Source organism: Microbacterium sp. No. 7 (assembly GCF_001314225.1).
GTDB lineage: Bacteria > Actinomycetota > Actinomycetes > Actinomycetales > Microbacteriaceae > Microbacterium.
This window is the reverse complement of sequence record NZ_CP012697.1, coordinates 4,428,495-4,599,046: the sequence shown is the minus strand read 5'-3', so window position 1 is coordinate 4,599,046 and position 170,552 is coordinate 4,428,495. Positions and strand designations below refer to the sequence as shown.

Genomic DNA, 170,552 nt, shown 5'->3' with positions numbered 1-170,552 from the left:
CCGATCCGGAGTGATCTCATGAGCAAGCGCACGTTCCAGCCCAACAACCGCCGCCGCGCCAAGAAGCACGGCTTCCGCGCCCGCATGCGCACGCGCGCCGGCCGCGCCATCCTCTCGGCCCGCCGCGCCAAGGGCCGCACCGAGCTGTCGGCCTGACGCGGTCCGGGTGCTGGCGCGCGGGAATCGCATCACCCGCGGGGCGGAGTACAAGGCCGTCGTCCGCGGGGGTTCCCGGTGCGCCGGAGCCCATACGGTCACCTACATCGTGATCACGGGCGAGGCCCGTCCCTCGCGATTCGGCTTCATCGTGAGCAAGCAGGTGGGAGGCGCGGTGGTCCGCAACACCGTGCGACGTCGTCTGAAGGACGTCTGCGCCCGCAGCCTTCCGCGCCTCGCCGACGGCGTCGACGTCGTGATCCGCGCGTTGCCCTCGTCGGCGACCGCGGATTTTCGTGCGTTGCAGCGTGATGTCGACCGCTGCCTCATGAAGAGGGCGGCGGCGTGAGCGCGCTTCCGTCGTACGCCCTGGGCAGCGGAGAGCTGACGGCATCCGGTCTCGCCTCCTCCGTTCCGCTGCTCCCCCGCAACCTCGGACTCGCGCTGCTGCACTCCTATCGCGCCACGATCTCGCACCTCTACGGCGACGTGTGCAAGTACTACCCGTCGTGCTCCGCCTACGCCGTCGGCGCCGTGCAGCAGCACGGACTCGTGAAGGGCACGGGACTCACCGCCGCACGGCTGGCGCGCTGCCACCCGTGGGCCGCCGGCGGCATCGACGACGTGCCGCTGCATCCGAACTTCCGATACCAGCTGACCAGGCACGGGTTCGTCGTGCCTTCCAGAAAGGACTGATCCCGTGCTGGATCTTCTCGCGTCCACGCCGACGCCCGTGGTACCGTCACCGACCACGCCGCCGCCGGGCGAGGGCTTCGACCTGTTCAGTACGATCATGTGGCCCTTCAAGTTCCTCGTCGAGGCCATCCTGGTGTTCTGGCACTGGGTCTTCACCTCCATCGGCATGGAGTCGTCGACCGGCGCCACCTGGGTGCTGTCGATCGTCGGCCTCGTCATCGTGGTGCGCGCCGCGCTGATCCCGCTGTTCGTGCGGCAGATCAAGAGCCAGCGCAAGATGATGGAGATCGCTCCAGAGCTGAAGAAGGTCCAGGAGAAGTACCGCGGCAAGAGGGATCAGCTCTCCCGCGAGGCCATGAGTCGCGAGACCATGGCGCTGTACAAGAAGCACGGCACGACACCCGTGTCGAGCTGTATGCCCCTGCTCGTGCAGATGCCGATCCTGCTCGGCATGTTCTACACGCTGAGTGACGTCAAGAAGCACTACGAGTGGGGCGTCGGCGGCGTCGGACTGCTGAACCGCGAGCTCACGGCGGAGTTCTACAACGCCAACCTCTTCGGCGTCGCTCCGCTGCACACCAACATGATCGAGGCGATCAACGACGGCCACACGGCCACGGTGGTCATCCTCATCATCCTCGTGGTCCTCATGATCGCGTCGCAGTTCATCACCCAGCTGCAGATCATCTCGAAGAACCTGTCGCCCGAGGCCAAGACCGGCCAGGCGTACCAGATGCAGCGGATCATGCTCTACGTCCTGCCGCTCGCCTTCATCTTCTCGGGCGTCTTCTTCCCGCTCGGCGTCGTCATCTACTGGTTCGTCTCGAACCTGTGGACCATGGTGCAGCAGTTCATCGTCATCCGGAACCTCCCGACGCCCGGCTCGGAAGCCGAGAAGCTGCGCAACGAGCGCCTGGCGCGCAAGGGCAAGGCCGTCAACTCCAAGGGCAAGATCATCCCCCTGGCCGAGTACGAGGCCGAGCAGCAGCGTCTGTTCGAGGAGGCGCAGAAGAAGAAGGCGCAGGCGCCGAAGCGTCAGCAGCCCGTGAGCAAGCAGCGCGCGAAGAAGCAGGGCCAGAAGGGCGGCGGCTCGACCGGTTCGGGTTCGGCGTCGTCGGGTTCGGGTGGCTCGGCGGACGGCTCGGGCAGCGGCTCCGGCGGCGACGCCTAGGCTCCGGATTTCGGTCACCGCTACGCTTTCCTGAGTCCTCTCCCCTGACTCGTCACCAGCAAGGAACACCATGAGCATCTCCCCCGACGCCGTCGACGACCACGGCACCGTGACCGTCGAGCAGCTCGAGCAAGAGGGCGACATCGCCGCCGACTACCTGGAGGGTCTGCTCGACATCGCCGACATCGACGGTGACCTGACCCTCGACGTGCGTGCCGGCCGCGCTTACGTGTCGGTGGAGAACAGCGACCCCGACTCGCTGTCGCTGCTGTCGGATCCCGACACGGTGCAGGCGCTGCAGGAGCTCACGCGCCTCGCGGTGCAGAACCAGACCGGACGCTTCTCGAGGCTGATCCTGGATGTGGGCGGATCCCGCGACGCGCGCCGTCGCCAGCTGGAGAAGCTCGTCGACCGCGCGGTCGCGCGCATCGACGAGGGCGCGACGCAGGCGTCACTGCCCGCGATGTCCAGCTACGAGCGCAAGCTGGTGCACGATATCGTAGCTGACCGGGGATTCATCTCCGAGTCGTACGGCGAGGGCAGCGATCGTCACACCGTCATCCGCCGTGGCTGACGACGTCGTCGTCGAGACGGAGCCGGCCGCCGCGGCGGCCGTGTTCGGGGATCGCATCGACCTGGCGCGCCGGTTCGCCGCGGCGCTGGCCCAGCATGGCGAAGAACGTGGTCTGATCGGGCCTTTAGAGCCGCCGAGGCTGTGGACGCGGCACATTCTGAACAGCGCCGTCGCGGCGCCCCTGTTCACGGCCGGCTGGCGGGTCGGTGACATCGGGTCCGGTGCCGGACTGCCGGGTCTCGTGCTCGCGATCGCGCGCCCGGACGTGCATTGGGTGCTCATCGAGCCGATGGAGCGCCGCGTGGCGTGGCTCACCGAGCAGGTCGAGGCCCTCGGGCTGGACAACGTCGAGGTCGTCCGCGCGCGTGGCGAGGACTGGCGCGAAGGTGCGGTGCTGGATGCCGTGACCGCGCGCGCCGTGAGCGCCCTGCGCACGCTGATCCCGCTGACCGCTCCCCTGGTCCGCCCGGGTGGCGAGCTGATCCTGCTCAAGGGAGCGAACGCCGAGAACGAGATCGGCGCCGCCGAGAAGCAGATCCGCCGCTTCCGCCTCTCGAACGTGCGCGTCGAGCCCGTCGGCGCTGGCGTCATCGACGACCCCACCCGCGTCATCCGCGCCACCGTCTCCTGACCCCACACACCTCCCCTCGAGCCCGCGCGCTCACTCGAGACCCATCAGGCCTGTGTGGCGCGTCTTCCCGCACCCAGATCGTCGACCCCACCGGCCAGGCCCTCATCGAGCCGGACAAACGTGGCTCGAGTCGGCAGACCCCACCCCGCTGCAGACCCCACCGCGCTGGTTGAGTAGCGCGCGCAGCGCGCTTATCGAAACCCTGACAACGGTCGCGGGTCCGTACGCTCCGTCGTAGAGCCGTGCCATCCCTGCGCAGGCCCGCCCTTGCCCCCATTTCTCGTGAGACACCCCGCTCCCCTATCCAACCTCGCCCCACCCCGCTGGTTGAGTAGCGTGCGCGGCGCGCGTATCCAAACCCCGACAACGATCGCAGTCCACACGCCCCGTTGCGGAACCGCCCCACCCCGCTGGTTGAGTAGGTCGTGCCGAAGGCACGACCGTATCGAAGCCCATATGACGACCGATACGACTAACGCTGGTGCCTTGCGATGGCCCGCCATAAGAATGAGATGAGCACCACGGCCGTTTCACGTGAAACGCTCCCCCGCAGTCGCATCGCAGCCTCGTCCCCAACAGGTCAACACACGCATCTCTCCACCAACACGCCCTGAGCGCCTGCTACACACTTCGCCACGCGCCATCATCGTCCCATGCCCTCTATGTACATCCTCGAGTGCGCCGACGGCTCGTACTACGTCGGCAGCACCGTCAACCTCGACCACAGAGTCTGGCAGCACGAGGTCGGCGAAGCCGCCGCGTACACGAGACGCCGACGCCCTGTCCGTCTCGTCTACTTCGAGCACTTCGATCGCGTCGATGACGCCTATCGTCGCGAGAAGCAGGTGCAGGGCTGGGGCCGAGCCAAGCGTCGCGCCCTCATCGACAACGTCGGTGATCAGCTCCTCCCCACACTGAGCAAGAAGCGTTTCACGTGAAACATCCGCGGGTTTGACGGAGGCTGTGCGCATACTGAGGTCGCTGTCGTGTAGCGGGATCTCGATACACCGTCGCTTCGCGACGGCACTCGATCAGCGGGAAGAGGGATGCATCCTGCAGGCATGGGGCAGGCGTCAGCCACCGCTGGTTGAGTAGGTCGTGCCGAAGGCGCGACCGTATCGAAACCCTCTCATGTCCCGGAATACAGGTCATCACTCGTACGCTCTCCGCGCTCGGCCTCGTCGCTGACGACATCCAACGTTTCACGTGAAACATGCACGGACACGACGAAGGCTGCGCGCATACGGAGGTCGCTGTCGTGCAGTGGGATCTCGATACACCGTCGCTTCGCGACGGCACTCGATCAGCGGGAAGAGGGATGCATCCTGCAGGCATGGGGCAGGCGTCAGCCACCGCTGGTTGAGTAGGCCGTGCCGAAGGCACGGCCGTATCGAAACCCCTTTCATGTCCCAAGACACGGATCCACCCCCACACCGTCTCTGCATCTAGCCTCTTTGCAGATGACATCGAACGTTTCACGTGAAACATCCGCGGGCTTGATGGAAGCCGTGCGCATACTGAGGTCGCCGTCGTGTAGCGGGATCTCGATACACCGTCGCTTCGCGACGGCACTCGATCAGCGGGAAGGTCAGCGGGAAGAGGGATGCATCCTGCGGGTACGAGCAGGCGTCAATCGCCGCTGGTTGAGTAGCGCGCGCAGCGCGCGTATCGAAACCCAGTTACTCAGACGCCCTCGGTGCGCCGCGACGTTTCACGTGAAACGGTGTCGATTGATGGATCCGAGGCCGGTTTTGATGGCGGCGGTGTCTGGAGGGGATCTCGATACACCGCCGCTTTGCGGCGGCACTCGATCAGCGGGGGATGAGGGGGGCGGCACTCGATCAGCGGGGAGAGGGGTGTGGCACTCGGTCAGCAGGGAGAGGGGTGCGCTCTGGTGATGCTGAAGGGCATCAGCCACCGCTGGTTGAGTAGCGCGCGGAGCGCGCGTATCGAAACCTGCTTCGTGTCCTCTTGAGCTGCGGGAGTGGGGCGTGTTTCACGTGAAACGGTGAGGGGGATGGTCGGGTGATGGAGGGTTTGGGGTGTGGTGGGGATCTCGATACGCCGCCGCGAAGCGGCGGCACTCGATCAGCGGGGTGAGGGATGTGCCCTGCCGGTACTGAAGGTCATCAGTCACCACTGATTGAGCATCGCGCGTATCGAAACCTGTCAACGGGACCAGGCTGGCCGCTCACGTGGCGGGTGTTTCACGTGGAACGGGGGAGGGGGTCGGGGGTCTCGACTACAGTGGAGGAGTTCCCCGGAGATTGGAGTTGAATGGTGCATGCCTCGGAGAATGACACCTCTCCCGCACCCTTCTCCGCTGACGACAGTCCCATCGCGCGCGAACTGGCGAGTCTTTCCGCCCGGCGACGGGCATTGGAGGCCGTGACAGTGACATTCGACGGGCCAACTCGGGTCATCACGGTCTCGAACCAGAAGGGCGGCGTCGGCAAGACCACGACGACGGTGAATCTGGCCGCCGCTCTGGCATCCATCGGTGCGCGCGTACTCGTGATCGACCTGGATCCTCAGGGAAACGCGTCGACCGCACTGGGCGTGCCGCACACGGCGGAGACGCCGAGCGTCTACGACGTGCTGATCGACGAGTTCCCGCTCGCGGAGGTCATCCAGACGAGCCCGGAATCGGAACTGCTGCTGTGCGCGCCGTCCACCATTCATCTCGCCGGCGCAGAGATCGAGCTCGTCTCGCAAGTCGCTCGTGAGCACCGTCTGCGCACCGCCCTCGAGGGGTATCTCGAGGCGACGGACCTCGCGCCCGACTTCATCTTCATCGACTGCCCGCCGTCGCTGGGGCTGCTCACGATCAACGCCTTCACCGCTGCCGACGAGCTGCTGATCCCGATCCAGTGCGAGTACTACGCGCTGGAGGGTCTGAGCCAGCTGCTCGGCAACGTGCAGATGATCCAGAAGCACCTCAACCGCGGGCTGCGCCTGTCGACCATCATGCTCACGATGTACGACGCGCGCACGCGCCTGGCGCAGCAGGTGGCCGACGAGGTGCGCGAGCATTTCCCCCGTGAGGTCCTCGAAACGGTGATTCCCCGGTCAGTCCGGGTTTCTGAGGCGCCGAGCTTCGGTCAGACCGTCATCGCGTACGACCCCAGTTCCGCCGGCGCGATCGCCTATCGTGAAGCCGCCGTCGAGATCGTCCAGCGCACAGAGCGCTCCACAGAAAGCGAAGGAACCGCCTGATGGCCAAGCGAACGGGACTGGGTCGGGGGATCGGTGCCCTCATTCCGACGACGGACTCGAGCGAGGCACGTCCCGTCGACGTGTTCTTCCCCGACGTTCAGCCGAAGCCGACGCGCGCGAAGACGCCGGCGTCGGTCGAAGAAGACACGGATGCCGCCGAGCTGGTCGCCATCCCGGGAACGCGTCTGGTCGAGATCGACCCCAACGAGATCGTTCCGAACCCGCGTCAGCCGCGGACGAACTTCGACCCCGACGACCTGGCCGAGCTCGTGCACAGCGTGCGGGAGTTCGGCGTGCTGCAGCCCGTCGTCGTGCGGACGAACGCCGACGGCACATACGAGCTGATCATGGGGGAGCGCCGCACGCGCGCCGCGCGCGAGGCAGGGCTCACGGCGATCCCCGCCATCGTCCGCGACACCGCCGACGAGTTCTTGCTCCGCGATGCGCTGCTCGAGAACCTGCACCGGTCGCAGCTCAACCCGCTCGAAGAGGCGTCGGCCTACCAGCAGCTGCTCGAGGACTTCGGCATCACGCAGGAGGAGCTGGCCACGCGCATCGGCCGGTCGCGTCCGCAGATCAGCAACACGATCCGGCTGCTGAAGCTCCCCGTCCCCGTGCAGCAGCGCGTGGCGGCGGGCGTCCTCAGCGCGGGCCACGCGCGCGCGATCCTCTCCCTCGAGACCCCCGAGGCGATGCAGCGCCTCGCCGACCGGATCGTCAATGAGGACCTCTCGGTGCGCGCGGCGGAGGCGGCCGCGCGGCTCACGGAGACGGCATCCTCGCGTCGGTCGCTGCCCAGGGCGGGCGCCCGACGGGCACACCTCGACGAGGTCGCCGAACGTCTGGGCGACCGGCTGAACACCAAGGTGAAGATCACGCTGACGGCGAGGAAAGGCCAGATCAACATCGACTTCGCGACGATCCAGGATCTCAATCGCATCCTCGCGGAGATCGGCGAGAGCGAGTACGGATCGTTCTGATCCGCCCGACGGCACGCGCGCGGCCGGGCATCTGCGACGCGCGTAAGCTTGACGGGTGAACGATCAGCCGAACCTCCCGAGACGCGCCAGCCTCGAGCTGCTGCGCGCCGAGGCGTCGGATGAGCTCTCGGTGCTGATCGAGGAGCGGCTGCGCGACGGCGAGGACCCGTGGGACTTCATGGAGGACCTGCCGTCGGTCGACGAACTGGTGGTCCTGACGCTGCGCGCCGAGAACATCGCGGCGGATGGCGGCAACCGACCCACGCAGGCGCGCAACTACCGCGTGCTGCGGCAGATCGCGCTCGACTACCCGGCGCTCACGACGGCCGTGTGGCGGCTGCTGGGGAGCGAGCCGCACCGCCGGTGGGACGCGTCGGTGCGCGAGGCGTCGTAGGGGGTGCGCCTCGGGGGCGCGGGTGCGTTCGAGGGCCGGTGACCGGGGGCGCGTGATTGCGGCGACGGTTCGTGAGAGGGATCTCGATACGCCCGCGGCGCAGCCGCGGGCACTCGATCAGCGGGGTGGTGGCGGGGCTTCGGGCCGGTGGTCAGCGGGGTGGCGGTGTTGCTACGCGCCGTCGATCAGCGGGGTGTGGCTTAGGCCGCTGATCGGTGGCGGTCGTCTCCGCTGGTTGAGTAGCCGCCGGAGGCGGCGTATCGAAACCGATGTCACGGTCCGTGGGAGGGATCTCGATACGCCCGCGGCTGCGCCGCGGGCACTCGATCAGCGGGGTGGGTGGCGTAGCGGCTGGCCGTCGATCAGTGGAGTGGGTGGCGCAGCCCCGGGGGTGATCAGCGGAGGTATTCGGCGAGGTCCTGCTCGAGGGCGAACTTGGGCTTGGCGCCGACGATCGTCTTCTCGACCTGGCCGCCCTTGAAGACCTTGAGCGCGGGGATCGACGTGATCTGGTACTGCGCGGCGAGCTGCGGGTTCTCGTCGACGTTGAGCTTGACGATGGTGATCTTTCCGGCGTGCTCGGCCGCGATCTCGTCGAGCACGGGGGCGACCATGCGGCACGGTCCGCACCAGGCGGCCCAGAAGTCGACCAGCACCGGGCCCTCGGCCTCGATGACGTCCTGCTGCCAGGTGGACTCGTTCGTCGCGGTGGCGCTCATTTTTCTCTCCTTGAGATCTGTGTTGATGGATGCCAACGCGCAGCGCCGGCCGGTTGTTCCGAGATGGTCTAGGCGTCGCCGCGCGCGGCGAGGAAGTGCTCGACGTCGAGGGCTGCCACGGTGCCGCTCGCGGCGGCCGTGACGGCCTGACGGTAGGTGGCGTCGACGACGTCGCCGGCAGCGAAGACGCCCTCGACCGACGTGCGCGACGACCGTCCGTCGACCCACACGGTTCCGGCATCCGTCAGTCGGAGCACGTCGTGCACGAGGTGGGTGCGGGGGTCGTTGCCGATCGCGACGAACACCCCGTCGAGGGGCAGCTCCCGCTCCGAGCCGTCGACCGTGTCCTTGAGCACGACGCCGGTGACGGCGTCGTCGCCGAGCACGTCGATGATCTCGGCGTTCCACACGAACTCGATCTTCTCGTTCGCGAACGCGCGGTCCTGCATGATCTTCGACGCGCGCAGGGAGTCGCGGCGGTGGATGACGTAGACCTTCGAGGCGAACTTGGTGAGGAACGTGGCCTCCTCCATGGCGGAGTCGCCGCCGCCGACGACCGCGATGGTCTTCTCCCGGAAGAAGAAGCCGTCGCACGTCGCGCAGTACGAGACGCCGTGGCCGGAGAGGCGCGCCTCGTTCTCGATGCCGATCTTGCGGGGCGCGGAGCCGGTCGCGAAGATGACCGTCGCCGCCTCGTGCACCGTGCCGCTGCCGAGCGTCACCTTCTTCACGGGCCCCGTGAGGTCGAGCGCGACGGCGTCGTCGTAGAGCACCTCGGTGCCGAACCGCTCCGCCTGCTGCTGCATCTTGGTCATGAGGTCGGGGCCGAGGATGCCCTCGGGGAAGCCGGGGAAGTTCTCGACGTCGGTCGTGTTCATCAGCTCGCCGCCGATCTCGACGCTGCTCGCGATGAGGAGCGGCTCGAGGTTCGCGCGCGCGGCGTAGATCGCCGCCGTGAACCCTGCCGGACCCGAGCCGATGATGATGACCTGTCGCACCGCGACGCCTCCTTCGTGGGCCGCACGGCCCGCCACACACGTGCAACCCATCGTAGGCGCGTCGCATTCCGCCGGTCGCACCGCCCGTCACACAGGTCGCCCGGGTCAGCGGCCGGGCAGGAAGCGCCGCACGTACCGGCCGGCGACGGCGAGCTCCGGCGCGCGGAGCGCCGCGAGCGCGGCGACGTAGACGAGCAGCGACGTCGCACCGATGAGGCCGCCGCCGAGGATGCCGGACAGCAGTCCCGCGGCGGTCCAGCCCGCCGGCCCGCCGGTCCACAGGAACAGCCCCCATCCGGCGAGGAACGCGGGCACCGCCGCGACGCCGAACCGCGCGAGGGCGCGCCAGGTGGGTCCCCAGGCGAACGACGACGGCAGGTGGCGGCGCAGCAGTCGCACGGCGATCGGCAGTTGCACGATGTTCGCGATCGACTGGGTGAGGGCGACCGTCGCGGCGACGAACGCGAGCGGCAGCATCCCGGTGAGCGCGGCGGCCATCGTGAGCGCGGCGCCGAGCGCCGAGAGCCCCGCCTGCACCAGCGAGAAGAGGAACGGCGTGCGCGTGTCCTGGTAGGCGAAGAAGGCGCGGCGGACCACGACGGTGACTCCGAGCGGCACCAGCGCGACGAGGTACGCGCACAGCACCCACGCCATCGCGACGGCCTCGCCGGCGTCGTTCGTCAGCACGCGCGACAGCGGCACGGCGGCGGCGGCGATCGCCGCCATGAGCCCGAAGACGAACAGTCCGATCGAGCGGATCGACTCGTCGAGGTTGGTGCGGATGCCGGCGTCGTCGCCGTTCTCGACGAACTCGGTGAGCTGGGTGAAGTAGGTGGTCGAGATGGAGACGGTGACGATGGAGTGCGGCAGCATGAAGAGGAGCCACGCCAGGCTGATCGTCATGATGCCGGCGTTGTCGCCCGACGCCGAGGAGACCGCCTGCGACTGCACGATGCCGGCGAGCTGTCCGACCACGACGGTGAGGAACGTCCACCACGCGAGCGTGCCGATGTGACGCAGGCCGATGCCGCGCCAGCGGAAGTCGGGGCGCACGTGCAGTCCCGTGCGCCGCCAGAACAGCAGCAGCACGACGAGCTGCAGCACGATGCCGCCGGTGGCGACGCCGCCGAGCAGCGCGATCTTTCCGGCATCCCAGTCGGCGACGTCGGTCAGGGGGCCGCCGAAGAGCGCGATGAACACGCCGAATCCCGCGATCGAGACGATGTTGTTGATCGCGGGCGCCCACGCGTAGGGGCCGAACACCTTGCGCGCGTTGAGCGCCTCGCCGACGAGCGCGAACAGGCCGTAGAAGAGCAGCTGGGGGAGCACCCAGTAGGCGAACGAGACGGCCAGCGCCTGCTGCTCGGGCGTGTAGTGGGGTGCGAACAGCCAGATGAGCAGCGGCGCGATCGCCATGAGCAGCACGGTCGCGCCGAGCAGGATGACGGTGCCGAGCGTGATGAGCTTGGAGACGAACCGCGAGCCGCCGTCGCGGTGGCCGGCGGCCTTGACGATCTGCGGCACGATGATGCCCGTGATGACGCCCGCGGCGATCAGCTCGTAGAACTGCTGGGGGAGCGACACCGCGGTCGAGAACGCGTCCGCCGCGCGCGACGCGACGGATCCGATCACCGCGACCAGCACGATCGAGCGCACGAGGCCCGTGATGCGCGAGACCAGCGTGCCGGCCCCGATGAGAGCGCTCGCGCGCGCGTGACTAGCCATCGACGTCCTTCGTCCCCCCGACGGTCTGCTCCGTGCCGGCGGCGGTGTCGCCGGCATCCGCATTCCCAGCCTCGGCCGCGCCGCTCTCGGCCTCCGCCCGGCTCGCGCGTCGCTTGCGGATGCGCTGCACGGTGCGCACGGTGCCCGCCACGAGCAGCACGGCCACGCCGATCGCGAGCACCACGACGCCCACCGACTCCCATTCGGCGCGCACCGACACCCTGATCGTGACGGGATCGCCGACGGGAATGGAGTGCGGCTCGAGACCGCGCAGGGAGACCTCGAGGCGTGTCTCGCCGCTCGCGACCCGCGACTGCACGGGGATCTCGATGCGCGTGTTCTGCGCCGCGCCCGCCTCGATCGTCGTGCGCTCCTGCACGACGAGACGCGGATCGGACGGCTGCGCGTAGGCGACGAGCGACACGGGCCACCGCAGGTCGTTGCGCACCGTGAAGACGAGCGACGTGTTGGTGCCGAGCAGCACCATGTCGCTCGACGGCACGAGATGCACGCTGCCGAGCGTGCTCTGCGTCGTCGCGCGGCGCTCGGCGACCGCGTCGGCCCAGCCGTCGGCATCGCCGAGCCAGGCGTTGCCCATGAGCTGCAGCGTGCGGGCGCGCTCGGGCGCCGTGAGCACGGCCGGGTCGGCGAGGATCGTCCCGAACCTCGCGAGGCGGTCCTCGTCGGCGAGCAGCGCCGAGAGGATGTTCGCGCGTCCCTCGTCGGCCACGGTGCCGGTCTCTGCGAACGTCGTCGCCGTGGCGGCGGATGCCGTGATGCTGCTCAGGTCGGTCGACGGGCGGCCGGCGAGGCCCGTGGCGGTCAGCACCGCGTCGCGCAGGCCGGTGTGGGGGTCGCTCGCGGTCGAGGCGGGGCGGTCGACGACGGCGAGCAGCGGCTGGGAGGGGTCGGCGACGGCCGCGTAGGCGGATGCCGTGGCGTGCGCCGCCGCGCGCTGCACCCCGGGGTCGCGCAGGGCGATCTCGCGCAGCGCGCCGGCGAGCCGCGCGTCGTACGTGAGGGCGTAGGCGTCTCCCGCGCGCACCCACGGGGCGGCATCCGCGACGTCGGAGGTGGCGAGGGTGATCGTGTGCTCGGGGGCGAAACCCATCAGCGAGGTCACGGCGTCGCCCGAGGCGGTGCCGGTCGCGGGCCACCACACGGGCGGGAGCGCGGGGCCGATGTCGAGCAGCTCCGCGACGGTGTGCGGCTGGTCGCCGGGCGTCGGCTGCGGCGAGCTCGGCGGCGGGGCGGGCGTGTCGGCCGGCTGCTGCGGGGCGGCATCCCCCTCACCGGCGTCGGGCTCGCTGAAGCCGCCGTTCGCGAGCAACGGCGCGAGCGTCTCGATCTGCAGCGGCTGCTCGAGGCCCGCGGCCAGCTGCGCCGTGAGGTCGGTGTCGCCGAAGGTCAGCGCGAACCGCTCGTTGGGCAGCGCGAGCAGGCGGTCGAGCCACGCGGTCGCGCCGGAGGGCGCCTCGTCGCCGAGCACGCGGATCGCGGCGACGATCGCCGGGTCGACCGCGAGGACCGCGGCGGTTCCGGCGACGGCATCCAGCTGGGCGCGCAGCGATCCGTCGGGGCCGGTCAGCTGCTCCAGCTCGTCGGCGGTGAGCAGCGGATGGTCGATCGCCGGCGCGACGAGGGGAACGATCGCGGCGACCGGCGCCGAGGTCGCGGCGGGGACGACGATCGTGCTGCGGGCCGTGTCGCCCGAGGCGGTCGCGAGCAGCGGATAGACCCCCGGCGCGAGCTGGTCGACGCCGCCCGCGGTCGCGTCGACCGTCGCCGTCGCGGTGAGCCCGCCGCTCGCCGTCGGCGTGAACGCGGCCGTCGCGAGGGGCACGGTGTCGTCGATGCCGAGGTCGCCGCCGAGCCACGCCGCGATCTCGTCGGCGCTCTCCAGGCGGTGCGGCGCATACCGGAACAGCACGTCGCCGGGTGCGGTGGCGTCGCCCGGCGCCTGGGCGCTGATCGCGAAGCCCTGGCCGGGCGTGATCACGCCGCCGCCCGAGGCGGCGATCACGAAGGCGACCGGTGACTCCTCCTGCGTCGCCGCCGTCGCGGCGGGCAGCGGCAGCAGCACGGCGGCCATGAGCAGCAGCACGGGCAGCAGCACACAGAGCAGCACGCGGAGCAGCGCAGGGCGCAGCGCGCGCAGGGGAGCAGGGGAATGGGTCGGCATCGTGAGGGTTCCGTGCGATTCCGGACCGCACGATCTGGTGCGATTCTATGGTCCCGCCGCTGTGCGCCCCCGGTGACCGGCCGCGCCGATGTCACACCCGTGGGGTAACGTGTGGCCCCATGGCCGACCTCGACAGCGAGCGCCGAGCGGACGACGGGATCGCCGCGCTGCGCGCCGACCTCGTGGATGCCGGATACACCGCGGCCGCCGTGCGCGAGGCATGGGGACCGCTCGCCGACGCGGCGATCGGCGCGGGCCTGCCCGGCCCGGCGCGCACCGCGCTCGAGGGACGCGCCGACGCGCTCGCGACCGCCTGCCTGCTGTTCTTCCTCGGCGACCCGCTGCCGCGCAAGCGGGTGGACGCCGCACTGCCGCGCGTCGGCGCTGACGGGCTGGTCGCCCTCGGCCTGGCCTCGACGGCCGACGGCGTCGTGGCCCCGACGGCGCTCATCCGTCCGCAGGACTTCGCCGACGACCGGGGCGAGGGGGAGTGGCTCATCGCGAGCGACCTCGACGAGGCGGCGCTGCGCGGCGCGCTGCCGACCGGCCACGTGCTCGGCGTGGGCGGCGCGTCGCTGACGCTCGCGGGCCTGCAGCTGCCGGCTCCCGTCGGCCGCGTGCTCGACGTGGGGACGGGCTGCGGCATCCAGGCCCTGCGGGCGCGGCGCGCCGCCGACGGCGTGGTCGCGACGGATGTCTCGGAGCGCGCGCTGTGGTTCACGCGCGTCAACGCGCTGCTCAACGGGGTCGACGCGATCGAGGTGCGCCGCGGCAGCCTGTTCGAGCCCGTCGCGGGCGAGCTGTTCGACCGCGTCGTGTCGAACCCGCCGTTCGTGATCACGCCGCGCGTCGCGGGCGTGCCGCAGTACGAGTACCGCGACGGCGGCATGGCCGGCGACGAGCTCGTCGCGTCGTTCGTGCGCGGCGTCGGCGCCGTGCTCGCCCCCGGCGGCGTCGCGCAGCTGCTCGGCAACTGGGAGTACCGGTCGGGGGCCCCGGGCCTCGATCGCGTGCGCGACTGGGTGTCGTCGTCGCCCGTGCCGCTCGACGCGTGGGTCGTCGAGCGCGAGCTGCTCGATCCGCTCGGCTACGCGCAGCTGTGGGTGCGCGACGGCGGCACCGCGCCGGGCAGCACGGCCTACGAGGGCCTCGTCGACGCCTGGCTCGCCGACTTCGCCGCGCGCGGGGTGACCGCGATCGGCTTCGGCTACGTCCTGCTGCGCCGGCGGATGCCGGAGTCCGCCGCCGCGCCGCTCGCGCGCTACGAGCGCGTCACGCAGCCGGTGCCGGGCCCTCTCGCGCCGCATCTCGCCGAGGCCCTTGACGCGTGGGACCGGCTGGCCGTGCTCGACGACGCCGCGCTCGCCGGCGCGACGCTGTGCGTGGCCGGCGACGTGACCGAGGCGCGCCACCACCTGCCCGGCGCCGAGAGCCCGAGCGTGATCGAGCTGCGCCAGGGCGGCGGCTTCGCGCGCGTCGTCGAGGTCGACCCCGCGCTCGCCGCGCTCGTCGGGGCGTGCGACGGCGAGCTGCCGGTGGGCGTGCTCGTCGACGCGATCGCCGAGCTGCTCGAGGCCGATGCGTCCGCGCTGCGCGCCGATCTGCTCCCCCGCGTGCGCGAGCTCGTGTTCACCGGCATCCTTCAGCTGAGCTGACGGCGGGCCTCACATCCACTTCTTGCGTTTGAAGACGATGTACAGCGTCGTCGCGAACGCGAGCATCGCGCCGAGCGCGACGGGATAGCCGAAGGCCCAGTGCAGCTCGGGCATGACGTCGAAGTTCATGCCGTACACGGCGCCGATGAGCGTGGGCGCGAACAGGATCGCCGCCCAGCCGGAGATCTTCTTCATGTCCTCGTTCTGCCGCTGCGCCACCAGCGTCGCGTTCACGTTGAGGATCTGCGACAGCGCGTCGCGCAGCTCGGTCGTCTCGGCGATCACGTGGGCAAGGTGGTCGGCGACGTCCTGCAGGTGCGCGAGCAGCGGCGTCGGCACGGCGTAGCGGTCGGCGCCGAGCTGCAGGCGCTGCAGCACCTTGGCGAGCGCGGTCGTCGCGTGCAGCAGGTCGATGACCTCGTGGCTCAGCCGGTAGATGCGCTCCGCGGCGGCGGCGTCGCCGCTGAACACCTGGCGCTCGATCTGCTCGCGGTCGGTCTGCAGGCCGTCGAGCACGGGATAGTAGCCGTCGACGATCGCGTCGAGCAGCCGGTAGACGAGCGCCTCGGGGCCGAGCCGCAGCAGCTCGGGGTCGCCGAGCAGCAGGGTGCCGTCGCCGAGCGGGGCCTCGGCCGCCTCGACCGTGCTCGGCGTGATCACGGTGCCGTCGGCGAGCCGGCCGTCCTGGCACACGATGACGACGACGCGCGGCCGCACGAGCAGGTGGAACTCGCTGAACTCGACCTCCTCGACGTCGTCGAGGTAGCGCGCCGAGCGCACCACGAGGAACAGCACGTCGTCGTAGCGCTCGACCTTGGGGCGCTGCTCGGCCTGCAGCAGGTCTTCGAGCAGCAGCGGATGCAGCCGCCAGGCGTTCGCGAGCTCCGTGATCGTGTCGGGATCGGGCCGGGGCACGACCGTGAGGGCGAGGCGGTCGTCGCCGTCGTCGGCGAAGGCGAGCGCGTCGGCGAACGTGTCGCCCGCCGTCAGCCGCTGGGGGATGCCGTCGACGATGCGCCGTGTGAGCACGGGCGCCGTCGTGGGCTCGTCGTGGTCGTGCGGCCGGGCCATGCGCCCTCCCTCCGGTGTCGGACCCATCCTCCCCCCAACGTCGTCCGCGCCGCATCCCGGGTCGGGGCGGGCGCCGGGTCGTCGCATCCGCCGCCGGTACGCTGGAACCCATGCTCAACATGGCCGAGGGCGTCGCTCGTCTCGGGACGCTCGCCGAGACCCCGGTCGTGCGCACCCTCGCACAGGCGTTCGCGGATGCCGGGTTCGAGCTGGCGATCGTGGGCGGTCCCGTGCGCGACGCGCTGCTGGGGCGCGCGATCAACGACCTCGACTTCACGACGAACGCGCGGCCCGACGACATCCTGGGCGTCGTGAAGCCGCTCGCGTCGGCGACGTGGGACATCGGCCGGGCCTTCGGCACGATCGGCGCGAAGGTCCACGGCGAGCAAGTGGAGATCACGACCTACCGCGCCGACAGCTACGACGGCGTCACCCGCAAGCCGACCGTCGAGTTCGGCGACACGCTCGAGGGCGATCTCGCCCGCCGCGACTTCACGGTCGGGGCGATGGCGCTGCGGGTGCCGGGTCCGACGCTCGTCGACCCCACCGGCGGCGTCGAGGACCTGATCGCGGAGGTGCTGCGCACGCCCGCCGACCCCGCCGTGAGCTTCGGCGACGACCCGCTGCGCATGCTGCGCGCGGCCCGTTTCGCGTCGCAGCTGGGGTTCGACGTCGATCCGGCGACGCTCGCGGCGATGACCGAGCTGCACGCGTCGCTCGGCATCGTGAGCGCGGAGCGCGTGCAGGGCGAGCTCGTGAAGCTGCTGCAGACCGACGATCCCGTGCGCGGCATCCGCATCCTCGTGGAGACGGGGCTGATGGACGAGTTCCTGCCCGAGGTGCCGAGCCTGCGCCTCGAGGTCGACGAGCACCACCATCACAAGGACGTCTACGAGCACTCGCTCACGGTGCTGCGGCAGGCGATCGAGCTGGAGCACGAGCGGCATCCGGGAGCGGCGCCCGACGTTCCGCTGCGCCTCGCCGCGCTGCTGCACGACATCGGCAAGCCGGCGACGCGCAAGCTCGAGCCGGGCGGAGGGGTGAGCTTCCACCACCACGACGTGAAGGGCGCCCGCATGGCGCGCAAGCGGCTGCAGGCGCTGCGGTTCGACGCCGACACGACGTCGTCGGTGTGCCAGCTGATCGAGCAGCACCTGCGCTTCTTCGGCTACTCCGAGGGCGCATGGACCGACTCGGCCGTGCGCCGCTACGTGCGCGACGCCGGCGATGAGCTGGAACGCCTGCACATCCTCACGCGGGCCGACGTCACGACGCGCAACCGCCGCAAGGCCGCGCGTCTTGCGAACGCCTACGACGACATCGAGCACCGCATCGCGGAGCTGGCGGCTCAGGAAGAGCTGGATGCCATGCGTCCCGAGCTCGACGGCAACCAGATCCAGCAGATCCTGGGCATCGGGCCCGGCCGGGAGATCGGCGAGGCCTACCGCTTCCTGCTCGACATCCGGCTCGACGAGGGCAGGATCGGCGCGGATGCCGCGGAGCAGCGCCTGCGCGAATGGTGGGCGGCGCGCGGGTAGCGGCCGTGGCGGATCGACGCCGGAACCGCTTGTTCCAGGTGACGTGGGACAGGCGCATCCGGCGGCGGGTCAGGCCGCGCGGAAGTGCCTGTATCTTGTCATCAGCTCACTCGAGCCGACTGTTGCGGGCCGAGCCCGATGGGCGATGCGCGGGGAGCCTGCTGTCACTGCGTTCGCCATCACCTTCGCCGACCGCTGGCCGACCGCGGACATCTGCTGGATGAGACCACCGGAGAAAGTGCGGAGGCCACGTGGGCGAACAGCTCGTCGATGAGCTTGATCTGGCGATCGTGCACGCGCTCGAAGTGAACCCTCGAGCGCCGTGGAGCCTGGTCGGATCCGTCTTGGACACATCGCCGGTGACGGTGGCGCGGCGATGGAGCAGCTTGGTGCAGCGCCGGCTCGCCTGGGCGACCGCGATCCCCGGGCCGGCATCAGGCGCGTGGCGTGTGATGGCGATCGTCGGCGTCGTCTGCGAGGCGGGGCACGTCGAGAGCGTCGCGGCAGCGCTCTGTGAAGATCGTGAGGCGGTGACGATCGAGATGCCGGCAAGCAGTTGGAGCCTGCAGGTGGCCGTCGGCGTCAAGGATCTGCCGGCACTCGCCGACTATCTCGTCGGTCGTGTCGAGAAGCTCCCGCATGTGACACGTGTCGAGACTGCGATCGTATCCGGGATGTTCACGCACGGCGGTGAGTGGCGGGTGGGGGCGCTCGGTCGGACGGAGGAATCACAGCTGCGCGCGTCGGGAGCACGGCGGAATGCGCGATCAGGCGATGTCGCCGAGGCCGACCTCGAACTGCTCCGCGTCCTCAGCATCGACGCCCGCGTCTCCTTCGAGGGCCTCGCTCGTCGACTCGGAAGACCCGCGTCGACGCTCGCCCGCCGGTACGAGCAGCTGGCGCGCTCCGAGCGCGTCACCCTCCGTTGCGAAGTCGCGAGCTCGGTGTCGGGTTCTCCCGTTCACGCCTGCCTGCGGCTCGCCGTGCCGCCCGCCGCGCTGGAGAAGACGGGGCGCGCGATCGCGCGGGAGCCGGGGGTGCGCCTGCTCATGTCGGTCGCTGCCCGGGAGAACCTGGTGCTGTGGGTATGGCTCTCGCATCCGGCCGAGCTCATCAGATACGAAGCCGCCCTGGTCGCCAAGCATCCTCATGTCGTCGTCGCCGATCGATCGGTCATGCTCCGTGTGGCGAAGCGGATCGGGCACGTACTCGACGCCGAAGGCCGGTCGTTGTCGGTCGTCCCCTGCTTCTGAAAGGGCGCCGATGGCTGATTCCGTCGATACCCGGGCAGAAGACCAGCCGTTGTGGGGGGATCCATCGCCATCACCCGCGTGATGGGGAGATCCTTCATCCGGTGCTGCGGCCGCGTGGGATGCAAAAAACTCGAAATACCCGAGTTCGCAGAGTCCGCCTGGAGTGACCGTGTCTGAGCCCACCATGCCGTCCGCCGCCGACCGCCCCGTCGCCATCGTCACCGGTGCCGCGCGAGGCATCGGAAGGACGATCGCCATGCGCCTCGCCCGGGAGGGGTACCGCGTAGCGGTCTGCGACCGAGACATGGCGGGCTACGAGCAGTTCCGTGTGGAACGCGAGGCCACGGCCGGCCTCACGCCCCGGCAGTCGCTGGAGCAGGCCGGCGCCGAGGTCCTCGATGCGCAGGTCGATCTGACGGACGTCGATCAGGTGCTGGACTTCGTGAACTCCGTGCACGATGCCTGGGGACGCATCGACCTCCTCGTCTGCAACGCCGGCGGCAGCGCGGGGGACATCGCCTACGTCAGGGCATCCGCCTTCGACCTCGCCGACCCCGCCACGCAGCAGTACCTGCTGTCTTCGACGGCCGACAACTACTACTCCGTCGTCTACAGCGTGCTCGCCACCCTGCCGCACATGATCGCGGCGGGATCGGGAAGCGTCGTCTTCATCTCCTCGACTGCGGGGAACCGCCCGAGCGCAACAGGCGAGATGGCCTTCTACGGCGGGGGGAAGGCGGCTGCGCAGATGTACCTCCGCACGGTGGCACAGGACGTGGCGCCCCACGGCATCCGCGTGAACTCCATCGCCCCCGGCTTCATCGCCACGGGCCGCGCCCTGGACCGCCTGGAGCGACTCCACGGCGAGAACGCGCCGAACGAGATCGCCGCGCAGATCCCGGTGCGCCGGTGGGGGCGCGCGGAGGACATCGCCGAGGCCGTCGTGTACCTCGGCTCGTCCGCGTCCGGTTTCGTGACCGGACAGACCCTCGCCGTCGACGGAGGCGATCTCCGGCACTCCTGAGCCGACACCGCATGCGCGATGCGGACAGGACCGTCGACGCCGGTGGGGGGAGACCACCTTCGCCGACAGGCTGCCCAGTCGTCCCCGCCCGCGGGGCCGGCACTCAACGAAGAAGAACACCCTCGGAGGAAACAATGGCGTACGTTCCGGCCAAGCCCCATCACTACGAGTCCTACCCCTTCCTGCAGCGCGGTCAGGACTTCTCGGCGGTGGACCTCGTCGATCCCAGCACCAGGCTCAGCACCTACGATGCCGGCCTGTCGGAGAGCGAAGCGGCCCGCGTCGAGCGTCTGCTCGCAGACAACCTGGTCGTCAGCTTCCATGACCATCCTCAGCTCCTGCCCCTGGAGCCCTCGGCGCTGTTCGAGTACCTGCGAACCCAACGCGACTTCACGGCGTACGGCGAGTTGAAGCACTCCCGTCTCACCGCTCTGTTCGACAACCTGGTCGGCAGCATCGGGATGGGGTCGCCGTCCGGGTGGAAGTGGCACGATGTCATCACCGCGCTCGGAATGCGGCTCGCCGACCTCGCCTATCACGACGACGAGGCCACCGTGATCCGTACGGTGCAGGACATCCACGATGCCAAGGCGACCGGCAGGGTCGGCTTCATCATGGGTGCGGAGAGCACGGAGTGCATCGAGAACGAGGTCGATCGGCTCGACGTGCTGTACGGCCTCGGAGTCCGTCAGATGGGCCTGACGTACGGGCATTCGAACTCGCTCGGAAGCGGCCAGAAGGAGCGACGAGACGGCGGCCTCACCGCGCTCGGACGCCGAGCCGTGGAGCGGATGAACAAGCTCGGGATCCTGGTGGACGTCGCGCACTCCGGCGACCAGACGAGCCTCGACGCGATCGAGACCTCGGCGAAGCCCATCGCGATCACCCACTCCGGGTGCCGTTCGCTGTGGCCGGTCCCTCGCCTCAAGCCGGATGAGGTGCTGAAGGCGTGCGCCGAGCGCGGCGGCGTGCTCGGCATCATGGCCACCCCGCTGTCCACGATCTCCCTGCAGCACCGCACCCAGTCGATCGAGTCCGTGATGGACCACTTCGTCCACGCCGTCGACCTGATGGGCATCGAACACGTCACCTTCGGCCTCGACACGCTCTACGGCGACCATGCGGGGCTGCATCACAACGCGCAGCGCAACGTCGACATCAAGGGAATGTACGACCCCGGCGACCTGGAGTACACGCAGGTGTCGTTCGTGGACGGTGTCGAGAACCTGACCGAGAGCTATCCCAACGTGACCGCCTGGCTGGTCAAGCACGGGTACAGCGACAGCGAGATCGCGGCTGTGCTCGGCGGCAACATCCTGCGCCTCCTCGAGGATGTCTGGCACTGATGCTCTCGATCCGCCATCTGAGTTCAGGGTATGGCCCGGTTCCGGTGCTCGAGGACGTCAGCATCGACGTCGGAGTCGGCGAGGTGGTCGCGGTGCTCGGGCCGAACGGCGCGGGAAAGTCGACGCTGCTGCGCACGATCTCGGGCCTGCTCGCCGCGCGGACGGGTTCGATCGAGTTGGACGGCGAGGAGCTGAACGGGCTGCCGCCGCACCGGATCGCCCGCCGCGGGATCGCGCACGTGGTCGAGAGCCGGGGGATCCTGCCGAACCTCTCCGTGCGCGACAACCTCCTGCTCGGCTCCTTCCTGCGCGCGGAGAAGACCAGCGCGCAGGACGACATCGACAGGGCGCTGGAATACTTCCCGTGGATGGGATCGAGGCTCTCCGAGCCGGGCGGTCGCCTCTCGGGCGGGCAGCAGCAGATGCTCGCCCTCGCGCGTGCGCTGCTCGGCGACCCGTCGGTGCTGCTGCTCGACGAGCCCTCCCTCGGCTTGGCGCCGATGGTGATCGACGAACTGTTCGAGACCATCGCGCGACTCGCCACGGCGGATCGTGCCGTCCTCATCGTGGAGCAGCAGATCAAGCGCTGCCTCGGACTCGCGAACAGGGCGTACGTGCTGCGCCGCGGCCGGGTCGTCCTCGAAGACTCATCCGCAGCGCTCCTCGCCGATCGACGGCTCGAACAGGTGTACATGTCATGACGAACGGAACCTCGACCATGGAACGGGCCAAAGCGGGCGCAGCGCAGGAGCCCATCCTCCGCGTGCGGGCCCTCGATGTGCAGTTCGGCTCCTTCAAAGCGCTCACAGGGTTCGAGCTGGACGCCTGGCCCGGCGAGGTCGTCGGCGTCATCGGGCCGAACGGCGCGGGCAAGTCGACACTCGTCAACACGCTCGCGGGGGTGATCGCCCCCACACGCGGCGAGGTGGCGCTGCAGGGGCGGACGCTGAATCGCCTGTCGGCGCCGCGGCGCGCCCGTGCCGGTCTCGTGCGCACCTTTCAGACCGCTGAACTGTTCGGGAGCCTGACCGTCGGCACCAACATCGGACTCGCACGCCGTGGCGACGACCGGGGGCTGCAGGACGAGGTGGTGGAGGCCCTCGGTCTGGGACCGCTCGTCGACGTCCTCTGCGACGGCCTCAGCGGCGGTGGACGCAAGCTCGTGGAGCTCGCTCGTGCGATCGCGGGCGAACCCCGGGTGCTGATCCTGGACGAGCCGGTGGCCGGCGTGCCTGCGCACGATCGGATGATCGTGCTGGACCTGATCCGCCGCTACGCGGAGAGGAGCGGCTCCTGCGTGCTCCTGATCGAGCACGACATGGAGTTCGTGAGCAGCATCTGCGAATGGATCTATGTCATGAGCGCGGGTGAGCTCATCTCGCAGGGCACCTGGGGAACGGTCAGCAGCGATCCCGTCGTGCTCAGCGCCTACCTCGGCCACGGCTGACATCGTTCCGGCTCGAAGACGAGACACGGAACACGACTTGCAAGACGAAAGGACTTCATCATGATCAAGAAAGCATGGGCACGGACGGCGTTCGCCGCAGCCGCGACCGTCGTCGTCGGATCCACGCTGGCGGGATGCAGCGGTGCCGCGGAGAACGGCGGCGGTGAGGCGGGAGGAACGCTGATCCTCGGCGTGTCGACTCCGGCGACGGGGCCGGCGGCCCCCGGCGCGATCGTCGCCGACGCCATCCAGTGCTATTTCGAGAACCGCAACGAGAACGGTGGGATCGAGGGCTACACGGTCGACGTGCGTCCCGTCGACAACCAGAGCACCGTGACCGGCGGGGCCAACGCCGCCAGGCAACTGCTCGGAGCGGACCCGTTCGCGGTCACGGTGCTCACCGCGCCGGGCTTCGCCGGCGCGCAGTCGGTGCTTGCCGCGACCCCCGACGTGCCGGTGCTCGTGCTGTCCAACGGCGCGTCGGTGAAGAAGGCTGCGGCGCCGAACTTCTTCGGCATCGCGCCGGACTACGAGACCGAGGCTGCCGCGAGCGTGAGCCTGATGGTCGCGCAGGGGCATGAGAAGATCGCGCTGGTCTACGACACGACGATCGCTCCGGGCGCTCCGGAGCGCTCCGAGTCGGCCGCCGAGGACGCGGGGGCCGAGCTCACGACGGTCATCGAGTCTCCGGCCGGAACGACCAACTTCGTGCCGGTCATCGAGCAGCTGCGGACCTCCGGCGCCGACGCCGCCGTGCTCATCCTGACGATGGCGAACGTGGCGGGCATCATGCAGGCAGCGGATCAGGGGCAGCTCGACATGCCGATGATCACCTACGAGAACAGCCTCGATCCGCAGCTGATCTCGCTCGGCGGCCAGTCGGTGGAGGGTCTCTACGTCACCGGCATGATGCCGCTGCTCGACGAGGAGTCGCCCGCTGTGGAGGAGTTCGCCACGGTGATGGGCGACTGCAAGCCGGAGTCGATCGCGTCGCTCTCGCTCTTCGGATGGAACGCGGGGGCCATCATCGAGGAGGGCATCCGCGCGGCCGTGCAGGACGGCGGCGAAGCGACACGGGAGAGCTTCATGGAGGCGCTTCGTGGTCTGGGCGGAAAGCAGATCGGGCTGGTGAAGAGCCTGGGCTGGAGCACGGACAGCACCTACTCGCTCGACGCGGGCGACACCGCCATCTTCAACTACTACGTCGTGAAGGACGGGGCGTTCCAGAGGGTGGAGCGATAACGGCGCCGTCCCCGGTTCCGACACGGAAGGGAACATCTCACATCATGTGGGCCATCATCTGCAGCGGGCTCATCGCCGGCGGCGCGTACATCGCCATCGCGCTGGGCGTGGTGCTCAGCCATCGGTTCGCGCACGTGCTCAATTTCGCCCAGGGGGCGATCGCCACACTCTGCGCGTACCTGGCCTGGCAGGTCGTGCATACCGGGATCTCCATCTGGGTGGCCGGTCTCGTCGCGATCCTCTCGGGGACGGTGATCTCGCTCGCGATGGGCGTGGTCATAACCCGCTACCTCGCGGATGCGTCCGAGCTCATCACCGGTCTCGTCACGCTCGGCCCCACGCTGGCGATCATCGGCATCGTGGGTGCCGTGTGGGGGCCGGTGCCCAAGGGCATCGACGCGCCGGAGCTGCTCGCAGGATCGGTGTCGATCCTCGGTGCCCGTGTGGGCAGGTTCGACCTTGTCTTCCTGGTCGTGATCCTGCTCATCGTCGGCGCGCTCGCGTTCCTGCTGCAGCGCACTCGCGCCGGGCTCGCGCTGCGCGCGGTGTCCGACGACCCCGCGACGGCCGCCGTGAACGGCATCAACGTCGCGACCATCGAGCGCCTCGTCTGGGGCTTCACCGGAGCGCTCGCGGGGCTCGCCGGAGTCGGCATCAGCATCTCGAAGCACCTGGATCCGCACTACCTGACCAGCTTCCTCATCGTCGCGTTCACCGCCGTCGTGCTGGGCGGCATGGGGTCGCTCGGGGGGCTGGTGGTCGGCTCTCTCGTCTACGGGGTCATCGTGTCGCTCGTGTCGTACTACATCGGCGGGCAGTGGATCGCCGTGACCTCGCTCGTGATCCTGTCGCTCGTGTACCTGCTGCGTCCGCACGGTCTCCTGGGGCGCAAGAAGGTGACGGTGGCGACGAAGCTCCCCACCCAGCCGGGGAAGATGGCGAGATCGCGCTGGATCGGAGCGATCGTCGCCCAGTCGTCGAGGAGAAGCCGTCTGCTGCCGGGCGGCAGGAGAGGGCGGCTGATCGCCGCCTCCGTCGCGGGAGTCGGAGTGCTCGTCGTCGTCATCCTCGTGCCGCAGATCGTCGGTGGGACGACGGTGTTCGTCCTTGCCGGGATGATGGCGATGATCATCGCCGTCGCCGGGCAGAACGTGGCATCCGGGCTCGCCGAGCGATTCTCTCTGGCGCAGGGCGGATTCATGCTGGTCGGCGGGTACAGTGCGGCGCTGCTCATCAGCAGGGCGGGGTGGCCACCGCTGCTGACCCTCCTCACCGCGATACCGATCGGTCTGCTCCTGGGGGCCGCGCTCGGCGCGAGCGTCACGCGGCTCTCCGGAACCTATCTCGCGATCGTCACCCTGCAGTTCACCCTGGCCATGCCCGAGCTGGCGCGCAACCTGCCGGCGCTCACCGGCGGCGAGACCGGCGCGAGCCTGCCACCGCTCCAGATCGGCGACCTCATGCTGGTGGCCCCGACTCCGATGTGGTACGCGTCGTTCGCGATCGCAGTGATCTGCCTGACGCTGCTCGCGTGGTTCGGGAGGGCCCGCGTCGGGCAGAGGATCCGCGCGATCCGCGACTCGCCCCTCGGCGCGGAGTCGATCGGGATGAGCGCTCTGCGGCTGCGGATCCTTGCGATGGCCGTCTGCGGGGCGGCCGGAACGATCGCCGGCGTCCTCTCCGCGATGCAGGTCGGCATCGTGACCCCGGACTCGTTCGGGCTGTGGACGAGCGTCTACCTGCTGCTGGGTGCGGCGATCGCGGGACGCGACTCCCTGGTGGTGGGCCCGATCGTCGGCGGCGCGTTCATCGTGCTGCTCCCGTTCGCACTCAACACGACCGGCGGGATGGCCGAGCTGATCTTCGGGCTGGCCGCCACGGTGGTGCTCATCCTGAGACAGGTGCTCGCTCAGGCGAGGATGCTCGCCGCCAGCGGCGACGCGGCTCCCGGGGTGCTCGACGCCCCCGAGGACCGTCTGGTTCGCGCCTAGCGGGCGCCGGCGGCCCGGTGGGCGAACCGGACGAGACGAACAGAGGAAGAGGATGTACGAGATCGAAGAGATCGAGGCGCTCGTCGGAGCGCGGAGCGCGGAGTTCCTGGAGTACTCGGACAGAGTCTGGGACCGGCCCGAACTGCGGTGGGAGGAGCACACCGCGGTTGCGGCTCAGATCGAGCTGGCGCGGGCGGCCGGGTTCCGGGTGACGGAGGAAGTCGGCGGCATCCCCACCGCCTTCTACGCCGAAGCCGGAGCAGGGGGCCCGGTCATCGCCATCCTGGGCGAGTACGACGCCTTGGCCGGGCTCAGCCAGGCGGCCGACGTCCCGCGACCGCAGCCGGCGCCGGGCAACGAGTCCGGCAACGGGCAGGGCTGCGGACACAACCTGCTGGGAGCGGGCGGGCTCCTCGCGGCCGTCTCGATCGCCGAGCTTCTCCGCACGCAAGGGCTGCCCGGGCGTGTTCGCTACTACGGCTGTCCTGCGGAGGAAGGCGACGGCGGGAAGACCTTCATGGTCGCGCGCGGCGCGTTCTCCGACGTCGACATCGCCCTCACCTGGCATCCGGGCATCACCACCCGTGTGATCGACAACCCGTTGCTCGCCGTGTTCCACGCCCGATTCCGCTTCGAGGGCAGGGCCAGCCACGCCTCGATCTCCCCGCAGCTCGGGCGCAGTGCTCTGGATGCGGTCGAGCTGATGAACGTCGGGTCCAACTATCTGCGAGAGCACATGCCGGATGACGCTCGACTGCACTACGCGATCACCGACTCCGGCGGTCTGTCGCCCAACGTGGTGCAGCGCACCGCCGAGGTCTACTACTCCGTACGCTCTCCGCGGGGACGCGACGCCAGAGAACTCTTCGAGCGTGTTCAGAGGGTCGCCGACGGCGCGGCGCTGATGACCGACACCGCAGTGCGGATGACGCTCAGCGGCGCCTATTCGGAAGTGCTGCACAACCGCACCCTGGAGGGAAGGCTGCAGCAGATCCTGGAACACGTCGGCGGCGTGCCGTTCGACGACGCCGACCGTGCCCTCGCCGCGAGCTTCGCGACCACGTTCACCCGGGAGGACATGGAGTCCGGCAGCCGTAGCTTCGGCGGCACGGTGGCGGTCGAGGGGCCGCTTCATGAGGGTGTGATCCCGGAGAATCCGCGTCCCCCCGTCCGCCACGGCTCCACCGACGTCGGGGATGTGAGCTGGGTGACGCCCACCGCCCAGTTCTATTCGGCGTGCTGGGCGTACGGGACGCCGAACCACTCCTGGCAGGCGGTGGCGCAAGGCAAGTCCTCGTACGCGCACAAGGGCGTGACGCATGCGGCGACCGTGCTCACGGCCCTGGCCATCGACCTGTTCACCGACGGCGACCTGCGCCAGAAGGTCGTCGCGGAGCACGAGTCGAAGCTGGACGAGCGACCGTACGAGTCGCCCTATGGCCCCGAGGTGGTCCCGCCGCCCTTGCGTGCGGAGTGGACCGGATCGAACGCCGGAGGGAACCACTGATGTCGGATCGGCGCGCGGCCGATCCCGGAAAGAAGGAGAACCGGATGCTGCTGGACGGGAAGAGGCTCATCGTGGTCGGAGGCGCCAGCGGCGCCGGAGCGGCGGCCGTCAGGGCGTATGCGGCGGAGGGGGCGCAGGTCGCGTGCCTCGACATCAACGAGGATCTCGGACGGAAGGTCGTCGCCGGTCTCGGCTCGGGCGCGGGATTCTTCCGGTGCGATGTGACGCAGAAGGAGATCGTGGATGAGGCCATCGACGCGGCTGTCGCGTCGATGGGCGGGCTCGACGGTGTGCTGAGCACCGCCGGCATCCGGCATGAGGTGGCCGCCGCCGACCTCACCGTCGAGGAGTGGGAGCGCATGTTCCGCAGCCACGTGCTCGGAACCGTCCTCGTGAACCAGGCGACGTTCCGGCACCTCAAGGAACGCGGCGGGAAGATCATCAACTGCGGCTCCGGGGTGACCCTGCGTGGGCAGGTGCACGGTTCGCAATCCGGGGACGCGCACTACGGCGCCGCGAAGGCGGCGGTGATGGTGTGGACCAAGGGCATCGCGCAGGAGTGGGGCAGGTACGGCATCACGGCGAACACGGTCTCGCTGTCGATGGACACCCCGATGTCGCAGCAGATGCTCGCGGACATGTCGCCGGCGGACCGCGCCAGGTTCGAGGAACTGCTGAGGACGGTGCTTCCGCTCGGTGGCAAGCTCGGCGACGCGGACCGCGACTTCGCCCCGGTGGCGGTCTTCATGGCGAGCGACATGAGCCGGTTCATCAGCGGACAGGTGATCGCGGTGAACGGCGGCCTGTACATGTTCGGCTGACGGAGGACCGACCGAGCGTCACCTCGCCGGGATCGCCTACGGGTTCGTCGCGAGGGCGCGCGCCGCCTCCGGCGCCCGCAGGTCGAACTTGCGCACCTTGCCCGTGGCGGTGTGCGGGAGCGCGGTCAGGAAGACGAACTCGTCGGGCACCTTGAAGGCCGCGAGCAGGCTGCGGGCGTGGATGCGCAGCTCGTCGGCATCCACCTCGTGGCCCTCGCGCAGCACGACGAACGCGATCGGGCGCTCGCCCCACTTCGGGTCGGGCCGTCCCACGACCGCGGCCTCGAGCACGGCGTCGTGCGACACGATCACCTGCTCCACCTCGACGGTCGAGATGTTCTCGCCGCCCGAGATCACGATGTCCTTCGCGCGGTCCTTGAGCTCGATGTAGCGGTCGGGATGCATGACGCCGAGGTCGCCCGTGTGGAACCAGCCGCCCCGGAACGCCTCGCGGGTCGCGCGGCTGTCGCGGAAGTACTCGAGCATCACGTTGTTGCCGCGCAGCACGATCTCGCCGAGCGTCACGCCGTCGGCCGGCACGTCGCGCATGTGCTCGTCGACGACCCGCGCCGACTCCGCCTGCACCATCCCCACGCCCTGTCGTGCGAGCAGCCGCGCGCGCTCCTGCGCGTCGAGCCCGTCCCACGCGGGCTGGTGCTCGCAGATCGTGAACGGGCCGTACACCTCGGTCAGGCCGTACACGTGCACGACCGTGACGCCCAGCGCCTCGAGCGCGCCGATGATCGTGGGCGACGGCGGCGCCCCGGCGGTCGTGATGCGCAGCGGGCGCTCGGTGACGTGGGCCGACGGCGACGACGCGAGCATCGTGCACACCGTCGGCGCACCGCACAGGTGCGTGACGCCCGCCTCGTCGACGAGGCTCCAGATGCGCTCGGCGCGCACGGCCCGCAGGGCGACGTGGGTCGCCCCGGCCGCCGTCACCGCCCACGGGGTGCACCAGCCGTTGCAGTGGAACATCGGCAGCGTCCACAGGTACACCGACGAGCTCGTGAACTGGTTGTGGAACACCTCGCCCATCGCGTTGAGGTACGCGCCGCGGTGCGTGTACACGACGCCCTTGGGCTTGCCCGTCGTGCCCGACGTGTAGTTGATGGAGATCGGCAGCCGCTCGTCGGCGACGTGCCAGCTCACCGGCTCGTCGATGTCGTGCGCGCGGGCGAGGAACTCCTCGTACGCGACCTGCCCCGCCGCGACGTGCCCGCCGGGGTGCCCGTACTGTGGATCCGGCACCTCGACGACCTCCTCGATCGTCGCGACGGTCGACGAGAGGTCGCCGAGAGAGGCGAGCAGCTCGGCGTCCACGACGAGGATCCGCGCGCCCGAGTGCAGCAGGATGTACTCGATCTCGGCCCGGCTCAGCCTCGTGTTGATCGCGACGAGCACGCCGCCGGCGAGCGGCACGGCGAAGTGCCCGATGAGCATCTCCGGCGTGTTCGGCAGTAGGTAGGCGACGCGGTCGCCCGGCTCGATGAGCGACGCGAACACGCGTGCCAGCTCCTCGGCCTCGCTCGCGAACCGCCGGTACGTGTACGACCGGTCGCCGTAGAGGATCGCGTCCTTGTCGGGGAACACCTCCGCCGAGCGCTGCAGGAAGCGCAGCGGCGTGAGCGGCTCGTCGTTCGCGGCGGCGGGTGCGGGCAGGGTCATCTCGGGCTCCTTGCTTCTGGTCGGCGAGTCGGGTCGGCGGCTCTGGTGCGCGGTCACGCGCGGGCGTCGTCGACGACGGGGGATGCCGCGGCATCCGCTCGCGCGACTCCGGCGAAGACCTCGGCGTGCGGCGTCGAGTCGAGCGCCGTGCCGCGGGTCTCGCGCAGCGCGAGGGTGCAGACCACGCTGAGCACCGCGACGCCGGCGAGCAGCAGGCCGACGCCGAAGCCGCCGTGCTCGGGCACGAGCGCGGCCGCGACGAGCGGCGTGACGCCGCCGCCGACGAGCGCAGCGAGGTTGTACGCCATGCCCGCGCCCGTGTACCGGTAGCGCGTGTCGAACAGCTCGGGCAGGTACGAGCCGACGGGCCCGTACGAGCCGCCGACGATGAACATCGTGACCGACAGGCCGATCGCGAACGCGCCGAGCGTTCCGACGTCGAGCACGGGGAACAGCACGAGCGCCCACGGCACGGCGATGATCACCGACGTGAGGATGACGGGCTTGCGGCCGAACCGGTCGGAGAGGATGCCGGCGAGCAGTGTGCCCACGGCGAACATCGTCGCGCCGACGATGCCGATCGCGAGCACGTCGACGCGGGCGAGGCCGAGCGTCGCGGTGCCGTAGCTCGTGAGGAACGCGGTCGAGATGTAGAAGAACGCGAACAGCAGCGTGGCGGCGCCTCCGGCCAGCAGGATCTCGCGCGGCTGGCGGCGCACCGACTCCCACAGCGGCAGGCGCTTCGGCGCGGCCTGCGCCGACTGGCGCTCCTGCTCGCGGCGGAAGACGGGCGTCTCCTCGATCTTGAGCCGGATGTACAGGCCGATCAGCACGAGGGCGGCGCTGAACAGGAACGGCACGCGCCACGCGAAGCCGAGGAACGCCTCGGACTGGTCGCCGAGCGTGACGTTGGTGATGAGGAAGGTCAGGCTCGCGAGCGCGAAGCCGAGCGACGGCCCGAGCTGCGGGAACGCCGCCCACAGGCCGCGCCGGTGCGCGGGCGCGTACTCGGTCGCCATGAGCGCGGCGCCCGCCCATTCGCCGCCCACCGCGATGCCCTGCAGGAACCGCAGCGTGACGAGGATGATCGGCGCGGCGACGCCGAGCACGCTCGCGTCGGGGAGGATGCCGACGAGGAAGGTCGCCCCGCCCATGATGAGCAGCGTCGCGACGAGCGTGCGCTTGCGGCCCAGCCGGTCGCCGTAGTGGCCGAACAGCAGCGCGCCGAACGGGCGGGCGACGAACGCGACGGCGAAGGTCGCGAACGAGGCGACCGTGCCCGCGGCGGTGCCGAGCGCCGGGAAGAACACGGCGGGGAAGACGAGCGCGGCCGCCGTGCCGTAGATGATGAAGTCGTAGAACTCGATCACGCTGCCGATGGTGCTGGCCGCGGCGACGCGGCCCATCGACGTGCGCGAGGGCGGTGCGGAGGGTGTGGTTCGGGTGGACATCGCGTCTCCTTCGACGAGGTGTGCGCGGAGGTCTCCGCGGCCTGCGGAAGATGCTCACACGCGCTCTGTGCGGGAGCACACCCCCCGACGGGGGTAGTCGTCGGTGCGACGGCCGCACGGCGACCGCGCGATGGCGGTGGTGGCGACCGCGGTGCCGGTGCCGGTCAGGGCAGCAGGTGCAGCCGGCGGGCGGTCGCGACCGCCTCGTGCCGGGAGTGCGCGCCGAGCTTGACCATGATGGTCTGCATGTAGCTCTTGACCGTGCCCGGCTGCAGCGAGAGGCGCCGCGCGACCTCGGGATACGTGCAGCCGAGCGCCACCTGCGACAGCACGTCCGACTCGCGCGGGCTCAGCGCCGGCGCGTGCGCGGCGGGCGTGCCCATGAGCTGCGACCCGATCTGCAGGATGCGCGCCGAGAGGTCCTCGTCGTCGGTCGCGCGGGCCAGCGCGACCAGCTCGCCGTAGGCGACGCGGATCGCCTCCCGGGCGTCGTGGTCGCCCTCCGCGGCCGCGGGCTCGGTGCCGCGCAGCAGCGCGACGCGCCGGTCGACCTCGTCCCGCACGCGCAGCTCGGCGCCGATCATGCGGCTGCCGCGCAGCAGGTCGTCGGCCACGCCGTCGCCGAGCGACGCGTCGCTGCGGGTCGCCGCATAGAGCACGGCGCGCGGCACCCCGTCGACCTGCACCGGCACGGCCGCCATCGCACGCAGGCCCTCGCGTCGCACCGCCTCGTCGTGCTGATGCGAGATCGACGGCTCCGAGATGTAGTCGGGCACCCGGGTGGGCCGCCCGTGCGCCACGGCGCGCCCTCCGACGCCCTCCCCGAGGCGCACGAACAGATGGTCGAGGCTGTCGGTCGAGGTGCCCACGAGCTCGGTGATCGTGAACGATCCGGTCTCGACGAGTCCCGCCATGAGCACGTTGATGGGGGAGTGCTCGGCGAGACGCCGCAGCAGCGCGCGCAGCAACGCGCGGTCGTTGGGCCGGTTCACATCGGCGTGTCCGGGCATTCGTCACCCCCTTGGTGCGACTGCGATGCAGCTGCGCGAAACGTAGCAGCGCAGCCGGGGCCGGGGCACCCCCCATCGGGGGGTAGTGGGCGATCCGCCGGGGCGGCGCTGTTCCGCCCCGGGCCTGGCTGTTCCGCTCGGTGCCGCTCTGCGGCGCCGCCGGGCTACCCTCGACGGATGGCCGTTCTGACTGCGCTCGCGTGCGTCGTGCTGCTCAACGTGTACGCGGGGGTCCTCATCGTGCTGCGCTCCACGGTGTACCGGGTGCCGCTCTACCGCCCCATGCTCGTCAACATCGGCCTCTCGTTCCTGCCCGTCGTACTCGCGGCCGGCGCGATCGCGGGGCTGCTGCTCATCACGCCGTACCTCACGCACCTGCCGGCGACCCCGGCATCCGTCCTCGTGTGGGTCTACGTCGGCATCGGCACGCTCGTGTGGCTGCTGTTCTTCCCGAACTCCGTCTATCTCATCACCGAGCTCAACTTCAGCCATCGGGTCGAGGACAGCCCCGTGCCGCTCTGGTACGACATCGTGCAGACCCTCGCGCTCACGATCTCGGGCATCGCGAACGCGATCGCGAGCCTCGCCGCCGTGCAGACGTCGCTCATCGTCCTCGTCGTGGACCCCTCCGACCGGGGCGTGCCGGCCGGCAGCTGGGTCTTCGCCGGCGTCGTGCTCGTGCTCGGCGCCGTCGGCGTGTACCTCGGCCGGTACCTGCGGTTCAACAGCTGGGACGTGCGGCATCCGCCGAGCATGGTCCGCAAGCTGGCCACGCACTTCCGCCAGCGCGGCAAGGCCCTCGAGGCCGGCGCGTTCGTCGCGAGCCACGCGGTGCTCGTCGCTCTCGTCTACGTGCCGGTGTACGTGCTCGCGTACGCCGAGTCGGGGGCCTGAGCGCCCGCGGGGTTTCTCACGTCGCCGCGCGCCGCACCGCGGCATCCGGCCGGAGTAGCTTCGGCGTGAGAAGACCTCGAAAGGAGCCGCGCATGCCGGAGAACCAGGTGAGAATGATCGTGCTGTCGACGGACGATCTCGATGCGTCGATCGCGTTCTACACGGGGACGCTCGGCTTTCCGCTCAAGTTCCGCGACGGCAACCACTTCGCGGCGCTCGACGGCGGGACCGTGACCCTCGCGCTCGCGACCGCGATCGACCACCCGATCCCCGGGCAGGTCGTCGTCGGCATCAAGACGGACGACGTGGATGCCGTGGCCGCCGCGCTCGACGCCGCGGGCGGCGGCATCGCCAAGGGCCCCTACGACGACGCCCACGAGCGCCGCGCCGTCGGCTACGACAGCCAGGGCAACGGCCTCGTCCTCTACAAGCCCATCCAGCGCTGACGCCCCGCCGCTCCACCCTGCGCCCCCATCCCGCCGTCGCCGAGAGTGCATCTCGGCCCCGAGAGTGCATCTGCGCGCCGAGAATGCGGATGTCGCGTGCAGTCTCGGCCCCCAGATGCACTCTCGCGGGCAATGAGGTGCCAGCGTCCGGGGCGGCGGGACGGGCTGGCGCCTGGCAGGATTGACCCGACGAAAGGGAGCACGATGAGCGCGGCATCCACGACGCACGACGAGCAGCCGACCCCCGCGCTGATCGCGCTCGCCGAGGCCTACGGCGTCTCGGCGGAGTACTGGTCGTTCTACGGCGAACGCGTGCGCGTGCCCGCGTCGACGCTGCGCGCCGTGCTCGACGCGCTGGGCGTGGATGCCGGCACTCCCGAGCTCATCGACGCGGCCCTCGCCGACGCGACCGACGCCCCGTGGCGCGAGCTGCTGCCGCCGTCGCTCGTGACCCGCGCGGGCGAGCGTCCGCTCACGGCGCACGTGCACGACGGCCACGACGTGCATCTGTCCATCGCGCTGGAGGACGGGCAGTGGGTCGACCTGCCGGTGCCCGGCCAGCGGCCCGAGACGCGCGACCTCGACGGCATCCGGGTATGGCGCCTCGAGATCCCGCTGCCCGCCGACCTGCCGCTCGGCTGGCACACCGTGCACGCGTGGGAGCGCCGGGGCGAGGAGGCGGGGCGCACCGCATCGGCCACGCTCGTGATCGCGCCCGACCGGCTGCCCGAACCGCCCTCGCGCCCCGAGAAGCACGGTCGCGGCTGGGGCCTCATGGCCCAGCTCTACTCCGTGCGCTCGGCACGGTCGTGGGGCCTCGGCGACCTGGCCGACCTGGCCGACCTGGCCGCCGTCGCGGGCGAGCGCGGCGCCGACTTCGTGCTCGTCAACCCCGTGCACGCCGCCGAGGTCACGGCCCCGATCGAGCCGTCGCCCTATCTGCCGACGACGCGGCGCTTCCTCGCACCGCTGTACGTGCGGCCCGAGGACATCCGAGAGGTCGCCTATCTCGGTCCCGCGCATCGCGCGCTCGTCGCGCGGGCGCGCAAGGCCGTCGCGAGCGCGAACACCGACGCCGCGCATCTCGACCGCGACGCCACCTGGACCGCCAAGCGCGCCGCGCTCGAGGTCATCCACGGCGCACCCCGCAGTCGTGCCCGGCAGGCGGAGTTCGACGCCTTCGTCGCGCGCGAGGGGCAGCCCCTGCGCGACTTCGCGCTGTGGTGCGCCCTCGAGGAGCACTTCGAGGGCGAGGACCGGCCCGACGAGACGCGTGACATCGGCTCGCCGCTCGTCGAGCGGCTGCGCGAGGAGCTCGCCGAGACCGTCGACTTCCACGTGTGGCTGCAGTGGATCGTCGACCAGCAGGCCGAGCGCGCGCAGGCCGCCGCGCTCGCCGCGGGCATGCGCATCGGGGTCATGCACGACCTCGCCGTGGGCGTGCACCCGCTGGGATCGGATGCCTGGTCGCTGGCCGGCATGTACGCGCACGGCCTCACGGTGGGCGCCCCGCCCGACATGTACAACCAGCAGGGGCAGGACTGGAGCCAGCCGCCCTGGCATCCGCACGCCCTCGCCAAGGTCGGCTACGCGCCCGTGCGCGACATGCTGCGCACCCTGCTGCGGCACGCCGGGGCCCTGCGGATCGACCACGTGATCGGGCTCTTCCGGCTGTGGTGCATCCCGGCGGGATACGGTCCCGCGGCGGGCACCTTCGTCAACTACGACCACCGGGCCATGCTCGGCGTGCTCGCCCTCGAGGCCCTGCGCGCGGGCGCTGTGATCATCGGCGAAGACCTCGGCACGGTCGAGCCGTGGGTGCGCGACGAGCTCAGCGCCCGCGGCATCCTCGGCACGTCGGTGCTGTGGTTCGAGCACGGCGACGACGGTCCGCTCGCGCCCGAGCACTACCGGCGCGACGTGCTCGCGACCGTCAACACGCACGACCTGCCGCCGACCGCGGGATACCTCGCCGACGAGCACGTCGCCCTGCGCGACCGGCTCGGGCTGCTGGAGCAGTCGGTCGACGAGGCGCTCGCCGATGCGGCGCGCGAGCGCGGGGCCATGCTCGACCTGCTGCGGCGGCGCGGCCTGCTCTCCGCCGACGCGGGGGAGCAGGAGGTCATCGAGGCGCTGCACCGCCTCATCGCGCAGACGCCGTCGCGTCTCGTGGGCGTCGCGCTCGTGGACGCCGTGGGCGAGCGCCGCACGCAGAACCAGCCCGGCACGTATCGCGAGTACCCCAACTGGCAGGTGCCGCTCGCGGGCCCCGACGGCGCCGCCGTGCTCGTGGAGGACCTCGCAGGCAACGCCCGCTTCCTCTCGCTGACGGCCGCCGTGGACGGCGCGCTGCGCGGCTGAGCCCCGGCATCCCGTTGCCGCCGCCTCGCGGGATTCTCCGAGGCCTGCGAGCACGTGAGCGGCCCCTCGCGCGCGCGACCCGTGGTGCGGTGCGGCGCGCCGACCTAGACTGTCAGGCACACGCCGGCCGATCGGAGCCTGCATGTCGTCACCGTGGATGCCACGGCGCGGGGTCTCGCCCGAGACGTCGCGCCTGCTCGTCGCGCGCGCCCACGACGAGCTCGTCGCCGGCAACCTCGCCGATCCGCGCCTGCGCGACGTGCGCCCGCTCGTGCGCGACTCCTGGCGCCGCGCGGTCGACGCCTTCGTGGGCGCCGAGGCCTCGCCGCCCGTCGCGCTGACGCCCGAGCAGCTCGAGGAGTACCGCCGCCGGCATCCGCTCGCGGACGTCATGGACATGATCCGCGGCCTGCTCATCCCGGGCACGCCCAGCGAGTCGGGCGTCGTCGTCGCGGTCGGCGACGCCTCGGGCCGCCTGCTGTGGGTCGAGGGCGATCGCGAGCTGCGCGCACGGGCGGGCGAGATGGGCTTCGTCCCCGGCACCGACTGGTCGGAGGACGCCGTGGGCACGACCGCGCCGGGCACCGCGCTGCGCCTCGACCGGTCGGTGCAGATCCGCGGCGCCGAGCACTTCAACCGGCACGTGCAGCCGTGGTCGTGCACCGCGGCGCCCGTGCACGACCCCGAGACCCGGCGCCTGCTCGGCGTCATCGACGTCACCGGCGACGAGCAGGCCGTGACGCCGCAGGCCCAGCTGCTCGTGGATGCCACCGCCCGCGCCGTCGAGGGGGAGCTGCTGCTCGCGCGGCTGCGGGCCCGCGCCGAGACGCCGCCCGCCCCCCGTGCGTCGCGCCGCCCCGTCGTGACGCGTGCGACGCTGCGCGTGCTCGGCCGCGACCGGGCGCTGCTCGAGGTCGCCGGCGACGGCGCCGAGCGGACCACCGAGGTGAGCCTGCGGCACGCCGAGCTGCTGCTCATGCTCGCGGTGCACCGGCAGGGCGTCTCGGCCGAGCGGCTCGGCGAGCTCGTGTACGGGGATGCCGAGGCATCCGTCACGCTGCGGGCCGAGATCGTGCGGCTGCGCAAGACGCTGCAGCGCCACGCCCCCGAGCTCGTGCCGCAGTCGCGGCCGTATCGCATCGACGCCGAGCTCGACACCGACGCGCACCAGGTGCTGTCGCTGCTCGGCCGCGGGGCGCACCGCGTCGCGCTCGCCGCCTACCGCGGCGACGTGCTGCCCGACTCCGTGGCGCCGGGCGTCGAGGAGTTCCGCGACACGGTGCGCACGACCCTGCGCGAGGCGCTGCTCGCCGAGGCCTCGGTCGACGTGCTGCTCGCCTACACCGACACCGACGCGGGGGCCGACGACGAGGAGGCGCTGCGCCTCGCACTGTCGATGCTGCCGGCCCGCTCGCCCAAGCGCTCCGGCCTCGTCACCCGCCTGGAGCGGCTCGACGAGGAGTGACCGCGCCTCGCAACCGCGTGCAACGTTGCGGAGCGTAGCCTGACGACACGCCCGGCGCCGACGCCGCGCGTCCCATGCAACGTCGAAGGAGACATCATGACCATCGTCGAAGAAGCAGCCCCCTCGACCACCTACGCCGCTCCCGGCCAACCCGGTGCGAAGGCCGACTACCGCGCGCGGTACGGCCACTACATCGGCGGCGAGTTCGTCGAGCCGATCAAGGGGGAGTACTTCGAGAACATCACCCCCGTCACCGGCAAGCCGTTCACCGAGGTGGGCCGCGGCACGTCGAAGGACGTCGACCGCGCCGTCGACGTCGCGTGGAAGGCCTTCGAGTCGTGGAAGCGCACGACGCCGGCCGAGCGCGCCGTCATCCTCAACAAGATCGCCGACCGCATCGAGCAGAACCTCGAGCGCATCGCCGTGGCCGAGACCTGGGAGAACGGCAAGCCCGTGCGCGAGACCCTCGCCGCCGACATCCCCCTCGCGATCGACCACTTCCGCTACTTCGCGGGCGTGCTGCGCGCGCAGGAGGGCTCGCTGAGCCAGATCGACGAGGACACGGTCGCGTACCACTTCCACGAGCCGCTCGGCGTCGTGGGGCAGATCATCCCGTGGAACTTCCCGATCCTCATGGCCACGTGGAAGCTCGCCCCGGCGCTCGCCGCGGGCAACTGCGTCGTGCTGAAGCCGGCCGAGCAGACGCCGGCATCCATCCTGTTCCTGTTCGACATCATCGGCGACCTGCTGCCGGCGGGCGTCGTGAACATCGTCAACGGGTTCGGCATCGAGGCGGGCGCGCCGCTGGCGCAGCACAAGCGCATCCGCAAGGTCGCGTTCACGGGCGAGACCACGACCGGCCGGCTGATCATGCAGTACGCGTCGCAGAACCTCATCCCCGTCACGCTCGAGCTCGGCGGCAAGAGCGCGAACGTCTTCTTCGAGGACGTCGCCCGCGACAAGGACGCCTACTACGACAAGGCGCTCGAGGGATTCACCTTCTTCGCCCTCAACCAGGGCGAGGTCTGCACGTGCCCGTCGCGCGCACTCATCCAGCGCTCGATCTACGACCGGTTCCTCGGCGACGGCCTCGACCGGGTCGGCAAGATCGTGCAGGGCAACCCGCTCGACCTGAACACGATGATCGGCGCGCAGGCGTCGAACGACCAGCTGGAGAAGATCCTCTCCTACATCGACATCGGCAAGCAGGGCGGCGCGAAGCTGCTCGCCGGCGGCGAGCGGGTCGACCTCGGCGGCGATCTGAGCGACGGCTACTACGTCGCCCCGACGGTGTTCGAGGGCACGAACGACATGCGCATCTTCCAGGAGGAGATCTTCGGGCCCGTGGTCTCGGTCACGAGCTTCGACGACTTCTCCGACGCCATCTCGATCGCCAACGACACGCTCTACGGCCTGGGTGCGGGCGTGTGGAGCCGGTCGGGCGACACCGCCTATCGCGCGGGCCGAGAGATCGAGGCCGGTCGCGTGTGGACGAACACCTACCACCAGTACCCGGCGCACGCCGCGTTCGGCGGGTACAAGCAGTCGGGCATCGGCCGCGAGAACCACCTCAAGATGCTCGACCACTACCAGCAGACGAAGAACCTGCTCGTGTCCTACGCCGAAGGCGCGATGGGCTTCTTCTGATCCGCCGCCCTCCGCCTGCGCGCTCACCCCGCCCTCCTCGCCCGCCGAACGCCGAGAGTGCGTTCGGCGGCCGAGAGTGCATCTGGCGGCCGAGGATGCCGGTGGCATCTGCTCGCTCGGCCGCCCGATGCACTCTCGCGGGGCTGGGGGCTGGCGCGGGGGGTGGGGGGCGGGGGCGCTGCGGGGGCGGACGTGTAGGGAAGGGAGAATGGGGATGGGGTATTCGCGGGTGGCGGTGAGTGAGACGGCGGCGGCGTTGCTGCGCGATCTCACGAAGCGGCACGGCAAGCTCATGTTCCACCAGTCGGGCGGGTGCTGCGACGGCAGCTCGCCCATGTGCTATCCGGTGGGCATGTTCATCACGGGGCCGAGCGACGTGAAGCTCGGCGACCTCGACGTGGGTCTCGACGACCCCATCGAGGTGTACATGTCGGAGGCGCAGTTCGAGTACTGGAAGTACACGCATCTCACGATCGACGCCGTGCCCGGGCGCGGCGCCGGCTTCAGCGTCGAGGGCCCCACGGGCATGCGCTTCCTCATCCGGTCGCGTATGCTCGACGAGGCCGAGCTGCAGCACTTCGGCCTCGCGACGGGCTGAGGGCCGCGGGGGACGTGGGCGGGGTCGTCGTCGGCTCTGTGAGCGGGTCACTGATTCAGGGAAGCGCCATAGACTGAAATAGTGCTGGACGCTGTTTCATCCTCCCCCTGGCCCGCGCACACGATCGAGCGGCGCGAGTGGCGGCAGCGCGTGCGCGGCGGCAGTCGTGAGGGCCGCATGCTGCGGCACGTGGACGTCTGGATCCCGCCCCTCATCGCATCGCTCGACGCGGAGATCGATCCGGCATCCCTGTCTCGCGTCGAGGAGGCCGTCGTCGAGATCTCGAGGACGGATGCAGGGGGGCATCCCCCGTCGTCGGCGCTGGCCCGTTTCCTGCTGCGCGGAGAGTCGGTCGCGTCGTCGAAGATCGAGCGGATCTCCGCGAGCACCGAGGACTATGCGCGCGCGCTCGGCGGCAGCCGCGCGAACGCCAGTGCGTCGAGCATGGTCGCCGCGTCCGCGGCGCTGCACCGGCTCGTCGATGGTGCGATGCGCACCGCGCCCTGATGGCCGACGATCCCGGCGAAGCCGCTTACGCCGGGCGCGTGCGCGACATGCAGAACTGGATCGGGGGAAGCGATCACAGTCCGCGCGACGCGCTCTTCGTGCCGCCGCCCCCGGAGATCGTCGGCTCGCTGCTCGACGATCTGCTCTCCTGGGTGGCCCGCGACGACATGCCCGCGCTGGTGCAGGCGACGATCGCGCACGCGCAGTTCGAGTCGATCCATCCCTTCACCGACGGCAACGGCCGCATCGGCAGGGCGCTCATCAGCGCCGTGCTCCGCCGCCGGGGCATCGCCCGCAACGTCGTCATGCCGCTCGCCAGCGGGCTGCTCGAAGAACGCGACGCGTACTTCGACGCCCTCACCGCGTATCGTCGCGGTGACCCCCTGCCGATCATCGCCGTCGTGACGCGGTCGGCCCGGGTGGCGGCCGTGGAGGCGCGCCGATCGATGGAGACGCTGCGCTCGCTGCCGGCCGAGTGGGCGGAACTGCTCGGAGGCCGCCGGAGCACCGTGACGGCGCGACTCATCGAGACGTTCACGGACGACCCCGTCATGACGAGCGCGCAGCTGCCGGGCAGGGTCGACGCGGCACCGGCCGCCGTGTACGCGGCCCTCGACCGGATGGTGCAGGCGGGCGTGCTCACCGAGATCACCGGCCGCAAGCGCGACCGCGTCTGGGCCGCCCCCGACGTGCTGGGTGAGCTCGACGAGCTCGACCGCCGCGTGCGCGCCGTGCTGCGCGCCGACCGCCGCTGATCTCCGCCGAGCCCCGCGGGGCGGTTGCGGTCGGGTTACAAAGCGTTAATGTGACGCGTGGTGCGCGTGGGAGCAGGAAGAATGGGAGGTTGGGGCTGTCTGTCGACGGCGCCGTTCGTCTGACTGTGGGGGGAACCATATGTCACTGCGCACCCGCGGCCGTGGCCGCATCGGTGTCGTCGCCGTGCTCGCTCTGTCGACGGCGCTGCTGGCCGGATGCGGGGGCGAGGAGTCCGTGCCCGAGCCGGTCGAGAGCACCGACAGCGTGCCGGTCGATCCGCGCGTGCTCATCGGCACGACCGAGCGGGTGACGGCGCTCGACCCGGCGGCGGCGCAGGACCGCGCGTCGTACGCCGTGCAGTCGCAGGTGTTCCCGTATCTCCTGGGCGTGCCCTACAGCAGCACGACGCCGGTGCCCGACCTCGCCGAGTCGGCCGAGTTCACCGACGACGACGAGTACACGGTGCGCCTTCCCGCGGGGCTCACGTGGGCCAACGGCAACGCGCTGACCTCCTCCGACGTCAAGTTCTCGTTCGAGCGGATGCTGCAGATCGCCGCCCCGGGCGGGCCCGCGCACATGCTCGGCAACCTCGACTGGATCGACGCCCCCGACGAGACGACCGTCGTCTTCCACCTGAAGAACAGCGACGATCCGCTCTTCCCGCAGGTGCTCGCGAGCTTCCCCGGCGCGATCGTCGACGAGGAGGTCTTCGCGTTCGACGCCGTGACCCCCGACCAGGCGATCGTGGACGCCGGCGCCTTCGGCGGCCCGTACACGATCTCCTCGTGGGGCGACGGCACGTCGATCGAGCTCGCGCCCCACGACGGCTACCGGGGCCTCGCCGGCGCCCCGGCCAACGAGGGCGTCGTGATCTCCGTCCACCCCGACGCCGACGGTCTCACGCGCGCGCTCGAGGAGCGCGAGGTCGACGTCGTCTTCCACGGGCTGAGCCCCGCCGCGATCTCCGAGCTGCAGAGCCGTGACGGCTTCCAGGCGATCCGCGCCGACGGCGGCGAGGTGCGCTCGCTCGTGTTCGATCTCGCGACCCAGCCCTACGGGTGGTCGACCGACGAGGCGTACCGGTTCGGCGCGCAGTCGGTGCGCCAGGCCGTCGCCGACGTCATCGACCGCGAGGCGATCGCGCAGCAGGTGTACCAGGGCACGGCGACGCCGCTGTACTCCTATGTGCCGGTGGGGCTCGAGGGCTCGTTCGACGTGCTCATGCCGCGCTACGGCGACGGCGACGGCGGTCCCGACGTCGAGCAGGCCGCGCGCCGGCTCGACGAGGCAGACCTCGACATCCCCGTCGCGATCCGTCTGTACTTCAGTCCCGAGCGCTACGGCCAGGTCGCGGGCGAGGAGTTCGCCCTCATCGAGACGCAGCTCGAGGCGTCGGGCCTGTTCGACGTCGAGCTCGTCGCGACCGACGGATCGCACGGCGTGGTCGCCGATGAGAAGCCGCCCGTCTACCAGCTCGGCTGGGGCCCCGTGATCCCGGATGCCGACCACTACCTGCGTCCGCTCTTCCTCGCCGAGAACGTGCTGGGCAACGGCTACGACTACTGGGGCGTCAACGACCTCCTGCGCGAGCAGGCGCGCGAGACCGACCCGGTCGCGCGCGTGACGCAGATCGAGGACGTGCAGAAGCTGCTCGCCGAAGACCTGCCCGTCGTGCCGCTGCTGCAGCTGCAGCAGGTCGCGGTCGCGGGCACCGACGTCGCGGGCGTGCTGCTCGACTCCTCGTACCGCCTGCGCTTCGCGACGCTGACGAAGGGCGTCCTCGGCGAGTAGCCGCGGGGGCACCGACCGCGGCATCCGCGTCCCGCGCGATTGTGGGCGGGGTCCAAGAAACTCGGCGACGGTTGCATTCTCGTTACAAAACGGTGGCGCTGTGCGTTTTCCGCGACGCCGGGAGGAAGATGTCGGTTTGGGCCCGCCCACCGACGGGGCCTTCGTTCCACTGCAGAGGTAGTACATATGTCACTGCGCAACACCCACCGGGGCCGTCTGGGCCTCACGATCGGCGCGCTCGGCGCGTCGGCCATCCTTCTCGCCGGCTGCGGCGGCGGTGGCGGCAACACCGCGACCGACGGCGGCGGCACCGACGGCGGATCGTCGGCGTCGGGCGAGCCGATCATCGTCGGCACGACCGACAAGGTCACGACGCTCGACCCCGCCGGCTCGTACGACAACGGATCGCTCGCGGTGCAGATCCAGGTCTTCCCCTACCTGGTCAACACCGACTACAACAGCACCGAGGTCGTGCCCGACCTGGCCGAGTCGGCCGAGTTCACGTCACCCACCGAGTACACGGTGAAGCTGCCCGCGGGCCTCAAGTGGGCCAACGGCAACGACCTCACCTCGTCGGACGTGAAGTTCTCGTTCGAGCGCAACCTGAAGATCGCCGACCCCAACGGCGCGTCGAGCCTGCTCTACAACCTCGACAGCGTCGAGACGCCCGACGACACGACGGTCGTGTTCCACCTGAAGACCGAGAACGACCAGGTCTTCCCATTCATCCTCACGAGCTTCCCCGGCGCGATCGTCGACGAGGAGGTCTTCTCGGCCGACGCCGTCACGCCCGACAAGGACATCGTGGACGCGAACGCCTTCGGCGGTCCGTACGCGATCACCGCGTGGGACTTCAACAAGTCGGTCGAGTTCACGCCCAACGAGAACTACCAGGGCCTGCTCGACCCCGCCGAGAACGGCGGCGTGATCCTCAGCTACTTCGCCGAGTCGTCGAACCTCAAGCTCGCGGTGCAGCAGGGCGACATCGACGTGGCCTACCGCAGCCTGTCGGCGACCGACGTCGCCGACCTGCAGGGCAACGACAGCGTCAAGGTCGTCGACGGCCCCGGCGGCGAGATCCGCTACATCGTGTTCAACTTCAACACGCAGCCGTACGGTGCGACGACCGCCGAGGCCGACCCGGCCGAGGCCCTCGCCGTGCGCCAGGCGATCGCCGACCTCATCGACCGCGACGAGATCTCGGAGCAGGTCTACAAGGGCACCTACACGCCGCTCTACTCGTACGTCCCCGAGGGCTTCGCGGGAGCGACCGAGGCGCTCAAGGGCCTCTACGGTGACGGCGACGGCGGACCGGATGCCGCGAAGGCGAAGGCACGTCTCGAGGCGGCGGGCGTCACGACCCCCGTGGCGCTGAGCCTGCAGTACAGCCCCGACCACTACGGACCCTCGTCGGGCGACGAGTACGCCCTGGTCAAGGCGCAGCTGGAGGCCGACGGCCTGTTCACGGTCGACCTCAAGTCGACCGAGTGGGTGCAGTACGCCAAGGACCGCACGGCCGACGTGTACCCGGCGTACCAGCTCGGATGGTTCCCGGACTACTCCGACGCCGACAACTACCTCACGCCGTTCTTCCTGATCAACAACTTCCTGGGCAACCACTACGAGAACCAGGAGGTCAACGACCTCATCCTGCAGCAGGCGGTCGAGACCGACCCGGCCCAGCGCACGGCGGAGATCGAGAAGATCCAGGAGCTCGTCGCGGGCGACCTGTCGACGCTGCCCTTCCTGCAGGGCGCCCAGGTGGCCGTGGCCGGAACCGACGTCGATGGCGTGATCCTCGACGCGTCGTTCAAGCTGCGCTTCGCCCCTGTCACGAAGTAGCCGCGCCGATCCCCGGCCGTCGAGCGTGTCACGCTCGACGGCCGGGGACGTCTCCCCGAGGATTCATCCATGACGAGTGACGTCGCCCTGGCCCCGCCCGGCCCGCATCCGGCATCCGCGAGACGCGGCCGCGCGAGCGGCGGGTCGCTCGGCCGCTACATTCTGGTGCGGTTCCTGCTCATGATCCCGACGGTGCTGATCCTCGTCACGCTCGTCTTCTTCCTCATCCGCCTCACGGGCGACCCCATCACGGCGGCGCTGGGCGGCCGGCTGCCCGCCGACCAGCTGGCCCAGCGCATCCACGAGGCGGGCTACGACCGGCCCGTGATCATCCAGTACTTCGAGTACCTCGGACAGATCCTCACCCTCAACTTCGGCACGACGATCACCGACAACCAGCCCGTCACGCAGGTGCTGCTCACCTACGGCGGGGCGACGTTCGAGCTGGTGTTCTACTCGCTCATCGTCGCGTTCATCGTCGGCATCCCGCTCGGCATGGTCGCCGCGGCGCTGCGCGACCGCTGGCCCGACGCCCTGCTGCGCGTCGGCGCGATCCTCTTCTACGCGACCCCCGTGTTCTTCTCCGGCCTCGTCGGCAAGCTCGTCTTCGCCGTATGGCTCGGCTGGCTGCCCGTGTCGGGCCGCGCGAACGTGCGCACCGAGATCGCGCTGAACCGCGAGGGCGGCACGGGCATCTACCTCATCGACGCGATCGCATCGGGCAACGCGGCCTACGTCGGCGACGTGCTCGCGCACGCCGTGCTGCCCGCGGTCACGCTGGGCCTGCTCACGGCCGGCATCTTCCTGCGGCTCGTGCGCACCAACGTCATCGGCACCTACAACATGCCCTACATCGACGCGGCCCGCTCGCGGGGCGTCTCGGAGCCGCGGCTCGTGCGCACGCACGCGTTCAAGCCCGCGCTCATCCCGATCATCACCGTCATCGGCCTGCAGATCGCGCTCATGCTCGGCGGCGCCGTGCTCACCGAGACGACCTTCGAGTGGAAGGGGCTCGGGTTCCAGCTGGCCGCCTACCTCGCCGCCCGCGACTTCGTCGCCGTGCAGGGCATCGTCGCGATGATCGCGATCATCGTGGCCGTGACCAACTTCGTCGTCGACATCGTCGCCGCCTTCATCGACCCGAGGGTGAGGTACTGACATGGCCTCCACCGAGACCACGTCGCGGAAGCCGAGCCTGTGGGGCCGGCTGCCCGTGGTGCACCAGTTCCGGCAGAGCGTGGGACTGCAGCGCGGCATGCTCGTCGCGGGCCTCGTGCTCACCGGCGTCTTCCTGGTGAGCGCGATCTTCGCACCGCTGCTCGCCCCCTACGGCTACAACCAGCTGCGCGGGCCGGAGGGCAACTTCGGCGCGCAGCAGGCGCCGAGCGCCGCGCACCTGCTCGGCACGACCGTCGGCGGCTACGACGTGCTCTCGCGCGTCATCTGGGGCGCCCAGACAGCGCTCATGGTGATCGTCGTCGCCCTCGTGCTGTCGGTGTTCCTCGGCATCCTGCTCGGCCTCGTCTCGGGCTACCTCGGCGGCTGGGTCGACCGCGTGCTCGTCGTCGTCGCCGACGCGATCTACGCGTTCCCCACGCTGCTGCTGGCGATCGTCGCCGCGATCGCGATCAGCGGGGGGCAGTCGGGCCTGTGGCCGGGCGTCTTCGCGGCGGCCGTGTCGATCACCGTCGTGTTCGTGCCGCAGTACTTCCGCGTCGTGCGCGCCGAGGTCGTGCGGGTCAAGGCCGAGGCGTTCGTCGAGTCGGCGAAGGTGATCGGCGCCTCGACGCCGCGCATCATGTTCCGGCACGTGCTGCGCAACTCGACGCGCACGCTGCCGCTCATCGTCACGCTCAACGCTTCGGAGGCGATCGCGACCCTCGCCGCCCTCGGCTTCCTCGGCTTCGGCATCGAGCCGACGGCGGCCGCCGAGTGGGGCTTCGACCTCAACAAGTCGATCAGCGACGTCGCGGCCGGCATCTGGTGGACGGCGATCCCGCCCGGCCTCGCGATCGTGCTGGCGGTGCTCGGCATCACGCTCATCGGCGAGAGCCTCAACGACCTGGCCGATCCGCGTCTGCGCGCGCGGCGCCGGGCGAAGGCGCAGACGCCCGCCGACGCGGCTGTGGCCGAGGCGGCGGCCATCCCGGGAGAGGTGCAGTGATGAGCGAGACCGACGCCCGCGCGGTCGACATCCGCGACCTGAACGTCACCTTCGCGACCGACGGCGGCGACGTGCGCGCGGTGCGCGGCGTGAACCTCGACGTGCGGCGCGGCGAGGTGCTGGCCGTGGTCGGCGAGTCGGGCAGCGGCAAGACCGTGACCGCGCGCTCGATCCTGGGCCTGCTGCCCGAGACGGCGCTCGTGCGCGGCGCGGTCGTGCTCGAGGGCACCGATGTCGTGACGTTGGATGCCGCGGGTCTGCGCCGCATCCGCGGCACGAAGGCCGCGATGATCTTCCAGGAGCCGTCGACGGCGCTCAACCCCGTCTACACGGTGGGCTGGCAGCTCGCCGAGGGCCTGCGCGCGCACGGCGGCGTGTCGAGGAAGGATGCCCGGGCGCGCGCGATCGAGATGCTCGGACGCGTCGGCATCCCCGAGCCCGAGCGCCGCGTCGACGACTTCCCGCATCAGTTCTCGGGCGGACAGAAGCAGCGCATCGTCATCGCGATGGCGCTCGCGCTGCGGCCGGCGGTCATCATCGCCGACGAGCCGACGACTGCGCTCGACGTGACCGTGCAGGCCGAGATCCTCGACCTGCTGCGGCGCCTGCGCGACGAGACGGGCACGGCGATCGTGCTCATCACGCACAACATGGGCGTCGTCGCCGACCTCGCCGACCGCGTCGCGGTGATGTACGAGGGCGAGATCGTCGAGACCGCGCCCGTGCGCGAGCTGTTCGCGCACCCGAGGAACGACTACACGCGGCGGCTGCTCGCCGCGGTGCCGCGCGTGCAGCTCGTCGAGCGCGAGGCTCCGGCGGCCGGTGCGGAGCCCGTGGTCGTCGCCGACGGGCTCGTGATCGAGTACGCGGGGCGGCTGGGCCGTTCCGGCTTCCGCGCGGTGGACGGCGTCGACTTCACGATCGCGCCCGGCGAGGTGCTGGGCCTCGTGGGCGAGAGCGGGTCGGGCAAGACGACGATCGGCCGCGCGATCGCGGGTCTCACGCCCGTCGCCGGCGGCTCGCTGCGCGTGCTCGGCACCGAGATGCGCGGCGTGCGCGAGCGCGACTTCCGGCCGCTGCGCCGCGACATCGGCTTCGTCTTCCAGGACCCCGCCACGAGCTTCAATCCGTTGCTGACGATCGCGCAGTGCGTCGCGGAGCCCCTCATCGTGCACGGCGTGGCGAAGGATGCCGCCGACGCCCGTCCGCGCGTCGACGAGCTGCTCGAGGCGGTGCAGCTGCCCCGCGCGTTCGGCGACCGTTTTCCGCACGAGCTCTCGGGCGGGCAGCGTCAGCGCGCCTCGCTGGCCCGCGGCATCGCGCTGGAGCCGAAGCTGCTCATCGCCGACGAGCCGACGAGCGCGCTCGACGTGTCGGTGCAGGCGCGCGTGCTGGAGCTGTTCGGTGAGCTGCAGGAGCGGTTCGGCTTCGCGACGCTGTTCATCACGCACGATCTCGCGGTGGTCGACATGCTCGCGCACCGCATCGTGGTGCTGCACCGCGGCAGTGTCGCCGAGCAGGGGCCCACGGCCCGCGTGCTCGGCGCCCCCGCCGACGACTACACCCGCCGGCTCATCGCGTCGCTGCCCGTGCCCGACCCCGTCGAGCAGGCCGCCCGCCGCGCCCAGTGGCGCGCAAGCCTCTAAGCCTAGCGCGCCGCACCCCGCCCCGCCGGTTGGGTAGCCGCCGCGGTCGCGCACCCCTCCCCGCTGGTTGAGTAGCCCGCGGAGCGGGCGTATCGAAACCCGTGTAGCGGCCCATGGGAAGGATCTCGATACACTCGCGGCTCCGCCGCGAGCACTCGATCAGCGGGGTGGTGAGGGAGCCCGCCCCTGCCGCGAGCACTCGGTCGGCGGGGTGGTGAGGGAGCCCGCCTCCCCGCTGGTTGGGTAGCCGCCGCGGTTGCGCACCCCGCCCCGCTGGTTGAGTAGCCCGCGCAGCGGGCGTATCGAAACCCGTGTAGCGGCCCGTGGGAGGGATCTCGATACACTCGCGGCTCCGCCGCGAGCACTCGATCAGCGGGTGTCAGCGGGTGTGGGAGCCCGCCCCCGCCGTGAGCACTCGGTCGGCGGGGTTGAACCGCGGCGAAGTGCGGGTGCTGGCGACACGCACCCGCACATTGCCGCGGTTGAAGCGCATCCGCGCCCGTCAGCGGCGGAAGATCACGTCGAGGATGCCGATGCTGTTGCCGAAGAAGGCCAGCAGGATGCCGATCACGGCGATGACGATCGCGGGCCAGGGGATGCCGCGCTGCAGGCGCCGCCCCTGCCGGGCGACGCCGGGCGGCGGTCGCAGGGGTGCGACGGGCGCGGCGAACGGGAGCGTGTCGTGCGGTGCCGCCCCCGCTGCGTGCGGCGCCGCCCCCGCGACCGCCGGTCTCGACGGCGCGGCGGGCGGCAGGGATGCCCGGTGCGCGAGCCGCTCGTCGCGCCAGCGCTCCCACTGCGCGAACTTGTCCAGAAAGGCGCCCACCACCGAGAACAGCCACGCCCACGTCACCGGGTCGAGGGTGGAGAAGTCACGCTTGGCGTAGAGGAACATCCAGTCGTCGACGACCTCGACGTCGAGCGCCGCGGCGTTGTCGATGAAGCGCGCCATGATGTCGGGCGTGAACAGGTACAGCGCGTCGCGCTCGTACTCGCGCGGACAGTACAGCGTGAAGTACCGGTCGAAGTCGCCCTCCAGGCTCAGCACCTGGTCCTTGTGGAACACGGCCGGCAGATTGGAGCCGAAGAACGAGTTGTTGCTCCTCGCGTCGAGCACGATGTGCGGCAGCGGCGACGACAGCTTCACCGCGACGTATCCCCAGTGGTACGTCGTCGAGTTCTTGCCCGAGCTCACGGTGTAGCGGTGGTTGCCGAACTCGACGAACCGCGGCTGATGCCCGCGCACGACGTCGAGCGCCTTGCGGTCGCTGCCGAGTCCGAAGATCATGCCGGGCAGGGGCGGGTTGGCGGACACCGCGTGCCATTCCATGCTGTTCGCCCGCGCGAAGGCGTCGAGCCGATACCGGCGCTCGGCCGTGCGGTTGCCGAAGACCGTGAACCACGCCACCGCGAGCACGCCGAGTGCGACGAGGCCCGGCACGACGACCATGATCCACATCGGCCAGGGCACGGCGTGGCCCTGCGCCGCCGACGTGACGACGCCCGCGAGCATCATGAGGGCCGTGCCGCCGAACACCATGCCGACGATCACGAGCAGCACGATGGACAGCACCGCCGAGATCGACGAGCTCTGCGGCAGCCGGCCCTCGCGACGCAGCCGCTCGCGATGCGCCTTGACGGTCGCGCGGTCGACCGGGTCGGTGAGCGCGCGGGCGTCGAAGGGGAAGGATGCCGCGGTCTGCCGCGCGCTCACGCGGTCACCCCGGCATCCATTCTCACGGTCGGCTGCATCCGTCCACGGTACCGGGTGGGGGTTGTCCACAGGCAGGCGAATCAGAGGGCAGGCATAGCTTGCGCCGATAGGGTGAGACGGTCCCCGGCCGCCGCGCGAAAGTAGCACTGCCCGATGGAGTTGTCCGTCATCGTTCCGACCTTCAACGAGGGACCGAACATCGCCGAACTGCTCGAGCGCATCGGGGCGCAGCTCGCCGGCACCGCGTTCGAGGTGATCTTCGTCGACGACTCCACCGACGACACCCCCGGCATCATCGCGCGGGAGGCGGCCGCCACCGGCTTTCCGGTGCGTCTGATCCACCGCGACGAGCCGGTCGCGGGTCTCGGCGGCGCCGTCGTCGAGGGCTTCCGCGCCGCCCGCGCCCGCTGGTGTCTCGTGATGGACGGCGATCTGCAGCATCCCCCCGAGGACATCCCCCGGCTGCGGGAGCGCGCCGCAGCGGGCGACGTGGACGTCGTCGTCGCGTCGCGCTACGTCTCGGGCGGCACCGCGAACGGGCTCGCCGACGTCACCCGCACGACCGTGTCCCGGCTGTCGACGATGCTCACGAAGGCGATGTTCCCGCGCAAGCTCGCGGCCTGCACCGACCCCATGACGGGGTTCTTCCTGCTCGACACCGACGCCGTCGACATCGAGTCGTTGCGGCCGCGCGGCTTCAAGATCCTGCTGGAGATCCTCGCGCGCCGGCAGCTGCGGGTCGCCGAGGTGCCGTTCGACTTCGCCGCGCGGCACGCGGGCCTGTCGAAGGCGTCGCTCACGCAGGGCGTGCGCTTCCTCACGCAGCTCACGATGCTGCGGTTCGGCCGCATGTCGGCGTTCGCGCTCGTCGGCGGCGCCGGCGCGATCGCGAACCTGGTGATCATGTGGGGGCTGATCCGGCTCGGCTTCGACTACATCCCCGCGGCGCTCATCGCGAGCGAGATCACGATCGTGGGCAACTTCCTGCTGCTCGAGTACCTCGTGTTCGCCGACATGCGCGACGACTCGGGGCGCATGCGCGACCGGTTCGTGAAGTCGTTCGCGTTCAACAACATCGAGGCGATCGTGCGCATCCCCGTGCTGTGGGTGCTCGTCGAGGGCGCGCACTTCCCGAGCGTGTTCGCCGCGGCGCTCACCCTGCTCGTCGCGTTCATCGCGCGGTTCCTCTTCCATGCGCTCGTCGTCTACGGTCCCAGGAAGCGCCGTGCCGCGACGACGGCCGCGCCGGAGCCGGTGCGCGCCGCGGGCCGTAGCCTGGATACATGAGCCAGCAGAACCTGACGATGTTCGGCGCCGAATGGTGCCGCGACTGCCGCCGCACGAAGGCACAGCTCGACGGACTGGGCGTCGAGTACACCTACGTCGACCTCGAGGCCGATCCGTCGGCCGCCGACGTCGCACGCGAGATCTCGGGGCGCACCAACATCCCCGTCGTCGTGTACCCCGATGCGACGCACCACGTGGAGCCCACGAACGAGGACGTCGAGGCCAAGCTGCGCGAGCTGAACCTCATCTGAGACGCGCCCGCGCGCGGGCGCGTCCGAACTCCTCCGATTCGGGCCGGCGAACGGCCGGAAGCCGCCGAGAACGAGTCGGCGCGCACGGATCGGAGGAGTTACGGCACCGGGCGTTCCGTGACACCGGGTGTCACTCGTATGCTGAACGCGTCCCACCCGAAGGAGAGTGCCGTGACGTCGACCGCGAAGCCCGCCTCGAAGACCAGCCCCGCGCCGCCCGAGTCCGCGCCGCCCGAGCCTGCGCCGCCCGGGCCCGAGCTGCCGGTCGCCGTGCGCGAGGCGCTGGATGCCGACATCGCCGCCCTCCGTGCGGGCTCGCGCGCGTGGAGCCTCCTGACCCTCGGCCAGCGCGCCACGCTGCTGCGGCGCGTGCGCGCCGCGACGGTCGGCGTCATCGAGGAGTGGGCCGACGTCGCCGCGACGTCGAAGGGCCTCGACCCGACGCACCCCCTGCGCGGCGAGGAGTGGCTCTCGGGCCCCTACGCCGTGCTCGTCACGCTGGACGCCTACGCCGACACGCTCGACAGGCTCACGAGGGGCCAGAGCCCTCTGGCATCCGTCCGCTTCGGAGACGCCCCCGGCGACCGCACGGTCGTGCACACCTCGCCCCTCGACGCCGTGGACGGCCTGCTGCTCTCGGGCTTCACGACCGAGGTGTGGCTGCGCCCCGGCGTCAGCGCGGCCGACGCGCGGGATCGCGCGGGGCTCGCGCAGCGCACGCCCGGCGAGGCGGGCGGCATCGGGCTCGTGCTCGGGGCGGGCAACATCACGTCGATCCCGGTGCTCGACGTGCTCTACGAGCTGCTCGCCGGAGCCCGCACCGTGCTGCTCAAGGTCAACCCGACGCAGGACGCGCTCGTGCCCGTGTTCGAGCGCGCGCTCGCGCCGCTGCTCACGATGGGCGTCCTGCGCATCGTGCGCGGCGGCGGCGACGTCGGTGCATACCTCACCCGGCATCAGGCGATCGACCACGTGCACATCACGGGCTCCGAGGCGACCTTCGAGACGATCGTGTGGGGCGCCGGCGACGAGGCGACGCGCCGGCGGCAGGAGAACCGTCCGCAGCTGCAGGCCCCGATCACGGCCGAGCTCGGCGGGGTGTCGCCGATCATCGTCGTGCCCGGCCGCTGGAGCCGCGCCGACCTGCGCTACCAGGCCGAGCACGTCGTCACGATGCGCCTGCACAACAGCGGGCACAACTGCATCGCGGGCCAGATCGTGATCCTCAGCGCCGACTGGCCCCAGCGGGACGACTTCCTGCACGAGCTGCGCGCCGCCTACGACCGCGCGCCGGGCAGACCGGTGTGGTATCCGCACAGCGACGACAGGCTCGCCGCCGCGCGCGACGCGTATCCGGATGCCGCGTGGTGCGGCGACGGCACACGCGCTCTCGTGCGCACGTCGGCCGGCGACGCGGCCGCGCTGGAGACGACGGAGTACTTCGCCCCCGTGCTCGGGGTCGTCGAGCTGCGCGGGACGGGGCAGGAGTTCCTCGACGCCGCCGTCGCATACGCGAACGACGAGCTGACCGGCACGCTCGGCGCCAACGTCCTGATCGACCCGAAGACGCATTCCGTTCTCGGCATGGGGTTCGAGCGTGCGCTCGCCGACCTGCGCTACGGCACGATCGCCGTCAACGCGTGGACCGCCTTCGGCTTCCTCACGCCCACCGCGACGTGGGGCGCGTTCCCGGGCGGCACGCTGGAGCATGCCCCGAGCGGCATCGGCGTCGTGCACAACGCGCTGCTGCTCGACGACGTGGAGCGCACCGTCGTGCGCGGCCCGTTCCGCCCGTTCCCCCGCGCGCTGGCCTCGATCCTCCGCACCGGCAGGGAGTTCACGGTGCTGCCGAAGCCGCCGTGGTTCGTGACCTCGCGCACGGCGGCCGTCGTGTGCGAGGGCTTCACGAGGTTCCGCGCGGACCGCGACTGGCCTCGCCTGGCGGTCACGCTCGTGAAGGCGTTCGGCGCATGAGCCGCGCGCGGCGGGCGGCGCGGCGCGGGAAGACCCCGCGGACCCACGAGCTCGATGCCGACTACATCGTCGTGGGCGCGGGCTCGGCGGGCGCCGTGCTTGCGGCGCGGCTGAGCGAGGACCCGCGCGTGAGCGTCGTGCTGCTCGAGGCGGGCCCGCCCGACCGGGCCCTCCAGCTGCATGTTCCGGCGGCGTTCTCCCAGCTGTTCCGCGGCCCCTACGACTGGGGCTACGACACCGTGCCGCAGCCCGCCCTCGAGGGGCGCACGGTGTACTGGCCGCGCGGGCGCACGCTCGGGGGCTCGTCGTCGCTCAACGCCATGATGTGGGTGCGCGGCTTCGCGGCCGACTACGACGAGTGGGCGACGGCGGCCGGCCCGGCCTGGTCGTGGGAGTCGCTCGTCCCGTACTTCGCCAAGGTCGAGCGGGTGCAGGGCGCCGCCCACTGGACGCACGGCACGGCGGGCGCCCAGCCCGTCGAGCGCCAGCGCGATCCCCGTCCGCACACCGCCGCGTTCCTCGAGGCGGCGCGCCAGGCGGGCCACGAGGTGACGCCCCCGAACCTCCCGGAGGGTCAGGGCTTCTCGCAGACGATGGTCATCCAGCACCGCGGTGCGCGGGCGTCGACGGCCGACTCATACCTGCGTCCCGCACGCGGCCGCCGCAACCTCCGCGTCGTGACCGGAGCGTTCGTGCGTCGCATCACGTTCGACGCCGGCGACGGGATGCGCGACGATCCGCCCCGCGCGACCGGCGTCTACGTGGAGATCGACGGCATCACGCGCCACGCGCGGGCGCGGCGCGAGATCGTCCTGTGCGGCGGCGCGATCAACACCCCCCAGCTGCTCATGCTGAGCGGCGTCGGACCGGCGGTGCACCTGCGGGAGCACGGCATCCCCGTCGTCGTCGACAGCCCCGGGGTCGGCGAGAACCTGCAGGACCACCTCGTCGCGGGCCTCGCCCCGGCCGCGAAGGGCGGCACGCTCTTCGGCGCGCAGTCGCCCGCCCAGCTCGCGCAGTACCTCTCGCGCCGCCGCGGCATGCTCACGTCGAACGTCGCCGAGGCGTACGGGTTCGTGCGCACGGATGCCGCGGACGACGGCGGCACGCCCGAGGGGCTGCCCGACGTCGAGATCATCTTCGCGCCCGTGCCCTACGTGGGGGAGGGGCTCGTGCCGGCGCCGGGCGAGGGCATCACCGTGGGTGCGATCCTGCTGCGCCCGCGCAGCCGGGGCACGGTGCGGCTGGAGTCGGCCGACCCGCGGCAGGCCGCGCTGATCGACCCCGGCTACCTCAGCGACCCCGACGGGATCGACGCGCGCACGCTGCGCGCCGGGCTGCACGAGTGCGAGCGGCTGCTCGCGACCCCGGCGCTGCGCGCCCTCACCACGGGCGGATGGATCCAGCCCGAGGGCGGCGCGTCGATGACCGCCGACGAGCGCGTGGAGAGGTCGATGCGACGGTACTCGCACACCCTGTACCACCCGGTCGGCACGGCCCGCATGGGCGACGATGCGGCATCCGTCGTCGATCCCGAGCTGCGCGTGCGCGGCGTGCGCGGGCTGCGGGTCGCCGACGCTTCCGTCATGCCGACCGTCGTCCGCGGCCACACGCACGCCCCGGCGATGGTGATCGGCGAGGTCGCGGCGGCGCTGCTGCGCGACCGGTGAGCGCGGTCCGGGCGCGCCGCCGGGCGCGCCTCCGAGAACCCCTCCGAGAACCCTTCCGGGGCCGCGGAGGCGGCCGATAGGGTTCGAGTGGGCACGGCCGCACGGAGCCGACGCGGCGCCCGGATGGGAGCGCCATGACCGACGCCGCGTGGTTCACTCAGGACGCCGACGCCGTCGTCGCCGCACTCGGCGGCGACCCGCAGAACGGCCTCACGTCGGCCGAGGCGGCGGCACGGCTGGCATCCCACGGTCCCAACGCGATCGCCGCCGAGCCCGCGCCGTCGGTCTGGCAGCTGGCGCTGAAGCAGCTCGCCGACCCCATGAACATCATGCTCGTGGCCGTCGCGGTGATCAGCTTCTTCATCGATCAGACCCCGGTCGGCGTGCTCGTCGGCACCCTCGTGATCCTCAACGTCGTGCTCGGCACGCGGCAGGAGCTCAAGGCCCAGGCATCCGTCGACGCCCTCGCGAAGCTGCAGATCCCCCGGGCGCGCGTCGTGCGCGACGGCACCCAGCTCGCGGTGCCCGCGGTCGATCTCGTGCCCGGCGACATCGTCTCGCTCGAGGCGGGCGATCTCGTGCCCGCCGACGGGCGCCTGCTGCGCTCGGCGACGCTGGAGACCCAGGAGGCCGCGCTCACCGGGGAGAGCGCCCCCATCGCGAAGGATCCCGCGCCGCTCGCCGACCCGGACACGGCGCTCGGCGACCAGACCGCCATGGTGTTCCAGAACACGCAGGTCACCCGCGGCACTGCGACGATGATCGTCACCGAGACGGGCATGGCGACGCAGATGGGCCGCATCGCGTCGATGCTGTCGGCCGTCGTGCCCGGGAAGTCGCCGCTGCAGCGCGAGCTGGGCGCCCTCACCCGCGTGCTCGGCATCGTCGCATGGAGCGCCGTCGGCATCATCGTCGTGCTCGGGCTGCTGCGCGGGCAGGAGCTGGCATCCGTCATCCTGGTGGCCGTGTCGATGGCGATCTCGGCGATCCCCACCGGCATGCCCACCTTCGTGCAGGGCATGCTCTCGCACGGGTCGAAGCAGCTCGCCGACCACCGGGCGATCGTCAAGAACCTCGCCGACGTCGAGACGCTCGGCGCGACGAGCGCGATCAACTCCGACAAGACGGGGACGCTCACCCTCAACGAGATGACGGTGCAGAGCCTGTACTTCCGCGACGAGTGGTTCACCGTGAGCGGCGGCGGATACGCCAAGACGGGCGAGCTGCGCGGCGTCGCCGGCGCCCCGGCCCCCGACTTCACCGCCCTCGCCTACGGGCTGTGCCTGTGCAGCGACGCGACCGTGTCGGATGCCGGCGCCGTCGTCGGCGACCCGACCGAGGCGGCGCTCGTCGTGCTCGCCGCCAAGATCGGCGCCGACGCCGAGCTGACGCGGCGCACCTACCCGCGCGTCGCGGAGGTGCCGTTCGACTCCGCGTACAAGTTCATGGCGACGTTCCACCGCGTGCCCTGGGGCGGGGAGCGCGGGCGGGAGCGCCTGCTCGCGGCGGTCAAGGGCGGCCCCGACGTCGTGCTCGCCCGCTGCGACCGCGCCCTCACGGCCGGCGGCGAGGTCGTGCCGATCGCGCAGGCGCGCGAGCGGATCGAGGAGGCGAACCGCTCGCTGTCGGAGCAGGGCCTGCGCGTGCTCGCGTTCGCGTACCGCGACGTCGACGAGCTCGGGACGCGGGTCGCGGCCGACCCCATGTCGACCGTCGAGGACCTCGTGTTCACGGGACTCGTCGGCATCATCGACCCGCTGCGGCCGTCGTCGGTCGAGGCCGTGCGCATCGCGCACGAGGCGGGCATCGAGGTGCGGATGATCACGGGCGACCACGCGGTGACCGCGTCGGCGATCGGCGCGCAGCTCGGCCTCGGGCCGGGCGCGGCGAGCGGCGCGCAGATCCAGGCGATGAGCGACGACGAGCTGCGGGCCGCGCTCCCCGGCATCCACGTCTTCGGTCGCGTGACGCCCGAGGACAAGCTGCGTCTCGCGCGCCTCATGCAGGAGCAGGGCGACATCGTCGCGATGACCGGGGACGCCGTCAACGACGCCGCCGCGCTCAAGCAGGCCGACATCGGCGTCGCGATGGGCTCGGGCAGCGAGGTGACCAAGCAGGCGGGGAACATGATCCTCACCGACGACAACTTCGGCACGCTCGTCACCGCGATCCGGCTCGGCCGCGCGATCTACGAGAAGATCGTCGCCTACGTGCGGTTCCAGATGTCGCTGCTGTTCTCGCTCGTGCTGCTGTTCCTCGCGGCGAGCGTGTTCTCGATCAACGACGGCGTGCCGCTCACGCCGCTCATGGTGCTGTTCCTCAACTTCTTCACGACCGCGTTCCCGCTGCTCGTCATCATGCTCGACCCCGTGCCCGACGACATCATGTCGAGGCCGCCGCGCGACCCGAAGGTGACGATCGCGCGGCCCGCCGCCGTCGTGCAGTGGCTCGTCTACGGCACGGCGATGTTCCTCACGACGCTCGTGCCGCTGCTCGTGCGGGGCGGCGACCTGCACGGCGCCGAGCCGAGCGTGCCCGTCACGATGGCGTTCGTCGTCGCGTCGTTCGGCGCGATCCTCGGCGGCCTCACGATCCGCCGCGACCCCGGCTCGGGCCTCGTGGCGCCCATCGCCGGAGCCGCGAGGCTGCTCGCGATCCCCGCCGTGGTGACCGTGCTCGCCGTGGAGCTCGACGTCGCGCAGCGGCTGCTCGGCACGGTGTCGCTCACGGGCGGCGAATGGCTGCTGTCGCTCGGCCTCGCCCTGGTGGTCCCGATCGTCGTCGAGACCGAGAAGGCGATCCGCCGCGCCGCCGCCCGCGAGCGCTGAGCGCGCCGGCTACCGGAAGCGGTCGGTCGCGTCGCGCAGCGCGCGGGCGATGCCGGGCTCGCTCGCGGCATGACCGGCATCCGGCACGACGACGAAGTCGGCCTCGGGCCACGCGCGGTGCAGGTCCCACGCGGTCATCGTGGGCGTGCACACGTCGTAGCGACCCTGCACGATGACGGCCGGGATGTCGCGGATCGCGCCGACGTCCTCGATCAGCTGCCCCTCGCGGAACCAGCCGCCGTGCAGGAAGTAGTGGTTCTCGATGCGCGCGAACGCGACCGCCGTCTCGGGAGAGGTCATCGCCTCGACCGTCGACTCGTCGCGCCGCAGAGTGATCGTCGCCGCCTCCCACGTGGTCCACGCGAGACCCGCCGGCACGTGCACCTCGGGGTCGGGGTCGGAGAGCCGCCGGTGATAGGCCTCGATGAGCCGCCCCCGCTCGGCGGGCGGGATCGGCTCGAGGTACGCCTCCCACAGGTCGGGGAAGAGCGCCTGCGCGCCGCCCTCGTAGAACCACTCCAGCTCGTGGCGGCGCAGCGTGAAGATGCCGCGCAGCACGATCTCGCTCACGGCATCCGGGTGCGTCTGCGCGTAGGCGAGGGCGAGCGCCGATCCCCACGACCCGCCGAACACCATCCACCGGTCGATGCCGAGGTTGCGGCGCAGCAGCTCGATGTCGGCGACGAGGTGCCACGTCGTGTTGTGGCGCAGGTCGGCGTCGGGCGCGCTCGCGTGCGGGGTCGATCGGCCGCAGCCGCGCTGGTCGAAGAGGATGATGCGGTACACCTCGGGGTCGAAGAAGCGCCGGTGCCACGGCGACGTGCCGCCGCCCGGCCCGCCGTGCAGGAACACGACCGGCTTGCCCTCGGGGTTGCCCGACTGCTCCCAGTACAGCCGGTTGCCCTCGCCGACGATCAGCTCGCCCTTCTCGTAGGGCTTGATCTTCGGGTACAGGATGTCGTCGAGGTGCTTCATGCTCACAGGTCCCTCCCCGCGACGGCGAACGTGTCGCACTGCTGCAGGTCGTACGAATAGCCGGTCGCGAACCAGCGCTGACGCTGCTCGCTCGACCCGTGGGTCCAGCTCTCGGGGTTCACGCGCCCCGACTGCGCCTGGATGTGGTCGTCGCCGACCGTCGCGGCGGCGTTCAGGGCGTCGCGCAGCTGCGCCTCGGTGGGCGGCTGCAGGAACGTCACGCCGTTGCGGTCCTTCTCGTTCGCGGCACTCGCGACCCACGCGCCCGCATAGCAGTCGGCCTGCAGCTCCATGCGCACGCCGTTGCTCTCGGGGCCCGTGCCGTTGTTCGGGTGCGCGTCCATGACGCCCGTGATGTGCTGGATGTGGTGGCCCCACTCGTGCGCGAGCACGTACATCTGGGCGAGCGACCCGGCCTCGGCGCCGAACTGCTGCTGCAGCAGGCCGAAGAACGTGGGGTCGATGTAGACGGTCTCGTCGGCGGGGCAGTAGAAGGGACCCGTGGCGTTGGACGCCGTGCCGCACGGCGACGACGTCGCGCCGTCGACGATCACGAATCCGGGCGCGCGATAGCCCTCCACGCGGTCGTCCCAATAGGCGTCGAGCACCAGCTGCGTGGCCGCGAGGCGGCAGGCGTCGTCGGTGTTGGCATCCTGGCCCGTCTCGCAGTTCTGCACGGTCTCGCCCTGCGCGCCCGGCGCCGGGGCGCTGTCGCCCCCGCCGCCGAGGAGGCCGGAGAAGTCCTGGCCCGTGAACAGATTGAGCAGCAGCACGGCGATGGCGCCGAGGCCGACGACACCGCCGCCGGCGATGGCGGCGTTGCGTCCGCGGCGCTTGGCGGAGCTGCCGCGCACATCGGCGTTGGGGTTGAACGTCATGCGAGAACCGTATCTCCCGCGTCGCCCGTTCGCCGTCGTGACGTGCCGATTGTTATTCCCCGGCCCACGCCCTGGGCCGTGTCGGGGAATCCGCCTAGGCTCGATCCATGGATGCCACCACCGTCACCGTCACCGGAGCGGGCGGCCAGATCGGCTACGCCCTGCTGTTCCGCATCGCCGAGGGAGCCATGCTCGGCGCCGACCGTCCCGTGCGCCTGCGCCTGCTGGAGATCCCGCAGGGCGTGAAGAGCGCCGAGGGCGCCGCGCTCGAGCTGCAGGACTGCGCCTTTCCGCTGCTCGCCGACGTGGAGGTGACCGACGACCCCGCCGTCGCCTTCGCCGGCGCGAACATCGCGCTGCTCGTCGGCGCGCGTCCGCGCTCGGCCGGCATGGAGCGCGGCGACCTGCTCGCGGCGAACGCCGGCATCTTCGGGCCGCAGGGCCGTGCGATCGGCGAGGTCGCGGCCGACGACGTGCGCGTGCTCGTCGTGGGCAACCCCGCCAACACCAACGCGCTGATCGCCGCGAGCGCCTCGGGCCTGCCGCCCGAGCGGTTCACCGCGCTCACGCGGCTCGACCACGACCGCGCGATCGGGCAGCTCGCGGCGGTCCTCGAGACGCCCGTCACGGCGATCTCGGGCGTCGCGGTGTGGGGCAACCACTCCGCCACGCAGTTCCCCGACGTGTCGCACGCGACCGTGCACGGCCAGGCCGTGTTCGACGCGCTCGCCGATCGCCTCGGCGGCATCGAGGCCGCGTCGGCGTGGCTCGACGACGAGTTCGTGCCCCGCGTCGCGAAGCGCGGCGCGGAGATCATCGAGGTGCGCGGCTCGTCGTCCGCGGCATCCGCGGCCAACGCCGCCGTGTCGCACATCCGCGACAGCGTGCTCGGCACGGGCGAGGGCTGGACCTCGGCGGCCGTCGTCTCGCACGGCGAGTACGGCGTGCCCGAAGGGCTCGTCTCGTCGTTCCCCGTCACGAGCGACGGCTCGGGATACCGCATCGTCGAGGGCCTCGACATCGACGACCGGGCCCGCGCCCGCATCGACGCGTCGGTCGCCGAGCTCATCGCCGAACGCGACGCCGTGCGCGAGCTCGGGGTGCTGTAGGCCCTCGCCGACCGGCCCACCTGATATAACCGGACAGTGGAAGAGCTCGCGCCGATCGTGATCGGGGTGGTCGTCATCGCGACGACCACGATGCTCTCGCGCTGGCTGGGCATCGCGGGGCCCCTGCTGCTCGTGGCGTTCGGGCTCGTGGCATCCCTCTTCCTGCCCCCGTTCGAGATCGACCCCGAGCTGATCCTCGTCGGCGTGCTGCCCCCGCTGCTGTACGCCGCCGCGGTGCGGCTGCCCGCGATCGAGTTCCGGCGCGACTTCGTGCCGATCTCGGGTCTCGCGGTCGTGCTCGTCGTGGGCACGGCGCTGCTGCTCGGCTGGTTCTTCACGCTCGTCATCCCGGGGCTCGGCTTCGCGATGGCGGTCGCGCTCGGCGCCATCCTGTCGCCGACGGATGCCGTGGCGACCTCGATCATCAAGAGGCTCGGCATCGCGCCGCGCGTCGTCACGATGCTGGAGGGCGAGAGCCTGCTCAACGACGCGACCTCGCTCGTGCTGCTGCGCAGCGCGGTCGCCGCCGCTGCGGCGGGCTTCTCGTTCTGGGGCACGGTCGGGTCGTTCGCGTGGGGCGTGGTCGCGGCCGTCATCGTCGGCGCGATCGTCGGCTACCTCGCGCTGCGGCTGCGCGCGCTCATCCGGGCCGCCGCGGGCAGCACGGCGCTCGGCTTCGTCGTGCCGTTCGCGGCCTACCTGCCGACCGAGCACCTGGGCGGATCGGGGCTCGTCGCCGCCGTCGTCGCGGGCATCGTGATGGGCCAGGGCGCGCCGCGCCGGCTCACCCCCGAGCAGCGCGTGTCGGACGAGCTGAACTGGCGCACGATCGAGACGGTGCTCGAGGGCGCGGTGTTCCTCATCATGGGGCTCGAGCTGCGCGCGCTCGTGTCCGACAACCTGGAGGCGCACGGCGGCGTCGGCACGGCACTCGGGCTCGCCGCCGTGGCGCTCGCGATCGTGCTCCTCGTGCGTGCGGTGTACGTGTCGTTCATCGTCGCGATGCAGAGCCGCAATCAGCATCCCGACAAGCGCGAGCGGCTCAGCGCCTTCGAGGAGCGGCTCGGATCGTTCGAGCCCGAGCGCGCGCACGATCCCGAGCGCGCGGAGCGGGTGCGCGAGCGCATGTCGACGCGGCTCGCGCGCGCCTTCAACGACCTCGACTACTACCAGTCGTCGCCGCTCGGCTGGAAGCACGGCACGATCATCGTGTGGGCCGGCATGCGCGGCGTCGTGACGCTCGCCGCGGCGCAGACCCTGCCGCGTGACACGCCCGCGCGCGAGCTGCTCATCCTGGTCGCGTTCTTCGTCGCGGTGGGGAGCCTGCTGATCCAGGGGCTGACGGTGCCGTGGGTGATCCGGATGCTGCGGATCCCGGCATCCGTCGACGACGTCGCCCGCGCGGGCGAGGCGCAGCGACTGGACGCCGAGCTGCGTGCCGCGGCGGTGAGCGTGCTGCACACGCCGGGGCTCGTCGGCCCCGAGGGCGCGCCCTTCGCGCCTGAGACGCTGCACAAGGCGGGGCTGCGGCTCGCCGATCCGCCCGACGATGATGACGCGACGACCGCGGCGCGCGAGCTCGTCGACCTGCGGTTCGTCGTGCTCGACGCGATGCGCGCCCGGCTCATCGAGGTCTCCCACGGCGGCGCCTATTCGAGCGAGGCGCTGCGCCACGCCCTCGCCTCCCTCGACGCCGAGCAGCTCAGCCTGCAGCTCCGCCGCGACGGCGCCTAGCCCCGCGGGGCCTGGCGGGACCGCGGGTCGGCGGGGCCGCGGGGCGGCGCCGAAACGGTGGGTTTCTCGCCGAGATGGTGGGTTCTGCGCTGAGATGGTGCCTTCTGCGTCGAGATGGTGGGTTTCTCGCCGAGCAGGCCCCCACCGTCTCGACGAGAAACCCACCGTCTCGCGACGGAAGGGGCGGGTCCGGCGAGAGGGGCGCGGGTCGGCCGGACGGCGGGGAGCTCACCGTATCGGCGAGAAACCCACCATCTCGCGACGGGCTGCGGAGTGGGGGGCGGCGCGGGCGGGGTTGTGCTGGAAGAATGTGGGGCATGACGGACGATGCCGCCGACCGCAGCCCCGCAGACTACGCCGAATCGGTCGCCCTGCCGACCGAGACCGCGGCCGTGCCGATCATCGTGTCCCGCGAGCACTGGTGGGCAGCGCGACCCGCGGGGTCACGGCTCGTGGGCCTGGTGGTCGCGCGCGACGACATGCCCAGCATCATCGAGCAGCGCGACGCGCTCGCGCAGTTCGGCGTGCCGATCGAGGGATTCCGGCATCCCGCCCCCGAGACGGGCGAGAGCTGGGAGGAGCGCCTCACGCGCCTGTTCGGGCACCTCGGCTCGGGCGACGTGGTCGTCGTCGCCGACAAGCACGCCCTCGGTCGCGATGTTGAGGAGGAGACCCGTACGCTCGCCGAGCTGCGTCGCCGCGGCGTGATCGTGAAGGTGCTCAGCGCCGAGCACCGCTGAGCCCCACCCCTCCCGCGAGGGTGCCACTTCTTCCCGCGAGGGTGCTACTTGTCCTCGCGAGGGTGCCTGCGCAGGCACCCTCGCGGAGATAACGGGCACCCTCGCGTCAACAATGAGCACCCTCGCGGAGACAACCGGCACCCTCGCGGAGATAACTAGCACCCTCGCGCTGACAATGAGCACCCTCGCCGGGGGCGCTACGCCCCGGCTCCGGCACGGGGGACGAACGCGTCGGTGAGCCAGTCGAGCGCGGGGGAGTTGAGGTACTGCTCGCGGGCCGACATCTCGTCCCAGCGGGGCGTGTGCCCCGGCGGGAACCCCGGCGGCAGCTCGTGCGTGACGCCGTGCTCGTCGCGGAGCGTGTCGGGCCAGATGCCGCCCGACACGACGGCCCGCACGCACTCCAGCGCGGCGGCCGCGATCTTGGGCGGCGCGACGTCGCCGACGGCGTTGCGCACCACGCCGTCGTGCGCGCGCAGGTAGCAGCGGACGGGCAGCCTCTCGCCCGCGCACAGGCGGCGCAGCGCCTCGACGTAGAACGGCGCCCAGTCGAGATAGGCGGCGTCGAGCACGCCCGGCCAGGCGACGTGCCGCTCGTCGTGGGCGCTCACCCACGCGCCCTCCTGCAGCGCCGCGACGACGGCCGCGGGGTTCTCGGTGAGGTTGCCGCCGATCACGTCGGCGCCCGCCGCGACGAGGCCCTGCACCGCGGCGCGCTCGCGGTCGTGCTGATCGGGCGCCCGGTAGGAGCCGACCCAGCTGCTCACGATGCGGATGTCGGGGCGCACCCGTGCGGCGCCGAGCGCCCACGCGTTCGTGTAGACGAGGTCGTGCGGCGACCTGACGCCCTCGACCGCGCCGATCACCCCGCTGCGCGTGCAGCCGCCGGCGATCATGCCCGAGACGAACGCGTGCTGATCGCGCGCGGCGCGGAACGTCGTGAGGCGCGGACCCGATCCGGTGCCCTGCGAGTGCAGCACCGTCGTGCCGGGAAAGCGCCGCACGAGCTCGTCGACCATCGGCTGCACCGCCGTGTCGCACACGACGAGGGCGTCGACGCCGTCGGTCGCGAGCCGCTCGGCGGCGTCCCACCAGCGGCGGTCCTCGCCGAGCCCCGCGAAGCTGAGCGTCTCGACGGCATCGCCGAGCTCGCGCTCGACGGCCCGCCGCCCGAGGTCGTGCGCGCGCCCCCACCAGGCGTCGACGTCCTGCGAGTGCAGCCACGCGGCGACGAACGGCGACCCGGTCATGCCGGGAAGAACGATCGCTCGGGCAGCACCATGCCGTCGAGGCCGTGCGCGTTCGCGAGCCGTGCCGCGACGTCGAGGATGCCGTCGGCCGGGGCGTCCAGGTAGAACCGGCGCAGCACCTCGTCGGGGATGACGGCGCCGGCCTCGACCGCCCCGTGCCGGCGCAGCGCGTGCAGCACGGCATCCTGCAGCGCGAGGTCCACGCCGCCGGCCGCGGCGTACTCGGGGCGCATGTTGGTGATCTCGTACACGAGGCGCTCGGCGGAGTCCCGCCGCGACGGAGCGTCGAAGAAGTGGTGCAGGGTGAGGATCGCGCGCAGGCCCTCGTGCGCCCGCACGCTCGCGGCGAGCCCGCCGACGAGCGGCAGGGGGATGCCGGAGAGCAGGATGCCGTCGGCGAGGGCCCCGACCGCGTCGATCGTGCGCGGGCCCTTCGTCGCGACCCAGACCTCGGCCGACGGATGCCGTTCGCGGATGGTCTGCAGCGATGCGACGAGCTGCCGCACGCCGGCCCTCTGGTCGACGCCCATGCTCGCCAGCTGCACGGCGCCGCCGACGGCCATGACGACGAAGCCGCGCCCGCCGCTCAGGTCGTCGAGCGTGCGGAGGGCCTCGGCGGTGACCTCGGGCCTCCGCGTGAGCGGGTTGGTGATCATGCCGAGCCGCAGCGACGACGTGGTGATCGCCGCGGCGCCGAGGATCGTCCACGGGTCGCGCGTGCGCGCCCCCGAGTCGGGCAGCACGATGCGGCCGATGCCCGCGGCATCCGCGTGCTGCGCGCGCTCGAGCACGTGCCGCGTGTCGTAGGGCATGACGTTGATCGCGATCGACGGGGTCACGCGCTCATCCTCTCCGCGGGCGCCACCGCGGGCGCCGCCGCGGGCGCCACGATGGGCGCCTCGGCCGGCACGCCGGCCGTGCGCTCCCCGGGCCGCGGCCCGAGCTGCACGCCGACGGGCGTGTCGTAGTCGAGATAGCTGCGCAGCAGGGCGTCGGAGCGATCGCGCACGAGGCCGGCCACGACGCCGCGCACGACGCGCTCGGCGCCGCCGAGCAGGCCCGAGATCTGGTGCGACAGCACGCCGAGGCTCATCCGCGCGCCGTGGTTGAACAGGTGCACGCGGCGCAGGGCCGACGCGGGCGATCCGTCGACGGGCTGCAGCGCGAAGTCGTCGCCGAGGTAGGGATAGTCGAGCAGCTCGGGGTGGCGGGTCGGCTCCGCGGGGCGGTAGCGGTCGCGCCAGCGCGCGATGCGCGGCTCGAGCGTCGCGAGCTCGGGGCGCATCGCGAGGTCGACGGCGATGCCCGTGGCGGCGATGACGAAGTCGTAGCGCTCGGGTCCGCGCGTCGTCTGCACCTCGACGCCGCCGTCCCGCGCCTCGGCGCTCAGCCACGCCGACGACGTGCGGAACTCGAACCCCGGCCACGCGTACGCGCGCCAGACGGCGCCCTGCGTCGCGGGCTGGTCGATCGCGGTGAGGTGCTCGTTGAACCGCCACTTCTGGTCGTCGTCGAACGCCGCGTAGTGCTCGAGGATGCCGGGGAACTCCATCCACCGGTACGGGCTCACGTCGGGCATCGCGGGGCGGCGCATGTGCACGGTCACGCTGCGCGCCCCGGCCTCGAGCGCCGTCGCGGCGTTGTCGAACGCGCCCGTGCCGCCGCCGAGCACGCCGATGCGCGCGCCGCGCAGGCGGGCGAAGTCGATCGGCTCGTGCGTGTGCGCCCACAGCGCGCGGGGCAGCCCGTCGAACAGGCCGCCGGGCACGCGGATGCCGCCGGCGCCCTCGATGCCGGTGGCGAGCACGACGCGGTCGGCGCGCACGACCCGGGCGGCGCCGCGTTCGTCGAGCGTCACGTCGAGCCGCCCGTCGGGGGCCTCTGCGATGCGGCGCACGGTCGTGCCGAAGCGCACGGGCAGGTCGAGGGTGCGACGGTACCACTCCAGGAAGGCGTGCCACGCGGCGGTGGGGAACTGCTCGAGCCCGTCCCACGCGTCGTCGCCGTGCACGGCGCGGAACCACGCCTGCGGGCTCGCGGCGGGAACGCCCCACGCGGGCCAGGCGACGCGCTTGGGCGTGCGCAGCGTGCGCATGCGCGCGAACGTGGGCCAGGGCCCGGCCCCTCCCTCCTCGCCGGCGTCGACGACGAGCACGTCGGCGACGCCCTTGCTGCGCAGGCCCGCCGCGACGACGAGGCCCGCCTGGCCGGCGCCGACGATGACGACGGTGTGCGCACCGGCATCCGTCGCGCGGGCCCACGGCTCGACGCCCGTGTCGCCGAGCGCCTGCTCGGCGCGCACGCGGCGTTCGAGCGCGCCGAGACGGCTCGTCGCCGCGGAGGTATCAGGCGACATGAAGGTTGACGCGCACGCCGAGCTCGCGGTCGAGCCGGTAGGTGTCGTGGTCGACGATGTTGGTGTCCTCGAGCTCGAGGTTGACGAAGCTCATCGCGTCGCCCTCGAAGAACGGGCCCGAGTGCCAGGTGCCCTTCGCCATCGTGATCGCCACGCCCGCGGGAACCGTGAACGCGCGCACCGCGTCGAGGTCGGGGGCGCCGTCGGTCGCCGGCGCGACCGCGATGATCCACTCGCGGGCGTCGGCGCTCAGCAGCGTCTGCGTCGTGCGGCGGTGGCGCGTGATGCCCGTGAAGGTCGGGGGCTTGTCCTCGAGGCGCATGAGGTAGAAGCGCGGAGCGCCCTCGGCGAGGTCGAGCGAGGCCTCCTGCGGCGTGCACGGCGTGCCGTCCTCGAGGCTGTGCAGCACGACGCCGAACGGCGCGAAGGCCTCGTCGGTGAGGGGCTCGATGGTCTTGTCGACGATGCGGGTGTCGGTCATGGGGGTCTCCTTCTGCGGGGGATGCCGGTGGTCTGGATGGCCGATGCGGGGATGCCGGATGCGGGGATGCCGGGGCCCGGATGCCGGCACGCCCGGCATCCGGGGGCGGGCTCAGTCGTCGTGGGGGAGCGCCGACTCGTGCCAGCGACCGAGCAGCACGCGCTCGAGCAGCACGACCGCGGCGAACAGCAGCAGCGAGACGAGGCTCGCCATGATCGCGGCGACGAACAGCTGCGAGATGCGCATCTGCACGGCGCTCTGGGTGAGGATGAAGCCGAGGCCGCCCTCGCCGCCGCCGACGCCGGCGACGAACTCGCCCACGATCGCGCCGATCACGGAGGCGCCCGCGGCGATGCGCATCCCCGTGAGGATCGAGGGCAGCGCGCCGGGCAGGCGCAGCGTGAACAGCGTGACGCGCGGCGGCGCGCCGGCCATCGCGTAGAGCTGCACGAGGTTGCGGTCCACCGACTTGAGCCCCATGAGCGTGTTCGCGGCGATCGGGAAGACCGCGAGCATCGCGCCGATCAGCATGTTGGTCGTGAGCCCCGCGCCGATCCAGACGACGAACAGCGGCGCGATCGCGACGATCGGGATCGTCTGCACGATCACGAGGTAGGGGAACAGGGCGCGCTCGGTGAGGTTCCAGCGGGCCATCAGCAGGGCCGCGGCCACGCCGACGACGAGCGCGAGCAGGAAGGCGAGGTACGCCGCGGTCATCGTCACGCGCGTCGGCTCCCAGATCGCGACGCGCTGCTCCCACAGCGTTTCGGCGAACGCCTGCGGAGAGGGCAGCAGGTATCCGGGGATGTCGAACACGACGATGACCAGCTGCCACAGCGCGATCCCCAGCAGTAGGGCCGCGGCGGGCGGCCAGAAGCGGCGCCAGCGGCGGCGCCACGCACCGGACGAGGCGTCGGCCGCTCGGCGCGACGCGCGGGCCTCGGCACGCGGGGCGGCGTTCGCCGTCGCGGTCGCTCCGGCATCCGGGACGGCGCCCGCGGCGGCGGGGCGGGAGGTGGTCGCGGCGGTCATGGGCGCAGGCTCCCCAGGGTCATCGAGATGCGCTGCTGCAGGTCGCGCAGGGCGTCGTCGTCGCGACGGACGCCGGCATCGGAGGGCGGACTCGGCGACCGGACGACGTCGACGATGTGGCCGGGTCCGGTGTTCATGATGGCGATCTGGTGGCCGAGGGTGCAGGCCTCGTAGATCGAGTGGGTGATGAAGAGCACGCTGAAGCGCTTCTCGCGCCACAGCCGCAGCAGCTCGGTCGACATCTTCTCGCGCGTGAACTCGTCGAGCGCGGCGAAGGGCTCGTCCATGAGCAGGAGGTCGGGGTCGTTCGTCACGGCGCGGGCGAGCGACACCCGCATCCGCATGCCGCCGGAGAGCTCGCGCGGGTACGCGCGCTCGAAGCCGTCGAGGCCGACCATCGAGATCGCGGCGGCGGCACGCTCGCGTCGCACGGCGCGGGGCACGCCCTGCAGCTTGGAGACGAGCTCGACGTTGGCGCGCACGTTGCGCCACGGCACGAGCGTGGGGTCCTGGAAGACGTACGACAGGCGATCGGTCGCGCGCTCCATGACGCCCTCGGTGGGATCGGTGAGGCCCGCGGCCATGCGCAGCAGCGTGGTCTTGCCGCAGCCCGAGGGACCGACGAGAACGGTGATCTCGCCGCGCGGCACGTCGAGGTCGATCGGCGCGAGGGCGCGGAACCCGTTCGCGTAGACCTTGTCGGCGCCCGCGAAGGAGACGAGCGCGCCGGTCCCGGTCGCGGGGGCCTCGGTCGCGGGGGCCTGGGTCGCGGAGGAGGAGGCGATGGTCGGCATGATGACTCCGGGGTCGGGGAGACGGGGGAGGGTCCGGGGCCGCTCGCGTGATCGCGAGCGGCCCCGGACCGGGTCAGTCCTGCACCGCCGGCGGGGCCGGCAGCTCGGTGGGCGCGGGGATGTCGGCGAGCAGCGAGACGTCGAACAGATCGGCGACGTCGGGCGTGCCGTCGGTCAGCTGGCCGATCTTCTCCAGCTGCGCGATGAGCGTGGTCCAGCGCTCCTCGGTCATCGTGCCGAGCTGGTCGGCGCCCTCCTCGGAGGTGATGAAGGCGCGCTGCTTGTCCCACGCGTACCAGATCGACGTGATGCTCTGCTCGGCGTTCGCCTCGAGGATCGCGTCGTGCGCGCGGGTCGCGACGTCGACGTCGGCCATGTAGTCGTGCCAGCCGGTGAAGCTCGCCTCGAGGAACCTCTTGATCTCCTCGGGGTGCTCGGCGAGGTACTGCTCCGACGTGAAGAGCACGTCGCCGTAGGGGTTGAACCCCGACTCGGAGTAGGGCAGGAAGTTGACGGGGACGCCCGCCTCCTCGGCCTTCTTCACCTCGTTGGTGGGCCAGCCCTGCTGCAGCAGCTCGGGCTTCTCGAGGAACACGGCGATGGAGCCCTGGCTCTGCACGGTCTTGAGCGTGATGCCGAGCTCCTGCTCGAGCCAGATCGGGTAGAGCGCGCCGGGGTAGGCGACGAGCTCGCGGCCGTCCATCTGCTCGAACGACGTGATGCCCTGGTCGGCGTGCGAGAGCACGCCCACGGGGTTGTCCTGGTAGAGGGTCGCGATCGCGACGATCGGGATGCCCTCCTGACGGGCCTGGATGATGCCCGCGGCGTCGGTGTGGCCGATCTGCGCGCGGCCGGTGGCGACGAGCTGCTCGCCCGACACCTGTGGCCCGCCGGGCTGCAGGGTCACGTCGAGGCCGGCGGCCTCGTACAGGCCCTCGGTCTGCGCGGCGAAGTAGCCGCCGCTCTCGGGCGTCGGATACCAGGGCAGGATGACGGTGAGCTCGGCCGGCTCGGCGGTATCCGTCGCCTCTGCGGTGGCGGTGGCGTCGGTCGTGCCGGTGCCGGCGGGCTGGTTCGGCGTGCTGCTGGCGCACGCCGCGAGGGTCACGGCGAGGGCGGCGGTGGCGGTGGCCGCGACGAGGCGTCGGCGGCGAAAGCGGATCGTGGACATGTGCTGCGGTCTCCTGGGTGTGGGGGTCGGACCTTGGCTGGAATGACGGACGGCGGGAGTGACGGAAGAATGAGTGAATGTTGACGGCGTCAACAAAACCGAAGCTAGGCCCCGGATGTTTCCCCTGCGTAAAACCGTGTGGCGATCGCGTAACAACTCCACGCCCGCGTCATGGCGGCGCGACGCCGCCGGCGTGCCAAGCTGGAGCCGTGGCACTCGACACCCCCGACCCCGCTCAGCTGTCGCTGGGGGCCGAGATCCGTCGCCGCCGTCGCGCGCAGGGCCTGACGCTGCAGCGCCTCGCGGCGCGCGCCGATCTCTCGCATCCCTTCCTGTCGCAGCTCGAGCGCGGGCTCGCGCGGCCCAGCATGCTCACGCTCGAGCGCATCGCGCAGGCGCTCGAGACGACGCAGGTCGACCTGCTGCTCGCCGCCTATCCGGCCGACGACGGGGAGGCGGAGCCCCCGCGCACGCCCCCGGGCGCCTACGTGATCCCGGGCGACCGCGGCGCCCGCATCCCCCAGTCGGACGGCGTCGACGCCGACGGCTATTCCCGTCTGCTCGTGCGCGGGAAGGCGGCGTTCTTCCCGCAGGAGATCATCCAGCGGCGCGACGAGTTCGGCCCGTACTACGTGCATCCGCAGGACGAGTGGATCTTCGTCATCGCCGGCGACGTCGAGGTCGACCTCGGCGACGATCACGTCGTGCGATTGCGTTCCGGCGACAGCCTCTATTACGCTGGCGGCACGCCGCACCGCCGACGGGTGACCAACGGCGGCGTGGCACGGCTGCTGATCGTCCAGGCGGCGGCCGACGACTGACGACCTTGGCTGGGACGTCCCCACTGGACCGCATGACGGAGATCCGCATCAGGAGATCTTCGTGCTCGACCTCACCATCGCCGCCCCCGAGGCGCCCGACCTCGCCCCGGACGCCATCGTCGTCCGCATCGCCGAACGTCGCCGGCTGACCGACCGCATCGACGAGTTCGTGCTCGTCGCCGCCGACGGCGCGCCCCTGCCCGCGTGGACCCCGGGCGCCCACATCGACCTCGGCCTGCCGGGCGGTCCCGGGCTCTCGAACGGGCTCGTGCGGCAGTACTCGCTCTGCTCCGACCCCGGCGACCTCGCGAGCTATCGCGTCGCGATCGACCGCCGCGACGACGGGCGCGGCGGATCGCGCGCCGCGCGCGCCGCGCTCACCCCGGGCAGCGAGACGTGGATCAGCCCCCCGCGCAACCACTTCCCCCTCGTGCGCGCGCTGCAGTACGTGTTCGTCGCCGCCGGCGTCGGCATCACGCCGATCCTCGCGCTCGCCGCCGAGGCGCGCCGCTCGGGCAGGCCGTGGCGCGTGATCTACACCGCGCGATCACGGGACGACCTCGCCTACGGCGACGTGCTGCGCGCGTGGGCGCCCGACCGGGTCACGCTCCACGCGTCGCGCGCCGACGGGCGCCTCGCCCTCGACCGCGAGCTCGCGGGCCTGCCGCGCGGCACCGCCGTGTACGCGTGCGGACCCGCGGGGTTGCTCGACGACGTCGAGGCGGCATGCGCGCAGCAGCCCGCCGTCGACGCGTTCGTCGAGCGGTTCAGCCAGCGCTCGCTCGACACGCGCGAGGACCGGCCCTTCGAGGTCTCGCTCGCGCTGTCGGGGGCGACCTTCCGCGTGCCGCCCGGATGCAGCGTGCTCGAGGCCGTCGAGAGGCGCGGCGTCGTCGTGCCGTCGTCGTGCCGCGAGGGCATGTGCGGCACGTGCGAGACGGGCGTCGTGAGCGGCGAGGTCGACCACCGCGACAGCGTGCTCACCCCCGAGGAGCGGGCCGAGAACGAGTCGATGATGATCTGCGTCTCGCGGTGTGCGAGCGGCCGCCTCGTGCTGGAGCTGTGATGACGGCATCCGTCCCCCTCGCATCCGTCCCGCGCTCCTCGGCCGCGGCCCCTCCCTCCCGCCCCGTCACAGAACGGACGACCATGACCCACGCGCCCCTCTTCAGCGACCCCACCGACGACGGCCGTCCGCCGTTCGGACCCGACGACGTCGACGCGCTCGCCGACGACCTCGTCGGGCTGCTCGGCCCCCGCGGCGTGAGCGGGCTGCCGCGCGCGCTCGCGCGGGCCGGGCGCGACGGATCGCAGATGAGCCCCGTGCTGTCGGCGCAGCCGATCGGGCACGCCGACCTCGTGTGCTTCCCCCGCACGCTCGACGCGCTGCCCGAGATCGTGAGGGCGGCCGTGCAGCACGGCGTCCCGATCACGACGCGCGGCAAGGGAACCGGCAACTACGGCCAGGTCGTGCCCCGTTTCGGCGGGCTCGTGCTGGACATGACCTCGCTCACGCAGGTGGGCTTCGAGGGCGACGAGGGCGGCGACACCGTCACGGCCGAGGCCGGCGCTCGCATGATCACGCTCGAGGCGGCCGCGTGGCGGCGGAACCGGCAGCTGTGGATGTATCCGTCGACCGTGCAGTCGACGATCGGCGGATTCCTCGCCGGCGGGTCGGCCGGCACCGGCACGATCGTGCACGGGCGCAACCACATGGGGTTCGTGACGGCGCTCGACGTCGTCTACGCGACCGACGAGCCCGAGCTCGTGCGGCTCGAGGGGGATGCCGCGCAGCCGCTCGTGCACACCTACGGCGTCGCCGGCGTCATCGGCCGCGCGACCGTGCGGCTCGAGCCGCTGCAGGACTGGCGCTGCGTCTACGTCAGCTACGCGACGCAGCACGAGGCGTTCGCGGCGCTGCGGCGGCTCGCCGAGGTCACCCCGCTGCCCCGCCTGCTCTCGGCCGACGGTCCCGCGATCGTGGCCGCGCTGCCCGAGGACCCCGCGTTCGTCGCGGGCCGCGCGAACCTGCGCGGCATCTTCGACGAGGCCGCGCTGCCGCAGGTGCACGATCTCGTGCGCGACACGGGCGGGCGCATCGAGGCCGTGCGCGACGGCATCGACCAGTCCCTCAAGCTGTCGACCCTCTCGTACAACCATCCGACGTGGTGGCTGCAGAAGGCACACCCCGGCGTGTACTTCCATCTGGAGTGCTCGGGCGAGGCGCTCGTCACCCGCCTCGACGAGGTGCAGGCGGTGTACCCGGGCGGCATCGTGCACCTCGAGGCGGGCCACGGGACGATGTTCGGCATGCTCAACGCGCCCTTCGAGAGCCGCGAGCAGATCCTCGCCGGCATCCGCCCGCTCGCGGAGCTGGGCATCTCGGTGCACTCGCCGCACCAGTGGTACGTCGACCTGGAGCCCGAGCGCATCCGCCGCCTCGCACAGCGCACCGACCCGCACGGCCTCCTCAACCCCGGCCGCTGGATGGCCGCGTAGCGGTTCGTCCCCGCGAGGGTGCTGGTTGTCCCCGCGGGGGTGCTCGCAAATCTCGCGAGGGTGCCACTTGTTCCCGCGAGGGTGCCAACTATCTCGCCGAGGGTGCCAGTTCTTCTCGCGAAAACAACTGGCACCCTCGCGAAGACAAGTAGCACCCTCGCGAAGACAACCAGCACCCTCGCGGGAACAACCAGCACCCTCGCGAGGGGTGGAGGGCTACTCCGCGGCGACGTAGCGGGCGAGGTGCTGGGCCGTGAGGGTGTCGCCGGCGGCGACGAGGTCGGCGGGCGTGCCCTCGAACACGATGCGGCCGCCGTCGTGGCCCGCGCCGGGTCCGAGGTCGATGATCCAGTCGGCGTGCGCCATGACCGCCTGGTGGTGCTCGATGACGATGACGGAGCTTCCGGCATCCACCATCCGGTCGAGCAGCGCGAGCAGTCCGGCGACGTCGGCCAGGTGCAGGCCCGTCGTCGGCTCGTCGAGTACGTAGATCGCGCCCTTCTGCGCCATCGCGATCGCGAGCTTGAGGCGCTGGCGCTCGCCGCCCGACAGCGTCGAGAGCGACTGGCCGAGGGTCAGATAGCCGAGACCGACGTCGACCATGCGTGCGAGCACGGTGTGCACGGGACCCTTGGCGAAGAACTCCGCCGCGAGGTCGGCCGACATCGTGAGCACCTCGTGGATGTTCTTGCCGTCGAGCGTGTACTGCAGCACCTCGTCGGTGAACCGCCGGCCCTCGCACACGTCGCACGTCGTCTCGACCGTCGACGCGAAGCCGAGCTCGGTGATGATCACGCCGAGGCCGCGGCACTCGGGGCACGCGCCCGCCGAGTTCGCGCTGAACAGCGCCGGCTTCACGCCGTTCGCCTTCGCGAACGCGGAGCGGATGCCGTCGAGCACGCCCGTGTACGTCGCCGGGTTCGAGCGGCGGGAGCCCTTGATCGGCGCCTGGTCGACGATCACGACGTCGTCGAAGGCGGGCAGGTTGCCGTGGATCAGCGACGACTTGCCCGAGCCGGCGACGCCCGTGACGACCGTGAGCACGCCGAGCGGGATGTCGACGTCGACGTCCTCGAGGTTGTTCTGGCTCGCGCCGCGGATCTGCAGGGCGCCCTGAGCGGCCCGCGTGGATGCCTTGAGCTGCGCCCGCTCGTCGAGGTGGCGGCCCGTGAGGGTGTCGGATGCGCGCAGGCCCGCGAGGTCGCCCGTGTAGGTGATCCGCCCGCCGTGCACGCCCGCGCGGGGGCCGAGGTCGACGATGTGGTCGGCGCAGGCGATGACCTCGGGCTTGTGCTCGACGACGAGCACCGTGTTGCCCTTGTCGCGCAGGCGCAGCAGCAGGGCGTTCATGCGCTGGATGTCGTGCGGGTGCAGGCCCGCCGTGGGCTCGTCGAAGACGTAGGTGATGTCGCTGAGGCTGGAGCCGAGGTGGCGCACCATCTTGATGCGCTGCGCCTCGCCGCCCGACAGCGTGCCCGAGGCGCGCTCGAGCGACAGGTAGCCGAGGCCGATCTCGACGAACGAGGAGAGGGCGTCGCGCAGCGTCGCGAGCAGGGGCGCGGCCTCGGGGCGGTCGAGGCCGTCGACCCAGGCCTTGAGGTCGGAGATCTGCATGCGCGCGGCATCCGCGATGCTCACGCCGTCGATGCGCGAGGTGCGGGCGCCCTCGGCGAGGCGCGTGCCGTCGCACTCGGGGCAGCTCACGAACGTCACGGCGCGGTCGACGAACGCGCGGATGTGCGGCTGCAGCGACTCGCGGTCCTTCTGCAGCATCGACTTGGTGACCTTGGGGATGAGCCCCTCGTAGGTCATGTTGATGCCGCCGATCTTGACCTTCGTCTGCTCCTTGTAGAGGAAGTCGTGCAGCTCGGTCTCGGTGTAGTCGCGGATCGGCTTGTCGGCGTCGAGGAAGCCCGACTCCGTGTACGCCTTCACCATCCAGCCGTCGGCGGTGTAGCCGGGGATCGTGATCGCCCCGTCGGCGAGCGACTTGTCGCGGTCGAACAGCTCGTCGAGGTCGATGTCGCTGGTCTCGCCGAGGCCCTCGCAACGGGGACACATGCCGCCCACGATCGAGAACGACACGGCCTCGCCCTTCTTCTCGCCCTTGCCCTCGACGACGAGCCGGCCGCTGCCGCTCGCCGAGGGCACGTTGAACGAGTAGGCGCGGGGCCCGCCGATGCGCGGCTCGGCGATGCGGCTGTAGAGCAGGCGCAGCATCGCGTGCACGTCGGTGGCGGTGCCGACCGTCGAGCGCACGTTGGCGCCCATGCGCTCCTGATCGACCACGACGGCGGGCGACACGTTCTCGAGCGCGTCGACGTCGGGACGGTCGGGCGCGGCCATGAACTGCTGCACGAAGGCGGGGTAGGTCTCGTTGATGAGCCGCTGCGACTCGGCCGCGATCGTGCCGAACACGAGCGACGACTTGCCGGAGCCGCTGACCCCCGTGAACACCGTGAGACGGCGCTTGGGGATGTCGACGGTGACCTCTTTCAGGTTGTTCTCGCGCGCTCCGATGACGCGGATGACCTCGTGCGCGTCGGCGGGATGGGTGGCGGGGGTGGCGGGCGCGTCAGGCATGGCGTCAAGTCTGCACCTTCGGGAGGTCGGGCGCTTCTCGAATCGTGACGACGACAGGGTCAGGCGGTGGGTCGCCGTCGAACTGTACGCCCTGACTGCTCGGAGCCGCACGTTGAAGGCGCTGGAGCAAGACCTCGAACGAGTGCACCTGGTCATCGCGGCCGATGAGGATCTCCGGAGCCGCCCCGGCGTCGGGAGTGCAGGGGTTCGTCAGACTGTCATCGGTTCACCCTTGTGCGTCACTCTCGCGTCGCCGCACGGTGGCATCCCGGCACGTGGTCGTCGACCATGCCGGCCGACTGCATGAGCGCGTACATCGTCGTGGGCCCGACGAACCGGAAGCCGCGCTTTCGCAGGGTCTTGCTCATGGCGGTGGACTCGGCCGTGACCGCGGGGATGTCGGTGAGGGATGCCGGGGCCGTGTGGCTCTGCGGCGCGAACGACCACAGCAGGTCGTCGAGCTCGCCGGGCGCCAGCTCGAGGGCGAGGCGCGCGTTGGAGATGGCGGCCTCGATCTTGGCGCGATTGCGGATGATGCCGGCATCCTGCATCAGGCGCTCGACGTCGTCGGGACCGAACCCGGCGACGGCCTCGGGCTCGAAGCCGGCGAAGACCTCGCGGAAGCGCGGTCGCTTGCGCAGGATCGTGATCCAGCTGAGCCCGGCCTGGAAGCCCTCGAGGCACATCTTCTCGAAGAGGGCGCGGTCGCCGTGCAGCGGCCGGCCCCACTCCTCGTCGTGGTAGCGGCGGTACTCGTCGTCGTCGCCGACCCACGCGCAGCGCGCGAGGCCGTCGGATGCGATGCGGATGTCGGTGCCCATGGCGACACGGTAGCCGGGGGCGCCGACATCCATAGACGCAGTGTCCGCGACGCACGGAATCCGACACCCGATGGCGCTTCGTCGCTTCTTCGTGATCTTCGGGTCCCGGTTCAGTACGGGAAGTGGACGAAGTGCGATCCGCCGAAGTGGGTGTCGGGGTCGGGTCCGGACCTCTCCTCCGACCCGGTGCCCTCGCCCAGGAGGCGCCTGGTGAGCTGGTGGCGCTCGTCGGCCAGCTCCGCCAGGGCGGCGCTGAGATGCGCGTCGGCGACGGGCTCGGCATCCGTCGCCGCCCGCAGCACGGCACGGCGGATCAGCTCCTTCGCGAACGACGCCGTGACCCCCTCGGTCGCCTCGGCCGCGGCACGCAGCGCCTCCGGCGAGAACGGCAGCTCCCGGGAGTACAGGCGGTACAGCCTCTCGCGCTCGGCGAGCGACGGCAGCGGCACCTCGACGGCGAGGTCGACGCGGCCGGGGCGCTCCGCGAGGGCGCGCTCGAGCACCTCGACGCGGTTCGTCGTCATGACGAACGCGACGTCGGCATCCCCGTTCAGGCCGTCGAGCGCCTCCAGCACCTCGAACAGCAGCGGCTGCGGCGACGCGTGCCGTTCCATCGCGACCAGGTCGATGTCCTCCAGCACCACGATCGAGGGCTGGAACGTGCGCGCGATCTCGGCGGCCAGGCCGATGAACCGGATGCTCGTGCCCGTGAGCAGCACGACCGTCGTGCCCGGCGTGCGCGACAGCAGGTGGCGGATCGTCAGCGTCTTTCCGGTGCCCGGCGGACCGTACAGCAGCACGCCGCGCTTGAGATGCTGTCCCGCCTCGCGCAGCAGCGCGCGGTGGTCGCCGATGCCCACGACGTGCTGCACGACGTCGTCGAGCAGCCCCTCGGGGAGGATGACGTCGTCCGCCGCGACGGCGGGACGGGGCAGGAAGGTCGCCCCGGCATCCCGGCCGTACTCGGTCGGCACGAACGAGAGCACCTGGCCGCGCAGCACGCTGCGCTCGATCATCAGCGCGCGCACCCGCTCGAGGAACGAGGAGACCGTGTCGGCGTGCTCGCCCATCACCTCGAGGCACGCCGCCTCGCGTCCGTGATGCGGGATCGCCGCACGCTGCACGACCGCGAGCGGCCGCCCCTCGTGGTGCAGCAGCCACACGCCCATCGCGACGACGCGGCGGCTCGACGCCGGGCCCGTCGCCCGCTCGGCGTAGTCGACCGCGCCGGGCGCGAACATCGCGTACCCGTTGCCCACGAGCTCGGCCATGCCGTTGTGCAGGCGCTGCTCCCCGCCCGTGACGCCCACGAGGCGCCCGCCGGATGCCGTCGACAGCGCCTCGAGCGCGATGTCCGCGTCGACGAGACGGTGGTCGGCGAGCGGCTCCTGCACGACCGCGATGCCCTGGGCGTCCGCCCCCAGGTGCTCGCTGATGAGATCGCCCAGCGGCGTGCGCGTCTCGCGCTGCTCCCGCTGCTGCAGCGCGTTGACATGCTCCAGGTAGCGGGCGAACGCCCGCATCAGCTCTCGGTCGTCGTGGTCCACGATCCCTCCCCGTCGAGTCTCGCACGCCCCGCCCCGCCCCGCCGCGCCCCGGCCCGCCGCGCCGTCTCGGGCGGGAGTGGGGGGCCGGGGCGGCTACTTCTTGCGGAGGGACTTCTCCGAGACGGGAGCCTCACCGCTCGCGGCCAGATCGGCATAGTACGTGCGGGCCTCGTCCTGGCGGGCCTGCTCGCCGCCGAGGGCGATGGGGGCGCGCACGTGCTCGGGCTCGAAGCCGAAGGCGTCGACGAGGTCCTGCGCGTGCGGGCGCAGGCGCAGGCACAGCCGGTCGATGTAGCGCGACACGGCCGCGGCGCGCTGCGTCGACAGGCGTCCGTTGATGAGGTACCACGACAGGTGCCTCTCGATGAGCGACAGCCCGAACAGGTCGCGCAGCCACGTCAGCACGCGCCCCGTGCCCTCGTCTGGCGCGCGGTTCACGGCGTCGGTGAACGCCTCCCACTGCAGCAGCTGGCCGTGCGCGCGGGCGGCCTCGATGAGGTCGGCCTGGCACGCGTTGACGATCGCCGCCGACTCCTCCGGCGACGCCTTGGATGCCGGTCGCAGCCGCGCCGCGAGATCGGCGACCATCTGCTGCACCCGCCCCGCGAGCAGCTCGTGCTGCTGCTCGGCGCGCAGTCCCAGCTCCACCGAGCGGGCGGTCGAGCCGAAGTCGGCGACGCTCTGCCCGAGCTGTCGCAGGCCCGCGCCGTGGAAGATGCGGTCGGCGGCCTGCCGGGCGGCGAAGCCGGCCAGCTTGCCGGCATCCGCTCCCTTGAACTGCTGCGCGAAGTCGGCGAGCAGGCGCTTGCCGACGAGCTGCAGCAGCACGTTGTTGTCGCCCTCGAACGTCACGTAGATGTCGAGGTCGGCGCGCAGGCTCGTGAGACGGTTCTCGGCCATGAAGCCGGCGCCGCCGCACGCCTCGCGGCACTCCTGGATCGTGTCGAGCGCGTTCCACGTCGACAGGGGCTTGAGCGCGGCGGCGAGGGTCTCGAGGTCCTCCCGCGCCTCCGGCGTGTCGCCGCGCCCCGAGAACACCTCGTCGAACTTCTGCAGCAGCTCGTCGTTCGAGAAGAACTGCGCGTACGTCTGCGCGAGCCGCGGCAGCAGCCGGCGCTGGTGCTTGCCGTAGTCGAGCAGCACGACCTCGTCGGTGCCCGCGCCCCGGTCGAACTGGCGGCGCTGGTTCGCGTAGGTCGTCGCGATGTGCAGTGCGAGCGCGGATGCCGTCGTCGCCGCGCCGTCGAGCGAGACGCGGCCCTGCACGAGCGCGCCGAGCATCGTGAAGAAGCGGCGGCCGGGCGAGGGGATGTCGCTCGTGTAGCCGCCGTCGGCGGCGACCTGACCGTACCGGTCGAGCAGGTTGAAGCGCGGCACGCGCACGTGGTCGAACGCGAGGCGGCCGTTGTCGATGCCGTTCAGGCCGCCCTTGACGCCGTCGTCCTCGCTGCGCACGCCCGGCAGCATCCGGCCCGACGCGTCACGGATGGGCACGAAGAAGCAGTGCACGCCGTAGTTGACGCCGCCCGTGATGAGCTGCGCGAACACCGTCGCGGCCTGGCCGTGCAGCGCGGCGTTGCCGAGGAAGTCTTTCCATGCGCCGCGGAACGGCGTGTGGATGACGAACTCCTCGGTCTCGGGGTCGTACGTGGCGGTCGTGCCGATCGCGGCGACGTCGGAGCCGTGGCCCATCTCGGTCATCGCGAACGCGCCCGGCAGCTCGAGGCTGATCACGTCGCGCAGCCACGCGTCGTGGTGCTTCTCCGTGCCGAGCTGGTAGATCGCCGAGCCGAACAGGCCCCATTGCACGCCCGACTTGATCTGCATGCTCGGGTCGGCGAGCACCAGCTCCATGAAGCCGGCGAGGTTGGCGCCGTTGTCGTTCAGGCCGCCGTACTCCTCGGGGAACGCACGGCGCGACGCGCCGTGCTCGACGAGCAGCCTGAGCTGGCCCAGCACGCGCTCGCGGTGCTCGGCCATCGACTGGCCCTCGATCTTCCAGAAGCGCTCGTCCTTGATCATCTCGCGCGCATAGCGGCGCGTCTCGGCCCACGTGCCCAGCAGCATGTCGGTGACGGATGCCGTGTCGAGGCGCGGCTCGGTCGCCTCGGCGGCGTCGGCGACGGGCGGTCGCTCCGCGGTCGCGGGCTTCTTCGGACGAATGGCGGCGTCGGTCATCTCATCCCTTTCGGGTGGGCTCTCGGGTGAGGGAAGTTCACGCACGACAGTAGGTGTCTCACAACACGGACTCAACTGCGTTGTGCACCTGAGACAACCGGCGCGGGGCTCAGCGTCGCGCGCGATTGTGCGCTCCCGACATCCGGCGCCGCGGCTACACCAGGCCGTCGGACAGCGCGTTCGGAGTGCCGAAGCGGTGCGCGGTGATCGACACCGCCTGCTCGCGCAGGTGCGGGAGCATCTCGACCCGGCCGGCCGAGACGACCTCGCCGCCGTGCACCGCGACGTCGGGCTTGCCGCCCGTGGCCGCGTACGCCGCCGCGACCTCGGCCTCGCGCGAGGCGCCCGCGACGATGCGCACGCGCGCGCCGGCGTGCGGTCCCGACCGTTCGGCGAGGCCCGCGAGCCGGTCGCGCCAGGCGGCGGCATCCTCGAAGTGCACGGGCACGCCGGCATCCGACAGCGCGGCGACGACGGGCGTCGGCAGCGCCACCGGCGTGCTCACGACGGGCGTCGCGCCCGCCGCGAGGGCGGCGGCGAGCACGCGGATGCCGTGGGTCGCGGGCGCGTCGGCCGCGATCCGCACCACGACGGACACCGGCAGATAGCGCAGCACGTTGCGCTCGACGCCCAGCCGCGACACGTCGCGCGCGGCGCCGAACTCGTCGTCCCACGCCGCGGCGTCGGTGCCGAGCGCGGCGCGCAGCCACTCCAGGTCGGGCACGCCCGCCCTCTCGGCGGCCGCGAGCAGGGGCGCCGCCGCGGGGCGCGGCGCGCGCGGCGGGGCGGACACGGCGGCATCCGCCCACTCGCCGAGACCGAACAGATAGCTCGGCCCGCCGGCCTTCGTGCCCGTGCCGATCGCCGACTTCTTCCAGCCGCCGAACGGCTGGCGGCGCACGATCGCACCCGTGATGCCACGGTTCACGTACAGGTTGCCGGCCTCGACGCGCCGCAGCCAGAGCGCGAGCTCGTCGCAGTCGAGCGAGTGCAGGCCGCTCGTGAGGCCGTAGTCGATCTCGTTCACGACGTCGATCGCCTCGTCGAGCGTCTCGGCGGTCATGATGCCGAGGATCGGGCCGAAGTACTCCGTGAGGTGGTACTCCGAGCCGCGGCGCACGCCGTCGCGCACCCCCGGGCCCCACAGCCGGTCGCCGCCCTCGCCGTCGACCGCGAGCGGGCTGTCGCTCACGAGCGGAGCGGGCTCGACGAGCCAGCGCTCGCCGGGGCCGAGCGTCGTCAGTCCGCGCAGCAGCTTGCCCTCCGGCGCCGTCATGACCGGGCCCATCTGCGTGCGCAGGTCGTCGGGCGTGCCGACGTGCAGCGAGCGCACGGCATCCAGCAGCTGCCCGCGGAACCGCGCCGACCGCGCGACGGATCCGACGAGGATCACCAGAGACGCCGCGGAGCACTTCTGGCCGGCGTGCCCGAACGCCGACTGCACGACATCGCGCGCCGCGAGATCGAGGTCGGCGTTCGGCGTCACGATGATCGCGTTCTTGCCGCTCGTCTCGGCGAGGATCGGCAGGTCCTGACGCAGCTCGCGGAACCGTTCGGCGGTCTCGTAGGCGCCCGTGAGCACGAGCCGGTCGACGCGCGGATCGGCGACGAGCGCGGAGCCGAGGTCGCGGTCCCGGAACTGCACGAGCTGCAGCACGTCGCGCGGCACCCCGGCATCCCACAGCGCCTGGACCATCACGGCGCCCGAGCGGGCCGCGGTCGTCGCGGGCTTGATCACGACCGCCGAGCCGGACGCCAGCGCGGCGAGCACGCCGCCTGCGGGGATCGCGACGGGGAAGTTCCACGGCGGGATGACCGCGACGACCCGCTGCGGCCGGTACGTCGCGCCGTCGACGCGCTCCAGCTGCTGACCGAGCATCGCGTAGTAGTTCGCGAAGTCGATCGCCTCCGACACCTCGGGATCGCCCTGCTCGAGCGTCTTGCCGCACTCCGCGCCCATCACCTCGAGCAGGTCGGCGCGCCGCCGCTCGAGCGCCTCGCCCGCCCGGCACAGGATGCGGGCGCGCTCGTCGGCGCCGAGGGCCTGCCACGACGCCGCGGCCGCGGTCGCCCGGTCGAGCACCGCGTCGAGGCCGGCGCGATCGTCGACCCGCGCCTCGCGCACGAGGTCGGCCCCGAGCGTCGACGAGGCCATCCGGCCCGCGATCTCGCGACCCCACGCGCGGTTGCCGGGGAGGTCGGGATCGGTGTCGGGCGTGTTCGCGAAACCGCCGTCGCGGCCCGCGGCCACGCGCGCCTCGACTCGGGCATCCGCCCCCTCGTCGTCGAGCACGCGCCGATCCTGCGTGCGGCGCGGCGTCGGCACGCAGAAGGATGCCGGGGCGCCGTCGCCCGTGATGCCGTCGAGCTCCGCGAGCGAGGCGAGGAAGCGCTGCCTCTCGCGCTCGAACAGGGCGGCGTCGGTGTCGAGCTCGAACGCCGCGGACATGAAGTTCTCGGGGCTCGCGCCCTCCTCCAGCCGCCGGATGAGGTACGCGATCGCGACGTCGAACTCGCCGGGGTGCACCACCGGCGTGTAGAGCAGGAGGTGCCCGACCTCGCGGCGCACCGCCTCGGCCTGGCCCGTCGCCATGCCCAGCAGCATCTCGAACTCGACGCCGCCCGCGGCGCCGCGGGCCTTCGCGAGCAGCCACGCGAGCGCGACGTCGAACAGGTTGTGACCGGCGACGCCGATCCGCACGTTCGCGACGCGCTCGGGCGTCAGCGCGTAGTCGAGCACGGCCTTGTAGCTCGTGTCCGACTGCTGCTTCGATGCCCAGGTGGCGACCGGCCAGCCGCGCAGCGCGGCATCCACCCTCTCCATCGGAAGGTTCGCGCCCTTCACGACCCGCACCTTGATGGGCGCCCCGCCCTGTGCGACGCGCTCGGCCGCCCACGCCTGCAGCCGCATCATCGCGCCGAGCGCGTCGGGCAGATACGCCTGCAGCACGATGCCCGCTTCATAGTCGCGGAGCTCCGGCCGCCCGAGCAGGCGCTGGAAGACCGCGAGGGTGAGGTCGAGGTCCTTGTACTCCTCCATGTCGAGGTTGACGAACGTGCCGGTGGCGCGGGCGCGCACGAACAGGGGCATGAGCTGACGCTCGACGTGGTCGACCGTCTCGTCGAACGCCCAGTGGTTGTGCGGGGCGACGGTCGCCGACACCTTGATCGACACGTAGTCGACGTCGGGACGCTCGATCAGCCGACGGGTGCCGGCCAGGCGCCGCTCCGCCTCGTGCGCGCCGAGGATCGCCTCGCCGAGCAGGTTGAGGTTGAGGCGCACGCCGTCGCGGCGGATCCGCGCGATCGCCGGGCCGAGCCTCGCGTCGCTCGCGTCGATGATGAGGTGGCTCACCATCTGCCGCAGCACGCGGCGGGCGGCGGGAACGACCACGTTCGGCAGCGGCCTCGCGAGCGTGCCGCCCGCCGCGATCGCGGCGCGCAGCGGCGCGGGCAGGAACCGCGGCGTGAGCGGCACGAGCTCGCCGAGCCGCTTCGCCGCGGCGCCGAGATCCTCGGGGCGCACGACGCCGTCGACGAACCCGACCGTGAAGTCGAGGCCGTGCGGGTCCTTCAGCACGCCCGCGAGGCGCGCGGCCGACGCGTCGACGGGCACGCTCGCGGCTTCGTGCGTCCAGCGTTGCGCGAGGCGCACGGCCTCGTCGGCGAGGTCCTGGGGGCGAACGGCGGGGCGGTCGGCGGGGCGGTCGGCGGGGCGGTCGGCGGTCATGTGCCCAGTGTCCCGCCGACGCGAGCCTAAAGTACAGCGAATGATTCTGAGCGATATCCTTCAGATCTGCTTCACTGTGCGGTCGGCGTCGGCGGCATGCCGTTCACAATTCAGGAGATCCGGTGGCTGCGGGGCGGTTCGGGCCGGATCTGCGGCGGATTTCCTGAATTGTGAACGGTACGGCGGGCCGGATGCCGGATGCCGGGCCGGGTGCCGGTGGGGCGGGGTCGGTGCGGGGCGTGGGCGAGGAGGCGGGATGCTGGACATGAGGAGGCTGCGGCTGCTGTGGGAGCTGCACGCGCGGGGCACCGTCACGGCCGTCGCGGAGGCGCGCAACTACAGCCCGTCGGCGGTCTCGCAGCAGCTCGCCCTGCTCGAGCGCGAGGCGGGCGTCGCGCTGCTGCGCCGCACGGGACGCACCCTCGAGCTGACCGCCGCGGGGCTCGCGCTCGTCGAGGAGACCGGGCACCTGATCGCGGGGCTCGAGCGGGCCGAGGCGGCGCTGCACCGCGTGCGCGCCGAGGTCAGCGGAACGGTGCGGGTCGCGGCGTTCCAGACCGCGATGCTCACGATCGTGCCGCCCGCGCTGCGCCGGCTGCGCGACGAGCACCCCGCACTGCGGGTGGAGGTCGTGCAGTACGAGCCCGGCGCCGCGCTGCAGGAGACGTGGGCGGGCGGGTTCGACCTCGTCGTCGCCGAGCAGTATCCGGGACACTCGGCGGTGCACTTCCGCGGTCTCGACCGGCAGCCGCTCACGCGCGATCCGATCCGGCTCGGACTGCCCGCGCGCGGCACGGGCGACGCGCGGTTCGACGCCGCGACCCGCATCGAAGACCTCGCCGAGCTGCCGTGGGTCATGGAGCCGCCGGGAGCCGCGACCCGGCACTGGGCCGAGCAGACCTGCCGCGTCGCGGGGTTCGAGCCCGACGTGCGATACGAGACCGCCGACCTGCAGGCGCACCTGCGCATCATCGAGTCGGGAGGCGCGGTCGCCCTGCTGCCCGGCCTCGTGCACGCGGGCGCGACGGCCCGGCTGCGGCTGCTGTCACTGCCCGGCGACCCGCACCGGGAGATCTTCACGGCCGCGCGGGCCTCGAGGGGCGCACATCCCGCGCTCGCCGCCGTGCGCGCCGCCTTCGCCGCCGAGGCCGAGGCGCTCGGCGAACGCCTGCTCAGCCGATGAGCGAGGCGGGGGAGAAGGCGACGGGGAAGGGCGTCGTGACCTCGAAGTGCTCGTCGCCAGCGGCGCCGGCGGTCTCGCGGTAGGTGCCGTCGACGAGGTCCCAGGCGACGATCGACGGGGCGTCTGGGTCGACGACCCAGTAGTGCGGACAGCCGGCGCGCTCGAGCCGTTCCTTCTTCAGCAGCAGGTCGATGCCGCGGGTCGACGGCGACAGCACCTCGACCGCCAGCGACGGGGGCCCGGGAAGGTGCGTCTCGGTGAACGCGGCTCGCGGCGCGACCAGCAGGTCGGGCTGCAGCACGGTGTCGCTGGCGAGTACGACGTCGAAGGGCGCGACGAGGACCATGTGATCGGAAGGGAGCGCGTTCCGGAGCACGACGTGGAGACCGCCAACGGCATCCTGATGCCGGAATCGCGGCGAAGGCGTCACGACAAGCGCCCCGTCGAGGAGCTCATAGCGGTGCCCGTCATCGGGCAGCGCTTCCAGGTCTGCGCGCGTCAACTCCCGCCCGTAGGGCAGGAACGTCGGTGCGTCGATCGCCATAGCCGCCATGGTATTCGTCCCCCTCGCTCATGGCACCCATCCTGCCCGGTCTGCGCCCGCGACATCCGGCTGACCGGCGATCTGTGGAGAACCCGGGATCACCCCGACGCGGCGATGACGGCGAGCACCGCCTCGCCGTAGGCTTCCTTCTTCTTCGCGCCGATGCCCGTGATGGCGTCGAGTCCGTCGAGGGTGCGCGGGCGGTGCTCGGCGAGGGCGCGCAGCGTCGCATCGCCGAACACAATGTACGCCGGCACGCTCTGCTCCTTCGCGACGCCCGCGCGCCATGCGCGCAGCGCCTCGAACAGGTCGCGGTCGCCCTCGTCGAGGGAATCGGATGCCGACGTCTTGCGCACGCGCGTCGTCCCGCTGCGCCCCAGCACGTCGCGCCGCAGCGGCACGTCGGTCTCGCCGCGCAGCACCGGCCCCGCCTTCTCGCCGAGCGCGAGCACGCCGTACTCGCCGCGCGCCATGAGCACGCCGCTCGCGAGCAGCTGGCGGATGACGCTGCGCCAGTCCTGATCGCTCAGGTCGGACCCGAGTCCGTAGGTCGCGAGCCGGTCGTGCTGCTGCGCGACGATGCGCTCGGTCGACGCCCCGCGCAGGATGTCGATGAGGTGCCCGGCGCCGAACGCCTGGCCGCGCTCGCGCTGCAGCCGCACGATCGTGGACAGCAGCTTCTGCGCCGGCACGAGGCCGTCCCACGTCTCGGGCGGCGTGAGGCAGGTGTCGCAGTTGCCGCACGGGTCGGACGGCTGCCCGAAGTAGCCGAGCAGGTTCTGGCGACGGCATCCCACCGTCTCGCACAGCGCGAGCATCGCGTCGAGGTGCTGGCCCATGCGGATCTTGTACGCGACCTCGCCCGGCGACTGGTCGATGAGGCGGCGCTGCTGCACGACGTCGCCGAGGCCGTAGGCCATCCAGGCGACGGCGGGGTCGCCGTCGCGGCCCGCACGGCCGGTCTCCTGGTAGTAGCCCTCGACCGACTTGGGCAGGTCGATGTGCGCGACGAACCGCACGTCGGGCTTGTCGATGCCCATGCCGAACGCGATCGTGGCAACCATGACGACGCCGTCGTCGCGCAGGAACCGCGCCTGGTGGGCGGCGCGCATCTCGGCGGGCAGGCCCGCGTGGTACGGCAGCGCGTCGAGACCCTGCGTGCGCAGGTACTCCGCGGTCTGCTCCACCGACTTGCGGCTCAGCGCGTAGACGATGCCCGCCGGCTCTGCGGGCGTCTCCGCGCCCCCGCTCGACGCGGTCGCGTCGCCGCCCCCGAGCCCCCGGATGAACCGCACGAGCTGCCGCCGCACGTCGACCTTCGGCTCGATGCGGTACTGGATGTTCGGCCGGTCGAAGCTCGCGACGAAGTGCCGCGCGTTCGGCAGGGCGAGACGCTCGGTGAGCTCGCGGTGCGTCTCGCGCGTCGCGGTGGCGGTGAGCGCTATGCGCGGCACGTCGGGGAACCGCTCGGCCAGGTCGCCGAGCGCGAGGTAGTCGGGGCGGAAATCGTGGCCCCACTGGCTCACGCAGTGCGCCTCGTCGATCGCGATGACGCTGAGCCGCCCGCGCTGCAGCAGCGTCGTGGTCTGCGCCGCCGACAGCCGCTCGGGCGCGACGTACAGCAGGTCGAGCTCGCCCGCCAGATAGGCCCGTTCGACGTCGGCGCGCTCGGCGCCCGACTGTGTCGAGTTGAGGTAGGCGGCGCGCACGCCGTTGGCGACGAGCGCGTCGACCTGGTCGTGCATGAGCGCGATGAGGGGGCTGATCACGAGGCCCGTGCCCTCGCGCACGAGCGCGGGCACCTGATACGTGATCGACTTTCCGCCGCCGGTCGGCATGAGCACGACGGCGTCGCCGCCGCCGATCACGTGCGCGACGATGTCCCCCTGGTCGCCGCGGAACGCGTCGTACCCGAACACCTCCCCCAGCACCGCGACCGGATCGCTCCCCACGAACCGCGAGGACGCCGGAGCCGCCCCGTCACCGCCCGCCGCACCGCCCCCGCTGGTCGAGTGCCGCGCGAAGCGCGGCGTATCGAGACCAGGCGTATCGAGACCAGATGCATCGAGGTCGGGCGGCCCCTCGAGCTCGTCCGGCGGTTCCAGCTCGTCGGGATCCCAGGGCACGTCGGCGTAGGGATCGTCGTGCCAGGTGCCGGAGTTCACGCCGTCCACCCTAGCCGCGGCATCCGACAGGAGTCCGATCCCTCCACAGGGGCGTGCCATCATCCCCGCACCCTCACGCGCCGCGGAACACCACCGCCTCGTCGAGTGTGGCGCGGTGCGTGCGGTACTGGTTCACGGGGTGCGCGAGGTCGGGCAGGCCGAACGACACGGCCGCGACCACGCGCAGGTTCTCGGGCATGTCGAAGAACGCGCGCACGCGCTCGGAGTGCCCCGCGATCGCGGCCTGCGCCGTCGCACCGAGGCCCAGGGCCTCGGCGGCGAGCAGCAGGCAGGTGATGTAGGCCCCGGCATCCACGGCGCCGTACGTGCCGAGCTCTGCGGGCGCCGTGACGATCGCGACGTGCGGCGCGCCGAAGAAGCGGAAGTTCTCCTGCGCCTGCTTCGCGGATGCCGCCCGGTCGCCCCAGGCGATGCCCACCGACTCGTACAGCTGCCGCGCCGTCGCCCGGCGCCGCTCGCGCAGCACGTCCGGGAAGCTCTCGGGGTGGCCGTAGTCGTAGTGCTCGTCCGCGGTCTGCGCCCATGCGACCATCGCCTCGCGGAAGCGCTCGGTCTCGTCGCCTCCCGTCACGTACACCTGCCAGGGCTGCGTGTTGCTCCACGACGGCGTGCGCTGGGCGAGCGTCAGCATCCGCTCGATCGTCTCGCGCGGCAGCGCGTCGGGCAGGTACGCGCGGCAGGTCCAGCGCCGCGTCAGCAGCTCCTCGAGGTCACGGTCGTCGGTCATGCGGCATCCTCTCGATGATCGGCGGCGAAAGCCCGAGTCGACGTCGCGCGCCCGCCTTCCGCGGGGCATCGTCCCGCCGGTGAGTCTCACGGGGGACATTCTCCCGTCTTTGCGCGCCGTGTCCGCTCAGCACCACTTGGCGGCCAGGGTGCGCACGACGTTCGCGTTGCGGTTGGTCCCGACGCCCAGCAGCTTCTCGGCGCGCAGCGGGTCGACGGCGCCGTCCTTGTACCCGGGCTGCAGCAGGGCGTGGGCGGCGCGACCGCGCACGATCATCTCGCCGATGTCGCTCGACGTCGCCTCGACGGCGCTCGCCGTCTCGGCGTCCAGCGCGCGCTGCAGCAGATACACGTAGTGCCGGGCGAGGCCGGGGCGCGCGGCGGAGAGCTCGTCGGCATCCGCCGCGATCGCGGCGAACTCGGCGGCGTCGAACACGATCGTCGGCACGGCGAAGCCGCGGTCGGCCTCGAACGCCTCCTCGAGGGCGCGCTCGACCTCCTCGCGGGTGCGGTCCGAGACCAGGCGCACGTTGCCCGAGTTGATATGGGTCGCGACGTCGCCGAACCCGCACGCCTCGGCGACGCGACGGATGTCGTCCTTCGGGAACATGCGCCTGCCGCCCACGTTGACGGCGCGGAGGAACGCGAGGTAGGTCGTCATGTCGCGCGCTTCATCCGCACGGCCGACCACACGTCGTCGACGGCCACGTTGGCGACGAGCGTCCAGCCCGCCTCCTCGACGCGGCGCCAGATGCTGTCGCGATTGATGTCGGCCCGGTTGCCCTTGGGGTAGACGATCCACACCGGAGCGGTGTCGCGCAGCGCGGCGTCGGCCGTGGCGATGCGGTCGTCGAGGTCGGCGGCATCGCGCACGAAGAGCACGGCGGATGCCGCCTCGCCGTCCGGCCCGACGACGCGCGCGCCCTCGGGGAGCGGCCCCAGCGCCGCCCGCTGCGCGTCGTCCGCGACGATCGCGATCGCCGTGCCCGCCCGCAGCCGCAGCTTCTCCGCCACGCTCTTGGTGCTCATGGACTCATTCTCTCCCGCCAGGGCCTCGGGTTCCCCTCCCTTCTGTGCCTTCTGTGCTTGAACCGCTTCTGTGCTTCACCCCCTTCTGTGCTTGAACCGCGGCGAAGTGCGGGTCCTGGCCGGGCGGACCCGCACTTCGCCGCGGTTGAAGTGAGGGTGGAAGAGGGCGAGAGGGGAGAGGGGAGAGGGGAGGCAGGCTCAGCGGGCGAAGGCCGGGTCCGCCTTGAGGGCGAGGATGCGGCGGCACGCGGCATCCACCTTCGCGGCGAACGCGGGGTCGGACTGCGCCCGCGCGAGCACGCCCGCGTGCATCTCGGCGAACACGCTCGGGTCGGCCGAGACGAGCAGCACGTCGACGCCCGCCTCGATCGCGAGGATGCCGCGGTCGCCGGGCGACCACGCCGCCACCTGGTCCGCGGCCGACAGGTCGTCGGTGATCACGACGCCGTCGAAGCCGAGCCCGTCGCGCAGCACCTCGCCGACGACGACCGGCGAGAACACGGCCGGCGTCGACGGGTCGATGCGGTCGTACACGGCGAGCGACATCATCACGACGGCGGGTCCGTCGGCGAGCAGTCGTCCGTACACCGACACGTCGGGGGAGTCCGCCGCGACGACCGTGTCGACGACGCTCGCGGAGAAGTCCGTGTTCTCATCGGTGCGGCCGAGGCCCGGGAAGTGCTTGAACGTCGGGACGACGCCCGCGTCGCGCATGCCGTGGGCGAAGGCGCCCGCGAGCGCGGCGACGGTGTCGGCGTCGTAGCCGTACTGGCGGTCGATCGCGCCGATCGGCTCGTTGCGCCAGGCCTCGTCGGGGCTCGTGACGATGTCGGCGACGGGTGCGAGGTTCATCGTGACCCCCGCCTCGCGCAGCTGGGCTCCCCAGCGGGCCGCGTCGGCGCGCAGCTGTGCGGCGCCCGTGCCGGCCTGCTCGATCGCGGCGGGGATGCGGTCGAAGCCCGGTCCCGCGAGCGCCTGCACGTAGCCGCCCTCCTGGTCGGCCGCGACCCAGGGCGCGCCCGGTGCGCCCGCGGTGAGCCCGTCGACCAGCTGTGCGATCGCCTCGACGCCGAGCCGCGAGCGGCCGTGCAGGAAGGCGCCGCCCACCTCGGCGGCGACGAGGGCCTCGTGCGTGAGCGGGCTGGCCGCCTCGACGGGCGAGCCGACCATGAAGAGCTGCCCGACCCGCTGCTCGAGCGTGAGGCGTGCGAGCGGGTCCGTCGGCGTGGGGCTCGGCGTCGGGCTCTCGCTCGGTGTCGGTGTCGGTGTGCGCGTGGGCGTCGAGGTGGCGGTGGGCGCCCCCGGCGATGTCGGCGACGACGGGGCGGGCGTCGTCGTCGCGCAGGCCGAGAGGGCCAGCGCGAGGACGGCGACGCAGACTGCGCGGAACGACGGAGCGGTGCGCATGGCCCTATTGTGCCTCGCCGGGCGGCGCCGGGTCTCCCCGGCGTCCTGCGCAGTCCGCCCTCGCCGGCCGGTGCAAGGCTCGGCGAGGACCGCCCCGCCGGCCCAGCGCGGCCCGCCTCGCCGGATGGTGCGAGGCCCTGCGCGGCCCGCCGCGACCCCCTCGCCGGCCCAGCGCGACCCGCCTGCGCCCGCCGGCACGAGGCCCTGCGCGGACCGCTCCGGCCGCCCGCGCCTACAGCCGCACGACCTCCGCGACGCGCACGACCGCCGTGCCCTCCTCGACGGATGCCGCGAGGTCGACCTCCGCGCGGATGCGCCAGTCGTGGTGTCCCGCCGGGTCGTCGATCGTCTGCTCGACGCGCCAGATGCCGTTCGCGGCATCCGCCTCGTCGATGACGCACAGCCGCGGCGAGCGAGCCGGCCCGCCGGTGAGGATCTCGTCGTGCTCGTCGTAGTAGTCGTCGAGCACGACGGGCCAGTCGACGTCGGCGTCCAGTGCGGCGAGCGCGTCGTCGTCCTGTCGTGCGGCGAGCTGCACGCGGCGGAACAGCTCGTTGCGCACGAGCACCGTGAACGCGCGCCGGTTGTCGAGGATCGACGGCGGCGCGGGCGGCACGACGGGCGCCTCGGGATCGTCTATGGGGTTGATCAGGGCTTCCCACTCGTCGACGAGGCTGGAGTCGACCTGTCGCACGAGCTCGCCGAGCCACTCGACGAGGTCCATCAGCTCGTCGGTGCGCGCCTCGGCGGGCACCGTCTGCCGGATCGCGCGATAGGCGTCGCTGAGGTAGCGCAGCACAAGTCCCTCGCTGCGGCCGAGCTGGTAGAACGAGACGTATTCCCCGAACGACATGGCCCGCTCGAACATGTCGCGCACGACGGCCTTGGGCCGCAGCTCGAAGTCGCGCACCCACGGCTGGCTCGACGCGAACGTCTCGAACGCCTGCGTCAGCAGCTCGGCGAGCGGCTTCGGATGCGTGACGTCCTCCAGCAGCGCCATCCGCTCGTCGTAGTCGATGCCGTCCTGCTTCATCGCCGCGACGGCCTCGCCGCGCGCCTTGAACTCCTGCTGCGACAGGATCGCGCGCGGGTCGTCGAGCGTCGCCTCGATCACGCTCACGACGTCGAGCGCGTAGTGCCCCGTCCCCACCCCGAGGGTGCCCGTCGTCCCCGCGAGGGTGCTGGTTGTCCCCCCGACGGTGCCTGTTGTCTCCCCGAGGGTGCCACTCGTTCCCGCGAGGGTGCCCGTTCGCCCGCGCGCGGGGGCGTCTTCGGACGGGTCGAGCAGCTCGATCACGGCGAGGGCGAACGGCGACAGCGGCTGGTTGAGCGCGAAGTTGGGCTGCAGGTCGACCGTGAGCCGGATCTGCGGCATCCCGTCGCTCACGAGGTTCGGGGAATCGCGCGAGGTTCGGACGATCTCGCCGGAGTCCTCCGAGGCCCGTGAGGCTCTCCGAGGCTCGTGGGGGCCAGCGACGGATGCCGCGGGCACGACCTCCACGATGCCGGCGACCGTGAGGGTGCGGAAGATCGCGAGGGCGCGGCGCGCGAGCGCGTACTGCCGGGCGTGCGGCTCGTGGTTGTCGAACACGAGCGCCCGCACGTTTCCGAACACGTCGCCGCCGCGCGCGATCACGTTGATGAGCATCGCCGCCGTGAGCTGCATGCGCGGCTCCAGCGGCTCGGGAACGGCATCCACCAGACGCTGGAACGACCCCTCGCCCCAGTTCACGACGCCCGTCGGTGCCTTCTTGCGCACGATCTTCTTGCGCTTGGCGGCATCGTCGCCGGCCTTCGCGAGCGCGACGGCGTTCTCGATCTCCCACTCCGGCGCCATCACGACGACGCTGCCGTGCGTGTCGAACCCCGCGCGGCCCGCGCGGCCGGCGATCTGGTGGAACTCGCGCGCCGTGAGCTGGCGCATGCGCGTGCCGTCGTACTTGGACAGCGCCGTGATGAGCACGGTGCGGATGGGCACGTTGATGCCCACGCCGAGCGTGTCGGTGCCGCACACGACGCGCAGCAGCCCGCGCTGCGCGAGCGTCTCGACGAGACGCCGGTACCGCGGCAGCATGCCCGCGTGGTGCACGCCGATGCCGGCGCGCACGAGCCGCGACAGCGTCTTGCCGAACGCCGTCGTGAACCGGAACCCGCCGATCGCCTCGGCGATCTCGTCGCGTCCGGCGCGCGAGAGGATGCGCACGGATGCCAGGGCCTGTGCCCGCTCCATCGCCTGCGCCTGCGAGAAGTGCACGATGTACACGGGCGCCTCGCCGCGTTCCAGCAGCGCCTCGACGACCTCGTGCACGGGCCGGCGCTCGTAGGAGAAGTCGAGGGGGACCGGTCGTTCGACGCCCGTGACGAGCGCGACGGGGCGGCCCGTGCGCCGCTCGAGGTCGGCGGAGATCGTCGACACGTCGCCGAGGGTCGCCGACATGAGCAGGAACTGCGCGCGCGGCAGCGTGAGCAGCGGCACCTGCCACGCCCAGCCGCGCTCGGGATCGCCGTAGAAGTGGAACTCGTCCATCACAACCTGGTCGACGGCGGCGTCGGCGCCCCGGCGCAGCGCGAGGTTGGCGAGGATCTCGGCCGTGCAGCACACGATGGGCGCGTCGGGGTTCACCGACGAATCGCCCGTGACCATGCCCACGTTCTCGGCGCCGAAGATGTCGACGAGCGCGAAGAACTTCTCGCTGACCAGGGCCTTGATGGGAGCCGTGTAGTAGCTTCGACCGCCCGCGGCGAGGCACGCGGCGTGCGCGGCGACCGCGACGAGCGACTTGCCGGTGCCCGTGGGCGTCGCGAGGATCACGTGCGCGCCCGAGACGAGCTCCATGATCGCCTCGTCCTGCGCGGGGTAGAGCGTGAGCCCCTGCGCGCTCGTCCAGGCGACGACGCCGTCGTACACGGCATCCGCCGACGCGCCGGTGGGGATGCCGTCCATCAGAGTCACCCGTCCAGTCTTCCTCACCTCCCCGCGAGGGTGCCACTTGTCGCCGCGGGGGTGCCACCTGTGGCCGCGGGGGTGCCATCTGTTCTCGCGGGAGGAACTAGCACCCTCGCGGGAGGAACTAGCACCCTCGCGGGAGGAATGAGCACCCTCGCGGTGACAACCAGCACCCCCGCGGCGACAACCAACACCCTCGCGGGGGCGGGCGCTCCGCTCCGCTCAGCGGCGCTCGGGCGTGTGCAGGCGGGCGAGCAGGCGCTCGGCGACCGCGGGCGGTCCCTCGCGGTCGAGCAGCGACACGACGACCGTCGTCGCGGTCGCGAGCGGGATGGTCCATGCCGCGGGCTGCGCGAGCAGCGGCGCGGCCGCCCCCACGCCGCCGATCGCCGCGTGCACGAGCAGCGCGAGCGCGCACGAGACGCCGCCGGTGACCATGCCCGCCACGGCGCCGCGGGCGGTCAGCCGCTCCCACCACACGCCCAGCAGCACGACCGGCGACAGCGTCGAGGCCGCCATGACGAACACGAGCCCGACGCTCGCGACGAGGCCCGCGGGCTGGGTCGCGAGCGCCATCGCGAGCGGCACGAGCGCGCAGATCACGGCCGAGACCCGGAACGAGCGCACGGAGCCCGAGAACACGTCCTGGCTGACGACGCCCGCGAGGGACACGACGATGCCCGCCGACGTCGCCAGGAACGCCGCGAAGGCGCCCGCGACGACGAGCGCCGTGATCGCCTCGCCGAGGGGTCCGGGGAACACGCGCGACGGCAGCACGAGCGCGACGGTGTCGGACAGGCCCGGCCGGGCGAGGTCGGGGGCCACGATGCGTCCCAGCAGGCCCATCGTCGACGACACGGCGTAGAACACGCTCACCATGCCGATGACGAGCACGGTCGTCCAGCGCGCCGACACCCCGTCGGGGCTCGTGTAGAAGCGCACGAGCACGTGGGGGAGCCCCATCGTGCCGAGGAGGAGCGCGAGCAGCAGGGATGCCGTCGCGTACGCGTCCATGCCCGCCGGCCCGTCCTGCGGCGGGAAGACGAGGGCCGGGTCGAGCTCGTGCGGGCCGCCCGCGAGCGCGAACGCGATCAGCACGGCCGGCACGAGCAGCGCCGTGAGCTTGAGCCAGTACTGGAACGCCTGCACGTAGGTGATGGCGCGCATGCCTCCCGCCGCCACGGCTCCCGCGACGAGCGTCGTCACGAGCACCGCGCCGACCCATGGCGGCAGGCCCGCGACGACGACGAGCGTGATGCCCGCGCCGTGCAGCTGCGGCACGACGTAGAGCCATCCGATCACCAGCACCGCGATGCTCGTCACGCGCCGCGCCCGCGACGACTGCACGCGCGCCTCGATGAAGTCGGGCAGTGTGTACGCGCCGCTGCGCCGCAGGGGAGCGGCGACGAAGGCGAGCACGAGCAGGTAGCCCGCCGCATAGCCGATCGGAAACCAGAAGCCGCGCGCACCGTCGAGCAGGATCATCCCCGACAGCCCCAGGAACGTGCCCGCCGACAGGTACTCGCCGCTGATGGCCGAGGCGTTCCACACCGGCCGCACGGTGCGCGAGGCGACGAAGAAGTCGCCCGTCGTCCGCGACACCCGGATGCCGTAGACGCCGATCAGCACCGTCGCCAGCGCGATCGCGGCGACGGCGGCGATGTCGAGCACCTGGTTCACTCGGTGCCCCGCAGCTGCCGGTACCGGCGCTCGTTGCGCGCGGCGCCGCGTTGGTAGACGAGGGCGAACGCGAGGATCGCGGGATAGAACGCGAACGCGTGCAGCAGCCACGACAGCGGCACGCCGAGCACCGCGATCTCGTCGAGCTCGGGGATGAGCGCGATCGCGGCGCCGAGGACGGCGACCACGACCACGAAGCCGGTCACCGTGCCGAGGGCCAGGCCCAGCTGCGCGCGGCGCAGGGCGCGCGCGAAGACGGCATCGGCCTCGTCGACGCGCGCCCCCGCGAGCGCGATCGGCCGCGTCGGGGCGCGCCGCGACCGGGCGGTGACGCGCACGCGGCGCGGCGGCTCGCTCATCGGCCCGCACCGCCCAGCAGCGCCTCGCGCACGGCGGGGAGCAGGCGCCGGCTGACCGGCAGCACCACGTCGCCGACGGCGACCGTCGCCTCGTGGCCGGCGAGGCGCGCCTCGGTGACGGATGCCGCGTGCACGAGGTAGGAGCGGTGCACGCGCACGAACCCGGCATCCGTCCATCGCTGCTCGAGCTCGGAGATCGGGATGCGCACGAGGTGGCCCGCGCCCTCGCCCGTGTGCAGGCGCGAGTAGTCGCCCTGCGCCTGCACCCACCGCACGTCGCGGCGGCGCACGAAGCGCACGGCCGAGCCGATCGTGACGGGCAGCACCTCGTCGCCGCCGTCGGCCGGCGCGGGCGCCGCCTCGGACAGCTCGACGACGCGGTCGAGGGCACGGCGCAGCCGGTCGAGCCGCACCGGCTTGAGCAGATAGTCGGCGGCGCGCAGGTCGAACGCCTCGACCGCGCGCGCGTCGTCGGCCGTCACGAAGATGACGGCGGGGCGCACCGCGACCCCCTCGATCGCGCGGGCGACGTCGAGGCCCGAGAGCCCCGGCATGTGGATGTCGAGGAAGGCGCCCGCCACGGCGTGCGCGGTCAGCAGGGCGAGCGCCTCGGCGCCCGTGCGCGCCGTGTACACGCGCCCGACCCGCTCGTCGGCGCCGATCAGGTGCGCCAGCTCGGCGAGGGCGGGGGGCTCGTCGTCGGCGACGAGCACGTCGATCGTGGCGCTCATGCGGGCCCCGTCTCGTTCATCGGCTGCGACTTGGGCACGCGCATCCGCACGAGCGTGCCCGCGCCCGTGTTCGTCTCGACGACGAGCCGTCCGTCGGGCCCGTAGAGCTGCCGCAGCCGGGTGTCGACGTTGCGCAGACCGATGTGCATGCGCGTCGTGCCCGCGCCCGCGTCGTCCGTGCCGTTCAGCAGGGCGGAGAGCTCCGCGGGATCCATGCCGGCGCCGTCGTCCTCGACCGTGATCTCGGTGTGCGTGGTCTCGTCGCGCGAGGCGATGCGGATCGTCCCGCCGCCCTCGCCGGGCTCGAGGCCGTGCCGCACGGCGTTCTCGACGAGCGGCTGCACCGAGAGGAACGGGATGGTCGTCGCCAGCGTCTCAGGGGAGATCGTCAGCACCACCGAGAGGCGCTCGCCGAAGCGGGCGCGCTCGAGCTCGAGGTACGAATGGATGCTGCGCAGCTCCTCGGCGAGGGTCGTGAACTCGCCCTGCCTGCGGAACGAGTACCGCGTGAAGTCCGCGAACTCGAGCACGAGCTCGCGGGCGCGCGGCGGGTCGGTGTGGATGAACGAGGCGATCGCGGTGAGCGCGTTGTAGATGAAGTGCGGCGAGATCTGCGCGCGCAGCGCTCGCAGCTCGGCCTCGGCCAGGGCGGCGCGCGACACCTCCAGCTCGCCGAGCTCGACCTGCGCCGCGCACCAGTCGCCGACCTCGCCGGCCGCGCGCACGAGCGCCGCGCGCATCGGGTTCGCGAAGGCGACGAGCACGCCGATCACCTCCCCGTCGACGGTGAGCGGCGCGCCCGCCGCGCCGAGCCCGCCGTGCTGGTCGAGGCGCATGAACACCTGCAGCCGCGCGGTCTCGCGCACGCGCTCGGCCAGGCGCAGGGCGGTGGCGTCCGTGCCCTCGGCATCCCCGTCGGCGGCGACGACGCGGTCGCCGTCGACGAGCACGACCGCGGTGCTGCCCAGCAGCGCGCGCAGGTGGCGTGCGGCGCGGCCGACGCCGGGCGAGCCGAGGCCGCCGCGCAGGTGCGGCGCTGCGAGGCTCGCCTCGTGCAGGGCGCGGTAGGCGGCCTGCTCCGCGTCGCTGCCCAGGTCGCGCGAGCCGCGCGCGAGCCGCCGCGAGAGCAGCAGCAGCAGGGTCAGCACGACCCCGGCGGCCACGCCCAGCACGGCCGCGAGCACCACGGCATCCGTCACGGCCATGAGTTTAGGCGGGTCGGGGCTGCACAACTCCTTCGATCCGAGCGTGATCCGGCTCGAATCGGCGCCCCGGCTCGCGCAGCTGCCGGTTTTGGAGGAGTTGTGCAGGCGGCGGTCACGGCGGGGGCTCAGCAGCAGCGGGCGCCGGGGTTGCGATCCTGCTCGTCCATGCGCTGCCGCCAGAACTGCCGCTCGGTCGGCAGTTCTTCGCCGGGGTGGTGCCTTCGCTGATGGGCGACGTACGTCGCATAGGCGTTGTCGCCCATCAGCGTGGTGATGTACCAGCGGATGCCCCGGCCCACGGCCGTCAGCCGCGCGAGCACGGCACGCGCCGGAACCGTCGGCTCCTCAGGGCTGTTCGAGGGACTCGTGCCCTCGGCGCGGGCGTAGCCCTCAGACGTACCGGGCGCCGAGGCATCCGTCTGGATCATCCTGTTCCTCCCGACCGGTCAGTGCCCGCGGCGGGCCAGATCCTTGCGTTCCTCGGCGAGGAGCGGCTCCCACTCCTGCTCGAGCGCGCGCTCCGACGGCGTCGGCAGGAATCCGGCGGGGGCGTACCGCCGCGAGGCGACCGCGGCGTCCTCGGTGTTCTCCCCGCCGCCGTCGCGGATCGCCCTGATCGTCACGACGACCGCGGCGATGATCACGACGATCGCGAGCACGACGAACACGATCGACAGCGTGCCCTGCACGGCCGTGTTGCGGATGACGGCGTTCATGACCTCGGGCGTGCCGAGCGACCCGTCGCCCGCGGCGAGCGCGTCGCGGTACCGGAAGTGGTTGGCCCAGTATCCGATCGCCGGCACCGGCGAGAAGATCTTGTACATCGACGCCGTGATCGTGACGACCGCGGTGAAGGCGAGCGGCAGCCCGACGATCCAGAGCCACTTCACGTACTCCCTGCCGCGCTTCGCCACGATCGCCATCACGACCGCGAGCGCGATCGCCGCGAGCAGCTGGTTGGCGATGCCGAACAGCGGGAAGAAGGTGTTGATGCCGCCGAGCGGGTCGGTGACGCCGAGGATGAGGATCGTGCCCCAGCCGGCGACCATGATCGCGGTGCACAGCCACACGCCCGGCCGCCACGTGACGTCGCGGAACTTCGGGAACCACGCCCCGATCGAGTCCTGCAGCATGAACCGGGCCACGCGCGTGCCCGCGTCGACGGCCGTCAGGATGAACAGCGCCTCGAACATGATCGCGAAGTGGTACCAGAACGCCATCAGAGCCTGGCCGCCGAGCGCCTGCTGCATGATGTGCGCGAGGCCGAGGGCGAGGGTCGGCGCGCCGCCGGTGCGCGAGACGACCGACGGCTCGCCCACGTCGGCGGCCGCACCCGTGAGCATCTCGGGCGTGAGGTGCACGCCCGTCAGGCCCAGCGAGTTCACGAACGCGACGGCGCCCTCGACGGTGCCGCCCGTGAGGGCGGCGGGGGAGTTCATCGCGAAGTAGATGCCCTGGTCGATCGAGATCGCCGCGACGAGCGCCATGATCGCCACGAACGACTCCATGAGCATGCCGCCGTAGCCGATGAAGCGCGTCTGGCGCTCCTTCTCGACGAGCTTCGGCGTCGTGCCCGAGGAGATCAGCGCGTGGAAGCCCGACAGGGCGCCGCACGCGATCGTGACGAACAGGAACGGGAAGAGCGGCCCCGCGAACACCGGCCCGAGGCCGTTCTCGCCGAAGATCGTGACGGCGGGCACCGTGATCTCGGGCCGCACGACGACGATCGCGGCCGCGAGCATGACGATGACGCCGATCTTCATGAACGTCGACAGGTAGTCGCGCGGTGCGAGCAGCAGCCACACCGGCAGCACGGCCGCCACGAAGCCGTAGACGATGATGCCCCACGCGATCACGCCGCGGTCGAGGTGGAAGATCGCCTGGCCCCACTCGGTGCCGGCGACCCAGCCGCCCGCGATGATCGCGCCGATCAGCAGCACGAAGCCGATGACCGACACCTCGGTCACCCGGCCGGGGCGCAGGTACCGCAGGTAGACGCCCATGAACAGGGCGATCGGGATGGTCAGGGCGACCGAGAACACGCCCCACGGGCTCTCGCCGAGCGCGTTCACGACGACGAGCGCGAGGATCGCCACGATGATCAGCATGATCAGCAGCGAGGCGAGGATCGCGGCGGTGCCGCCGATGCGGCCGAGCTCCTGCCGGGCCATCTGGCCGATCGTGCGGCCGCCGCGGCGCATCGAGAAGAACAGCACGGTGTAGTCCTGCACGGCGCCGGCGAGCACGACGCCGACGATGATCCAGATCGTGCCCGGGAGGAAGCCCATCTGCGCCGCCAGCACGGGGCCGACGAGCGGGCCGGCGCCGGCGATCGCGGCGAAGTGGTGGCCGTAGAGCACGCGACGGTCGGTCGGCACGTAGTCCTTGCCGTCGGAGCGCACCTCGGCGGGCGTCGCGCGCTTGTCGTTCGGGCGCGTGATGTAGCGCTCGATGACCTTGGAGTAGAAGCGGTAGCCGATGAGGTAGGTGCACACGGCCGCGAACACGAACCAGATCGCGTTCACGGTCTCGCCGCGCACGATCGCCAGCATCGTCCAGGCGACGCCGCCCAGCAGGGCGACGACCACCCATCCGGCGATCTTCAGGGGCGTCCAGCGGGTGTCCCTCGCATCCTGCTCGGGTGTGAGCGCGACGGGCGGGAGGGTCGGATCGGTGGTGATCTCCGGCTCGTCGTCGACGAGCGCCGCGCCGCTGCGGCGGCGGTCCGAAGGTGCAGTCATTGAATCTCCTGGTGGGTTCGCATCCTTGCGTGCCCCTCAGGGTAGGAATCCGGCACCCGCCCCGGGCCGGCCCCGGCCCGCGCCTGCGACGAGCGGTGCCAGGCGCGCGACGAACGGCATCCGCGCGCCGGGTGGCGGCCGGCGGCGGTGTGCACGACTCAGGAAGAACGCCCCCTTGCCCCGACGGGACCCGGCGTGCGCCCGCGAATCTCCTGAGTCGTGAACAGCATCCGGGCCGGATCGCCGGGGTGGACCTAGGTTGGAGGGAGGCAACGAGAGGAGCGGACATGCCCGATCCCACCCCCACCGTGACCCGCAACGACGAGAAGAGCCGGTACGAGGTGCACGTCGGCGACACGCTCGCCGGCTTCACGACGTTCCAGCCCGACGAGCAGGGGCGATTCGTCTACGCGCACACCGAGGTCGATCCCGCGTTCAGCGGGCAGGGCCTCGGCGGCATCCTCGTGGGTCAGGCGCTGACCGACGCCGCGAGCCGCGGCGAGACGGTCGTGCCGGTGTGCCCGTTCGTCGTGAAGTACGCGCAGCGCGGCAACGTGCCCGGGCTCGAGATCCACTGGCCGGCCGGCTCCGTCGACGCCTGACCGCGACGGCGGGTCGGATGTCGCCGGCATCCGCTCGCACGTCGATTTTCCCCGGTCGGAGAACGGGCCTCCGCGGGTACGCTGAAGCTGTGCCTAGCCTCACCCGTCTCCTCACGACGCGCGTTCTGCTGATCTGCGCGGCCGTCGGCGTCGCCACGGGGATCGTGGGCGGCGTCGCGGGGCTGCTGACGCCGCTCGTGCTCCTCGCCGCGCCGTTCGCCTACGGGCTGCTGCTGGGCGTGCACGTGCTGCCGGGCATCATCGCGCAGGAGGTGCTGCGCCTGCCGCTCGTCGCCATCGTCACGCACGTGCTCGCCGCCCTCGTCTCCAGCGCTTTCAACCCCGCGTGGGCGGGCCGGTTCATCGGCACGGCGCTGCTGTTCGGCGCGATCCAGGAGGGCGTCGCCGCGCTCACCCGCTACCGCGCGTGGGGCGTGTGGCGCTTCTTCGTCTCGGGTGCCGTCATCGGCCTCGTCATCGCCGTCGCCGTATTCTTCGCCGCCGACCTCGCGGCGCTCGCGACGTGGGCGCAGATCGCCTACCTCGTGCTGTCGGTGCTCTCGCCCGTGCTGTGGACCGCGCTGGGCATCGCGATCGGCGCGGGCCTGCGCCGGGCGGGCGTGGTCCGTCCCGTCGCCACACGAGGTTAGGCCGTACTAAGTTAGGAGGGTTCCCCACCCTCTTGGACCTCTCGTGCCCCTAGTCGAACCCGTGATCGCGCATGTGCGGAGCCTGGCCGTGCGGCACGACGGCGCCCGCGTCGACGCGCCCGCCGACGCCTCGTTCGACATCGCGCCGGGCGAGGTGGTGCTGCTGCTCGGGCCGAGCGGGTCGGGCAAGTCGACCGTCACGCTGACCCTCAACGGGCTCATCCCGCACGCGGTGCCCGCGACCGTGCGGGGCACCGTCTCGATCGCGGGGATGGATGCCACGACGACGCCCGTCGCGACGCTGAGCACGCACGTGGGGATGGTCTTCCAGGATCCCGACGCGCAGCTCGTCACCGGCACGCTCCTCGACGAGGTGGCCTTCGGGCCCGAGAACCTGCGGCTGCCCGTCGACGAGGTGCTGCGCCGCACCGAGGCCGCGCTGCGGCGCGTGGGGCTCTGGGAGCGTCGGCACGAGAACCCCGATCGCCTCTCGGGCGGCGGGCGCCAGCGGCTCGCCCTCGCGTGCGCCCTCGCGCTGGGCTCGCCGCTGCTCGTGCTCGACGAGCCCACGGCCAACCTCGATCCGCAGGGCATCGAGGAGGTCTACGCGGCCCTCGGCGAGCTGGTCGCGGCCGGCGACCGCGCCGTGCTGCTCGTCGAGCACAACCTCGACGCCGCCGTCGCGATCACCGACCGGGTCGTCGTGCTCGACGCGGCGGGCCGCACCCTGGCGGCGGGCGGCGTCGACGAGGTGCTGCGGGAGCGCGCGGCCGAGCTGCACGCGCTCGGCGTCTGGCTGCCGGTCGCGACCCTCGCGGCCCTGCGGCTGCAACGCCGGGGCCGGCGGTTCGATCGCCTGCCGCTCACGCCCGACGAGCTGCGTGCGGAACTGGCGGCCGCGGCGGGCGGCTTCTCGTCGGGGCCCCAGGCGGACGTCGCCCGAACTCCTCCGATCCGCAGGCGGATGGGCGCTTCCGGACCCGATTCGGCGTCTTCCGCATCGGATCGGAGGAGTTCGGGCGCGCCCGTCGCCGCGCCGCCCGAGGCGGACGCGCCGCCCGCGGTGGAGGTGCGCGACCTCACGGTGCGGCGGGGGCGCGCCGACGTGCTGCACGACGTGTCGCTCCGGGTGGATGCCGGCGAGTTCGTGGCCGTCGTCGGCGCCAACGGCGCGGGCAAGACCACCCTGCTGCAGGCGATCGGCGGCGTCGTGCCCGTGCCGCGCGGCGCGGTGCGCACGGCGGGCGTCGATCCGTCGCGCGCCGACCGGCGCTCGCGCGCGGCGCACGTGGGCTTCGTGTTCCAGAACCCCGAGCACCAGTTCATCGCGCACACCGTGTTCGACGAGCTCGCCCACGGACTGCGCCTGCAGAGGATGCCGGATGCCGAGGTGCGCGCCCGCGTCGACGAGCTGCTGGAGCGGTTCGGGCTCACCGGTCACGCCGACAGCCATCCGTTCCTGCTGTCGGGCGGCCAGAAGCGCCGCCTGTCGGTGGGCACCGCGCTCATCGCCGGGGCGCCCGTGCTCGCGCTCGACGAGCCCACGTTCGGGCAGGACCGCGCCCGCGCCGACGAGCTGCTGCGGCTGCTCGTCGACCTCAACGACGGTGGCACGACCATCCTGATCGTGACCCACGACATGCAGCTCGTCGCCGACTACGCGCGTCGCGTGATCGTCGTGGAGCAGGGCCGCATCGCCGCGGACGCTCCGACCGCCGAGGTGTTCGCCGACGACGAGCTGCTGCGCCGGTGCGGGCTGCGGCCTCCGCCACTGTCGCGCGGACTCGCCGGCATCCCCGGTCTCGAGGGCGTCACGCGGCTCGACGATCTGGATGACCTCGACGTGCTGGACGTGCTCGACGATGAGGGCGCCTCGTGAGCGTCGACCCGTACGCGCGCCCGAGCTCGCGCCGGTTCCTGCACACGCTGAACCCGCTCGCGAAGATCGTGGCCCCGCTGCCCGCCATGCTGCTGCTCGTGTTCGTGCGCGACCTGGCGACGCCGCTCGCCTTCATCGTGCTCTCCTACGTCGTGCTGCTCGCGGGCGCCCGGCTCACCCGCGGCGTGCTCGTGCTGCTCGCCGTCGTCGTGCCCGCCGCCGCGCTCTTCGTCGGCGTCGGCATGTCGCTCTGGGCCGATGCGTCGCGCGTCGACCAGTCGGTCGTGCTCGTGCAGCTCGGCGGCTGGACGCTCTACGGCGGGGCGCTCGCGATCGGCTTCGCCACGGGACTGCGGCTCGCTGCGATCATCGCGCTGGCGCTCGCCGCCGGGCTGACCACGACGGGCCCCGACCTGGCGCGCTCGATGGTGCAGCAGCTGCGCGTTCCGTATCGCATCGGATACACGGCGCTCGCCGCCTTCCGCTTCGTGCCGCGGTTCGGCCACGAGCTCGAGGTCATCCGCCAGGCGCACCGGGTGCGCGGCGCGCACGGCGGCCGCGGCCCGTTCGCTGCGCTGGCCCGTTGGTGGGGCTACGTCGTGCCGTTGCTGGCCGGGGCGATCCGCCACGCCGAGCGGGTCGCGCTCGCGATGGACGCCCGCGCGTTCGGCGCCTACCCCGACCGCACCGAGCGGCACCTCGTGCCCTTCCGAACCCGCGACGTCGTCTTCATCGCGGCCGGCTGGGCGATCTCCGCGGCGATCTTCGCCGTGCTGTTCCCCTGGGGTCTCGGGTGAACAGGGCCTCGGGTGAGCACGGTCTCGGGGTGAGCATCCCGGCATCCCCCGCCCATCCCCTCATCGAAAGGATGCCGACATGGCACGCTTCAGCTCCCTCGTGAAGCCCGCGTCGCAGGACCTCCTGCACCTGCGGGTCGTGCGCACCGAGCGTCTCTCGCCGCACTGGATCCGCATCACCCTCGGCGGCGGCGACATCGGCCGGTTCACGCCGATGGGCTACGACCAGTGGTTCCGCATCTTCCTGCCGCTCGGCGGCGACGAGGGCCTCGAACGCATTCCCGCGAAGGCCAACAAGATCCTCGGCTACGTCAAGTACCTCCGCATCCCCGACGGCATGCGCCCCGTCATGCGCAACTACACGGTGCGCGCGTACCGCGCGGCCGGCGCCGACGGCGGCCCCGAGATCGACGTCGACTTCGTGCTGCACGGCAGCGGCCCGTCGGCCGGCCCTGCGTCGCGGTGGGCCTCGGCGGCGAGCCCCGGGGAGTCGGTCGTCATCATCGACGAGGGCCTGGGCTTCAACCCCGACCGCGGCGTCGACCGCGTCGTGCTCGTCGCCGACGAGACGGGCGCGCCGGCGGTCGCGGGCGTGTGCGCGTCGCTGCCCGCGACGGCCACGGGCGTCGCGCTCGTCGAGGCGTCCTCGGCCGACGACGTGCTCGAGATCGACGCGCCCGCGGGCGTCGAGGTGCGCTGGCTCGTGCGGCCGCAGGGCGCGAAGCCCGGGTCGGCCGCGCTCGACGCGCTGCGGGCGCTCGACCTTCCGGCATCCCCGTTCCATGCGTTCGTCGTGGGCGAGCAGTCGCTGCCGACGACGGCGCGCCGCGAGCTCGTGGCGCGCGGCGTCGACAAGGGCGCGATCAGCTTCATGGGCTACTGGCGCGTGGGCGCGGCCTCGCCGACGCCCAAGTCGCAGGTCGCCGCGGGAGGCGCGCACTGATGGGACGCGTCTCGACCGCGTACCTGCTGACGTGCGCCGCGATCGGCGTCGCAGGCGGCGTGCTGCTCGCGGTCGGCTGGTGGCTCTCGCTCGGGCTGTTCGCGACCGTGCCGTTCGTGTCGGTGGCGATCGCGGGGCTTTGGGTGCTGCCGGCCGTGATCGCGCTGCGCCTCATCCAGCGCCCCTTCGCGGGACTGCTCGTCGGGCTCGTCTCGGGCCTCGTGCTCGCCCCGTTCTACACGGTGTCGGCGATCGCGACGACGCTGTTCTGGTCGTTCTTCCCCGAGCTGCCGTTCCTCGTCACGCTGTACCGGCGCTGGTCGACGTGGCTGCACTATGCGGGGGCCGCGGCCGTCGGCATCGCGTACCCGATCCTCGCGGCGCAGTCGTTCGACCTGTGGTCGATGGCGCCGGGCGTGCTCGTCGCATTCATCGGGCTGTGCCTCGTGAGCTGCCTCGCCGGCACCGCGCTCGGCGTGCTGATCGCCGACCGCCTGCGCGCCGCGGGCGTCGCGCGCCTCGCCCGCCGGCGGCCCGCGGCCTGAGCGACCGGACGAACGATGGATGCCGGGACCCGTGGGCCCCGGCATCCATCGTTTGTCCGGCGTTCCTGCCGTCGCGGTCGCGCCTACTTGCCGACCAGGTCGCGCCCCACGATCTCGCGCATGATCTCGTTGGTGCCGCCGTAGATGCGGTGCACGCGCGCGTCGGTGAAGGCGCGGGCGATCGGGTACTCCATGATGTAGCCGTAGCCGCCGTGCAGCTGCACGCCGGTGTCGAGCACCTCCCACTCGCGCTCGGTCGCCCAGAACTTGACCTTCGCGGCCTCCTCGGCTGAGAGCTTGCCGTCCTTGTAGGCGAGCAGCGCGCGGTCGACGTACGCCCAGAGCGCGTCGACGGAGGTGGCCATGTCGGCGAGCTTGAAGCGCGCGTCCTGGAAGTCGGCGACGCGCTGGCCGAAGGCCGTGCGGTCCTTCGTGTACGCGAGCGTCCACTCGAAGCCGGCCTGTGCCGCCGCGGCCGCCGAGACGGCGATCGAGAGGCGCTCCAGCGGCAGGTTCATCATGAGCTGGATGAACCCCTGGCCCTCCTTGCCGCTGATGAGGTTCTCCTCGGGCACGAACACGTCGCTGAAGCTGAGCTCCGCGGTGTCCCAGCCGTGGAAGCCCATCTTGCTGAGCTTCTTGCCGTGGTCGAAGCCCTCCATGCCGTTCTCGATGATGATGAGGCTGAAGGCGTCGGGACGGTTGCCCTCGCCCGTCTTGACGAACGTCACGACGATGTCGGCGGTCTTGCCGCTGGAGATGAACGTCTTCGCGCCGTTGACGATGTAGCCGCCGTCGACCTTCTTGGCCGTCGTCGAGATGCCGCGCAGGTCGCTGCCGGCGCCGGGCTCGGTCATCGCGAGCGCGCCGAGCACCTCGCCCGTGGCCATGCGGGGCAGCCACTTCTCCTTCTGCGCCTGCGTGCCCATGTGCACGAGATAGGGCACGGCGAGGTCGTCCTGGATGCCGAAGGCGCCGGCGAGCGAGCCCGCTCCGGCGCGGATGACCTCTTCGTTGACGATCGCGCGGAAGCGGTAGTCCTGCAGCATCCCGGCACCGCCGAACTCCTCCGGAACCGACAGGCCGATCAGGCCCGACTCCCCGGCGGCGAGCATGGTGTCGCGGTCGATCTCGCCGTCGCGCTCCCACTGCTCGCGCTTCTCGTTCGTCGCGTACCGCTTGAGGAACTCCTTGACAACGTCGCGGAACGTCTCGTGATCCTCGTCGTAGATGTCGCGCTCCATGCGGCGCCCCTTTCTTCGTGGTCTTCCGGCGCACCGAAAGCTCCAGCGGCGCCGCCGATCCCAGCGTACGCCGTGGTGCACAAGGGTGAAACCCCGTTCCTCGAAGTTGGTACCCCGTGTCATCTCGGCGGGCGGTGGCGGGCACGGAGTTCGGAGGATGTCGCCAAGTTCGGGGGATGCCGCGGGACGTGTCCGAGGTCGGCGGGATTCTCCGAGGCCTGTGATCGGCGAGGGATGCCGGGTCTATCCGGAGATGGCGTTCACAATTCAGGAAGAACGGGGTGCTGGTGGCCGGGTCGGGCCGACCGTGGACCGTTCTTCCTGAATTGTGAACAGTGGTGGAGGTGGTGTCCGTCGGCTGGATGGCACCAGAGCCGCGGGGCTCGGGGCAGGTGGCAGGGTTGGGCGGAGGCCGGCGGTGGGGAGGTCGGCCGTGCACAATTCAGGAAGCCTGCGCCGGTGGGCTTGGGGAACGGGGGTTTCCGGGCGGTCTTCCTGAGTTGTGAACAGTACGAGGGCGGAATCGGGCGAGAGCGGCCGGGTCGGGGCGGCCAGGTCGCGACCGCCGGCCGGGTCAGGGGGCGGTCGGCGGGCGGGGAGTGGACGCCGGCGGGGCGGCCGGAGCGAGCCGCACGGCGTCGGCGGGCACCGTCAGGCGCACGGCCGTGCCGGGGGCGAGCCGCAGCGCGGCGAGAGCATCGGCGGCCAGGTCGACCGCGATGTCGGGTTCCTCTGTGTGCACGCGCACGCCCGCAGGGGTCTGCTCGAGGCGCGCGACGCGGGTGATCCACGAGCTCGCGGACGCGTGAGGCGCGGGCGCCGGGTCTATTGATGCCGGACCCGCGGATGCGTGAGGCGCGGGCGCTAGGTCTGCGGGCGCCGAACCCGCGGGCGCCGGACCCCCGGGCGCCGGACCCCCGGGCGCCGGACCCCCGGGCGCCGGACCCGTGGATGCCGCAGACCCGGCATCCACGTCCTCCAGCGTCTGCAGGTGTACCAGGCCGGGACGGACGAAGGCCGCCAGCGGCGTGCCGTCGGCGGCGTCCACGGCGTCGCGGGCTCTCAGCGTCACGTCGCCCGACCGCCACGCGCCGCCGTCGGCGACGCCGAGCACGCGGTTCACACCCGCGATGACGGCGGCGAAGCGCGTCGCGGGCGCCGCGAGCACATCGCGCACGGGGCCCGCCTGGGTCACGACGCCGTCCTCGACGATGACGAGCCGGTCGGCGAGGGCCGCGGCATCGATCGCGGCGTGCGTCACGACGAGCGTCGTCACGGCACTGCGCGGCAGCTGCGTGGCGATGAGCGTGCGGATCTCGCCCGCCGTCTCGGGATCGAGCGAGGCGAACGGCTCGTCGAGCATGAGCACGCGCGGCTCGGTCGCGAGGGCGCGGGCGAGCGCGATCCGCTGCTGCTGCCCGCCCGACAGCTGCGCGGGACGGCGCCCGCCGAGTCCGCCGAGTCCGACCCGCGCGATCCACTCGTCGGCACGCTCGAGGGCGACGGCGCGGGCGACCCGCCGCGCCCGCAGCCCGAACGCGACGTTCTCCCGCGCCGACAGGTGCGGGAACAGCCGGGGCTCCTGGCCGAGCAGCACGACGCCGCGGCGATGCGGGGGCAGGGGGCGGCGGCCCGCGGCATCCGTGCCGTCGATGCGCACGTGCCCCTCGTGCACGGGCTCGAGCCCGGCGATCGCGTGCAGCAGCGTCGACTTGCCCGCGCCGCTCGGTCCCATGATCGCGACGGTCTCGCCCGGCGCCGCGGTCACCGCGACGTCGAGGCGGAAGCGCGGCCGGTTCACGACGACCCGTGCGTCGAGGGATGCCGCGGTCATCGCGCCCGCCGCCCGTTCGACCGCGGCAGAGTGCGGGTGCCGCGCTCGCCGACCCGCACTCTGCCGCGGTCGAACGAGATGCCGGGGGCGGGGCTCATCGCGGGGCTCCGGGCCGCCAGCCGCGCACGAGCAGCAGCACGGCGATCGCGGTGACGAGCAGCAGCAACGAGAGCGCGACGGCGGTGCCCTGCGCGACCCCGGCGCCGTTGAACGCCGTGTAGATCGCGAGCGGCATGGTCTGCGTCACGCCCGGCGCGTTGCCCGCGAACAGCGCGGTCGCGCCGAACTCGCCGATCGCGCGCGCGAAGCACAGCACGACGCCCGCGACGAGCCCGGGCGCCGCGAGCGGCAGGGTGACGCGGCGCAGCGTGTACCAGCGGCCCGCGCCGAGCGACGCGGCCGTGCGTTCGAACGCGGTGCCCGCCGTGCGCAGCGAGCCCTCCACCGTGAGCACGAGGAACGGCAGCGCCACGAAGGTCTGCGCGAGCACGACGGCGACGGTCGTGAACGGCAGGCGCAGGCCCCACCACGCGTCGAGCAGCGATCCGATCGGGCTCGTGCGGCCGAGCAGGAACAGCAGGGCCACGCCGCCGACCATCGGCGGCAGCACGAGCGGCACCGTCACGGCGGCGCGCAGCACGGCGCTGAGCCGCGGACCGGAGCGCGCGATGAGCAGCGCGAGCGGAACGCCGAGCAGCACGCACGCCGTCGTCGCGATGAGACCCGTCGTGAGCGAGAGCGCGAGCGCGTCGCGCGCCGCGGGGGCCGTGACGTCGGCCCACAGCGTCGGCCAGTTCACGCGTGCGACGAGCGCCGCGAGCGGCAGCACGAGGAACGCGAGGGCGAGGATGCCGGGCACGACGAGCCAGCGCGGCACGAAGCCGCGCGTCGTCGCTGTGCCGCCATCCATCGCCGGCTCCATCTCCTTCTTCTTCCTTCGCCGAGTCAACCCTCCCTCGCCGAATCAACCCCGAACTGACGTGGGGGCGAGGTTGACTCGGCGAAGCGAGGTTGACTCGGCGAAGCGGGGCGGGGTTACGGTGCGCCGAAGCCGAGGGCGGCGAGGATGGCCTGGCCCTCCGCGCTGAGCACGAACTCGACGAACGCCTGCGCGGCCTCGGGGTTGGGGGCGTCGTCCAGCGCGACGAGCGGGTACTTGTTGACGACGTCGGCCGCGCCCTCGGGCACGATCGAGGCGACGCCCTTGCCGACCACGTCGGTCGCGTAGACGAGCCCGGCATCCGCCTCGCCCGCCTCGACCTTGGTGAGCACGGCCGTGACGTTCTGCTCGAGGCTCGCGGGCGTGACGGCGACGCCGGCCGCGTCGAGCAGCTTCTGGGATGCCGCGCCGCACGGCACCTCGACCGCGCACAGCACCACGGAGGCGTCGGGGCTCGCGAGGTCGGCGATGCCCGCGATGCCCGCGGGGTTGTCCTGCGGCGTCGCGATCACGAGCGTGTTGGTCGCGAACAGCGCGGGGCCGGTCGCGAGGCTCGCGTCGGTGACCTTGGCCATGTTGTTCTCGTCGGCGGAGGCGAACACGTCGACCGCGGCGCCCTCGATGATCTGCGTCGCGAGGGTGCTCGATCCGTCGTAGCGGATGGGCTGCACGTCGACGCCCGGGTGCAGCTCCTCGAACGCGACCGCGATCTCGTCGAATGCCGTGCCGAGCGAGGCGGCGGCGAAGATCACGAGATCGCCGCTCAGGTCGCTCGTGGGCTCCGGCGCGGTGGTCTCGGCGGCCTCCGGGGCGTCGGTCGGCGCATCGGTCGCCGGCGCGGGGGTGCTCGATGCGCACGCGGCGAAGAGGGTCACTCCCGCCACGAGGACGGCGGCGGAAAGCAGGGGACGGTGCATGGATCAGCTCCTGGGGGTCTCGACGATGACGGTGGTGGCCTTGACCACGGCGACCGCGAGCGAGCCGGGCTCGAGGCCCAGCTCGACGACGGCCTCCGACGACACGAGGGACACGACGCGGTGCGGGCCGGCCTGGATGTCGACCTGCGCCATCACCCCGTCGGTCTTCACGCGCGTGACGATGCCGACGAAGCGGTTGCGCGCGCTGGAGAGCACGTCGCCCGGGTCGGGCGGCGTCTGCGCGAGCTCGACGGCCAGCGCCGCGAGGGCGTCGCCCGGGATCTGCGCGGGGCTGCCCTCGGCGGGCAGGCGGCCCGCGTCGACCCAGCGCCGGACGGTGTCGTCGGACACGCCCAGCAGCCGCGCCGCGTCGGAGATGCGGTAAGTGGTCATGGATGCCACTGTAGTGCCGCATGCGCGGGTGTTTTTCACCAAGTGCACCGCAAATGCGGATCACAATGCGATAACTCTTCACAGCGCCACCGCCGGCGGTCCTCGTCCGCGCCCCGCGAGGGTGCCCGTTCTCCCCGCGAGGGTGCTCCACGTTCTCGCGAGGGTGCCACCTTTCCTCGCGAGGGTGCCACCTTTCCTCGCGAGGGTGCTTCGTATTTCCGCGAGGGTGCCACCTCTCCCCACGAGGGTGCCACCTTTCCTCGCGAGGGTGCCACCTTTCCTCGCGAGGGTGCCACCTCTCCCCACGAGGGTGCTCCGCGCACCCTCCGACCTGGCGCCGGCCCGGATTCTGCTCTCAGCAGAGCGGCGGGCGCCGAGGCGGTTCCGATCGGTAGCATCCGAAGCATCCGTCCCTTCTCGAGGAAGGCGCAGCGCATGCCTACACCGACCGACCCCGAGCCGCTCTGGCGGCACCTGCTCGGCGACGAGCTGCGCCGGCGGCGCCACGCGCGTGGCGAGACCCTCGGGCAGACGGCCGAGCGGGCGGGTGTCTCGCCGCAGTACCTCTCCGAGATGGAGCGCGGCGTGAAGGACCCGTCGAGCGAGATGATCGCGGCTGTCTCGGGCGCCCTCGAGCTGCCGCTGCTCGACCTCACCCGCGCGGTGGCCGCACGGCTCGAGCCGCGCCCGGCCGCCCCCGTCGCGGGCCGCGCGGCGTTCGCGCTCGCCGCCTGACCGGCCGTCTCACCGCCGCTCGATCACCCGGTCGATCAGCCCGTACTCCCTCGCCGCCTCCGCGGTGAACACCCGGTCGAGGTCGGTGTCGCGCCGCAGCGTCTCCACGCTCCGGCCGGTGTGGCGGGAGAGCACGGCCTCGAGGTCGGCGCGGATGCGCACCGCCTCGTCCGCCTGCAGGATGAGATCGGGGATCGTGCCGCGCCGGCCCTGTTCCGCGGGCTGGTGCAGGATGACCCGGGCGTGCGGCAGCGCCATCCTCTTGCCCTCGGCGCCCGCGGCCAGCAGCACGGCGCCGGCGCCGACCGCCTGCCCGACGCAGATCGTCGCGACGTCGGGGCGGATGTACCGCATCGTGTCGTAGACGGCGAGCATCGCGCTCGGGTCGCCGCCCTCGCAGTTGACGTAGAACTGGATGTCGCGGTCGGAGCCGGTCTGCTCGAGGAAGAGCAGCTGGGCGATGACGGCGTTCGCGACGCCCGCGTCGATCGGGGTGCCGAGGGAGATGATCCGCTCGGTCAGCAGGTGCGAGTAGACGTCCATGATCCGATCGCCCCGCGGGTTCTGCGAGACGACGTTCGGGATCGTGTAGGCGCTCATCGCCCGCCTCCCCGGAAGCCCGTCGGTTCCTGGAAGCCCGTCGACCCCTGGAAGCCCGTCGATCGCAGCGCACCGGGCACGATCTCCGCGAACGAGGAGACGACGTGGTCGATGAAGCCGTACTCTTTCGCCTCGCGCGCGCTGTACCAGTGATCGTGCAGCGAGTCCTCGTACACGCGCTCGACGCTCTGCCCGGTGTCCTCGGCCGTGAGGGCCAGAAGAGTGTCGCGAGTGTGCCGCAGGTCGCCGGCCTGCAGCTCGACGTCGACGGTCGACCCGCCGATGCCCGCCGATCCCTGGTGCATGAGCACGCGGGCGTGCGGGAGTGCCCGGCGCCTGCCCGGAGTGCCCGCCGTGAGGAGGAACTGGCCGGCGCTGTACGCGATGCCGAGCACGAGGGTCGACACGTCGTTGGGGATCAGCCGGATGAGGTCGCGGATCGCGAGCATCGCCGGCACCGACCCGCCCGGCGAGTGGATCCACAGGGCGATCTCGGCCTTGGCATCCGCCATCGCGAGCGCCATGAGCTGCGTCGCGAGCAGCGTGCCGTTGTCGTCGTCGAGCACCCCGTCGAGCACGAGCACGCGATGCTCGTAGAGCTCCCGCCGGAATCGCTCGGTGAAGACGGGTGGGCGTGCGTTCTCTGTCATGCCCCCAGCCTGCGCGTGGCAGGGGCGCGGATGCCGGGACGCGGCTCGCAGCGGATCCGCCCTGAGCGGAGGGGCACCTCACGAGGGAAAGTGGCACCCTGGCGGGGACAGTTGGCACCCTGGCGGGGACAGTTGGCACCCTCGCGCGGATAGTTGGCACCCTCGCGGGAACACCGGGCACCCTCGCGCGGATACAGGGCACCCTCGCGGTGGGGAGGCGCCCGGCATCCGTGGTCCGTTCCCCCGGGCCGGGGCGTAGCCTGGGGGGATGCCGCACCCCCCGCTCGTCGCGCCCGTCGCCGCGCTCTCGGAGAGCGAGCGCCGGCGCACCGCACGTCATGCCGTGCTCGCGGGGTTCGGCGAGCTCGGTCAGCGTCGTCTCGCGGCGGCGCACGTCGCCGTCGTGGGCGCCGGCGGCCTCGGATCGCCCGCCGTGCTCGCCCTCGCGGCCGCCGGGGTCGGCACGATCACCGTCGTCGACGACGACCTCGTCGAGCACACGAACCTGCAGCGCCAGGTGCTGCATCGCGTCGTCGACATCGGCGCGCCCAAGGTCGACTCCGCCGTGCGCGCCGCCGCGGACCTCAGCCCCGAGACGATCGTGCGCCCCGTGCGCGTGCGACTCGACGCGGACAACGCCGCGGACGTGCTCGCGGGCGCCCACGTCGTGCTCGACGGCACCGACACCTTCGAGACGCGCCGCGTCGTCGCGGCCGCGTGCGAGCGACTCGGCGTTCCGCTCGTGTGGGGCGTCGTGCAGGAGTTCCACGCGCAGGTCACCGTGTTCTGGTCGGCACCGCCGGCCGGTGCGGACGCCGTCGTGCTCGACGACCTCTATCCCGCGGAGAGCGTCGGCGAGGTGCCCTCGTGCGCGCAGGCGGGCGTGCTCGGTGCGCTGACGCTGCAGGTCGGCGCGATCATGGCGACACAGGCGATCGCGCTCATCGCCGGCGTCGGCGAGCCGCTGCTCGGCCGCGTGCTCGTCGTCGACGCGCTCACCGCGCGCACGCACGAGGTGCCGTTGCGGGCGGCCGCGGGGCGCGGCGCCCACGCGGCGGCGGGCACGGTCGAGGGTGCGGCGGCGGGCGCGTCGTCGGGGGATGCCGGTGCGGCGGCGCAGGCCGCGGTGCGTGTCGAGCCGGCGGCGGCTCCGGCATCCGCTCCTCCGGCGATGCCCGCGCGGCTGACCCTGTCGGAGATGCTGCAGGCCCAGGCGGCCGGCGCCACGGTGCTCGACGTGCGCGAGCCGCACGAGACGGCGGACGGCGTCGTCGCCGGGTCCGCCGTCATCCCGCTCGCCGAGCTGCTCGCCGATCCCGCCGCGGCCGGCGAGGGGCCGTTCGTCGTCGTGTGTGCGCACGGCACCCGTGCCGATCGCGCGGCCCGCGCGCTGCGCGCCCGGGGCCGTGAGGCCGACATCCTCGACGGCGGGCTGTTCGCCTGGGTGGCGTCGTGAGCGCGGGGTCGGCGGGTGCGGGGCCTCGGGGACTCCCGACGTGTCGGGGATGCGAGGCCCGTCGCCGACGCCGCGCGTGCGGGCGATGCCGGGCAGACGGGGGATGCCGGAGAGGAGACACCGCATGACCGGTCCGCTCATCACGGTCGAGCAGCAGCTCGATCGCGTGCTGTCGGCGATCACGCCGTTGCCGGCGGTGCGTCGCCGTCTGGCCGACGCTCACGGCCAGGTGCTCGCCGCGGACGTGCGCGCCGCCGTCGACGTGCCCGTCTTCGACAACTCCGCGATGGACGGGTTCGCCGTGCGGTTCACGGACGTCGCGGGCGCGACGGCCGAGCATCCCGTGATGCTCGCGGTCGTCGCCGACCTGCCCGCGGGCACGGACGCCGACCCCTCGCTGGCCCCCGGCCAGGCGGCGCGCATCATGACGGGCTCGCCCGTGCCCGCCGACGCCGACGCGATCGTGCCGTTCGAGGACACGGTCGGCGGGCTCGACGACTCGCTCGCGACGGCCGTCGTCACGGTGGCGCCCGCCGCCGCGGGACGCCACATCCGCCGCCGCGGCGAAGACCTGTCCGTGGGCGACGTCGTGCTGGCGGCGGGCACGCGACTGGGCGCCCTCGCGCTGGGCGCGGTCGCAGCCACCGGCGTCGACGAGGTCGAGGTCGTGCGCAGGCCGCGCGTCGCGGTCGTCTCGACGGGCTCCGAGCTCGTGCCGCCGGGCGGCGCGCTGCGGCACGGTCAGATCCCCGAGTCGAACTCGACGCTGCTCGCGGCGCTCGCCGCCGAGGCCGGGGCGGAGGTCGTGCACGTCGAGTCGGTGCCCGACGAGGGCGACGGTCCCGCCGAGGCGATCGCGAGGGCGCGCGTGCACGAGCCCGACGTCGTCGTGTTCTCCGGCGGCGTGAGCGCCGGCGCCTACGAGGCCGTCAAGAACTCGCTCGGCGACGTCATGACCTTCTCCCGCGTCGCGATGCAGCCGGGGAAGCCCCAGGGGTTCGGGCGCACGGCCGACGGCATCCTGCTCTTCGGACTGCCCGGCAACCCCGTGAGCGCCGCCGTGTCGTTCGAGGTGTTCGTACGGCCGGCGCTCGACGCGCTGCGCGGCGTGTCGGCGCCGCGACCCGTGCTGCGGCTCGCGGCCGCGGCCGGCTGGCGCACGCCGCCGGGACGCCGTCAGTACCTTCCCGTCGTGATCGACCGCTCCGACCCGGGCGCGTGGCGCGCGACGCCCGCGACGGCCGGCGGCTCGCACCTCGCGGGCGGACTCGGCCGGGCCGAGGCCTATGCCATCGTGCCCGCCGAGGTGGATGCCGTCGCCGCGGGCGATCTCGTCGATGTCATGCTGGTGACATGAGCGCTTCCGAGGTCCGTTCCCCTGAGAGCCCCGCGACCGGCGCGGGTGATGTGGGTGGTGTGAGCCTCGGTGCCGGTGCCGTGACCGGTGCGGGTGCCGTCGGCAGCCCGGGCGGTGCGGACATCGCGGGTGCCGTCGGCAGCGCGGGCGGTGCGAGCCGCGCGAGCAATGCGGGCGCCGCGGCCGCCGCAGGCGGATTCACGCATCTCGATGCCGCGGGGCACGCGCGCATGGTCGACGTGACCGCGAAGCAGCCGACCGTCCGCGCCGCGACCGCGCGCGGGTTCGTGCGCTGCGCGGCCGGGGTCGTCGCGGCGTTGCGCGACGGGACCGTTCCCAAGGGCGACGTGCTCGCCGTGGCACGCATTGCCGGCATCCAGGCCGCCAAGCGCACGCCCGAGCTGCTGCCGCTCGCTCACGTCATCGGCGTGCACGGCGCCGTCGTCGATCTCGACGTGACGGATGCCGGTGTCGAGATCGTCGCGACGGTGCGCACCGCCGATCGCACGGGCGTCGAGATGGAGGCTCTCACCGCCGTCTCGGTCGCCGCGCTCGCGATCGTCGACATGGTCAAGGGTCTCGACAAATCCACCTCGATCGAGAGCGTGCGCATCACCGCCAAGGAGGGCGGTCGCTCGGGCTCGTGGACCAGACCGGACGAGCCGTGAGCGCCGCCGCCGCCTCGCCCCGTGGGTCGCGCAGCGTCTCGACGGGTGCCTCGCGCAGTGCCTCGCCCAGCGCATCGGCGGGTGCTTCGACCAGCGCCCCGACCAGCGCCTCGCCCAGCGCACCGACAGGTGCCGCGCGCAGCGTTTCGGCCGGCGAGTCATCCCGCGCCTCGCCCAGCGGGTCGTTCCGTCCGTCCCCTGGCGCGCCGCTCGGCGCGATCATCCTCGCGGGCGGTCGCGCCTCGCGCGTGGACGGCGAGCCCAAGCCGCTCTTCGAGGTCGGCGGCCGCACGCTCCTGCATCGTGCCGTCGAGGCCTCCCGGGGCGCGATCCGTGCGTCCCGGGGTGCGATCGACGCCGCGGGTGATGTCGCCCCTCAACCGGACGCGGCTGAGGACGGGCATGAGCGGTTCGTCACGGTCGTCGCTCCGGTGCTCGATCCCGCGCTCGACGTCGACTGGGTGCGCGAGGATCCGCCGTTCGGCGGCCCGGCCGCCGCGACGATCGCGGCGCTCGACGCGTGGGCGGCGCGCGGGTTCGTCCCCGATCTCGTGCTGCTGCTGGCAAGCGACCTCCCTCGCGTCGAGTCCGCCGTCGCGGTGCTGTGTGACGGCATCCTCCTCGCACCCTCCGACATCGACGGGCTGTGCCTCGCCGACGCGTCGTCGCGCCCGCAATGGCTGACCGGGATCTATCGCACGGCCTCCCTGCTGCGGGCCGCCGCGCGCGTGCCGGACGCGGGGCGCGATGCGTCGATGCGTGCCCTGCTCGACGACCTGGCGATCTCCGTCGTGGCGGTCGCCGACGAGATCGTGGACGATGTCGACACCTGGGAAGACCTGGCCCGCGCGCGGGCCGCATGCGAGGAGATCACATGAACCGCACCCTGCCGCCCGAGGCCCTCACCGAATGGGCCGAGAAGCTGCGCGACGAGCTGGGGCTCGACGAGCCGCTGCCGATCACGCTCGTGCTCGATCTCGCGCGCGACGTCGCGAACGCGGTCGCGCGCCCCGCGGCGCCGCTCAGCGCCTTCGCGGCGGGACTCGCGGCGGGGATGCGCGGCGGCTCCTCCGACGACGTGCGCGCCGCGGTCGCGCAGGTCGTGCGGCTGGCCGCCGAGCAGGAGACGACGGACGACTGATGGCACGCATCCGATTCTTCGCGGCCGCCGAGGAGGCGGCCGGTGCGGCCGAGCTGACCCGCGCCGAGACGACGCTCGGTGCGCTGCGCGCGGCGCTGACCGCCGAGTTCGCAGCGCTCGGCGACATCCTGCCGCGCTGCGCTGTGCTCGTGGACGGCGCGCGAGCCGGCGACGAGACCCCGCTCGCCGCCGGCACCCTCGTCGACGTCCTCCCCCCGTTCGCCGGCGGATAGCCTCGGGGCGCGGGCTCGCCCCGAGGCCTCGGCGCCTTGCGCGCCGATACGGCGCCGACATGGTGCCGACGACCGCGAGAATGTGTCTTCTCCGCCGAGAAGGTGCCCACCGTCTCGGCGAGAAAGGCACCGTCTCGGCGGGAATCCCACCGTGTCGGCGAGAATCCCACCGTCTCGGGGGAGTAGGGGGAGCGTGGGGCCTGACCCCGGGCGGGGCTCAGCCGCCGAGGCCCTTCCAGGCGGTGGTGCCGTCGGCCTCGATCTGGCGCTTCCACACCGGGAGGTCGGTCTTGATGGCCTCGATGAGCGTGCGGCACACCTCGAAGGCGATGCCGCGATGCGCGGCCGCGACGGCGATCACGACCGCCGCGTCGCCAACGGCGAGGCGGCCGACACGGTGCGACACGGCGACGATCGCGCCCGTCGTGCCCACGGCATCCGTCGCGAGGGCGTGCAGGGTCGCGGCGGCGTCGGGATGCGCGGTGTACTCGAGGGCAACGACCGTGCCGGTCGCGTCGGGGTCGTGGTCGCGCACGCGTCCGACGAACGACACCTCGGCGCCCATCGCGGGATCGTCGACCGCGGACAGATGCGCGTCCAACGTGATCGGCTCGGCGGAGATCCGCGCCGTCCGCACCGCCCGCCGTTCGTCCATACTCACCCCTTCACCCTACGGCGCGCGGATAATGGAGCCATGCCGCGTCGCACCGATGCCTTCCGTGGTCTCGCGCATGCGAGCCGCTTCCGCATCCTGCGCGCGGTGCGCGACAACCCCGGCATCGGGCTCGCCGAGATCTCGGAGAGCACCGGGCTGCACCCCAACACGCTGCGCGACCACACGCGCGTGCTCATCGACGGCGGATTCCTGCGCGGCGAGGTCGAGCACCGCCCGAGCCGCGGGCGGCCGCGCACGATCTACTTCCCGATCGACGCCGACACCGAGCACGAAGAGGTGCAGCGCCGCATCGACGAGGCGAAGAGGCACGGCGACCTGCTGCGCCGGATCGCCGACATCGACACCGGCTCGCTCGACCCCGACGCCCTGCATCAGCTCGACGCCGTCTACGAGCACCTCGACGAGGTGGGGCTGAACCCCGACATGCAGGAGAGCGAACTGCGCGTGCAGCTGCATCCCTGCCGGTTCCACGGCCTCATCGCCGAGCATCGCGACACCGTGTGCCGCGTGCACGAGGGCCTCATCCGCGAGGTGCTGCACCGCGCGGGCGGGCCCGTCGAGGTCGATCGCCTCGACGCCCTCGTCACACCGCACCAGTGCCAGCTGCACCTGAGGCTCGCGCGCGACGAGTGACGCGGATGCCGGTGCGCGGCACCCCATGTCTCGCTCGCGTGCCTTTCGGAGAGGCCGGCGAACCGTCGTCGCCGACGCCTCTCACACCCGTACAACCATCGCGCTCGCGTGTCGCGCGCATGCCGGCGGCGCGGATGCCGCGGGCTCACTCCACGCGGAACACTCCGCGTGCGCCCTTCTCGGCGTCCGACATGACGTGCGTCACGAAGGGATAGGCGCCCGCCTCGGGGAACACGAGCTCGACGAAGCCGCCCTGCGCGGGCTGCAGCGCGAGGGCCTGCGCGCCGCCCGGGTCGCCGGGGCGCAGCTCGTACGCGCCCTCGCGGTACACGGCGTCGAACTGCCCGCCGACGACGTGGAACGACGAGGCGGCGTTGGGACCGGCGTCGAGCACCCAGATGCGCACGCGCTCGCCGACGGATGCCGTGAGCGGCCGGTGCACGTACTGGTCGGCGTAGCCGTTGAACGCGACGAGGTCGTGGGCGCCCGTGGCGATCTTCGCGGCATCCGCCGTGCCGGCAGCGCCCGCCGGGCCCTCGACGTCCCCGCCACCGTCGTCGCCGAGATACAGCTCGCCCTGCACGAGCACGTACTCGCGATCGACGGGCGCGAGGTCGGGCGGGTCGACGATGACCGCGCCGTACATGCCGTTCGCGATGTGCATCGACATGGGCATGGTGGAGCAGTGGTACATCCAGACGCCCGCGCGCGTCGCGGTGAAGGCATACGTGAGCGTCTCGCCGGGCTGGATGGTGCGCATCGGCTCATCGGGCGCGAGCGACCCGGCGTGGAAGTCGATGGAGTGGCCGATCGAGCCGTCGTTGACGAGCGTGATCTCGAAGCGGTCGCCGATCCGCCCGCGCAGCACGGGACCGGGAGCGGTGCCGCCGAACGTCCAGCGCTCCTGCGCGACGCCCGGCGCCACCTCGGCCTGCACCTCGCGGGCGTGCAGCGTGGCGCGGCGCACGGTGTCGGCGGATGCCGCGTCGAGCGCCGCGGGCCATGCCTCGAAGTCCGCGGCCGGCTCGCGCTGCAGGTCCACCGGCGTGGGCGCGGACAGGTGGTGCGCGGGGTCGCCGTCGTCCGCCGGACCGCCGCCCGTGGCATCCCCGCTCTCCGCCGCGCTGTCACCGGGCGCCCCCGTGACGATGACCGACAGCTCCATCCCCATCTGCCGATGCCCCGCGATGGAGCACCAGCCGGCGAGGTCGGCGCCGATGACCCCCACCTCGAGCACCTCGCTCGCTCCCGGGGCGAGCCGCGCCGAGCGCACGCCGTTCGCGAAGGTGAGGTCGTGCACGTCGGTGCCGGTGTTCTCGAACGTGACGACGAGCGTGCTGCCGTAGGGCGCCTCGACCGTGTCGGGCGTGAACCGCATGCCCTCGACCCGCACGGTCACCTCGGTCGTCTCACCCGTCGCGACGACGTCGCCCGAGCCCGTGGCCGTCGCGATGCCGCTCGCCGCGGGGTCGGCCGCGACGCCGTCGGCGACGCACAGCGCGAGCACCGCGAACGCCGTGACGACCGACAGCGCGCGGCGCGGGGGTGGAGGCGGGGCCGCGAGCGTCGGCGCGCCGAGTCGCACCGTGCCCGACCGGTCGGCGCTGTCGCCCTCCGCGCGGCGCACGCGCCGCCCCACGACGATCGCGCGCAGGGCGAGCACGATGAAGGCGATCACGACGCCCGCGGCGACGAACGACAGCAGCACGCGCACGATCGACGGCATCGGCAGAAGAGAGAGCGCGATCGCGCCGTTGAACGCGGTGACGCGGAACGCCGATCCGCGGTCGAGCGTCTCCGCGGCGGCGCGCGCGCCGGCGGGGCTGCCGATCGCGACGACCGGCAGCAAGTAGCTCAGAGCACCCGACAGCAGCTGCACGATGAAGCCGGCCACGAGCGGTCCGAGCACGATGAGGTACTCCGCGCGCAGCCCTCCCCAGTCGGGTGCGACGGCCGCCTGCACGCCGAGCGTCGCACCGGCGGCCACGACCCAGCAGAACGCGGCGGCGAGGCTCCAGCCGGCGAACGTGCCGGGAGGCATGGCACGGGCCTGCGCCCACCCGTCGCGGGCGATGAGCGCGGCGCCGACGAGCCACAGCATCATGCCGAGCGGGACGAGCAGCCGGATGCCGACGATCGGGCCGAGCGCGGCGAGCAGGATGCCCGCGGCGAGCAGGGGCAGCGCCCGCCGCCCTCCCGTGCCGTCGGCGCGTGCGTGCAGCACCGTCGGCCACAGCAGCACGAGCGTGCCCAGGGCCGTGAGGCCGATCCAGCCGAACGCGTTGAGCACGATGTGCGCGGTCACGAGCCGTTCGGTCGTCGTCGGGTCGGCGCCCATGAGCGCGCCGAGGGCGATGCCGCCGAGGAAGACCGCGGCCGCGACGATGTAGTAGCGCACCAGCAGCGCGAAGCGCGCCGGCAGGGCGCCGCGCAGCTGCATCCACAGGATCACGCCGTGCATCAGCGCGGCGAGGCCGACGAGCGCCGCGCCCGCGATGACGAGGGGGACGGATGCGGCGAGCATCCCCGCCGTCACGAGCGCCGCGCCGCCCGTCTGCAGCGCCAGGCGCACCGCGAGGCCGGGGCGCCCGCCCGGCGCGGGACGGCGCAGCAGCGTGTCGGCGAAGTGCTGCGACCAGATGAGGATCGCGGCCGTCGCGGCGCCCAGCAGCGGCACGTGCACCATGAGCCACAGGGCGTGGTCGACGAAGCGATGGATCGTGACCGCGACGATCGCGAGCACGAGCCAGGCGAGCACGACGGAGTTCGTCGCCAGGTACCAGTCACGGCGCGACACGGTCGGTGCTCTCTCGCGGGGGCGGGCCGGGGCGTGGCGGTCCGGTGGTCGGCGGCTCGGGGCTCGGCGGCTCGGGGCTCGGCGGCGTCGCCGGCGGTGCGGATGCCGTCCCGCGGCGCACGCTCACGGCGACCGCGGTCGCCGCGAACAGCACGATCGCCGCGACGCCCAGCACGCCGCCCGTGACGAGGGCGCCCGGCACGGCCCACGCGTCGCCCGCCACGACGCGCACGAGCAGGGCGAGCTGCAGCAGGGCGACGGGCGCGGAGAGGGCGGGATGATAGGCGATGCGCACGCGCAGCACCGCGGGCAGGACGAGCGGCGCGTGCGCCATGATCATCGTGATGACGAAGCCGACGAAGATCGCATGCGTCGTCGCGTCGTAGACGGGCCCCTCGGTGCGGGCGCCGCCGAGCAGCCAGCCCGCGCCCGCCGCGGCGAGCCACGCGTAGCCGGTGAGCACGCACACGGCGATGTAGCGGGGGAGGCCCGTCGCGTTGATCGTCGCCCGCGCGACGTCGACCCGCACGAGCGCGGCCACCAGCACGATCAGCAGGGCGCCCGCGGCGGGCACGGTGATCTCGGCGATCGCGACGGTCACGAGGGCCGCGGTCGCGAACGCGAGCGAGAGGGCGAAGAGCGCGCGTTGCGCCGCCTCGCCGGGGCCGCCGACGCGGGCGAGCTCCAGGCGTTCGCCCGCGATCGTGAGGATCAGGAAGCACGCCAGCTGCGGCACCAGTCGTGAGGGCGGCACGCCGCCGCACCACGCGACGGCCGCCGCGACGGCGACGACGGCGCCGAGCGCCTGCACGGCGGTCGCGGTCATGGCCTGCCGGCGCCAGATCGCGAGGTACTGCCCCGCGTGCAGCAGCAGGCCCGCGGTGACGATCGCCTGGCCGATCAGCAGGGGAGCGGGCGAGAGCGTCGTGAGGGCGCCGGTCGCGAGCAGGGCGGGAGCGGCGTAGGCCCAGCCGGCGTCGAGGGCGACGGCGCGCTCGAGCGAGACGAGCGCGCCGACGAAGCCGAACACGAGCAGCGGCGCGTGCAGATCCGGCATCCGCTCGCCGACCGTCGGCACGGGGACGCCGAGGAGCACGAGGCCCGCCGCGAGCCCGAGCACGAGAAGGAGCGCCGCGGGCACGACGAGCACCAGGCGTGCCCGCACCGGACCGCTGCCGGTGGGGAGCCCCGACCCCCGGCCTGCTCCCATCCCCCCACGCTAGGCGGGGGCGCCGACGTCGGCTCCGGGTATGCCGTGCTTATTCCCGCGACCGCGGATGCCCGACGCCTGCGCGGCGGCGTCCGGCATCCGCCGACGCCGTCGGGCGCCTCGCCGGGTGTCAGTCGACGTAGTCGGGCGCGGCCGGGAGGCCGAAGAAGTCCTCGAGCGTGCGGTAGCCGCCCTCGGCGTACGCGTGCGCGAGCTCCAGGCCGATGTAGCGCAGGTGCCACGGCTCGGGCATGTAGCCCGTGGTGCCGGTGAAGCCGTCTTCGTACCGCACGATGAACCCGAAGCGCCACGCGTTGACCGCGACCCAGCGGCCCTGGGGCGAGTCGCCGAAGCCCTCGATCGTTCCGCAGCCGCCGTCGCACGCGATGAGGTCGACCGCGAGTCCCGTCTGGTGCTCGCTGTGCCCCGCCCGTGCCGTCGACTCGTCGGCGGACTCGAGACCGTTGGAGGCGGCGTCGTTGTCGTGCAGACGCTGCTGGAACCAGTCGGCCCGCGCCGCGCTCGCGATGCCGAGCTCGCCCGCGCCCTCCGCGATGGATGCCGCGTTCATCTCCGCGAGCGCGGCGTCGACGTCGGCGCGCAGCTCGCCGTCGACGGTGTTGCGCGCCCCCTCCGCGTAGACGAGCTCGGGGAGGTAGCCCGGCTCGGTGATGCCGAACTGCTTGTTCACGACGATCCAGGTGCGGCCGGGCTCGGTGAGGTTCACGCACGGGGCCTCGCCCGAGGCGACGCGGGCGCGGAACGGCCCGCCGCCGCCGAAGGCCGCGATGACGTCGGCATCCGTCCCCTCGGCGAGCGCCGCGATGACCGCGGGGTCGTCGCACGTGACGGCCGGGGCCGCGGACTCGATGACCGGTGCGTCGAGCGCGCCGGCGGTCGGCAGCGGGGCCTCGGGCGTCGCGTCGGAGTGGAGGGGCGCCGACGAGTCCTGCGGCGGCGGAACGTCGGCCGTGCTGCTGTCGCGCGCCGAGAAGGCGCCGGTGATCGCGACGACGGTCACGACGGCGATCGCGGCCACGGCGAGCACGGCCGTGCCGATCGCGAGCGTGCGCGGGGCGACGCGGCGCGCCAGCGGGATCCGCTGGGCGAGCGCCTCCCAGCGCGCCGATGCCCACGGCGCCGCGTTCGGGCTCGCGGGCATCGCGGGAGGGACGGCGAGGAAGCGGCCGTCGGCGAGGTCGTCGTCGAAGCCGGTGAGCGCCGTCGACTCGGTCGCGTTCGCGAAGAGCGCGTTCGCGTCGCGGGAGAGAGAGCTGCCGCCGCGCGCGTCGATGTCGGATGCCGTGAACAGCGCGGCGCGCAGCGACGTGTCGAGCGGCTGCGACGATCCGAAGGCCGGAACCGTGAACGCGGCCGTGCCGACCAGCGGCGAGGTGAGATCGGATGCCGCGTCGGCGTCGGCATGGTCGGTGTCGGCGGTGTTGGCGAGGTCTGGGGCGCCAGCGGCGCCAGCGGCGTCTGCAGGGCGGTGGGGCGTCCGTGCGGCCGCGGGGACGGGGCGGGCGAAGGTCGTGGCGACCCACAGATCGGCGTCGTCGTCGACATCGTCGGCATCCGCGCTCGTCGTCGCGGCGCTCACGGGCGTCGTCGCGGGGCGCGGGTCGCGCTCGCGCTCTTCGCGGGCGGCGCGCTCCCGGTCCTCGCGCTGCCGGGCTTCGCGCTCGCGAGCCTCGTTCTCGGCCGTCTCGCGGGCCTCCCGCTCGGCGCGTGCCTGCTGCTCGCGCCTCGCTCGCTCGAGCGCCTCGAACTCGAGCGCCCGGCGTTCGCGCTCCCGCTGCTCGTGCTCGCGGGCCTCGCGCTCCTGCTGTTCGCGTCGCTCGAGCCGTTCGCGCTGCTCGAGCTCGGCGCGTTCGCGGGTCTCGCGCTCCTCCCGCTCCCGGGCGCGACGCTCGGCGCGCTCCTGCTCCTCGCGCTCTGCGCGTTCGCGTTCCGCCTGCTCGGCGCGTTCGTGCGCTTCCTGCTCTGCGCGTTCGCGCTCCTGCTCCTCGCGCTCGCGTCGCGCGGCCTCCCACTCGGTGCGCTTCTGCGAGGCCCACGACTCCAGCTCGACCGCGTTCCATTGGGCGCGCTTGGCGGCGGTCCACTGCGCGAGCTCCGCGGTGTCGAGCCCGGCGCTCCGCGCCGCCTCGCGCGCCGCCCGTTCGTGCGCCGCCTGCTCGGCCGTGGCGCGTTCTGCCGCGTCACGTGCGTTTTCTGCCGCACGTGACGCGGCTTCGCGTTCGGTCTTCTCCGCGGCCGCACGCTCGGCGCGTTCCGCGGCGTCCTGCGCCGCCCGTTCCGCAGCCTCCTGCTCGGCGGCCGCCCGTTCCGCGGCCACGCGTTCCGCCTCGGCCCGTTCCGCGGCCGCGCGCTCCGTCGTCGCGCGCTCGGCCCGTCTGGCGGCGTCGCGCTCGGCGCGTTCCGCCGCCTGGCGGTCGGCTTCCGCGCGCCGCGCCGCCTCCCACTGGGCGCGCTTCGCGGCCGCCCACGTCTCGATGTCCGACGTGTCGGGCGGGAGCGCGCCGGCGGTCGCCGACGGTCCCGAGCCGGTGTCCGCCGCGCCCGTCGACGCCTCCGCGTGCTCCTGCGCGGCACGTTCGGCCGCCTCGCGTTCGCCCCGCAGCTCGGCCAGCGCGCGCACGTCACGGCGCGACGGATGGGGCTTCGGCATGCCTCTATTGTGACCCCTCTCCCTGAAGCCGGATTCACGAATCGTTTCGCCCGTCGACAGTGATCCACGCTTTCGATGAACATCACGCACGGCTTGCATGAGACTCGATCATATGTTCTACTTGCGACATGCGGTGGCAGGGACAGGCGGCGGGTGCGGAGGACCCCGCGGCGCTGCCCGGGCTCGAGGCGTGGGGCGGTCTCGTGCGCAGCGTGACGACCCCCGAGTTCCGCGGCATGACCTTTCACGAGGTGCTCGCGCGATCGGCGCTCAATCGCGTGCCGGCGGCGTCGGTCATGCCATTCCGCTGGACGATCAACCCCTATCGCGGATGCCAGCACGCCTGCCTCTACTGCTACGCCCGAAACACGCACGAGTACCTCGACCTCGACGCGGGACGCGACTTCGACGAGCAGATCGTGGTCAAGGTCAACGTCGCCGACGTGCTGCGGCGCGAGCTCGCCCGCTCGACGTGGGGCAGGGAGCCCGTCGCGCTCGGCACCAACACCGACCCGTATCAGCGAGCGGAGGGCCGCTATCGGCTCATGCCCGAGATCATCGACGCCCTCGCGGGCAGCGGCACGTCGTTCTCCGTGCTGACGAAGGGCACGCTGCTGCGGCGCGACCTGCCGCTGCTGGCCGACGCCGCGGCATCCGTCGACGTGCGGCTGTCGATGTCGATCGCGATCGCCGACGAGCCGCTGCGCGCGATGCTCGAGCCCGGAGCCCCGTCGTTCGCGGCACGGCTGCACACCGTGCGCGAGGCGGCGGATGCCGGATTCGCCGTCACGGTCTTCCTCATGCCGATCGTGCCGCACCTCACGGACGACCCCGAGGTGCTCGACGACGCCCTCGCACGCATCGCCGCGGCCGGCGCGCGCAGCGTGATCTTCGGAACGATGCACCTGAGGCCCGGGGCGCGGCAGTGGTTCTGGCAGTGGCTCGAGCGCGAGCGTCCCGACCTGCTGCCGGCGTATCGCGGCCTGTACCCGGGTCGTGCGGCGAACGCGCCCGTGGGGTACCGGAAGCAGCTCGCCGCCCGTGTGCGTCCGCTGCTGCGCCGCCACGGCCTCTCGGGCCGCGTCGGCGAGGACGACCTGCCGCGACAGCGCGCCACGACCCCGGGCCCCGTCATCCCGACCCGGCCTCCCGAGCACCCCGTGCTCTTCTGACGCAGCAAGGCGCTGAGCCCCTCGGGGCTCAGCGCCTTGCTGCGTGCGGTCGTCTCGATGCCGCCGAGTCAACCCCCGCGCGCCGAGTCAATCCCCCGCACGCGTGGCGCGGGGGTTGACTCGACGATGGGGGATTGACTCGGCGAGAACGAGAAAGGGTTACGCGGTGACGTCGGCGAGCTGGCGGCCGGCCAGCTCCTCGATGAGGTCGTCGCCGGGGCGGGTCTCCTCGAACGGCGCCTCGATCTCGGCGCGCTTGAGCAGCTCCTGCATGCGACGGCGGCGCTGACGCGTGATGAGCGTGACGACCGTGCCCTCGCGACCCGCGCGGCCCGTGCGGCCCGAGCGGTGCAGGTAGGTCTTGTACTCGTCGGGCGCGTCGGCCTGGATCACGAGGTCGATGTCGTCGACGTGGATGCCGCGGGCCGCGACATCCGTCGCGACGAGCACGCTCACCTTGCCCGACGTGAGCCGCTGCAGGTTGCGCGTGCGCTTGGCCTGGTTGAGGTCGCCGTGCAGGGCGACCGCGGCGATGCCGGCGTCCTCGAACTGTTCGGACAGCATCTCGGCGAAGGCGCGGGTGCGGGCGAAGACGAGCGTCTTGCCGTCGCGGTCGACGAGCGACGAGAGGATCTCGGCCTTGTCGCGGTGGTCGATCACGAGCACGCGGTGATCGATCGTGCCGGTGTCCTGCGTCTCGCCGGCGACCTCGTACACGGCCGGGTCGACGAGGAACTCGTCGACGAGCGCCGCGACCTCGCGGTCGAGGGTCGCCGAGAACAGCAGCTTCTGCGCGCCGTCGGCGACGAGGCGCAGGATGCGCTGCATCGGCTCGAGGAAGCCGAGCTCGCTCATGTGGTCAGCCTCGTCGAGCACGACGATCTGCACCTGCGAGAGGTCGAGCTTGCCCTGGTTCTGCAGGTCTTCGATGCGGCCCGGGGTGCCGATGATGATGTCGACGCCCTTCTTGAGCGCGCCGACCTGGCGGGCCTGCGGCACGCCGCCGTAGATCTGGGTCGTGAACAGGCCGACGCTGCGCGCGAGCGACTGCACGGTGCCGTCGATCTGCAGCGCGAGCTCGCGCGTCGGCGCGAGGATCAGCGCCTTCGGCGAGCGGCCGAACTCGCGACGCTGGCCGGCCTGCGAGCGCAGGATCGACTCCACGAGCGGGGCGCCGAACGCGATCGTCTTGCCCGAGCCGGTGCGTCCGCGCGCGAGCACGTCGCGACCCTCGAGGATCGGGCCGATCGTGGCGGCCTGGATCGGGAAGGGGCTCGGGGCGCCCAGCTCGGCGAGGCGCTGGACGATGTTCTGGCCCAGGCCGAGGTCGGCGAACGACGCCTGCTCGACGGTGCCGGCGTCCACGGCCTCGGCCTGCAGGCGCTCGTGCACGACGTCGACGTGCTCCTCGTGCGCCTTCTGGTCCGCCGCCCAATCCGAACGGTTCGGGCGGTCGTCGCGGCGGGGTGCGCGGTCGTCGCGGAACGAGCGCTGCGGGCGGTCGTCGAACGAGCGACGCGGACGGTCGTCGTACGAGCGGCGGGGGCGGTCGTCGCGGGGGGTGTCGTAACTCCTCCGATCGTCGCGCGCGGGGCGCGAATCGGCGTCGAAACGCCGCGGACGGTCGGAATCGAAGGAGTTTCGGCGGGGCCGGTCGTCGAACGAGCGCTGCGGGCGGTCGTTGCGGTCGAACTCGCGGCGGGGGCGGTCGTCGCGGGCCGGGCGGCTGTCGGCACCGTACTCGCGGCGCGGGCGGTCGGCGTCGTACGAGCGGCGCGGGCGGTCGTCGCCCTGGCGGGGCCGGTCGTCGAAGGAGCGCTGCGGGCGGTCGTTGCGGTCGAACTCGCGACGCGGACGGTCCTCGAACGAGCGGCGGCCGTCGCCCTGGCGCGCGGGACGGTCGTCGCGGCGCGGGCCGTCGTAGCCGCGGCGGTCGTCGCGGGCGGGGCGGCTGTCGGCGTCGAAGCGGCGGGGACGCTCCGCGTCGTACGAGCGGCGCGGGCGGTCGTCGTACTCGCGGCGGGGGCGGTCGTCGAACGAGCGCTCGCCCTGCGCGTGCGGGCGGTGGGTGCGGATGCCGCGGGCCTCGTCGCGGCCCGCGCGCTCCTGCGCGGTCCAGCGCGGCTTGCGCCCCGCCGCCTGCTCGTCGGGGCGGTGGCCGCGGTGACCGGGGCTCTTGCTGCCGGGCTTGCCGGCGGACGACTGACCGGGGCGCCGCTTGGCGTCCTGGTACGGCGTCTTCTTGCCGTAGCGGGGCTCGAAGTCCTGAGCGCGGCCGCCGGCCGGCTTCTTGTTCTTGGGCATGGGTGTGTCCTTCTGGGTTCTCTACGCACGAGAACAGCGCCCGCGCACGCGGGCAACCCGGACAGTCGTCGGCCGGGGCCATTCACAGTGATGGTTCATGCGCGTCGCGATTCGACGCTCACCATCGGCCCCTTGGACTCACAAACCCATCCGCGCACGGCGCGGTGTCCAGAGCCGACCGCACCACTGTACACGCCGCACCTGAGAACCCGCCGGGCGGGCCGTGAGCCGGCTACGCGCGTGCGAGGGCGTCTTCGAGGGCGACCCACGCGAGCATCGCGCACTTGACCCGGGCCGAGAACTTCGACACGCCCGAGAGGGCCGCAGCGTCGGCGAAGGTCTCCTCGTCGAGCGCGATCCGCCCGCGCGAGCGCAGCGCCTCGCGGAAGCCCTCGATGAGGGCGAGCGCCTGCTCGCGCGGCATCCCGTCGTCGCCCGCGTCCTCGGCGACGAGCGCGGCGAGCATCGAGGCGGACGCCTGAGAGATCGAGCAGCCCGTGCCCTCCCACGCGACGGCGGTCACGTGCGAGCCGTCGGCGGACACCTGCGCCTGCAGGGTGACCTCGTCGCCGCAGATCGGGTTCTTCTGGTACGAGATCGCCGAACGCCCGTCGGCGGGATCGATGCCCTTGCCGTGCGGGTGCTTCGAGTGATCGAGGATCAGCTCCTGGTACAGGGAATCGAGGCTCACGAGGCGACTCCGAAGTAGGGACGGATGCCGCGGACGCCCTCGAGGAACGCGTCCACGTCGTCGTCGGTGTTGTACAGCGCCGCCGACGCGCGCACGGACGCCGTCATCCCGAACCGGCGGTGCAGCGGCGCGGCGCAGTGGTGGCCCACGCGCACGGCGACCCCGCGCGCGTCGAGGTACTGCCCCGCGTCGTGCGCGTGCACGCCCTCGACGTCGAACGCCCACAGGCCCACGCGTTCCGCGGCGGCGTCGCCGAGCAGGCGGATGCCGAGGATCTCGGCGAGCCCCTCGCGCATGCGCGCCGCGAGCCGCTGCTCGTGCGCGTGCACGGCGTCGAGGCCCACGCCCTGCAGGTAACGCACGGCCGCGGCGAGCCCGATCGCGGGGCCGACCGGCTGCGTGCCCGCCTCGAACCGCTGCGGCGGCGGCAGGTACTCGGCGTCGTCGAGCGTGACGGTCGTGATCATCGACCCGCCCGTGAGGAACGGCGGCAGCGCCTCGAGCACGTCGGCGCGGCCATAGAGTCCGCCGACGCCGTAGGGGCCGAGCATCTTGTGCCCGCTGAACACGGCGAGGTCGACGCCGAGCGCCGGCAGGTCGAGCGGGACGTGCGGCGCCGACTGGCAGGCATCCATCACCGTCGTCGCGCCGATGCGCTGCGCGAGGGCGATCAGCTCCGCGGCGGGGTTGACGATGCCGAGCACGTTGGACACGTGCGTGAAGGCGACGATGCGCGTGCGGTCGTCGATGAGCCGCGCGGCGGCCTCGAGGTCGAGCGTGCCGTCGTCGAAGACGGGGATGTGCGCGAGCGTCGCGCCCGTGCGCGCCGCGAGCTCCTGCCAGGGGATGAGGTTGGCGTGGTGCTCGATCTCGGTCACGACGATGCGGTCGCCGGGAGCGAGTGCGAAGCGCGCGGATGCCGGGGCGCCGCGTCCGGCCGACGCGTTGCCGATCGCGTAGGCGACGAGGTTGAGGCCCATGGTCGCGCCGCTCGTCCAGACGAGCTGCTCGGGCGCCGCGCCGATGAAGCCGGCGACCGTCGCCCGGGCGTCTTCGAACAGATCGGTCGCCTCGGCCGCGAGGGTGTGCGCGCCGCGGTGCACGGCCGCGTTGGCGTGGGTGAGGAAGTCGCGCTCGGCGTCGAGCACCGCGGTCGGCTTCTGGCTCGTCGCGGCCGAGTCCAGGTAGACGAGCGGGTGGTCGCCGATGCGCTCGCCGAGGATCGGGAAGTCGGCGCGCAGCGCCGCGGCGTCGAGGGGCGCGGCCGGGGCGACGGGGATGGTGCTCACCCTTCTAGGGTACGGCGGGCCGCGGGTTCTGGCTCGAGGAATACTCCCCCTGGTATCCCTTATGACGGGCCGGCGCCATCCCCAAGATCGGGGATAGGTGAGGCTGGCCTAAATCAATAGAGTCGAGCAGAGGTCGAGCAAGGGTCGAGCAGGTCGGCGCGTTCCGCCGGCTGAGCGCGCGCCGCCGCCGGCGAGGCCCGGCGACCGCCGACGGACGGCGCGGATTCCCGCTGGTTCCTGCTGATAGGTTTAATGGTAATGATTCTCAGTACGTCTCCTTCGAGAGCCCCCGAGCGCATGACGTTCTGGCGTCTCGCCAAGGCCGAGCGCCCGGCGATCGTCGGCGCGGGCGTCTTCGGCGCCCTGGGCGCCCTCGTCAAGGTGGCGCAGGCCGTGATCGTGCTGCTGCTCCTGCGCCAGCTCGACGGCTGGAGGGTCACCGGCGACGGCGCGGCGACCGCGTGGGCGCTCGTGCTCGTGCTGATCACCGCCACTCTCGCGGGCGAGCTCCTCACCCGCGAGGCGTCGAAGATCGCGCACCACGCCGACAACCGCTTCGGGCGCTCGCTGCGCCACCGCCAGATCACGCATCTGCAGCGACTGCCGCTCGACTGGTTCGCCCGCAACGGCTCGGGGCGTGTCAAGAAGTTCGTGCAGGATGATGTCTTCCGCGTGCACGAGCTGGTCGCGCACCTGGTGCCCGACCTCACGGCATCCGTCGTCACGCCCCTCGTGAGCCTTGCGCTGCTGTTCTGGTGGGACCCGGTGCTCGGCCTCATCGCGCTCGTTCCGCTCACGCTCGCGGCGCTCGCCCTGCCGATGGTGCTGCGCGGCCGCGACGAGCGGGCCCGCGACTACGCCGCGCGTCTCGGCGACCTCAACGCGGCGGTCGTCGAGCTCATCCGCGGCATCGAGCCGATCAAGCTGTTCGGCGCGCAGGAGCGCGGCTACCCGCGGTTCGCCCGGGCATCCCGGGCGATGGCCCGTTCCTACGAGGCGTGGGTGCACGCGACCCGCGGCGGGTTCGCGCTCATCGGCGCCTTCACCTCGCCGGCGTTCGCGGTCGCCGTCATGGGCGTCGGCGGGGCGTGGGCGGTGCTGACGACGGGCCTCGACCCGCTGCTGGTCGTGCCCGCGCTCATCCTCGCGGCGGGCCTGTCGGCTCCGCTCTCGCTCGCGGTCGGCATGATCCAGCAGTTCCGCAACGCGAACGCGGCGGCCTCCGATCTGAACGAGTTCTTCGAGCTGCCGCAGCAGCCGGAGGGGGAAGGGACAGACGGCGAGATCGTCGGCGCGCGAGAGGCCGCGGTCGAGGTGGATGCCGTCACCTTCCGCTACCCCGACGGTCCCGTCGCGATCGACGGCATGAGCCTCACCCTGAGGCCGGGCACGCTCACCGCGCTGGTCGGCCCCTCGGGGTCGGGCAAGTCGACCTTCGCCGCGCTGCTGCCGCGCCTGCTCGACCCCGACGCGGGAGCCGTGCGCCTGGGCGGCGTCGACCTGCGGGAGATCGGCGGCCCGACCCTCTACGACGCGGTCGCCTTCGTCTTCCAGCAGCCCTACATGTTCCGCATGTCGGTGCGGGACAACATCGCGCTCACCCGTCCCGACGCGACCGACGACGAGGTGCGCGCCGCCGCGGAGGCCGCGCAGATCCACCGTCGCATCCTCGAGCTGCCCCTCGGCTACGACAGCATCGTGGGCGTGGACGCCCAGCTCTCGGGCGGCGAGCAGCAGCGACTCTCCATCGCCCGTGCGCTGCTCACCGACGCCCCCGTGCTCGTGCTCGACGAGGCGACCGCGTACGCCGATCCCGACTCCGAGGCCGCCGTGCAGCGCGCCCTGTCGGTGCTGACCCGCGACCGCACGGTGCTCGCGATCGCGCACCGTCTGCACACCGTCACGGGCGCCGACCAGATCGCGGTGCTCGACGGCGGTCGCATCGTCGAGGTCGGCGCGCACGACGAGCTGCTCGCGGCGGGCGGCGGCTACGCCCGCACCTGGGGCGCCTACGCCGGTGCCCGGGAACGGCTGAAGGGGGTATCGGCATGATCCGCACGCTCCTGCGCCTGGGCAGCGGGGAGACGCGCCGGTCGCTGTGGCTGCTGCTCGTGCTCGTGACGCTCGCCGCGGTGCTGGTGGCCGCGATCCTCGCCCTGCTCGTGCCGCTCATCGAAGCGCTGCTCTCGCCCGCGGGCTCCGCCCCGCGCGATCGCGCACCCGCGATCGCGACGTGGATCGCGGCGCTCGGCGTCGCCTTCGTCGCCCTGGAGTGGGTGATCAGCATGATCGTCACGCGCGGCGCGATGCAGCAGATCGTGCGCCTGCACGCCGTGATGGCCGAGCACATCGTGCGCCTCCCGCTCGGCTGGTTCACGGCCGAGCGGGCCGGCGGCGTCGCGGCGGTCGCGGCCCGCGGCATCCCCATGGTCGCCAAGGCGCCCAGCGGACTCGTGCGCAGCATGGCGCGCGGGCTGCTCGCGCCGGCCCTCACGGTCGCCGCGCTGTGCGTCTTCGACCCCGTCGTCGGAGGGCTCGCGGTGCTCGGCGTTCTCGCGGTCGTCATCGTCTACCGGCGCGTCCACCGCGCGAACCATCTCATCGAGCGCGAGGTCGACCGTACCAACGACGAGGGCAGCGCCCGCATCCTCGAGTTCGCCCAGCACCAGCCCGCCGTGCGCGCGGCGGGTCGCGACTCCCTCGCCGAGCGCGCGGTGCGCGCGTCGGTCGACGACCAGGCGGCGGCGAAGCGCGTCTCCGAAGACCGGCGCGGGTGGGGCAACACGATGATGAACCTCACCGTGTACGCGTTCCTGGCGCTGAGCACGGTGGCCGCCACCGCCCGTCTGTTCACGGGGGCGCTCGCCTTCGAGGCCTACGTCGCGCTCGTCGTCGTGCTCACGGTGCTCGCCGGCATGGTGCTGCGCTCGCTCCCCTTCGGGCGCGGGATCGAGCTCTCGAAGAACGTGCTCGCCGACCTCGACGCCATCCTGTCATCCTCCGTGCTGCCCGAGCCCGACGAGGCGACGGCGCAGCGGCCGAAGGATGCCGGCATCGCCTTCGAGCACGTCGACTTCGGCTACGCGCCGGGCCGGCCGGTGCTGCGCGACGTCTCCATCCGCGTTCCCGCCGGCCGCACGACCGCGATCGTCGGTCCCAGCGGGTCGGGCAAGAGCACGCTGCTGCGCCTCATCGCCCGGTTCTGGGACGTCGACGGCGGCGCCGTCCGCATCGGCGGCGCCGACGTGCGGCACGTGCGCGGCGGCGACCTGCTCGGCGGCCTCTCCATGGTGTTCCAGGAGGTCTACCTGTTCGAGGGCGGCCTGCTGGACAACATCCGCCTCGGCCGGCCCGGTGCGAGCGACGACGAGGCGCGCCGGGCAGCCGACCTCGCCGGCGTGACCGAGATCGCCGCGCGGCTGCCGAAGGGCTTCGACACCCCGGTCGGTGCCGGGGGAGCGACGCTGTCGGGCGGTGAGCGGCAGCGCCTCTCGATCGCGCGCGCACTGCTCAAGGACGCCCCGATCCTGCTGCTCGACGAGGCCACCTCGGCGCTCGACATCGAGAACGAGCAGCTCATCCAGCGCGGTCTCGCGGCGCTGCGCGGCGAGAGGACCGTGGTCATGGTCGCGCACCGGCTGAGCTTCATCCGCGACGCCGACCACATCGTCGTGCTCGACGGCCGGGGCGGCGTCGAGGCGCAGGGAGGCCACGACGAGCTGCTCGCGCAGAGCCCCACCTACGCGCGGTTCTGCAGCGAGCGCACGGAGGCGACGGAATGGACGCTGCGATGAGAGGGCGGGCGGCACGATGAGCACGACGACGAGAGACGCCGAACGGGGCGTCGCGATCGCCGGGGAGGAGCCGAACCTGAAGGCGGTGCACCGCGGCCGCGGCCGGGTGCTGCGCATGGTGCTGCTCGGGGTGTTCGTGATCGCCGCGGCGATCGTGTCGCTCGGCATCGGCCCCTCGCCCATCGACCCCGCGACGGTGCTGCGCATCCTCTGGTGGGGTGCGACGGGCTGGGGCGATCCGGAGACCTGGGCCACGGCGCAGCAGACCATCGTGCTCGACATCCGCCTGCCGCGCGTGCTCGTCGGCCTGCTCGCGGGCGCCGCGCTCGCCGCCACCGGGGCCACGCTGCAGTCGCTGGTGCGCAACCCCCTCGCCGACCCCTACATCCTGGGCGTGAGCGCCGGCGCGTCGACGGGCGCCGCCGCGGCGATCCTGTTCGGCACCGCGCTGTTCGCGACGTCGCTCGGCCTCGCGGCGAGCGCGTTCGTGGGGGCCGCGGTCGCGACGGGCATCGTGCTGCTGCTGTCCCATGCCGGCGGGCGGCCCACCTCGATGCGCCTGCTGCTGGCCGGGGTGACGGTCGGCTATCTGCTGCAGGCCGGCACGAGCTTCCTCATCTTCGCGTCCGACACGGCCGAGGGCGCCCGCTCGGTCATGTTCTGGCTGCTCGGATCGCTCGCGATGTCGTCGCCCTCGTCGCTCGGCGTCATGGCCGTCGTGATCGTGCTCGGCATCGCCGTGCTGATCGGATCGGCGCGGGGCCTCGACGCCCTCGACCTCGGAGACGAGACGGCCGAGACGCTCGGCATCCGCCCCGATCGCCTGCGTCGTCGCCTGCTGCTGCTGAGCGCCGCGCTCGTCGGGGTGACGGTCTCGGTCGTCGGCGCGATCGGCTTCGTCGGCCTCGTGGTGCCGCACCTCGCGCGGCGCGCGGTCGGATCGCCGCACCGCATCCTCATCCCCACGGCCGCGCTGCTCGGCGCCGGATTCCTCGTCGTGAGCGACGTGGCCGCGCGCATGGTGCTGGTGCCGCAGGAGCTGCCGATCGGCATCGTCACCGCGCTCGTCGGCACGCCGCTGCTCGTGCGGCACGTCGCGCGCATGCGCGACGGCGCCGTCTGAACCCCCGCAACACCCCTTCCCCGCAACCCAGAGAGAGAAGCATGACGCTCACCTTCGCCCCTTCGACGACCCGCTCACTGCTGCGCCGCGGCGCCGCCGGCGTCGCCCTCGTCGGTCTCGCACTGTCGGTCTCGGCGTGCGCAAACGCTGCCCCCGACGACGCCGCCGCCGGGAACGCCGCCGAGACGGCCGCCACCGAGACCGCGGATGCCGCCGCTCCCGCCGAGACGGCCGCCTACCCGGTCACGGTCGACAACTGCGGGGACGACCTCGTGATCGAGGCGCAGCCCGAGAAGGTCATGGTGCTCACCACCGTTCCGCTCGGCTCGATCGAGGCCGCGGGCGGTCTCGAGCAGGTCACCGAGTACTCCGGCAAGTTCTCCGGAGACTGGTTCAGCGACGACATCCGCGCGCACTTCGCCGACATCGAGCCGCTCACCGAGAAGGTCATCCAGGCCGACCTGACGCGGGAGGCGATCGTCGAGTTCGCGCCCGACCTGGTGATCGGGTCGAACGGCCAGACCATCAATCCTCAGACGCTCGCCGAGGTCGGCATCCCCATGTACGTGCTGCCCGCATGGTGCCCGAACGCGCCCCAGACGGTGAGCTTCGACGACGCCTACGCGCAGGTCGAGGTGTTCGGCCGGATCTTCGGGCACCCCGATGCGGCGGCCGCCTCGGTCGACGACATGAAGGCGCGCGTCGCGGCGGCCTCGGCCGACGTCGGCGATCTCGCGACGGCGGCGTTCATCTGGCCCGACAAGACCGGCGTGCTCAAGAGCTACGGCGCCGGCAGCGTGGCGACGTCGCAGCTGGAGGTGCTCGGGCTGAGCAACGTGTTCGGCGACGAGAAAGGCCGCGGCTTCGACATCAGCATCGAGTCGCTCGTGGCGCAGGACCCCGATGTGATCGTCGTCGTGTATCCCGAGGACGGCACGGCCGAGGCCGCCATCGACGCGCTGCGCGCCGTGCCGGGCGCCGACGCGCTCACGGCGCTGAAGGAGGACCGGCTGCTCACGACGCAGCCGGCGATGATCGACCCCGCGGGCGCATACTCCGTCGTGGGTCTGGAGCGCCTGGCCGGGCAGCTCGCCGGCCTGAGCAAGTAGCGGGGAGGGCCGACGATGATCGAGGTGAGGGGCGCGGTCGTGCGCTTCGGCGACAAGACCGCTGTCCGGGAGGCGAGCGTGCGCGTCGACGACGGCCGCATCCTCGGCATCGTCGGCCCGAACGGCAGCGGCAAGACGACGCTGCTGCGCGTCATGGCCGGGCTGCAGAAGTGCGAGCGGGGAGACGTGCGCATCGACGACGTCACATGGGGCGCGGGCGACGCCCGCCCGAAGCAGCTCGGGCATCGGGTGGCTCTCGTGGCGCAGCACCAGGACTCCCCGGGTCAGCTGCGCGTGATCGAGTCGGTCATGCTCGGACGCATCGCCCAGCGCGGGCCGTGGGCGAGCTTCACCGACGACGACTGGCAGGTCGCGGCGCAGTCTCTGCGCCGCGTGCAGGCCATGCACCTCGTCGAGCGCACGGTGAGCACCCTGTCGGGCGGAGAGCGGCAGCGCGTCGCCCTGGCGCGAGCGCTCACGCAGGGCGCGCCGCATCTGCTGCTCGACGAGCCGACGAACCACCTCGACGTGCGCTTCCAGCACGAGCTGCTCGATCTCGTCGCCGAGCTGGGCGTCACGGCCGTGGCCGTGCTGCACGACCTCAACCTCGCCGGCCGGTACTGTCACACGCTCTCCGTGATGCAGGAGGGCGCGGTCGTCGCCGCGGGCCGGCCCGGCGAGGTGCTCGTGCCGGAGCTCATCAGCTCCGTCTACGGGATCGAGGTCGCCCGCCACGACTGGAAGGGCAACCCGCACCTGTACTTCGCGCCGGGGCGCGCGATGGCATCCTGACCCGCGTCCTCCGATGAGCACTCGCGACATCCCCTCCGCCGCCGACGCGCTCTCCGGAAAGGAGAGCGCGCGCCTGCGCGACGGCATCCGCATCCTCGGCGTCGCCGTGCGCGAGCAGCCCGGCGTGTTCCTCGTCGCGACCGTCGCGAGCGTGCTCTTCGGCGCGCTCACCTCGCTCGACGCCTGGGCGCTCGGCTGGGCGACCGAAGACGTGCTGCTGCCCGCGTTCGCGACCGGCGAGGTCGTGCCGGGGCACCTCGTGGCCGCCGTGCTCGTCGTCTTCGTGGGTCTGGCGATCCTGCGCGCCGTCGGCATCTTCGGCCGCTGGCTCGGCGCGAAGGTCATGCAGTTCCGCCTGCAGTCGAGCTATCGGCGACGCGTCACGGCCCAGTATCTGAGAAAGCCGATGTCGTGGCATCGCAGCCGGCCGACGGGACAGCTGCTCTCCAACGCCAATTCCGACGTCGAGACGGCGTGGATGCCGCTGTCCGAGCTGCCGATGGCGGTCGGGATCGCGACGATGCTCGTCTTCGCCGTCGTGCAGATGCTCGTGATCGATCCGATCATGGCGGTCGTCGGCCTGCTCGTGTTCCCCGCCGTCGCGCTCGTCACGATCCTCAACCACCGGTTCTCCGCTCCGCTCACCTCGAGGCTGCAGGTGCTGCGCGCCGAGCTCAGCGACATCGCCCACGAGTCCTTCGACGGCGCGCTCGTCGTGAAGACGCTGGGGCGTGCGGATGCCGAGACGGCGCGCTTCGCCGCCAAGGTCGACGAGGTGCGCGACATCGGCGTGCGGATCGGCCGGCTCCGGGCCCTCTTCGAGCCCGCGCTGGAGGCGATCCCGTCGCTCGGCGTGCTGCTGGTGCTCGGCATCGGCGGGGTGCAGGTCGCCGCCGGGCGGATCACCGCGGGCGACGTCGTCACGATCGCCTATCTGCTCGCCGTGGCATCCACGCCCCTGCGGTCGCTGGGCTGGCTGTTCGGCGGTTTTCCGGCATCCGTCGCGGGCTACGCGCGCGTGCGCGCGGTGCTCGACGAGCAGGATGCCGTCGGCTACGGCTCGCGCACGCTGCCGGAGGCCGGGCGCGGCGCCGCCGTGCGCCTCGTCGACGTCGGCGTCTCGTATGACGGTCACGAGGTGCTGACCGGGGTGGACGTGGAGGTGCCGCCGGGCCGCTGCGTCGCGCTCGTCGGCGAGACCGCGGCGGGCAAGAGCACGTTCACGACGTTGCTCGCGCGCCTGGCCGACCCCGACCGCGGAGCCGTCGAGATCGACGGCGTCGACGTGCGGGAGCTGCGGCACGGCGAGCTCGCCCGGCACGTCGCGCTCGTGCCGCAGAGCCCGTTCGTCTTCGAGGACTCCGTCTACGGCAACATCGCTCTCGATCGGGAGGTCCCGCGCCAGGAGGTGTGGGAGGCCCTGCGCACCGTGCAGGCCGACGGGTTCGTCGCGGCGCTCCCCGAGGGGCTCGACACGAGGCTCGGCGAGCGCGGGACGACGCTCTCGGGAGGTCAGCGACAGCGCATCGCGCTCGCGCGCGCCCTCGTCCGCCGGCCGCGCCTGCTCGTGCTCGACGATGCGACGAGCGCGATCGACCCCGCGGTCGAGGCGCGCATCCTCGCCTCGCTGCGCTCGTCGCTCGGCGGTGCGACCCTCGTCATGGTCGCGTATCGCAGAGCGACGGTTGCGCTCGCCGACGAGGTGCTGTATCTGCGGGGCGGCGCCATCGCCGCGCGCGGAACGCACGCCCAGCTGCTGGCGGACAGCCCGGGATACGCGCGGCTGCTCAACGCCTACGACCACGGGGCGGAGAACGCGTGAGCGAGGGCGGGATGCGCGACGGTCGAGACGGCGGTCGACAGGGCGGTGCGCGCAGTCGTCTGCGCAGCGGCGACGAGATCACCGGCGTGCAGGCGCTGCGGCAGGGGATCCGGATCAGCCCCGAGATCGTGCGCGGGCTGTGGGTGACGATCCTCGCCGCCGTCGTCGGAACGGCGGGACGGGCGATCGTGCCGATCGCGGTGCAGCTCGCCCTCGACGACGGCATCAACGCGCCGGGGGGCGTCGACGTCGCGTACCTCACGCAGATGATCGCCGCGGCGGCGCTCGCCGTCGTCGTGACGGGGCTGTCGACGCGGTGGATGACGGTACGGCTGTTCGAGCGCTCCGAGGGCGGATTGGCGACGCTGCGCGTGGCGGCCTTCCGGCACGTGCACGAGCTGTCGGTGCTCACCCAGGCGACCGAGAGCCGCGGCGCGCTCGTGTCACGGGTGACCGGCGACGTCGACCAGATCAGCAGGTTCCTCGTGTCGGGCGGCATCGTCGCGATCGTCAGCGCCGGCCAGGTCGTCGTCGCGACCGTGATCATGCTGTTCTACAGCCCCGAGCTGACGCTCGTGGTGTGGCTGTGCTTCCTGCCGCTGGTCGTCTCCCTGCCGTTCGTGCAGCGGATGCTCGCCGCGTCGTATGCGGCGGCACGGCGAGCGATCGGCCGGATGACGGCGTCGATCGCGGAGTCGGTCGTGGGCATCGGCACCGTGCGCAGTCACGCGATCGAGCAGCGCATCGAGCAGCGCATCGACCGCTCGATCGCCGAGTTCCAGGCCGTCAGCACCCGGTCGCAGACCGTGTCGGTGCTGGTGTTCACGAGCGGCGGGCTCGCCGCCGGCGTCGCGAACGCGCTGATCGTGCTCGTCGGCATCTGGCTGGGGATCCAGGGGCGGGTCACGAGCGGCGAGGTGCTGGCGTTCGTCTTCCTGGCGACGCTCTTCGTCGCCCCGCTGCAGAACGGCGTGCGCATCATCACCGAGATGCAGAACGCGCTCGCGGGGTGGAAGCGGGTCATCGGCATCCTCGACACGCCCGTCGACCTGACCGATCCGGGCGACGCGGGGGCGCGGCCGCCGGCGGGGCCGATCGGGATCCGCTGCCGGCGCGTGGGGTTCGCGTACGGGGCCGGTGCGGGCTCAGGCGACGATGCGGGGGCGGCGCGGCGTGCCCTGGACGGCATCGACCTCTGCATCCGGCCCGGCTCGCGGGTCGCGGTGGTCGGCGAGACCGGTTCGGGCAAGTCGACGTTCGTGAGGCTGCTCGCGCGCCTCGTCGACCCCGACGAAGGCGCCGTGCTGCTGAACGGTATCGATCTGCGCGACGTGCCGAACGCCGAGCTGCGGCGCCGCGTGCTGCTCGTGCCGCAGGAGGGGCACCTCTTCTCGGGCACGCTCCTCGACAACGTCGGTGCGGAGCGGTCACGGGACGCCGTGCGGCGGGCGGCGCACGAGCTCGGCCTGGACGGATGGCTGGACGAGCTGCCGAACGGTCTCGACACGCAGGTCGGGCAGCGCGGAGAGTCGCTGAGCGCCGGCGAGCGTCAACTCGTCGCACTGCTGCGCGCGCGCCTCGCGAACCCCGAGCTGCTGCTGCTCGACGAGGCGACGTCGGCGATCGACCCCGCTCTCGACATGCAGCTCGCTCGGGCCCTCGAGCGCCTGCAGGCCGGCCGCACGAGCGTCACGGTCGCCCATCGCCTCGCCACGGCCGAGGCCGCCGACGAGATCCTCGTCTTCGACGCGGCCCGCATCGTGCAGCGCGGCACGCACCGGCGGCTGATCGCCGAGGGCGGCGTGTACGGCCGGCTGCATGCGGCGTGGGCGGGGGTGTGAGGGCGCGCGCGAGGTCGATGCGAGACTGTCAGGATGGTCGACGCAGTGTTCTCCGCCGCGGTGGCGATTCTGTTCGGCGCGGTCATCGGCGTCGCCCTGTTCGTGCCGTTCGTCGCGATCAGCTACCGGCGGCGCGGCGGCCTCACGCTCGGCCGCGGGCTCGTGTGGGCCGCGGCGCTCGTGTACTTCATCGCGATCTGGACCTACACGCTGCTGCCGCTGCCGCAGTCCGAGGACTACCGATGCGCGCCCGCGGTGCTGAGCTTCGAGCCGTTCGTGCAGGACATCGCCGACGCGATCGGCCGCGGACATCCGCTCACCGACTTCGCGCTGCTGCAGATCGTGTTCAACGTGCTGCTGTTCCTGCCGCTCGGGTTCTTCCTGCGGGTGCTCGCCCGGCGCGGCGTCCTCGTCGCGTTCGTCGTGGGCGCCCTGACCTCGCTGCTCATCGAGACGACGCAGCTCACGGGCGTGTGGGGGCTGTTCCCGTGCGCGTACCGCATGTTCGACGTCGGCGACCTGCTCACCAACACCACGGGCGCCGTCGTCGGCTCGCTGCTCGCGCTTCTCGTTCCGCGGCGCTGGCGCGACGCCGAGGTGACGGATGCCGGGGTGCCGCGCCCGCTGACCAAGCCCCGCCGCCTGCTCGCGATGCTGTGCGACGCGCTCGCCGCGGGCCTGCTGAGCTTCGCCGTCGGCATCGCGGTGCAGGTGTGGCTCGAGTACGGCGCGGGCGACCACGCCGCCGTGCTCGACGGATCGGCGGCATCCACCGCCTCGACGCTCGTGCCGATCGTCGTGTGGGCCGTGCTCGTGCTCGCCACCGGCCGCACCGTCGGCGACATCGCCGTGGAGCTGCGGTACCGCGGCGGACCGCTGCCCGCGCTCGTCGCCCGCCCCCTGCGCTTCCTCGGCGGCATCGGCGGCTACCTGCTGCTCGGCGCGACGCCCTGGCCGTGGACGCAGCCGCTGTTCGCCCTCGTGGCGCTCGTCGCCGCGGCATCCACCGCCGGCGGCGCGGGCCTGCCCGCCTGGCTCTCCCGCCAGCGGCTGACGGATGCGCGGGCGGGGGAGGCGGCTGCGGAGTAGGGCGTCCTACCCCAGAAACTCCCGCGCCGCCGTGACCAGCGCGCTCACGCCGACCTCGATGGTGGGGTGGATCACCGGTGCGAAGAACGGGGAGTGATTGGTGGGGATGTCCTCGTTGACGGTGCCGCGCTCGACGGCATCCTGATAGGTCTGCGGGTCGAGGCCGCCCCAGAACCAGAAGACGAGCGGCACGCCCGCCTCGCGGGCGAACCACGAGACGTCCTCGCTGCCGGTGAACATGCCCGGGTCGATGACCGTGCCCTCGCCGAAGGCGCGCGTGAACGCGGCCGAGACGCGCGCGGTCGCGTCGGCGTCGTTGATCGTGGGCGGCAGCGTGTGGTCGATGACGATCGTCGGCTCCTTCTCGGCGCCGGACGCCGCGGCCTCCGCCCGCACGATCCGCTCGACCCGGGCCATGATGTTCTCGCGCGCCGCGTCGTCGGGGTAGCGCAGGCTCAGCGCGAGCGTCGCCTCAGCCGGGATGATGTTGTTCTTCAGCCCCGCGTGGATCGATCCGACCGTCACGACGCCCATCTCGCGGGGGTCTATCTCGCGCGAGACCACGGTCTGCAGGCGCATGACGGTCGCGGCGGCCATCACGATCGGATCGATCGTCGCGTGCGGGCGCGAGCCGTGGCCGCCGCGGCCGTGCAGCGTGACGGTGAGTCCGTCGGAGGCCGCCATCTGCGTGCCCGGGCGCACGCCGATCGTGCCGACCGGCAGGGGGGTGAGGTGCTGGCCGAGCACGATGTCGGGCTTCGGAAAGCGGTCGAGCACCCCGTCGGCGATCATCGCCTGGGAGCCCGCGCCGTACTCCTCGGCGGGCTGGAACACAGCGACGATCGTGCCGCTCCAGTCATCCTTCGTGTGCACGAGCCGTTCGAGCGCGCCGAGCAGCGCCGTCACGTGCATGTCGTGGCCGCACGCGTGCATGACCGGCACCGTGTTGCCGGCCGGGTCGACGCCGTGCACGGTCGACGCGTAGGCGAGGCCGGTCAGCTCCTCGACGGGCAGGCCGTCCATGTCGGCGCGCAGCCACACGACGGGGCCCTCGCCATTGCTGATGGTGGTGGCGATGCCCGTGCGCCCGATCCCCTCGACGTACTCGATGCCGAGCCCGTCGAGCTCGCGGGCGATGACCCCTGCGGTGCGGGTCTCCTGGAACGACAGCTCGGGGTGGCGGTGCAGGTCGATGTAGAGCGCTTCGAGGTCGATGGCCATGGCGTCGAGCCTACGCCGGGGCGGCCGGTGCAGGGGATGCCGGGGGCGCCCGTTCCGGGTCACTCCGCGGGCGGGGCGGTGGAGGTGCGTGTCACCAGTTCGAAGGGGAGCGGCTCCGAGAGCACCGTCGCGGAGATTGCTGGCACCCTCGCGGGGATAACTGGCACCGTCGTGGAGATATCTGGCACCCTCGCGGGGACAACGGGCACCGTCGCGGGAGGGGCGGCGGGTGGGGTGGGGTCGTCCGTGGCGGTGAGCAGCGCGAGCATGTGCTCCGCGGCGCGCTCGCCCTGGCGGCGAGGGAACTGGTCGATCGTGGTGAGGCCGAACAGCTCGCCCATCTCGTGGCCGTCGACGCCGACGATCGACAGGTCGTCGGGCACGCGCAGCCCGCGCTCGCGGGCGGCGAAGATCGCGCCGAACGCCAGCTCGTCGGATGCCGCGAAGATCGCGGTCGGCGGTTCCTCCCGCTGCAGCAGCTCGAGCGTCGCGCGCCGCCCGTCGGCGACCGTGAAGTCGGTCTGCACGAAGACGGGGCACGGCACACCGGCATCCGTCATCGCCTCCACGAAACCGTCGTGTCGCTGCGTCGGCACGTCGCAGCCCGCCCCCGGACCCTTGCTGTTGCCGATGTGCGCGATGCGGCGGTGCCCGAGCGCCAGCAGGTGCGCGACCGCGGCGCGCGCGACGGCGCGGTCGTCGACGCGCAGGGCGGGCACGCGGGGCGACGGCGTGCCGAGGCCGACGACCGGCAGCCCCAGACCGAGCAGCGCGTCGATCTCGTCGTCCGACAGCGTCACCGTGAGCGCGAGGATGCCGTCGACCCGGCCGCGGCGCAGCGACGTCTCGAAGAGGAGCTGCCGCTGCGCCGCGTCGTCGGTGAGGTCGTACAGGGTGAGGTCGTAGCCGTGCGGCGCGAGCCGTGCGGCGATGCCGTCGAGCACCGTCGCGAAGTACCAGCGGCCCGTGAGCGACACGAGCACGCCGACCGACATGGTCTGCCCCGTCGCGAGGCTCGCGGCGGTCGCCGAGGCGACGTATCCGAGCTCGTCGGCGACGCGTCGCACGCGCTCGCGCGTCTTCTCCGAGACGCGCCCGCGCCCGCTCAGTGCGCGGGAGACGGTCGTGGCCGACACCCCCGCGCGCCGGGCGACGTCGTCGATGCCGGCCACGGCTACCCCCGGCCCGTCCGCTGCCGCCGGTCGGCCTCGGCGGCCTCGGGGGTCGCCGTGTACGACTCAGGAGATCCGGACGCCGCGAATCGCGCGTTCCGCGGAATCACGCGGGTCTCCGGAGCGGATGCCGCGAATCTTCCTGAGTCGTGAACGACACGCCCTCGCCCGGCCACGGTCGTGCTCAGTCCGCCAGCAGCCAGACGGCCGTGTCGGCCGGCAGCTCGGCGCCCTCGAAGGCCGAGCTCGCGACGACGAGCGTGCCGGACGGCAGCGCGACGGGCTCCGACCCCAGGTTCACGACCACGGTCACGGCGCCGTTGCGCACCGCGATGACGTCGTCGCGGAAGCCGTCGAGCCACTCCAGCGACCCCGCGCCGAGGTCGTACTGGCGGCGGTTCGCGAGCAGCGTGCGGTACAGCCACAGCGTGGAGGCCGGGTCGCCCTCCTGTGCGTCGCGGGCGAGCGCGGCCCACTCCGCGGGCTGCGGCAGCCACGACGCGCCGGTCTCGTTGAAGCCGTACGCGGGCGCGTCGGCGACCCACGGGATCGGCACGCGGCATCCGTCGCGACCGTAGCGCTCGCCGTCGGTGCGGAACCAGGTCGGGTCCTGACGCACCTCGTCGGGCAGGTCGGTCGCCTCGGGGAGGCCCAGCTCCTCGCCCTGGTAGAGGTACGCCGACCCCGGCAGCGCGAGCATGAGCGTCGTCGCGGCGCGGGCGCGGCGCAGGCCGAGCTCGGGGATCGGTCGGGCGGTCGAGCGCGGGCCGATGCCGCCGTCGCGGGCCGTGTCCTCGGTGAGCGCGAGGCGCGAGGCGTGACGGATGACGTCGTGGTTCGACAGCACCCACGTCGCCGGCGCGCCGACGGCGGGGTAGGCGCGCAGCGACTCGGAGATGACGGCGCGCAGGTCGTCGGCATCCCACTTCGTCGTCAGGTACGGGAAGTTGAAGGCCTGGTGCATCTCGTCCTGGCGCACCCACAGCGCGGTCTCGTCGACGGTGGGCAGCCACGCCTCGGCGCACAGCGCGCGGTCGCCGTCGTACTCGCGCAGCACGGCGTTCCACTCGCGGTAGATGTCGTGCACGGCCTCCTGGCCCCAGTACGGCGCGACGTGCTCGCCGCCGCCCATGGCGGGGTCGTCGCTGAGCTCGTGGTCGGGCAGGTCCTCGTGCTTGACGAGGCCGTGCGCGACGTCGACGCGGAAGCCGTCGACCCCGCGGTCGAGCCAGAAGCGCAGCACGTTCGTGAAGAACTCGTGCACCTCGGGGTTGTTCCAGTCGAAGTCGGGCTGCGTCACGTCGAACAGGTGCAGGTACCACTGGCCGTCGGCGACGCGGGTCCAGGCCGGGCCGCCGAAGACCGACTGCCAGTTGTTCGGCGGCAGCTCGCCGTTCTCGCCCGTGCCGTCGCGGAACAGGTAACGGGCGCGCTCGGCGCTGCCGGGGCCGGCGGCGAGGGCCTGCTGGAACCACTCGTGCTCGCTCGAGCTGTGGTTGGGCACGAGGTCGACGACGACGCGGATGCCGCGGGCGTGCGCCGCCGCGAGCATGCGGTCGAAGTCGGCGAGCGTGCCGAAGCGCGGGTCGATGTCGCAGTAGTCGGCGACGTCGTAGCCGGCGTCGTTCTGGGGGGACGTGTAGAAGGGGCTCAGCCAGATGGCGTCGACGCCGAGGGAGACGAGGTCGTCGAGGTGCGCGGTGATGCCCGCGAGGTCGCCGATGCCGTCGCCGTTCGCGTCGGCGAACGAGCGCGGGTACACCTGGTAGATGACGGCCGAGCGCCACCATTCGGCGCCGATGCGGTTCTCGCCGATGGGCGCGAGGGTAGAAGCAATGGTCATGCCCACGATCATAGCGCAAGCGCTTGCGCACACAAGGGGTTTCTTGCCCTGTCTGGCCCCTCCTCGCCCGCCTCCCTTGCCCTCACCTCCCTTGCCCGCCTCTGGGGTTCCCGCCCCTGGGGTTCAACCGCGGCGAAGTGCGGGTTGCGCAGCGCGGGACCCGCACTTCGCCGCGGTTGAGATCGATGGTGCGGTCAACCCAGGGAGCGGGGAGGGGGGCGGGGAGGTGTGTGTGCAGGACAGGGCAGGATGCCGGGCGCTCAGCCGGCGCCCAGCAGCCGCCATCCCAGGCGGTCGGCGGCGTCGCGGTCGAAGGTGACGGTCTCGCTCGTGCCGAACAGCTCCATGGTTCCCTGGATGAGCGCGTCGGCGAAGTCGGCGCCGTCCTCGGCGAGGCCGAGGGCGCGCACGACGCTCTCGCCGTCGTCGAACTCGAGAACCTCGGTTTCGACGAGCCTGCGGATGAGTGCAAGGCATGCGTCGCGCGAGTAGTGCTTGCTGCGCGCGATCACCCAGTACACCTCGGCGAGAGTGACCTGCGTGACGAAGCCGCGGTGCTCCGTCGTGAGGCTGCGGAGCAGGCCTTCTGCGTGCGGTGTCTGCGCGGGGTCATCCTGCAGCACCGCGCGAAGGATGACGTTCGTGTCGATGCCCGTCAGGCGCGTGACGCCGGGGAACATCAGCTGCGGCCCTGGGTGATCCCGCGCATGCCGCTCTCGGCTCCGCCCTCGGCGATCGCCTCGTTGATCTGCTCGATCGTCAGCGGCGGCACCGACGGGTCGTGCAGCATGCCGATGAGATCGCTCACCTTCCCCGTGCGGGGCACAAGGCGGAAGTGCCCGCCCGGCATCCTGACGAACATGATCTTCGAGCCCGCCGTGAGGCGCAGCTCGTCGCGGATCTCCTTGGGCACGGTGATCTGCCCCTTGCTGGTCATCGTGGCGCTGGGCATGCCGGCTCCTTCTGCTCGAGCGTTCTTCCTCCCATCCTCTTCTTTTCCTTAAGCTCGCACAAGAGCCTTACCAATGAAGAAATGTAAGGATTGGTCCGCCCGCTACGCTGAACCCGTGCCCGATCTCGCCCGTGCCGAGTCGCTCATCGCGACGATCCCCGACTTCCCCGAGAAGGGCGTCATGTTCCGCGACATCTCGCCGCTCCTGGCGGATGCCGAGGGCCTGCGCCGCGTCGTCGACGCGCTCGCCGCGCCGTTCGCCGGCGCGTTCGACGTGGTCGCGGGCGTCGAGGCGCGCGGGTTCCTGCTCGCGGGCGCCGTCGCGATCGCGACCGGCGTGGGCATGGTGCCGATCCGCAAGGCGGGCAAGCTGCCCCGCCCCGCGGCATCCGTCACGTACGACCTCGAGTACGGCACCGCGACGATCGAGATGGCCGACGACCTGCCGTCCGGCACCCGTGTGCTGCTCGTCGACGACGTGCTGGCCACGGGCGGCACGCTGCGGGCGGCGCAGCGTCTGCTTGCGTCGCTCGACCACCGCCTCGCCGGAACCGCGGTGCTGCTCGAGCTCGACGACCTCGACGGGCAGCACGCCTGCGGCCCCGTGCACTCCGTGTTCCGCGTCTGACGTCACTCCTGACGTCGCGTCACCGCTGACGCCCGCCCCTGGCGTCGCGCCATCCGCGACGTCACCTCTGACGTCGCCCCACCCCTGGCGCCCGCCGCCGCGGGCGGTGTCGCTCGCGGCATCCTCCCGCTAGCCTCGGGAGCACACCGAGGAGGCTCCCATGATTCCCGAGATCAACTACGGCGCCGTGGCCGTGGCGACCGTACTGGCCATGATCATCGGATCGGTCTGGTACGCGCCGCCCGTGCTGGGCAGGCGCTGGTCGCGGCTGTCCGACGAGAAGCCGCCGCGCACGGGCGGCGAGGGCATCACCCGCATCCTCGTGTCGATCGTGCTGGGCTTCCTGCTCGCGTGGGTGCTCGCCGGCTCGGTCGCGATCGCGTGGCACTTCTACGGCGGCTCGTACCTGTCGTCGGCGCTCGTGACGGGCGTCACGCTGTGGGCCGGGTTCACCGCCGGGCGGCTCATCGTGCACGACGTCATGGTCGGCCGGCCGTCGCAGCTCACGGTGCTGAACATCGCGCACGAGCTCGTGCTGGTGATCGCGATGTCGCTCGTGATCGGACTCTGGCCGCCCGCCGGCACCGTCTGAGACCGCCGTCCGATCCCCGCCGCCCGCCGTGCCATCGCCCGGCGGGCGGCGGTTTGTTGCGCCCAGAATGCGGGAGATCGCGCGAGTGTTGCCGAGTTGTTTCGGTCCGTGAATTTTCTGAAACGGATGCCGTGAACCCGCGAATCGGCCTTTAGTCCTGGCTTAACGTCAGTGCCACGACGGCGTGCGCACCCGCTCCGCGCACCGCACCGCACCCGCACAGACAGGAGCACGGACATGGCAGCGACAGCGAGCACCCCCACGGTGGAACGAAAGAAGAAGAAGCGGGAGACGGGCAATACCGTCGACGCGATCCCACCCCTCGCGCGACTGTTCCCGCTCGGGCTGCAGCACGTGCTCGCGATGTACGCGGGCGCCGTGGCGGTGCCGCTCATCGTCGGCGGCGCGATGCAGCTCAGCCCCGCCGACATGGCCTTCCTCATCAGCGCCGACCTGTTCGTCGCGGGCCTGGCGACGATCGTGCAGTCGATCGGGTTCTGGCGCTTCGGCGTGCGCCTGCCGCTCATGCAGGGCGTCACCTTCGCGGCGGTCGGGCCGATGATCGCGATCGGCACCTCGCCCGAGGGCGGCGGCATCACCGACATCTTCGGGGCGACCATCGCCTGCGGCGTGTTCATGATCCTGGTCGCGCCGTTCTTCTCACAGCTGCTGCGGTTCTTCCCGCCGATCGTCACGGGCACCGTCATCCTCATCATCGGCCTTTCGCTCATGCGCGTCGCGGCCGGCTGGATCACGCAGGGCGGGGACGAGAACGGCGCCGACCCGCTCAACGTCGGCTTCGCGGCGGGCACGCTGCTGTTCATCATCCTGATCGAGCGGTTCGCGCCGCCCGCGCTGCAGCGCGTCTCGGTGCTGCTGGGCCTCGTGGTCGGCACGCTCGTGGCGCTGCTGGTGCCGGGCATGGTGCACTGGGACAGCGTGGGCGACGCCGCCTGGTTCGCGATCATCACGCCCTTCCACTTCGGCCTCCCGACCTGGAACATCGCGGCGATCGTCTCGATGATCATCGTCGGCATCGTCATCATGACCGAGACCACGGGCGACATGATCGCCGTCGGCGAGATCGTCGAGAAGCCCGTCAACCGCCGCAGCCTCGCCGACGGCCTGCGCGCCGACGGCCTGGGCACCGTGCTCGGCGGCATCTTCAACACGTTCCCCTACACCGCGTTCGCGCAGAACGTCGGCCTCGTCTCGCTCACGGGCGTGCGCTCGCGCTACGTCGCGACGGCCGCGGGCGTCATCCTGATCGTGCTCGGCGTCATCCCCAAGGTGTCGGCGATCGTCGAGGGCGTGCCGCGCGCGGTGCTCGGCGGCGCGGGCATCGCGCTGTTCGGGATGGTCGCCGCGAGCGGCATCCGCACCCTCACCAAGGTGAAGTTCAACAACAAGAACATCCTGGTCGTGGCGATCTCGGTCGGCATCGCCCTGCTGCCGACGGTCGCGCCCACGATCTACCACAACTTCCCGACGTGGTTCACGCTCATCTTCGAGTCGGGCATCTCGGCCGGCGCGATCGCCGCGATCCTGCTCAACCTGCTGCTCAACTCGGAGCAGCTGCGCAAGCAGGCCGCCGACGACCCCGACATCAGCGCCCACGACGCCGTGCGCGGCCCCGCCGCCGCCGCGCTCATCCACCCCGAGGCCGAGGGGACCGGCCTCATCCCCACCCAGCCGCTCAACCCGCCGCCGGGCGAGAAGCACGCCGACGACGGGCCGCCCACCAAGGACGCATAGCCCGCGAAGGCGCCAGCCTGGGTTCAACCGCGGCAGTGTGCGGGTGTGGTGAGACCGCACCCGCACACTGCCGCGGTTGAATGGTGTGGGATGCCGGGGGCGCCGGCGCGCGCGACCTCTTAGACTCGACGCGGGGAGAGGGAGTGGGCATGGCGGATCGGCAGGACGTCGCGGCATCCATCGGCGCCCGGCTGCGGCGGCTGCGCACGGCGTCCGGTCGCTCCCTGGCCTCCGTCGCGGAGGCCGTCGGCATCTCCTCCAGCGCCCTCTCGCAGATCGAGACGGGCGCGATGCAGCCGTCGGTCAACCGGCTGATCGAGATCGTCGCCGAGCTCGGGGCCCCCGTGTCGGCCATCTTCGACGACCACGACGTGCTGCAGCCGCAGGCGCTCGCGGCCGGCACGAGCGAGCCGATCCCGGGCGTGCACGTGAGCGTGCCCGACGACGCGACGGCGCCCGTGCTGGGACAGGGCGTCGTGTACCGGCGGCTCACGCCCGTCGCGCTCGAGGGCATCGACCTGTTCGAGACGACGTATCCGCCGGGCACGTCGTCGAGCGTCGACGGCGCGATGCTCGTGCACGCCGGCTACGAGATGGGATCCGTCGTGACGGGCATCCTCGTGTTCGAGTTCACCGAGGGCATGGTCGAGCTCGGCCCCGGCGGCTCGCTCGCCTTCTGGGCCACCCGCCCGCACCGGGTCGTGAACCCGTCGGCGGATGCCACTGCCGTCGCCATCTGGCTCACGCTGCGCGACCGGGCGTAGCGCACGCGCGCGTCGTTCGACCGCGGCGCGCCCGGGCGCACCTGGGCGCCTCGGCGCGCCTGGGCGTACCACCGCGGCGCGCCCGGGCGTACCACGGCGCGCCTGTTGTTCAACCGCGGCAGAGTGCGGGTGCGCGCGTCGGCGATCCGCAGTCTGCCGCGGTTGAACCTCGGGGACCTCGGGGACCTCGGGAACCTCGGGGACCTCGGGGAAGGCGTGGAGGTGGGACGAGGGAGGGGATGAGGATGCGGGAGGGTGGGGCAGCGGCCTCGGCATCCCTCTCCTACAGCACGTCCTCCAGAACCCCCGCGCCGAGGTTGACCGGGCTCTCGTCGATGTTGCCGATGATGCCGCGCAGGATGTCGCTGCCGTCGGTCGTACGCAGGCTCTCGTACCAGGCGGTCGTCGCGGCCTCGTCGTAGGCGTGCGTCTCGTCGCCGCGCTTGCGGGCCCGCAGCACGAGCTCGCCGGCGCGCTCGGCGCGGATCTTCTCGTAGCGGCGCAGCGTGTCCTCGACGCTCACGGTGTTCGTCGCGACGGCGATGCCGAGCGCGAAGGCGTCTTCGAGCGCCGAGCACGCGCCCTGCCCGATGTCGGGGGCGGTGTTGTGCGCGGCATCCCCGAGGATCGCGACACGCCCCTTGACCCAGTTCGGGAACGGCGTGATGTCCCAGATCTCCACGCGGTTGAGCGAGACCTCGGGGTCGATCGCCGCGATCAGGCGCTGCACGCCGGGCGCCCAGCCCGCGAACGTCTGCTCCAGCGGGGCCGTGCCGTCGGCGCGGTCGTAGGGCACGCCGGCCGGCTGCGGCACGTCGAACCAGAAGTAGAAGCGGTCGCCCGCGACGGGCATGACGCACGCGCGCTTGCCGTCGGCGACATAGCTCGTCCACTGGTCGGCGGGGCCGATCCCGGTGTCGGCCGGGATGAGGCCGTTGTAGTTCGTGTAGCCCGAGTAGGCGCGCTCGATGCGCGGCGTGCCCTCGGGCGTCACGTAGTCGCGCGTGATGGAGCGGGCGCCGTCGGCGCCGATGAGCATGTCGGCGGTGTCGGTGGAGCCGTCGGCGAAGGTGGCCGTGACGGTCGCGCCGTCGTCGGCGAGCGCGACCATGCGCGTGCCGAGATGGATGTCGGAGGTGCCGAACCGCTCCATCAGCAGCGCCTGCAGGTCGGCGCGCGCGACGGGGTAGGGCTTCTGCCCCGTCGTCGCCGTCACGGGGTCGAGCGAGAACCGGCACAGCGTCTCGCCGGTGCGGCCGTCGCGGTAGGACATGTAGTCCATCGCGCCGCCGAGCGCGGCGACCTCATCGGTGAGGCCGAGCCAGTTGAGCACCTTGACGCCGTTCGACCACAGCGACAGCGCCGCCCCGACGGGCTTGTTCTCGCGCATCTGGTCGTAGATGACGACCTCGTGTCCGAGCCGCTTCAGCGCGATGCCCGCGCTCGTTCCGCCGATGCCGGCGCCGATGATGATGACCTTCATATCCGCACGCTATTCGCGCCGTGTCACGGGGTTATTTCGTCACCGATGCCGCGCCGTTAAGCCATGGCTTCACGTGCGGGGATGGCCGCCCGCGTCCCGCCCCGCGCCTCGCCCCGCCGCCGCGCCGCGCCGCGCCGCGCCGAGATGGTGGGTTTCTCGCCGAGATGGTGGGTACCATGTCGTGGCAAAAGACACCATCTCGGCGTGGATGCCACCGTTTCGGTGAGAAACCCACCATCTCGGCGAGGCGGCGGGCGGGGCGTCGCGGGCCGGGGCTCAGCTGCCGCGGTAGGTGGAGTACGCGAAGGGGCTCAGCAGCAGCGGGACGTGGTAGTGCGGGGCGTCCGCCACGGCGAAGGCGATCTCGACGCGGGGGTAGAAGGCGTCGACGGCCCGAGCCGCGAAGTAGGGGCCGACGGCGAAGCGCAGGGTGTACTCGCCCGCGGGCAGGACGTCGGGGCCGAGGCCGAGCCGCCCATCGGCATCCGTGTCGCCCGTCGCGACGACCGCGCCGTCGGCATCGAGCAGGGTCACGGCGACGCCGACCGCGGGCGTGCCGCCCGTCGCGTCGAGGATGTGGGTCGTGAGGTGTGCCATGTCAGCCCTCCGTGTCGGATGCCAGGGTCGTGCGCAGCCGCAGCACCGCGATCTCGCGCAGCTGGGCGAGCGCCTCGGCGGTCTCGGCGTCGTCGGCGTTCCCGAGCCGGCGCTGCGCCTCGGCGAGCATCTCGGCGGGCGTGCGACCCGCCGCGCGAATGAGGAACACGCGGCCGAACCGCTCCTCGTACGCGGCGTTCGCCGCGGCCATCGCGGCCGTCAGATCGTCTCCTGCCGTGGACATCGCCGCCTGCTCGCGCCGCGACGCCGCGGCTTCGGCGCCCGTGCCGGCGGGCTTCTGCCCGATGCGGGGATGATGCGCGAGCGCCGCGTCGAGGTCGGCGGCCGTCCACGACCGCGCGGCGGCGTCCGCCGTCGCTGCCGCCGCGTCGACCGTGTCGTACGGGCGGCCGGCGACCACGGCATCCACCCAGGCGGGAACCGCGGCCCACACCGACACCGCCGCGGCGGCTTCGGCGGGCGCGGCGGCGTTGAACGCGGCGAGATCCATCCCGCGACAGTACCGCGCGCCCGTTTCCGGGGTGTTGCACGGCATCCGCCCCGCCCCCGCCGCCGCCCCGCCCAGGCTGTCGGACACCCCCGCACCCCGTGCGTGAAACACCCCGGAAATCCGCGCCCTCTAGCGTCAGGATTAAGCGATGCCTGAAGACGCGGGAGGATGCCATGGACGCCGGCTCGTTCGACATCCGCGCCGTGCGCACGTGGATCGACGGCGCCTTCCGGCCCGCGCAGATCCGCATCGAGAACGGCGTCATCGTCGACATCGGCCCGCCGCACCGCGGCCGCGCCGTCACGGTCCCCGACGACGCCGTGCTGCTGCCCGGGCTCGTCGACTCCCACGTGCACGTCAACGAGCCGGGGCGCACGGAATGGGAGGGGTTCCGCTCGGCGACCCTCGCCGCGGCGGCCGGCGGGGTGACGACGATCGTCGACATGCCGCTCAACTCCCTGCCGCCCACGACGACGGCCGAGGCGCTGGAGATCAAGCGCGCGGCCGCGGCATCCTCTTATATCGACGTCGGGTTCTGGGGCGGCGCCGTCCCCGAGAACCTCGGCGCGCTGAAGCCCCTGCACGACGCGGGCGTCTACGGCTTCAAGTGCTTCCTCTCGCCGTCGGGCGTCGACGAGTTCGGCCACCTCGACACCGCGCAGCTGAACGCGGCGATGGAGGAGGTCGCGGCGCTCGGCTCGCGGCTCATCGTGCACGCCGAAGACCCTGCGCTGCTCGCCCCCGACGGCGCGCTCGGGCGCGACTACGCGGCGTTCCTCGCGTCGCGTCCGCCCGAGAGCGAGCAGTCCGCGATCGCCGCCGTCATCGATGCGGCCCGCCGCACGGGCGCCCGCGCGCACATCCTGCACCTCAGCGACGCGCGCTCGCTGCCGCTGCTCGCCGCCGCGCGCGCCGAGGGACTCGACCTCACCGTCGAGACGTGCCCGCACTACCTCACGATCGTGGCCGAGGAGATCCCTGACGGCGCCGCCGAGTTCAAGTGCTGCCCGCCGATCCGCGAGGCGGGCAACCGCGACCTCCTGTGGCAGGGCATCCTCGACGGCGTCATCGACGCGATCGTGAGCGACCACTCGCCGTCGACGATCGACCTCAAGCGCGCGGGCGGCGGCGACTTCGGCCTCGCGTGGGGCGGCATCTCAGGCCTGCAGGTGGGGCTCTCGGCCGTGTGGACCGAGGCACGGCACCGCCGCATCCCGCTCGAGACGCTGCTGCCGCTGTTCACGACAGGCCCCGCGCGCGTCGCCGGACTGACGGATGCCGGACGCATCCGCGTCGGCGCCCCCGCGCACTTCACGGCGTTCGGTCCCGAGGACGTGCTGCGCATCGACGCGCGCCGGCTGATGCACCGCAACCCCATCTCGGCCTACGACGGTCGGGAGCTGCGCGGACGCGTGCGCCGCACGTGGCTGCGCGGCGACCAGATCTTCGACGTCACCGAGGGCGGTGCCGGCGAGGCCCCGCGCTTCCGCGGGCTGCCCGCGGGACGGCTGCTGACCGCGGCGACCGCCGCCCCCCGACCACACGAACAGGAGCTGCACCGTGGCTGACATCCTGCCCGCCGGCACCGCATCCGCCGGCATCGCGCAACCCGGCATCCTGCCCGCCGGCATCCTGCAACCCGGTCAGGGCCCCATCGCGGGCGACCACTACCTGCCCGCCCGGCCCGGCACCGTGCTGTGGGGGCGCCTGCCCTGCGCCGACGACGCGCCCGTGCTCGAGATCGCCCCGGGCGAGACCGTGACGATCGACACGGTCAGCCACGAGGGCGTGCTCGAAGACCAGGGCAAGGACCCGCTCGCCTACTTCACGGGCCACGGGGTCGCCGCGGGCGACGTGCTCGAGGATGCGATCGAGATCGCACGGGAGCTGTCGCGTGATCCGCAGAACGACGGTCCCCACGTCGTCACGGGTCCCGTCTTCGTGCGGGATGCCGCGCCCGGCGACCTGCTCAAGATCACGGTGCTCTCGCTGCTGCCGCGCGTGCCGTACGGCGTCATCTCCAACCGGCACGGCAAGGGCGCGCTGCCCGGCGTGCTGCCCCGCGGTCCCGAGAACGTGAGCGTGTTCGCGCCCGTCGAGCAGCGCGACGGCGGCGTCGTGGGCGTGCTGCCGCTGACCGACGGCGCGGAGCGCATCGTGGAGTTCCCGCTCGCCCCGTTCCTCGGCACGATGGGCCTGGCCGTCGCGGGCGGCGAACGGCCGCACTCCGTGCCGCCCGGCGCGCACGGCGGCAACATCGACATCAAGCTGCTCGTCGAGGGGGCCGTGCTGTACCTGCCGGTGCAGGTTCCCGGCGCGCTCGCCTACGTCGGCGACCCGCACTTCGCGCAGGGCGACGGCGAGGTCGCGCTCACCGCGCTGGAGGCGTCGCTGCGCGCGACGCTGCGGTTCGAGGTCGTGCCGCGCGAGGTCGCGCTGCGGGAGTTCGGCGAGCTCGCGGGTCCCCTCGTGCGCACCGACGAGTACCTCGTGCCCACGGGCCTCGACCCCGACCTGAACGAGGCCATGCGCAAGGCGGTGCGCGCCGCGCTCGACCTGCTGCAGGCGCGCTACGGCATGGACGAGCACCTCGCCTACGCCTACCTGTCGGCGGCGACCGACTTCGACATCTCGCAGGTCGTCGACATCGTGTGCGGCGTGCACGCCCGCATCCGCGAGGCCGACTTCGCCCGCGTCGCACGGACGGAGCCGTCGGCATGACGGCCGCTCGACGGCCGTTGTGCCGAGGCGGCTCCGCAGCCGGGCGGTCGAAACTCCTCCGATCCGGTGCGTCCGCCGGCGCAGTGCCGCGGGATTCCGCGGCACGCGTGCGCGGACGTGCGCGGATTGGAGGAGTTTGGGCGATCGGTGCCGCCGGCCCCGCCGTCATGGAGACCGTCACCGCGACAGGAGATATCACCGGTGCAGGACGATCCGGCGCGAATCCTCCTGCGTCGGTGATTTCTCCTGTGCTCGTGGGGCCTGCGCTCGTGAGGGACGGGCGGATGCGAAGGGGCGAGCGGATGCCTCACCTCCGGGCGCCGCACCCCCGGACCCCGAAGGAGCGCGGCGCATGACCCGCTACCCCGACGGCGTTCCCGCCGACCTCGTCGCGGCGTTCGAGGAGTACGAGCGCGCGATCGTCGCCAACGACCTCGACGCGCTCGACGCGGCGTTCGCGCCGGGCGCCGAGACGATGCGCGGGGATGCCGCGGGCCTGCTCGTCGGACACGACGCGATCAGCGCCTTCCGGGGCGTGCGCGGGGGCGTGCCGCCTCGCACGATCGAGCGCGTCGAGCACCGGCCGCTGGCCGACGACGTCGCCCTGCTCGTGTCGATCTCGCGTTTCGCGGGCGGCGGCACGGGGCTGCAGACGCAGGTGTGGCAGCGCCTCGACGGGCATTGGCGCATCACGGCCGCGCACGTCACGCCGCGGGCGCAGGCGCTCGACCGGTCGGTGTGGCGCACGGTCGGCGACCCGCTGTGGCAGGGCGCCTGGGAGGGTCCGCTGCGCGGGCTCAGCGTCGCCGTGAAGGACCTCTTCGCGATCAAGGGCTACCGCATCGGCGCGGGCAACCCCACCTTCCTCGACAGCGCACGGGCCGAGACGACCACGGCGCCCGCCGTGTCCGACCTGCTGCGCGGGGGCGCGTCGCTGCGCGGCATCGCGCGCACCGACGAGTTCGCGTACTCGATCGCGGGCGACAACGTGCACTATGGCACGCCGCCGAACGGCGCCCTCGCCGGTGCCCTGCCGGGCGGCTCGTCGAGCGGGCCGGCGACGGCCGTCGCGACGGGCCAGGCCGAGATCGGGCTCGCGACCGACACCGCGGGCTCGGTGCGCGTGCCCGCGTCGTACCAGGGCCTCTGGGGCCTGCGCACGACGCACGGGCTCGTGCCCCGCCAGGGTATGCTGCCGCTCGCGCAGAGCTTCGACACGGTCGGCTGGCTCACCCGCGACGGAGACACGATGCAGCGCGTCGCCGACTGGTGCCTCAGCTACGACGGCTCCGAGTCGACCGAGAGCGTCTACGGCGAGTCGAGCGCCGACCTGCCGTGGCGCTTCGCGATCCCCGCCGAGATCGTGGATGCCGCGGAGCCCGCCACCCGTGACGCTTTCGACGCCCTGCTCGCGCGGCTCGCGGCGACGGACGGCGCGCCGCGCGTCGAGCGGGTCTCGATCGGCGAGCTCGACGCGTTCTACCGGCCGTTCCGCATCGTGCAGGCCGCCGAGGCGTGGCGCAACAACGGCGAGTGGCTGCGCGCGCACCCCGGCGCCGTGGGCCCCGCGGTCGCCGAGCGGTTCCGCGCCGCCTCGCAGGTCACGCCCGAGGCCGAGGCGGCCGCCCGCGCCGAGCTCGTCCCGCTGCGCGAGAGCCTCGCGCAGCACGTGCGCGACGCGGTGCTGCTGCTGCCGACCGCCCCCGGCCCGGCGCCGCTGCGCACCGCGAAGGGCGAGCGGGTGGACGCCGTGCGGCACGCCACGCTGCGCATGAGCACCCCCGCCGCGGCGGCCGGGCTGCCCGCCGTCTCGGTGCCGCTGCTGACCGTGGCATCCTCCCTGGGCCCCGCACCCGTCGGCGTGTGCCTCGTCTCGCGCGCCGGCACCGACATCGCCCTCGTGCGCCTCGCCCGCGCACTGCACGCCCTCCTCGCGCCGGGCACAGCCGACGCCTCGCGCACGCCCGACGCGCCGGGCGCCCCCGATGAAGAAAGGCCGACGCCATGAGCTCCGGCATCCCCTCCGCCATCCCCGGCCCGATCGACCCGCCCGCTCGGCTGCTCATGGGACCCGGGCCGATCTCCGCGTATCCGAGCGTGCTGCGCTCGATGGCCGCACCGCTCGTCGGCCAGTACGACCCGTTCATGACGGCGGCGATGGGCGAGACGCAGGAGCTCTACCGGCGGGTGTGGGCGACGCGCAACGACGCGACGCTGCTCGTCGACGGTACGTCGCGCGCGGGCATCGAGGCGGCGCTGGTCTCCCTCGTGCGCCCCGGCGACCGCGTGCTCGTGCCCGTGTTCGGGCGGTTCGGCCACCTGCTCGCCGAGATCGCCGAGCGCGCGCTCGCCGAGGTGCACACGATCGAGACGGAGTGGGGCCAGGTGTTCCCGGCATCCGTCATCGAGGAGGCGATCGTGCGCGTGCGGCCGACGCTGCTCGCGCTCGTGCAGGGCGACACGTCGACGACGATGAACCAGCCGCTGGAGGAGATCGGCGCGATCTGCCAGAAGCACGGCGTGCTGTTCTACTCCGACGCGACGGCCTCGCTCGGCGGCAACGCGTTCGAGGCCGACGCGTGGGGCCTGGATGCCGCGACCGCCGGCCTGCAGAAGTGCCTCGGCGGGCCCAGCGGTTCGTCGCCCCTCACGCTCTCGCCGCGCGCCGTCGAGGTCGTGAACGCGCGCAAGAAGATCGAGGCCGGGATCCGCGAGCCCGGCGACGCGTCAGCGCCCGACTTCGTGCGCTCGAACTACTTCGACCTCGGCATGATCCTCGACTACTGGGGGCCGCGGCGCCTGAACCACCACACCGAGGCGACGTCGATGCTCTACGCGGCGCGCGAGTGCGCGCGCGTGCTGCTGCAGGAGGGCCGGGACGCCGTCATCGAACGGCACCGGGTCGCGGGTCTCGCGATGCTGCGCGGGGTCGAGGCGCTGGGGCTGACGGTGTTCGGCGACGTCGCGCACAAGATGAACAACGTCGTCGCGGTGGAGATCCCCGAGGGCGTGCCGGGGGATGCCGCGCGCGCCGCGCTGCTGGACGACTTCGGCATCGAGATCGGCACGTCGTTCGGGCCCCTGCACGGGCGCGTGTGGCGCATCGGCACGATGGGCTACAACGCGCGGCGCGACGCCGTGCTCACGACCCTCGTCGCGCTGGAGTCGGTGCTGCGCCGGTTCGGCGCCTCCGTGCCCGCGGGCGCCGGCGCCGAGGCCGCCCTCGACGTCTTCCGCGAGGGTGCTGATTCCCCTCGCGAGGGTGCCAGTTCTTCTCGCGAGGGTGCTGATAGTTCCCGCGAGGGTGCCGGCAGTTCCCGCGAGGGTGCCTCCGCGGCATCCCCCGCGCCGGAGGTGTGATGGCGCTGCTGCAGGCCTCGCCCGACGCCCTCGCCGCCGCCGCGCGGCGCGTCATGGCGCGCTGCGAGGAGCTCGCGCGCGTGACCGCGACGCCCGGAACGGTCGAGCGCGTGTACCTGTCGCCCGAGCACGCCCGCGTCAACCGCCTCGCCGCCGAGTGGATGCGCGAGCTCGGCATGCGCACGTGGCAGGATGCCGCGGGCAACCAGTGCGGCCGCATCGAGCCCGCCCGCGCGCACGTCCGCACCCTCGCCCGTCCCGCCCCGCGCTGGGAGCGGCTGGACGACGCGCCCGCGGCATCCCCCCACGAACGTCGGGGAATCCCGCGTGCTTCGGACGATCCCGCGGAGATCCTCCGAGGCCCGCGGGAGTCCCCGACCCTCGTGCACCGGCCCTCCGAGCATCCCGCGCTCATGCTCGGCTCGCACCTCGACACGGTGCTCGACGCGGGCAAGTACGACGGCATCGTGGGGGTGCTCATCGCGCTGGAGGTGATCCGGCTCGTGCGCGTGCCCGTCGAGGGCGGCTGGGCCGTGCCGCTGCCGTTCGCGATCGAGGCCGTCGCGTTCTCCGACGAGGAGGGCACCCGGTTCGGCAAGGCGCTGCTGGGCTCGTCGGCCGTCGCCGGCGACTGGAACGACGCCTGGTGGGAGCTGACGGATGCCGACGGCGTGACGCTGCGCCGCGCCTTCCTGGAGTTCGGGCTCGACCCCTCGCGCATCGGCGAGGCGGCCCGCCGCCCCGACGAGCTCGTCGGCTACCTCGAGGCGCACATCGAGCAGGGACCCGAGCTCGACCGCGCGGGCGAGCCGCTCGCGGTCGTGTCGTCCATCGCATCCGCCCGCCGGTTCCAGCTCGTCGTCGAGGGGGAGGCGCGGCACGCCGGCGGCACCCCCTACGACATGCGCCACGACGCGCTGCTCGGCGCCAGCGAGGCGGCGCTCGCCGTCGAGCGCATCTGCGCGGCCGAGCACCACATCGTCGGCACCGTGGGGCGCTTCGAGGCGTTCCCCGGCGCGGTCAACGTCATCCCCGGCGAGGTGCAGTTCAGCCTCGACCTGCGCGGCGAGTTCGACGGCACGCGCGACCACGCGTGGAGCGCGCTCTCCCGAGAGCTGGATGCCATCATGGCACGCCGCGGCCTGCGCTGGCGCGCCCGCGAGGTGCACAACGCGCCCGCCGTGTTCTGCGCGCCGCTGCTGCAGGACGTCGTGCGCACGGGCATCGGCTCCGTGCTGCCGGCCCGCGCCGAGGATGCGCCGGTCATCTTCAGCCGCGCGGGCCACGACGGGATGGCGATCGGCGCGATCACCGACGTCGGCATGCTCTTCCTGCGCAACCCCGACGGCATCAGCCACCACCCCGACGAGGCCGTGAGCGGCCGCGACGTCGGCCTCGGCATCCGTGCCCTCGCCGAGGCCGTGCTGCACCTGGCGGCCGAGCCACGGTAGCCCGGTACCCGGTGTTCCTCACCCCGGCCCCGCCCTTCAACCGCGGCAAAGTGAGTGTAGCGGGGTGGTGGCACCCGCACTTCGCCGCGGTCGAACACCCGAGCGAGGGGCGTGGGGCCCCTCGTTCGACCGCGGCGAAGTGCGATGCCCAGCCTGCGATACCCACAATGTGCCGCGGTTGGAGCCGCCGAAGCCCTCTGCGCCTACGGCCGCAGGCGCGCCGTGAGCTCCGCGCCCGGCGACGCGGCGGTGCGCTCCGGCGGGACGTAGTCGCGCAGCCGCGCCAGGGCCTCGACCGGATCGGTCGCGACGACGAGCATGTCGGTGTAGCGGGGGTGCGTGAAGCCCCGGTCGCGCATGTTCGCGACGAACGCGAGCAGGGGGTCGAAGTATCCGTCGACGTTGAGCAGGCCGACGGGCTTCTCGTGGATGCCGAGCTGCGCCCACGTCCACTGCTCGGTGAGCTCCTCCAGCGTGCCGGGGCCGCCGGGCAGCGCGAGGAACGCGTCGGCCCGGTCGGCCATGATCGTCTTGCGCTCGTGCATCGAGTCGACGACGATCAGCTCGCTCACGGCCTCGTTGACCGCCTCGCGCGCCTGCAGCGCGCGCGGGATCACGCCCGTCACGTGCGCGCCGGCGCGCAGCGCGGCATCCGCCACTGTGCCCATCAGGCCGACGTGCCCGCCGCCGTAGACGAGGCCCATGCCCGCGCGGCCGATCGCCTCGCCCACGGCGGAGGCGGCCTCCACGTAGACGGGGTCGTATCCGGGCGACGATCCGCAGAAGACGGTGACGGTGTTCATGCGCCCACGCTAGGCGCGGCGTGTTTCCGCTCGCAAAGTGGCGTGTTTCGGAGACGTCACGGGGTGTGGCGGCCGGGCGTCGGCGCCCGAACTCCTCCGATCCGGCGGCGCAGCGGGTGAGAGAGGCCTACTCGGCGGGGTTGCGCGACAGATCGGAGGAGTTCGGACCGGGCCGGCGCCGAAGCCCCGCCCGGTTTCGCCCTCGACACGCCCCGGAAACATCCCGCCCGTAGCGTGCACGCATGTCACTCCTCGTCACGCACGCGCGCCTCATCACGGTCCCCGCCGGAACCGACGACCCCGGCTACATCGACGACGGGTGGATGCTGGTCGAGAACGGCCGCATCGCCGCGATCGGCTCGGGCGAGCCCCCCGCGGCGCACCGGGCGGCGGTCGACGAGACCCTCGACGTCGAGCGTGCGTTCGTCGCCCCCGGCTTCGTGTCGAGCCATTCGCACCTGTTCACGAGCGGCCTGCGCGGCCTCGGCGTCGCCGACACCCTCTACGGCTGGTGCGACGCGATGCTCGGCACGACGGCGCACATGAGCGCCGAGCAGCTGTACTGGTCGACGCTGCACGGATGCCTCGACTTCCTCTCGAACGGCGTGACGACCGCCTACAACTTCACCGACCCGCTGCAGGCGTGGGAGCCGATGGTCGACGGCAGGCGCACCGGCACGGCCGGCATCCGCGACCTCGACTACCACACGCGCCAGGCCGACGGATGCCGCGACTCCGGCATCCGCTTCGTCGATTCCATCGGGATGGACGTCACGGTCGGCGGCGACGACGAGATCTTCGACCGGTTCGGCGCGTCGGTCGCGCACACCCGCCGCATGGACCCCGACCGCGCGCTCGGCTGCTCGATCATGGGGCAGGTGCAGTGGTCGCCGCGGCCGGAGGCGGCCGAGCTGGAGGTCGAGGCGATGCGCCGGTTCGGCGTGACGAACCAGGCGCACTTCCTGGAGTCGCCCGAGGCGATCGACGTGCAGCAGGCCAAGTTCGCGCTGTACCGGGATGCTGGGGCGCTGGGCCTCGGCCTGATGTTCGGCCACTTCATCCAGACGACGCCGGAGATCATCGCCGAGGCCGTCGCGGGCGGCGCGTCGATGTCGTGGCAGCCGGCGTCGAACGGCCGGCTCGCGTCGGGCGTCGCGCTCGTGCCCGAGATGCTGGAGATGGGCATGCGCGTCGGCGTGGGGCTCGACGACCAGGCGTGCACCGACGTGTCCGACCCGTGGCAGAACATGCGCATGGGCATCTACATGCAGCGGGCGCGCACGAAGGACCCGCTGTCGATGATGCCCGAGCTCATGCTGCGGCTGCACACGCTCGGCGGCGCGGAGATCCTCGGGGTCGACGACCGCGTGGGCTCGCTGGAGGTCGGCAAGCTCGCTGACTTCGTCGTGGTCGATCCGCTGTCGCCGGACGTCGGGCCGCTGTGGCATCCGGTGCGGTCGTATGTGCTCGCGATGAGCCCCCGCAACCTGAAGCGCGTGTACGTGGGCGGTGAGCTCGTGGATGCCGGGGGCGTCTCGCTCAACCCCCTCGCCGCCGAGGCGTCGGCCCGCGTGCACGAGCTGCCCGAGCTCGTCGCCCGCCGCGGCTACCCGCACTGACCCGCGCTGCCGTGGCGCCGCGCTGGCCTGCCCCGCCCCACCCAACCGCGGCACATCGCGGGTCGGCGCGGGGAACACCCGCAGTTCACCGCGGTTGAAGGTCAGGAGTGCTTCTTCGACCGCGGCAAAGTGCGCTCCGGTGTGCGGCGCACCCGCACGATGCCGCGGTTGGGTTCTTCGCACCGCCCCTCACCCCCGGCGAGATGGTGGGTTTCTCGCCGGGGTGGTAGGCACCGTCTCGGCGAGAAACCCACCATCTCGGCAGGGAAGGGGGCACCAGGGCAGGATGGGGGTGTGACGGGTACAGCGGCGGTGATCGTGGCGTCGACGCGAGCGGCGGCGGGGGAGCGGGAGGACCGCACGGGTCCCGTGATCGCGGCGTGGCTGGCCGAGCGGGGGTGGGCGGCGCGCGTCGTCGTCGTGCCCGACGGCGATCCGGTCGGCGCGGCGCTGCGCGCGGCGGTGGACGACGGATGCCGGATGGTGCTCACGACGGGCGGCACGGGGCTCTCGCCGACCGACCGCACGCCCGAGCAGACGCGGGCCGTGCTCGACCGCGAGGTCCCCGGCATCGCCGAGGAGCTGCGCCGCCGCGGCGCCGAGCACACCCCGCTCGCGCTGCTGAGCCGCGGCGTCGCCGGTGTCGCGGGCACGACGCTCGTCGTCAACCTGCCCGGCTCGCCCGGCGGCGTGCGCGATGGGCTCGCCGTGCTCGACGGCATCCTCGACCACGCCCTCGACCAGCTCGCCGGCCGCGACCACGCCCCCTGATTGCGCCCGCTCCTCACCCCGCCAGGTGAGGAGGCGGTGCCGTATCGAAACCCGCGTATCGGCCCGTGGGAGGGATCTCGATACGCCCGCGGCTCCGCCGCGGGCACTCGATCAGCGGGGGTGGGGCGGGGCGGGCGTGTGGCTCCGCTGGTTGAGTAGCGCGCGCAGCGCGCGTATCGAAACCCTTGCCGCGGTCCGTGACATGGGTCTCGATACGCCCGCGGCTGCGCCGCGGGCACTCGATCAGCGGGAGTGGGGTGCGGCGGGCGTGTGGTCCCGCTGGTTGAGCAGCGCGCGTCAGCGCGCGTATCGAAACCCCTCCCACGGTCCGTGACATGGATCTCGATACGCCCGCCGCTCCGCCGCGGGCATTCGATCAGCGGGGGTGGGGTGGGGCGGGCGTGTGGCTCCGCTGGTTGAGTAGCGCGCGCAGCGCGCGTATCGAAACCCCTCCCACGGCCCTCAGGCGTATCGACCAGCGGGGGCGCTCAGGTGCGCAGCACCACGTTCTCGGGTTCCTCGCCGGCGAGGAGGTGCTCGATCTGGCGGCGCACGAGGCGGGCGACGCGGGGCTGCATCGCCGCCGACGCGCCGCCGACGTGCGGCGAGATGAGCACGCCGTCGAGCGACCACAGCGGATGGTCCGCGGGCAGCGGCTCGGGATCGGTGACGTCGAGCGCGGCGCGCACGCGGCCCTGCCGTACGTGCGCGACGAGCGCGTCGGTGTCGACGAGCGGGCCTCGGCCGACGTTGACCACGAGCGCGCCGTCGGGGAGCGCCGCGAGGAACGCGTCGTCGACGAGATGCCGCGTCGCGTCGTTCGCCGGCAGTGTCACGATCACGATCTCGGCGCCGGGCAGCAGCGCGGGCAGCTCGTCGATGCCGTGCACGTGGATGCCGTCCTCGTCCCGCGCACGCGAGGCGACCGCGGTGAGCTCGACCTCGAAGCCGGCGAGGCGCGCAGCGACGGCCTTGCCGACGCCGCCGTAGCCGAGCAGCAGCACGCGCCGGTCGGCGAGGCTCTCGGTGAACGTGAACTCCCACGCGCCGCGCTGCTGCGCGCGCACGAACGCCGGCAGCCGGCGCTGGGATGCCAGGGTCAGCGCGAGCGCGAGCTCGGCCGTCGACGTCTCGTGCACGCTCGCGGCGTTGGCGTACACGACGCCGGCGGGCAGCCGCTCGGCGACGCCGTCGAAGCCGATCGCCTGGCTCTGCACGAGCCCGGCCTCGACCGTCGCGAGCTGCGGCAGCGCGCGGCCCTGGGTGAGGTACGGGAGCACGACCAGGTCGACGCGCGGGCGCGGGCTCGCGGCATCCATCGGCCAGACCACCACCTCGGCTCCGTCGATCGCGCCGACGTCGTCGGCCAGCTGCGGAGTGGGAACCGTCACCACGAGATCGCTCATGCGGTCGAGGGTACCGGGTCCGTGACACGGGTCTCGATACGCCCGCGGCTGTGCCGCGGGCACTCGACCAGCGGGGTGGGGGCGGCGCTGCGCCGCGGGTGCTCGATTGGCGGGGTGGGGCGGGTGGGCGTGTGGTCCCGCTGGTTGAGTAGCGCGCGTCAGCGCGCGTATCGAAACCCTTGCCGCGGTCCGTTACATGGGTCTCGATACGCCCGCGGCTGCGCCGCGGGCACTCGACCAGCGGGGGTAGGGGCGGGCTGCGCCGCGGGCGCTCGATCGGCGGGGTGGGGTAGGCGGGCGTGTGGTCCCGCTGGTTGAGTAGCGCGCGTCAGCGCGCGTATCGAAACCCTTGCCGCGGTCCGTTACATGGGTCTCGATACGCCCGCGGCTGCGCCGCGGGCACTCGACCAGCGGGGTGGGGTGCGGCTGTGCCGCGGGTACTCGGCCGGCAGGGGTGGGGCGGGTGGGCGTGTGGTCCCGCTGGTTGAGTAGCGCGCGTCAGCGCGCGTATCGAAACCCTTGCCGCGGTCCGTTACACGGGTCTCGATACGCTCACGGCTCCGCCGCGGTCACCCGACCAGCGGGGGAATCGGCTACAGGTCGAGGACGAGGCGGGGGCAGGCGGCGCGGGAGACGCAGACGAACATGGTGTCGTTGCGGGAGCGCTGCGCGGCGCTCAGGATCGAGTCGCGGTGGTCGACCTCGCCCTCCAGCACGGGCGTCTCGCACGTGCCGCAGGTGCCCTCGGTGCAGCTCGACAGCACGAGCACGCCCGCGTCCTCGATCGCCTGCAGCACCGACTGGCCGGGGGCGACCTCGATCGTCATGCCCGACATCGCGAGCTCGACCTCGAACGCCTGATCCCACACGGGCGCCGTGAGCTCGGCCGGCTCGAAGTGCTCGACCGACAGGGGGACGCCGTGGCGCCCCGCCTCCACGGTGACGGCGTCGATCAGGCGCGTGGGCCCGCAGCACACCAGCTCCGCCGCGACCCCCGCGCCGCCCGCACCCGCACCGCCCGCCGCCTCCGCGACCCCCGCACCGCCCGCCGCCTCGGCGACCGCACCCGCGCCCGCCGCCTCCGCGACGACCGCCGCCACGTCGAGGCGCGTGCCCTCGTCGGAGACATGCAGCACGAGCCGGTCGCCGTGCCGCTCGCGCAGCTCGTCGACGAAGGCCATGCGTCCCGCGCGTCCCGCGTAGTGCAGCTCGTAGTCGCGCCCGGCCTCGGCCGCGGCGCGCGCCATCGCGAGGATCGGCGTGATGCCGATGCCGCCCGCGATGAGCACGGCCTTCGACGTCGCCCCGGCGTCGAAGGCGAAGTGCGAGCGCGGTCCGGCCGCCGTGAGAGCGTCGCCGACGCGCAGCTCGTCGGCGATGAAGCGCGAGCCGCCGCGTCCCTCGGGCTCGCGCAGCACCGCGATGCGCCACGTTCGCGGGTCGGCGGGGTCGGAGCACAGCGAGTACTGGCGGATGTCGCCCGTCGGCAGGAACAGGTCGATGTGGGCACCGGGCTGCCAGCCCGGAAGCGGCGTGCGGTCGGGGCGCGCGAGCGTGACCTGCACGACGCCGGCCGCCGCGTCGTCGCGGCCGACGACCTCGACCCGCACGTCTCCCGTGGGCGGTGAACTCATGGATGCTGCCTTTCTTCCGACACCACCTCACCACAGCATCCGCGCCCCGAACCGCGGTCCGGACAGACAGAAACGAACGTGTTACGCGGCCGAAACAGGCGGTACGTACCGTCGCTGACATCGGCCCGTCACCGACGACGCCGCACCGCGAACACACCCGATCGCGGCAGAGAAATCTAGGAGTTCCCGTGTCCCTTCCGCTCTCGCAGCAGCTCGACGTCCTGCGCGGCGCGACGCTCGCCGACGGGCGGATCGTCGACGTCGTGCTCGACGGCGAGACGGTGGCGGGCGTGGTCGCCGCGGGCACCGCCGCGCCCGGCGCGAACGAGCTCGACCTCCACGGCCACGTGCTGCTGCCGGCGGCCGCCGAGCCGCACGCGCACCTCGACAAGTCGCGCACGTGGGAGCTCGCGAACCCGCCGTTCGGCGACCTCGTCACGGCGATCCAGCAGTTCCGGGCGTTCTCGGCGACCGAGACGGTCGCGTCGATCGCGGCGCGCGCCGAGCAGACCGCCCTGGAGATGCTCGCGAAGGGCTTCACCGCCATCCGCTCGCACGTCGACCTGCTGCGCGGAGACGAGCCGCTGCGGGGCGTCGAGGCGCTGCTGCAGGTGCGCGAGCGCCTCACGGGCCTCATGGACATCGAGCTCGTCGCGCTCGCCGACGACCAGATCGACACGGCCGTGTTCGAGGCCGCCCTCGACCTCGGCGTCGACCTCGTCGGCGGCGTGCCGCACCTGGCATCCGACCCCTTCGTCGAGCTCGACCGGCTGCTCACGCTCGCCGAGCGCCGCGGCGCGAGCATCGACCTGCACACCGACGAGTCGCTCGGCGGCGCCCTCACGCTGCCCGTCTTCGCACGCCGCGTCGCCGGCTGGCCGCGCGCCGGCCGGTCGGGCATGACGGCCTCGGCGGGCCACTGCGTGCG

The 170,552-nt window shown here is 72.5% G+C and carries 142 protein-coding genes and 1 pseudogene (1 of these 143 only partly in view); 82 read left to right on the top strand and 61 right to left on the bottom strand.

Annotated features, from left to right (window positions below; all coding sequences use genetic code 11):
- Positions 1-18 precede the first annotated feature (18 nt).
- From rpmH to AOA12_RS21150, 10 genes are all read left to right on the top strand, one after another.
- A complete protein-coding gene (gene rpmH / locus AOA12_RS21195) occupies positions 19-156 on the top strand; it encodes a 50S ribosomal protein L34 (protein WP_022879826.1) in 138 nt (45 codons plus the stop codon).
- 10 nt (positions 157-166) lie between these two features.
- Complete coding sequence (rnpA, locus tag AOA12_RS21190) at positions 167-505, top strand: ribonuclease P protein component (RefSeq protein WP_082406446.1); 339 nt, start codon at positions 167-169, stop codon at positions 503-505.
- Positions 502-852, top strand: a complete 351-nt coding sequence (gene yidD / locus AOA12_RS21185; RefSeq protein ID WP_054686721.1) for a membrane protein insertion efficiency factor YidD — start codon at positions 502-504, stop codon at positions 850-852. Before rnpA ends, yidD begins: the two co-directional genes overlap by 4 nt.
- Before the next feature lie 4 nt (positions 853-856).
- Positions 857-2,023 (top strand): membrane protein insertase YidC, encoded by a 1,167-nt coding sequence (yidC, locus tag AOA12_RS21180; RefSeq protein ID WP_442922257.1) that lies wholly within the window; start codon positions 857-859, stop codon positions 2,021-2,023.
- Between the two features lie 70 nt (positions 2,024-2,093).
- Positions 2,094-2,597 (top strand): Jag family protein, encoded by a 504-nt coding sequence (locus tag AOA12_RS21175; protein ID WP_054686720.1) that lies wholly within the window; start codon positions 2,094-2,096, stop codon positions 2,595-2,597.
- A complete protein-coding gene (gene rsmG, locus AOA12_RS21170) occupies positions 2,590-3,228 on the top strand; it encodes a 16S rRNA (guanine(527)-N(7))-methyltransferase RsmG (RefSeq protein WP_156366627.1) in 639 nt (212 codons plus the stop codon). The genes AOA12_RS21175 and rsmG overlap by 8 nt, the downstream gene beginning before the upstream one ends.
- 653 nt (positions 3,229-3,881) lie before the next feature.
- Positions 3,882-4,166 carry a GIY-YIG nuclease family protein gene (locus AOA12_RS21165; RefSeq protein ID WP_054686718.1) on the top strand — a complete coding sequence of 95 codons (285 nt, stop codon included), beginning with the start codon at positions 3,882-3,884 and terminating at the stop codon, positions 4,164-4,166.
- A 1,339-nt stretch (positions 4,167-5,505) separates the two neighbouring features.
- Positions 5,506-6,444 (top strand): ParA family protein, encoded by a 939-nt coding sequence (locus AOA12_RS21160; protein ID WP_054686717.1) that lies wholly within the window; start codon positions 5,506-5,508, stop codon positions 6,442-6,444.
- Entirely contained in the window at positions 6,444-7,424 is a 981-nt protein-coding gene (locus AOA12_RS21155) for a ParB/RepB/Spo0J family partition protein (RefSeq protein ID WP_054686716.1), read from the top strand. The genes AOA12_RS21160 and AOA12_RS21155 overlap by 1 nt, the downstream gene beginning before the upstream one ends.
- A 55-nt stretch (positions 7,425-7,479) precedes the next feature.
- Positions 7,480-7,818: a hypothetical protein gene (locus tag AOA12_RS21150; RefSeq protein ID WP_054686715.1), complete on the top strand. Its 339-nt coding sequence runs from the start codon at positions 7,480-7,482 to the stop codon at positions 7,816-7,818.
- A 395-nt stretch (positions 7,819-8,213) separates the two neighbouring features.
- Here AOA12_RS21150 and trxA read toward each other — a convergent pair whose 3' ends face one another.
- From trxA to AOA12_RS21130, 4 genes are all read right to left on the bottom strand, one after another.
- Positions 8,214-8,537 carry a thioredoxin gene (gene trxA / locus AOA12_RS21145; RefSeq protein WP_054686714.1) on the bottom strand — a complete coding sequence of 108 codons (324 nt, stop codon included), beginning with the start codon at positions 8,535-8,537 and terminating at the stop codon, positions 8,214-8,216.
- A 68-nt stretch (positions 8,538-8,605) separates the two neighbouring features.
- Positions 8,606-9,535 carry a thioredoxin-disulfide reductase gene (gene trxB / locus AOA12_RS21140; RefSeq protein WP_054686713.1) on the bottom strand — a complete coding sequence of 310 codons (930 nt, stop codon included), beginning with the start codon at positions 9,533-9,535 and terminating at the stop codon, positions 8,606-8,608.
- A gap of 105 nt (positions 9,536-9,640) precedes the next feature.
- A complete protein-coding gene (gene murJ, locus AOA12_RS21135) occupies positions 9,641-11,260 on the bottom strand; it encodes a murein biosynthesis integral membrane protein MurJ (protein WP_054686712.1) in 1,620 nt (539 codons plus the stop codon).
- Positions 11,253-13,442 (bottom strand): DUF6049 family protein, encoded by a 2,190-nt coding sequence (locus AOA12_RS21130; RefSeq protein ID WP_054686711.1) that lies wholly within the window; start codon positions 13,440-13,442, stop codon positions 11,253-11,255. Before AOA12_RS21130 ends, murJ begins: the two co-directional genes overlap by 8 nt.
- A gap of 119 nt (positions 13,443-13,561) precedes the next feature.
- On the opposite strand from AOA12_RS21130, the gene AOA12_RS21125 reads away from it, so the two are divergent.
- On the top strand, positions 13,562-15,097 hold the full coding sequence (locus AOA12_RS21125) for a DUF7059 domain-containing protein (RefSeq protein ID WP_054686710.1): 1,536 nt from the start codon (positions 13,562-13,564) through the stop codon (positions 15,095-15,097).
- Positions 15,098-15,106: 9 nt separating this feature from the next.
- On the opposite strand, the gene AOA12_RS21120 is transcribed toward AOA12_RS21125, so the two are convergent.
- On the bottom strand, positions 15,107-16,168 hold the full coding sequence (locus tag AOA12_RS21120) for a magnesium and cobalt transport protein CorA (RefSeq protein WP_054686709.1): 1,062 nt from the start codon (positions 16,166-16,168) through the stop codon (positions 15,107-15,109).
- A gap of 110 nt (positions 16,169-16,278) precedes the next feature.
- On the opposite strand from AOA12_RS21120, the gene AOA12_RS21115 reads away from it, so the two are divergent.
- The 11 genes and pseudogenes from AOA12_RS21115 (at position 16,279) to AOA12_RS21070 (ending at position 28,337) form a co-directional block, all read left to right on the top strand.
- Positions 16,279-17,706 (top strand): CCA tRNA nucleotidyltransferase, encoded by a 1,428-nt coding sequence (locus tag AOA12_RS21115; RefSeq protein ID WP_054686708.1) that lies wholly within the window; start codon positions 16,279-16,281, stop codon positions 17,704-17,706.
- Between the two features lie 70 nt (positions 17,707-17,776).
- Positions 17,777-17,980, top strand: a pseudogene (locus tag AOA12_RS23965) (hypothetical protein); the annotation flags it as partial.
- Complete coding sequence (locus AOA12_RS21110) at positions 17,958-18,959, top strand: Lrp/AsnC family transcriptional regulator (protein ID WP_054686707.1); 1,002 nt, start codon at positions 17,958-17,960, stop codon at positions 18,957-18,959. The pseudogene AOA12_RS23965 and the gene AOA12_RS21110, both read left to right, overlap by 23 nt.
- Positions 18,960-19,128: 169 nt before the next feature.
- A complete protein-coding gene (locus tag AOA12_RS21105) occupies positions 19,129-19,983 on the top strand; it encodes an SDR family NAD(P)-dependent oxidoreductase (RefSeq protein ID WP_156366626.1) in 855 nt (284 codons plus the stop codon).
- Positions 19,984-20,117: 134 nt separating this feature from the next.
- Positions 20,118-21,329, top strand: a complete 1,212-nt coding sequence (locus tag AOA12_RS21100) for a dipeptidase (RefSeq protein WP_054686705.1) — start codon at positions 20,118-20,120, stop codon at positions 21,327-21,329.
- Between the two features lie 44 nt (positions 21,330-21,373).
- Positions 21,374-22,030 (top strand): ABC transporter ATP-binding protein, encoded by a 657-nt coding sequence (locus AOA12_RS21095; RefSeq protein ID WP_197281010.1) that lies wholly within the window; start codon positions 21,374-21,376, stop codon positions 22,028-22,030.
- Positions 22,027-22,776: an ABC transporter ATP-binding protein gene (locus tag AOA12_RS21090; protein WP_054686703.1), complete on the top strand. Its 750-nt coding sequence runs from the start codon at positions 22,027-22,029 to the stop codon at positions 22,774-22,776. The genes AOA12_RS21095 and AOA12_RS21090 overlap by 4 nt, the downstream gene beginning before the upstream one ends.
- 60 nt (positions 22,777-22,836) lie before the next feature.
- The gene (locus AOA12_RS21085) at positions 22,837-24,018 is read left to right on the top strand and encodes an ABC transporter substrate-binding protein (protein ID WP_054686702.1); all 1,182 of its coding nucleotides are present in this window, start codon (positions 22,837-22,839) and stop codon (positions 24,016-24,018) included.
- A gap of 44 nt (positions 24,019-24,062) precedes the next feature.
- Complete coding sequence (locus AOA12_RS21080; RefSeq protein ID WP_054686701.1) at positions 24,063-26,009, top strand: ABC transporter permease; 1,947 nt, start codon at positions 24,063-24,065, stop codon at positions 26,007-26,009.
- A 52-nt stretch (positions 26,010-26,061) separates the two neighbouring features.
- Positions 26,062-27,516, top strand: a complete 1,455-nt coding sequence (locus tag AOA12_RS21075) for an amidohydrolase (protein ID WP_054686700.1) — start codon at positions 26,062-26,064, stop codon at positions 27,514-27,516.
- Positions 27,516-28,337: an SDR family NAD(P)-dependent oxidoreductase gene (locus tag AOA12_RS21070; RefSeq protein WP_054686699.1), complete on the top strand. Its 822-nt coding sequence runs from the start codon at positions 27,516-27,518 to the stop codon at positions 28,335-28,337. Before AOA12_RS21075 ends, AOA12_RS21070 begins: the two co-directional genes overlap by 1 nt.
- 36 nt (positions 28,338-28,373) lie before the next feature.
- Here the strand turns inward: AOA12_RS21070 and AOA12_RS21065 are convergent, their stop codons facing one another.
- The 3 genes from AOA12_RS21065 to AOA12_RS21055 form a co-directional block, all read right to left on the bottom strand.
- Positions 28,374-30,005 (bottom strand): AMP-binding protein, encoded by a 1,632-nt coding sequence (locus AOA12_RS21065; RefSeq protein ID WP_054686698.1) that lies wholly within the window; start codon positions 30,003-30,005, stop codon positions 28,374-28,376.
- Positions 30,006-30,058: 53 nt separating this feature from the next.
- Positions 30,059-31,456, bottom strand: coding sequence for an MFS transporter (locus AOA12_RS21060; RefSeq protein WP_082406442.1), 1,398 nt, complete (start codon positions 31,454-31,456; stop codon positions 30,059-30,061).
- Between the two features lie 164 nt (positions 31,457-31,620).
- Entirely contained in the window at positions 31,621-32,466 is an 846-nt protein-coding gene (locus AOA12_RS21055; protein ID WP_082406441.1) for a helix-turn-helix transcriptional regulator, read from the bottom strand.
- Positions 32,467-32,643: 177 nt separating this feature from the next.
- On the opposite strand from AOA12_RS21055, the gene AOA12_RS21050 reads away from it, so the two are divergent.
- From AOA12_RS21050 to AOA12_RS20995, 13 genes are all read left to right on the top strand, one after another.
- Positions 32,644-33,360: a DUF1361 domain-containing protein gene (locus AOA12_RS21050; protein WP_054686696.1), complete on the top strand. Its 717-nt coding sequence runs from the start codon at positions 32,644-32,646 to the stop codon at positions 33,358-33,360.
- 92 nt (positions 33,361-33,452) lie between these two features.
- Positions 33,453-33,806: a VOC family protein gene (locus AOA12_RS21045; protein WP_054686695.1), complete on the top strand. Its 354-nt coding sequence runs from the start codon at positions 33,453-33,455 to the stop codon at positions 33,804-33,806.
- Between the two features lie 204 nt (positions 33,807-34,010).
- The gene (gene malQ / locus AOA12_RS21040) at positions 34,011-36,167 is read left to right on the top strand and encodes a 4-alpha-glucanotransferase (protein ID WP_054686694.1); all 2,157 of its coding nucleotides are present in this window, start codon (positions 34,011-34,013) and stop codon (positions 36,165-36,167) included.
- Between the two features lie 142 nt (positions 36,168-36,309).
- Positions 36,310-37,632 carry a GAF domain-containing protein gene (locus AOA12_RS21035; RefSeq protein WP_054686693.1) on the top strand — a complete coding sequence of 441 codons (1,323 nt, stop codon included), beginning with the start codon at positions 36,310-36,312 and terminating at the stop codon, positions 37,630-37,632.
- Positions 37,633-37,728: 96 nt separating this feature from the next.
- Entirely contained in the window at positions 37,729-39,279 is a 1,551-nt protein-coding gene (exaC, locus tag AOA12_RS21030) for an acetaldehyde dehydrogenase ExaC (RefSeq protein WP_054686692.1), read from the top strand.
- A gap of 208 nt (positions 39,280-39,487) precedes the next feature.
- Positions 39,488-39,877 (top strand): DUF779 domain-containing protein, encoded by a 390-nt coding sequence (locus AOA12_RS21025; protein ID WP_054686691.1) that lies wholly within the window; start codon positions 39,488-39,490, stop codon positions 39,875-39,877.
- Positions 39,878-39,958: 81 nt separating this feature from the next.
- Entirely contained in the window at positions 39,959-40,384 is a 426-nt protein-coding gene (locus tag AOA12_RS23960) for a hypothetical protein (protein WP_231637148.1), read from the top strand.
- Positions 40,384-41,139, top strand: coding sequence for a Fic family protein (locus AOA12_RS21020; protein WP_231637147.1), 756 nt, complete (start codon positions 40,384-40,386; stop codon positions 41,137-41,139). Before AOA12_RS23960 ends, AOA12_RS21020 begins: the two co-directional genes overlap by 1 nt.
- Before the next feature lie 139 nt (positions 41,140-41,278).
- On the top strand, positions 41,279-42,931 hold the full coding sequence (locus AOA12_RS21015; RefSeq protein WP_054686690.1) for an ABC transporter substrate-binding protein: 1,653 nt from the start codon (positions 41,279-41,281) through the stop codon (positions 42,929-42,931).
- A 186-nt stretch (positions 42,932-43,117) separates the two neighbouring features.
- Positions 43,118-44,773, top strand: coding sequence for an ABC transporter substrate-binding protein (locus AOA12_RS21010; RefSeq protein WP_054686689.1), 1,656 nt, complete (start codon positions 43,118-43,120; stop codon positions 44,771-44,773).
- 69 nt (positions 44,774-44,842) lie between these two features.
- Complete coding sequence (locus AOA12_RS21005; RefSeq protein ID WP_054686688.1) at positions 44,843-45,931, top strand: ABC transporter permease; 1,089 nt, start codon at positions 44,843-44,845, stop codon at positions 45,929-45,931.
- Position 45,932: 1 nt separating this feature from the next.
- Positions 45,933-46,937, top strand: coding sequence for an ABC transporter permease (locus AOA12_RS21000; protein ID WP_054686687.1), 1,005 nt, complete (start codon positions 45,933-45,935; stop codon positions 46,935-46,937).
- Positions 46,937-48,583 carry an ABC transporter ATP-binding protein gene (locus AOA12_RS20995; protein ID WP_054686686.1) on the top strand — a complete coding sequence of 549 codons (1,647 nt, stop codon included), beginning with the start codon at positions 46,937-46,939 and terminating at the stop codon, positions 48,581-48,583. The genes AOA12_RS21000 and AOA12_RS20995 overlap by 1 nt, the downstream gene beginning before the upstream one ends.
- A 502-nt stretch (positions 48,584-49,085) precedes the next feature.
- On the opposite strand, the gene AOA12_RS20990 is transcribed toward AOA12_RS20995, so the two are convergent.
- Complete coding sequence (locus tag AOA12_RS20990; RefSeq protein ID WP_054686685.1) at positions 49,086-50,297, bottom strand: hypothetical protein; 1,212 nt, start codon at positions 50,295-50,297, stop codon at positions 49,086-49,088.
- A gap of 153 nt (positions 50,298-50,450) precedes the next feature.
- Here AOA12_RS20990 and AOA12_RS20985 point away from each other — a divergent pair, with 153 nt between their 5' ends.
- The 5 genes from AOA12_RS20985 to AOA12_RS20965 all read left to right on the top strand — a co-directional run bounded on the left by AOA12_RS20985 (position 50,451) and on the right by AOA12_RS20965 (position 58,307).
- Positions 50,451-51,584: a glycosyltransferase gene (locus AOA12_RS20985; RefSeq protein WP_054686684.1), complete on the top strand. Its 1,134-nt coding sequence runs from the start codon at positions 50,451-50,453 to the stop codon at positions 51,582-51,584.
- Complete coding sequence (locus tag AOA12_RS20980; RefSeq protein WP_054686683.1) at positions 51,581-51,835, top strand: glutaredoxin family protein; 255 nt, start codon at positions 51,581-51,583, stop codon at positions 51,833-51,835. Before AOA12_RS20985 ends, AOA12_RS20980 begins: the two co-directional genes overlap by 4 nt.
- Before the next feature lie 171 nt (positions 51,836-52,006).
- Positions 52,007-53,809 (top strand): aldehyde dehydrogenase family protein, encoded by a 1,803-nt coding sequence (locus AOA12_RS20975; RefSeq protein ID WP_231637146.1) that lies wholly within the window; start codon positions 52,007-52,009, stop codon positions 53,807-53,809.
- The gene (locus AOA12_RS20970; protein WP_054686682.1) at positions 53,806-55,479 is read left to right on the top strand and encodes a GMC family oxidoreductase; all 1,674 of its coding nucleotides are present in this window, start codon (positions 53,806-53,808) and stop codon (positions 55,477-55,479) included. Before AOA12_RS20975 ends, AOA12_RS20970 begins: the two co-directional genes overlap by 4 nt.
- A 134-nt stretch (positions 55,480-55,613) precedes the next feature.
- The gene (locus AOA12_RS20965; protein WP_054686681.1) at positions 55,614-58,307 is read left to right on the top strand and encodes a cation-translocating P-type ATPase; all 2,694 of its coding nucleotides are present in this window, start codon (positions 55,614-55,616) and stop codon (positions 58,305-58,307) included.
- 9 nt (positions 58,308-58,316) lie between these two features.
- Here AOA12_RS20965 and pip read toward each other — a convergent pair whose 3' ends face one another.
- A complete protein-coding gene (gene pip, locus AOA12_RS20960; protein ID WP_054686680.1) occupies positions 58,317-59,282 on the bottom strand; it encodes a prolyl aminopeptidase in 966 nt (321 codons plus the stop codon).
- A 2-nt stretch (positions 59,283-59,284) separates the two neighbouring features.
- The gene (gene ypfJ / locus AOA12_RS20955; protein WP_054686679.1) at positions 59,285-60,160 is read right to left on the bottom strand and encodes a KPN_02809 family neutral zinc metallopeptidase; all 876 of its coding nucleotides are present in this window, start codon (positions 60,158-60,160) and stop codon (positions 59,285-59,287) included.
- Positions 60,161-60,267: 107 nt separating this feature from the next.
- On the opposite strand from ypfJ, the gene AOA12_RS20950 reads away from it, so the two are divergent.
- The 3 genes from AOA12_RS20950 (at position 60,268) to AOA12_RS20940 (ending at position 63,743) form a co-directional block, all read left to right on the top strand.
- A complete protein-coding gene (locus AOA12_RS20950) occupies positions 60,268-61,269 on the top strand; it encodes a malate dehydrogenase (protein WP_054686678.1) in 1,002 nt (333 codons plus the stop codon).
- Between the two features lie 36 nt (positions 61,270-61,305).
- A complete protein-coding gene (locus AOA12_RS20945) occupies positions 61,306-63,003 on the top strand; it encodes a cation:proton antiporter (RefSeq protein WP_054686677.1) in 1,698 nt (565 codons plus the stop codon).
- Positions 63,004-63,320: 317 nt separating this feature from the next.
- Positions 63,321-63,743: a recombinase family protein gene (locus tag AOA12_RS20940; RefSeq protein WP_054687299.1), complete on the top strand. Its 423-nt coding sequence runs from the start codon at positions 63,321-63,323 to the stop codon at positions 63,741-63,743.
- Positions 63,744-63,940: 197 nt separating this feature from the next.
- On the opposite strand, the gene AOA12_RS20935 is transcribed toward AOA12_RS20940, so the two are convergent.
- The 7 genes from AOA12_RS20935 to AOA12_RS23955 form a co-directional block, all read right to left on the bottom strand.
- On the bottom strand, positions 63,941-64,993 hold the full coding sequence (locus AOA12_RS20935) for a BMP family ABC transporter substrate-binding protein (RefSeq protein WP_054686676.1): 1,053 nt from the start codon (positions 64,991-64,993) through the stop codon (positions 63,941-63,943).
- Complete coding sequence (locus tag AOA12_RS20930; RefSeq protein WP_054686675.1) at positions 64,990-65,832, bottom strand: LLM class flavin-dependent oxidoreductase; 843 nt, start codon at positions 65,830-65,832, stop codon at positions 64,990-64,992. Before AOA12_RS20930 ends, AOA12_RS20935 begins: the two co-directional genes overlap by 4 nt.
- On the bottom strand, positions 65,829-67,349 hold the full coding sequence (locus tag AOA12_RS20925; RefSeq protein WP_054686674.1) for an NAD(P)-binding domain-containing protein: 1,521 nt from the start codon (positions 67,347-67,349) through the stop codon (positions 65,829-65,831). The genes AOA12_RS20930 and AOA12_RS20925 overlap by 4 nt, the downstream gene beginning before the upstream one ends.
- Complete coding sequence (locus AOA12_RS20920; protein WP_054686673.1) at positions 67,339-67,830, bottom strand: ureidoglycolate lyase; 492 nt, start codon at positions 67,828-67,830, stop codon at positions 67,339-67,341. Before AOA12_RS20920 ends, AOA12_RS20925 begins: the two co-directional genes overlap by 11 nt.
- Before the next feature lie 111 nt (positions 67,831-67,941).
- Positions 67,942-68,862, bottom strand: coding sequence for an ABC transporter permease (locus AOA12_RS20915; RefSeq protein WP_054686672.1), 921 nt, complete (start codon positions 68,860-68,862; stop codon positions 67,942-67,944).
- Positions 68,859-69,656 (bottom strand): ABC transporter ATP-binding protein, encoded by a 798-nt coding sequence (locus AOA12_RS20910; protein ID WP_082406438.1) that lies wholly within the window; start codon positions 69,654-69,656, stop codon positions 68,859-68,861. Before AOA12_RS20910 ends, AOA12_RS20915 begins: the two co-directional genes overlap by 4 nt.
- Before the next feature lie 73 nt (positions 69,657-69,729).
- A complete protein-coding gene (locus tag AOA12_RS23955; RefSeq protein WP_054686671.1) occupies positions 69,730-70,827 on the bottom strand; it encodes an ABC transporter substrate-binding protein in 1,098 nt (365 codons plus the stop codon).
- A 209-nt stretch (positions 70,828-71,036) separates the two neighbouring features.
- Here AOA12_RS23955 and AOA12_RS20900 point away from each other — a divergent pair, with 209 nt between their 5' ends.
- The 3 genes from AOA12_RS20900 to AOA12_RS20890 all read left to right on the top strand — a co-directional run bounded on the left by AOA12_RS20900 (position 71,037) and on the right by AOA12_RS20890 (position 74,147).
- The gene (locus tag AOA12_RS20900; protein WP_054686670.1) at positions 71,037-71,648 is read left to right on the top strand and encodes a helix-turn-helix domain-containing protein; all 612 of its coding nucleotides are present in this window, start codon (positions 71,037-71,039) and stop codon (positions 71,646-71,648) included.
- A gap of 61 nt (positions 71,649-71,709) precedes the next feature.
- Complete coding sequence (locus tag AOA12_RS20895) at positions 71,710-72,714, top strand: PDR/VanB family oxidoreductase (protein ID WP_054686669.1); 1,005 nt, start codon at positions 71,710-71,712, stop codon at positions 72,712-72,714.
- 83 nt (positions 72,715-72,797) lie between these two features.
- Positions 72,798-74,147, top strand: a complete 1,350-nt coding sequence (locus tag AOA12_RS20890) for an FAD-binding oxidoreductase (RefSeq protein WP_054686668.1) — start codon at positions 72,798-72,800, stop codon at positions 74,145-74,147.
- A gap of 216 nt (positions 74,148-74,363) precedes the next feature.
- Here AOA12_RS20890 and AOA12_RS20885 read toward each other — a convergent pair whose 3' ends face one another.
- The 5 genes from AOA12_RS20885 to AOA12_RS20865 all read right to left on the bottom strand — a co-directional run bounded on the left by AOA12_RS20885 (position 74,364) and on the right by AOA12_RS20865 (position 85,006).
- Positions 74,364-76,730, bottom strand: coding sequence for an ATP-binding cassette domain-containing protein (locus AOA12_RS20885; RefSeq protein WP_054686667.1), 2,367 nt, complete (start codon positions 76,728-76,730; stop codon positions 74,364-74,366).
- A gap of 239 nt (positions 76,731-76,969) precedes the next feature.
- Positions 76,970-77,551, bottom strand: coding sequence for a DNA-3-methyladenine glycosylase I (locus tag AOA12_RS20880; RefSeq protein ID WP_054686666.1), 582 nt, complete (start codon positions 77,549-77,551; stop codon positions 76,970-76,972).
- Between the two features lie 110 nt (positions 77,552-77,661).
- Positions 77,662-79,098, bottom strand: coding sequence for an AAA family ATPase (locus AOA12_RS20875; RefSeq protein ID WP_054686665.1), 1,437 nt, complete (start codon positions 79,096-79,098; stop codon positions 77,662-77,664).
- A 93-nt stretch (positions 79,099-79,191) separates the two neighbouring features.
- Entirely contained in the window at positions 79,192-81,276 is a 2,085-nt protein-coding gene (locus AOA12_RS20870; protein ID WP_054686664.1) for an acyl-CoA dehydrogenase family protein, read from the bottom strand.
- 154 nt (positions 81,277-81,430) lie between these two features.
- A complete protein-coding gene (locus AOA12_RS20865; RefSeq protein WP_054686663.1) occupies positions 81,431-85,006 on the bottom strand; it encodes a proline dehydrogenase family protein in 3,576 nt (1,191 codons plus the stop codon).
- A gap of 256 nt (positions 85,007-85,262) precedes the next feature.
- On the opposite strand from AOA12_RS20865, the gene AOA12_RS20860 reads away from it, so the two are divergent.
- Positions 85,263-86,189, top strand: a complete 927-nt coding sequence (locus tag AOA12_RS20860) for a LysR family transcriptional regulator (protein WP_054686662.1) — start codon at positions 85,263-85,265, stop codon at positions 86,187-86,189.
- Here the strand turns inward: AOA12_RS20860 and AOA12_RS20855 are convergent.
- The 13 genes from AOA12_RS20855 to AOA12_RS20795 form a co-directional block, all read right to left on the bottom strand.
- A complete protein-coding gene (locus tag AOA12_RS20855) occupies positions 86,179-86,733 on the bottom strand; it encodes a Uma2 family endonuclease (RefSeq protein ID WP_156366624.1) in 555 nt (184 codons plus the stop codon). The genes AOA12_RS20860 and AOA12_RS20855 overlap by 11 nt on opposite strands.
- 98 nt (positions 86,734-86,831) lie before the next feature.
- A complete protein-coding gene (recQ, locus tag AOA12_RS20850; protein WP_442922293.1) occupies positions 86,832-88,958 on the bottom strand; it encodes a DNA helicase RecQ in 2,127 nt (708 codons plus the stop codon).
- Between the two features lie 13 nt (positions 88,959-88,971).
- A complete protein-coding gene (locus AOA12_RS20845; RefSeq protein ID WP_054686660.1) occupies positions 88,972-89,646 on the bottom strand; it encodes a nitroreductase family protein in 675 nt (224 codons plus the stop codon).
- A gap of 126 nt (positions 89,647-89,772) precedes the next feature.
- On the bottom strand, positions 89,773-90,306 hold the full coding sequence (locus AOA12_RS20840) for a DUF1697 domain-containing protein (RefSeq protein ID WP_054686659.1): 534 nt from the start codon (positions 90,304-90,306) through the stop codon (positions 89,773-89,775).
- Complete coding sequence (locus AOA12_RS20835) at positions 90,303-90,674, bottom strand: DUF3052 family protein (RefSeq protein ID WP_054686658.1); 372 nt, start codon at positions 90,672-90,674, stop codon at positions 90,303-90,305. The genes AOA12_RS20840 and AOA12_RS20835 overlap by 4 nt, the downstream gene beginning before the upstream one ends.
- Positions 90,675-90,872: 198 nt before the next feature.
- Positions 90,873-92,081, bottom strand: a complete 1,209-nt coding sequence (locus AOA12_RS20830; protein ID WP_054686657.1) for a glycoside hydrolase family 3 N-terminal domain-containing protein — start codon at positions 92,079-92,081, stop codon at positions 90,873-90,875.
- 232 nt (positions 92,082-92,313) lie between these two features.
- Complete coding sequence (locus tag AOA12_RS20825) at positions 92,314-95,025, bottom strand: DEAD/DEAH box helicase (protein ID WP_054686656.1); 2,712 nt, start codon at positions 95,023-95,025, stop codon at positions 92,314-92,316.
- Positions 95,026-95,250: 225 nt separating this feature from the next.
- Positions 95,251-96,708: a sodium/solute symporter gene (locus AOA12_RS20820; RefSeq protein WP_054686655.1), complete on the bottom strand. Its 1,458-nt coding sequence runs from the start codon at positions 96,706-96,708 to the stop codon at positions 95,251-95,253.
- Positions 96,705-97,067, bottom strand: coding sequence for a hypothetical protein (locus AOA12_RS20815; protein ID WP_054686654.1), 363 nt, complete (start codon positions 97,065-97,067; stop codon positions 96,705-96,707). Before AOA12_RS20815 ends, AOA12_RS20820 begins: the two co-directional genes overlap by 4 nt.
- The gene (locus tag AOA12_RS20810; protein ID WP_054686653.1) at positions 97,064-97,798 is read right to left on the bottom strand and encodes a LytR/AlgR family response regulator transcription factor; all 735 of its coding nucleotides are present in this window, start codon (positions 97,796-97,798) and stop codon (positions 97,064-97,066) included. The genes AOA12_RS20815 and AOA12_RS20810 overlap by 4 nt, the downstream gene beginning before the upstream one ends.
- Complete coding sequence (locus AOA12_RS20805) at positions 97,795-98,997, bottom strand: sensor histidine kinase (protein WP_054687293.1); 1,203 nt, start codon at positions 98,995-98,997, stop codon at positions 97,795-97,797. Before AOA12_RS20805 ends, AOA12_RS20810 begins: the two co-directional genes overlap by 4 nt.
- 131 nt (positions 98,998-99,128) lie before the next feature.
- The gene (locus AOA12_RS24205; RefSeq protein WP_054686652.1) at positions 99,129-99,431 is read right to left on the bottom strand and encodes a YbdD/YjiX family protein; all 303 of its coding nucleotides are present in this window, start codon (positions 99,429-99,431) and stop codon (positions 99,129-99,131) included.
- A gap of 18 nt (positions 99,432-99,449) precedes the next feature.
- Positions 99,450-101,744, bottom strand: coding sequence for a carbon starvation CstA family protein (locus AOA12_RS20795; protein WP_054686651.1), 2,295 nt, complete (start codon positions 101,742-101,744; stop codon positions 99,450-99,452).
- Between the two features lie 287 nt (positions 101,745-102,031).
- Here AOA12_RS20795 and AOA12_RS20790 point away from each other — a divergent pair, with 287 nt between their 5' ends.
- From AOA12_RS20790 to AOA12_RS20765, 6 genes are all read left to right on the top strand, one after another.
- Complete coding sequence (locus tag AOA12_RS20790) at positions 102,032-102,346, top strand: GNAT family N-acetyltransferase (RefSeq protein WP_054686650.1); 315 nt, start codon at positions 102,032-102,034, stop codon at positions 102,344-102,346.
- 89 nt (positions 102,347-102,435) lie between these two features.
- On the top strand, positions 102,436-102,996 hold the full coding sequence (locus AOA12_RS20785) for an ECF transporter S component (protein ID WP_054686649.1): 561 nt from the start codon (positions 102,436-102,438) through the stop codon (positions 102,994-102,996).
- Positions 102,997-103,039: 43 nt separating this feature from the next.
- On the top strand, positions 103,040-104,875 hold the full coding sequence (locus AOA12_RS20780; protein ID WP_054686648.1) for an ABC transporter ATP-binding protein: 1,836 nt from the start codon (positions 103,040-103,042) through the stop codon (positions 104,873-104,875).
- A complete protein-coding gene (locus AOA12_RS20775) occupies positions 104,872-105,672 on the top strand; it encodes an energy-coupling factor transporter transmembrane component T family protein (protein ID WP_054686647.1) in 801 nt (266 codons plus the stop codon). Before AOA12_RS20780 ends, AOA12_RS20775 begins: the two co-directional genes overlap by 4 nt.
- A gap of 79 nt (positions 105,673-105,751) precedes the next feature.
- Positions 105,752-106,615, top strand: a complete 864-nt coding sequence (locus AOA12_RS20770; protein ID WP_054686646.1) for a siderophore-interacting protein — start codon at positions 105,752-105,754, stop codon at positions 106,613-106,615.
- Positions 106,615-107,160 (top strand): ECF transporter S component, encoded by a 546-nt coding sequence (locus AOA12_RS20765; protein ID WP_054686645.1) that lies wholly within the window; start codon positions 106,615-106,617, stop codon positions 107,158-107,160. Before AOA12_RS20770 ends, AOA12_RS20765 begins: the two co-directional genes overlap by 1 nt.
- Before the next feature lie 83 nt (positions 107,161-107,243).
- On the opposite strand, the gene AOA12_RS20760 is transcribed toward AOA12_RS20765, so the two are convergent.
- The 5 genes from AOA12_RS20760 to AOA12_RS20740 all read right to left on the bottom strand — a co-directional run bounded on the left by AOA12_RS20760 (position 107,244) and on the right by AOA12_RS20740 (position 112,488).
- Positions 107,244-108,404 carry an acyl-CoA dehydrogenase family protein gene (locus tag AOA12_RS20760; protein WP_054686644.1) on the bottom strand — a complete coding sequence of 387 codons (1,161 nt, stop codon included), beginning with the start codon at positions 108,402-108,404 and terminating at the stop codon, positions 107,244-107,246.
- Between the two features lie 574 nt (positions 108,405-108,978).
- Positions 108,979-110,238 carry a sulfate/molybdate ABC transporter ATP-binding protein gene (locus AOA12_RS20755; RefSeq protein ID WP_054686643.1) on the bottom strand — a complete coding sequence of 420 codons (1,260 nt, stop codon included), beginning with the start codon at positions 110,236-110,238 and terminating at the stop codon, positions 108,979-108,981.
- Between the two features lie 94 nt (positions 110,239-110,332).
- Entirely contained in the window at positions 110,333-111,148 is an 816-nt protein-coding gene (locus tag AOA12_RS20750) for an ABC transporter permease (protein WP_054687291.1), read from the bottom strand.
- A 125-nt stretch (positions 111,149-111,273) separates the two neighbouring features.
- A complete protein-coding gene (gene modA, locus AOA12_RS20745; RefSeq protein ID WP_054686642.1) occupies positions 111,274-112,095 on the bottom strand; it encodes a molybdate ABC transporter substrate-binding protein in 822 nt (273 codons plus the stop codon).
- Positions 112,096-112,098: 3 nt separating this feature from the next.
- Complete coding sequence (locus AOA12_RS20740; RefSeq protein WP_054686641.1) at positions 112,099-112,488, bottom strand: TOBE domain-containing protein; 390 nt, start codon at positions 112,486-112,488, stop codon at positions 112,099-112,101.
- Between the two features lie 435 nt (positions 112,489-112,923).
- Here AOA12_RS20740 and AOA12_RS20735 point away from each other — a divergent pair, with 435 nt between their 5' ends.
- The gene (locus tag AOA12_RS20735) at positions 112,924-113,223 is read left to right on the top strand and encodes a helix-turn-helix domain-containing protein (RefSeq protein ID WP_054686640.1); all 300 of its coding nucleotides are present in this window, start codon (positions 112,924-112,926) and stop codon (positions 113,221-113,223) included.
- A gap of 9 nt (positions 113,224-113,232) precedes the next feature.
- Here AOA12_RS20735 and AOA12_RS20730 read toward each other — a convergent pair whose 3' ends face one another.
- Positions 113,233-113,823, bottom strand: a complete 591-nt coding sequence (locus AOA12_RS20730; protein ID WP_054686639.1) for a ClpP family protease — start codon at positions 113,821-113,823, stop codon at positions 113,233-113,235.
- Complete coding sequence (locus tag AOA12_RS20725) at positions 113,820-114,473, bottom strand: ClpP family protease (protein WP_054686638.1); 654 nt, start codon at positions 114,471-114,473, stop codon at positions 113,820-113,822. Before AOA12_RS20725 ends, AOA12_RS20730 begins: the two co-directional genes overlap by 4 nt.
- 268 nt (positions 114,474-114,741) lie before the next feature.
- On the opposite strand from AOA12_RS20725, the gene AOA12_RS20720 reads away from it, so the two are divergent.
- From AOA12_RS20720 to AOA12_RS20695, 6 genes are all read left to right on the top strand, one after another.
- A complete protein-coding gene (locus tag AOA12_RS20720; RefSeq protein WP_054686637.1) occupies positions 114,742-115,929 on the top strand; it encodes a HesA/MoeB/ThiF family protein in 1,188 nt (395 codons plus the stop codon).
- A 124-nt stretch (positions 115,930-116,053) separates the two neighbouring features.
- Positions 116,054-117,286, top strand: coding sequence for a molybdopterin molybdotransferase MoeA (locus AOA12_RS20715; RefSeq protein ID WP_054686636.1), 1,233 nt, complete (start codon positions 116,054-116,056; stop codon positions 117,284-117,286).
- Positions 117,287-117,516: 230 nt separating this feature from the next.
- Positions 117,517-117,954 (top strand): cyclic pyranopterin monophosphate synthase MoaC, encoded by a 438-nt coding sequence (gene moaC, locus AOA12_RS20710; protein WP_054687289.1) that lies wholly within the window; start codon positions 117,517-117,519, stop codon positions 117,952-117,954.
- A 218-nt stretch (positions 117,955-118,172) separates the two neighbouring features.
- Positions 118,173-118,832 (top strand): molybdenum cofactor guanylyltransferase, encoded by a 660-nt coding sequence (gene mobA, locus AOA12_RS20705; protein ID WP_054687287.1) that lies wholly within the window; start codon positions 118,173-118,175, stop codon positions 118,830-118,832.
- Positions 118,829-119,095, top strand: coding sequence for a DUF6457 domain-containing protein (locus AOA12_RS20700; RefSeq protein WP_156366623.1), 267 nt, complete (start codon positions 118,829-118,831; stop codon positions 119,093-119,095). Before mobA ends, AOA12_RS20700 begins: the two co-directional genes overlap by 4 nt.
- Positions 119,095-119,328: a MoaD/ThiS family protein gene (locus AOA12_RS20695; RefSeq protein WP_054686634.1), complete on the top strand. Its 234-nt coding sequence runs from the start codon at positions 119,095-119,097 to the stop codon at positions 119,326-119,328. Before AOA12_RS20700 ends, AOA12_RS20695 begins: the two co-directional genes overlap by 1 nt.
- A gap of 217 nt (positions 119,329-119,545) precedes the next feature.
- Here the strand turns inward: AOA12_RS20695 and AOA12_RS20690 are convergent, their stop codons facing one another.
- Positions 119,546-119,983 (bottom strand): molybdenum cofactor biosynthesis protein MoaE, encoded by a 438-nt coding sequence (locus tag AOA12_RS20690; protein ID WP_054686633.1) that lies wholly within the window; start codon positions 119,981-119,983, stop codon positions 119,546-119,548.
- A 39-nt stretch (positions 119,984-120,022) separates the two neighbouring features.
- Here AOA12_RS20690 and AOA12_RS22835 point away from each other — a divergent pair, with 39 nt between their 5' ends.
- Positions 120,023-120,637, top strand: a complete 615-nt coding sequence (locus AOA12_RS22835) for a winged helix-turn-helix transcriptional regulator (protein ID WP_054686632.1) — start codon at positions 120,023-120,025, stop codon at positions 120,635-120,637.
- 145 nt (positions 120,638-120,782) lie between these two features.
- Here AOA12_RS22835 and AOA12_RS20680 read toward each other — a convergent pair whose 3' ends face one another.
- The 3 genes from AOA12_RS20680 to AOA12_RS20670 form a co-directional block, all read right to left on the bottom strand.
- On the bottom strand, positions 120,783-123,434 hold the full coding sequence (locus tag AOA12_RS20680) for a multicopper oxidase domain-containing protein (RefSeq protein ID WP_054686631.1): 2,652 nt from the start codon (positions 123,432-123,434) through the stop codon (positions 120,783-120,785).
- Entirely contained in the window at positions 123,421-124,644 is a 1,224-nt protein-coding gene (locus AOA12_RS20675) for a hypothetical protein (protein WP_197281008.1), read from the bottom strand. Before AOA12_RS20675 ends, AOA12_RS20680 begins: the two co-directional genes overlap by 14 nt.
- A gap of 130 nt (positions 124,645-124,774) precedes the next feature.
- A complete protein-coding gene (locus tag AOA12_RS20670) occupies positions 124,775-127,315 on the bottom strand; it encodes a M15 family metallopeptidase (RefSeq protein WP_054686629.1) in 2,541 nt (846 codons plus the stop codon).
- A gap of 128 nt (positions 127,316-127,443) precedes the next feature.
- On the opposite strand from AOA12_RS20670, the gene AOA12_RS20665 reads away from it, so the two are divergent.
- On the top strand, positions 127,444-128,487 hold the full coding sequence (locus tag AOA12_RS20665) for an Rv2578c family radical SAM protein (protein WP_054686628.1): 1,044 nt from the start codon (positions 127,444-127,446) through the stop codon (positions 128,485-128,487).
- A 159-nt stretch (positions 128,488-128,646) separates the two neighbouring features.
- On the opposite strand, the gene AOA12_RS20660 is transcribed toward AOA12_RS20665, so the two are convergent.
- The 3 genes from AOA12_RS20660 to AOA12_RS20650 all read right to left on the bottom strand — a co-directional run bounded on the left by AOA12_RS20660 (position 128,647) and on the right by AOA12_RS20650 (position 132,771).
- On the bottom strand, positions 128,647-130,791 hold the full coding sequence (locus AOA12_RS20660; protein WP_054686627.1) for a DEAD/DEAH box helicase: 2,145 nt from the start codon (positions 130,789-130,791) through the stop codon (positions 128,647-128,649).
- 232 nt (positions 130,792-131,023) lie between these two features.
- Positions 131,024-131,482 carry a Fe-S cluster assembly sulfur transfer protein SufU gene (gene sufU / locus AOA12_RS20655; RefSeq protein WP_054686626.1) on the bottom strand — a complete coding sequence of 153 codons (459 nt, stop codon included), beginning with the start codon at positions 131,480-131,482 and terminating at the stop codon, positions 131,024-131,026.
- A complete protein-coding gene (locus tag AOA12_RS20650) occupies positions 131,479-132,771 on the bottom strand; it encodes a SufS family cysteine desulfurase (protein WP_054686625.1) in 1,293 nt (430 codons plus the stop codon). The genes sufU and AOA12_RS20650 overlap by 4 nt, the downstream gene beginning before the upstream one ends.
- Before the next feature lie 297 nt (positions 132,772-133,068).
- Here AOA12_RS20650 and AOA12_RS20645 point away from each other — a divergent pair, with 297 nt between their 5' ends.
- From AOA12_RS20645 to AOA12_RS20610, 8 genes are read left to right on the top strand one after another with little or no spacing between them, the layout of a single operon-like run.
- Positions 133,069-134,823 (top strand): ABC transporter ATP-binding protein, encoded by a 1,755-nt coding sequence (locus AOA12_RS20645; protein WP_054686624.1) that lies wholly within the window; start codon positions 133,069-133,071, stop codon positions 134,821-134,823.
- Positions 134,820-136,565, top strand: coding sequence for an ABC transporter ATP-binding protein (locus tag AOA12_RS20640; protein ID WP_054686623.1), 1,746 nt, complete (start codon positions 134,820-134,822; stop codon positions 136,563-136,565). Before AOA12_RS20645 ends, AOA12_RS20640 begins: the two co-directional genes overlap by 4 nt.
- A gap of 16 nt (positions 136,566-136,581) precedes the next feature.
- The gene (locus AOA12_RS20635; RefSeq protein WP_054686622.1) at positions 136,582-137,688 is read left to right on the top strand and encodes a FecCD family ABC transporter permease; all 1,107 of its coding nucleotides are present in this window, start codon (positions 136,582-136,584) and stop codon (positions 137,686-137,688) included.
- Between the two features lie 41 nt (positions 137,689-137,729).
- On the top strand, positions 137,730-138,797 hold the full coding sequence (locus tag AOA12_RS20630; RefSeq protein ID WP_054686621.1) for an ABC transporter substrate-binding protein: 1,068 nt from the start codon (positions 137,730-137,732) through the stop codon (positions 138,795-138,797).
- 15 nt (positions 138,798-138,812) lie between these two features.
- The gene (locus tag AOA12_RS20625) at positions 138,813-139,589 is read left to right on the top strand and encodes an ABC transporter ATP-binding protein (RefSeq protein WP_054686620.1); all 777 of its coding nucleotides are present in this window, start codon (positions 138,813-138,815) and stop codon (positions 139,587-139,589) included.
- A 13-nt stretch (positions 139,590-139,602) separates the two neighbouring features.
- On the top strand, positions 139,603-141,411 hold the full coding sequence (locus AOA12_RS20620) for an ABC transporter ATP-binding protein (protein WP_054686619.1): 1,809 nt from the start codon (positions 139,603-139,605) through the stop codon (positions 141,409-141,411).
- Positions 141,412-141,422: 11 nt separating this feature from the next.
- Entirely contained in the window at positions 141,423-143,252 is a 1,830-nt protein-coding gene (locus AOA12_RS20615; protein WP_054687285.1) for an ABC transporter ATP-binding protein, read from the top strand.
- Between the two features lie 33 nt (positions 143,253-143,285).
- Positions 143,286-144,341 carry a VanZ family protein gene (locus AOA12_RS20610; protein WP_054686618.1) on the top strand — a complete coding sequence of 352 codons (1,056 nt, stop codon included), beginning with the start codon at positions 143,286-143,288 and terminating at the stop codon, positions 144,339-144,341.
- A gap of 6 nt (positions 144,342-144,347) precedes the next feature.
- Here AOA12_RS20610 and AOA12_RS20605 read toward each other — a convergent pair whose 3' ends face one another.
- The 5 genes from AOA12_RS20605 to AOA12_RS20585 all read right to left on the bottom strand — a co-directional run bounded on the left by AOA12_RS20605 (position 144,348) and on the right by AOA12_RS20585 (position 149,529).
- Positions 144,348-145,562, bottom strand: a complete 1,215-nt coding sequence (locus AOA12_RS20605) for an amidohydrolase (RefSeq protein WP_054686617.1) — start codon at positions 145,560-145,562, stop codon at positions 144,348-144,350.
- 59 nt (positions 145,563-145,621) lie between these two features.
- On the bottom strand, positions 145,622-146,734 hold the full coding sequence (locus AOA12_RS20600) for a LacI family DNA-binding transcriptional regulator (RefSeq protein WP_082406433.1): 1,113 nt from the start codon (positions 146,732-146,734) through the stop codon (positions 145,622-145,624).
- A gap of 184 nt (positions 146,735-146,918) precedes the next feature.
- On the bottom strand, positions 146,919-148,577 hold the full coding sequence (locus AOA12_RS20595; protein ID WP_197281007.1) for a glycoside hydrolase family 13 protein: 1,659 nt from the start codon (positions 148,575-148,577) through the stop codon (positions 146,919-146,921).
- Between the two features lie 260 nt (positions 148,578-148,837).
- Entirely contained in the window at positions 148,838-149,257 is a 420-nt protein-coding gene (locus AOA12_RS20590; protein ID WP_082406432.1) for a PIN domain-containing protein, read from the bottom strand.
- Positions 149,257-149,529 carry an AbrB/MazE/SpoVT family DNA-binding domain-containing protein gene (locus AOA12_RS20585; RefSeq protein WP_082406431.1) on the bottom strand — a complete coding sequence of 91 codons (273 nt, stop codon included), beginning with the start codon at positions 149,527-149,529 and terminating at the stop codon, positions 149,257-149,259. The genes AOA12_RS20590 and AOA12_RS20585 overlap by 1 nt, the downstream gene beginning before the upstream one ends.
- Before the next feature lie 73 nt (positions 149,530-149,602).
- Here AOA12_RS20585 and AOA12_RS20580 point away from each other — a divergent pair, with 73 nt between their 5' ends.
- From AOA12_RS20580 to AOA12_RS20565, 4 genes are all read left to right on the top strand, one after another.
- Positions 149,603-150,157, top strand: coding sequence for an adenine phosphoribosyltransferase (locus AOA12_RS20580; protein ID WP_054686615.1), 555 nt, complete (start codon positions 149,603-149,605; stop codon positions 150,155-150,157).
- A gap of 160 nt (positions 150,158-150,317) precedes the next feature.
- A complete protein-coding gene (locus tag AOA12_RS20575) occupies positions 150,318-150,749 on the top strand; it encodes a DUF1761 domain-containing protein (protein WP_054686614.1) in 432 nt (143 codons plus the stop codon).
- A gap of 237 nt (positions 150,750-150,986) precedes the next feature.
- Positions 150,987-152,504, top strand: coding sequence for a nucleobase:cation symporter-2 family protein (locus AOA12_RS20570; protein ID WP_082406430.1), 1,518 nt, complete (start codon positions 150,987-150,989; stop codon positions 152,502-152,504).
- Positions 152,505-152,653: 149 nt separating this feature from the next.
- Positions 152,654-153,268, top strand: a complete 615-nt coding sequence (locus AOA12_RS20565; protein ID WP_054686613.1) for a helix-turn-helix domain-containing protein — start codon at positions 152,654-152,656, stop codon at positions 153,266-153,268.
- 283 nt (positions 153,269-153,551) lie between these two features.
- On the opposite strand, the gene hpxO is transcribed toward AOA12_RS20565, so the two are convergent.
- From hpxO to uraD, 3 genes are all read right to left on the bottom strand, one after another.
- On the bottom strand, positions 153,552-154,751 hold the full coding sequence (hpxO, locus tag AOA12_RS20560) for an FAD-dependent urate hydroxylase HpxO (RefSeq protein WP_054686612.1): 1,200 nt from the start codon (positions 154,749-154,751) through the stop codon (positions 153,552-153,554).
- A gap of 276 nt (positions 154,752-155,027) precedes the next feature.
- Complete coding sequence (gene uraH, locus AOA12_RS20555; RefSeq protein ID WP_054686611.1) at positions 155,028-155,348, bottom strand: hydroxyisourate hydrolase; 321 nt, start codon at positions 155,346-155,348, stop codon at positions 155,028-155,030.
- A gap of 1 nt (position 155,349) precedes the next feature.
- Positions 155,350-155,859 (bottom strand): 2-oxo-4-hydroxy-4-carboxy-5-ureidoimidazoline decarboxylase, encoded by a 510-nt coding sequence (gene uraD, locus AOA12_RS20550; RefSeq protein ID WP_054686610.1) that lies wholly within the window; start codon positions 155,857-155,859, stop codon positions 155,350-155,352.
- Between the two features lie 173 nt (positions 155,860-156,032).
- Here uraD and allB point away from each other — a divergent pair, with 173 nt between their 5' ends.
- From allB to AOA12_RS20525, 5 genes are all read left to right on the top strand, one after another.
- Positions 156,033-157,427 carry an allantoinase AllB gene (gene allB, locus AOA12_RS20545; RefSeq protein WP_054686609.1) on the top strand — a complete coding sequence of 465 codons (1,395 nt, stop codon included), beginning with the start codon at positions 156,033-156,035 and terminating at the stop codon, positions 157,425-157,427.
- A 1-nt stretch (position 157,428) separates the two neighbouring features.
- Positions 157,429-158,580, top strand: coding sequence for an acetamidase/formamidase family protein (locus AOA12_RS20540; protein ID WP_231637265.1), 1,152 nt, complete (start codon positions 157,429-157,431; stop codon positions 158,578-158,580).
- A gap of 352 nt (positions 158,581-158,932) precedes the next feature.
- Positions 158,933-160,588, top strand: a complete 1,656-nt coding sequence (locus AOA12_RS20535) for an AtzH-like domain-containing protein (protein WP_054686608.1) — start codon at positions 158,933-158,935, stop codon at positions 160,586-160,588.
- Complete coding sequence (locus AOA12_RS20530; protein ID WP_082406428.1) at positions 160,585-161,940, top strand: pyridoxal-phosphate-dependent aminotransferase family protein; 1,356 nt, start codon at positions 160,585-160,587, stop codon at positions 161,938-161,940. Before AOA12_RS20535 ends, AOA12_RS20530 begins: the two co-directional genes overlap by 4 nt.
- Positions 161,940-163,391: a Zn-dependent hydrolase gene (locus tag AOA12_RS20525; RefSeq protein WP_054686607.1), complete on the top strand. Its 1,452-nt coding sequence runs from the start codon at positions 161,940-161,942 to the stop codon at positions 163,389-163,391. Before AOA12_RS20530 ends, AOA12_RS20525 begins: the two co-directional genes overlap by 1 nt.
- A gap of 203 nt (positions 163,392-163,594) precedes the next feature.
- On the opposite strand, the gene AOA12_RS20520 is transcribed toward AOA12_RS20525, so the two are convergent.
- The gene (locus tag AOA12_RS20520; RefSeq protein ID WP_054686606.1) at positions 163,595-164,194 is read right to left on the bottom strand and encodes a TIGR00730 family Rossman fold protein; all 600 of its coding nucleotides are present in this window, start codon (positions 164,192-164,194) and stop codon (positions 163,595-163,597) included.
- A gap of 242 nt (positions 164,195-164,436) precedes the next feature.
- On the opposite strand from AOA12_RS20520, the gene AOA12_RS20515 reads away from it, so the two are divergent.
- Both AOA12_RS20515 and AOA12_RS20510 read left to right on the top strand, forming a co-directional pair.
- Positions 164,437-165,813, top strand: coding sequence for an amidohydrolase family protein (locus AOA12_RS20515; RefSeq protein ID WP_054686605.1), 1,377 nt, complete (start codon positions 164,437-164,439; stop codon positions 165,811-165,813).
- Between the two features lie 294 nt (positions 165,814-166,107).
- On the top strand, positions 166,108-166,584 hold the full coding sequence (locus AOA12_RS20510; RefSeq protein ID WP_054686604.1) for a MogA/MoaB family molybdenum cofactor biosynthesis protein: 477 nt from the start codon (positions 166,108-166,110) through the stop codon (positions 166,582-166,584).
- Positions 166,585-167,072: 488 nt separating this feature from the next.
- Here the strand turns inward: AOA12_RS20510 and AOA12_RS20505 are convergent, their stop codons facing one another.
- Both AOA12_RS20505 and AOA12_RS20500 read right to left on the bottom strand, forming a co-directional pair.
- On the bottom strand, positions 167,073-167,990 hold the full coding sequence (locus AOA12_RS20505) for a 2-hydroxyacid dehydrogenase (RefSeq protein ID WP_054686603.1): 918 nt from the start codon (positions 167,988-167,990) through the stop codon (positions 167,073-167,075).
- Positions 167,991-168,583: 593 nt separating this feature from the next.
- The gene (locus tag AOA12_RS20500) at positions 168,584-169,624 is read right to left on the bottom strand and encodes a PDR/VanB family oxidoreductase (protein ID WP_054686602.1); all 1,041 of its coding nucleotides are present in this window, start codon (positions 169,622-169,624) and stop codon (positions 168,584-168,586) included.
- Positions 169,625-169,812: 188 nt separating this feature from the next.
- Between AOA12_RS20500 and AOA12_RS20495 the strand changes: the two genes are divergently transcribed.
- A protein-coding gene (locus tag AOA12_RS20495) for an amidohydrolase family protein (RefSeq protein ID WP_054686601.1) crosses the window boundary here: on the top strand, positions 169,813-170,552 show its 5' portion. The gene runs 523 nt beyond the window's last position; 740 of the gene's 1,263 nt are visible here — the first part of the coding sequence; it begins with the start codon at positions 169,813-169,815; the stop codon falls past the right edge of the window.

Excerpts from the sequence above, each read along its gene's own strand:
- rpmH (WP_022879826.1), top strand. The coding sequence starts at position 19 with ATGAGCAAGCGCACGTTCCAGCCCAACAACCGCCGCCGCGCCAAGAAG.
- AOA12_RS21175 (WP_054686720.1), top strand. The coding sequence starts at position 2,094 with ATGAGCATCTCCCCCGACGCCGTCGACGACCACGGCACCGTGACCGTC.
- AOA12_RS21165 (WP_054686718.1), top strand. The coding sequence starts at position 3,882 with ATGCCCTCTATGTACATCCTCGAGTGCGCCGACGGCTCGTACTACGTC.
- AOA12_RS21160 (WP_054686717.1), top strand. The coding sequence starts at position 5,506 with ATGGTGCATGCCTCGGAGAATGACACCTCTCCCGCACCCTTCTCCGCT.
- AOA12_RS21155 (WP_054686716.1), top strand. The coding sequence starts at position 6,444 with ATGGCCAAGCGAACGGGACTGGGTCGGGGGATCGGTGCCCTCATTCCG.
- trxA (WP_054686714.1), bottom strand. The coding sequence starts at position 8,537 with ATGAGCGCCACCGCGACGAACGAGTCCACCTGGCAGCAGGACGTCATC.
- murJ (WP_054686712.1), bottom strand. The coding sequence starts at position 11,260 with ATGGCTAGTCACGCGCGCGCGAGCGCTCTCATCGGGGCCGGCACGCTG.
- AOA12_RS21130 (WP_054686711.1), bottom strand. The coding sequence starts at position 13,442 with ATGCCGACCCATTCCCCTGCTCCCCTGCGCGCGCTGCGCCCTGCGCTG.
- AOA12_RS21125 (WP_054686710.1), top strand. The coding sequence starts at position 13,562 with ATGGCCGACCTCGACAGCGAGCGCCGAGCGGACGACGGGATCGCCGCG.
- AOA12_RS21120 (WP_054686709.1), bottom strand. The coding sequence starts at position 16,168 with ATGGCCCGGCCGCACGACCACGACGAGCCCACGACGGCGCCCGTGCTC.
- AOA12_RS21115 (WP_054686708.1), top strand. The coding sequence starts at position 16,279 with ATGCTCAACATGGCCGAGGGCGTCGCTCGTCTCGGGACGCTCGCCGAG.
- AOA12_RS21100 (WP_054686705.1), top strand. The coding sequence starts at position 20,118 with ATGGCGTACGTTCCGGCCAAGCCCCATCACTACGAGTCCTACCCCTTC.
- AOA12_RS21090 (WP_054686703.1), top strand. The coding sequence starts at position 22,027 with ATGACGAACGGAACCTCGACCATGGAACGGGCCAAAGCGGGCGCAGCG.
- AOA12_RS21085 (WP_054686702.1), top strand. The coding sequence starts at position 22,837 with ATGATCAAGAAAGCATGGGCACGGACGGCGTTCGCCGCAGCCGCGACC.
- AOA12_RS21080 (WP_054686701.1), top strand. The coding sequence starts at position 24,063 with ATGTGGGCCATCATCTGCAGCGGGCTCATCGCCGGCGGCGCGTACATC.
- AOA12_RS21075 (WP_054686700.1), top strand. The coding sequence starts at position 26,062 with ATGTACGAGATCGAAGAGATCGAGGCGCTCGTCGGAGCGCGGAGCGCG.
- AOA12_RS21070 (WP_054686699.1), top strand. The coding sequence starts at position 27,516 with ATGTCGGATCGGCGCGCGGCCGATCCCGGAAAGAAGGAGAACCGGATG.
- AOA12_RS21065 (WP_054686698.1), bottom strand. The coding sequence starts at position 30,005 with ATGACCCTGCCCGCACCCGCCGCCGCGAACGACGAGCCGCTCACGCCG.
- AOA12_RS21060 (WP_082406442.1), bottom strand. The coding sequence starts at position 31,456 with ATGTCCACCCGAACCACACCCTCCGCACCGCCCTCGCGCACGTCGATG.
- AOA12_RS21055 (WP_082406441.1), bottom strand. The coding sequence starts at position 32,466 with ATGCCCGGACACGCCGATGTGAACCGGCCCAACGACCGCGCGTTGCTG.
- AOA12_RS21050 (WP_054686696.1), top strand. The coding sequence starts at position 32,644 with ATGGCCGTTCTGACTGCGCTCGCGTGCGTCGTGCTGCTCAACGTGTAC.
- AOA12_RS21045 (WP_054686695.1), top strand. The coding sequence starts at position 33,453 with ATGCCGGAGAACCAGGTGAGAATGATCGTGCTGTCGACGGACGATCTC.
- malQ (WP_054686694.1), top strand. The coding sequence starts at position 34,011 with ATGAGCGCGGCATCCACGACGCACGACGAGCAGCCGACCCCCGCGCTG.
- AOA12_RS21035 (WP_054686693.1), top strand. The coding sequence starts at position 36,310 with ATGTCGTCACCGTGGATGCCACGGCGCGGGGTCTCGCCCGAGACGTCG.
- exaC (WP_054686692.1), top strand. The coding sequence starts at position 37,729 with ATGACCATCGTCGAAGAAGCAGCCCCCTCGACCACCTACGCCGCTCCC.
- AOA12_RS21025 (WP_054686691.1), top strand. The coding sequence starts at position 39,488 with ATGGGGATGGGGTATTCGCGGGTGGCGGTGAGTGAGACGGCGGCGGCG.
- AOA12_RS21020 (WP_231637147.1), top strand. The coding sequence starts at position 40,384 with ATGGCCGACGATCCCGGCGAAGCCGCTTACGCCGGGCGCGTGCGCGAC.
- AOA12_RS21015 (WP_054686690.1), top strand. The coding sequence starts at position 41,279 with ATGTCACTGCGCACCCGCGGCCGTGGCCGCATCGGTGTCGTCGCCGTG.
- AOA12_RS21010 (WP_054686689.1), top strand. The coding sequence starts at position 43,118 with ATGTCACTGCGCAACACCCACCGGGGCCGTCTGGGCCTCACGATCGGC.
- AOA12_RS21005 (WP_054686688.1), top strand. The coding sequence starts at position 44,843 with ATGACGAGTGACGTCGCCCTGGCCCCGCCCGGCCCGCATCCGGCATCC.
- AOA12_RS21000 (WP_054686687.1), top strand. The coding sequence starts at position 45,933 with ATGGCCTCCACCGAGACCACGTCGCGGAAGCCGAGCCTGTGGGGCCGG.
- AOA12_RS20995 (WP_054686686.1), top strand. The coding sequence starts at position 46,937 with ATGAGCGAGACCGACGCCCGCGCGGTCGACATCCGCGACCTGAACGTC.
- AOA12_RS20985 (WP_054686684.1), top strand. The coding sequence starts at position 50,451 with ATGGAGTTGTCCGTCATCGTTCCGACCTTCAACGAGGGACCGAACATC.
- AOA12_RS20980 (WP_054686683.1), top strand. The coding sequence starts at position 51,581 with ATGAGCCAGCAGAACCTGACGATGTTCGGCGCCGAATGGTGCCGCGAC.
- AOA12_RS20970 (WP_054686682.1), top strand. The coding sequence starts at position 53,806 with ATGAGCCGCGCGCGGCGGGCGGCGCGGCGCGGGAAGACCCCGCGGACC.
- AOA12_RS20965 (WP_054686681.1), top strand. The coding sequence starts at position 55,614 with ATGACCGACGCCGCGTGGTTCACTCAGGACGCCGACGCCGTCGTCGCC.
- pip (WP_054686680.1), bottom strand. The coding sequence starts at position 59,282 with ATGAAGCACCTCGACGACATCCTGTACCCGAAGATCAAGCCCTACGAG.
- ypfJ (WP_054686679.1), bottom strand. The coding sequence starts at position 60,160 with ATGACGTTCAACCCCAACGCCGATGTGCGCGGCAGCTCCGCCAAGCGC.
- AOA12_RS20950 (WP_054686678.1), top strand. The coding sequence starts at position 60,268 with ATGGATGCCACCACCGTCACCGTCACCGGAGCGGGCGGCCAGATCGGC.
- AOA12_RS20940 (WP_054687299.1), top strand. The coding sequence starts at position 63,321 with ATGACGGACGATGCCGCCGACCGCAGCCCCGCAGACTACGCCGAATCG.
- AOA12_RS20935 (WP_054686676.1), bottom strand. The coding sequence starts at position 64,993 with ATGACCGGGTCGCCGTTCGTCGCCGCGTGGCTGCACTCGCAGGACGTC.
- AOA12_RS20925 (WP_054686674.1), bottom strand. The coding sequence starts at position 67,349 with ATGTCGCCTGATACCTCCGCGGCGACGAGCCGTCTCGGCGCGCTCGAA.
- AOA12_RS20920 (WP_054686673.1), bottom strand. The coding sequence starts at position 67,830 with ATGACCGACACCCGCATCGTCGACAAGACCATCGAGCCCCTCACCGAC.
- AOA12_RS20915 (WP_054686672.1), bottom strand. The coding sequence starts at position 68,862 with ATGACCGCCGCGACCACCTCCCGCCCCGCCGCCGCGGGCGCCGTCCCG.
- AOA12_RS20910 (WP_082406438.1), bottom strand. The coding sequence starts at position 69,656 with ATGCCGACCATCGCCTCCTCCTCCGCGACCCAGGCCCCCGCGACCGAG.
- AOA12_RS23955 (WP_054686671.1), bottom strand. The coding sequence starts at position 70,827 with ATGTCCACGATCCGCTTTCGCCGCCGACGCCTCGTCGCGGCCACCGCC.
- AOA12_RS20890 (WP_054686668.1), top strand. The coding sequence starts at position 72,798 with ATGACCCACGCGCCCCTCTTCAGCGACCCCACCGACGACGGCCGTCCG.
- AOA12_RS20885 (WP_054686667.1), bottom strand. The coding sequence starts at position 76,730 with ATGCCTGACGCGCCCGCCACCCCCGCCACCCATCCCGCCGACGCGCAC.
- AOA12_RS20880 (WP_054686666.1), bottom strand. The coding sequence starts at position 77,551 with ATGGGCACCGACATCCGCATCGCATCCGACGGCCTCGCGCGCTGCGCG.
- AOA12_RS20870 (WP_054686664.1), bottom strand. The coding sequence starts at position 81,276 with ATGACCGACGCCGCCATTCGTCCGAAGAAGCCCGCGACCGCGGAGCGA.
- AOA12_RS20865 (WP_054686663.1), bottom strand. The coding sequence starts at position 85,006 with ATGACCGCCGACCGCCCCGCCGACCGCCCCGCCGACCGCCCCGCCGTT.
- AOA12_RS20860 (WP_054686662.1), top strand. The coding sequence starts at position 85,263 with ATGCTGGACATGAGGAGGCTGCGGCTGCTGTGGGAGCTGCACGCGCGG.
- AOA12_RS20855 (WP_156366624.1), bottom strand. The coding sequence starts at position 86,733 with ATGGCGATCGACGCACCGACGTTCCTGCCCTACGGGCGGGAGTTGACG.
- recQ (WP_442922293.1), bottom strand. The coding sequence starts at position 88,958 with ATGGCACGCCCCTGTGGAGGGATCGGACTCCTGTCGGATGCCGCGGCT.
- AOA12_RS20845 (WP_054686660.1), bottom strand. The coding sequence starts at position 89,646 with ATGACCGACGACCGTGACCTCGAGGAGCTGCTGACGCGGCGCTGGACC.
- AOA12_RS20840 (WP_054686659.1), bottom strand. The coding sequence starts at position 90,306 with ATGACGACCTACCTCGCGTTCCTCCGCGCCGTCAACGTGGGCGGCAGG.
- AOA12_RS20835 (WP_054686658.1), bottom strand. The coding sequence starts at position 90,674 with ATGAGCACCAAGAGCGTGGCGGAGAAGCTGCGGCTGCGGGCGGGCACG.
- AOA12_RS20830 (WP_054686657.1), bottom strand. The coding sequence starts at position 92,081 with ATGCGCACCGCTCCGTCGTTCCGCGCAGTCTGCGTCGCCGTCCTCGCG.
- AOA12_RS20825 (WP_054686656.1), bottom strand. The coding sequence starts at position 95,025 with ATGGACGGCATCCCCACCGGCGCGTCGGCGGATGCCGTGTACGACGGC.
- AOA12_RS20815 (WP_054686654.1), bottom strand. The coding sequence starts at position 97,067 with ATGAGCGAGCCGCCGCGCCGCGTGCGCGTCACCGCCCGGTCGCGGCGC.
- AOA12_RS20810 (WP_054686653.1), bottom strand. The coding sequence starts at position 97,798 with ATGAGCGCCACGATCGACGTGCTCGTCGCCGACGACGAGCCCCCCGCC.
- AOA12_RS24205 (WP_054686652.1), bottom strand. The coding sequence starts at position 99,431 with ATGATCCAGACGGATGCCTCGGCGCCCGGTACGTCTGAGGGCTACGCC.
- AOA12_RS20795 (WP_054686651.1), bottom strand. The coding sequence starts at position 101,744 with ATGACTGCACCTTCGGACCGCCGCCGCAGCGGCGCGGCGCTCGTCGAC.
- AOA12_RS20790 (WP_054686650.1), top strand. The coding sequence starts at position 102,032 with ATGCCCGATCCCACCCCCACCGTGACCCGCAACGACGAGAAGAGCCGG.
- AOA12_RS20770 (WP_054686646.1), top strand. The coding sequence starts at position 105,752 with ATGGCACGCTTCAGCTCCCTCGTGAAGCCCGCGTCGCAGGACCTCCTG.
- AOA12_RS20765 (WP_054686645.1), top strand. The coding sequence starts at position 106,615 with ATGGGACGCGTCTCGACCGCGTACCTGCTGACGTGCGCCGCGATCGGC.
- AOA12_RS20760 (WP_054686644.1), bottom strand. The coding sequence starts at position 108,404 with ATGGAGCGCGACATCTACGACGAGGATCACGAGACGTTCCGCGACGTT.
- AOA12_RS20755 (WP_054686643.1), bottom strand. The coding sequence starts at position 110,238 with ATGACCGCGGCATCCCTCGACGCACGGGTCGTCGTGAACCGGCCGCGC.
- AOA12_RS20750 (WP_054687291.1), bottom strand. The coding sequence starts at position 111,148 with ATGGATGGCGGCACAGCGACGACGCGCGGCTTCGTGCCGCGCTGGCTC.
- modA (WP_054686642.1), bottom strand. The coding sequence starts at position 112,095 with ATGCACCGTCCCCTGCTTTCCGCCGCCGTCCTCGTGGCGGGAGTGACC.
- AOA12_RS20740 (WP_054686641.1), bottom strand. The coding sequence starts at position 112,488 with ATGACCACTTACCGCATCTCCGACGCGGCGCGGCTGCTGGGCGTGTCC.
- AOA12_RS20735 (WP_054686640.1), top strand. The coding sequence starts at position 112,924 with ATGCCTACACCGACCGACCCCGAGCCGCTCTGGCGGCACCTGCTCGGC.
- AOA12_RS20730 (WP_054686639.1), bottom strand. The coding sequence starts at position 113,823 with ATGAGCGCCTACACGATCCCGAACGTCGTCTCGCAGAACCCGCGGGGC.
- AOA12_RS20725 (WP_054686638.1), bottom strand. The coding sequence starts at position 114,473 with ATGACAGAGAACGCACGCCCACCCGTCTTCACCGAGCGATTCCGGCGG.
- AOA12_RS20720 (WP_054686637.1), top strand. The coding sequence starts at position 114,742 with ATGCCGCACCCCCCGCTCGTCGCGCCCGTCGCCGCGCTCTCGGAGAGC.
- AOA12_RS20715 (WP_054686636.1), top strand. The coding sequence starts at position 116,054 with ATGACCGGTCCGCTCATCACGGTCGAGCAGCAGCTCGATCGCGTGCTG.
- moaC (WP_054687289.1), top strand. The coding sequence starts at position 117,517 with ATGGTCGACGTGACCGCGAAGCAGCCGACCGTCCGCGCCGCGACCGCG.
- AOA12_RS20700 (WP_156366623.1), top strand. The coding sequence starts at position 118,829 with ATGAACCGCACCCTGCCGCCCGAGGCCCTCACCGAATGGGCCGAGAAG.
- AOA12_RS20695 (WP_054686634.1), top strand. The coding sequence starts at position 119,095 with ATGGCACGCATCCGATTCTTCGCGGCCGCCGAGGAGGCGGCCGGTGCG.
- AOA12_RS20690 (WP_054686633.1), bottom strand. The coding sequence starts at position 119,983 with ATGGACGAACGGCGGGCGGTGCGGACGGCGCGGATCTCCGCCGAGCCG.
- AOA12_RS22835 (WP_054686632.1), top strand. The coding sequence starts at position 120,023 with ATGCCGCGTCGCACCGATGCCTTCCGTGGTCTCGCGCATGCGAGCCGC.
- AOA12_RS20675 (WP_197281008.1), bottom strand. The coding sequence starts at position 124,644 with ATGGGAGCAGGCCGGGGGTCGGGGCTCCCCACCGGCAGCGGTCCGGTG.
- AOA12_RS20670 (WP_054686629.1), bottom strand. The coding sequence starts at position 127,315 with ATGCCGAAGCCCCATCCGTCGCGCCGTGACGTGCGCGCGCTGGCCGAG.
- AOA12_RS20665 (WP_054686628.1), top strand. The coding sequence starts at position 127,444 with ATGCGGTGGCAGGGACAGGCGGCGGGTGCGGAGGACCCCGCGGCGCTG.
- AOA12_RS20660 (WP_054686627.1), bottom strand. The coding sequence starts at position 130,791 with ATGCCCAAGAACAAGAAGCCGGCCGGCGGCCGCGCTCAGGACTTCGAG.
- AOA12_RS20645 (WP_054686624.1), top strand. The coding sequence starts at position 133,069 with ATGACGTTCTGGCGTCTCGCCAAGGCCGAGCGCCCGGCGATCGTCGGC.
- AOA12_RS20640 (WP_054686623.1), top strand. The coding sequence starts at position 134,820 with ATGATCCGCACGCTCCTGCGCCTGGGCAGCGGGGAGACGCGCCGGTCG.
- AOA12_RS20635 (WP_054686622.1), top strand. The coding sequence starts at position 136,582 with ATGAGCACGACGACGAGAGACGCCGAACGGGGCGTCGCGATCGCCGGG.
- AOA12_RS20630 (WP_054686621.1), top strand. The coding sequence starts at position 137,730 with ATGACGCTCACCTTCGCCCCTTCGACGACCCGCTCACTGCTGCGCCGC.
- AOA12_RS20625 (WP_054686620.1), top strand. The coding sequence starts at position 138,813 with ATGATCGAGGTGAGGGGCGCGGTCGTGCGCTTCGGCGACAAGACCGCT.
- AOA12_RS20620 (WP_054686619.1), top strand. The coding sequence starts at position 139,603 with ATGAGCACTCGCGACATCCCCTCCGCCGCCGACGCGCTCTCCGGAAAG.
- AOA12_RS20615 (WP_054687285.1), top strand. The coding sequence starts at position 141,423 with ATGCGCGACGGTCGAGACGGCGGTCGACAGGGCGGTGCGCGCAGTCGT.
- AOA12_RS20610 (WP_054686618.1), top strand. The coding sequence starts at position 143,286 with ATGGTCGACGCAGTGTTCTCCGCCGCGGTGGCGATTCTGTTCGGCGCG.
- AOA12_RS20605 (WP_054686617.1), bottom strand. The coding sequence starts at position 145,562 with ATGGCCATCGACCTCGAAGCGCTCTACATCGACCTGCACCGCCACCCC.
- AOA12_RS20595 (WP_197281007.1), bottom strand. The coding sequence starts at position 148,577 with ATGACCATTGCTTCTACCCTCGCGCCCATCGGCGAGAACCGCATCGGC.
- AOA12_RS20590 (WP_082406432.1), bottom strand. The coding sequence starts at position 149,257 with ATGTTCCCCGGCGTCACGCGCCTGACGGGCATCGACACGAACGTCATC.
- AOA12_RS20585 (WP_082406431.1), bottom strand. The coding sequence starts at position 149,529 with ATGCCCAGCGCCACGATGACCAGCAAGGGGCAGATCACCGTGCCCAAG.
- AOA12_RS20580 (WP_054686615.1), top strand. The coding sequence starts at position 149,603 with ATGAAGAAATGTAAGGATTGGTCCGCCCGCTACGCTGAACCCGTGCCC.
- AOA12_RS20575 (WP_054686614.1), top strand. The coding sequence starts at position 150,318 with ATGATTCCCGAGATCAACTACGGCGCCGTGGCCGTGGCGACCGTACTG.
- AOA12_RS20570 (WP_082406430.1), top strand. The coding sequence starts at position 150,987 with ATGGCAGCGACAGCGAGCACCCCCACGGTGGAACGAAAGAAGAAGAAG.
- AOA12_RS20565 (WP_054686613.1), top strand. The coding sequence starts at position 152,654 with ATGGCGGATCGGCAGGACGTCGCGGCATCCATCGGCGCCCGGCTGCGG.
- hpxO (WP_054686612.1), bottom strand. The coding sequence starts at position 154,751 with ATGAAGGTCATCATCATCGGCGCCGGCATCGGCGGAACGAGCGCGGGC.
- uraH (WP_054686611.1), bottom strand. The coding sequence starts at position 155,348 with ATGGCACACCTCACGACCCACATCCTCGACGCGACGGGCGGCACGCCC.
- uraD (WP_054686610.1), bottom strand. The coding sequence starts at position 155,859 with ATGGATCTCGCCGCGTTCAACGCCGCCGCGCCCGCCGAAGCCGCCGCG.
- allB (WP_054686609.1), top strand. The coding sequence starts at position 156,033 with ATGGACGCCGGCTCGTTCGACATCCGCGCCGTGCGCACGTGGATCGAC.
- AOA12_RS20535 (WP_054686608.1), top strand. The coding sequence starts at position 158,933 with ATGACCCGCTACCCCGACGGCGTTCCCGCCGACCTCGTCGCGGCGTTC.
- AOA12_RS20530 (WP_082406428.1), top strand. The coding sequence starts at position 160,585 with ATGAGCTCCGGCATCCCCTCCGCCATCCCCGGCCCGATCGACCCGCCC.
- AOA12_RS20525 (WP_054686607.1), top strand. The coding sequence starts at position 161,940 with ATGGCGCTGCTGCAGGCCTCGCCCGACGCCCTCGCCGCCGCCGCGCGG.
- AOA12_RS20520 (WP_054686606.1), bottom strand. The coding sequence starts at position 164,194 with ATGAACACCGTCACCGTCTTCTGCGGATCGTCGCCCGGATACGACCCC.
- AOA12_RS20515 (WP_054686605.1), top strand. The coding sequence starts at position 164,437 with ATGTCACTCCTCGTCACGCACGCGCGCCTCATCACGGTCCCCGCCGGA.
- AOA12_RS20505 (WP_054686603.1), bottom strand. The coding sequence starts at position 167,990 with ATGAGCGATCTCGTGGTGACGGTTCCCACTCCGCAGCTGGCCGACGAC.
- AOA12_RS20500 (WP_054686602.1), bottom strand. The coding sequence starts at position 169,624 with ATGAGTTCACCGCCCACGGGAGACGTGCGGGTCGAGGTCGTCGGCCGC.